The organism is Dictyoglomus turgidum DSM 6724 (assembly GCF_000021645.1).
GTDB lineage: Bacteria > Dictyoglomota > Dictyoglomia > Dictyoglomales > Dictyoglomaceae > Dictyoglomus > Dictyoglomus turgidum.
On sequence record NC_011661.1, the window covers coordinates 173,014 to 403,699 of the forward strand.

The 230,686-nt window shown below is 33.5% G+C and carries 222 protein-coding genes and 7 pseudogenes (2 of these 229 running past the window's edge); 139 read left to right on the top strand and 90 right to left on the bottom strand.

Annotated elements, in window-relative coordinates; translation table 11 throughout:
- From glnA to DTUR_RS00905, 4 genes are all read left to right on the top strand, one after another.
- Positions 1-789, top strand: the 3' portion of a protein-coding gene (gene glnA / locus DTUR_RS00890) for a type I glutamate--ammonia ligase (protein ID WP_012582594.1). The gene continues 552 nt to the left of window position 1, outside the view; only the last 789 of its 1,341 coding nucleotides appear in the window; the start codon falls outside the window, past its left edge; its stop codon occupies positions 787-789.
- 108 nt (positions 790-897) lie between these two features.
- The gene (locus tag DTUR_RS00895) at positions 898-2,124 is read left to right on the top strand and encodes a M48 family metallopeptidase (protein ID WP_012582595.1); all 1,227 of its coding nucleotides are present in this window, start codon (positions 898-900) and stop codon (positions 2,122-2,124) included.
- 8 nt (positions 2,125-2,132) lie between these two features.
- Positions 2,133-3,713, top strand: a complete 1,581-nt coding sequence (locus tag DTUR_RS00900; RefSeq protein WP_012582596.1) for an NAD+ synthase — start codon at positions 2,133-2,135, stop codon at positions 3,711-3,713.
- 45 nt (positions 3,714-3,758) lie between these two features.
- Positions 3,759-5,681, top strand: coding sequence for a transketolase (locus DTUR_RS00905; RefSeq protein WP_012582597.1), 1,923 nt, complete (start codon positions 3,759-3,761; stop codon positions 5,679-5,681).
- A gap of 47 nt (positions 5,682-5,728) precedes the next feature.
- On the opposite strand, the gene DTUR_RS00910 is transcribed toward DTUR_RS00905, so the two are convergent.
- The gene (locus tag DTUR_RS00910) at positions 5,729-6,655 is read right to left on the bottom strand and encodes a hypothetical protein (protein WP_164930941.1); all 927 of its coding nucleotides are present in this window, start codon (positions 6,653-6,655) and stop codon (positions 5,729-5,731) included.
- 98 nt (positions 6,656-6,753) lie between these two features.
- Here DTUR_RS00910 and DTUR_RS00915 point away from each other — a divergent pair, with 98 nt between their 5' ends.
- Genes DTUR_RS00915 through DTUR_RS00925 form a run of 3 tightly spaced genes read left to right on the top strand, consistent with a single transcriptional unit; the run spans position 6,754 to position 10,333 of the window.
- Positions 6,754-7,563 (top strand): histidinol-phosphatase, encoded by an 810-nt coding sequence (locus DTUR_RS00915; RefSeq protein ID WP_012582599.1) that lies wholly within the window; start codon positions 6,754-6,756, stop codon positions 7,561-7,563.
- 17 nt (positions 7,564-7,580) lie between these two features.
- A complete protein-coding gene (locus DTUR_RS00920; RefSeq protein WP_012582600.1) occupies positions 7,581-9,014 on the top strand; it encodes a TldD/PmbA family protein in 1,434 nt (477 codons plus the stop codon).
- Positions 9,014-10,333, top strand: a complete 1,320-nt coding sequence (locus tag DTUR_RS00925; protein ID WP_012582601.1) for a TldD/PmbA family protein — start codon at positions 9,014-9,016, stop codon at positions 10,331-10,333. Before DTUR_RS00920 ends, DTUR_RS00925 begins: the two co-directional genes overlap by 1 nt.
- Before the next feature lie 31 nt (positions 10,334-10,364).
- Here the strand turns inward: DTUR_RS00925 and DTUR_RS00930 are convergent, their stop codons facing one another.
- The 4 genes from DTUR_RS00930 to DTUR_RS00945 form a co-directional block, all read right to left on the bottom strand.
- Entirely contained in the window at positions 10,365-10,817 is a 453-nt protein-coding gene (locus tag DTUR_RS00930) for an Hsp20/alpha crystallin family protein (RefSeq protein ID WP_012582602.1), read from the bottom strand.
- Positions 10,818-10,942: 125 nt separating this feature from the next.
- The gene (locus DTUR_RS00935) at positions 10,943-12,289 is read right to left on the bottom strand and encodes an FAD-dependent oxidoreductase (protein WP_012582603.1); all 1,347 of its coding nucleotides are present in this window, start codon (positions 12,287-12,289) and stop codon (positions 10,943-10,945) included.
- 137 nt (positions 12,290-12,426) lie between these two features.
- Positions 12,427-13,185: a hypothetical protein gene (locus tag DTUR_RS00940; RefSeq protein ID WP_012582604.1), complete on the bottom strand. Its 759-nt coding sequence runs from the start codon at positions 13,183-13,185 to the stop codon at positions 12,427-12,429.
- A gap of 9 nt (positions 13,186-13,194) precedes the next feature.
- The gene (locus tag DTUR_RS00945) at positions 13,195-14,208 is read right to left on the bottom strand and encodes a hypothetical protein (RefSeq protein ID WP_012582605.1); all 1,014 of its coding nucleotides are present in this window, start codon (positions 14,206-14,208) and stop codon (positions 13,195-13,197) included.
- Between the two features lie 126 nt (positions 14,209-14,334).
- Between DTUR_RS00945 and DTUR_RS00950 the strand changes: the two genes are divergently transcribed.
- From DTUR_RS00950 to DTUR_RS00980, 7 genes are all read left to right on the top strand, one after another.
- Positions 14,335-14,865, top strand: a complete 531-nt coding sequence (locus DTUR_RS00950) for a chromate transporter (protein WP_012582606.1) — start codon at positions 14,335-14,337, stop codon at positions 14,863-14,865.
- Positions 14,844-15,374 (top strand): chromate transporter, encoded by a 531-nt coding sequence (locus DTUR_RS00955; RefSeq protein ID WP_012582607.1) that lies wholly within the window; start codon positions 14,844-14,846, stop codon positions 15,372-15,374. The genes DTUR_RS00950 and DTUR_RS00955 overlap by 22 nt, the downstream gene beginning before the upstream one ends.
- Before the next feature lie 91 nt (positions 15,375-15,465).
- Positions 15,466-16,923: a tagaturonate epimerase family protein gene (locus tag DTUR_RS00960; RefSeq protein ID WP_012582608.1), complete on the top strand. Its 1,458-nt coding sequence runs from the start codon at positions 15,466-15,468 to the stop codon at positions 16,921-16,923.
- A 2-nt stretch (positions 16,924-16,925) separates the two neighbouring features.
- Positions 16,926-17,936 (top strand): D-isomer specific 2-hydroxyacid dehydrogenase family protein, encoded by a 1,011-nt coding sequence (locus tag DTUR_RS00965; protein ID WP_012582609.1) that lies wholly within the window; start codon positions 16,926-16,928, stop codon positions 17,934-17,936.
- Positions 17,918-19,408 carry a gluconokinase gene (locus tag DTUR_RS00970; protein ID WP_012582610.1) on the top strand — a complete coding sequence of 497 codons (1,491 nt, stop codon included), beginning with the start codon at positions 17,918-17,920 and terminating at the stop codon, positions 19,406-19,408. The genes DTUR_RS00965 and DTUR_RS00970 overlap by 19 nt, the downstream gene beginning before the upstream one ends.
- Before the next feature lie 15 nt (positions 19,409-19,423).
- Complete coding sequence (gndA, locus tag DTUR_RS00975; RefSeq protein ID WP_012582611.1) at positions 19,424-20,836, top strand: NADP-dependent phosphogluconate dehydrogenase; 1,413 nt, start codon at positions 19,424-19,426, stop codon at positions 20,834-20,836.
- Between the two features lie 12 nt (positions 20,837-20,848).
- Positions 20,849-21,679 carry an SDR family oxidoreductase gene (locus DTUR_RS00980; protein WP_012582612.1) on the top strand — a complete coding sequence of 277 codons (831 nt, stop codon included), beginning with the start codon at positions 20,849-20,851 and terminating at the stop codon, positions 21,677-21,679.
- Positions 21,680-21,705: 26 nt separating this feature from the next.
- On the opposite strand, the gene DTUR_RS00985 is transcribed toward DTUR_RS00980, so the two are convergent.
- A complete protein-coding gene (locus DTUR_RS00985; protein ID WP_012582613.1) occupies positions 21,706-23,148 on the bottom strand; it encodes a CehA/McbA family metallohydrolase in 1,443 nt (480 codons plus the stop codon).
- A gap of 84 nt (positions 23,149-23,232) precedes the next feature.
- Here DTUR_RS00985 and DTUR_RS00990 point away from each other — a divergent pair, with 84 nt between their 5' ends.
- Together DTUR_RS00990 and DTUR_RS00995 are read left to right on the top strand one after the other, a co-directional pair.
- Complete coding sequence (locus DTUR_RS00990; protein ID WP_012582614.1) at positions 23,233-24,480, top strand: SLC45 family MFS transporter; 1,248 nt, start codon at positions 23,233-23,235, stop codon at positions 24,478-24,480.
- A 2-nt stretch (positions 24,481-24,482) separates the two neighbouring features.
- Positions 24,483-25,454 carry a glycerophosphodiester phosphodiesterase gene (locus DTUR_RS00995; protein WP_012582615.1) on the top strand — a complete coding sequence of 324 codons (972 nt, stop codon included), beginning with the start codon at positions 24,483-24,485 and terminating at the stop codon, positions 25,452-25,454.
- Between the two features lie 3 nt (positions 25,455-25,457).
- On the opposite strand, the gene DTUR_RS01000 is transcribed toward DTUR_RS00995, so the two are convergent.
- The 5 genes from DTUR_RS01000 to DTUR_RS01020 all read right to left on the bottom strand — a co-directional run bounded on the left by DTUR_RS01000 (position 25,458) and on the right by DTUR_RS01020 (position 29,763).
- A complete protein-coding gene (locus DTUR_RS01000) occupies positions 25,458-26,093 on the bottom strand; it encodes an N-glycosylase/DNA lyase (protein ID WP_012582616.1) in 636 nt (211 codons plus the stop codon).
- Positions 26,080-26,736: a DNA/RNA nuclease SfsA gene (gene sfsA, locus DTUR_RS01005; RefSeq protein WP_012582617.1), complete on the bottom strand. Its 657-nt coding sequence runs from the start codon at positions 26,734-26,736 to the stop codon at positions 26,080-26,082. The genes DTUR_RS01000 and sfsA overlap by 14 nt, the downstream gene beginning before the upstream one ends.
- A gap of 75 nt (positions 26,737-26,811) precedes the next feature.
- Positions 26,812-27,840 (bottom strand): phosphate ABC transporter substrate-binding protein PstS, encoded by a 1,029-nt coding sequence (gene pstS, locus DTUR_RS01010; RefSeq protein WP_012582618.1) that lies wholly within the window; start codon positions 27,838-27,840, stop codon positions 26,812-26,814.
- A 61-nt stretch (positions 27,841-27,901) separates the two neighbouring features.
- Positions 27,902-28,297, bottom strand: a complete 396-nt coding sequence (locus DTUR_RS01015) for a hypothetical protein (protein WP_164930942.1) — start codon at positions 28,295-28,297, stop codon at positions 27,902-27,904.
- Positions 28,298-28,422: 125 nt separating this feature from the next.
- On the bottom strand, positions 28,423-29,763 hold the full coding sequence (locus DTUR_RS01020; RefSeq protein WP_012582620.1) for an MFS transporter: 1,341 nt from the start codon (positions 29,761-29,763) through the stop codon (positions 28,423-28,425).
- A 51-nt stretch (positions 29,764-29,814) separates the two neighbouring features.
- Between DTUR_RS01020 and DTUR_RS01025 the strand changes: the two genes are divergently transcribed.
- From DTUR_RS01025 to DTUR_RS01045, 5 genes are read left to right on the top strand one after another with little or no spacing between them, the layout of a single operon-like run.
- Positions 29,815-30,114 carry a methyltransferase gene (locus DTUR_RS01025; protein WP_012582621.1) on the top strand — a complete coding sequence of 100 codons (300 nt, stop codon included), beginning with the start codon at positions 29,815-29,817 and terminating at the stop codon, positions 30,112-30,114.
- A 35-nt stretch (positions 30,115-30,149) separates the two neighbouring features.
- Positions 30,150-30,944, top strand: coding sequence for a ParA family protein (locus DTUR_RS01030; RefSeq protein ID WP_012582622.1), 795 nt, complete (start codon positions 30,150-30,152; stop codon positions 30,942-30,944).
- Entirely contained in the window at positions 30,916-31,734 is an 819-nt protein-coding gene (locus DTUR_RS01035; RefSeq protein ID WP_012582623.1) for a ParB/RepB/Spo0J family partition protein, read from the top strand. The genes DTUR_RS01030 and DTUR_RS01035 overlap by 29 nt, the downstream gene beginning before the upstream one ends.
- A 7-nt stretch (positions 31,735-31,741) precedes the next feature.
- Positions 31,742-33,139 carry an HD-GYP domain-containing protein gene (locus DTUR_RS01040; RefSeq protein WP_012582624.1) on the top strand — a complete coding sequence of 466 codons (1,398 nt, stop codon included), beginning with the start codon at positions 31,742-31,744 and terminating at the stop codon, positions 33,137-33,139.
- A gap of 4 nt (positions 33,140-33,143) precedes the next feature.
- Complete coding sequence (locus DTUR_RS01045) at positions 33,144-33,785, top strand: HAD family hydrolase (RefSeq protein ID WP_012582625.1); 642 nt, start codon at positions 33,144-33,146, stop codon at positions 33,783-33,785.
- Here the strand turns inward: DTUR_RS01045 and DTUR_RS01050 are convergent.
- Entirely contained in the window at positions 33,774-34,979 is a 1,206-nt protein-coding gene (locus tag DTUR_RS01050) for an NADP-dependent isocitrate dehydrogenase (protein ID WP_012582626.1), read from the bottom strand. The two genes, DTUR_RS01045 and DTUR_RS01050, sit on opposite strands and share 12 nt — an antisense overlap.
- 102 nt (positions 34,980-35,081) lie before the next feature.
- Here DTUR_RS01050 and DTUR_RS01055 point away from each other — a divergent pair, with 102 nt between their 5' ends.
- The 10 genes from DTUR_RS01055 (at position 35,082) to DTUR_RS01100 (ending at position 48,012) form a co-directional block, all read left to right on the top strand.
- A complete protein-coding gene (locus DTUR_RS01055; protein ID WP_012582627.1) occupies positions 35,082-36,524 on the top strand; it encodes a hypothetical protein in 1,443 nt (480 codons plus the stop codon).
- Positions 36,525-36,689: 165 nt separating this feature from the next.
- Positions 36,690-38,519, top strand: a complete 1,830-nt coding sequence (locus DTUR_RS01060; RefSeq protein WP_012582628.1) for an ABC transporter substrate-binding protein — start codon at positions 36,690-36,692, stop codon at positions 38,517-38,519.
- Between the two features lie 128 nt (positions 38,520-38,647).
- Positions 38,648-39,679: an ABC transporter permease gene (locus DTUR_RS01065; RefSeq protein WP_012582629.1), complete on the top strand. Its 1,032-nt coding sequence runs from the start codon at positions 38,648-38,650 to the stop codon at positions 39,677-39,679.
- A gap of 1 nt (position 39,680) precedes the next feature.
- On the top strand, positions 39,681-40,523 hold the full coding sequence (locus tag DTUR_RS01070) for an ABC transporter permease (protein ID WP_012582630.1): 843 nt from the start codon (positions 39,681-39,683) through the stop codon (positions 40,521-40,523).
- Between the two features lie 7 nt (positions 40,524-40,530).
- A complete protein-coding gene (locus DTUR_RS01075) occupies positions 40,531-41,526 on the top strand; it encodes an ABC transporter ATP-binding protein (protein ID WP_012582631.1) in 996 nt (331 codons plus the stop codon).
- Positions 41,527-41,538: 12 nt separating this feature from the next.
- The gene (locus DTUR_RS01080; protein WP_012582632.1) at positions 41,539-42,363 is read left to right on the top strand and encodes an ABC transporter ATP-binding protein; all 825 of its coding nucleotides are present in this window, start codon (positions 41,539-41,541) and stop codon (positions 42,361-42,363) included.
- 84 nt (positions 42,364-42,447) lie between these two features.
- Positions 42,448-44,697 (top strand): glycoside hydrolase family 3 C-terminal domain-containing protein, encoded by a 2,250-nt coding sequence (locus DTUR_RS01085; RefSeq protein WP_012582633.1) that lies wholly within the window; start codon positions 42,448-42,450, stop codon positions 44,695-44,697.
- Between the two features lie 96 nt (positions 44,698-44,793).
- On the top strand, positions 44,794-45,192 hold the full coding sequence (locus tag DTUR_RS01090; protein WP_012582634.1) for a hypothetical protein: 399 nt from the start codon (positions 44,794-44,796) through the stop codon (positions 45,190-45,192).
- Between the two features lie 7 nt (positions 45,193-45,199).
- The gene (locus tag DTUR_RS01095; protein WP_012582635.1) at positions 45,200-46,243 is read left to right on the top strand and encodes a DUF362 domain-containing protein; all 1,044 of its coding nucleotides are present in this window, start codon (positions 45,200-45,202) and stop codon (positions 46,241-46,243) included.
- A 53-nt stretch (positions 46,244-46,296) separates the two neighbouring features.
- Positions 46,297-48,012: a beta-N-acetylhexosaminidase gene (locus DTUR_RS01100; RefSeq protein WP_012582636.1), complete on the top strand. Its 1,716-nt coding sequence runs from the start codon at positions 46,297-46,299 to the stop codon at positions 48,010-48,012.
- Positions 48,013-48,015: 3 nt separating this feature from the next.
- Here DTUR_RS01100 and nagA read toward each other — a convergent pair whose 3' ends face one another.
- Genes nagA through DTUR_RS01115 form a run of 3 tightly spaced genes read right to left on the bottom strand, consistent with a single transcriptional unit; the run spans position 48,016 to position 51,523 of the window.
- Positions 48,016-49,158, bottom strand: a complete 1,143-nt coding sequence (gene nagA / locus DTUR_RS01105) for an N-acetylglucosamine-6-phosphate deacetylase (RefSeq protein WP_012582637.1) — start codon at positions 49,156-49,158, stop codon at positions 48,016-48,018.
- A complete protein-coding gene (locus DTUR_RS01110; RefSeq protein WP_012582638.1) occupies positions 49,159-49,881 on the bottom strand; it encodes a sugar isomerase domain-containing protein in 723 nt (240 codons plus the stop codon).
- 7 nt (positions 49,882-49,888) lie between these two features.
- The gene (locus DTUR_RS01115) at positions 49,889-51,523 is read right to left on the bottom strand and encodes a hypothetical protein (protein WP_242603713.1); all 1,635 of its coding nucleotides are present in this window, start codon (positions 51,521-51,523) and stop codon (positions 49,889-49,891) included.
- Positions 51,524-51,723: 200 nt separating this feature from the next.
- On the opposite strand from DTUR_RS01115, the gene DTUR_RS01120 reads away from it, so the two are divergent.
- Both DTUR_RS01120 and DTUR_RS01125 read left to right on the top strand, forming a co-directional pair.
- On the top strand, positions 51,724-51,864 hold the full coding sequence (locus DTUR_RS01120; RefSeq protein WP_164930943.1) for a hypothetical protein: 141 nt from the start codon (positions 51,724-51,726) through the stop codon (positions 51,862-51,864).
- Positions 51,865-51,930: 66 nt separating this feature from the next.
- Positions 51,931-54,243 (top strand): HD domain-containing phosphohydrolase, encoded by a 2,313-nt coding sequence (locus DTUR_RS01125; protein WP_012582640.1) that lies wholly within the window; start codon positions 51,931-51,933, stop codon positions 54,241-54,243.
- Here the strand turns inward: DTUR_RS01125 and DTUR_RS01130 are convergent.
- From DTUR_RS01130 to DTUR_RS01140, 3 genes are read right to left on the bottom strand one after another with little or no spacing between them, the layout of a single operon-like run.
- Positions 54,236-55,549: a cyclic 2,3-diphosphoglycerate synthase gene (locus DTUR_RS01130; RefSeq protein ID WP_012582641.1), complete on the bottom strand. Its 1,314-nt coding sequence runs from the start codon at positions 55,547-55,549 to the stop codon at positions 54,236-54,238. The genes DTUR_RS01125 and DTUR_RS01130 overlap by 8 nt on opposite strands.
- Positions 55,546-56,631 (bottom strand): alanine/ornithine racemase family PLP-dependent enzyme, encoded by a 1,086-nt coding sequence (locus DTUR_RS01135; RefSeq protein ID WP_012582642.1) that lies wholly within the window; start codon positions 56,629-56,631, stop codon positions 55,546-55,548. Before DTUR_RS01135 ends, DTUR_RS01130 begins: the two co-directional genes overlap by 4 nt.
- Positions 56,632-56,634: 3 nt before the next feature.
- Positions 56,635-57,492 (bottom strand): DMT family transporter, encoded by an 858-nt coding sequence (locus tag DTUR_RS01140; RefSeq protein WP_012582643.1) that lies wholly within the window; start codon positions 57,490-57,492, stop codon positions 56,635-56,637.
- Between the two features lie 39 nt (positions 57,493-57,531).
- Here DTUR_RS01140 and DTUR_RS01145 point away from each other — a divergent pair, with 39 nt between their 5' ends.
- The 12 genes from DTUR_RS01145 to DTUR_RS01205 all read left to right on the top strand — a co-directional run bounded on the left by DTUR_RS01145 (position 57,532) and on the right by DTUR_RS01205 (position 70,281).
- On the top strand, positions 57,532-59,043 hold the full coding sequence (locus tag DTUR_RS01145; RefSeq protein ID WP_012582644.1) for a hypothetical protein: 1,512 nt from the start codon (positions 57,532-57,534) through the stop codon (positions 59,041-59,043).
- 1 nt (position 59,044) lies between these two features.
- Entirely contained in the window at positions 59,045-59,785 is a 741-nt protein-coding gene (locus DTUR_RS01150; RefSeq protein WP_012582645.1) for a hypothetical protein, read from the top strand.
- Between the two features lie 378 nt (positions 59,786-60,163).
- Positions 60,164-61,042 carry a hypothetical protein gene (locus DTUR_RS01155; protein ID WP_012582646.1) on the top strand — a complete coding sequence of 293 codons (879 nt, stop codon included), beginning with the start codon at positions 60,164-60,166 and terminating at the stop codon, positions 61,040-61,042.
- A 15-nt stretch (positions 61,043-61,057) separates the two neighbouring features.
- Positions 61,058-62,035: an AAA family ATPase gene (locus DTUR_RS01160; RefSeq protein WP_012582647.1), complete on the top strand. Its 978-nt coding sequence runs from the start codon at positions 61,058-61,060 to the stop codon at positions 62,033-62,035.
- Positions 62,035-62,913 carry a DUF58 domain-containing protein gene (locus DTUR_RS01165; RefSeq protein WP_012582648.1) on the top strand — a complete coding sequence of 293 codons (879 nt, stop codon included), beginning with the start codon at positions 62,035-62,037 and terminating at the stop codon, positions 62,911-62,913. The genes DTUR_RS01160 and DTUR_RS01165 overlap by 1 nt, the downstream gene beginning before the upstream one ends.
- A complete protein-coding gene (locus DTUR_RS01170) occupies positions 62,910-64,595 on the top strand; it encodes a vWA domain-containing protein (protein WP_012582649.1) in 1,686 nt (561 codons plus the stop codon). Before DTUR_RS01165 ends, DTUR_RS01170 begins: the two co-directional genes overlap by 4 nt.
- On the top strand, positions 64,592-67,258 hold the full coding sequence (locus DTUR_RS01175) for a VWA domain-containing protein (protein WP_012582650.1): 2,667 nt from the start codon (positions 64,592-64,594) through the stop codon (positions 67,256-67,258). The genes DTUR_RS01170 and DTUR_RS01175 overlap by 4 nt, the downstream gene beginning before the upstream one ends.
- Positions 67,255-67,722: a sensor histidine kinase gene (locus tag DTUR_RS01180; protein ID WP_164930944.1), complete on the top strand. Its 468-nt coding sequence runs from the start codon at positions 67,255-67,257 to the stop codon at positions 67,720-67,722. The genes DTUR_RS01175 and DTUR_RS01180 overlap by 4 nt, the downstream gene beginning before the upstream one ends.
- Positions 67,723-67,844: 122 nt before the next feature.
- Positions 67,845-68,225, top strand: a complete 381-nt coding sequence (locus DTUR_RS01185; RefSeq protein ID WP_164930945.1) for a response regulator — start codon at positions 67,845-67,847, stop codon at positions 68,223-68,225.
- 101 nt (positions 68,226-68,326) lie between these two features.
- A complete protein-coding gene (locus tag DTUR_RS01195) occupies positions 68,327-68,713 on the top strand; it encodes a response regulator (RefSeq protein ID WP_012582651.1) in 387 nt (128 codons plus the stop codon).
- Positions 68,714-68,750: 37 nt separating this feature from the next.
- Positions 68,751-69,014, top strand: coding sequence for a HEAT repeat domain-containing protein (locus DTUR_RS01200; RefSeq protein WP_476583417.1), 264 nt, complete (start codon positions 68,751-68,753; stop codon positions 69,012-69,014).
- Positions 68,986-70,281: a diguanylate cyclase gene (locus tag DTUR_RS01205; RefSeq protein WP_164930947.1), complete on the top strand. Its 1,296-nt coding sequence runs from the start codon at positions 68,986-68,988 to the stop codon at positions 70,279-70,281. Before DTUR_RS01200 ends, DTUR_RS01205 begins: the two co-directional genes overlap by 29 nt.
- A 6-nt stretch (positions 70,282-70,287) precedes the next feature.
- Here DTUR_RS01205 and DTUR_RS01210 read toward each other — a convergent pair whose 3' ends face one another.
- Together DTUR_RS01210 and DTUR_RS01215 are read right to left on the bottom strand one after the other, a co-directional pair.
- Positions 70,288-71,445, bottom strand: coding sequence for a carboxylesterase family protein (locus tag DTUR_RS01210; RefSeq protein WP_164930948.1), 1,158 nt, complete (start codon positions 71,443-71,445; stop codon positions 70,288-70,290).
- A 116-nt stretch (positions 71,446-71,561) separates the two neighbouring features.
- On the bottom strand, positions 71,562-72,587 hold the full coding sequence (locus tag DTUR_RS01215) for a glycoside hydrolase family 11 protein (protein WP_164931041.1): 1,026 nt from the start codon (positions 72,585-72,587) through the stop codon (positions 71,562-71,564).
- Between the two features lie 653 nt (positions 72,588-73,240).
- Between DTUR_RS01215 and DTUR_RS01220 the strand changes: the two genes are divergently transcribed.
- From DTUR_RS01220 to DTUR_RS01235, 4 genes are all read left to right on the top strand, one after another.
- Positions 73,241-74,590, top strand: coding sequence for a hypothetical protein (locus DTUR_RS01220; RefSeq protein WP_012582655.1), 1,350 nt, complete (start codon positions 73,241-73,243; stop codon positions 74,588-74,590).
- 72 nt (positions 74,591-74,662) lie between these two features.
- Positions 74,663-75,361: a hypothetical protein gene (locus DTUR_RS01225; protein WP_012582656.1), complete on the top strand. Its 699-nt coding sequence runs from the start codon at positions 74,663-74,665 to the stop codon at positions 75,359-75,361.
- An 82-nt stretch (positions 75,362-75,443) separates the two neighbouring features.
- Positions 75,444-75,947: a hypothetical protein gene (locus DTUR_RS01230; RefSeq protein WP_242603715.1), complete on the top strand. Its 504-nt coding sequence runs from the start codon at positions 75,444-75,446 to the stop codon at positions 75,945-75,947.
- A 268-nt stretch (positions 75,948-76,215) separates the two neighbouring features.
- On the top strand, positions 76,216-77,976 hold the full coding sequence (locus DTUR_RS01235) for an ABC transporter ATP-binding protein (protein WP_012582658.1): 1,761 nt from the start codon (positions 76,216-76,218) through the stop codon (positions 77,974-77,976).
- Here the strand turns inward: DTUR_RS01235 and tsaA are convergent.
- The 4 genes from tsaA to DTUR_RS01255 are packed head-to-tail and all read right to left on the bottom strand — an operon-like array spanning position 77,973 to position 81,829.
- Positions 77,973-78,908, bottom strand: coding sequence for a tRNA (N6-threonylcarbamoyladenosine(37)-N6)-methyltransferase TrmO (tsaA, locus tag DTUR_RS01240; protein ID WP_012582659.1), 936 nt, complete (start codon positions 78,906-78,908; stop codon positions 77,973-77,975). The two genes, DTUR_RS01235 and tsaA, sit on opposite strands and share 4 nt — an antisense overlap.
- Positions 78,909-78,937: 29 nt before the next feature.
- Entirely contained in the window at positions 78,938-79,696 is a 759-nt protein-coding gene (locus DTUR_RS01245; protein ID WP_012582660.1) for an ABC transporter ATP-binding protein, read from the bottom strand.
- A complete protein-coding gene (locus DTUR_RS01250) occupies positions 79,693-80,715 on the bottom strand; it encodes a FecCD family ABC transporter permease (RefSeq protein WP_012582661.1) in 1,023 nt (340 codons plus the stop codon). Before DTUR_RS01250 ends, DTUR_RS01245 begins: the two co-directional genes overlap by 4 nt.
- Positions 80,716-80,719: 4 nt before the next feature.
- Complete coding sequence (locus tag DTUR_RS01255) at positions 80,720-81,829, bottom strand: iron ABC transporter substrate-binding protein (protein ID WP_012582662.1); 1,110 nt, start codon at positions 81,827-81,829, stop codon at positions 80,720-80,722.
- Positions 81,830-81,919: 90 nt separating this feature from the next.
- Between DTUR_RS01255 and DTUR_RS01260 the strand changes: the two genes are divergently transcribed.
- Entirely contained in the window at positions 81,920-82,840 is a 921-nt protein-coding gene (locus DTUR_RS01260) for a response regulator (protein WP_012582663.1), read from the top strand.
- Here the strand turns inward: DTUR_RS01260 and DTUR_RS01265 are convergent.
- A complete protein-coding gene (locus DTUR_RS01265) occupies positions 82,824-84,185 on the bottom strand; it encodes an HD domain-containing phosphohydrolase (RefSeq protein WP_012582664.1) in 1,362 nt (453 codons plus the stop codon). The genes DTUR_RS01260 and DTUR_RS01265 overlap by 17 nt on opposite strands.
- 253 nt (positions 84,186-84,438) lie before the next feature.
- On the opposite strand from DTUR_RS01265, the gene DTUR_RS01270 reads away from it, so the two are divergent.
- The 11 genes from DTUR_RS01270 (at position 84,439) to DTUR_RS01320 (ending at position 97,672) form a co-directional block, all read left to right on the top strand.
- Positions 84,439-86,838 (top strand): hypothetical protein, encoded by a 2,400-nt coding sequence (locus tag DTUR_RS01270; RefSeq protein WP_012582665.1) that lies wholly within the window; start codon positions 84,439-84,441, stop codon positions 86,836-86,838.
- A gap of 312 nt (positions 86,839-87,150) precedes the next feature.
- Positions 87,151-89,325 (top strand): hypothetical protein, encoded by a 2,175-nt coding sequence (locus DTUR_RS01275; RefSeq protein WP_012582666.1) that lies wholly within the window; start codon positions 87,151-87,153, stop codon positions 89,323-89,325.
- Between the two features lie 82 nt (positions 89,326-89,407).
- Positions 89,408-91,291 carry a methionine--tRNA ligase gene (gene metG, locus DTUR_RS01280; protein ID WP_164930950.1) on the top strand — a complete coding sequence of 628 codons (1,884 nt, stop codon included), beginning with the start codon at positions 89,408-89,410 and terminating at the stop codon, positions 91,289-91,291.
- A complete protein-coding gene (dnaX, locus tag DTUR_RS01285) occupies positions 91,292-92,848 on the top strand; it encodes a DNA polymerase III subunit gamma/tau (RefSeq protein WP_012582668.1) in 1,557 nt (518 codons plus the stop codon). It begins immediately after the preceding gene.
- Between the two features lie 10 nt (positions 92,849-92,858).
- Positions 92,859-93,173: a YbaB/EbfC family nucleoid-associated protein gene (locus DTUR_RS01290; protein WP_012582669.1), complete on the top strand. Its 315-nt coding sequence runs from the start codon at positions 92,859-92,861 to the stop codon at positions 93,171-93,173.
- A gap of 3 nt (positions 93,174-93,176) precedes the next feature.
- On the top strand, positions 93,177-93,779 hold the full coding sequence (recR, locus tag DTUR_RS01295; protein ID WP_012582670.1) for a recombination mediator RecR: 603 nt from the start codon (positions 93,177-93,179) through the stop codon (positions 93,777-93,779).
- Between the two features lie 25 nt (positions 93,780-93,804).
- Complete coding sequence (locus DTUR_RS01300; protein WP_012582671.1) at positions 93,805-94,377, top strand: 2-oxoacid:acceptor oxidoreductase family protein; 573 nt, start codon at positions 93,805-93,807, stop codon at positions 94,375-94,377.
- Positions 94,374-94,652 (top strand): 4Fe-4S binding protein, encoded by a 279-nt coding sequence (locus DTUR_RS01305; protein ID WP_012582672.1) that lies wholly within the window; start codon positions 94,374-94,376, stop codon positions 94,650-94,652. The genes DTUR_RS01300 and DTUR_RS01305 overlap by 4 nt, the downstream gene beginning before the upstream one ends.
- Positions 94,653-94,667: 15 nt before the next feature.
- Positions 94,668-95,855: a transketolase C-terminal domain-containing protein gene (locus DTUR_RS01310; protein WP_012582673.1), complete on the top strand. Its 1,188-nt coding sequence runs from the start codon at positions 94,668-94,670 to the stop codon at positions 95,853-95,855.
- 12 nt (positions 95,856-95,867) lie between these two features.
- Positions 95,868-96,803: a thiamine pyrophosphate-dependent enzyme gene (locus DTUR_RS01315; RefSeq protein ID WP_012582674.1), complete on the top strand. Its 936-nt coding sequence runs from the start codon at positions 95,868-95,870 to the stop codon at positions 96,801-96,803.
- A 53-nt stretch (positions 96,804-96,856) separates the two neighbouring features.
- Positions 96,857-97,672: a deoxyribonuclease IV gene (locus DTUR_RS01320; RefSeq protein ID WP_164930951.1), complete on the top strand. Its 816-nt coding sequence runs from the start codon at positions 96,857-96,859 to the stop codon at positions 97,670-97,672.
- Here the strand turns inward: DTUR_RS01320 and DTUR_RS01325 are convergent.
- Positions 97,669-98,655: an acetylxylan esterase gene (locus tag DTUR_RS01325; RefSeq protein WP_012582676.1), complete on the bottom strand. Its 987-nt coding sequence runs from the start codon at positions 98,653-98,655 to the stop codon at positions 97,669-97,671. The genes DTUR_RS01320 and DTUR_RS01325 overlap by 4 nt on opposite strands.
- 109 nt (positions 98,656-98,764) lie before the next feature.
- Here DTUR_RS01325 and DTUR_RS01330 point away from each other — a divergent pair, with 109 nt between their 5' ends.
- Positions 98,765-99,889, top strand: coding sequence for an oxygen-binding di-iron domain-containing protein (locus DTUR_RS01330; RefSeq protein ID WP_012582677.1), 1,125 nt, complete (start codon positions 98,765-98,767; stop codon positions 99,887-99,889).
- A gap of 38 nt (positions 99,890-99,927) precedes the next feature.
- Here the strand turns inward: DTUR_RS01330 and DTUR_RS01335 are convergent, their stop codons facing one another.
- Positions 99,928-100,629 carry a potassium channel family protein gene (locus DTUR_RS01335; RefSeq protein WP_012582678.1) on the bottom strand — a complete coding sequence of 234 codons (702 nt, stop codon included), beginning with the start codon at positions 100,627-100,629 and terminating at the stop codon, positions 99,928-99,930.
- 3 nt (positions 100,630-100,632) lie between these two features.
- Complete coding sequence (locus DTUR_RS01340) at positions 100,633-102,003, bottom strand: TrkH family potassium uptake protein (protein WP_012582679.1); 1,371 nt, start codon at positions 102,001-102,003, stop codon at positions 100,633-100,635.
- A 292-nt stretch (positions 102,004-102,295) separates the two neighbouring features.
- Between DTUR_RS01340 and purE the strand changes: the two genes are divergently transcribed.
- The 8 genes from purE (at position 102,296) to DTUR_RS01380 (ending at position 110,500) form a co-directional block, all read left to right on the top strand.
- Complete coding sequence (gene purE / locus DTUR_RS01345) at positions 102,296-102,769, top strand: 5-(carboxyamino)imidazole ribonucleotide mutase (RefSeq protein WP_012582680.1); 474 nt, start codon at positions 102,296-102,298, stop codon at positions 102,767-102,769.
- Complete coding sequence (purC, locus tag DTUR_RS01350; protein WP_012582681.1) at positions 102,762-103,778, top strand: phosphoribosylaminoimidazolesuccinocarboxamide synthase; 1,017 nt, start codon at positions 102,762-102,764, stop codon at positions 103,776-103,778. The genes purE and purC overlap by 8 nt, the downstream gene beginning before the upstream one ends.
- A gap of 623 nt (positions 103,779-104,401) precedes the next feature.
- A complete protein-coding gene (locus tag DTUR_RS01355) occupies positions 104,402-105,049 on the top strand; it encodes an MgtC/SapB family protein (protein WP_012582682.1) in 648 nt (215 codons plus the stop codon).
- 21 nt (positions 105,050-105,070) lie between these two features.
- Positions 105,071-105,808 (top strand): MBL fold metallo-hydrolase, encoded by a 738-nt coding sequence (locus tag DTUR_RS01360; RefSeq protein ID WP_012582683.1) that lies wholly within the window; start codon positions 105,071-105,073, stop codon positions 105,806-105,808.
- Between the two features lie 168 nt (positions 105,809-105,976).
- Positions 105,977-107,869 (top strand): ABC transporter substrate-binding protein, encoded by a 1,893-nt coding sequence (locus DTUR_RS01365; protein WP_012582684.1) that lies wholly within the window; start codon positions 105,977-105,979, stop codon positions 107,867-107,869.
- A gap of 120 nt (positions 107,870-107,989) precedes the next feature.
- On the top strand, positions 107,990-108,742 hold the full coding sequence (locus DTUR_RS01370) for a class I SAM-dependent methyltransferase (RefSeq protein ID WP_012582685.1): 753 nt from the start codon (positions 107,990-107,992) through the stop codon (positions 108,740-108,742).
- A 10-nt stretch (positions 108,743-108,752) separates the two neighbouring features.
- On the top strand, positions 108,753-109,490 hold the full coding sequence (locus tag DTUR_RS01375) for a tetratricopeptide repeat protein (RefSeq protein WP_012582686.1): 738 nt from the start codon (positions 108,753-108,755) through the stop codon (positions 109,488-109,490).
- A gap of 2 nt (positions 109,491-109,492) precedes the next feature.
- On the top strand, positions 109,493-110,500 hold the full coding sequence (locus tag DTUR_RS01380; RefSeq protein WP_012582687.1) for a glycoside hydrolase family 5 protein: 1,008 nt from the start codon (positions 109,493-109,495) through the stop codon (positions 110,498-110,500).
- A 47-nt stretch (positions 110,501-110,547) separates the two neighbouring features.
- Here DTUR_RS01380 and DTUR_RS01385 read toward each other — a convergent pair whose 3' ends face one another.
- The 3 genes from DTUR_RS01385 to DTUR_RS01395 form a co-directional block, all read right to left on the bottom strand.
- The gene (locus tag DTUR_RS01385) at positions 110,548-111,957 is read right to left on the bottom strand and encodes a glycosyl hydrolase (protein WP_012582688.1); all 1,410 of its coding nucleotides are present in this window, start codon (positions 111,955-111,957) and stop codon (positions 110,548-110,550) included.
- A gap of 102 nt (positions 111,958-112,059) precedes the next feature.
- Complete coding sequence (locus tag DTUR_RS01390) at positions 112,060-112,317, bottom strand: MerR family DNA-binding protein (RefSeq protein WP_341271217.1); 258 nt, start codon at positions 112,315-112,317, stop codon at positions 112,060-112,062.
- A 27-nt stretch (positions 112,318-112,344) separates the two neighbouring features.
- Positions 112,345-112,827, bottom strand: a complete 483-nt coding sequence (locus tag DTUR_RS01395) for a flavodoxin (RefSeq protein WP_012582689.1) — start codon at positions 112,825-112,827, stop codon at positions 112,345-112,347.
- 444 nt (positions 112,828-113,271) lie between these two features.
- Between DTUR_RS01395 and DTUR_RS01400 the strand changes: the two genes are divergently transcribed.
- The 6 genes from DTUR_RS01400 to DTUR_RS01425 all read left to right on the top strand — a co-directional run bounded on the left by DTUR_RS01400 (position 113,272) and on the right by DTUR_RS01425 (position 118,099).
- A complete protein-coding gene (locus DTUR_RS01400; RefSeq protein WP_012582690.1) occupies positions 113,272-114,147 on the top strand; it encodes a cation diffusion facilitator family transporter in 876 nt (291 codons plus the stop codon).
- Positions 114,137-115,906, top strand: a complete 1,770-nt coding sequence (locus DTUR_RS01405) for a YgiQ family radical SAM protein (protein WP_012582691.1) — start codon at positions 114,137-114,139, stop codon at positions 115,904-115,906. The genes DTUR_RS01400 and DTUR_RS01405 overlap by 11 nt, the downstream gene beginning before the upstream one ends.
- 54 nt (positions 115,907-115,960) lie before the next feature.
- Complete coding sequence (locus DTUR_RS01410; protein WP_012582692.1) at positions 115,961-116,140, top strand: hypothetical protein; 180 nt, start codon at positions 115,961-115,963, stop codon at positions 116,138-116,140.
- A complete protein-coding gene (locus DTUR_RS09600; protein WP_423201567.1) occupies positions 116,137-116,289 on the top strand; it encodes a PAS domain-containing protein in 153 nt (50 codons plus the stop codon). Before DTUR_RS01410 ends, DTUR_RS09600 begins: the two co-directional genes overlap by 4 nt.
- Positions 116,290-116,459: 170 nt before the next feature.
- A complete protein-coding gene (locus DTUR_RS01420) occupies positions 116,460-116,714 on the top strand; it encodes a hypothetical protein (protein ID WP_164930953.1) in 255 nt (84 codons plus the stop codon).
- Positions 116,711-118,099, top strand: a complete 1,389-nt coding sequence (locus DTUR_RS01425) for a hybrid sensor histidine kinase/response regulator (protein ID WP_012582693.1) — start codon at positions 116,711-116,713, stop codon at positions 118,097-118,099. The genes DTUR_RS01420 and DTUR_RS01425 overlap by 4 nt, the downstream gene beginning before the upstream one ends.
- Before the next feature lie 55 nt (positions 118,100-118,154).
- On the opposite strand, the gene DTUR_RS09605 is transcribed toward DTUR_RS01425, so the two are convergent.
- From DTUR_RS09605 to DTUR_RS01445, 3 genes and pseudogenes are all read right to left on the bottom strand, one after another.
- Positions 118,155-118,319: a hypothetical protein gene (locus tag DTUR_RS09605; RefSeq protein ID WP_242603717.1), complete on the bottom strand. Its 165-nt coding sequence runs from the start codon at positions 118,317-118,319 to the stop codon at positions 118,155-118,157.
- Positions 118,259-118,998 (bottom strand): annotated as a pseudogene (locus tag DTUR_RS01435) (response regulator). Before DTUR_RS01435 ends, DTUR_RS09605 begins: the two are co-directional and overlap by 61 nt.
- Before the next feature lie 59 nt (positions 118,999-119,057).
- Positions 119,058-120,389, bottom strand: a complete 1,332-nt coding sequence (locus DTUR_RS01445) for a sensor histidine kinase (protein ID WP_341271218.1) — start codon at positions 120,387-120,389, stop codon at positions 119,058-119,060.
- Positions 120,390-120,519: 130 nt separating this feature from the next.
- On the opposite strand from DTUR_RS01445, the gene DTUR_RS01450 reads away from it, so the two are divergent.
- Entirely contained in the window at positions 120,520-121,479 is a 960-nt protein-coding gene (locus tag DTUR_RS01450) for a polysaccharide deacetylase family protein (protein ID WP_012582695.1), read from the top strand.
- Positions 121,480-121,490: 11 nt separating this feature from the next.
- Here the strand turns inward: DTUR_RS01450 and DTUR_RS01455 are convergent, their stop codons facing one another.
- A complete protein-coding gene (locus DTUR_RS01455; RefSeq protein ID WP_012582696.1) occupies positions 121,491-122,240 on the bottom strand; it encodes a glucose 1-dehydrogenase in 750 nt (249 codons plus the stop codon).
- A gap of 80 nt (positions 122,241-122,320) precedes the next feature.
- Between DTUR_RS01455 and DTUR_RS01460 the strand changes: the two genes are divergently transcribed.
- The 17 genes and pseudogenes from DTUR_RS01460 to DTUR_RS01540 all read left to right on the top strand — a co-directional run bounded on the left by DTUR_RS01460 (position 122,321) and on the right by DTUR_RS01540 (position 140,628).
- Positions 122,321-124,597 (top strand): glycoside hydrolase family 3 C-terminal domain-containing protein, encoded by a 2,277-nt coding sequence (locus tag DTUR_RS01460; protein WP_012582697.1) that lies wholly within the window; start codon positions 122,321-122,323, stop codon positions 124,595-124,597.
- 2 nt (positions 124,598-124,599) lie between these two features.
- Positions 124,600-125,016: a secondary thiamine-phosphate synthase enzyme YjbQ gene (locus DTUR_RS01465; protein ID WP_012582698.1), complete on the top strand. Its 417-nt coding sequence runs from the start codon at positions 124,600-124,602 to the stop codon at positions 125,014-125,016.
- Between the two features lie 12 nt (positions 125,017-125,028).
- Positions 125,029-125,982 carry an AEC family transporter gene (locus tag DTUR_RS01470; RefSeq protein WP_012582699.1) on the top strand — a complete coding sequence of 318 codons (954 nt, stop codon included), beginning with the start codon at positions 125,029-125,031 and terminating at the stop codon, positions 125,980-125,982.
- Positions 125,979-126,503: pseudogene (locus tag DTUR_RS01480) on the top strand (ChbG/HpnK family deacetylase). The gene DTUR_RS01470 and the pseudogene DTUR_RS01480 overlap by 4 nt, the downstream one beginning before the upstream one ends.
- 297 nt (positions 126,504-126,800) lie before the next feature.
- A complete protein-coding gene (locus DTUR_RS01485; RefSeq protein ID WP_012582700.1) occupies positions 126,801-128,723 on the top strand; it encodes an ABC transporter substrate-binding protein in 1,923 nt (640 codons plus the stop codon).
- A gap of 128 nt (positions 128,724-128,851) precedes the next feature.
- Positions 128,852-129,052 (top strand): PLDc N-terminal domain-containing protein, encoded by a 201-nt coding sequence (locus DTUR_RS01490; protein ID WP_012582701.1) that lies wholly within the window; start codon positions 128,852-128,854, stop codon positions 129,050-129,052.
- 1 nt (position 129,053) lies between these two features.
- The gene (locus DTUR_RS01495; protein ID WP_012582702.1) at positions 129,054-129,950 is read left to right on the top strand and encodes an ABC transporter ATP-binding protein; all 897 of its coding nucleotides are present in this window, start codon (positions 129,054-129,056) and stop codon (positions 129,948-129,950) included.
- A complete protein-coding gene (locus DTUR_RS01500) occupies positions 129,947-130,717 on the top strand; it encodes an ABC transporter permease subunit (RefSeq protein ID WP_012582703.1) in 771 nt (256 codons plus the stop codon). The genes DTUR_RS01495 and DTUR_RS01500 overlap by 4 nt, the downstream gene beginning before the upstream one ends.
- 4 nt (positions 130,718-130,721) lie before the next feature.
- On the top strand, positions 130,722-131,891 hold the full coding sequence (locus DTUR_RS01505; protein WP_012582704.1) for a glycosyltransferase family 4 protein: 1,170 nt from the start codon (positions 130,722-130,724) through the stop codon (positions 131,889-131,891).
- Positions 131,892-132,168: 277 nt separating this feature from the next.
- Positions 132,169-133,179, top strand: a complete 1,011-nt coding sequence (locus tag DTUR_RS01510; protein WP_242603721.1) for a tripartite tricarboxylate transporter substrate binding protein — start codon at positions 132,169-132,171, stop codon at positions 133,177-133,179.
- A gap of 63 nt (positions 133,180-133,242) precedes the next feature.
- On the top strand, positions 133,243-133,695 hold the full coding sequence (locus DTUR_RS01515) for a tripartite tricarboxylate transporter TctB family protein (protein ID WP_012582706.1): 453 nt from the start codon (positions 133,243-133,245) through the stop codon (positions 133,693-133,695).
- Positions 133,696-133,714: 19 nt separating this feature from the next.
- Positions 133,715-135,190 (top strand): tripartite tricarboxylate transporter permease, encoded by a 1,476-nt coding sequence (locus DTUR_RS01520; RefSeq protein ID WP_012582707.1) that lies wholly within the window; start codon positions 133,715-133,717, stop codon positions 135,188-135,190.
- A gap of 18 nt (positions 135,191-135,208) precedes the next feature.
- Positions 135,209-136,312: a M24 family metallopeptidase gene (locus tag DTUR_RS01525; protein ID WP_012582708.1), complete on the top strand. Its 1,104-nt coding sequence runs from the start codon at positions 135,209-135,211 to the stop codon at positions 136,310-136,312.
- Positions 136,313-136,324: 12 nt separating this feature from the next.
- Complete coding sequence (locus tag DTUR_RS01530; protein WP_012582709.1) at positions 136,325-137,506, top strand: Gfo/Idh/MocA family protein; 1,182 nt, start codon at positions 136,325-136,327, stop codon at positions 137,504-137,506.
- Between the two features lie 54 nt (positions 137,507-137,560).
- The gene (locus DTUR_RS01535) at positions 137,561-138,538 is read left to right on the top strand and encodes a TRAP transporter substrate-binding protein (RefSeq protein WP_012582710.1); all 978 of its coding nucleotides are present in this window, start codon (positions 137,561-137,563) and stop codon (positions 138,536-138,538) included.
- Between the two features lie 159 nt (positions 138,539-138,697).
- Positions 138,698-138,850, top strand: a complete 153-nt coding sequence (locus DTUR_RS09370) for a hypothetical protein (protein WP_012582711.1) — start codon at positions 138,698-138,700, stop codon at positions 138,848-138,850.
- A gap of 209 nt (positions 138,851-139,059) precedes the next feature.
- A complete protein-coding gene (locus DTUR_RS01540) occupies positions 139,060-140,628 on the top strand; it encodes an FMN-binding glutamate synthase family protein (RefSeq protein WP_012582712.1) in 1,569 nt (522 codons plus the stop codon).
- Positions 140,629-140,675: 47 nt separating this feature from the next.
- On the opposite strand, the gene DTUR_RS01545 is transcribed toward DTUR_RS01540, so the two are convergent.
- The gene (locus DTUR_RS01545) at positions 140,676-141,497 is read right to left on the bottom strand and encodes a hypothetical protein (protein ID WP_012582713.1); all 822 of its coding nucleotides are present in this window, start codon (positions 141,495-141,497) and stop codon (positions 140,676-140,678) included.
- 159 nt (positions 141,498-141,656) lie between these two features.
- Between DTUR_RS01545 and DTUR_RS01550 the strand changes: the two genes are divergently transcribed.
- Both DTUR_RS01550 and DTUR_RS01555 read left to right on the top strand, forming a co-directional pair.
- Positions 141,657-142,847, top strand: a complete 1,191-nt coding sequence (locus DTUR_RS01550) for a glucuronate isomerase (protein WP_242603723.1) — start codon at positions 141,657-141,659, stop codon at positions 142,845-142,847.
- Between the two features lie 11 nt (positions 142,848-142,858).
- Complete coding sequence (locus tag DTUR_RS01555; protein ID WP_012582715.1) at positions 142,859-143,473, top strand: sodium:calcium antiporter; 615 nt, start codon at positions 142,859-142,861, stop codon at positions 143,471-143,473.
- A 72-nt stretch (positions 143,474-143,545) separates the two neighbouring features.
- Here DTUR_RS01555 and DTUR_RS01560 read toward each other — a convergent pair whose 3' ends face one another.
- From DTUR_RS01560 to DTUR_RS01575, 4 genes are all read right to left on the bottom strand, one after another.
- Entirely contained in the window at positions 143,546-144,988 is a 1,443-nt protein-coding gene (locus DTUR_RS01560) for a DUF4388 domain-containing protein (protein ID WP_012582716.1), read from the bottom strand.
- A 105-nt stretch (positions 144,989-145,093) separates the two neighbouring features.
- Positions 145,094-146,794: an ABC transporter substrate-binding protein gene (locus DTUR_RS01565; RefSeq protein WP_012582717.1), complete on the bottom strand. Its 1,701-nt coding sequence runs from the start codon at positions 146,792-146,794 to the stop codon at positions 145,094-145,096.
- Between the two features lie 78 nt (positions 146,795-146,872).
- A complete protein-coding gene (locus tag DTUR_RS01570) occupies positions 146,873-147,763 on the bottom strand; it encodes a carbohydrate ABC transporter permease (RefSeq protein ID WP_012582718.1) in 891 nt (296 codons plus the stop codon).
- A 10-nt stretch (positions 147,764-147,773) separates the two neighbouring features.
- Positions 147,774-148,688 (bottom strand): ABC transporter permease, encoded by a 915-nt coding sequence (locus DTUR_RS01575; RefSeq protein WP_012582719.1) that lies wholly within the window; start codon positions 148,686-148,688, stop codon positions 147,774-147,776.
- A gap of 148 nt (positions 148,689-148,836) precedes the next feature.
- Here DTUR_RS01575 and DTUR_RS01580 point away from each other — a divergent pair, with 148 nt between their 5' ends.
- From DTUR_RS01580 to DTUR_RS01595, 4 genes are all read left to right on the top strand, one after another.
- Entirely contained in the window at positions 148,837-149,391 is a 555-nt protein-coding gene (locus DTUR_RS01580; RefSeq protein ID WP_164930958.1) for a hypothetical protein, read from the top strand.
- A gap of 145 nt (positions 149,392-149,536) precedes the next feature.
- Positions 149,537-150,082 (top strand): sensor histidine kinase, encoded by a 546-nt coding sequence (locus DTUR_RS01585; protein WP_164930959.1) that lies wholly within the window; start codon positions 149,537-149,539, stop codon positions 150,080-150,082.
- A 20-nt stretch (positions 150,083-150,102) separates the two neighbouring features.
- Entirely contained in the window at positions 150,103-150,306 is a 204-nt protein-coding gene (locus DTUR_RS01590; protein ID WP_164930960.1) for a sensor histidine kinase, read from the top strand.
- Positions 150,299-151,783, top strand: coding sequence for a response regulator transcription factor (locus DTUR_RS01595; protein ID WP_012582720.1), 1,485 nt, complete (start codon positions 150,299-150,301; stop codon positions 151,781-151,783). The genes DTUR_RS01590 and DTUR_RS01595 overlap by 8 nt, the downstream gene beginning before the upstream one ends.
- Before the next feature lie 8 nt (positions 151,784-151,791).
- Here DTUR_RS01595 and DTUR_RS01600 read toward each other — a convergent pair whose 3' ends face one another.
- On the bottom strand, positions 151,792-153,186 hold the full coding sequence (locus tag DTUR_RS01600; RefSeq protein ID WP_012582721.1) for an alpha-L-fucosidase: 1,395 nt from the start codon (positions 153,184-153,186) through the stop codon (positions 151,792-151,794).
- 143 nt (positions 153,187-153,329) lie between these two features.
- Here DTUR_RS01600 and DTUR_RS01605 point away from each other — a divergent pair, with 143 nt between their 5' ends.
- Together DTUR_RS01605 and DTUR_RS01610 are read left to right on the top strand one after the other, a co-directional pair.
- Positions 153,330-153,722, top strand: a complete 393-nt coding sequence (locus DTUR_RS01605; protein WP_012582722.1) for a HEPN domain-containing protein — start codon at positions 153,330-153,332, stop codon at positions 153,720-153,722.
- Complete coding sequence (locus DTUR_RS01610) at positions 153,670-154,035, top strand: nucleotidyltransferase domain-containing protein (protein ID WP_012582723.1); 366 nt, start codon at positions 153,670-153,672, stop codon at positions 154,033-154,035. Before DTUR_RS01605 ends, DTUR_RS01610 begins: the two co-directional genes overlap by 53 nt.
- A gap of 4 nt (positions 154,036-154,039) precedes the next feature.
- On the opposite strand, the gene DTUR_RS01615 is transcribed toward DTUR_RS01610, so the two are convergent.
- From DTUR_RS01615 to DTUR_RS01630, 4 genes and pseudogenes are all read right to left on the bottom strand, one after another.
- Positions 154,040-154,447, bottom strand: a complete 408-nt coding sequence (locus DTUR_RS01615) for a ribonuclease toxin HepT-like protein (protein WP_012582724.1) — start codon at positions 154,445-154,447, stop codon at positions 154,040-154,042.
- A pseudogene (locus tag DTUR_RS01620) lies at positions 154,444-154,659 on the bottom strand (nucleotidyltransferase family protein); the annotation flags it as partial. The gene DTUR_RS01615 and the pseudogene DTUR_RS01620, both read right to left, overlap by 4 nt.
- Positions 154,660-154,864: 205 nt before the next feature.
- Complete coding sequence (yicI, locus tag DTUR_RS01625; RefSeq protein WP_012582725.1) at positions 154,865-157,192, bottom strand: alpha-xylosidase; 2,328 nt, start codon at positions 157,190-157,192, stop codon at positions 154,865-154,867.
- Positions 157,193-157,204: 12 nt separating this feature from the next.
- Positions 157,205-159,988, bottom strand: a complete 2,784-nt coding sequence (locus DTUR_RS01630; RefSeq protein WP_012582726.1) for a glycoside hydrolase family 3 protein — start codon at positions 159,986-159,988, stop codon at positions 157,205-157,207.
- A gap of 287 nt (positions 159,989-160,275) precedes the next feature.
- Between DTUR_RS01630 and DTUR_RS01635 the strand changes: the two genes are divergently transcribed.
- A complete protein-coding gene (locus tag DTUR_RS01635; protein ID WP_012582727.1) occupies positions 160,276-161,115 on the top strand; it encodes an ARPP-1 family domain-containing protein in 840 nt (279 codons plus the stop codon).
- A gap of 2 nt (positions 161,116-161,117) precedes the next feature.
- Here the strand turns inward: DTUR_RS01635 and DTUR_RS09480 are convergent, their stop codons facing one another.
- From DTUR_RS09480 to DTUR_RS01650, 4 genes and pseudogenes are all read right to left on the bottom strand, one after another.
- Positions 161,118-161,255, bottom strand: a complete 138-nt coding sequence (locus tag DTUR_RS09480) for a hypothetical protein (RefSeq protein ID WP_242603788.1) — start codon at positions 161,253-161,255, stop codon at positions 161,118-161,120.
- Positions 161,256-161,314: 59 nt separating this feature from the next.
- Entirely contained in the window at positions 161,315-161,755 is a 441-nt protein-coding gene (locus tag DTUR_RS01640) for an aminotransferase class IV (protein ID WP_479723995.1), read from the bottom strand.
- A 7-nt stretch (positions 161,756-161,762) separates the two neighbouring features.
- Positions 161,763-161,951, bottom strand: a pseudogene (locus DTUR_RS01645) (chorismate-binding protein); the annotation flags it as partial.
- 55 nt (positions 161,952-162,006) lie between these two features.
- Positions 162,007-162,394, bottom strand: a pseudogene (locus DTUR_RS01650) (anthranilate synthase component II); the annotation flags it as partial.
- Between the two features lie 96 nt (positions 162,395-162,490).
- Between DTUR_RS01650 and DTUR_RS01655 the strand changes: the two are divergent.
- Positions 162,491-163,006 (top strand): hypothetical protein, encoded by a 516-nt coding sequence (locus DTUR_RS01655; RefSeq protein ID WP_012582728.1) that lies wholly within the window; start codon positions 162,491-162,493, stop codon positions 163,004-163,006.
- On the opposite strand, the gene DTUR_RS01660 is transcribed toward DTUR_RS01655, so the two are convergent.
- Genes DTUR_RS01660 through DTUR_RS01675 form a run of 4 tightly spaced genes read right to left on the bottom strand, consistent with a single transcriptional unit; the run spans position 162,994 to position 166,351 of the window.
- A complete protein-coding gene (locus DTUR_RS01660; RefSeq protein ID WP_012582729.1) occupies positions 162,994-163,839 on the bottom strand; it encodes a radical SAM protein in 846 nt (281 codons plus the stop codon). The two genes, DTUR_RS01655 and DTUR_RS01660, sit on opposite strands and share 13 nt — an antisense overlap.
- Before the next feature lie 48 nt (positions 163,840-163,887).
- On the bottom strand, positions 163,888-164,724 hold the full coding sequence (gene rfbD, locus DTUR_RS01665) for a dTDP-4-dehydrorhamnose reductase (protein WP_012582730.1): 837 nt from the start codon (positions 164,722-164,724) through the stop codon (positions 163,888-163,890).
- Position 164,725: 1 nt separating this feature from the next.
- Positions 164,726-165,841 carry a hypothetical protein gene (locus DTUR_RS01670; protein ID WP_012582731.1) on the bottom strand — a complete coding sequence of 372 codons (1,116 nt, stop codon included), beginning with the start codon at positions 165,839-165,841 and terminating at the stop codon, positions 164,726-164,728.
- A 3-nt stretch (positions 165,842-165,844) separates the two neighbouring features.
- Positions 165,845-166,351: a flavodoxin family protein gene (locus DTUR_RS01675; RefSeq protein ID WP_012582732.1), complete on the bottom strand. Its 507-nt coding sequence runs from the start codon at positions 166,349-166,351 to the stop codon at positions 165,845-165,847.
- Positions 166,352-166,463: 112 nt separating this feature from the next.
- Between DTUR_RS01675 and DTUR_RS09610 the strand changes: the two genes are divergently transcribed.
- Complete coding sequence (locus DTUR_RS09610) at positions 166,464-166,682, top strand: hypothetical protein (RefSeq protein WP_353745325.1); 219 nt, start codon at positions 166,464-166,466, stop codon at positions 166,680-166,682.
- Positions 166,683-166,926: 244 nt separating this feature from the next.
- Here DTUR_RS09610 and DTUR_RS01685 read toward each other — a convergent pair whose 3' ends face one another.
- Together DTUR_RS01685 and DTUR_RS09590 are read right to left on the bottom strand one after the other, a co-directional pair.
- Complete coding sequence (locus tag DTUR_RS01685; protein WP_164930964.1) at positions 166,927-167,460, bottom strand: C40 family peptidase; 534 nt, start codon at positions 167,458-167,460, stop codon at positions 166,927-166,929.
- 170 nt (positions 167,461-167,630) lie between these two features.
- The gene (locus DTUR_RS09590; RefSeq protein ID WP_164930965.1) at positions 167,631-168,050 is read right to left on the bottom strand and encodes a prepilin-type N-terminal cleavage/methylation domain-containing protein; all 420 of its coding nucleotides are present in this window, start codon (positions 168,048-168,050) and stop codon (positions 167,631-167,633) included.
- 103 nt (positions 168,051-168,153) lie between these two features.
- On the opposite strand from DTUR_RS09590, the gene DTUR_RS01695 reads away from it, so the two are divergent.
- The 5 genes from DTUR_RS01695 to DTUR_RS01715 all read left to right on the top strand — a co-directional run bounded on the left by DTUR_RS01695 (position 168,154) and on the right by DTUR_RS01715 (position 172,797).
- Positions 168,154-169,344: an iron-containing alcohol dehydrogenase gene (locus DTUR_RS01695; RefSeq protein ID WP_012582733.1), complete on the top strand. Its 1,191-nt coding sequence runs from the start codon at positions 168,154-168,156 to the stop codon at positions 169,342-169,344.
- 77 nt (positions 169,345-169,421) lie between these two features.
- Positions 169,422-170,450 (top strand): glycosyltransferase family 2 protein, encoded by a 1,029-nt coding sequence (locus DTUR_RS01700; protein WP_242603726.1) that lies wholly within the window; start codon positions 169,422-169,424, stop codon positions 170,448-170,450.
- Entirely contained in the window at positions 170,440-171,039 is a 600-nt protein-coding gene (locus tag DTUR_RS01705; protein ID WP_012582735.1) for a glycerol-3-phosphate acyltransferase, read from the top strand. Before DTUR_RS01700 ends, DTUR_RS01705 begins: the two co-directional genes overlap by 11 nt.
- A 116-nt stretch (positions 171,040-171,155) precedes the next feature.
- Positions 171,156-172,205, top strand: coding sequence for a glycosyltransferase family 2 protein (locus DTUR_RS01710; RefSeq protein WP_012582736.1), 1,050 nt, complete (start codon positions 171,156-171,158; stop codon positions 172,203-172,205).
- The gene (locus tag DTUR_RS01715) at positions 172,195-172,797 is read left to right on the top strand and encodes a glycerol-3-phosphate acyltransferase (RefSeq protein WP_012582737.1); all 603 of its coding nucleotides are present in this window, start codon (positions 172,195-172,197) and stop codon (positions 172,795-172,797) included. Before DTUR_RS01710 ends, DTUR_RS01715 begins: the two co-directional genes overlap by 11 nt.
- A 32-nt stretch (positions 172,798-172,829) precedes the next feature.
- Here DTUR_RS01715 and DTUR_RS01720 read toward each other — a convergent pair whose 3' ends face one another.
- Positions 172,830-173,267 (bottom strand): OsmC family protein, encoded by a 438-nt coding sequence (locus tag DTUR_RS01720; RefSeq protein ID WP_012582738.1) that lies wholly within the window; start codon positions 173,265-173,267, stop codon positions 172,830-172,832.
- A gap of 136 nt (positions 173,268-173,403) precedes the next feature.
- Here DTUR_RS01720 and DTUR_RS01725 point away from each other — a divergent pair, with 136 nt between their 5' ends.
- Entirely contained in the window at positions 173,404-175,107 is a 1,704-nt protein-coding gene (locus tag DTUR_RS01725; RefSeq protein WP_012582739.1) for a lamin tail domain-containing protein, read from the top strand.
- 36 nt (positions 175,108-175,143) lie between these two features.
- Positions 175,144-176,331 (top strand): class I SAM-dependent rRNA methyltransferase, encoded by a 1,188-nt coding sequence (locus DTUR_RS01730; protein WP_012582740.1) that lies wholly within the window; start codon positions 175,144-175,146, stop codon positions 176,329-176,331.
- Here the strand turns inward: DTUR_RS01730 and DTUR_RS01735 are convergent.
- On the bottom strand, positions 176,326-177,498 hold the full coding sequence (locus tag DTUR_RS01735) for an HD domain-containing phosphohydrolase (RefSeq protein WP_242603727.1): 1,173 nt from the start codon (positions 177,496-177,498) through the stop codon (positions 176,326-176,328). The two genes, DTUR_RS01730 and DTUR_RS01735, sit on opposite strands and share 6 nt — an antisense overlap.
- A 125-nt stretch (positions 177,499-177,623) precedes the next feature.
- A complete protein-coding gene (locus tag DTUR_RS01740; protein WP_164930967.1) occupies positions 177,624-177,791 on the bottom strand; it encodes a hypothetical protein in 168 nt (55 codons plus the stop codon).
- A gap of 478 nt (positions 177,792-178,269) precedes the next feature.
- Here DTUR_RS01740 and DTUR_RS01745 point away from each other — a divergent pair, with 478 nt between their 5' ends.
- The 4 genes from DTUR_RS01745 (at position 178,270) to DTUR_RS01760 (ending at position 180,629) form a co-directional block, all read left to right on the top strand.
- Positions 178,270-178,419 (top strand): hypothetical protein, encoded by a 150-nt coding sequence (locus DTUR_RS01745; RefSeq protein WP_164930968.1) that lies wholly within the window; start codon positions 178,270-178,272, stop codon positions 178,417-178,419.
- Between the two features lie 600 nt (positions 178,420-179,019).
- On the top strand, positions 179,020-179,520 hold the full coding sequence (locus tag DTUR_RS01750) for a nitroreductase family protein (RefSeq protein WP_012582742.1): 501 nt from the start codon (positions 179,020-179,022) through the stop codon (positions 179,518-179,520).
- Positions 179,505-180,185, top strand: a complete 681-nt coding sequence (locus DTUR_RS01755; RefSeq protein ID WP_012582743.1) for an RluA family pseudouridine synthase — start codon at positions 179,505-179,507, stop codon at positions 180,183-180,185. The genes DTUR_RS01750 and DTUR_RS01755 overlap by 16 nt, the downstream gene beginning before the upstream one ends.
- A 3-nt stretch (positions 180,186-180,188) precedes the next feature.
- Positions 180,189-180,629: an HNH endonuclease gene (locus DTUR_RS01760; protein ID WP_012582744.1), complete on the top strand. Its 441-nt coding sequence runs from the start codon at positions 180,189-180,191 to the stop codon at positions 180,627-180,629.
- Between the two features lie 72 nt (positions 180,630-180,701).
- Here the strand turns inward: DTUR_RS01760 and DTUR_RS01765 are convergent, their stop codons facing one another.
- The 8 genes and pseudogenes from DTUR_RS01765 to DTUR_RS01800 form a co-directional block, all read right to left on the bottom strand.
- Positions 180,702-181,811 carry a glycosyltransferase family 4 protein gene (locus tag DTUR_RS01765; RefSeq protein WP_012582745.1) on the bottom strand — a complete coding sequence of 370 codons (1,110 nt, stop codon included), beginning with the start codon at positions 181,809-181,811 and terminating at the stop codon, positions 180,702-180,704.
- The gene (locus DTUR_RS01770; protein WP_164930969.1) at positions 181,808-182,032 is read right to left on the bottom strand and encodes a glycosyltransferase family protein; all 225 of its coding nucleotides are present in this window, start codon (positions 182,030-182,032) and stop codon (positions 181,808-181,810) included. The genes DTUR_RS01765 and DTUR_RS01770 overlap by 4 nt, the downstream gene beginning before the upstream one ends.
- 56 nt (positions 182,033-182,088) lie before the next feature.
- A complete protein-coding gene (locus DTUR_RS01775; RefSeq protein ID WP_012582746.1) occupies positions 182,089-183,099 on the bottom strand; it encodes a glycosyltransferase family 4 protein in 1,011 nt (336 codons plus the stop codon).
- Between the two features lie 3 nt (positions 183,100-183,102).
- Positions 183,103-184,161 (bottom strand): glycosyltransferase, encoded by a 1,059-nt coding sequence (locus DTUR_RS01780; protein WP_012582747.1) that lies wholly within the window; start codon positions 184,159-184,161, stop codon positions 183,103-183,105.
- Between the two features lie 7 nt (positions 184,162-184,168).
- A complete protein-coding gene (locus DTUR_RS01785) occupies positions 184,169-185,110 on the bottom strand; it encodes an NAD-dependent epimerase/dehydratase family protein (RefSeq protein WP_012582748.1) in 942 nt (313 codons plus the stop codon).
- Positions 185,103-186,023 carry an NAD-dependent epimerase/dehydratase family protein gene (locus tag DTUR_RS01790; RefSeq protein ID WP_012582749.1) on the bottom strand — a complete coding sequence of 307 codons (921 nt, stop codon included), beginning with the start codon at positions 186,021-186,023 and terminating at the stop codon, positions 185,103-185,105. The genes DTUR_RS01785 and DTUR_RS01790 overlap by 8 nt, the downstream gene beginning before the upstream one ends.
- Positions 186,020-187,084: a glycosyltransferase family 2 protein gene (locus DTUR_RS01795; RefSeq protein WP_012582750.1), complete on the bottom strand. Its 1,065-nt coding sequence runs from the start codon at positions 187,082-187,084 to the stop codon at positions 186,020-186,022. Before DTUR_RS01795 ends, DTUR_RS01790 begins: the two co-directional genes overlap by 4 nt.
- Positions 187,085-187,092: 8 nt before the next feature.
- Positions 187,093-187,182 (bottom strand): annotated as a pseudogene (locus DTUR_RS01800) (sugar phosphate nucleotidyltransferase); the annotation flags it as partial.
- Positions 187,183-187,434: 252 nt separating this feature from the next.
- Here DTUR_RS01800 and DTUR_RS01805 point away from each other — a divergent pair.
- The 3 genes from DTUR_RS01805 to DTUR_RS01815 are packed head-to-tail and all read left to right on the top strand — an operon-like array spanning position 187,435 to position 191,439.
- Positions 187,435-188,022 (top strand): TetR/AcrR family transcriptional regulator, encoded by a 588-nt coding sequence (locus DTUR_RS01805; protein ID WP_012582751.1) that lies wholly within the window; start codon positions 187,435-187,437, stop codon positions 188,020-188,022.
- A gap of 19 nt (positions 188,023-188,041) precedes the next feature.
- Positions 188,042-190,093 carry an efflux RND transporter permease subunit gene (locus DTUR_RS01810; protein WP_164930970.1) on the top strand — a complete coding sequence of 684 codons (2,052 nt, stop codon included), beginning with the start codon at positions 188,042-188,044 and terminating at the stop codon, positions 190,091-190,093.
- Entirely contained in the window at positions 190,093-191,439 is a 1,347-nt protein-coding gene (locus DTUR_RS01815; protein WP_012582753.1) for a hypothetical protein, read from the top strand. Before DTUR_RS01810 ends, DTUR_RS01815 begins: the two co-directional genes overlap by 1 nt.
- A 49-nt stretch (positions 191,440-191,488) precedes the next feature.
- Here the strand turns inward: DTUR_RS01815 and DTUR_RS01820 are convergent, their stop codons facing one another.
- From DTUR_RS01820 to DTUR_RS01835, 4 genes are all read right to left on the bottom strand, one after another.
- The gene (locus DTUR_RS01820) at positions 191,489-191,626 is read right to left on the bottom strand and encodes a hypothetical protein (protein WP_164930971.1); all 138 of its coding nucleotides are present in this window, start codon (positions 191,624-191,626) and stop codon (positions 191,489-191,491) included.
- A gap of 28 nt (positions 191,627-191,654) precedes the next feature.
- Positions 191,655-192,248 (bottom strand): hypothetical protein, encoded by a 594-nt coding sequence (locus tag DTUR_RS01825; RefSeq protein WP_012582754.1) that lies wholly within the window; start codon positions 192,246-192,248, stop codon positions 191,655-191,657.
- Positions 192,249-192,480: 232 nt separating this feature from the next.
- Positions 192,481-192,936 (bottom strand): COG2426 family protein, encoded by a 456-nt coding sequence (locus tag DTUR_RS01830; RefSeq protein ID WP_012582755.1) that lies wholly within the window; start codon positions 192,934-192,936, stop codon positions 192,481-192,483.
- Positions 192,937-192,944: 8 nt separating this feature from the next.
- On the bottom strand, positions 192,945-194,087 hold the full coding sequence (locus DTUR_RS01835; protein ID WP_012582756.1) for an acyl-CoA--6-aminopenicillanic acid acyl-transferase: 1,143 nt from the start codon (positions 194,085-194,087) through the stop codon (positions 192,945-192,947).
- A 97-nt stretch (positions 194,088-194,184) separates the two neighbouring features.
- Here DTUR_RS01835 and DTUR_RS01840 point away from each other — a divergent pair, with 97 nt between their 5' ends.
- The 8 genes and pseudogenes from DTUR_RS01840 (at position 194,185) to DTUR_RS01875 (ending at position 201,366) form a co-directional block, all read left to right on the top strand.
- Entirely contained in the window at positions 194,185-196,008 is a 1,824-nt protein-coding gene (locus DTUR_RS01840; RefSeq protein ID WP_012582757.1) for a DUF2207 domain-containing protein, read from the top strand.
- A 28-nt stretch (positions 196,009-196,036) separates the two neighbouring features.
- Positions 196,037-198,415, top strand: coding sequence for a phosphoketolase family protein (locus DTUR_RS01845; RefSeq protein ID WP_012582758.1), 2,379 nt, complete (start codon positions 196,037-196,039; stop codon positions 198,413-198,415).
- A 281-nt stretch (positions 198,416-198,696) separates the two neighbouring features.
- On the top strand, positions 198,697-199,185 hold the full coding sequence (locus tag DTUR_RS01850) for a phosphoadenosine phosphosulfate reductase domain-containing protein (protein WP_164930972.1): 489 nt from the start codon (positions 198,697-198,699) through the stop codon (positions 199,183-199,185).
- Positions 199,186-199,234: 49 nt separating this feature from the next.
- On the top strand, positions 199,235-199,561 hold the full coding sequence (locus DTUR_RS01855; protein ID WP_341271219.1) for a hypothetical protein: 327 nt from the start codon (positions 199,235-199,237) through the stop codon (positions 199,559-199,561).
- On the top strand, positions 199,524-199,907 hold the full coding sequence (locus DTUR_RS01860) for a hypothetical protein (protein ID WP_164930974.1): 384 nt from the start codon (positions 199,524-199,526) through the stop codon (positions 199,905-199,907). Before DTUR_RS01855 ends, DTUR_RS01860 begins: the two co-directional genes overlap by 38 nt.
- Positions 199,861-200,061, top strand: a pseudogene (locus tag DTUR_RS01865) (sigma-70 family RNA polymerase sigma factor); the annotation flags it as partial. The gene DTUR_RS01860 and the pseudogene DTUR_RS01865, both read left to right, overlap by 47 nt.
- Before the next feature lie 164 nt (positions 200,062-200,225).
- Positions 200,226-200,840, top strand: a complete 615-nt coding sequence (locus DTUR_RS01870; RefSeq protein ID WP_164930975.1) for a hypothetical protein — start codon at positions 200,226-200,228, stop codon at positions 200,838-200,840.
- Positions 200,830-201,366, top strand: a complete 537-nt coding sequence (locus DTUR_RS01875) for an Ada metal-binding domain-containing protein (protein ID WP_164930976.1) — start codon at positions 200,830-200,832, stop codon at positions 201,364-201,366. The genes DTUR_RS01870 and DTUR_RS01875 overlap by 11 nt, the downstream gene beginning before the upstream one ends.
- Positions 201,367-201,369: 3 nt before the next feature.
- On the opposite strand, the gene DTUR_RS01880 is transcribed toward DTUR_RS01875, so the two are convergent.
- The 11 genes from DTUR_RS01880 to DTUR_RS01930 form a co-directional block, all read right to left on the bottom strand.
- Positions 201,370-202,620: a Gfo/Idh/MocA family protein gene (locus DTUR_RS01880; protein WP_012582759.1), complete on the bottom strand. Its 1,251-nt coding sequence runs from the start codon at positions 202,618-202,620 to the stop codon at positions 201,370-201,372.
- Entirely contained in the window at positions 202,617-203,585 is a 969-nt protein-coding gene (locus DTUR_RS01885; RefSeq protein ID WP_012582760.1) for an N-acetylglucosamine kinase, read from the bottom strand. Before DTUR_RS01885 ends, DTUR_RS01880 begins: the two co-directional genes overlap by 4 nt.
- Positions 203,586-203,594: 9 nt before the next feature.
- A complete protein-coding gene (locus DTUR_RS01890) occupies positions 203,595-205,151 on the bottom strand; it encodes an endo alpha-1,4 polygalactosaminidase (protein ID WP_012582761.1) in 1,557 nt (518 codons plus the stop codon).
- 78 nt (positions 205,152-205,229) lie between these two features.
- Complete coding sequence (locus DTUR_RS01895; RefSeq protein WP_012582762.1) at positions 205,230-206,108, bottom strand: CARDB domain-containing protein; 879 nt, start codon at positions 206,106-206,108, stop codon at positions 205,230-205,232.
- Between the two features lie 63 nt (positions 206,109-206,171).
- The gene (locus tag DTUR_RS01900; protein ID WP_012582763.1) at positions 206,172-206,933 is read right to left on the bottom strand and encodes a sugar-binding protein; all 762 of its coding nucleotides are present in this window, start codon (positions 206,931-206,933) and stop codon (positions 206,172-206,174) included.
- Between the two features lie 82 nt (positions 206,934-207,015).
- Entirely contained in the window at positions 207,016-208,281 is a 1,266-nt protein-coding gene (locus tag DTUR_RS01905; protein WP_012582764.1) for an ABC transporter substrate-binding protein, read from the bottom strand.
- A 15-nt stretch (positions 208,282-208,296) separates the two neighbouring features.
- Positions 208,297-209,133: a carbohydrate ABC transporter permease gene (locus DTUR_RS01910; protein WP_012582765.1), complete on the bottom strand. Its 837-nt coding sequence runs from the start codon at positions 209,131-209,133 to the stop codon at positions 208,297-208,299.
- A 16-nt stretch (positions 209,134-209,149) separates the two neighbouring features.
- Entirely contained in the window at positions 209,150-210,034 is an 885-nt protein-coding gene (locus tag DTUR_RS01915) for a carbohydrate ABC transporter permease (protein WP_012582766.1), read from the bottom strand.
- 13 nt (positions 210,035-210,047) lie between these two features.
- The gene (locus tag DTUR_RS01920; protein WP_012582767.1) at positions 210,048-211,310 is read right to left on the bottom strand and encodes an ABC transporter substrate-binding protein; all 1,263 of its coding nucleotides are present in this window, start codon (positions 211,308-211,310) and stop codon (positions 210,048-210,050) included.
- Positions 211,311-211,323: 13 nt separating this feature from the next.
- Complete coding sequence (locus DTUR_RS01925; RefSeq protein WP_012582768.1) at positions 211,324-212,313, bottom strand: SIS domain-containing protein; 990 nt, start codon at positions 212,311-212,313, stop codon at positions 211,324-211,326.
- Positions 212,314-212,324: 11 nt separating this feature from the next.
- Positions 212,325-213,083 carry a DeoR/GlpR family DNA-binding transcription regulator gene (locus DTUR_RS01930; RefSeq protein ID WP_164930977.1) on the bottom strand — a complete coding sequence of 253 codons (759 nt, stop codon included), beginning with the start codon at positions 213,081-213,083 and terminating at the stop codon, positions 212,325-212,327.
- Between the two features lie 219 nt (positions 213,084-213,302).
- Here DTUR_RS01930 and DTUR_RS01935 point away from each other — a divergent pair, with 219 nt between their 5' ends.
- The 5 genes from DTUR_RS01935 to DTUR_RS01955 all read left to right on the top strand — a co-directional run bounded on the left by DTUR_RS01935 (position 213,303) and on the right by DTUR_RS01955 (position 218,919).
- Complete coding sequence (locus DTUR_RS01935) at positions 213,303-214,577, top strand: ABC transporter substrate-binding protein (protein WP_420536165.1); 1,275 nt, start codon at positions 213,303-213,305, stop codon at positions 214,575-214,577.
- 63 nt (positions 214,578-214,640) lie between these two features.
- Complete coding sequence (locus DTUR_RS01940) at positions 214,641-215,531, top strand: carbohydrate ABC transporter permease (protein ID WP_012582771.1); 891 nt, start codon at positions 214,641-214,643, stop codon at positions 215,529-215,531.
- Positions 215,524-216,330: a carbohydrate ABC transporter permease gene (locus tag DTUR_RS01945; RefSeq protein ID WP_012582772.1), complete on the top strand. Its 807-nt coding sequence runs from the start codon at positions 215,524-215,526 to the stop codon at positions 216,328-216,330. Before DTUR_RS01940 ends, DTUR_RS01945 begins: the two co-directional genes overlap by 8 nt.
- 24 nt (positions 216,331-216,354) lie before the next feature.
- Positions 216,355-217,680, top strand: coding sequence for an alpha-glucosidase/alpha-galactosidase (melA, locus tag DTUR_RS01950; protein WP_012582773.1), 1,326 nt, complete (start codon positions 216,355-216,357; stop codon positions 217,678-217,680).
- A gap of 12 nt (positions 217,681-217,692) precedes the next feature.
- A complete protein-coding gene (locus tag DTUR_RS01955) occupies positions 217,693-218,919 on the top strand; it encodes a class II D-tagatose-bisphosphate aldolase non-catalytic subunit (protein ID WP_012582774.1) in 1,227 nt (408 codons plus the stop codon).
- Here the strand turns inward: DTUR_RS01955 and DTUR_RS01960 are convergent.
- Genes DTUR_RS01960 through DTUR_RS01975 form a run of 4 tightly spaced genes read right to left on the bottom strand, consistent with a single transcriptional unit; the run spans position 218,914 to position 222,075 of the window.
- Positions 218,914-219,342 (bottom strand): pyrimidine dimer DNA glycosylase/endonuclease V, encoded by a 429-nt coding sequence (locus DTUR_RS01960; protein ID WP_012582775.1) that lies wholly within the window; start codon positions 219,340-219,342, stop codon positions 218,914-218,916. The genes DTUR_RS01955 and DTUR_RS01960 overlap by 6 nt on opposite strands.
- 16 nt (positions 219,343-219,358) lie before the next feature.
- Positions 219,359-220,114, bottom strand: coding sequence for an ATP-binding protein (locus DTUR_RS01965; protein ID WP_012582776.1), 756 nt, complete (start codon positions 220,112-220,114; stop codon positions 219,359-219,361).
- A 21-nt stretch (positions 220,115-220,135) separates the two neighbouring features.
- On the bottom strand, positions 220,136-221,035 hold the full coding sequence (locus tag DTUR_RS01970; protein ID WP_012582777.1) for a sugar kinase: 900 nt from the start codon (positions 221,033-221,035) through the stop codon (positions 220,136-220,138).
- A 14-nt stretch (positions 221,036-221,049) separates the two neighbouring features.
- On the bottom strand, positions 221,050-222,075 hold the full coding sequence (locus DTUR_RS01975; RefSeq protein WP_012582778.1) for a zinc-dependent alcohol dehydrogenase: 1,026 nt from the start codon (positions 222,073-222,075) through the stop codon (positions 221,050-221,052).
- A gap of 99 nt (positions 222,076-222,174) precedes the next feature.
- Here DTUR_RS01975 and DTUR_RS01980 point away from each other — a divergent pair, with 99 nt between their 5' ends.
- Both DTUR_RS01980 and DTUR_RS01985 read left to right on the top strand, forming a co-directional pair.
- The gene (locus DTUR_RS01980) at positions 222,175-222,873 is read left to right on the top strand and encodes an ABC transporter ATP-binding protein (RefSeq protein ID WP_012582779.1); all 699 of its coding nucleotides are present in this window, start codon (positions 222,175-222,177) and stop codon (positions 222,871-222,873) included.
- On the top strand, positions 222,873-225,086 hold the full coding sequence (locus tag DTUR_RS01985; RefSeq protein ID WP_012582780.1) for an ABC transporter permease: 2,214 nt from the start codon (positions 222,873-222,875) through the stop codon (positions 225,084-225,086). Before DTUR_RS01980 ends, DTUR_RS01985 begins: the two co-directional genes overlap by 1 nt.
- Positions 225,087-225,115: 29 nt before the next feature.
- On the opposite strand, the gene DTUR_RS01990 is transcribed toward DTUR_RS01985, so the two are convergent.
- Positions 225,116-225,667 (bottom strand): DUF2202 domain-containing protein, encoded by a 552-nt coding sequence (locus DTUR_RS01990; protein ID WP_012582781.1) that lies wholly within the window; start codon positions 225,665-225,667, stop codon positions 225,116-225,118.
- 286 nt (positions 225,668-225,953) lie between these two features.
- Here DTUR_RS01990 and DTUR_RS01995 point away from each other — a divergent pair, with 286 nt between their 5' ends.
- The 5 genes from DTUR_RS01995 to DTUR_RS02015 all read left to right on the top strand — a co-directional run bounded on the left by DTUR_RS01995 (position 225,954) and on the right by DTUR_RS02015 (position 228,315).
- The gene (locus DTUR_RS01995) at positions 225,954-226,238 is read left to right on the top strand and encodes a hypothetical protein (protein ID WP_012582782.1); all 285 of its coding nucleotides are present in this window, start codon (positions 225,954-225,956) and stop codon (positions 226,236-226,238) included.
- Positions 226,235-226,531 (top strand): hypothetical protein, encoded by a 297-nt coding sequence (locus DTUR_RS02000; protein WP_012582783.1) that lies wholly within the window; start codon positions 226,235-226,237, stop codon positions 226,529-226,531. Before DTUR_RS01995 ends, DTUR_RS02000 begins: the two co-directional genes overlap by 4 nt.
- Before the next feature lie 68 nt (positions 226,532-226,599).
- Positions 226,600-227,430: a phospholipase C/P1 nuclease family protein gene (locus DTUR_RS02005; RefSeq protein WP_164930978.1), complete on the top strand. Its 831-nt coding sequence runs from the start codon at positions 226,600-226,602 to the stop codon at positions 227,428-227,430.
- The gene (locus tag DTUR_RS02010; RefSeq protein WP_012582785.1) at positions 227,417-227,770 is read left to right on the top strand and encodes a hypothetical protein; all 354 of its coding nucleotides are present in this window, start codon (positions 227,417-227,419) and stop codon (positions 227,768-227,770) included. Before DTUR_RS02005 ends, DTUR_RS02010 begins: the two co-directional genes overlap by 14 nt.
- A gap of 104 nt (positions 227,771-227,874) precedes the next feature.
- Positions 227,875-228,315, top strand: coding sequence for a hypothetical protein (locus tag DTUR_RS02015; protein WP_012582786.1), 441 nt, complete (start codon positions 227,875-227,877; stop codon positions 228,313-228,315).
- A gap of 54 nt (positions 228,316-228,369) precedes the next feature.
- Here the strand turns inward: DTUR_RS02015 and DTUR_RS02020 are convergent, their stop codons facing one another.
- From DTUR_RS02020 to DTUR_RS02035, 4 genes are all read right to left on the bottom strand, one after another.
- Positions 228,370-229,233: a Clp1/GlmU family protein gene (locus DTUR_RS02020; protein ID WP_012582787.1), complete on the bottom strand. Its 864-nt coding sequence runs from the start codon at positions 229,231-229,233 to the stop codon at positions 228,370-228,372.
- A 6-nt stretch (positions 229,234-229,239) separates the two neighbouring features.
- Positions 229,240-229,590 carry a ribosome silencing factor gene (gene rsfS, locus DTUR_RS02025; protein ID WP_012582788.1) on the bottom strand — a complete coding sequence of 117 codons (351 nt, stop codon included), beginning with the start codon at positions 229,588-229,590 and terminating at the stop codon, positions 229,240-229,242.
- The gene (locus DTUR_RS02030) at positions 229,590-230,516 is read right to left on the bottom strand and encodes an LCP family protein (protein ID WP_012582789.1); all 927 of its coding nucleotides are present in this window, start codon (positions 230,514-230,516) and stop codon (positions 229,590-229,592) included. The genes rsfS and DTUR_RS02030 overlap by 1 nt, the downstream gene beginning before the upstream one ends.
- Before the next feature lie 135 nt (positions 230,517-230,651).
- Positions 230,652-230,686, bottom strand: partial view of an RNA recognition motif domain-containing protein gene (locus tag DTUR_RS02035; protein WP_012582790.1) — the end only. The gene runs 244 nt beyond the window's last position; 35 of the gene's 279 nt are visible here — the last part of the coding sequence; its start codon lies beyond the right edge, outside the window; the stop codon is at positions 230,652-230,654.

The following is a 230,686-nucleotide window of genomic DNA, read 5'->3' on the forward strand; positions in this document are numbered from 1 at the left end:
ACCCACCATGAGGTAGCCCCCTCTCAACATGAGATAGATTTTCGCTATGCCGAGGCTTTAACTATGGCAGATACTGTTATGACTGCAAGGTTAGCCATAAAGGAAGTAGCATATCTTAACGGAGTATATGCTACCTTTATGCCAAAGCCTTTATTTGGACAAAATGGTTCTGGGATGCACGTTCACATGAGTTTATTCAAAGATGGTAAAAATGCTTTCTTTGATCCTCATGATAAATATCATCTCTCTGATACTGCAAAACACTTTATTGCGGGCCTCTTAAAACATGCAAAGGAAATAACTCTTATCACTAATCAATGGGTAAATTCTTATAAGAGATTAGTTCCTGGATATGAGGCTCCTGTTTACATATCTTGGGCTATGAGAAATAGATCTGATCTAATAAGAGTTCCTATGTATAAGCCAGGAAAAGAAGAAGCTACAAGAATTGAGTATAGAGCACCTGATCCTGCATGTAATCCGTATTTAGCCTTTGCTGTAATGCTTGCTGCAGGTCTTGAAGGAATAGAAAAGAAATATCCTCTCCCAGAGCCAGTAGAAGAAAATGTCTATCATATGACGGAGGAAGAAAGAAAGAAAAAGGGAATTGAAAGTCTTCCTGGAAGCCTAATTGAAGCTATAGAAATTACTGAAAAAAGCGAAGTAGTGAAAAAAGCCCTAGGAGAGCATGTTTTTACAAATTTCATAGAGAATAAGAAGATTGAGTGGGACAATTATAGAAGGCAGGTGACTACTTACGAGTTAGAGACCTATTTACCTGTCCTATAAAAAAGAGGGGGACCATATAGTCTCCCTCTTATCCTCTTTTTGAAAAAATAGCTATCTGTGAAGTATAATATAATCGTTTTTCGCCAAGCTTAACAATAGGAGGACAGCATGTTTTTAGGGATATTCTTAATATTTATTATTGGCAAAGTCTTAATCCATGCTTACCTTAATCTGAGAAACTTAAAACACTCTCTTTCTCACAAAGAAGTTCCAGAAGTGCTCAAAGATATAATAACCAACGAAGAACTAAAAAAAGCTCAAGAGTATTTAAAAGACAATACTGTTTTGGGCTTAATTAGTCAGGCTTTTGATCTAATCTTTACATTAATTTTCTTGTTTTTATTTTATCCCTACATTGAAAAAATTGTATCCTCAATCACCTCATCCTTTATTATGCAAGGATTATTATTTTTTGGTATTTCCGGACTTATAAATCTAATCTTATCTCTTCCTTTTGAGGTTTATGATATCTTTGTTATAGAACAAAAATATGGCTTTAATACAATGACTCCAAAGATATTTATTCTTGACATTATAAAATCAATAATACTCTCTATAATATTAGGAGTTCCTATACTCTCTCTTTTACTTTACATAATTAAAACAGATCCAAACTTCTGGTGGAAATTTGCTCTCGTAATAGTCTTATTTGAAATCTTTGTGTATTATATATATCCTATACTTATAGCTCCTCTTTTTAATAAATTTACTCCCTTAGAAGAAGGAGATTTAAAAAATAGAATTATTGAAATAGTAAATAAAGCTGGATTCAAAGTGAATAATATTTTTGTTATGGATGCCTCTCGTAGAACTAAAAAACAAAATGCCTATCTTACCGGTTTTGGAAAAACAAGAAGAGTAGTACTATTTGATACTATGCTTTCTTATCCTCAAGAAGAAATACTTGCTGTCCTTGCCCACGAATTAGGTCATCATAAAAAGAAACATATTCCCAAATTATTAATTTTATCCATAGTTTTTTACCTACTATACATCTATCTAACATTTTTTGTATATAAGAATGCTCCTTTTAGTAAATATTTTGGAATTACTAAAGAGTTTAGCATTCTTCTATATTCCTTCTTATTTGTCTCTTCCATATTTTATTTTATAAATCCCTTAGTAAATGCCTTATCGAGAAAATTTGAATATGAAGCCGATAAATTCTCAGCCGAGGTTTTTGGGAATCCTTTTCCTTTAACTAATGCCCTTAAGAGATTAATAAAAGAAAATCTCTCCAACATTTATCCTGATCCTATATTTCGTACCTGGTATTACTCCCATCCAGCCCCCGTAGAAAGGATATATAACTTATTAACCTTTCAAGAGAAATGAGGAACCATATGAAAATCACTATAGCTCAGATAAATCCTATCATTGGAGATATAGAAGGAAATTTCATAAAAATAAAAGATGCTATATTAAAAGCTCTATCAGATAAAAGTGATATCGTCGTTTTCTCAGAGCTTTCCCTTTTAGGCTATCCTCCTTTTGATCTTTTAAAGAATAATATTATTAAGAATAAGATAGAGGAAGGTGTAAAAAGAATTTTACAAGAAAATTTTCCCATAAATATCCTTTTAGGTGCGCCTTATTTTGAAGATAACAGAATTTATAACAGCATATATTGGATAAAGGAGAATAAAATAATAAAAAGAATTGATAAATTCTACTTTTCTAATGACCCAATAGGACAAGGGAATTATTTCTCTTATGGAACTCCTGATTTTCTTGAGATAGACAACAAAAAAATTGGTTTATTTATTGGTGATGACTTTATTTTTTCTTCAGACCATTCAAATTACAAGGATTACTTAAAAACTTCTGATCTAATTCTCATAATATCGTCTTCTTTTTACTACTTTGGAAAAAGACAGGAAAGGATAGAAAAAATATCCCAATTAGCTAAAGGAATTGAGAAAGAAGTTATTTATGTAAATCAGGTAGGAGGAAATGGGGAATTAATCTTTGAAGGGGGAAGTTTAGCAATCTCTAAAAAGGGAGAACTACTCTTTGAGGGAGAAATTTTTAAAGAAGATATTAAAACAATAGATCTAAAAAATCTTTACCCCACATCCTCTAAAGGAGAGGATATTTCCTTTTTATACGATGGACTCGTCTTAGGAGTTAGGGACTTTATAAAAAAATCAGGTTTTCAAAAGGCCGTAATAGGACTTTCGGGAGGAATAGATTCAGCCCTTGTGGCATGTATAGCTAGAGAAGCCTTAGGAGAGGAGAATGTCCTTGGTGTTAGTCTTCCCTCTATCTACACATCAAGAGAGAGTATTGAAGATGCCGAAAAACTTTCTAAAAATTTAGGAATTGAATTCAGAATAATCCCAATAAGTGATATCTTCTATTCTTATTTAAAAGAATTAAATCCATCAGGAAATCCTATAATGGATGTGGCTGAAGAAAATTTACAATCAAGAATAAGAGGAAATCTTTTAATGTTCATATCAAACCGAGAAGAATATATTCTTCTTGCAACAGGAAATAGATCTGAAGCCCTTACAGGATACTGCACTTTATATGGAGATACTGCAGGAGCATTAGAGGTTATAGGAGACATATATAAAACCACTGTTTATGAACTTGCAAATTATGTAAATAAAAATAATGAAATCATTCCTCAAAATATACTTGCAAAAGCTCCTTCAGCTGAATTAAGACCAGGCCAAAAAGATGAAGATTCTCTTCCCCCCTACTCTATTCTTGATCCTATACTAAAGGCCTATGTAGACGAAAATAAGTCTTTAGAAGAAATAGTTCAAATGGGATATAAAAGGGAAATTGTTAAAACTGTAATTGAGAAGGTAGAAAGGAGTGAGTATAAGAGAAGACAAATTCCCCCTGTTTTAAGAATAAGATCAAAGAACCCCTTAAAGGAACGAATTTTTCCATTGGTTTACAAAATCATATGATATAATTCTTTAGATTAAGTTTCAGAAATAGGAGGTGTAAGTTTCATGAGAAGAAATCGTTTTACAGCTGAGCAAATAGATGAAAAGGATATGGAGTACCTGAAAACCCTTGCCCATAAGTGTAGAGGTGATATCCTAAAAATGACAACCCTTGCTGGTTCAGGACATCCAGGTGGATCCATGTCCTCCATTGAAATGTACTTAACTTTATACTACTTTGCCAATGTAGATCCCAAAGATCCTAAAAACCCCGATAGGGATAGGATTATTATCAGCCATGGACATACTTCTCCAGGAGTATATTCTGCCCTTGGAAACTTAGGTTTCTTCAATATTGATGAGGCTATAGCCTATTTTAGGCTCGCAGGAAGTATCTTTGAAGGTCACGTAGAAAGATATGTCCCTGGAGTTGAATGGAGCACTGGAAATTTAGGACAAGGACTTTCTGCAGGATGTGGAATGGCTCTTTCTGCAAAACTTCTTAAAAAAGATTTTCATGTTTTTGTAGTTATGGGAGATGGAGAACAACAAAAGGGCCAGATCTCTGAGGCAAGAAGGTTTGCTAAGAAATATAATCTCTCTAATTTGACAGTACTTATAGATTATAACAAGCTACAACTTTCGGGACCTCTTTCGGAAATAATGCCTCAGAATATTAAAGAAAATTATCTTTCAGATGGTTGGGAAGTAATAGAGGTAGATGGACATGATTTTGAAGCATTGTATAAAGCCATAAGAGAAGCAATCTATGATAACAAACCCACTGCTATTCTTGCCCATACTATTATGGGCAAAGGCGTATCTTTTATGGAAAATAAATTTGAATTTCATGGAAGAGCATTAAAACCCGACGAATATAAAAGAGCTTTAGAAGAGTTGGGAATTGAAGATGACTTAGAAAAGTATAAAAAAATGAGAGAAGAATTTAAACCTTCTGGAAAACATGTAATAGAGCCTTATCCTATAAACATTGAAACAGGTACCCCTATAACTTATGAAAAAGATGCAAAGATTGACAATAGAGGCGCCTTTGGAAAAGCTCTCACAGATCTTGGAAGGTTAAATGTAGGAAAAGAAGATAAAACTCCTATAGCAGTGGTAGACTGCGACTTGATGGAATCAGTAAGAACTCATGAGTTTAGTAAAATAGCTCCTGAAAACTTCTTTGAAGTAGGTATCCAGGAACACAATGCAGCAACCCTTGCAGGAGCTCTTTCTTCTCAAGGAGTTATCACCTTTTTTGCAGATTTTGGAGTCTTTGGAGTTGACGAAACCTATAATCAACACAGATTAAATGATATCAACTTTACAAATTTAAAAGTTATTGTAACCCACTGTGGTCTTGATGTGGGAGAAGATGGCAAAACCCATCAGTGTATTGACTATATAGGAGCTTTTAGAAATTTATTTGGCTTTAAGATTATTGTACCTGCAGATGGAAACCAAACCGATAGAGTAATAAGATATGTGGCAAAAGAATTTGGAAACTTCTTAGTTGCCATGGGAAGATCAGTAGCTCCAATAATCACCGATGAAAATGGAAATCCTCTCTTTGGAGGAAATTATGAATTCATTTATGGAAAGATGGACAAGGTAAGAGATGGAGACAAAGCTACCATTATAGCTTGTGGTCCTATGGTGGCAAAAGCGGTTCAGGTATGGGAAAAACTAAAAGAAAAAGGAATAAAGATTAAAGTATTTAATTTCACCTCTCCTAAAGAAATTGATTGGAACGCCCTATCTGAAGCTGCAAAAACAGGATTCATATTAACCTATGAAGATCATAATGTACATACGGGTATAGGAAATGTAATAGCAGAAGCCCTCTTAGAAGGAGGATATAAGGTAAAATTTAAGAAATTGGGAGTAAAAGAATACGGTCTTTCTGGAAAACCTGATGCTCTATATAAATTCCAAGGATTAGATGTGGACTCTGTGGTAGACTTGATACTTAGAGAACTCAAATAAACTCAAAAGGGGAGGTATAAATCCTCCCCTTGTTAAGTTTTCTACTATTAATCTCTCCTAAATACATTCTCTTCTGTTGGGGGCCAAAGAACATTTTCTTCCTGCATAAGATTAAAAGTATAAAGTTCCACATTCTCTGCCACAATCTCTTCTCTTTCCCTGATTGCTCTAAGAAGTCTTGCATAAAGCCTCTCTATCTCCTTAGCTAAATAATAAAGCTCTTCGTTAGACTCAATTTTACAACTCCAAGTCTTTTTATCAAATTTTATATTTATAGGTCCCTGATAACTCTCTAAAGGAAGCAACATTAACTCGGTAGTATTTTGTCCCCATTTTTCCACCAAGGTTCTTGCAATAGCTGAAAGGAGCTTTTCAGAAAATTCTATAATCTTCCTCCTTGCTTCTTGCTCCCAAAGTTCAAGATAATCTTTTACTTCTATAGTATCAAGGGCATATACACTAATAAATCCATAAGGGGGAAGTATAACAGGAGGAGGATTAGTAGATTTGCCTTTCTTAAAAATCCAAAACTTAACATCTTCGGCACTTCTATACAAAACTACACCACTGAACTCTCTATTTTGCAGAGCTGTAAAAAATTTGGTTGGTATTATAGTATTGGCATCTAAATCCACATAAAGGGGAGTTCCTACATAAATGGCAGAAAGTACAAGAATAAGAACCATATCGGTAGGATAGTAAGTAATCTTTCCATATCCCTGTTGGATTTGCCTCATTATAAAATCAACCGCCTCTGTTCTCTCAAGAACCTTATTATTCTCTACCTTTGCAAAAAAGGCTTTACCTTCAAAAACAAATATGGCACCACGCCCATTATCCGAATTATAAACAATAACACCTGTAGCTTTTTCATTTCTTAATTTCTTAATAAACCTTTCTGCATTAAGCAAAGCAGCAGGGAGATTTTCAAATTCAGGTTTTACCCTTTCTAAAAGATACATAAACTCTTTCATAACATTTCCCCCATAATAAAAATTCCCTGTAAAAGTTTAACATAAAATAAGATAAAATAAAAGATATTAATTAAGAAAGAACTATGGAGGTAAAAAATATGCTAATAGACTATCATATGCACTTAGAAAGAGGACCCTTTGAGGAAAATTGGTGGCTCAAATTTTATGAAAAAGCAAAAGAAAGGAACATTAAAGAATTAGGTATTTCTGAGCATGGACATCGCTTTAAAGAATTTAGACCCATTTACAATCATCTCCCCATAACTGAATCCTGGTGTGATAGTAATCTTTACGAATATAAAGAATTTACTATGTTCTTGAAGAAAAAATACAACCTAAAAATTGGGCTTGAAATGGACTACTTTCCTGAAAAAGAAAAAGAGATAAAAGAACTTTTACAAGAATACAATTTCTTTGATTATGTTTTAGGTTCGGTGCATTTTATAGACCAGGGATTTGGATTTGATATAGATCCTAATGATCCTCGTTGGACTGAAAGGGATATTGAGGAAATATTTGAGGATTACTTTGATAAAGTAGAAAAACTTATAAAAAGCAACCTGTTTGACGTGATAGCTCATCTTGATGTGGTCAAACTTTGGGGTGTAAGAAAACCTAAGAACCTCAATAATTTATACGAAAAGATAGCTAAGGTTATCATAAATTCTAACATATCCTTAGAATTAAATACCGCCGGTTGGAGAAAACCTGTAAACGAAGTCTACCCATCTCCTGAATTTCTAAGAATATTAGCCCCTTATGATGTTCCTTTAACTTTTGGAGCAGACGCCCATACTCCAGAAGATGTGGGAAGAGATATTCAGAAAGCATATAATTTAGCAAAAGAATTAGGATTTAAGAAGTTATCAATTTTCAACAAAAGAGATAAAATTGTAGTAGACCTTTGAAGAAAGGAGTGAGGAATTTGTTAGAGATAGGTAGAGAAATCCTTAATTATGCATCAAGATTAGGTGGAGATTATGTGGATGTAAGAATTGTAAGAAGAAAGCAAGAAGAAATAGAGGTTAAAAATGGAGTTTTAGAAAATGCAAGCAAAAATGAAACTTATGGCTTTGGAGTGAGAGTACTTTATAATGGGGCTTGGGGATTTGCTTCTTCTTTTAACCTATCTGATTACAGAAAAATTGTGGAAAAAGCCTTTCAAATAGCTAAGGCAAGTGCGTCAGTAAATAAGAAAAAAGTGGTTTTAGCCCCCGAAGAAGTTTATAAAGCAAAATGGGAGAGCCAATATAAAATTGACCCCTTTTCTGTTCCTTTTGAAAAAAAACTTGATTTACTTTTTACTGCCGACAAGATAATGAGAGAGGTAAAAGGAATAAGTCTTACAGAAGCATCTTTATCTTTTTTTAAAGAAGATAAAGTATTTTTAAGCAGTGAGGGTTCTGAGATTGAACAAAGTATTCTTGAAAGTGGGGGAGGCATAACCGCATACGCTATAGAAGGCGCTGATGTTCAAAGAAGATCCTATCCTAATTCCTTTGGAGGAGATTTCAGAAAAGGAGGATGGGAATTCATTGAAGAATTGGATCTTATAGGAAATGCAGAAAAAATAGCAAAAGAGGCAGTTTTACTTCTTTCTGCAGAACCATTACCCGAAATGGTCACTACTCTTATTCTTGATGGAACTCAGCTTGCTTTACAAGTCCATGAATCCTGTGGACATCCCACAGAACTAGATAGGGTATTGGGAATGGAAGCAAGTTTTGCAGGAACAAGTTTTTTAACCATTGATAAAAGAAATAACTTCCAATATGGCTCGGAGATAGTCAATATTGTTGCTGATGCAACTCATCTTTATGGACTTGGAAGTTTTGGTTTTGATGACGAAGGAGTACCTGCTCAAAAGAATTATCTTGTAAAAAACGGACTTTTCGTAGGTTATTTAACATCCAGAGAAACTGCAGCACTCTTTGGAGAAAAATCTAATGGTACTATGAGAGCTGATGGATGGAACCGAATTCCTTTAATAAGAATGACCAACATAAACCTTCTTCCAGGAGATATGCCTTATGAAGATCTTATTGCCTCTACCGATGAAGGAGTATACATGGCTGTAAACAGAAATTGGTCTATTGATGATAAAAGATTAAATTTTCACTTTGGCTGTGAAATAGCTTACGAGATAAAAGATGGAAAACTTGGAAAAATTTATAAAAATCCATATTATACAGGGATAACCTATGAGTTTTGGAGAAGTTGTGATGCTATAGCCGATGAAAAATCTTGGAGAGTATGGGGAGTACCTAATTGTGGTAAGGGAGAGCCAATGCAAGTTGCAAGAGTAGGTCATGGGGTTGCTCCTGCAAGATTTAAAAAAGTAAAGGTAGGTGGTAAATAATGTGGGGAGAAGATAAAATTTTAAGCTTTTTAAAAAATATTCTTGATAAAATACCCTTTGAGAGGAAAGAAGTAAGTTTGGCTATTAATAATCAAGAACTAACAAGATTTGCCAATAATATTATCCATCAAAATGTAGCCGAAGAGAACCTATCTCTTACTATAAGAGCTGGTGAGGGAAAAAGAAAAATCATAATAAACACCAGTGATCTTGATATAGAGAAAATAGATAAATTAATCAAAGACTTAGATGAGCTTTTAAAAGCCCAACCCGAAACAGAAGAGTTATATCTCCCAGAACCAGAACCCATTCCAAGCCATGAAAAAAAACTCATCAACCCATCTCCTGAATTAAGAGCAAATCTTGTAAAAATTTTCACAGAAAAGGGGGAAAAACACAACTTAGAAACCTTTGGAGCTTTATCAGAAAATATAAGTGAATTTGGAATTATGAACTCAAAAGGAGTAAAAGCTTATACTGTTTATTCCTATGCTCATGGTAAAGTTATGTATATGGGAGATGGTTCAGGATATCAGGAAGAAATAGGAAAAAATCTTAATAATATTAACTTTGAAGAACTTTCTGAAAGAGCCTTACAGAAATGTATAGATAGTAAAAATCCTGAAGAAATTGATCCTGGAAGTTATACAGTGATTCTTGAGCCCCTTGCGGTAGGAGAACTTCTTGAGATGCTTTCTTATTTTGGATTTTCGGCAAAAGCAGTCCAAGAAAAAAGATCTTTTTTAAATCTCTACATGGGACAAAAAATATTTAAAGATTTTATAAATATTTTTGACGATGGGTTAAATCCAGAAGGCATTGTAATTCCCATAGACTTTGAAGGAGTGCCCAAAAAGAGGGTAGACCTTATTAAAAACGGTATTCCTATGGGACCAGTATATGACACTGCAACCGCAGTAAAAGAGGAAAAAAAATCCACTGGACATGCTCTTCCACCCCCTTCCTGGGGTCCTGCTCCTCTAAATCTTTTCTTTGCTCCTGGGGAAAAATCCCTTGAGGAGATAATTAGTGAAACAGAAAGAGGAATCTTAGTCACAAGATTTCATTATGTAAATGCCTTCCTCGATCCTATAAGAGTCCTCGCTACAGGCATGACCAGAGACGGAACCTTCTTAATTGAAAACGGAAAAATTAAAAAGCCATTAAAGAATTTAAGATTTACTCAAAGCTTTGTAGAAGCCCTTACAAATGTGGTGGAAATATCTAAGGAAGCAATTCTTGTTCCAAGTATGGGATTTTCTAAAGTACCAGCTATAAAAGTAGAAAATTTCAACTTTACAGGGAAAACAGAATTTTAAAAAGAAGGCGGGAAGAGACCCCGCCTTCTTTTTATTTCTCTTCTTTGATCTTTATTTTGATCCCTTCAAGTTTTTCAGGTTTCGCCTTAGGCAATGTCAAAGTCAGTATTCCATTCTTGTATACAGCCTCGCTCTTGTCAGGTACTACAGGCTTTGGTAAGTCTATTCTTCTATAGATTCTACCTATTCTTCTTTCCTTTCTATAGAAGTTTTCCCTTTTTACTTCTTCCTCTTCTTTAGTTTCGCCTTGGATAATTACGCTATCTTCTGTTACACTTATATCTACATCTTCAGGCTTGAAGCCTGGAAGTTCAGCTTTTACCACAATATTCTCATCAGTCTCATACATATCTATGGCAGGAGCATAAGCCCCTCTTCTTTCCTCAATTGCTGTAGTTTCACCAAAGAAATCAGCAAATAATCTATCCATTTCTCTTTGTAAATGTCTTATTTCCTCAAAGGGATCCCAATATCTTCTTAACATACTTTCACCTCCCCATTGAGATTTTAGATATATTAATTTTGTCTATATATATTATATATCCCTATATACCTCTGTCAAGTTTAAAAACTCTCTCCCCCTATGAGAAATAAGTAAAAATCTTATCTTTAAATTTTACTTATTGCCTCTTGAGCTGCCATTACTACATGATAAACTGTAGGTGCACAGGTCAAATAGGGATGAGTTGCCATCTGAAGAGTTTCAAGTTCTGAAGCGGTCATTCTCTGTTGAATAGCAACCCCAATCAAATTAATAAGCTCTGCAAAAGACATTCCACCTGCAATTTGCCCCCCAAGTAAAACTCCAGAATGTTTTGAGAAAATAAGTTTTACTTTTGTTTTATTTACTCCAGGAAGAGTTCCAGGATGTTTATCAATTCCTTCAAAAGTTCCTGTTACTATTTCGAAACCTTCCCTCACAGCATTACTCTCTGTAAGTCCAGCTGAAGCAAGAACAAGCCCATCTACATAAGTAGAATAAACAGCAATAGTACCTTTATTTTCTCTTATCAATTTAATCTTATATAGATTAGCTCCAGCTATCCTTGCTTCAGCAGTGGCAGTAGAAGCAAGCATTACAGCCGTATTTCTTCTGGTATAAAAATCTCTCTTTAAGGCACAATCTCCAATGGCAAAAATATCAGGATCAGATGTTCTCATATATTCATCAACCCATATAGCCCCTGTACTTATAACTTCAAGCCCTGTATTTTTTGCTAATTCAGAATTTGGTCTTGCTCCTATTCCCAAAAGAACTACATCCACATCTATTTCTCTTCCATCCTCAAGTTTCACCCTTCTAACTTTTTCATCTCCAATAAATTCAATCACTTTAGCATTGGTAAGAACATTAACCCCTTTGGATCTTAATTTTTCTTCTACAAGTACAGAAAATTCTTTATCAAAAGACTGAGCAAGGAGGTGAGGAAGCATCTCTACAAGATAAACGTTTATTCCTTCTAATTTAGAGATCTCATCTGCTATCTCTACTCCAATAAATCCTCCTCCAAGAATAAGTACATTTTTAGATTCTTTTACCTTTTCAACTACATCCTTTAAATAATCAAGATTCTTATAAATGGAGAAGATATTCTTTTTTTCTATTCCTGTAATTTTAGGGATAATAGGTAGAGATCCTGTAGCAAGGACTAATTTTTCATAATAATACTTAGTTCCACTTTTTGTCTCCACATATTTTTCCTTTCTATTTATACTTACTGCCTCATCCACCAATACTTCTATTCCTGCACTCTCAAGTCCTGCATAACCCATTTTATTATCCTCAGGCTTCTTAAGACTGTAAAACATATAAGGAATACCACAAGGAACCACGCTATTTTGAACACTTCTAAGAACAGTAATTTTTTTATCAGGATAGTAGTTTTTAGCAGTTGAAGCACAAACAATCCCTGCGGGTCCACCGCCTATGATTAGTACATCAGTTCTTTTCTCCATATGTCTACCTCCATTATGTGAAATTTTTTATAACAAATATTATAGCACTATTTGAGGAGGTTATTTTACTTTCTCAAAAGATAATATTTCATCATTTTTTATTAGGAGATCCAAAATTTACTCCATAATCCCAAACATTAAACCGCATGCATTAATCCCTCTTTCACTATGGCATAGACAATTACAAGATAAGCGCCAAGGTATATTATTTTATCAAGTTTTAGTAACTCATAACTTCCTAATACATATGAAAATATAATACTTGCAACAGATAAAAGGGCTATTCCAAGAGCAAGAAGATAATAATTTCTCGCTATTTCACCACCCCAAAAGTTAGTTGTAACGGTAAGAAATAAAATCATGAATACTACAAGAATAAAATAATTTCCAAGAAGATAAATTACACTTATTACTTTATCCCACAGGGGATCTTTACTTAAAAGGGTAGGAAGAAGTCCTACCTGCAAAATCAATATGAAGAGTAAAATAGCATTTATAACAAGTAGGAAATTTTCATTAAAAGTCAATCTTAATCTTAAAGAATTACTAATAAATATTATAAATATAAGAATTCCTACAAAGATTAATATAAAAGACAGTATTCCCAAAATACCCGAAAGATTTTGTTGATCTAAAAAATTTAAAAGATCCTTTAGGAAATACGCCCCCAAACCAAGGAGAATGAAAAACCATCCCAACCACAGCTTTTGATTTTTATCTATCTTTAATGCATAGATTAAAGCAAACAAAAGGCCTATTATTTCTGCTAAAAGGTATACAAAATCGTAAATTTGATTAGAAATAGATACATTGAGCAAAGGTAAAAAAGAAAGAAGAATCACCACAAAGAGACTTAAAAAGAGGCTTACCTCCACCACCCTAAGCCCTTTCTCCATATTCCCCTCCTAAGAGTTAATATTTTCTGGACTCAAATAGGAAAAAAGATTGGAAAGTTCAGGATGGTTTTTTATCTTTTCATAATAGTTCTTATAAACCTCCGTATATTTTTCATTCAAAAGTTTCTTTCCCCAAAGTTTGACAAGTTCACCGTTTAAGTTCTTTATAAAGTCAGAGAAAAGATTTACCGCCTCATACCAACTACTTATAACATTCTGTCTTATCATGAATTGATCTTCTACAAGAATAAAAGAGTCCTTCATTAAGCCATTTTGACTGGAAAAAATTTTTTCTACAATTTTCCTTACCCTATCAGGATAAATTCCTATATTTACATAAGTTGTTATTAATTGATTCAAAAATTCTATAAGTGTTTCTATTAAAAAATCTACGTTCTTTTCTATTTCTCCAAATTTCAAGGATGGAAATTTTAATTTCTCAAAGTCCTTTATAGGCATATTATAAAAATATAGATATCCCATTTTAGAATTCAAATTTTGGATGAGTCCAATTTTCTCCTCATCTTCAATAAATTCTCCATCTTTTTCATTATAATATCCCAAATATTTTCCGTTATAAAATAAAAAATGAAAGTTATTTACATCTAAAATCAGATTAAGATGAGAAATATTTGATTTTTCCAAACATTTATCAATAATACCTGAAGGGTCAAAGATTTTAAGATCTCCATTTAGTACCGGATTAGAGAAAAGTTTTAAAAGAATACTTTTTATAATCCTCTCTTCAAGATTATATAAAGATATGCAAGAGACCCTCATCATAGCATCTGTAACAAAAGAATCAATAGCTTCATCATCTTGAAGAAGAAGTTCACTATCTTTATAAGTAAAAGCTTTTCGGGGCTCTCCTTCGGTAATTAGTATCTGAGTTCTAATATCTGAAATCTTTCCCTCTAAAACCCCATCAAACTTTTCCATTCTTATCCATGCCACAAGCTCCTTTAAATTAATTAGTCCTGAAGGGGTATCTTCATATATGGGCTTCCCCTTAGGAAATTTCATTATTTCTATCACCTCTTCTATTTTAACATTTTTTTAATAATTGTATTTTTATTTTACCACAAGAATAATAAGAATATTCCTAAATTCATCTTTTAACTCAAAAGCAATATTGCTATAATAAACTCTATGAGTCTATGGGATTTATTTTTAGTGTTTTTAAAGATTGGGTGGCTTACTCTTGGCGGGGGCTACGTAATGGTTCCCCTCTTTTTAGAAGAAATTGTAAAAAAAAGAAGCTGGATGAATGAAGATACTTTTTTACAAACTTTAACCCTTGCTCAACTTTTTCCAGGTCCTATCGCTTTTAATCTTGCGGTAGCTGTAGGGTATAAACTGAAGAAAATAAAAGGAGCTATAATGTGTGGGCTTGCGGTAGTCCTTCCCTCTTTTGTTTCAATTCTTGTTATTGCCATATTTTTCCTAAGTTTTGAAAAATTAAAAATAGTTCAAGGATTTTTTTATGGGATAAGACCTGCTATAGCATCCGCTATGGTGGTTGCAGTTTTAGAACTTATTAAGAAAAGAAAATGGTCTAAATTAAATATCCTTTCTTTTACGGTGTTATCCATTCTTTTAATATTCTTTAAAATTAACCCTATTTATATAATCTTAATATCCTTAGGAGTAGTGATTTTATGGGTATATATGGGGCATTAATTAGGGTATTTTTCAAAATAGGGCTTTTTGGTTTCGGCGGTGGATATGCTATTATTGCTCTCATAAGACATTTAGTTGTGATTCAAGAGAAATGGGTTAATGATCTTCAATTTATTGATATAGTTGCCATATCTCAAGTCACGCCAGGCCCTATCGCTATTAACGCAGCAACCTTTCTAGGGTATAAGATGGGAGGGATATTAGGAAGTTTATTGGCAACCTTGAGTTCTGTCCTTGCTCCCTTTATCTTAGTATTTTTTGCCTCCTATTTTGTACATAATACAAATCAAGAAAAATATCAGAAGTATCTAAACCTCCTCTCTCCTGTAACTTTTTCTTTAATCCTTGCAGGAACATATGGCATTTTGAAAAGTTCTATCTCAGACCTTTGGAGCACTATTATATTTATTGGGGCTTTCATTCTGGGTTATAAGTATAAACTAAGCCTTACAAAAACCCTAATTCTTTCAGGACTTTTAGGAGAAATAATCTATTTTTTAATCAAATAGAATTATTGCGTAGCATGTAAAAATATGTTAAAATCTTCTTGTCTTAAAGTTTAATTTTTATTAAGAATGAAAAATTGGAGGGTACAAAAATATGTTAAAATTGTTAAACGAATCCTTAAAACCTCTATCAATCTTCATATATTCAGAATCCTTAAGAAAAATTAATGATGATTTATATATTTTTGTAGCTAAAATAAAAGATCTCAAAAAAATAGGAATAGTTAAGCAAAACCAGATCCTTTACTTCTCAAGTCCATATTTTTCTGAAGATAAAAAGATAGAAGGAACAAACTTTTTAGTAAATCTTTATCCTCTAAATTTTGAAAACTACCAAAAATTAAAAGAGATAATTCCTATTTCGCCAAAAGTATGCGATAAAAAGATATCCTTTGGAACAGGAGACAGATTAGGATTAATAACATCAGCCCAGCTTTCTGCCCTTAAAGAATATGATCTCTTCCCAATTCTTGCTCAGCAATCTCCAAGAGAACTCATAAAAACTAAAAGAGATTTCAAAGATGTACTACTAAAAAGTGCTATGGGAGTTTTGGAAACAGGATATACAGGCAAATATGGAGCTGACGCAGATCATATTAAAGATGAAAAATATCTCATGGAAGCTATAGATGCAGGATATACCATGTATACCCTTGATATAAGTGATTTTATTGAAAAGATAAAAGATCTCTCTGAGAAAGCACTCAAAGAAAAATATGAGAAAGTTTCCTCTTTTTCTAAAAAAATTATTGATAAATATGCAGGGAAAAGGGTTAAAATCTCTGACGAGGAATATTTTGAATTATCCTATAATGAGCTTTGCAAATCTGCCATTGTTTATGAGAAAGCCCTTTCCTTTGTAGAGATGGTATACGAAATATTAAAAAGTAAACTTTCTGAATTCGACATAGAAGTATCTATTGATGAGGGAGAAAGAGATACTACTCCTGAAGATCATTTCTTCGTAGCTCAGTTTTTGCATGATAAAGGAATTGACTTTAAGAGTTTAGCTCCTAAGTTTCCAGGAGAATTTCAAAAAGGAATAGATTATATAGGTGATATTAAAGAATTTGAAAGAGCTCTCAAAAAACATTATGCCTTAACAAAAGCTTTAGAAGGTTACAGGTTAAGCCTACATTCAGGAAGCGATAAATTCAGTATCTACAAGATTTTCTATAAAATTACCGAAGGTAATTTCCATATAAAAACATCGGGTACCAGTTGGCTTGAAGCAGTAAAAGTAATAGCTAAATTCTTTCCTGACCTTTTTGTAGAGCTATATCAAATTGCTTTGGAAAACTTAGAAGAGAGTAAAAAGGCATATAAAGTAAACATTACAAAAGAGGAATTTCCAAAAGAAATAAAAGAGGATTATATGGAATTTCTACACAAAGATAATGTAAGACAACTGTTTCATATATCTTATGGGGTTCTTTTGGATGAAAAAAGAAAGGAGATTTATGACCTATTAAACCAGAAGGAGAAGGAACATTACCAATATGTATCTGAAAATATTAAAAAACATCTAAAGAACTTATTCGAGGAGGAATAATTATGTATCGCATTGCTGTTGTAAATTCTAGCAGTTTTGGAAAATATTTTCCAGAACATATGGAAAAACTTAAAAAAATTGGAGAAGTAGAAAGATTTTCTCTTCCTGGAGATCTGCACGGAAGAGAATTAGCAGAGAAACTTATGGGATTTAATATTATTGTTGCCAGTGTTACACCTTTTTATGATGAGGAATTCTTTGAATACAAAGATGAAACCCTATTAATTACAAGACATGGCATTGGATATAACAATATTGATATTAACTCGGCAACAGAAAAAGGAACCATAGTAACAAAAGTTCCAGGTGTAGTAGAAAGAGAAGCGGTAGCCGAAACAGCAGTAGCCCTTCTTATGACAGTAATCAGAAAAATAAGAGAGGCTTCTTTAAAGGCAAGAGAGGGAAAATGGGAAGAAAGAGCTCAGTTTATAGGTTGGGAAGTGAAGGACAAAGTAGTAGGAATAATAGGCTATGGCAATATTGGAAGTAGGGTAGGAGAGATCTTAAAAAATGGATTTAATGCAAAAGTAATAGCCTACGACCCTAATATACCAGCAGAAGTATTGAGAGAAAAAGGTGCAGAACCTGTATCCTTTGAAGAACTGTTAAAAATTTCTGATATTATATCCCTTAATGCCTCTCTGAACGAAAAGAGCAGACATATGATTTCAGAGAGAGAGTTCTCCATGATGAAAGATAATGTAATCATCATAAATACAGCAAGAGGAGAACTTATGGATGAGGAGGCTTTAATAAGAGCCATAAAATCAGGTAAGGTTGCAGGGGTAGGGCTCGATGTGATGAAGGATGAACCACCTGATCCCCAAAACCCTCTTCTTCATATGGAAAATGTAGTAGTAACACCCCATATTGCAGCCTATACCTATGAGTGCCTAAAGGGAATGGGAGATAAGGTGGTCTCTGATATAGAAAAGGTAGTAAATAAAGAGATTCCTGATGAGATAATCAATAAAGAAGTATTGGAGAGATTACCATGGACAAAGAAAAGCTAGTATTAGCAGTTGATCTTGGAACTACTAATATAAAAAGTGGAATAATCAATAAAAAGGGTAAAATATTATCCCTTATCCAAAAAGAATTACCCCTTGAAAAAGACAATACGGGAAAAGCAGAACATGCGCCTGAAGTAATTTTTAACATATTTGTAGAGACTATCAGAGAGACCACAAAAGGATATGAAGATAAAATTGGTATTCTGATAACCTCATCTTACATGTTTGGAGTTTTACCATTAGATAAAAATATGAAGCCTTTAACAGGCATTATAACCCTTCTTGATACTCGCACTAAAGAGATATTTAATGAGCTTCTAAAAGAAGTAGATTTTAAAGAGGTTTATAAAAGAACAGGCTGTCCTCCCCTTCTTTATTATCCCTTTGTAAGAATTTATTGGCTAAAGAAAAAACATAAGGAAATATTTGACTCAGCCAAATTTTATCTTGGATCTAAATCCTTCCTTATATATAAATTAATGGGAGAATTATATACTGAACCAAGTATTGATTCTTCAACACAACTCTTAAACATACACACCTTAAATTGGGATCCTTATGTCCTTGATTTTCTTGGTATATCATATGAGAATCTTCCCCAGGTAGTTTCCGCAGACAAAATTTTAGGGAAGCTACCAAAAAGTACCCTTAACCTTTTAGGATTAAAGGGGGAAGTACTTTTAGGGGTAGGACTTTATGATGGTGGAGCAGTAGGGAGTGGAATTGGAGCCTTAGGAGGAGATGGTATAGGAGTAATTAATATAGGTACTACTGCCATGTTTAGAGTACCTTATCCTAAGGTAGTATTTGATGACCCTCAAAAAATGAGAATTCAAGTGCCATACTTTTTTGATGGGAAGTGGTTTCCAGGTGGTGGTATAAATAATGCAGGAATTATACTTAAATGGTATAGAGATAATTTATTTAATTTAAGCTATGAAGAGCAAAGCAAAATAGCAAAAGACATAGAGTCGGATAATTTATTCTTTCTTCCCTATCTTACAGGAGAAAGAAATCCTGACATAGGAAGCATTGCTTCGGGAGTTTTATTTGGTTTAAGACCTCACCATACTAAAGCCCATATAGTAAGAGCAGGAATGGAAGGAGTTTCATATATTATAAGAATGCTTTACGAAACTCTAAGAGAATTAGGAATTGAAGTAAAAGAAGTTAGAGCAGGAGGCGGAGGAACAAAATCTGACACATGGATGCAGATTCTTGCAGATATTATGGGATTAGAAGTGGCAGTAACAAGAGTAGAAGAGCCTGCTCTCCTTGGATCTGCAGTTCTTGGATTTACTATGTTGGGAGAATTTTCATCCTACAAAGAAGCTACAGAAAAACTTGTAAAAATCGAAAAAGTATATAGCCCAAATAAAGAAAAAAAAGAATACTACAATAAAAAATTTGAATTTTTTGTCCAACTAACCCATAATTTAAAAGAAGCTTTTTCCATGCATAACCAACTATAAAAGGAGGTTATAGATATGAAAAATTATATAGGCTTAATAGGTTTGGCTGTGATGGGACAAAATTTAGCGTTAAATATTGCAAGGAATGGATTCTCAGTTTCAGTCTATAATAGAACTCCTGAAAGAACTAAAGAGTTTATAGAAAAAAGGGTAAAAGAAGAAAAAATTGATCCCTATTATGATTTAAAGTCCTTCGTAGAAAGCCTTGAAAAACCCAGAAAGATAATCCTCATGGTCAAGGCAGGACAGCCTGTAGATGAGATGATCCAAGAGCTTTTACCCTATTTAGAGCCTGGAGATTTAATTATTGATGGAGGTAATTCTTACTTTAGAGATACTTCAAGAAGAATCAGAGAATTGAAAGACAAGGGAATTCTTTATCTTGGAATGGGAGTTTCTGGAGGAGAATATGGAGCCCTTCATGGACCGTCTTTAATGCCTGGTGGTACAAAAGAGGCTTATAAACTTGTAGAAGAAATGCTTCTTAAGATTGCAGCCAAAACCGAAGATGGTCCCTGTTGTACTTATGTGGGAGATGATTCCGCAGGACATTTTGTAAAAATGGTGCATAACGGAATTGAGTATGCCATAATGGAGCTTATTGCAGAAATCTATGATATTATGAGGAAAGTACTAAATATGCCCTCAGAAGAAATAGGTAAAGTGTTCGAAAGCTGGAATAATGGAGAGCTTAATTCCTTTCTAATGGAAATATCCTATAAGATAATGAGGGTAAAAGATGAAGAAACAGGGAAACCCCTTGTAGAACTTATATTAGACAAGGCAGAGCAAAAAGGTACAGGAAAATGGACTGCTCAAACTGCCCTTGATCTTGGAATTCCAACCCCCACTTTAAATATGGCAGTAGAAGCAAGAATTATATCCCATTTCAAAGATTTAAGAGTAGAACTTTCTAAAACACTTCCAGTATCAAAAGAAAGTATATCCTTAAATCGAGAGGAAATCCTTAAAGATCTTGAAAAGGCATTACTTTTTGGTGTATTTATATCTTTCTCTCAAGGACTTTGGCTTATAGACGAAGCCTCAAAAGTCCTTAATTACAATATAGATCTTTCGGAAGTATTAAGAATCTGGAAAGGTGGATGCATTATAAGGGCTAAAATTCTAAACTTCTTAAGGGAAATTATAAAAGAAAATCCTCAGAATGCTAATCTTCTTGCCTCAGAAAAAACAGTAAATTTCCTAAAAGACAAAATAGAATCTGTAAAGAAAATTTCAGATATAGGCAAAAGATCCGGAATTTCTCTTCTCTGCTTAAATTCTGCCCTTGACTACTATTTTGCCCTTGCTACTGAAAATCTTCCCGCCAACCTAATTCAAGCTCAAAGAGATTTCTTTGGAGCCCATACTTATGAAAGGATAGATAAAGAAGGAATCTTTCATACTGAATGGGAAAAACTAGAATAGGAGGTGTTAATAATGAGTTATATTGAGGAACTTTTTTCAGTAAAAGACAAAGTAGCCTTTTTTACTGGCGGAGGAGGAATATTAGCTTCTGCCATATCAGAGGGATTGGGAAAGGCAGGAGCAAAAATAGTTCTAACAGATATAAATGAAAAGGCTTTAATGGCTCAAGTAGAGAAATTAAAGAGTATGGGAATAACTGCAGAAGGTTTTGTAATGAATGCCTTAGAAAAGGAAAACGTAAAAGAAGTAGCAGAAAAAGTTAAGAATATGTTTGGAAAGATTGATATCCTCCTCAATGCAGCAGGAGGAAATATCCCTGAAGCAGTGACATCAGATAAAGTAACTTTCTGGGATCTTCCTGTAGAATCTATTCAAAAAGTAGTAAACATAAATCTTTTTGCGGGAGCCATTATTCCAAGCCAGATAATCGGAAAGATGATGGTGGAAAATCCCGATGGAGGAGTAATTATAAACTTTGCTTCTATGTCCTCCTTTAGACCTTTAACAAGAGTAGTAGGATATTCCGCAGCAAAGGCTGCGGTAGCTAACTTTACTCAATGGCTTGCAGTATACGTAGCAAAAGAGTTCTCCCCTAAGGTAAGGGTAAATGCCATTGCCCCTGGATTCCTTATAACTAACCAAAACAGGTATCTCCTTTTAAATGAAGACGGATCTCTCACACCAAGGGGTAAAGCGGTAATCGAACATACCCCCATGGGAAGATTTGGAGAGCCAGAAGAGCTTATAGGAACTATCATATGGCTTGCATCTCCAGCAAGCTCCTTTGTGACTGGAGCGGTAATACCTATTGATGGTGGATTTAACGCCTTTTCAGGAGTATAAAATTAGGAGGGGCAATGGCGCCCCTCCTATGCTAAATAGATGGGATTAGTAAAAGCAATGAGTTTTTTTCCTTCCCAAAACTCTAAATAAACATAGCCAGGGTCTTTAAGCTTTAGATGAAAAGCCCCTTTTTTAGTGCCTGGTATTTTTATGTACTCATCCCCATTGTATATGATCTTAAGTTCACTTTCCTTCTCACAAGAGTATTTAAGAATTAAATCCTCTTTAAAATCTACATTTTCTCCTATAGAATGGCCATTTATATAAAACTCTACTTGGGGACCTGTGGTAATATAAACCCTACCTTCTCTGATAGCCTTTAAAATACTTTCTTCACTTAAATCTTCTACATACGCATAAACTAGGGGTACATCCTCCTTTATATCCTCAATCTTATGCATATCAGAGCCTCCCAGAGCAGTTATTCTGTATCCATTTTTCAAAAGCTCTCTCCATTTTTTCAAAGCTTCGGTAATCTCAAATCTTCTCATTTCAAAAGATCCTGTCCACACCTCCATAGCATCTACAAAATTATAATCAAGATAAAGTTCACACCTACATCCAGGACATACAGGGGCGGAGATAGTATATGGATGGGCTACACAAAAAACTCCTCCCTGAGATCGCACCCTTTCACTTAACTTTCTTATTCCTACCTCAGGATTTGCCAGATCCCAGGGAATATATTCCTTAATCCCTAAGCCCAGAAAATGCCCCCAAAAGGTAGTAAATTCAATACCTCCATAAATAGGATAAAATTCCCACTCAATAGTATGAAAACCTGAAATTTTATTATGATCAGTAAGAAATATGAAATCAAGTCCCCTTTTTATACTAAACTTTATAAGCTCTTCTATAGAGAGCTCTCCATCACTATGATAGGAATGAAGATGAACATCTCCCTTTACCCACCCACTTTTATCATAAGGCTCTCTCACAACAGGATTATAGGAAAGTATAATATCCTTCACCTTAGTGATCTCTTCCCGATGAAGATAAACCACTATGTTCAAGATACATTTTTTTAAAATTTGCTTTATTTCAAGAATCAGCTTCCAAATTCCAGCTTTTATCTCACCTGATACACAACCAACAGTACTATCACAAACCCCAATCTTTATAGGAATCCCTTTGGTAAACCTTTGATCCCCTGTTCCCCTAAAATTTCCTTCAGCATCCAATACCCTTATATTCACCACATTTTTCAGTGGAGAAAATCCTCTTATTATCTTCTCCAAGATATCATTAGGCACCTGTTTTATATCTAAAGGGTCAAATCCTTGAGAAATATAAGTTTTTATAGCTTCTTTAATCAATCTTTTAGATTCCTCATGGGACAAGTATTCAGGTTCAAGAGTAGCTTTAATAATTATTTCTTTAATTCCTTCGGGAACCTCCAATTCCAAAAGAAGAAGCTTTTTGGAATCTTCAGGATATAACTCTATGTTATAATGAAACTCCCCACTCATTATTTAAATCTCCCTTAATAGATGTATTATAACCTAACTTATGTTTATGTTAAAATATATCCTAAAAGAGATGGGGAGGTATAAATGAATAGAGGCTTTAATTTTTTTAAAATCTTCTTATTAGGCTTTGGCTTTCTATCTATATCTCTCCTGTGGTCCATATATAATACCGATATTCCTATAATACTCCAAAAAACTTATAAAATATCAAGCTTTGCTGTAGGATGGGTAATGAATTTAGATAATATCCTTGCCATCTTTCTTATTCCCTTAATTGGTGTCCTTTCAGACCGTACCTTAACCAAAATAGGAAAAAGAATGCCCTATATTATAACTTCACTTCCTATAGGTGCCATTTTATTTTCTCTGATACCTTGGATTCCCATTTTCTTTGGCATAAATACCCCCTCTCTTATCCTTCTTGTTTTGATAATCCTTCTCATGAATATTGCCCAAGCAGTAGGAAGAGGACCTGTAATATCTCTTATGCCCGATCTTGTCGCTCCAGAACACCGATCTCCCGCTAATGGCATTATAAATTTCATGGGAGGATTGGGATCTCTTCTTGCCTATTTCTTTGTGGGAAGAATATCAGTAGTAAACAGACCCTTAGGATTTGCCATTGCAGGAATTATTCAATTAATTTCTGTGTTAGTAATATTTTTAGCTATAAAGGAAACTAAGGACTCTATTATAATGACAAAAATGGAAGAAGAAACTGAGCTTTCTTTTAAAAAACTTATAAATATTAAAGACAAGAACCTAATATTCTTGCTTCTTGCTATATTCTTTTGGTTTATAGGATTTAATGCAGTAGAGACCTTTTATTCTGTATACATGGCTTTAGAGAAGGGAATAGATCCTACCCTTGGAGAAAGTATTTCAAAAATTAATCTTGGAATTCTTGCTTTAACTTTCATGATCTTTTCTATTCCCTCAGGATTCATTGCTAAAAAAATAGGAAGAAAAAGAACCATAATGATAGGACTCTTAGGAATGATTCTTGCCTTTATAGGATTAATTATTTTTGAAAGTCTTTTCATCACAAGAATTATTTTTATATTAGGCGGAATTTCTTGGGCTTTAATCAATATTAATTCTCTTCCTATGGTGCTTGATCTTGGAAACCTTAAAAGTCAAGGAACCCATACAGGCTTCTATTACTTTTCCTCCCAGCTTGCCAGTATTGTAGCACCTCCTTTTGCTGGATTTCTTGCGGATTTATTAAAAACCCGTTTTGTAATATTTCCCTTAGGAGGAGTATTCTTTACTTTATCTCTTTTAATGCTTCTTCAGGTTCAAGGAGGAGAACCTAAAAAAGAGGAGGAATAAACATGCTTATTCTTGGACATAGGGGATGTGCTTATTTCCCAGAAAACACCCTCAAAAGTTTTGAAGAAGCATTAAAAACTTCTGATGGAATTGAACTTGATGTCCAAAAAACAAAAGATGGCGTTTTAACATTATCCCACGATGAAAGCTTGTTAAGACTTACTGGCATAGACAAAAATATAAGAGAATCCAAATTTGATGAGATAAAGGATATAAAAATTCAAGGAGAAAAGATTGCTAAATTGGAGGAAGCTCTTGCCTTAGTAAAAAATATGAAAAAATTTGTGGACATAGAAGTAAAGAATCCAGAAGATTTTAGAGAAGTATATGAGGTAGTAAAAAAATTTGATCTAAAAGAATACATTATTTCATCCTTTTGGCATGATGGACTTTATCGTTTGAAAAAGGAGGATTCAAAGATAAAAATTGCTTTTCTTTACGTTCACCAGCCCACCAAATCGGAGCTTGAAAATTATTTAGCAAAATCTGATTTCTTAAAGCCAAATTTTAATTATGTCCATGAAATATATGAAGGATATTACCATCGCCTTATACCCTGGACTGTAAATGATGTGGAAAAAGCAAAGTTTTTCAAAAGTATAAATGTGTTTGCAATAATTTCTGACTTTCCTGATAAAATCCATGAAGGCATAAAGGAGGAGAAAAACATGTTCTTTTCAAATCCCTATTTATCTTATTTTATTCAAATGATAGACAGAAATTCTATAAAAAGAGACAATAAAACTTTCTCCTTTGAGGCTGTAAATTATATTATGCCCCTTCACATTGAAGAGATAAATATAGAAGGAGGAAAAATTGAGGTAAATAAAGAAACACCCTTTTCATGGAATCAGGGAGAAAGGATTAGATTTACCATAACCATAGAAGAAGAAGATCCTAAGATAAAAATAAGAGTAAGAGAAATTGGCGAAGTTATCTTCTCCTTGAAAGATATTCAAAAAGCCCTTGTTTAAAAACTATTTTTCAACTTTACCTTTTAATAAATACCATATATAAAGATCGGTCTCACCAGGAGTCTTTCCTAAAAGAGAAGAAAGCTCAGTAAATTCTTTCTCGATATTTTCATACTTTTTCCAGGTCCAGCTCTTAGGTATTTCATTAATTATTCCTTCGTTAAAAAGAAATCTTAATATATGCTTATCCAGAATAGCTACATCCAATTTCCCTGTATTCCTTAAAAAATGGCTTGCCTCCTTCCACCCTATACCCTTTGCCTCTCTTATCAATATCTCTCTCGCCTCTATACTTGGCTTTCTCCATATGTTTCTTAAACTACCAATAAGCTTTCTATTTTCCACAATAAATTTTGCCCTAGTAATAGGATATCTATGCCCCACTTCTTTTAACTTTTCTACTAACTTTTCTAAGGATAATTGGGCAAAATTTACCTTGCCTATAATATTTTGAGCCTTGATTCCTCCTTGAGCAGACCAGTTAGCTGTAAGAACACAAAAAGAAAGCTCCGAGAAAAGATCCAACTCGTCCCCATACTTTCCAAGTGCCTCAAACTCTCTTATTCTTTTCTCTACAACAGGATAAGCAATTTCCTCTATACTTTTTATCTTCTCCAAAGCAGATTTATATTTGGACATCTACAAACTCCTTAAAATCTATACCAAATTCACTCACATAACAGGTAAAGGCAAAAAACACTCCACCACTTCTCTTAAGAACCTGAGTGGCCTGATAAAACCTCTCATCAAGATCTTTATTAGGCTTAAACAATCTTACATCCTCTCTTTGGATCACAAATATCACCCATTTCTCAAAGATCCAATCTTTCATAAATTCTAAATGTTCTGAGCCTCTTTTTGTGGGAGCATCAGGAAACATTCCTACTCCATTCTTGACTAAGGTAACTGATTTTACTTCCACAAGGATTTTACTATTTATTAAAAAATCATATCTTTTCCCATGATAATTAAATTCTCTTTTCAACTCTTTTACTTTTACAGGAAAACGAAAAAGATTCTCTTCAAAAATTTTATTAGCAAGACTTGCATTCAAAGAAACCAGTACTCCATTTTGGACTCCTAATACTGCTTCATAAAGGGTTTTTCTTTTCTTATCCTCTCTCCTCTTTACATACACTGTAGCAGAAGGATATACGATATCCTGAAGCCTTCCTGAATTGGGAAGATATGTGAGTAATTCTTTTCCCTGATAATCTACATATAATCTAAATCTTTTCTCCCTTTTTATAACCTTCGCTTTTTCTAACCTCTCAAAAATCATAGTAAAAAATTATATCAAAAATAAAAGGGAGGGACATACCCTCCCAAAGAAGATTCTAAACCTATTGCAATTCAACTATTTCAAAAGATCTACCACTTTTTTACCTTTATAGGTTATAAGCTCTAACTTCTTTAGAGCCAATTTTTTCACATTATCAGGAAGAGGAACATAAAGGAGCTCCTCAGCATATTTATCACCTTTCTCATAAGCCCATGTGATAAACTTTATAATTGCCTTTGCTTTTTCTAAATCTTGATACTCTCTCTTAAGGAGTAAAAAGGTATATCCTGCTATAGGATAGCTATTCTTGCCTGGCGCATCCACTATATAAACTGCAAAATCTTCGGGTAATTTAAAGAAAGATGCTGCATATTTAACAGTCTCTATGGATGGATAGACAAAGGTTCCATATTTATTCTTTATTTGAGCATAGTTTAAATTGTTTTGAACAGCATAAGCAAACTCTACATAACCTATGGCTCCAATAGTATTCTTAACTATTCCAGCAACTCCTTCATTACCCTTTCCCCCGATTCCTACAGGCCAGTTTACCGAGGTACCAGCTCCTACCTTTTCTTTCCATTCAGGGCTTACTGCAGATAAAAAGTTGGTAAAAATAGCGGTAGTTCCACTTCCATCGGACCTTCTTGCCACCACTATAGGAATATTAGGAAGATTAATATCTTTGTTAAAAGCCTTTATCTTTGGATCATCCCATCTTTTAACTTTTCCAAGATATATATCTGCAATAAGCTCCCTTGTTAACTTTAAACCCTTTTCCACGTTAGGTAGATTATATACAATGGCAATACTCCCTGCTACAGTTGGTATCATAACAAGTTTTGATTCCTCTTGTTCTTTTCCAGGAAGAGGAGCATCACTGGCTCCAAAATCCACAGTACCAGCTTTTGCCTGTTGAATTCCAGCCCCACTACCCACCGACTGATAATTTATCTTTATACCTGTCTCTTTTTCAAATTCGTAAAACCATCGAGAATAAAGAGGATATGGAAAAGTAGCACCAGCGCCATTAATGACTACCTGTTGTCCAAAGGCTCCCGATGAGATAAGAAGGATCATAAGGATTAAGAACCATTTTTTCATGATTTACACCTCCTGAATTTTTTTTCATTCTAAATCATAAAACACAAATCTTAAAGGACATTTAATGTATGATTAAATTGCTATAAGAATAGGTTAAGGGAAAATTAAAATTTTCCCTTATATTGGTTAAAAGATAACTTATTCTTTCTGGGATTTCTTTCTTAAACTCTTCATCTCCTCTTTTCAATTCTATATTGTATCCTTTTTGTAGAATCCCACTCTTCCCTGCAAAAAATTTACAAGAAATTATGGTTCTCAAGTAATTAAATAAATCTCCGTTAAAATATTCTTTTACAGAAGCAAAACTATGCTTTCCTGGCTGAGCATAAATTACAGGATGTCCATCAATTACTTGAAACTCTTCAAAATTTCTATACTTTCCATGCCAATTTCCTTTTATATAAACCCAGACATGCTCTAAATCATACATATGCTCAATGTCAAAGTCCCAAAACACAGCATAAAAAAATCGCTCATAGAATTTTCTTTAAAAATCATAAAACCAACCTTATATTGAGGGCTAATTCTTTTTCATCAAAAGAAAGAATATAGTTTCCAAGAAATAAGAAAACAATCAAAAAGCTAAAAAGTTTTACGAACCTCATGTCTCTTTATAGATAGAAAAACCCCTACAAAACACAAAATTCCATATATTATCATAAGAGTCCCATAAGAATTCATCAAGTCATTATTTAAAGAAAAAATTAAACTCACCATAACCATACTTAAACTTTGTCCTATAACCCTCATAGTGGCAAGAAAAGAAGAAGCAAAACCATAATCTTTCTTATCTACAGACCCCATAACGATATTAGTATTAGGAGATGAAAATAAAGCAAAACCAAAGCCTAAAAATGTACCATAAATAGGTATTAAGAAAATAGGACTCCGAGGACTAAGTTTTGAAAGAAGAAAAAGAAAAATACCAATAATAAACATTCCTGTAGAAGCTAAAATCTCTGGTCTCTTCTTATCAGAAAGTCTTCCAGCCCAGGAAGAAAATAAGGCTTGAGTCAAAGGTTGAAATATAAGAAACAATCCTGCATCCCTTGGAGAAATCCCCTTTATATTCTGAAGATAAAGACTCAAAAGAAAAGAAACCCCGAAAGTAGAGGCATAATTTATAAGAGCAGTAATATTGGCAAAAGTAAAATTTTTATTATTTATAAGAAGCTCTACATCAATTAAAGGATCTTTGACTTTTCTTTCTAAAAAATAAAACAAAAGGAGAATAATAATTCCAGCTATAGTACTAATGATCCCCATAGGTTTTAAAATTTGCGCTGTTCCAAAAAGAAATAAAAAAACAAAAGAGGAAAAGAGGATTGTCCCCCATATATCTAACTTTTCTTCCCTTTTTGACTCCCTTTCCCTATAAAACAATCCTAAAATCATACTAAGTATACTTAATATCAAAGTAAAAACAAAAATACCTTTCCAACCTACGTACTGGGTTAGAAAACCTCCTAAAATAGGTCCAAAGGATAATCCTAAGTAAACTAATGTGGTATATATCCCAAGGATATAGCCCCTTCTTTGAGGATAAAGAGAAGTTAATATAGCTGAAGATGTGGCAAATATAATAGAACTGCCTATACCTTGAATAATCCTGGACAAAAGTAAAAAGGAGTAACTCATAGAAAAAATAGAGAGAAAAACCCCAAAAGCAAAGATGAAAATTCCTAAATAATATAATTCTCTTCTACCTTTTATATCAGCAAGTTTCCCAAAAGTAAGAAGAAAAGTTGCAGCAGAAAGTTGAAAAGAAGTGTTTAACCAGGTAAGAGCCACATTGTTAAGCTTAAATTCCTTTCCCATCACAGGGATGGCTATGTTTATAGCAGAGCCTATAAAACTTGTCAAAAAAGATGCTATTAATACAGATATGACAATTTCTCTTTTGCTTTCTGAATTCCCAATCATAGCTTTATATGCTATAATAAGAACTAAAATTTTTCAAGGGGAGGTTTAAGAATGCCTGAATTTGGTACTCCTTATTCGGTTTTAGGTGTGGGAAGAAAGATTAGTAAAGAGGAATTAATAAGAGCTATAAGATTATTTGTTGCTGCAGAATATGAAGCTATCCAATTATATGAAGAGATAGCGGAAGCCACTAACGATCCCCTTGCCAAGAAAGTGCTCTATGATATTGCTAATGAAGAAAAAGTACACGCCGGAGAATTCTTAACTTTATTAAAAGAGCTTGATAAGGAAGAGGAAAACTTCTATAAAAAGGGCGAAAAAGAAGTAGAGGAGATGAAAAAAGAACTTTAAAAATTGTTTCACGTGAAACATTACAAAAGAGAGCAATGAGTAAAATAATAAGCGTAGCCAATCAAAAGGGTGGTGTAGGTAAGACTACTACAGTAATAAATTTAGGTTACTCTTTAGCTGAACAGGGGATGAAAATTCTTTTGGTAGATGCTGATCCTCAAGGGAATACTACGAGTGGTATATCTAATCTTAAAAATCAAAAGCCTAATCTTTATTCAGCTCTTATTGAAGAGGTTTCTATAGAAAAAGTAATTTATTCCTTAGGAGATGGAAAAAATAAGGTAAGGGAAAATTTATTTATTATTCCTTCAAATATAGACCTTGCAGGTGCAGAGATTGAATTAGTATCTATGCTTTTTAGAGAATTAAAACTGAAAGAAATCCTAGATAAAATAAAAGAAAATTTTGACATAATACTTATTGACTCTCCCCCATCCTTAGGACTCTTAACAGTTAATTCCTTAGTTGCTTCAGACTATGTCCTTATTCCTCTTCAATGTGAATATTATGCCTTAGAAGGAATCAGTCAACTATTAAAAACCATAAACTTGATAAGGAAAAATTTAAATCAAAACTTAGAAATCCTTGGCGTTCTTCTTACCATGTATAGCCGTACCACCCTTGCCCAACAAGTTATAGAAGAAGCACAGAAATACTTTAAAGATAAAGTTTTTAAAACTCTTATTCCTAGAAATGTAAGATTGAGTGAGGCTCCAAGTTACTCCCAATCTATTTTTGAATATGCTCCAGATTCCTCAGGAGCAGAAGCTTATAGAGAAATCACAAAAGAGGTGATACAACGTGTCTTCTCAAAAGAAGGGCTTAGGTAGAGGACTTGAAGCCCTAATAGGAGAGGAAGAAAAACTTATAGAAAAAATACCTATAGATAAAATAGTTCCCAATCCAAACCAACCAAGAGAAACTTTAAATCCAGAAACCCTTCAGGAGTTAGTAGAATCAATAAAACAGTTAGGGCTTCTACAACCCATATTAGTAAGACCTAAAGGAGATTATTACGAAATAGTAGCTGGAGAACGTAGATACCATGCTGCAAAAACTGCAGGATTAAAGGAAATCCCTGTAATCATTAAAGAAATAGATGATCAATCAGCCTGGGACATAGCTCTTACTGAAAATCTCCAAAGAGAAGATTTAAATCCCATTGAAAAAGCAAAAGCATTCCAATACTATATTGAGACCTTTAATGTAACTCAAGAAGAGCTTGCCCAAAGACTTTCTATAAGTAGGTCTGAAGTAGCAAATTTTTTAAGACTCCTTCAGCTTCCCCCTGAAATACAAGAAGAGGTAAGAAGAGGCAATTTAACCTATGGTCACGCAAGAACTCTACTTGGAATAGAAGACCCTAATATGCAAAAACTTTTAGCCCAAAAAATAATAAGGGAAAAACTATCTGTAAGAGAAATCGAAGACCTTGTAAAAAAAAGAAAAATTAGGAATGAAATAGAAATTCCTGAGATAAGATCTCTTGAGGAAAAACTGGAGCAATATTTAGGCACCAGAGTAAAAATTCAGCCTAAAAGCCCTAATAAAGGTAAAATTACTATAGAGTATAAAAGTTTAGAGCACTTAGAAGAGATTATTAGGAAATTTTTGGAGTGATAAAAGTATGAAAGAATTAAATGAAAAATTAATTGAAACATTAATTCTTGATACCTTAAAAGAAATGGTTATAGTATTGGATAAAGACATGAATATAGTCTATGCTAATAAATCAGCCCAAATCTCCCTAGACTTAGATCTCAAAAACATTACAGATAAAAAATGCTATAAGCTCTGGCACTATAGAGACACTCCATGTATAAACTGCCCCGTAATAAGATCTATGGAGACCAAAGAAGTCTCTGAAGGAGAAGTCACTACTCCCGACGGAAGGGTATGGCATATAAAGTCTTATCCCATTTTAAATGAGAAAAACAAGGTTATTGGTGCTATAGAAATAACACAAGAAATTACAGAAAAGAAAATCTTTGAAGCAGAAATTCAATATCTTACCTTTCATGATAAACTTACAGGGCTTTACAATAGAGCCTTCTTTGAGGAAGAACTAAAAAGGCTTGATACTCAAAGACAACTTCCTATAAGTATTGTAATGGGAGATCTTAATGGCTTAAAGCTCGTAAATGACGCCTTTGGACACGAGGAGGGAGACAAACTATTAAAATCAGTGGCAGAGATCTTGAAAAAATCTTGTAGAAAAGAAGACATTATCGCAAGATGGGGAGGAGATGAATTTGTCATAATCTTTCCTAAAACTCCTAGAGATGTCGTAGAAAGAATTTGTGAAAGGATAAAAGAAAACTGTGAAAAATATAATCAAGAAATAGATAAAAAACATCCTATACCTCTAAGTATTGCCCTTGGACATGCTACCAAGGAAGAAAAAGACGAGAAAATGTTAGAAGTACTTAAAAGAGCCGAAGATAGAATGTACAGAAACAAATTAATAGAAGGAAAAACCTTTAGAGATTCTGTCCTCAAATCCCTCAAAAATCTCTTATGGGAAAATACCTTTGAAAGTGAAAGTCATGAAAACAAAATAAAAGAATTGGTCTCCAAAATGGCAGACATCCTTACCCTATCCGATATAGAAAGAGAAGCTCTAATATTTCTTTCCTACTTTCATGATATAGGAGAAATAGCAATTCCAAAAGAAATTATGAGAAAACCAGAAAAACTCACTGAGGATGAATTTAAAAAAGTAAAAACCCATCCTGAAGTGGGCTATAGAATTGCTGAAACCTCTTATGAACTTGCTCCTATTGCAGAATACATTCTTACTCACCATGAATGGTGGAATGGAGAAGGATATCCAAGAGGTTTAAAGAAAGAAGAGATACCTCTGGTCTCAAGAATCTTTGCCATAGTCGACGCTTATGAAGTGATGATCTCGGGAAGACCATATAAAAGAGCAAAAACAAAAGAAGAAACCATTGAGGAACTAAAAAAATTTGCTGGTATACAGTTCGATCCAAATTTAGTGGAAGTTTTTGCAAATATAATATAAAAACATGGAACTTAAAGGTATAATTTTTGATTGGGATGGAACTCTTGTAGACTCATTTCCAGCTTGTATAAAGGCCACAAAAGAAATTTTTAAAAAATTCGGGTTTATCATATCCGAAGAGGAGTATAGAGAGAAATTTTCTCCAAACTGGTATGATATATACAGAAAACATAATATTCCAGAGAAATATTGGAAAGAAATAGATCTACTATGGAAGGATTATTTTGATTATTCTCTGGTAAAGTGGAGAGAAGGAGCGGTAGAAAATTTAACCTTTTTAAAAAAACTGAACCTTAAAATAGGAGTGGTCACCGCAAGTACTAAAGAAGATATAGAGAGAGAAAAACCTTATCTCAATCCTGAAGAATATATAGATGGGTGGATTACTTGGGAAGATTCCGAAAAGCCAAAACCAGATCCCTTACCTCTTCTAAAAATACTAAAAAAATTAAGCCTTTCACCTTTGGAAGTAATATATGTAGGAGATACAAAAGAGGATATAGAGATGAGTAAAAAACTCAACATTCTAACCATTGGAGTTCTCTCCCCCTTCACCCAAAAAGAAAAACTTGTCTCTTCTAATCCAAACTTTCTCTTTAACAATCTCTTTGAATTATTAAAGTTTTGGAAAGATTTATTCCTTTAATAAAAATTCCAATCTTTCTTTTACTGCCTTAATAAAATCCTCGGTATAATAGTATCTATCTACAGGAGGATATGCTTGAGGTTGTAGATCCTTAGTCATAATACCACTTTCTATGGTTTTAATAGTTGCTTCTTCCAATTTATTTGCAAAATTGACTACTTCAGGAGTACCGTCTAATTCTCCTCTCTTCCTTATACCTCCTGTCCAAGCAAATATGGATGCGGTAGGATTTGTAGAAGTTTTGTTTCCCTTTAAGTATTCGTAGTAATGTCTTCTTACAGTGCCATGGGCAGCCTCAAACTCATATTCTCCCTCAGGAGAGACTAATACAGAAGTCATAAGTCCAAGACTTCCAAACCCTGCAGCAATCATATCGGACATTACGTCTCCCTCGTAATTCATACATGCCCAGAGCATCCCACCTTCTGATTTCAATATCTGAGCCACAGCATCATCAATAAGGAAATATCTATAATTTATTCCAGCCTTTTCAAAATCTTCTTTTCTTCTTTCTACTTCTTCTTGGAATATTTCTTTAAAATATCCATGATAAATCTTTGATATAGTATCCTTGGCAGAAAACCAGAGATCTACTTTTTCAGAAAGAGCATAATTTATGCAGGATTTTGCAAAACTCCTTATAGACTTTTCAGTATTATGAAGAACCATAAATATTCCTTTCCCATCAAAGGTATGAACCTTAAATTCTTTAACTTCAGAATTTTTAACAATAACTTCAATTTCTGCAGGCTCTTCAACCCTATATTCAAAAGCATTGTATATATCTCCATAAGCATGCCTTCCTATTATTACCGGCTTCTTCCATGTCTTCACATAAGGAGGAATATTTTTCACAATAATAGGTTTTCTAAATACCGTTCCATCTAAATACGCTCTTATAGTAGCATTAGGACTTTTCCATGCTTTTTTTAAGTTATACTCTTTTACCCTTTCCTGATCTGGCGTAATGGTAGCACACTTTACCCCTACTTTGTACTCTTTTATGGCTTTTGCCGCTTCAAGGGTTACCATGTCAGAAGTGGCATCTCGGTTTTGGATTCCCAAATCAAAATATTTAATAGGAATGTCTAAATAAGGAAAAATGAGCTCTTCTTTAATCCATTTCCACATTACTCTTGCCATTTCATCCCCATCAAGTTCTACAATAGGATTTTTTACTTTAATCTTTCCCACATTTATCCCTCCCTTTCTCTTTCTAACTTTTTAAATAATAACCTAATAAATAACTTAAGACAACGTATTATAATAAATTAAAAAATGTGAGGGAGGAAGAAAATGAAGAAAGAATTCTGGTGGCTTAAATACCCTACTTTAATACTCTTAAAAGAAATTCAAAAGGTTAACAAAAATATGGACAAATCTATTGAAAACTTAAAAGATTATATTTATGAAATTTTGGTTCAAGAATTTAAAGAGCATAATTGTGAGGTAATCCTGTGGAAAAAAGAGCAAGATAAGAAAGTAAAAAACAATTATGCGATAATAATAAATCCAGTGTTTTTAGGAAAATTAGATTCTAAGATAGAAGAGGTATTAAAAAACAACAAGCTTCCTGAAGATAATGAAATCCTAAAAGAATCCCTTCCAGAAGTAAATCCTCCCTTTGCTATTAGTATTGGAAGGAAGGTATGCAAAAATTTAGAGATATACCCTGAACTTCATCCCAATTTTATTAATCTTGTATTTATTGAGGACAATATAAATATCCATAGTCTATCTTCAAATACAAAAGTTCAACTTATAAGATTTCTCATGGCAAAATTAGGAGCTTTTAAAAATATTATTGTTCCATATAAAGGGGAAAATATATCTGAGAATAAAGTTATATTAGGAACCTTAGAGGGAGGACATCCATCCTTAAGGATAGAAGATCTGGCAAAAAGACTTATGGTTTTTGGATCTTGTAAAGAAGTAGGGGGTTATGAGGAAATAGATTGGGAAATAAAGGAAGATGTATGGAAAAAATCTAAAATTGTAAATAGCATGATAAATCTTGGTAAATTTCTGGGTGAAAAGAAATTACTTTCTGAACCTGTAGAAATAAGAAATTTAGTAAAAGATGAAAATCTTGCAAAACTCATCGTTAGGCTTGTGAATTATTCAAGACAAGCAGAAGGAGCCTTTATGGCTTTTGAGCCCGAAATAAAACCTCCTAAAGAGTTAAACTTCATGAATGGGATATTTATAGTCACCTGCTCTGGAAAATACGGTACAGTAAAAAGTAACTTATCCTATAAAGATTTAGCACCTATCATTCCCTTAAAAAACGGTAAGGTTGGAGTATTTAAAAAAGAAAAGGAAGAAACCATTGGTCCATCTGTAGAAGCAGAGGAATTTACTCTGCCCCTTTTGGAGATGAAAGAAAAACTTGATTACCTACCCATAATAGGAGTGGTTCATTTACATAGAGGATATAAGATTTTAAATCCTTCCTCAAAATTTTTTTATATACCTATAGATATAAGAGAGTATCCTCCTGTGGGATGTGGTGTAGATCTCATGCAAGAAATGAGTAAGTATGCCATGAAAAAAGCAGTGGAAATCTGGGAAGAAAGAAAAAAATTACCTTATTTTGCCCTCTTTTATGTACCTAATCATGGAACAAATATATTTATTTTTCCTAAGGACAACTTCAATATTTATGAAGATCCTTTTTACTACTTTAAAGAAAGTGTGGATTTAAAGGAACTCATTTTCACAGATGTTCCTCAGGTGTAGCCAATATTTTAATAATTTTTTGCATAAAGTTATTAAAAAATTTTAATAATTTCAAAATGAAATTACCCCCTTTACAAAATTGTTTCCTTATGATATTATTTTTTACACGAAAGGACCTGGAGCATGGTCCAGATATAAATTTACCCCAAAATAGGAGGTGTAAAAATGAGGGGTAAAGTTTTAGGGGTGTTTTTAACAGTTTTACTTTTGACCCTTCTACTTGTACCTTCCACATTAGGTCAGGTTTCTTTACCACGTAATGAAACAGTTTATACCGTTGGAGCACTTTGGTCTGCAACCACCTACAGTTTATATGCACCTTCTTCCACCTATGGTACTGAGCATTTCTTGTACATGCCACTTTTCATCTACAGCAATATGAAAGATGGATGGCTACCAGTACTTGCCGAATCCTTCACAGCAGTGAATAAGAGAACACTAAGAGTAAAAATCAGAGATATTGCAAAATGGAGCGATGGTACTCCAATTACTGCTGATGATGTAGTGTTCACCTTCAACTGCACAAAAGAGGTAGGATTTGGACCTGGTAATGGATGGTGGGATTACATCCAAACAGTAAGAGCAGTAGACAATAAGACAGTAGAATTTGTAATGAGACCAGATGCACAAAACTATGCCTCTTTCTTAGGATATGCCTTCACTACAAGGATTGTTCCAAAACATGTTTATGAGCCTCTATTAAAGCAAGGCGTACAAGCAGTAAAAGATTTCCAGAACAATGATCCTGCAAAACAGGTAGTTTCTGGACCATATAAACTCTACTACACAGATCCCAACATTGTAGTATATGGAAGAATTGATGATTGGTGGGGCAAAGCAGTATTTGGGCTTCCTGTTCCTAAATACATTGCTAATGTAATTTATAGAGATAATGCTGTAGCAAACTTAGACTTTGAGAAAGGAAATGCTGACTGGGCAGGAGTCTTTATACCCGATGTAAGTTCCCTCTGGACTCAGAAGAAGCTCCCCATTGGAACTTGGTTCAAGAACAAACCATACTACATGCCAGATGGTCTTGATCTTCTCTACATCAGCTACTACAATCCATTACTCAAGGATCCTGCAGTGAGAAAAGCTATAGCTTATGCAATACCATATAAAGAGATGCTTGATAAAGCATACTTTGGCTATGGTAACCAAGCTCATCCATCAATGGTAATAGACGACTTTGAAGCATACAGAGAATACATTGATCAAGCTTATGCAAAATATGTATGGGGTTCTCCCGATGGAAAACCTAAGACAGATCTTAAGAAAGCAAATGAAATACTTGACAAGGCTGGATATAAGAGAGGAAAAGATGGTATAAGAATCAGTCCAGATGGAAAGAGAATGGGTACTTTCACTATTCAAGTTCCAAATGGATGGACCGACTGGATGATGATGTGTGAAATGATGGCAGCAAACATGAGAGAAATTGGGCTCGACGTAAAGACCGAATTCCCAGACTTCTCTGTATGGTGGACCAGATGGACTCAAGGAACCTTTGACTTCATCCTTGGATGGTCTGCAGGCCCTGGTTTTGATCATCCATGGAACGTCTACAGATTAGTATTAGATCCAGCCCTTTACAAACCATTTGGTCAAGATCAGTATGGTAACTTTGAAAGATATAACAATCCAGAGGTTGGCAAACTCTTAGATAAGATTGCTGCAACCCTTGATCCAAAGGTCAAGAAGACATTATTCTATCAATTACAAAGAATAATCTACAGAGATCTCCCAGCAATTCCACTCTTCTATGGAGCTCACTGGTATGAATACAACGAAACTGTATGGACTGGATGGCCCAACGAAAGCAGACCATGGTGGTACCCAGCTGCTCCTTGGAGCAACATGGCACTACCAATACTCTTTGGCATAGCTCCAAAAGGACAAACACCTAAGGTGCCAGCTTGGGTAGAGTTCAAAGCAAAAGGCGGTCTCCTTATACCAACCAACGACGTCCTCAATGCATTAGCAAAGGCAAAATAAATTTAAAGGAGAACTTTATGGGCCATGCTCTAAGGTCCTAACCGAGAATCAGAATATAAACCCCCCGGAAAAATCCGGGGGGTTATTTAGTTAAAATATAAAGCAAGATAAAGGAGGCTTAAGAGTAAATGCCGAAAACAGCTATGAAACCTTTTTTAAAGTACATAGGACGAAGGCTCTTCTTCCTAATACTCACATACTTTGTGGCAATTACCATAATATTTATCTTGCCAAGAGCCATTCCAGGAAATCCATTAGCGGTTATCCTCCAGCGTATAGCAGTACAGGGAGCAAGTAATCCAGAGACCATGTCAAATGTACAAAAAACTATGATGGAAGAATTTGGTTTTAACAAACCCATTCATATTCAATATCTAAATTTTTTAGGACGTCTTTTTAAGGGAGATCTAGGAACGTCTATTCACTATTATCCTAAAAAGTGTATTGATGTCTTAGCTCCCTTTATTCCATGGACCTTATTTTTATTAATACCCGCCACATTAACCGCTTGGATTATTGGGAATACCCTTGGTGCTATTGCTGGAAACAAGAGAGGAACCTGGATTGACAATATTGTGCTTAATTCTTCCCTTGTTATAAGTCAAATTCCTTATTACTGGTTAGGAATGCTCTTAATTTATACCCTTGCTGTTAAGCTAAAGATTTTCCCCAATCAAGGGGGATACTCTCAAGGACTAATACCAAATCTTTCTCTAACTTTTATCTTAGATGTGCTTTATCATTACATTCTCCCCTTTCTTTCCATAGTGATTGCAGCTATTGGGGGCTGGGCGATTGGAACAAGACTTTTGGTTATATACGAATTAGATGCGGATTATACGGTGTTTGCAGTAAATTTAGGAATGAGGGATAACACTGTATTCAAATATGTCTTTAGAAATATATTACTACCTCAAATTACTGGTTTAGCTCTAAATTTAGGATCTGCTCTTGGTGGTGCCCTGATAACTGAACTTATTTTTAACTATCCCGGAACAGGATATATCCTTTTTAGAGCATTAAGTACCCTTGATTACACGTTAATTCAAGCGATTTTTGTAATCTTAATTGTAGCTATATACTTGGCTAACTTTATTGTGGACTTTGTGTATGCCATTGTGGATCCAAGAATAAGATTAGGACAAGGAGAGGGAAGCTAAAATGTGGAAACAAATGATAAGACCATTATTTAAAAGTCCAAAATTTATTGTGGGAGCGACTATTTTCTTATTAATTGTTTTAATGGCTATATTAGGTCCAATTGTTTACCCAAAAGATCCAACATCCTTTGCAGGAATACCAGAACAACCTCCAAGTAAGCAGTACCCCTTAGGAACCGATACCTATGGTGGAGATCTATTAGCAAAGGTTCTAAATGGAACTAGATCATCCCTATACATAGGATTTTTAGTAGCTATAATTTCTATGAGTATAGGACTTCTTGTAGGAACATTCTCTGCTATTAAAGGCGGTATTATTGATGATATTTTAATGGGTTTAACAAATATAGTTTTAACAATACCAAGTATTCTCCTTGCTATTTTAATTGCAAGTTATTTAAACATAAGAAGTTTAGAAGTTATTGCTGTCATACTGGGAATACTCTCTTGGCCTTGGTTTGCAAGAGCCATACGTGCCCAACTTATGAGTTTAATAAATAGAGAGTATGTCTATCTCTCAAGACTTGCAGGGTATGGAGACTTTAGACTCGCAATAGAGGATTTGATTCCTGCAATTGCAACCTATACCTTTATGGCATTTATTCTCTTTATCAATGGTGGGATTTTGGGAGAAGCAGGATTAAGCCTTATTGGATTAGGTCCTACAAAGGGAGTAACCCTTGGTATAGTTCTCCAATGGGCTGTCCTAATGGAAGCAATAAGGAGAGGACTTTGGTGGTGGTTTATCCCACCAGGAGTTATCATAGTTGCTCTCACTTCCTCTCTTCTAATCATTACCACAGCAATGGATGAAGTATTCAATCCAAAACTGAGAGAGAGGTGATAAAAATATGAAAGGCACTTTAATAATCAATTTAGACAATGTAAAAGCCTATTATGCAAGAGGAGATACCTATGTAAAAGCGGTAGATGGGGTCACATTAAACGTATATAAAGGGGAAGTGGTGGGCATTGTAGGGGAAAGTGGTTCTGGAAAATCCACCCTTTCTAATGTTATGATCATGAACATAAAAAAACCATTAACTTTTATTGATGGAAAAGTCACCTTAAATGCAGGAGCAGATTTCTTAGAGCTAAACAAAATGCCAAGACAAGAACTTCAAAAAATCGTCTGGGGAAGAGAGACCTCCATAGTTCCCCAAGCTGCAATGAATGCCCTTATGCCAACTAAAAAGATAAGAGATTTTATATCGGACTTAGTTAAAGACCATTTTGAAAGAGCCCTTAACGAGGAGGAGATTGTAGAAAGAGCAAAACAAAGATTTACCGATGTAGGAATAAGCCCTAATGACATATATAGATACCCCTTTGAGCTTTCGGGGGGAATGAGACAGAGAGCAGTAATAGCCATTGCAACATTACTAAACCCAAGACTTTTAATATGTGACGAGCCTACTTCAGCCTTAGATGTGGCAAACCAAAAACTGGTTCTAAAAACATTGGAACAATTAAGAAAAAGAGAAATTGTAGAATCCATTGTCTTTATTACCCATGATATTGCCACGGTAAGACAGATTGCCACAAGAATGGTAGTTATGTATGCTGGAAAAATTGTTGAAAATAGCTCAGTAGATGATATCATAAAAGATCCATTACATCCCTACACAAAAGGATTACTACTTTCGGTAGTAACTCCTGAGCCTGAAGTAAAAAAACGTGGAATATCGTATATTCCTGGAACACCACCAGACCTTGCCAATCCTCCTCATGGATGTAGATTCCATACCAGATGTCCATATAAGATGCCTATTTGTGAAGAGCAGGAACCTGCTCTTAAGAAGATAGATACCAATAGAGAAGTAGCATGTTTCTTATTTAATAAATGAGGTGAGAAAAAGATGGCACTTTTAGAGGTCAAAAACTTAAACAAAATATATGAAGTTGGTTTATTTGTAAGAAGACAAATTCACGCTGTAAAAAGTATAAACTTCTCTGTAGAAAGGGGAGAAATTGTATCCCTTGTAGGAGAAAGTGGTTCTGGAAAAACTACCACTGCTAAAATGATACTAAGACTTGAAAAACCAACATCAGGAGACATTATTGTAGAAGGTATAAACGTATGGAAAGACATAAAAACAGTAGAAGATAAGAAAAATTACTACAGAAAAGTACACGCAGTATTCCAAGATCCCTTTGCAAGTTATAATCAATTTTATCCCATTGATAGAATACTACACCAAGCTTTAAGACTTATAGACGTAGATCCTAACAATCCAAAATCAAAAGAACTAATTGAAGAAGCCTTAATCCATGTAGGATTAGAACCTAAAAATATCCTTGGAAAATATCCCCATCAACTTTCCGGTGGAGAAAAACAGAGAATAATGATTGCAAGATGTTGGCTCTTAAAACCATCTCTAATCATAGCAGACGAGCCTGTATCTATGATAGATGCATCCACTCGTGGTGGTATAATAAAACTATTTGAAAATCTAAGAGATGAGACAGGAACTTCCATTATATTCATCACCCACGATATGGGACTTGCCTACTATATTTCAAACAGAATATTCATAATGTATAAAGGAGAAATTGTAGAAGAAGGAACTCCTGATGATATAATATCTAATCCTAAACACGATTACACAAAAAATCTCATTGGAAGTATTCCAACCCTCTACAAAAAATGGGAAGATATTGGAGAACTTGAAACAAGAGTATAAAATCTCTAAGAATTTAAAAAGGGGAGAGATCAATAAAAATTCTCTCCCCTTTTTATTACAATTATTAGTTAAGGAGGTAAACTAATGAGTGTGGATATAAAAAAGCTCATATCTCAAATGACCCTTGAGGAAAAGGCAAGCCTTTGTTCTGGGCTTGACTTTTGGCATACAAAACCCATTGAAAGACTTGGAATACCATCTATAAGAATGTCGGATGGTCCTCATGGACTTAGAAAAGAAGAAACCATGTTTAGTAAGACTGTTCCTGCTACATGCTTCCCTACTGCTGTAACTATTGCAGCATCCTGGGATAAATCCCTTGCTGAGAAGATGGGAAAGGCTATTGGCGAAGAATGCCAGGCTGAAAATGTACAAATACTCCTTGGACCTGGAGTTAACATAAAAAGATCTCCCCTTTGTGGAAGAAACTTTGAATACTACTCTGAAGATCCACTCCTTGCAGGAGAACTTGCAGCCCATTTTATTAAGGGAGTACAAAGTGAGGGAGTAGGAACTTCTCTTAAACATTTTGCAGCAAACAACCAAGAACATAGAAGGCTTACTGTAAATGCCATCATTGACGAGAGAACCTTGAGAGAGATTTATCTTTCTGCCTTTGAGAGGGCAGTAAAAGAGGCAAAACCATGGACCGTTATGTGCTCATACAATAGAGTAAATGGGACTTATGCATCAGAGAATGAATTTCTTCTCACAAAGGTATTGAAAGAAGAATGGGGATTTGAAGGATTTGTAGTATCCGATTGGGGAGCAGTAAATGATAGGGTAATGGGACTTTCTGCAGGACTTGATCTTCAAATGCCTTATGATGGTGGATATGGAGACAAAAAGATCATTGAGGCAGTAAAAAGTGGAAAAATTCCTGAGGAGGTTCTTGATAGGGCTGTAGAAAGAATTCTTAGGATTGTATTCAAGGCAATAGAAAACAAAAAAGAAAATGCCACCTATGACAAGGAAACTCATCATAAAATTGCAAGAGAGATTGCAAGGGAATGTTTTGTGCTTCTCAAAAATGAAGGGGACATTCTTCCACTGAAAAAAGAAGGAAAGATTGCATTAATAGGAGCCTTTGCTAAGAACCCTCAAATACAAGGAGGAGGAAGTGCCCATGTAAATCCAACCATGGTAGATGATGCAGTAGAAGAGATAAGAAAGATGGTAGAAGGAAAGGCAGAGATTCTTTATGCCGATGGATATCATATAGAAAAGGATGAGGTAGATGAAAGACTTATAGAGGAGGCAAAAGAGGTTGCAAAGGTAGCGGATGTGGTGGTAATTTTTGCAGGACTTCCCGAAAGATACGAATCGGAAGGCTTTGACAGGCCTCACATGAAGATGCCTGAAAGCCACAATAGGCTAATAGAAGAAATCTCAAAGGTAAATGAAAATCTTGTGGTGGTACTTAGCAATGGAGCACCTATAGAGATGCCATGGTTAGAGAAGCCAAAGGCAATCCTTGAGACCTACAGAGGAGGACAAGCCTGGGGAGGAGCAGTTGCAGATGTTCTTTTTGGAGTAGTAAGTCCTTCTGGAAAGCTTCCAGAGACCTTTCCAAAGAAGCTAAGTGATAATCCGTCTTACTTATTCTTCCCAGGGGAGGATGACCGAGTAGAGTACAGGGAAGGGATATTTGTAGGATATAGGTATTATGATAAGAAGGAGATGGAAGTATTGTTTCCCTTTGGATATGGTCTTTCCTATACTACCTTTGAGTATTCAGACTTAAAGCTTGACAAGAAAGAGATGAGAGATGATGAAGTACTTAAGGTAAGTGTGAAGGTAAAGAATACGGGGAAGGTAAAAGGTAAAGAAGTAGTGCAGTTATATGTGAGGGATGTGGAAAGTAGCTATATAAGGCCTGAGAAGGAGCTAAAGGGATTTGAGAAGGTAGAGCTTGAGCCAGGAGAAGAAAAGGAAGTAGTGTTTTATCTTGATAAGAGGGCTTTTGCCTTCTATAACATAGACATAAAGGATTGGTATGTGGAGGATGGAGATTTTGAGATATTAATTGGGAAGTCATCAAGGGATATTGTGCTAAGGGATAAAGTATTTGTTAAGTCTACCACAAAGATAAAGAGAACTTACCATATTAATTCTACTATTGGGGATATTATGAGGGACCCTATAGCATGGGAGAAGTTTAAGGATATACTACAGCAGTTTGCAAGTGCCTTTCCTGCCTTTTCATCGGAAGAAGCAATCATGAACTTTGCAGAGATGATGAAATACATGCCTCTTCGAAGCCTTATTCACTTTGGTCAAGGAAAAATCACACCAGAAATAGTAGAAAACCTACTGAGAGAACTTAATAGCTAAAATTAAGCCTTAATTTAAAATTGATATAATAAGGGAGGAGGAGTATTAAAAACTTCTCCTCCTTTTTTATTAAATTTCCAAGTAGGGGGTATAAAAATGAAAGTTATAGGAAGACCTGCAACAGTTTGGTTATCTCTCCCATCGGACCTTCTCATAGGAGAAAGCACCTTAGAAATAGAAGGAGACGTCCTTGTAGAGAAAAGAAAAGTCTTTTTTGAGGAAAGAAAAACTTACCTTCTTCTTAGAGAAATAGAGGGTATAGAAATCACCCAAAAGGGCGATAAAATCTTCTCTTTTCTTTTCCTTGCCTTCCTTATGGGAAGACTTTATCTCCTTTCCTTTATCTCTCTTCTCATATATCTTCTCTGGAGACCTACCTTTCTCATAATACATGGGAAAAATTTACAGATTGGAATCTCTATAAACAGCAAAGATATAAAACCTTATGAGGAATTTGCAGAGTTCTTATTAAAAAAAGTAAAAGAGGGGGGATAAATTTTTTATGGGAAATAGAAAGAAATACCTCACTATAGGTTTAGGTACTCTTTTTTTACTTTCCCAGAGCCTGTCAAAACAAGAAAACTTAAAACAAGAATCCATATTTAAAATCCCTAATAATCCAATTTATGTAGCCCAAAATAGCATTGAAGTTATAAATCAAGAGAGAAAGATACCCCAAATTGTGGATGTGGGAGTTGCTAAGGAGGAGAATATAAGAAAATCAGTTAAGAAAGCAATAGAGCTTTGTGGAGGAATGAATTTTATAAAACCAGGAGACACTGTTTTAATTAAACCAAATGTAAATTCCAATGATCCATATCCAGGGACTACAAATCCGGAAGTTTTGGCAGAAGTAATTGAAATGGTAAAAGAAAAAGGAGCAAAAAGGATCATTGTTGCAGACTCATCAGGCATTCCCTGGCCCAACACTTTGAAAAATATGGAAGCCACAGGAATACTTAAAGTAGCCCAAAGAGCAGGAGTAGAAGTTTATGCTTTGGATAATATGGAATGGATTTGGGTAAAACCTGAGGTATTAAAATACTGGGATAGAGGTTTCAGAATACCTAAGATTGTGAAAGAAGTAGATCATATCATAAATGTAGCAGTAGTAAAGACTCATTCTATAGCAGATTTTACCATGTCCTTAAAAAACTTCGTGGGTTTCATACATAGACAAGATAGGGTAATAATGCACAGTTCAAGATACCTAAAAGAGATGATTGGAGAATTAAATATTGCCTTTAGTCCCTCCCTAAATATACTTGATGCCTCCAAGGTATTTGTAAGAGGAGGACCTGCAAAAGGAGAAGAAAGGGAATTAGGAATGGTTATAGCATCCACTGATAGAATTGCTTGTGATATTACAGGCTTATCCCTATTGAAACTTCTTGGTACTACCCAAGAAATTCAGAATAAAAATATGTGGGAACATCCTCAGATAAAAAGAGCCATAGAACTCGGTATAGGAATAAACAATCCTGATTTAATCAATTTGAAGACTTCTAATGTGGATAGAGAAAAATTACTGATAAGAATAAAATAACATGCTATAATAGTAAACTAAGATTACTATTTAAAGGGGGTCTATGGCAGATTATGGAAAAAATATTTATTGTTCCGGAGCCAAAAAGGTTAGAATTTATGGGAAAATGGCTTGAGTTTAAGGGCTTTGAAAACTTTCCAGAATTTTTATCTCAAGAATTTCACATCCCTAAAGGAAGCTTAAGAATAAGAAAAATTGAAAAAAAAGGAAATGGAATAGAAATCAAAGAAGATGAGGTAATAATATGGGGAGACGAAAATATAGCTTATGCTACTATTCTTCAACTTCTAATGCAAAATCCCAACAAGCTTCCTAAGGTAATAATAGAAGAAGAATTTTCCTTTAAATTTCGTGGCTATCATTTAGATATTGCCAGGGGTGGAGTTCCTCACTTAAGAGAATTCAAAAGAATCTTAAAGTGGCTTTTTATTCTAAAATACAACTACTTCGCCATTTATTTTGAAGATCTCTTTCCTTGGAAAAAATATCCTGAGATAGGGGCCCTAAGGGGAAGACTTACAGAAGAGGAAATAAGAGAAATCATTAACTATGGAAGAAGGTTAAACATAGAAGTATTTCCTTCCCTTGAGCTCTGTGGACATATGGAAAATATATTAGTACTCCCTAATTTTATGAAATTTAGTGAATGGCACAGACCCGATGAAGGCTGTATAGATGTATCCAATGATGAGGCAAGAAAATTTACCTATGAACTCTTAGAAGAAGTAATAAACTTTTTCCCATCAAAATATGTCCATATAGGTGGCGATGAAACCTGGGCACTTGGAAGAGGAAGAAGTCTTGACAAAGAAGGAATATTCAAGGGACCAGAGCTTTTTGAGATGTATCACAGAAATTTAATCTATAAGGTGAAAGAGAGTGGAAAAATCCCTATGGTATGGGGAGATATGCTAACAGGTATGTATTTAAGAGAAGAGGAAAAAGAAAGATGGAGAATTGTTTTAGAAAGTAATATTTGGGATGAAACGGTAATAGCAAATTGGGATTATACTCACCTTCCTCAAGACCATTTCCAAAATAAAATAAATATGTTTGGAAAGAGAAAAGAAAAAGAGCTTGCATGTCCAGGACTTTCCAATTGGAATAGATTTTATCCTAACTTTGACATTGCTCTTACCAATATTACTAACTTCTTGATCCCTGCAAGAAAAGAGAAACTTCTTGGTTTTCTACTTACTTCTTGGGGAGATGATGGAGCAGAATGTTTATACTCCTTCTTAGATCCTCTTATCCTTGCCACCATGGAGATCGCAGAGGGTAATGGAAATTGGGAAGAAAAATGGCTTGCACTGAAAAGAGAAGATAAAGAAGTTCTTGAAGTAAGAAAAACTTTAGGGCAAAATGATATAGCAGAAACCATTAAGCATGTGTTTCTTGGAGATCAAATATATAGATATGCTACTGAAATATTAAAAGACAAAGAAAGAAAATCCACTGGAGATTTTTGGGCTGACTATTACTTGGGAATAACAAGTCTTCTTTCTAATAAGGAAAAACTAAAGGATAAATATGAAGAGGTTTTGAATGCCGTCTCTCATGTAAATCTACCTGAAGATTTATCCCTTATAAGAGATATGCTAAAGATCTCCCTAAATAGAGTTAAGGGAAGATTAAAATTTTCTGATTTTATAAGTTTTGGCAATAAGTATGCAGAGCTTTGGCTTTCTGAAAGAAAGAAGGAGAATCTTGAAAAGGTAATCAATAAAATCTATGGGGCAGGAGGAAGAGCAGACTTAGAAATCTATTAAAATTTAGGGGGAGAAGACCTTCTTCCCCTCCACCATAGTCATTTTTATATTAAAACCTTCATCAAAAACAGTAATATCAGCATCCTTTCCTACCTCTATACTACCTTTCCTATTCTCCAATCCAAGAAGCCTTGCAGGAGAATAGGAAGCCATATAAACAGCATCTATAATATTTACTCCAGCCATCTGTATAATATTTCTTATCGCTTTATCCATAGTAAGGGTACTTCCCGCAAGAGAACCAGACTCAAGAACTGCCCTTCCATTCTTAACAATCACCCTTTGATTTGAAAGTCTATACTCTCCATCTTCAAGTCCTGTGGCCATTATAGCATCTGTAATAAGCAAAACTTTATACCTCGGCTTCAATTTAACTACCATTTTTAAAATCACATCAGACAAATGATAACCATCAGCAATAACCTCCACGCTCACATGGTCATTAACCAGGGCGTAGCCGACAATTCCAGGTTCCCTATGATGAAGAGGTCTCATACCATTAAAAAGATGAGTAATATGAGAAACTCCATTTAAAGCTGCATCTCTCATTAAATCATAGGAGGCATCAGTATGACCTGCAGAAACAATCACATTTCTTTCTTTAAGATATTTTATTACTTTAAATTCATCATCTATCTCAGGAGCAATGGTCATAACTCTCAAATAAGGAGAGTATAGTTTCTCTAAAATATTAATATCGGGCTTTATAATATACTCTTCAGGTTGGGCTCCTTTATATTTAGAGTTCAAAAAAGGACCTTCTAAGTGTATCCCCAAAGCCTTCCCACCATTTTTCTGATTCCTTATGTACTTCTCTAACTTTTTAACAGCCTCTCTCATATCCTTTATAGGAGCGGTCACTATGGTAGGAAGAAATCCTACCACTCCTTTTGATGCTAAAAAAATAGCTATTTTTTCTATCTCTTCATACTCACAATCCAAAAAATCTCCTCCAAAAGCTCCATGGATATGAATATCAATAAAACCAGGAGAGATGTAAAAATCACTAAAGTCATAATCTATATTATCTATCTTACTTTCTTTTTTTTCCCCAATATAAACTATCTTTCCATTTTCAATCTTCAAAACTCCATCTTCAAAAATTCTATCCTTTAATATTATTTTTCCCAAAATATTTACTCCCATTTAAAACCCCCTAATTTTTTCTTTATAAATGTCTATTAACTTCTTATTAATCTCCTTATTTTTCTCATTGATAGGAAGCCTAAAAACAGGAGGGATGATACCTATCTCCTCAATTTTGTAAATTACCTCAACAAGAATATCATTGATTACCAAAAGAGGGAGTAAAACTCCCAAATTCCCCACTCTCACATCCTTATTTTCCTTTAAAGACAGTAAAAGTTCATCGGAAGGACCAGGAAGTAAAACAGCAAGATCCACAAGATCCTTTAAATTTTTCTTAGAGGAATGCTTTGAAGGTTTTATTGAATTCTCCCTATTAATAAATCCAATAGTAAAAATCCCCTTTTTCTTTGCCTCAAGACAAGCATCAATGGCAATAAAATCCCTTCCAGTATAAGAAATTATATAGAGAATATCACTTTCCTTTATATTCTCGTTAGATATCAAGTTTTTTCCATAGTCTTCAATCTTTTCAAGATAATTAGCCTTATAAATATTTTCAGGATATAAAGTGGAAATATCTAAAATAGGATTTATGCAAGATAAAACTCCAGGTTTAAAAAATAACTCCATAGGTATAGCATTATAGTGTCCATAACCCAAAATATGTATTATTCCTCCATTCCTAATAACATCAACAGTTTTATCTATCACCTTATGAAAACTTTCTTCTTCCTTTTCCAGCTCTTCTAAGAGCACTATCATACTCTTTAGGTATCTCATAGAATTATTATATCACCATTTGGTCAAGTAAATTTATTAACTTTCTTCTTTGGAGTCTTTTATCAAAGTAATAGATAGAAAGAATTAAAGGAGTCTTTTTTACACGGTAATACTTTAAAAATTTTTCTGGAATACACTTAGATTCAGGAGTTGTTTCCCACTTTAAGTCGTACCTTACATAATTTCTTACAAAAACATCTATCATATTTCTTTCTTTCTCCTTTAAAGAAATGTATTTATTTATAAACTTCATTCTTTTACCTTTAGGAAGAGTATTGATGAATTTAAGAGCCAAACACTTTCTTGCCTCTACCACAGGATCCGATGAAAAAATTTTATTTATAAAATCCATAAGGTACAAATCTTTATCCACTTTTTTTAAGAATTCATCAAAATCTTCCCTTATAGCTCTTATTAATTTTTCTAAGTTCTTATCTCTCTTGAAATAATCCCTATTAATAAGGCTCATATAAGTAGTGACAAAGTTAATTATCCTTTCTTCAAGGAAGAGTTTAATAAAATTTTCTCTATTTTTCTCAAAATACTCTCTTTTTATTTTTTCCTTTAAAAACTCATTTAGTATGGGAAAGGGAGCCTCAAAAGGATCCACCCCCATATATTTATCTAAAATCTTCCTTATAGTCATACCTTTTACCCTTAGGGTCCATCCCTTAAGAAGGGTTGAAAGATTTGTCTTAGTAATCTTCAATTCTTCAGAAAGCACACTTAAATTTTTATCTTTAAAGAGTCTTTTCAAATAATCCCTCAGTTCATAATTGTTCTCATAGATATCTAAATCCAAATTTAATTTTCTTTTTTCAAAAAACTCTTTAAGTTCCTTATAGTGCTCCTTTGTCCCCCATCCCTTTCCTTCAGGAAGTTTTTCATAAAGATGAAGAATAACTTCTCCCATCTCAAAAATATCACTCTGCCTTAACTTTCTCTGAATATGGAAAAGGGTATCAAGAGCAAAAAAACCACTCTCCAAGTTTTCCCGGAAATATCCCCAATAATAAACTGCGTCTTTTGCAAGTTTTAAAGCCAATAAAGGATGTTTATCTTTCAAATACCAAGCTGAATTATTCAAACAATAAATCAAACCCGTAGGATGAGGTATATCTTTTGCTATCTTTATGCCCTGAAAATACCCTTTGATTGCTCTTTTTAAATTTCCCCTTTTTGCCTCTTCGTTTGCCCTATTAAAAAGTATAAATAAATAGGTGGACTCATCTTCTATATAATCTTTACTCCATAATCTTAACTTTGAAACCCCTCTTTGAGAGAATTTAGTTATAAAATAATCCCAAAGAGTAGGTGCAATAATCTTTCTTGCAAGAAGAGGGATTTTAAAGAAGTCTTTTCTAAGTTCCTCAAAGATTATATCTGCTGATGGTTCTTTGAGGAATTTTAAAAAAGCCAATTTGTCTGCTAATAATAAAAAATAAAGAGTTAAATTATTTATTTCCCTCTTTTGAATTCTATCAATTATAGCTAACCCTTTCTCCCAGCTTCCCATCCACTTATACCTTTGAGCAATAAAATAATAATACCATTCCTCTGGTAACTCTTCTTCTAAAATCAGATTCAAAAATGGCTTAGAAAAGTTACCATATTTAAATAAAATATAGGCAATGACAGGCACCTTTTTATACATAATTTAAATTTATTATATCAGAAATAACTGTAAAAACCTCTAAATCCTAATTTTCTCTTTATAGACATTTTTAGCTGCTACAAACACTTTAAAAATAAAGATTTTTAAAGACTACATGATTTGATTATCAAATGTAATCTTTTATATTAAAAATCAAAAGAACATTTGGAAGAGGAGGTAGCTAAAAAATGAAGAAGATAATTGCAATTGTTATAATAGCTCTTTTAACCTTATTAAATATTGTGTTAGCAGATGAAGCTCCTGGTGGAAATCAGACATTTAGCTCTAAACCCCCAATAGAAGTTGTATTAGAGGTATCTTCCAAGTAAGCTTGAGGGGGGAGGGGGCCCGAAGAAGGGTTCCTCTCCTTTTTTATTTTTGTTAAAATAAAATTCATGAAGAAACTATTTTCAATAATATTAATAATAATTCTAATTACACCCTTCTCCTTAGGTGAAAAGAAAGAAAGCCTTACTTTTGCAGGCGATTTTAACTTACCTCCTATAGAGTATTTGGATTCGCAGGGAAATCCTAAAGGTTTTGCAGTGGATATTGTTAATGAACTTTCCAAAAAAATAAATAAAACCATTGAGATAAAGCTTGTCCCATGGGAAAAAGCAGTAGAGCTCTTAAACACAGGTAAAGTAGACGGAATAGAATTTATGAGAATCACAGAAGAAAGAAAGAAGAGATATGATTTTGTACCATACTTAGAAAGCTTTAGTGTAATTATCGTACCCATTGGTTCCCCCATAAATAATTTTATGGACCTAAAGAAGAAAAAAGTAGGAGTATTTAACCTTGATGTGGCCCATATCTTCTTAAAAGATATTACTCAAACTATCCCTTATGAGTCATCAAAAGACGTACTTTTAGGAATTTTAAGGAAAGATGTAGATGCTGGAGTCATTAACTATTATGCAGCTAAATGGCTTATTACTCAAAATAACTGGAACGATAAACTTAAAATCCTCCCTGACAAATTATTTACCAATTACTCTGGAATTGCTCTTCCTAAAGGAAGCCCATATTTCCTAACCATTAAAAAGGCAATTGATGAGATAATAAAATCCCCAAAGTACATTGACCTTTTGCAAAAATGGTTTGGCGAAGAAATTCTTTTAAGACTTGAAATAAAGAAGAAAGAAAGTCAAACTCAAGGGCTTTTAATTCTTTTTTCTCTTTTAGCTTTTGTCTTCCTTTGGATCCTTGGAAGTAGAAGATATTTAAAGAAAGAGGTTGAAAGACAAACTAAAGAGATAAGAACACTTCTTGAAGAAAATAAAAGAAAGTATGAAGAATTGATTATAGGGTATGAATTCTTGAGAGATATATCTAACAAGAATATTGAGGATGTAGAGAGAATTTTTTATGAAAAATTAAAGGATCTTTTTCCTGAAAATGATATAAAAATATTAAAAAGATTAAACAATGAATTTCTGACTTTATACCCTAAGCAAGATTCTCTAAAAATAAAAATTGAAGACTTAGAAAAGTCAACTCCAAATAATGTATATACTATTATAGAAAACAAAATTCAATATGCTATCTGTTATGAGAAAGAAATTCCCCAAGGAATTTTTGACCTCCTCTTAGAAGAGTTTAAGCATACTGTTGAAGATATAAACCTAAAAAAGAGGTTAAAGAAAGAAAAGGAAATATCAGAAATCATTGATCTCTTCTCAGAGAAAATTGAAAAAAACCTATTCCTTGAAAGCATATTAAGAAGAACTTTAAACATATTAGATGCTGACGCAGGATCAATTATGGCTTATGATGAGGATGAAAATACTCTAAAAATCTTTGCAAGTTGTGGGATTCCTAAGGAAGTAGTAGAAAATACAGTACTAAGAATGGGAGAGGGTATAGCTGGTTGGGTAGCCCAACATAGAGAGCCTTTAATCCTTGAGGACGCTTACAAAGATAGCAGATTCTTAATAATTGAACCTCGGTTTAATATAAAATCCTCCATATGTTATCCATTAATTCACAATGACAAATTGGTAGGAGTTTTAAATATAAACAGTCTAAGAGAATCTAAAAAATTTGATCAAAGGGATTTAGAAATTGTAGAAAAAATAAGTCCTGTTCTTTCTTCTTTACTTTATAAAGAAGATTTAGAAAACAGAATATATAGATTAAACAGAGAATCATTAATTGTACTTGTAGAGATGATTGACGCAAGAGATCCCTACACAGGAGGACATTCCCGAGAAGTGAGAAATATTGCTGTAAACTTTGGGAAATACATAGGTTTAAATGATGAAGAACTAAGAATATTAGAGTATGCTGGACATCTACATGATATTGGTAAAATAAAAGTTCCTGATTATATTTTGAAAAAACCTGGAAAACTTTCCGATGAAGAGTATATGATTATGAAAATGCATCCCGTATGGGGAGAAGAGATTCTTCAAAACGTCTCTGCCTTTAGAGAGATTGGAAAGCTAATAAGACATCACCATGAAAGATGGGATGGAAAAGGGTATCCTGATGGAATTTCAGGAGAAGATATACCTTTTTATTCCCGAATTCTTACCCTTGCTGATAGTTTTCAAGCTATGACTGCTTATAGACCTTATAAAAAGAGGTTAACTATTGATGAGGCTATAGAAGAGATAAAAAGATGTAAAGGTTCCCAGTTTGATCCATACCTTTCTGATTATTTTATTGAGATGATCTTAATGAGCAAAGTAAGATTTAGCTAAGATTATTCCACCACTCCTTTATTAAATCTTTTAAAGTCTTCTCTCCATAGTCTTCATACTCATAAAAAATCCTTATAGTCTTCTTTTTAATATTAATTACCCTTCTCAAATCAATAGGAGTTCCAATTATCACATACTCACCATCAAATTTGTTAATGGTCTCCTCAAGTTCCTTAAGTTGTTCCTTACTATAACCAAGAGCAGGAAGAACTTCCCTTAGGTGAGTATACTTCTCATAGGCTTCTTTTATACTTCCTACGGCATAATCCCTTGGATTCACAATTATAGCTCCCTTCTCCCTTGCAAAGATATAACCCGCTCCAAAAGGCATCTCTCCATGAGTCACCGTAGGTCCATCTTCCACTACAAGAACCTTTTTACCTTTAATATCCTCTTCTTTTTCTGCCCTAATAGGTGATTTAGCATAAATTATCTGGCACTTCTTATTTCTTTTTCTTACATTCTCCACTACTTCTTGAACTTTATTCTTTGGTGCAGTATCAACCTTATTTACCACAACCACATTTGCAAGGATCAAATTTATTTCTCCAGGATAATAAGAAAGTTCATGTCCAGACCTATAGGGATCCACTACGGTAATATAAAGATCAGGTCTATAAAATGGAAAATCATTATTTCCTCCATCCCAGACAATTACATCAGCTTCACTTTCAGCCTCCTTTAATATCTCTTTGTAGTCCACTCCTGCATAGACTATAGCTTTTTGCCTTATATGAGGCTCATACTCTTCTCTCTCTTCAATGGTACATTCATGAGTATCAAGATCTTCCATTTTCTCAAACCTCTGAACTTTCTGCCTCAAAAAATCCCCATAGGGCATAGGATGTCTAACTACTACAGTTTTAAGCCCCATATCTCTTAACACTCTCACCACATACCTTGTGGTCTGACTTTTTCCAGAACCTGTTCTCACCGCACATATTGCCACTACAGGTTTTTTGCTTTTTAACATAGTCTCTGTACCCAACAATCTAAAATCTACTCCCAAAGAGAGTACGAGACTCGCCCTTTGCATCACATAATTATAAGAGACATCGCTATAGGAAAATACCACTTCATCTACTTCATATCTCTTAATTAATTCGGGAAGCTCTTCCTCAGGAAATATGGGAATTCCATCAGGATAAAGATCTCCCGCAAGATCCTTTGGGTAAATTCTATTCTCAATACCAGGAATTTGAGTAGCAGTAAAGGCAACCACTTTATATTGAGGATTATCTTTAAAAATCACATTAAAATTATGAAAATCCCTACCTCCAGCCCCCATAATTATAACCTTTTTCATAAATCTACCTCCTTGTAGATCTTCTTTACAAAGGGAGATGTAAAAGCTTGTAAGAGAGCAGAATAATTTAAAGAGAAACTTATACTATCACCAACCTTTAAACTATCATTTTCAGAAATATCCACCACTGTATAATCGGAAGTAGCACCTAAAATCTCTATTCCAAAAGTCTCTGGAATTAGTCCCTCAGGATCTATATCCTGCCTTCCAAAATTAAGAAGAGCCCTCTTCCTTATTCCCCTTACCTTAAAGGAAGGCTTATGCCCAAAAGCATCCTCTCCAATAATTCCCCAAGGGATAGATGGCTTCTCCTTTATCTCTAAAATTTCTCCCACAAATTTAAAAGTATCAGTTCTTGCCCCTAAAACAGGTTTTCTATACGATGTTTCTCTTCCCAACATGATTCCTTCACCAATTCTCAAATGATTAATTCCAGAAGGAATTTTACCCTCAAAAAGAAGGGAAATACTACTTGAATTTCCGCCAGAAACCATAGGAAAGGATATATTAAATCTTTTCTCCAAATCTCTAACAATCTCTAAAAAACTTATATACTTCTCCTCAGTAGGAATGACCCCTCCAAAACAAGTAAAATTAGTGCCAATCCCCCAAAGTTCAAGATTCTCCATCTTTAAAACCTCTCCAATTACAAAATAAAGCTCCTCTTTATTCCATATACCCTCCCTTATATCCCCCATCTCTACCATGATTATCACTTTATGCTTCTTTTTAAGTCTTTCTCCTGCCTCATTCAAAGCCTTAAGGGTGATAAATTCTGAATTCAAAGACACATCTGCATATTTTATCTCCTCTTCCACTTGGGAAAGACAAGGAAGCCTTATAAGGGTAAATTGAGTATCTAAACCATCCTCCTTCATCCTTTTTATACTTTCAATTCGAGAGTCAGAGATTCCAAAAACTCCAGCCTTGACAAGAACTCTTGCAATCTTAGGATCTCCAAGGGATACCTTGGTAACTCCATCAATTAAAATTCCCTGCTCCTTTCCTTTTTCTACTATAACCTTTGCATTATGATAGATAGCAGGAAGATTTATCTCTAAGTAGGGAGAGCATATATTCATAACTTATCTCCAATTAAGGATCCATGCTCCCAAGATCATAATTAAAACGCCAATAGTCCTCTCTCTTATATTCTCCTTAAAAATATTTTTGGCAAGGATCAAGGTTATTATCATGCTCAACATAGAAAGAGGCTCAGCAATACTCACATCTATACTTTTAAAAGCAATGAGAAGAAATAAATAGGAATAAGCATTAATAGCCCCAGCAATAAAGACAAGAAGAGCCTTTTCTTTAAAAATTTTCAAAACTTCTCCCAATTCTTTCCTAAGGAGAATATAGATAAACTGATAAATACTTATTACAAAATAAAGGAAGAAACAATAAAACAAAGGATCCACCTTTCCCACCACAAAACCATCAATGGTCCTTCCTATGGCTATAAGGAAGGAACTCCCCAACATAAAAAGAGTCTCTTTCTTTTCAAAAAGCACCCTAAGGGATTTAAAAAGATTTTCTTGCTTACTTAAAAAGGAAGCCCCATAAACTAAAAGTGAAAGTCCAACAATTTTTTGAAGAGTAAAAGGCTCCCTTAGAAATACAGTAGTCAAAATAAGAAGGAAAAAGACATTAAAGTTATAAAGAGGACCTACTAAGGATGCTTCTCCCAAAGATAAGGATTTAACATAAAGTACAAAGGATATGGAATAGATAAATCCACTTAGTATCCCATATCTTAATCTTCCAAAATCCAAAGACACATTTTTTCCAAAGGCAAAGGGAAGAAGAAACAAAGTAGCGGTTAAGAAAAATAGGAAAGATGTGGCTATGCTATTGCTTTTATCTCCTACTTTTTTTACCACAATTTTTTCATAGCCAAGAAGTATGATCCTGCCCAGTAAAAATAAATAAGCCATAATCATAGAAATTATTTTATCACAAAAAAATTGTATAATTTAAATATGAAAAAGATAATTTTATTAATTTTTGCATTAATATTTTTAACTTCCATATCTTATTCTCAAGAGCTAATATTTGATATTTCCCTTGGAATAAAATCTGAATGGAAATTGGAAAGATTTTTACCCCTCTTTATAGATATTTATAATCCTGGAAATAGAATAACTCTTAATATAGAGGCTATATATAACCAAGGATTAAGATACGCAGGATATTGCGAAACCGTTTATCAAGAGAATATAGAAATTCCTCCCCTTTCTAATAAAAAGATAGAATTTTTAATTCCCCCTATTGACTTTAGATATCCCCTAAGATTAAGGATATGGCACAATAACAAATTAATAAGAGAGGAAAAAATTGATATCTCCCTTGAGAGAATAGTTCTTCCTCTTATTCTTATTCTTGGAAAAAATATACCCTCTTTACCCTTTTCGGAAAAAGCACGAATCTTAAGAATATATGATGAAAAGTTCCTTCCTTTAAACTATAAAGCTTATGATAACTTTGATCTTATATTAATTGAGAGAGCCTTTTGGGATAAACTTCCCACAAATTTAAAAAATTCCATTACTATGTATAAAATCCTTACAGGAAGAGTTTATTTCACGGACGAAGTTAAAAAAATTCCTTTGGAATTACTAAAAATACCACCAGTCAATATCACTATTCCTCACAATACTATTCTTTATACCCCTGACATTAGCCTTCTTCAAGGGCAAAAATTCCTATACCCAGACCGATTTATTATTACAGCAGCGTTAATCATTTACTTTATTTCCTTGTTCTTATGGAAAAATTTCCTTTTTAAAAAGAGATTTTCTTTTATTACTTTTCTTACAATTATTTCCATATTTTCTATCCTTGGATTTCAGGTTAAAAATTCCTTTGAAAAAGATGCTCTTGCGGTGGGAGAAAAATCCCTTATATACCTCGATCCAAATACTTTCGTTGGGGAAAATTATTTTAATGTTTCTCTCTTCTCCCCCTTTAAAAGGGACATCTCCTTTAATTATTCGCCTAATATCTTTCTCCTTTACAACGCTTACTACCAGCCTCAAAAGGGTAAAGTATCCCTTTTTATTAATAGGAAAGAAAACAAGGGAAAAATTATCTTAGAAAAAAATAGGGTATATTTTTTAGAAGGACTCTCCTTTCATTTTCTTCCTATAAACATTGATTTCAAAGAACTCCCCGATCGATTTATTCTTATCATTGAAAATAATTCAAATTTTGAATTAAGAGATTTAGTATTAAAATTAGGAAATGCAGAAAACTACATAGGAAGTATAACAAAAGGGGAGAGAAAGGACATAACAGTATGGAAAAGTGGGCTTAAAGAACCTTCTCTTCTTAACGAAATTCTAAAAAATTACCGCCTAAAAACTTCTTTAATTTCTAAAAAAAGAATTCTTCTCTGGGGAAGAATAAAAGAGCCCCTGAATCAATTTAATTTTGATGACATAAAAACGGAGGTTTATAGAGACAATATCCTAATTATACCCTTAGGAGAATAAAATGAGACTTTGGTGGATAACAGAATTTAAATTTAAAATCAATGATAAAAAATATCTTAAGACAGAGCTCATCTATATATTTATTATTGTTATTCTCACCCTCATACTCTGGCCTTCAAAAACCTTAGATGTGAATAAATACTCCATTCCTGACTTATTTCTCATATTTTCCCTATCTCATTTCCTTTTTATAACTTATCTTTCCTCTTTAATATCTTCTGGAAATCTTCTTGCAGAAAGGGAATTCAAAACCCTAAGCCTTGTAAAATATTCCGATCTCTCCATTCCTAATATCATCTTGGGAAGAGTATTCTCCACGCTTTTGTATATTCTTTACCTTTTTGTAATTCTTTTTCCTTTTAATCTAATAATAAACTTCTCAGGAGATATTAGCAGAATCTTTATGCTTTATTTCCTCTTAATATTAGATACCATACCTCTTATTGGACTTGGAGCTTTATGGTCTACTTTTATAAATCCATCACTAAACTGGCTTTTCCATTGGATCTCTTATTTAGTCTTCATAATAATTCCCTTTATTTTTCCATCTACCTTTTTCCTCTTTCCTTTAAATAATATCCTCTGGCTTGTAGGGGCAGAAAATATTCTCTATGTAAGCGTAAATTTTGATCCTCCAAAACATATCCCTATAATTATTTTGTTCTATTTACTTATTTTTTTAATATCTATACTCATCGCCCAAAAAAGGTTAAAATATTATAAAGGAGAGGAAAAAGAATGATATTTTTTTGATAACATAGAAAGACTTATTAAGAAAGCAAATTTATACTTCCTCCTTGAGGGTTTAGCAATAGCTATTCTTTTTGTTTTAAATATTATTCTTCTTTTAAATCTTTTTTCTTTAAGGATCAACTCTATCTTAATTCTTCTTCCTATAATTTATTACCTCTATATAAAGCTAAGTAAAAAACCTAATTACTATAAGCTAATTCTAAATGCTGATAAACATTATTCCTTAGAAGAAAGATTAATTACCTTTTGGGAGTATAAAAATTTAAATGATCCTTATGGGCTTATAGATAAATTAAAAAAAGATCTTGAAGAAAAACTTTCCAAGATTGAACTTTCCAAAGCTTATAAATTTAAGCCCTCCAAACTCTTGAAAACTCTATTAATACTCTTTCTATTTCTTCTTTTTTTAAATCTTGTGTATTCTTTTCCTAAGGACATATCAAAGGCCATAAATAATGCTAATAAGGAAAATAAACAAGAGGTAAAATCTCAAAGAATAATAAATAATAAAAGCAAAATCCTTGAAGATAACCTTTCAAGTGAAAATCTCAAAAAGGAGAGAATCTCCCAGGAGGAATACAATAAAGAAAGAATAGAAGATCTTGAAAAGCCAAAATCCTTAGAGGAATTCCTATCCCAGTATAATTTTGACAAAAATACTCTCAAAAATAATAAAGTCAAAACTTCCTCAGAAAAGTCTAATGAGGAAAAGGAGAGTAATCTAAATAAAAATGAAGAACAAAAGGGAAGCAAAGAAGCTTCTATAGATAGCAGCAACCTTCCTACATCAGCAGGAAGGAATCAGGCTTTTTTGGACCAAACCTCAAAATCTTCCCTAAAGGAACCAACAGGAGAAAAAGAAGAGGGTTCAACTTTGGAAAATAACAATCCTCCTGAGATGTCATTAAAGGATAGAATGCTCCAAAATCCATCTCCTGGTGAAGGATTGCAAGAAAATACAAAACAAACAGGATCTCTTCCTGGAACTGAAGAAAGAGAAACAAAACTTGGAGAAGCAGAAAGTCAAAGAAGAGTATTTTCAGGAGAAAAAATATATGTACCACCCTCTCTTTCAGAAAAAGAAGGTAAAAATTATCTCTTCCAGGCTCCTACCTTGGAAGGAAGAAGAAAAGCTTCAGGAAGCAATATTAACCTAAATCCTTCCTATGAAGAAGAAAATCCAACAGCCTCAAGGATTCTTCCAAAGGAGTTTCAAGAGATATTAAAACTATACTTTTCTCAATAAAGGAGGTTGTTTAATTTGGCTTTATCCCTTGAAGATTTTACCGATGTGGTAGGAAAGATAAAAAAAGAAGTCAGTAAGGTAATAGTAGGATATGATGAGATCATTGATCTCACAATTATAGCTCTCCTTTCAGGAGGACATGTGCTCCTTGAAGGTGTCCCCGGTATTGGAAAAACTTTACTTGTGAAAACATTAAGTGAGATTTTAAATTTAAAGTTCTCCCGAATCCAATTTACCCCCGATCTCATGCCAGCAGATATCACAGGAACCAATATAATTGTTGAAGATGAGAGTGGAAGAAAACACTTTAGATTCCAAGAGGGTCCTATCTTTGCAAACATAATCCTTGCAGATGAGATAAATAGAGCTACACCTAAAACCCAGTCTGCCCTTTTGGAGGCTATGCAAGAAGGTAGTGTAACTTCTGGTGGAAATATTTATCTTCTACCAAAGCCTTTCTTTGTTATGGCAACACAAAATCCCATTGAGATGGAGGGAACCTATCCTCTTCCAGAGGCTCAATTAGATAGGTTTTTCTTTAAACTGATTCTTACACCCCCAGGAGAAGAGGAGCTCCTTGAGATTATAGAGAGGACTACTAATGTAGAAATACCCAAGGTTGAAAAAGTTGCTGATGGAAATACCATAGAGGCTTTAAAACAATTGGTAAGAAGTGTGCCTATATCCACGGCAGTAAAAGAGTATGCAGTAAGAATCGTGCTTGCTACCCATCCTGAAAGCAAATATGCTACAGAAAAGGTGAAAAAATACGTAAAATATGGATCAAGTCCAAGAGGAGCACAAGCTTTAATATTAGGAGCAAAGGCATTATCCCTTTTTGAAAATCGAGCCAATGTAAGCTTTAAAGATATAAAAAAAGTAGCCATTCCTTCTCTAAGACATAGAATTATTTTAAGCTTTGAAGGAGAAGCAGAAGGGATAACTCCTGATGAGATAATCCAAAATATCCTTGAGGAGATAAAAGAATATTAATGGAAAAGGAAAAATTAGATCTGGAATTTTTAGAAAAACTTGAAAAGCTAAGACTTGCTGTAAAGAGACTAAGATTTAGAAGCCATCTTGGGGAAAGAAAGAGCCCTAAGATGGGAAGAGGAACGGAATTTTCTGATTACAGATCTTATCAAGTTGGAGATGAATTAAGGTATTTAGATTGGAACATATATGCAAGATTTGAAAAATTTCTCGTAAAGCTCTTTGAAGAGGAAGAAGATGTAGAGGTGCACATTCTTCTTGATGCATCCTCTTCCATGGATTTTGGAAATCCAACAAAATTCTTTTATGGTAAAAAACTTGCCTTAGCTTTTTCCTATCTTAGCCTTTCTTCCTGGGAAAAAACTACCTTTTCCTACTTCCAAGACAAAATCAAGGAAATTTTGCCTTTAGAAAGAAAAAAAGAAAATATATATAGGCTATTGAATCTTTTGAATGAAATAAAAGCGGAGGGCAATACAAACATAACTGAAACCGTCAAAAAATATGCCTCTTCCTTGAAAAGGAAAGGTATTCTCATAATTATTTCTGACCTTCTCTCTTCAGAATTTGAAGAGGGAATAATTTATGCAAGATATAAGAAAATGCCTGTATATCTTATACATACCATATGTGAAGAAGAAATCTCTCCTTTTTTCTCAGGAAATCTTACCCTCATTGATAGTGAAACAGGAGAAAAAATGGACATTCTCCTTGACGAGTATATGATTCAAAAATACCAGAAAGCCCTTGAAAAATTTTTAAACCATATAGAATCTTTTACTATGCTCTATAACGTAGAATATTTAAGAAGTATAACAAGTATTCCCATAGAGGATCTTATATTAAAATATCTCCGAGTAGGTGGTTGGATTAAATGAGCCTTAAATTTTTAAATCCCCTTTTCTTATCTCTTCTTTCCTTAGAAATATTAGTGATAATCCTATACCTTATAAAACCAAAAAGATTAAGATTAAAGGTCCCAAGCCTAATTTTATGGGAAAAAGTTTTAAAAGAAGAACCTATTGGAAGATGGTTTAAAAAACTTCCTAAAAATTTAATCCTTCTTTTGCAAATTTTAACTCTTCTTTTTATTATTCTTTACCTTTCAAAGCCTATACTCAGTTTTGAGAGAATATTAGGAAGACCTACAATATTTATATTAGACTCATCGGCGAGTATGACCTCAGAGGATATCTTTCCATCTCGCTTTGAGAGAGCAAAAATAGAGATTATTAATCTTTCTAAAAATATTCATAACAAAATCTCCCTCATTATTGCTAAGGATAAACCATATCTTTTAACTTCAGCAGGAAAAAATTCCGATCTTGAAAGGATATTAAGCAGTGAAAAACCCTTCTTAGGAGAGGGAAATATAAATTCTGCTATAACCTATGCAGAAAATCTCTTTCCTAAAGAATCTTGCGATATACATATATTCACTGATGGTACTGAAGAGCTCAATATTCCTAAAAATTCTCAAAACAATTACTTTATACATGTAATTGGGAAAAAGGGGAGAAATCTTGGAATTATTGATGGAAGAGTATTTCAAAAAAATGAAAGAATCTCTCAGATATTTTTGAAAATTGGAAACTTCAGTGATAAGTCAGAAGAGGTTCCAATAACTGTAAAGGAAAGCGGAAAAAACATTATTAAAACTAGAGCTTATTTACAACCAAAGGAAATAAAGACCTTAACTTTTGAGATGCCATTGCTAAAAGGTAAAATTGAAGCATCCCTGGATATAAAAGATGATCTTTCAGAAGATAACACAGCCTACTTTTATATCCCTGACTTTTCCCACAAGATTCTAATGGTGAGTATGGGAAATCCCTTCTTAGAAAAGGCTTTAAGATCTATACCTGATACTAAGGTGGAGATAAAAAGGGATATTATGAATATAGAGTTTAAAAATTATGACTTTTTTATCTTTGATGGCTTAATTCCCTATTTTCAATTTCCTGGAAAATTCCTTTTTATAGGAGGATATCCAGGAATAGATCCTAATAAGATAGAGAAGATAGGAAAGGTAAAGATACTTTCCTGGGAAGACCATCCTATTTTAAGATTTGTACAGCTTTATGGAATCCAAATAGATAATGCTTACATATTTAAGGACGAAAAATTAAGGCCTATTATATATTCCACAAGGGGTCCTGTAGGATATTATTTAAAAGAGGACAATATGGAGGGAATTATTCTTTCCTTTGATTTACTTTCTACATCTTGGATTTATCGTGATTCTTTTCCCCTCTTCATATACAATTTATTAAAATATATGCTATCTTATGATCCCCAAAAACAAGTACAAGAAAACCTTAACTTTACAGGATTTTATGAAAATCCAGAAGACAAAAAAATCTATGCGATAAATCTTTTTTCACAAAAAGAATCTACCATAGAACCCCAAATAACATCTCAAGAGGTTATCCTTGCTAAAAAAAGACCTAAGGAAAAAGCTTATGTTAATCTTGATCTTTCCTATATATTCCTTTTCTTTGCTTTAATTGCCATAATTTTTGAGATGTTCCTTTATATGGGAGGAAGGATCTATACATGATAAGCTTTGAAAAACCCATATTTTTGGTCCTAATCCCTATAATATATTTCCTAATAAAAAGGTATAAGAAAAAAGCAATTTTAAGATCCATTGAGATTTTACTTATTCTCTTTTCCCTTTCAGGATTGCAAATAATGTCCTATTCTGATAGAGTAAACACTTTCTTTCTATTAGATCAGTCTGCCAGTATTCCTTCTTGGGAAAAAGAGCGAGCAATAGGTTTTATAAAAGAATCTCTGAATAGTAAAAAGAGCTACGATAGGGTAGGACTTGTGTCTTTTGCTGGAGATGTAAATGTGGAACAAGATCTCTCAGAAAATACTGATCTTTCTAACCTTTCAGGCATTAAAAATCCATATTTTACCAATATAGAAGAGGCTTTAAATAGAATACTTCTTATTAAACCTCAAGAAAAACCAGCAAGAGTAATCATCTTTAGTGATCTTCAAGAAAATGCAGGAAGAGTTTTAAACCTTGAAGATAGAATAAAGAGGAAAAAAATACAAATAGATATATTTCCATTAAACACTGCTTTCCATAAAGAGATATCCATAGAAAAAATTCAAAATTCTGATATAGGACATTTGGGACAAGAATTTCCTATCAGTATAAGAATTAAAAGTTATGGTATAAAAGAAGCAAAATTAAAGATAAACTTTGACGGAACATCGCAAATACAGGATCTAAAAGATCTTCAAGAAGATAACATAATCTCTTTATCTCTTAAGGCTAAAAATACAGGACTAAAAGAGATAGAAGCAGAAATATATTCTCCTGAAGATACCTACAAAGAAAATAATATGGCATCATCCTATATATACATTCAAGGAAAACCAAAAATTCTATATCTTGCAGGGAAAGATTTTAACCCTACTTTTGCAAAATCCCTTGTGATACAAGGCTGGAATGTGGTGATTGACTTCAAACCTTATTCCCAAATTTCGAATCTAAATTCTTACCAAGGGGTAATTATGGATAATATTCCTCAAGAAGATCTACCTTTGGATAAAATGGAACTTCTTAAAAATTTTGTAATAGACAAAGGAGGTACATTACTAATCTTAGGAGGAGATAAAAGTTTTTCTGCAGGAAACTACCATGGAACTCCCTTAGAAGAAATATTGCCTTTAACTTTAAAACCAGAACAGATACTTAAAAAGAGTAATGTTGCCATAATTATAGTTCTTGATGCCTCGGGAAGTATGGGGAGTTATTCTGGAGGAGACATGAAGATGGAGCTTGCAAAAGAATCGGCTCAGTTGGTCTTGGACCTTTTAGAAGATAAGGATTATTTTGGACTCATTGCCTTTGACCATTCCTATCAATGGATTGTACCCTTACAACCCCTCACCAATAAAGAAGAGGCAGCAAGTTTAATATCAAGAATCTCTCCCGGAGGTGGTACCGCTCTATATCCTCCTTTAAAATCTGCTGGAGAATCTCTCCTTAAGGTTCCTATAAAAAGTAAGCATATTATCGCTATCACTGATGGTCAAACAGAAGGAGGCGACTTTTATAACTTAGTAAGAAACTTGGCAAAATATAAAATTACTGTCTCAACCATAGGGATAGGAGAAGATGCCAATATACCCCTCTTAAAGGATATCGCTAATTGGGGGAATGGTAGATTTTATCACACATGGAATATAAGAAATCTTCCCCAACTCCTCCTCTCAGAAACAAAGGCTCTACTAAGATCTAACATCGTAGAAAAAAGCTTTATACCAAAATCTTTAGCAGATGAAAAAATAGAATTTCCACCATTAAAAGGATATGTGCTTACATCTTCAAGATACCCTTATCCTACTATACTTTCCTCTCCTGAGGGAGATCCTATCTTAGCAAAAGGACAATTTGGCCTTGGACAAGTAATAGCTTTCACTTCTGCTTTAAAAAACTACTGGGGAGATGAGTGGCTTAAGTGGAATAAATTAGGGAAATTTTTCAGTGAAATGTTAAGAGAAGCAATTCCTCATCAGGTATCCGAAATTCAAATTTCCATAAGGGAAGAGGAGGGGAAAGGTATTTTAAATATAGTTTATGCTGATAAAGATGGAAATTATATAAACTTTGCCAATTTGAAATATACCCTCACTGACATTCAGGGAAGAGAAATAAAAGGAAGCTTCTATCAAAAGGCACCTGGGACCTATGAGGCTATATTTCCTATAGAAAAACTTGGGAAATATCAAATTACTATACAAGATAACGATAAAATCTTAGCTAAAATACCTTGGTCCTTTGGAAACTCAAAGGAGTTTATCCCAAAAACCTTTAATAAAGAATTAGCGCAAAAAATCACTTCTATATCTTCAGGAAAGATTATATCTTCTCCTTCCGATGTCTTTAGAAGAATGCCTTATTGGGATGCTGATAAAAAGGATCTCTCAACTCCCCTATTAATCTCTTGCGTAATTCTCTTCCTCGTAGAACTTATTTCAAGAAGATGGAAAGAAATTCAAGAATTAATATTAAACCTTCTTGGTAAAATAAAAATAGTAGAAGATCAAGAATGGTATAAGAAAGTAGAAAGTAAAATGATAGAAGAGTTTAACAAAAAGCCTACTCCCTCCATGCTTGAGACAGTAACCCTTGAACTTAGAGCAAGAATGTTTATAGCTCATCTTAAAGAGGAAGAAAGAAAAAGAAAGGAAAAGAAATGAAGGAGAAAGAAAGCTTAAGTAAATTTTTAATAAAAGCCCAAGAGGATGCAATTAATCTCATAAATAAAACCATAGAAGAAGTACGAGATATATCTCTGAATTTAAGACCATCTCTGCTTGACAATTTAGGACTTCTATCTGCCCTAAAATGGTACATACAAAAGCAGACAGAAAGAGCCAATATAAATATTGAATACAAATTTAATTTTAATGAAGAAAAACTTGAAAAAGACTATGCTATCTCGGTGTTTCGTATCATACAAGAAGGCATCACAAATGCTATAAGACATGCCAATGCCAAAAACATTTATGTAGAGATAAAAGAAGAAAATAAAATAGTTGAGATAACTATAAAAGATGATGGCATAGGCCTTAATGTAGATGAGATATGGAAAGTAAAAGAAAGGGCAGAACTGTTAGGAGGAAAAATAGCTCTCAATAGTGAAATAGGGAAAGGGACATAGATAAAAGTTTGTTTTACTATAGATTGACCCCATGTCTATTAAAGTCTTAATTGCTGATGACCATACTTTAGTGAGAGAAGGAATTAAAGCTCTCCTAAAAGAAAGGGGAGAAATTGAGGTCATTGATAGTTGCAAGTACAGGAAACGAAATCATCTCAAAGACAAAAGAATTAAATCCTGATATTATTCTCCTTGATATATCTATGCCTGAGGTAGAAAATCTTTCCTTCTGTAAAAAGATCAAAGAAATTTCTCCCAATACTAAAATAATAATTCTTACCATGCATTTTTCAGAGGAATATGTAAAAGAGGCTTTCAAAAATGGCGCAGAAGGATACATATTAAAGGACTCATCCTTCTCAGAGCTTGAAATAGCAATTAAGTCAGTATTTGAAGGACATACCTACATAACCCCTAAGGTGTCCAAGGTAATTATAAAGGACTATCTTCAAAAAGAGCAAAATCCACTAAAACTCTCACCGAAAGACAAAAAGAGATCCTAAAACTTATAGCAGAAGGCTACTCCTCAAAAGAAATTGCCTACAAGCTTAATATAAGCATTAAAACTGTAGAAGCTCATAAATCTCAAATAGAGGAAATAACAATGGTTAAAGTCTTTATCATAGATGATAGCAAAGATTTTATAAATTCAGCAATAAAACTCCTTACCGAAGAGGGAATTGAGGTAATAGGCTATGCCTACTCTGGAAAAGAAGGGATTGAAAGTCTTCAAAACTTAAATCCTGATATTGTATTTGTAGATATAGTAATGCCTGATATGGATGGATTCTCAGTAATAAAAGAGCTTAAAAAACTAAACAATCCTTTTAAAACCGTAATTCTGACCTTATATGATAATGACGAATACAGAAAAGTAAGTGAGGAAATAGCAGACGGATTTGTCTCTAAATCTGACTTTTTCTCAAAGATAAAAGAAATATTAGAAGGCATCCTAAGAGAAGAGAAAAAGAAAACCATATATAAGAAATGAACTTGTAGAAGTTTTTGTAAAATATGGAAAATCCATAATACCTATCCTTATAGAGAGGCTAAAGGAGGAGGATTTAGAAATAAAATCCTCTACCATTATTGCCTTAGGAAGAATAGGAGACAAATCTGTTGTGCCTCATATAGTTGAAGTCTTAAACAATCACGAAGAATTAGCAGTGGTATGTGCTGGAGCTCTTGCGAAAATAGGGGATAAAAGTGCCTTATGTCAGACAAGCTATAATATCCGCATTAAATTCTATAGGACATCCTTCTATGCCAGAAAGGATAAAAAAGCTTCTTAAAAGTGAAAATCCTTATGAAAGAGAGTCTGCAGTAAAAATCGCAGGATACTTTGGATATGAAGAATGTAAAGAAGAAATTTTTAATTTGGTAAATGACAAAGACGAAGAGGTAAGAAAAGTAGCATACGAGAACATAGTCTTCTTTGAAGATGAGAAAATTTTCGAAATATTAAAAGAAGGTTTAGAAAAAGAAAAAAGAAAAGTGCGAGAGGTAATAGCAAGATCATTAATTTATTTAGGTAAAGATAAGGCTTTACCTCTCGTTGAAATAGCTCTAAGAGACTCATCTCCATGGGTAAGATATTACGGAGTTAAATCTCTGATTCATCATAATCCTCCTGATCTTTTAAGTATCCTACAAGATCTTCTTTCTAAAGAAGATACCACTCTTGTAAAAATAATCATCATAGAGTCTATTGGAAAAACAGGAAATGTAAAGGCTATTGATATCTTAAAAATGTTAATGGACACCAACGACAAGGATTTACTCCTTGCAGAACAATCTTTAGTAGGACTTAAAACCTTTAATGATTTTCTCAATTATATCTATGAAGAAGATAGAGAAAGATTCAAACAAAGATATCACGAGCTCTTAGATAAGACTTTTGAATATATTATAGATGAGTTCAAAATTAAAAAGGGAAAGGATATAGCATATATTGAGATGTCTATGGTAGGAATAATGTATAAAGGAAAGCCTGCCATTTTAGGAACTACCCTTGACATAACTTATAGAAAAAAGATGGAAGAGGAATTAAAAATATTATCCATTACAGATCCTTTAACAGGACTTTATAACAGACGTGGCTTTATCACCTTAGCAGATCACACTTTAAATCTTGTAAAAAGATTAAATAAAAAAGCTATAATCTTATTTATAGACCTTGATTATATGAAATGGATTAATGATAATTTAGGACATAATGTAGGAGATCAAGCATTAATTGATGTTGCTAACATACTTACCTCTACCTTTAGGCAAAACGATCTTATCGCAAGAATTGGAGGGGACGAATTTGTAGTACTTGGAATTATTGGAGAAGAAAACCATAAGGAGAAGATAATTGAAAGACTGACAGAAAAAGTAAAAGAATTCAACACCAAAGAAAAAAGACCCTACAAGCTGTCTTTAAGTGTAGGTTATGTAGTATACGATCCTGAAAATCCTAAAACCCTTGAAGAACTTCTCCAGCTCGCAGACCAATTAATGTACGAAGAGAAAAGACTAAAGAAACAAAACAGCCAATATCCCTTTGGAAGGCGCTAATAATTCTTATCTTTTCCTTTGCTCAAATAACCAGTCTATAACTTCTTCATTGTCATAGACTGGTATCCAAGAGGCATGGGGGTGATAACCCATTCTCTCCATCTCTCCCCACAAAAACTCCGTATACTTTACCTTTCCCCCTATTTCTACAAGCCTTTTTACTACCGATCTTGAAAATTCCACACTTACCAAATTGTCGTCTTCGGCATGAAAGATCCAAAGAGGAATGTCTCTTATCCTTTCAAGATTATTTATGTCTGCTCCCCCACATATGGGGATCGCTCCTGCAAAGAGCTCTGGATGTTCTATAAGAAGAGCAAAGGTACCAAAACCCCCCATAGAAAGTCCTGTTAAATAAATCCTATTAGAATCAATATTTTCCTCACTTATAATCTTCCTAATCAAATTTGCAACAGCAAGAAGAGTTTTTGTAGGTTTAAAGGGATTACCCCTCATAAGAAGCTCAGTCCAACTACTATCTGCAGGACACTGAGGAGCAAGAACAAAACAAGGGTGCTCTGCTTGCTGTCCTGGCTCTGCAAAAGTTACCGCACCTCTATACCATGCTATATGTAGAAAATTATCATTTCCCCTTTCTCCTGCACCATGTAAAAATACCACAAGAGGATATTTTTTATTTTTATCTATATTTTTAGGCACATAAAATCTATAAGGAAGAATAACTCCCAAATCCTTATCCTCATAAATCAAAGCTTTAAATTCATCTATTATAAGATGTCTCTCTTCAGAAGTAATCAATGAAAAGGGCATAATTTCTTTTCCATCTACACTCTTAATACTCACCTTCTGCTCTATTTCGTATTCTAACTTTAATCTTTTTGAAAGAAATCTTTGAGGATCAAAAGTAGCAGTAACAGCCGAAGGTTCCTTAGGATTTAATTCTAAAACTAAAAACCTTCCTTGATTAGTAAAGGGAGCAGGTAACAACTCTCCATTATTGTTAGCATAAACTTTTTTAATACTTCTTTCCACAAATTTCCCCTCAAGTTTTGTCTTTACTGAAAACATGTTTAGATTTAAATTTCCAGCATTTATCTCCGCATCATATTCCAAAACTACCGCTACAACCCTCTCCCCTTCAGGCATAACTCTCGTTACTATAGTTGCCCTTGGTATATTATGAGGAGTTAATACTTCAGACATTTTACCCTCCACAAAAACAGCATAATTTGTGAATATTATACCACCACAAAAGAGAGTAAGAAAGAAGAGGGCTGGGAGCATAAATCCCAACCCTCCATTACTTCTCATCATCCCAGCTATTGTATTTCTAAGTAATCCAAATATACGTCCCATGTTCCATTATCCGAAGTAAGGATTAGTTCTACCGTTTGATTCCCCGTAGCATGGGAAATATTGCTCAAGGTTTGTACCGTTGGTGTTGTGCCTGTAAAGTAAAAAGTTCCAACTTTCTGTCCTCCAATCCTTAAATCTACTGCTGCTGTATTATTATTACTAGAGCATCCACGGAGTCTAAAAGTATGCACAGAGTTTGCAAAGTATTGTGTATAGTATGCTCTGTCATTGTTTGCATAAAGTGCTACCCCGTTAAATGGACTTGATATCCTTGAGGCATATGGACCACTTAAGGACATGTTTTCACATTCTACTCTTGTTACAGTAGTACTGCCGCCACTACTGCTACTAGTGGAAAAGGTGTTTTGAGTTATATTAGCTGAACCACTACTCTGATAACCTTCAACACAAAGAGTAATCTGATCAATAGTACCAAGATTTAATCCCTTATTTGCCCAGGCTCTAAAATGATCAGTTACTGTAACTGTTCCACTGGTTCTCTTTGATGTCCTTACGCTCCAATACTGATCAAAGGTAGCTGTACCTACAATAGATGGTTGATTTACACGAGTAGTTCTGTAAATATCATAGGTACCACCATCAATGGTAACCTGCCCAAGAGATGTTGCACCTGGTGGACGCCAGGTACCCCAACTTTCTACAATGTAGAACTCCACTAAAGGATTAGTAGACCAGCCATAAATGCATAAGTAGGAGTTTCCATTAGGATTGTAAGTTGCCGAGTATGTAATTTTAACAGTACCTAAAGATTGCCATGACTGATTGTATTTCTTACCTGTCCTAAACAGTGCATTGTTTATATTGCTCCACTGACAGCTAAACCTTCCCTGAGTGTATACAGTCATTGTTGTATTCCCTGAATCTTTCCATAATTCATAGTAATATCCGTCAAAAGTACCACTTGCATTGCTTGTTAGAGTTATAGATGTTTGAGCATGTACTTGCGTATATACTGCAATAAGCAGCATAATTAAGAGAAGTTTAGTAAGTTTTTCTAAGTACACTTTAAACACCCCACTTTATTTTTTTATTACCCCTTTAAGGGCTACTTAGCCCAATAGGGGGTCCACTTTTAAAATCGTTTTTACAAACCTTTAAATTTTGATTAAAAATTTTATACTAAGAAGAATACCTTGTCAATATACTGAAAAAAATTACACCATGAAATTAATTTTGTAATAAAAGCCTTTAAAACAATAAAAAAAATTAATGAAACTATTTTTATACTTTTTAAAATATACTATATTTAATTCCTACTTAAAGGGAGCCTGTTTTAAAAAATTTTAGATGGGTAAAAAAGATAGCCTTAAATGGAATATCATCCAGCAACAAAAGATCTATGTGGCAAAATAAAGGTAAAAAGAATAGAGAATTTTAAAAGTTAACTTATTTTAATCTCCTGCAAGGAGCTCATCAGGTATCTAAATAGAGCGGTAGATAGAATAGATACAAAGAAAATCCCTGTAATAGACTTTTGAAAGTTTTCTCTTTGTGTGTTTAAAAAGTGTGGTATAATTAAAATGGAATTTAAGATTTTAAATCATACCCTCAATTAATACTCTTTAAAATCTTAAATTTCAAGAGAGAAAAGTAGGGGAATTTTTTAATTAGGGGGAGGAGAATGAGAAAAATATTAATTAAATTCTTTATTATTCTCATGTTTTTACTAATTATAACTTTTGCTTCAAGCTTTAAGGGCCAAGATTATAATGGTTTTAACTTCCCATACAAAGGTGCTCTTTTTCTACATGATGGAGATTTTGTTGAATTTTACTGCGACTCTAATCATAGTGTTTTTTATTATTTAACCTTTAAAAGTGGAAATTGTCCAGTTGAAGTAATGGAAAGGAAGAATGATGGCTCATGGAAATCAATCAAAACTATAATTTTACCCCCTAAAATGTATTCTAATAATGTAAATTTAAACAATCTAAGTTTTTTAGGCTTCTTTGATTTAGCAAACGTTCCAGGATGTTTGAACAAAAGAATAGGTATACATCTTAGAGAGAATAGAACAATTGGTGGAAATTATTATGGAGATAAAGATTTATTTATTATGCTAAAAGATGGGACAAATGTTTATCTTTGGAAAGGTGTTGATTCATATGAAGCATTTGATCTTGATGGAAGAGCAAGAAAAGAAGATAAATGGATAGAATATGCAAATAGTCTTGTAGATAAAAGAATCGCTACTATTAATAATATGATAAACACTTTTATTGAGATATCCTCTCTTAATGAGACGTCTGAAGCTATGAAATCGGCCTTAGGAAATCTTCTTAACGGCATATCCTCTTCCTATTTTCCTCCAGATCATTTATCTCTTGCAAAAGATTATTGTATAAATATAGCAACAGAGTATTTATCTCTTTATTCCCAATGGGCAATAAGTATGACAAGATCTCTAAATTATGTGGTTTGCGGAGCTTTAGGGGATGTTTATAGTGGAGCTTTTGAAGGTTTGCAATATGTACAATGGATGCAAAACATATTAAGTAAAACAATCCCACAGTCTATTTTAACAGTGAACGAAGCTTATGATAGGACTTTGAGTTTTAAGAGTTTTGTAGGTAGGATAAGAACTGCTTCTTCATCTCAGTTGGATAATTTAAAACAATATCTCTTAAAAGAAAAGGAAGCAAGACAAATAAAAAACAAAGAAAATTTAAGAAATACTCTTATTTCTCAACTTAGTTTACTTCATTCTTCAAGTTGTGATAATAATCCTCTCTTTACTAATGACCAAGATATATCAAAAGGCGAAGGTTTATCTTTGTGGCATATTTATGCAAAAGCATGTAGTATAGCAAAAAGCAGAGAAAATGATCCAAATTATCCCAAAGGAGAAAGACAGGCGTATTCAATGTTAAGAATTTTAACAGAGAAACTTATGGCTACCATCTTAAATTTATACCTTGAAACATTGTGGGTTAAAAATGCAGAAGAAGTTTCCTATTTATTAAGAGGATAGCTGATTTTAGATTATGCGAAAATTGTGGATAAAAGTGGGGTCTTTAAAAAATAGACAGGGGGGGGTCCGAATATGAAAACAAGGTATTTTAAGATTATCTTAATTTTTCTTTCTATGCTGTTAGTTTTAGGCTTCGCTTTAGCCCAAAGTGATTCTGAAGAATTAGTACAGATAGAAACAGAGGAGTTTGTTGAAGAATTAGAAGAAGTTGAAGTCTTAAATTTAATTCAAAATGGAGATTTTGAAAGCGGGCAGCTTTCTCCATGGGAGGTAGTATTAATAAATATAAAGGATTTTAATAAATATGAGGCAGAGATTTTTGTTGATTATTTTATGTGGGCAAGGAAAAACTCAGAAGCAGATGGTGGATATATTGGAATTAAACAATCTTTGGGAAATTACGATGTTAAAGAAAAGAAGACATTAAAACTATCTTTTGATATATTAGTTTCTTTACAGGAATTAGATTCAGATGGTTGGGCTGGAGGTGAGTATCCTGCAAACGTAGAACTTGTATTTGTAGATGAAAATAATGAAGAATATGTTTATAAGAAATGTTTCATTCTAAGAGGTAGCAAAATAAATTATCCGGAAAATAATGTGACTGAAATTGACAGTGGAGACTTTTATCACTTTGAAATAGATTTAATGCAAGATCATGAAATTTTAGAAAATATTTTATCTCATCCATATTTAAAAGAGATAAGAGTTGGGGGAAGTGGTTGGGATTTTGTAGGTGCGGTGGATAACATATTTTTAACTACTAAGTGACTTGTAAAATAAAGCGAGGAGTAAAAATTTTTAGGCGCTTCACTTGATGACCTTAATTTATATTATGAGGAGGGTTATAAAAGTGAAAAAAGTTTCTATTGGATTGTTTATTATTTTAATAATTCTTCTTGTGATAGTTTTTGCTTCTTCCTTTAGAAATAGAGACTATGGACAAGACGACTTCCCATACAAAGGTGCTCTTTTTCTACATGATGGAGACTATGTAATATTTGAATGTACCGAAGGCTATAATGGTTTTTATTATATGACAGGAAAAGATTATGAAGTGCCTGTGCAGGTTTTTGATTATAACACAGGGAAAGAGATAGGAGGATACTTATTTTTACCAGGAAATCCTTATCCAGTAGGTGAAAATTTTAGTTACGCTCCTTTCCGATGGATGGATTTGCAACAGGGATATAAAGGGAGGACACTAAAGATAGTTTTAAGAGAAAATAGAAAGATTTATAATAAAACTTACGGCGACAGGGATTTGCTTATTAAATTTAAGCCCGGCACAACTGTTTTGTACTGGCATGGGGTTGATTCAACAGATTGGTGCGATTTGGATTATGTAGCCAAGTAATGTTTTCTCCTTTATAGAAGTGAAGCGCCTAAATTTTTTCTTTGATATATATTTACGGAGCATGAATGGGGTTAGAGTAAACATTAAAACTTAAGCAGTTTTTAAACTTCGTTAAATTTCTGATCTGTAATCAAAAAAATCACCCTCCTAGGAGCTATTTTAAATGAGAAGGGTGATAAAATAATTAGAGATTCAGCTCCTTTAAAGTAGACAAACTTTATCTTTTGTATTAAAATAATTTGATAGCTAATTATTGGAGGTGTTAATTTTGCGATATCTCATAAAACTTGTCAAAATTGCAAAACCGTATTGGGGGTATCTCATAATATCAGCCATAAGTCTTCTTATTTTAACAGGAATAAATCTTCTTGGACCTTGGCTTATAAGAAGCCTTATAGGAATTATCACAAACATTACTCACTACCCCAATGCCAGAGAGGATATAATAAAAATATCTCTTGTTTTAGTTTTATCCTACATTTTAGGAATAGTTTTTCAATTCTTAAGAAACTATTTTTCCCATTATGCAGCATGGCATTTAGTGGCTGATGTAAGGATGATGGTATATGATAAACTACAAAATTTATCCTACAGATATTTTGTGGACAAGCAAACAGGACAACTTATGTCAAGGGTAGTAAATGACACTGCAAACCTTGAGATGTTAATTGCTCATGCGGTACCAGATCTTATAAGCAACCTATTAATACTTACAGGAATTGCTACAATACTTTTTATAATAAACCCTACCTTAGCCCCCCTTTCTCTCACCCCTATTCCCTTTTTACTTTTCAGTAGCAGTTTGTTTGCCAAAAAAATTATGCCCATATTTAGAAAAGCTCAAAAAGCTCTTGCAGACCTAAATGCAGATCTTCAAGATAACCTTTCTGGTATAAGAGAGATTCAGCTTTTTAATAAACAGGAGAAGGAGTATAAGAAAATAAAAGAAAAAGTATATAATCAAATAAATGCCCTTCTTTCTGCCTTAAAACTTAGCGCCGTATTCCATCCTACGGTTGGATTTTTAAGCTCCCTTGGAAACCTAATTGTGGTCTCTATTGGAGGAATAATGGCTCTTTCTGGCAAAATACAAGTTCAAGATATTGTAGGATTTTTACTCTACCTTGGAATGTTTTATCAGCCAATAAATGCCCTTGCCCAAATTTTGGAGAATGTTCAACAGGCCCTTGCAGGAGCAGAGAGGGTATTTGAAGTACTGGAGACAGAGCCAGAGATAAAGGAAAAGGAAAATGCTATTGAGCTTAAGGATGTAAAGGGTAAAATTACCTTTGAAAATGTTAATTTCTCCTATAATCCCGGGGTTTACGTATTAAAAAATATCTCCTTTGAAATAAATCCTGGAGAGATGGTAGCTTTTGTAGGTCCTACAGGAGTAGGAAAAACCACCATAATGTACTTAATAAATCGGTTCTTTGATCCTGACTCTGGATCCATAAAGATAGATGATATAGATATAAGGGATGTAACTTTAAAATCTCTTCATGAAAATATAAGTATAGTACTTCAAGATGTATTTTTATTTAATGGTACTGTCTTTGAAAATATAGCCTATGGAAAGGAGAATGCCACTCTTAAAGAGGTAATAGAGGCTGCAAAAATTGCCCATGCCCATGAATTCATAGAGAGACTTCCAAAGGGCTATTTTACTGAAATAGGAGAGAGGGGAATAAAACTTTCTGGAGGACAAAAGCAGAGGCTTGCCATTGCAAGGGCAGTCTTAAAAAATGCCCCTATACTTATCCTTGATGAAGCTACTTCATCGGTGGATACGGAAACGGAAAGTGAAATTCAGAAAGCTATAAACAATTTGGTAGGGACAAGAACCATTTTAATTATTGCCCACAGACTCTCTACGGTAAAAAGAGCAGACAAAATCATAGTATTAAAAGATGGAGAGATTGTGGAGATCGGATCTCACGAAGAACTTATTAAGAAAAAAGGACTTTATTACAAGCTTTGTTCGGTACAATTTGCCGAGGATAAAATGGCAGAGATTGTAAGAAATTAATCCTTTTCAAAACAGTCCATACAGACAATTTTTCCTTCTTTAATTCTCATATTTCTTTCCGAAGCCTTTTCCCCACAAATTTCGCATTTTAAAGAGGGATATATCCTTGCTCTTTTAGGAATTTCGTCCCTTGGAGCTTGAAATTCAAACATGTCTTCCACATTCATTTTTAAAAGTTCTTTAGTCCATTTTTCTCTATCTTCCCTTCGAGGAAGATCCTTTAAGACTATCCTTACTCCCTCTCCTGTATCTCTTACGAAGAATGTAAAGGCTTGTTTTCCTCTATCTTTGAAGATAAGATTTCCTTTTCCAAAGGTACATCCAAGAATATATTGAATAGCATCTACTCCACATGCATTATTTTCTGTAATACAAACTATCTCTTCATCTTCAGAAAAGGAAATCTTAAGTTTTGAAACCACTGCTTCTACTGCTTTATACCCTATAGCAAGCCCCGGACAGGAATGTCCATGAAAAGAAACACATTCGTCCCATAAAGCAGAATTAAATACTACTTTTTTTCTTGGTCTTTTTATAGCATCAATATCATAAACATATACTTTTATATCTAAAAGAGGACTCTTATCAATGGCATCAAGCCCTAACACATAAATTTTATTTCCTTCTATCTTTCTAATTTCGCCAATGGAAAAGGCAATAGGGTTTGGTCTTGAGGGAGACCTAGTGGAAAAAACACCTTTCTCTTCAGGTCCCCAAGGGGTTATGGTCTTAAGTCTATTCCTATCTGCTCTATCACACCAGTAAAGAACAATTATATGTTTTACATTCTCTAAACCTTGCATTGCATCTCTATATTCCTCAAAAATCTCAATAACTGACTCTTTTAAATCCTCTGCCCACCTTCCTTGAAAAGGTGCCTCTTCCTTAGTTTTATATGGACTATGAATGACTCCGATAGGTTTAAGCTCCATATAAAATCCTCCTCTTCAGAAAAATATAATTACACTGCTAAAGGTACTACTACTGGTATATTATTTACTTTATCAATAACCACTTTTACTCCATAAACTTCTTCAATAATTTTTTCATTTATCATCTCTATAGTACCTTGGGCATAAATGGTGTTATTTTTTAGAAAGATAAATTTATCACAAAATCTTAATGCTAAATTCACATCATGAAGTACCACAAGAGCTGAGATATTTTTATTAATCACATATTCCTTTATAAATTGCAAAACCTCAATTTGATTTTTTAGATCCAAATTGTTTGTAGGTTCATCAAGAAGCAAAATTTTAGGTTCTTGAGCTAATGCCCTTCCTATTATCACTTTTTGAAGTTCTCCTCCCGATATCTCATCCACACTCCTTAAGGCAATATGTTGAAGGTTTAAATCTCTAATTATTCTTTCCACTATCTCAAGATCTTTTAAAGTGGCATCCCATTTAATATGAGGTCTCCTCCCTAAAAGGATCACATCAAATACAGTAAGATTATAGTAATCATACTTCTGAGCCACATAGCCTATAAGCTTTGCAACCTCTCTTCTTTTTATATTTCTTATATCTTTCTTATTCAAATAAATTACTCCTTCTTTTGGTGAGAGAATCTTATTAATGCACTTTATAAGGGTGGACTTTCCAGCTCCATTATTACCAAGAATTCCTACCATTTCTCCTTCTCTTACCGAAAAGGTTACATTCTTTAAAACAGGTGTACTTCTATAACTAAAATGTAATCCTTGAATTTCAAGAATCATCTTTTAAACCTCAAAGAAAGAAGGTAGAGAAAGAAAGGAGCCCCAAGAAGAGAAGTTATAGCACCTACAGGAAGTACTATGGGAGAAATTACAGTTCTTGCTAAGGTATCGGAGACAAGTAAAAGTAGTCCACCAAAAAGGGCAGAGCCAGGAATAAGAAACCTATAATCATTTCCTACAAATCTCCTCATAATATGGGGTGCAATAAGGCCTACAAATCCTATAACTCCAACACTCGCAGTTATTACTGCGGAAATCAAAGAGGTTATAAGCATGGAAACAATTCTTTCCCTCTCCACATTAATTCCAAGACTTTTTGCCGTTTCATCCCCACCCTCAAGGGAGTTATAATCCCACCTTCTGGAGACAAAATAAAGAGTACCCAAAAGTATCACAATAAATATTATCTTTATATCTTTTAAAGAAATTCTACCTATATCTCCAAAGGTCCAAAAAATCACTGCAGCAATTTTTACCTCGTTAGCAAAGTACTGAATGATGGTGGTCAAAGCAGAAAAAAGAGAAGACAAAGAAACTCCTGCAAGGATCATAGCCTCAGGCGTTACTTTAAATCTGGAAGAAAGAAGAATAATCAATACAGTAGTCATCATAGCTCCTAAAAAAGCAAAAAGGGGAGTTAAATAAGGAATATTCTGGTTAAACAACACAATAGACAAGGTAGCTCCCAAGGCTGCTCCTTGAGAAATACCCAAAGTAAAGGGAGAAGCCATAGGATTTCTTAGAACATTCTGAGATATACAACCTGAAACTCCAAGCCCAATTCCTGCTAAAATAGCCCCAAGTACTCTAGGAATCCTTATCTGCCATACAATTAAACCTAATTTACCTTCACCCTTTCCGAGAAAAGCCCTGACAAAATCTAAAAGATTAATCCCAGAGGACCCTACATTCAAGGCAAATATAGAAAAGATTATTGTGAAAAATCCTAATAAAAAGATAAATAAGATCTTTCTCCCCGTATATTCCTTATACTCTTTTACTGTAATTTTATACTCCATAACTTTACTCTTCAAGGTTTACCCTTTTAAGTTCTCCATATGATTTGGCAAGTTCAGAGTAGATATTCTTCCCCCTCTCCCCAAAGAAAAAGGTATAAATCTCTTGAGCCTTGTTTCCTATAATTATATCCTTAAATTTATCAGGATATACCACTTTGGCTACCCAAAACATATCTACAAGGGCAGTATCAATATTGGTATTGTAATTGTTGTAAGGATATATTCCATAGATATTTTTATTTTTATAAGCTCTCAAGGCTTTATAAAAATCAGGATTTTTACTAAAGTCGTCCTTTACTAAATTGAGATTTCCAAGATCCAAAAAGATTATATCAGGATCCCAAATCAAAAGCTTCTCCTTCTCTATAAATACGCTACCCTTTTTACCAAGAGAATCAGCTACGTTCTTGATATAAAGGGGAGTAAAAATTGGGAAATATCCTTGAGTACTCTCTATACCCCTTGCCCCCTTAAATCCTAAAGCTCCTACGTAAACCGATGGTTTATTTTTATCAGCAATATATCTCGTCTTTAAGGAAAAGGCATTCCTTATATTTTTTATATAAGTTATAATGGCAGAAGCCCTTGCTTCCTTGTTTAGCACCTTACCAACAATCTCCAAAGATTTAAAGAGATCTTCATCAAAGGTGCCAAGAGTACCATAATTTAAAACCACTACAGGAATTTTTGTTTTCTCATAGAGCTTATCTGCTCCACCCTTGTCCAAAAGTTGAATAACAAAGATTACATCAGGATTTACTGCTATTAGTTTTTCAGGATCCGGAGAAGTATCAGGTCCTCCCTGACCAATTATGGGAAGTTTCTCTATAATATCAAAAAATGCCATATTATAAGTCCTACCAATGGTGTACCTTTTATCAATATTTTCTACCCCTACAATTCTACTAAACTGATCTACATAACTTACAATTCTTAAGGCTCCCGGACCAATAGCCACGACCCTTTTTACTGGCTGACTTATCTCAACCTTCCTTCCTGCAAGATCAATTATTGAAATAGTATTTTTTGTCTGAGAAAAAGATAAAGAGGAATAAAATATTAACAATAGAGGTATTAACAGAGCGAATTTGAAAATGTATTTATTTATATTCATATCTACTTTTCCTCCTCTTAGTGCTACTTTTTACAAAAATTATAACACAAAAAGAAAAGTAAAAAAAGATCTGTGATATAATATAAAAAAATGGTTCCTGAAAATAATAGGGATATATTGATAGTAGAAGATTCACCCACTCAGGCAGAATATTTAAGAAAGATTCTGAGAGATTATAATTTTTCCTCTTTTGTTGCTCTTTCAGGAGAAGAAGCTATAGAGATCTTAAAGAGTAAAACCCCTAAATTAATCATATCGGACATTTTGATGCCTGGAATTGATGGATTTGAACTCTGTAAGATAGTAAAAAGCAGTGAGAAATGGAAAGATATAATTGTATTATTACTTACTACCTTGTCTGATCCAAAAGATATAATAAAAGCCTTAGACGTTGACGCAGATGCCTTTATAATAAAACCCTTTAATAAAAAATATCTCATATCTACAGTTCAATTTCTTATATCCCACAGTGAATTAAAAAAACTTGGCTATACAGAGTCGAACTTAGAGATAAATATTATGGGGAAGAAATATACCCTCAGATCAACTCAGATCCAAATTTTAAATCTTCTCCTATTTTCCTATGAAAAAACCATTGGAGATATGGAAGAGATTAGGAAATTAAAACAAGAAATCAAGAAACTAAATGAAAAATTAAGAGAAATATATGAAAAGGACAAAGAATATGATTTTCTTATTGAAGGAATTCCTATTCCCATTCTGGTAATAAAAGATATAAGAGGAGAAATCATAGGTGCTAATTCTTCGGCTCTTTCCTTTTTCAACATGAAAAAAGAAAAGATCATTGGAAAAAACATCTTTGAGATCCTTCACCTTTCTCCCCTTCATATTACCCAACTTAGGGAAACTCTTACACCATCAAAGGATAAAAAAACGGTTAAAATTAAAGCAACTTTGCCCTCTGGAGAGTCAGCAGAGCTTCGAATTATAACCACTCCTATATTTTATAAAGAAGTTCCTGCCTTCCAAGTCTCTATATTGAAAACTTAAAATCCTTCTCTTTAAAAAGCCTTATACAAGCATCAACCACATCAGGATCATATTTTGTTCCTTTGTTTTTCTCAATTTCTTCCAAAGCCTTATCAATTCCAAAAGGAGGCCTGTAAGGTCTATGAGAGATCATTGCCTCAACCACATCTGCCACCGCTACGATCCTTGCAGAAAGATTTATCTCCCCATTTTTTAATCCTTCAGGATATCCGGATCCATCAAGCCTTTCGTGATGTTGAAGTACTATATAAAGTACCTCTGGAGGAAAATCTATATTCTTAAGCATATTGTATCCCGTTAAAGGATGAGTTTTTACTATCTCCATTTCAATGTTATTTAATTTACCAGGTTTATTTAAAATCTCTCCAGGAATTGCAATCTTCCCAATATCATGGAGTAACGCTCCTATTCTGATGGCGTCAACTTTATCCTTAGGCAAACCAATCTCTTTTGCGATAGCGTGAGAAAGTTCTGCAACTCTTTTCTGATGATAAGCAGTATAAGAGTCTTTATGCTCCATTATGGAAGAAAGAGTATTAATCACTTGATTATATAGATTGGTAATTTTACTAACACTTCTTCTTAAATCTTCCTCTAATTCTCTCTCCTTAGTTTTATCAAGAATATAGATTAAAACTCTCTCCCTTCCCACAGGGTAAACATATACATTTATAAATCTTAATTTCCCAATAGGATCAATGACTTCAACCTCAAAGTTTAAATTCAAATTGCCGTCATAAACTTTTAAGAGTTCATTTTTCAAAGTATTTAAACCTTCTTCAGTAAAATAATTAAACACGTTTTCTTTAAGGGCGTCAAAACTAAATCCTTTATACTCATTATAAAAGCTTTCATTTATGTAAATAAATTTGATTTTACCTATAATCTCATATATAGCCTCAGGATAAATCTCAAGATACTTATCAATTTCATTTCCTGCGATTTTCTTAATAATCCTAAAATAATTAAACATTTCAGAAAGATCCACCTCAATGATGGGGAAGGGACTTTGGGATATAAAAGATGCATAGTTTTCATACATATATGTTAAAAAGGAGAAATCATTTATAGTTATAATGTTTAAATTGTAATCTGAAAAAGAGAAAAAATTTATAAAAATCTTTATCTTTTCTCCATTACTTTTGGTTAAATAGGTTTCATAACCCCAGTCCAATTTTTTCCAAGAACTTATGTCCCCAAGGATCTCGTATATGTGTTTCTTATCTTTAACCTCTTCTCTTTTGTATCCTGACTTCTTCTCAAAGTTTGAATCGCATTCTAATACTAAACCTTGAGAATTTACAATCAAAAAACAAGAACTTATATTTTCAAAAAAATCTTTCATACAAACTCTTCCTTATATCCCACTCACCTTACTCTGAGTAAGATTATAGCATAGTTTCCTTTGAAACAAAAATATACTAAATTTTTAACTTCTTATTTCAATTTCCAAATCCTAAGATGAGAGTACTAAAAGCACTGCTATAAATAAAGCTAAAATGTTAAGGATTTTAAATTTAATATTTCTCTACCCCTTAGGTTATATATTAAGTCGCTTAATAATGTGATATGATAATTAAAAAAGTCACGGGGAAAATATGAAAAGATTAATCTTTACAACTATTTTTATTTTTGTATTTTCTGTAACCTCAGCCCAAACCTTAAGTTTTAATGGAAACATGAATATAAATTCTTATTATGCCTACTTTTCAGGAGACTCATCCCTAAATTATCTCTCCTCAGAGATTCAAGAAGGAATTTATTTCTACCAAAATTCCCAATTTTCCATAGATTACCTCACTAAAAACCTATCTTTAAATTTCAGTTATCAGTCTCAGCCTAAGGAAAGAGTAGATTTATTCCTGAGATCGGAAAATTTTTATATGAATTTTAGTAATGAACTTTATCAGAACTTCTCTCCACTTACCTTGTATAATAAGATCCTAAACGGCATCTACAGTTCATATGAAAGGAAAAAATTAAATATGGCTTTAATCTTTGCAAAGATTGAGGGAAGAAAAAAGATGACAAAATTTAATGGAAACGAGACACAGGGTCCATATTTTATTGGAGACTTCTTTTTGATACCTTATAAAGAGAGGGCCTATTTAAATGGAAACTTGTTAAAAAGAGATGAGGATTACATAATAGATTATACTTATGGGGTAATTTATTTTAACTTTGTGGTGTCCTTCCAAGATGAAGTAATCTTAGAATATGAGATTTCAGGAAATACTGAAATTTACAATGTGGCGGGTTTAGGTATAGGGTATTCTCCCTTTAAATTAAGTTATATCTCCCTCCAAAGTACATCCACAAATACTCAAAGAAGCTTTATAGAAGGATCTTTTAAAATAAAAAGGGACGAGAATAACTTTTTAGAAATAAGAAGATCTTATGCCCTCCTTGAAAACAATTACTCGGGATATGCAGACTATTTAAAGCTATCTTTCAAAGGAAAAATTATAAACAGTAATCTTGAGATTATAAACTCCACTGAAAATTATCCTTATATTCCAGAAATTCTTGGAAATTTTAATCTCACTCCTGGACTTCGAAACCTTACTTTAAATCTTAATCTAACCCCTTTAAGTATTATTAATTACTATTTTTCTTATAACTTAAGTGGGGATAATATAAAGTGGCTTCATAATTTAAGCATGAATTCTACATCTTTAAAGCTTTCCTTATCATACCGAGAAGAAAACAACAAAAACACTCAAGTCTTAAATTTCACTTATATTCCTATAAATTTATATGGCATGATTCAGAAGATTAATACAGGTTCTTCAACTATAAACACTTGTACCCTATCTCTATTACCTAAGATTAACAATTTTAACCCTTCTTTTTATTTCTCTCAAAAAGAGCAATTAATAGGTTCTTCTTATATAAAAGAACAAGAAATAGGAGGAAGCATAAGTTTAATAGGGAAAATTTTTGATTTTTCCATAGGAGGAAACTATAAAGTAAAAGGGAATTTAGATCCTCAAGCACCTATTCCCATATCCCAAAACTTTATTACCAACGGCGAAACCTATATTTTTGAATTAAATTATACTCCTTTACAAGATTCCATAAATTTATACATAAATAATACATATATCAGCAATAATGGAACCTTTACTTATTATCTCCCCGATGGCACTTATAAGACTTATACAGTAAATTATTACACTTACAATAATACTATTTTTATATTCTTCATTGATGAAGAAGGAGAAAATCCTCCTCCCGCAGGACTAAACATAACCATCAATTACCAAACAATCCTTCCTCAAAGAACTTTTTCTCAAAGCACTTTCTTAAAAATGAGAGTAAAATATTTCAACCTAAACCCATTATTAACTCTGCAAAGAAACAATGATAACAACTTCGTATACCACAATATATCTCTCTCCACTTATGGAATGCCTATTCAAAACCTCTGGATAAGCCTTACTGGAAATAAGGATATAGAAAGACCAAGAGGAAACCTATCCTTAAATGCCAATTACTATCTTAAGTCATCTTCTCTTAATTTTAACTTTTATTACAATGAGACAGAAAATATGGAAACTTTGTCTTCAAAAACTAACCTAAATCTCTCTTTTAATCCCTATGACTTTATTATTTACCTTGAGTACTATCAGAACTATTATTACCAAAATTTTTATAAAAATCTTTCCCTCTCTTTTGAACTAAAAAGATCCTTCTCCTTTGGAGATTTTAAAATTAAAATAACCAAAAATAAAAGAGAAGCATCTTATTCCTTGGCTCCTTATAAAAAGAACCTTCAGAATTTATCTTTTTCCAAAAAATTTAACGAATATACTACTGAACTCTCTTTTTCCCATGAATATTACAGCGATAAAGCAGAAAGGTATATAATAGGCTTATTTCTAACTCCTACAAAAACTCTCCCAAATTCCTCTGCTTTTATAAAATATATACTAAACAAAAAAGAAACAAATTTGCATATTTTTCAGATAGGAGGCAATATTTCTATAAACTTCTAATACCCCTTAGTTTTAACTAATTGCGTAATCTCAAAAATTTGTAATATAATTCTTTATATGAAAAACGTTTTCCTAATAGTATTAATAATCATATTAACATTTTCCATATCCTTTTCACAAAGCCTCAATATAAATGGCAACACCTATATAGATACGTATTTTTCCATATTTTTTGGGAACCCTTATCTTTTATCTCTTAATCCAAACATTCTCAAAGGAATATACATCTACCAAAATTCCCAGTTTTATTTAAATTACCATATACCTAAATTTACCCTTGACTTCTCTTATATTTCCCATCCCACGGACATCATGGAACTTTTCTTAAATTTTTCTGAGTTTAAAATTAGATTTAGTAATCTCCTTAACCTAAACTTTTCCCCACTCTCCCTATACAATAAAAAGGTTAACGGTATTTATATCACATATGAAAATAATACTCTTTCTCTTAAAGGAATAATATCAAAAATAGAGGGATTAAAAAAATATAAAAACTTTTATGGAAATGGTACCCCAGGACCTTACTTTCTTGAGGATACCTTTCTAACACCCTTTACAGAAAAAGTATATTTAAATGGGAATCTTTTGCAAAGGGATTTTGATTACGCTATAGATTACAAGCAAAGAATAATATCATTTAGCTTTGTAATTACAAAGAATGATTATATAGTCATAGAATATGAATCCCCCTCCAAAGAAATTTATAACCTTTCAGGCTTCTCCTTAAACTTAAGTGCTCTAAATCTTTCTTACCTTAATTTAGAGAAATCTATAGAGAACACCCAAAACAGTTTTTGGGAAGTAGGTATAAATATGGAAAAAGACGAAAATAACCTTTTAAATCTCCGAAGATCTTTTTTCTTTGTTAACAACATGTATTCTGGGTATGCAGACTACTTAAAATTTGCTCTGAGTAAAGAACTTTTCACTGCATCCTTGGAATACCTGTATGCAGAAAAAGGATACATATATTTAACAGAAGTTTTAGGGAACAACAATCTCTTATCTGATTCAAAATATATACATTTTAGCTTGAGTTTACTTCCCTTTTCTTCTTTAAGCTATATTTATGACTTTGAAAACAAAATTACCAAAGGAGAAGAGTTCTCAAAACAAAATCATACCCTTATATTGAATACCAACAATTCAAAAGCTGAATTCTCTTATAGCTATGAAAAAAGTAAAGAAGAGATTGGAATAACTTACACTTACTATCCTTTATCTTTAAATAGTATGTACAAAAAGACGATTTCTAACTCTTATGTCTCGTCAACTTATAGTATGTCTCTATCACCCTCTTTAGATTTTCTAAATTCTTACTTTTTAGTTTATTCTAACGATTATTATTCGGATAAAGCTTATTTTAGAGACTTCTCCTATACCATAGGAATAAGCATAAAAAGTAAAAGCTTTGAATTAAATATGGGAGAAAAATTTAATAAAAAAGAAAATTTAAATCCAGATACTCCCATTTATTTAGCTCAAATCTTTATGACCGACGGAGTAAATTTCTCTTTCCAACTATCTTACCCTACTATTGATATAAATTCAGTTAGTGTCTATATAAATAATATTCTTGTTAAAAATAATAGCACTTTTACATATCTTTTTCCTGACGGCTCTTATAAGACTTATACTTTAAATCTATCTATATATGAAAATAGAGTAGATCTATTCTTTGTAGACAATAATGGAATTCATCCTCCCCCTCCAGACCTTTCCTTAACCATCTACTACTTAACGATTATTCCTCAAGAAAGCTATTATCAAAGCCATGATTTACAATTAAAGTTTACAAGTCCAAAGATAAGTTCCTCCGCTTCTCTTCAGAGGATAGAACAGGATTTCATCTATGACTATCTTATTAATTTCTCAGCCCGAGGAACAATTCTTAAAAACCTATGGATAGATCTCACGAATATTTATAAAATATATGAAAAAAACAACAAGCTTTTACTTAAATCTGTATATTTCTTTTTACCTTCATATATTTATTTAGATTTAAACATAAATAGCTTCCCCTATGCAAAAACTATTCTTTTCAAAATTAACCCAGTTCTGACTTTTGGTGAAGATTTTATAAATTTCTCTTTAGAACATCTTGAAAACACTTATTATGAAGCATACCTTAAATACCTGTCTCTAAACTTAGAATTTAAAAAGAAATTCTCTCAAAATGAATTTAAAGCACATTTTTACAAAACCTGGAGGACTTATACTTCATCTGTAGATACTGGCACCTATTTACTAAATTCTGAATCTATAAACCTCTTAAGAGAATTAAATAAATCAAAATATGAGTTATTTATAATCCACGAAAAATATAATACCAACTTAGAAAAATATACTGTAATTTTTACTTATATTCCCAACAAATCTGAAAAATTTACCAACAATTGCCTTTATATAAAAGGAATATACAGTGCATTAGAGCAAAACTATTCTTTTATCCTTCAAATAGGAGGTAATATTTCTGTGAATTTTTGAAATTAGTATAAATTTGACACATATCTATTTAAGTAGTATTATTATCAAGGAATTTTAGTGTATGAAAGGAGCGAATAACTTGGTGAGAAACAAATTCTACATAACAACTCCTATATATTATTCAAATTCTGAACCTCATATAGGTACTGTGTATACCACTATTGTTGCTGATACCTTCGCCCGTTTTTATAGACTTAAGGATTATGACGTGTTTTTCCTTACGGGACTTGATGAACATGGACAAAAATTAGCAAGAACAGCTCAAGAAAGAGGCTATACGCCTCAAGAATACGTAGATCTGATGGCACAAAAGTTCATAGAAACTTGGGAAAAAATAGGCATAACCAATGATGATTTTATAAGAACCACAGAAAAAAGACATGAAGAGGTAGTACAAAAAGTATTCCAAAAACTATATGATAAAGGATATCTATATAAGGGAAGCTATGCAGGCTGGTACTGTACCCCATGTGAAACCTTCTGGCAAAAAGAAGAGCTCCATGATGGGAATTGCCCTGCTTGTGGAAGACCTGTGGAGTGGCTTGAGGAAGAAACTTATTATTTCAAACTTTCTGCCTTTGCAGAGCCTCTCCTGAAATATATTGAGGAACATCCTGAATTTGTATACCCTGAGACCAGAAGAAATGAAGTTATAAGCTTTATAAAGAGTGGATTAAAGGATATAAGCGCTACAAGAACTACTGTAAAATGGGGGATTCCTGTCCCCTTTGATCCGAAGCACACAGTATATGTATGGTTTGATGCTTTAGTAAACTACATAAGTGCATTGGGATACTTGACAGATGACGACTCTAAATTTAAAAGATATTGGCCTGCAGACGTGCACTTAATTGGAAAGGATATCCTTAGATTCCATGCCATCATATGGCCTGCCATCCTTATGGCATTAAATATTCCTTTGCCAAAGACTGTTCTTGCCCATGGATTCTGGACTATAAAAGGTGGTAAGATATCTAAATCCAAAGGAAATAGAGTAGATCCTCATGAATTGATAAATCTTTATGGAGTAGACGCCCTTAGGTACTTCCTTTTAAGAGAAGTTCCTTTAGGACTTGATGGAGAGTACAGTGATGAAGCCTTTCATAGAAGATATCATTCGGATCTTGCCAATGATTTAGGAAACTTATTAAATAGAGTTCTTACAGTGGCAGAAAAATATACTGAGGGAAAAGTTCCAGAGCCAAAAGAATTCCAAGAGGAAGACAAATTCCTCCTTCAAAAAGGAGATGACATGGCAAACAAGGTAGAAGAAGCAATGGCAAATTTCAATCCTGCTAATGCCTTAACCTATATCTGGGAAGTCGTACAAGAGGCAAATAGATACATAGATCAACAAGCACCTTGGAACTTAGCCTCTTCTGGAAACAAAGATAGATTAAATACAGTTATTTATACCCTATTAGAGGCTTTAAGAAAAATTTCTATTATGCTTTATGCTTTTATGCCAAACATTGCAGAAGAAATCCAAAGACAACTTGGATATAAAGATGTGCAATTTGCTTGGGACTTAATAAAAGATGTTAAAATACCTGTGGGACAAAAATTAAATAAAGGAAAGATTTTATTCCCAAGAGTGGAAAGAAAGGAAGAAAAAGAAGTGGAAGAAAAGAAAGAGGAGCAAAAAATAAGTATTGATGAGTTTAAAAAGATAGACCTTAGAATAGCAAAGGTAATTTCTGCGAGAAGAGTGGAAAATAGCGACAAGTTATTACTTCTTGAAATTGATCTTGGAGAGGAAAAGAGACAAATTGTGGCTGGAATAGCAGAATATTATAAACCCGAGGAGCTTATAGGCAAAGAAATAGTAGTAGTTTATAACTTACAACCTGCAAAGATAAGAGGCTATGAATCTCAAGGTATGCTCCTTGCTGCCAAAGATAGCAAAGGAAGACTTGCCATTTTAACTCCTGAAAAAGAGGTGGATCCTGGATCGAAGGTGAGCTAAATGCCTGTAGCCCTTTATAGAAAATGGAGACCACAAACCTTCGAAGAAGTTGTAGGACAAGAGCACATAGTAATTACCCTACAAAATAGTCTTAAATATGCCCATATTGGTCATGCATACCTTTTTGCAGGACCAAGAGGTACAGGAAAAACTACCGTTGCAAGAATTCTTGCAAAAGCTCTAAATTGTGCTAAAGGTCCCACTCCTACTCCCTGCCTAAAATGTGAGTCTTGTGTTGAAATTGCAGAAGGAAGAAGCATTGATGTTATTGAGATAGATGCTGCATCTAATCGTGGTATAGATGAAATAAGAGATATTAGGGAAAAAGCAAGACTTCTTCCTGTAAGAGATAGATACAAAGTTTATATTATAGATGAAGTCCATATGTTAACTAACGAAGCCTTTAATGCCCTTTTAAAAATCCTTGAAGAACCACCAGAGCATGTAATATTTATTATGGCAACTACAGAACCTCAAAAGGTACCCTTAACTATTCTATCAAGATGTCAAAGATTTGATTTTAGAAGACTTACAAGGGATGAGATTATAAAACAGCTTGCAAAAATTGCAGAAAGCGAAGGAGCAAAAATCTCTGAAGGTGCTCTCAGGCTTATTGCCATACAGTCTCAGGGATCTATGAGAGATGCCATAAGTCTTTTAGAGCAACTATTAGTTTACTCTGATCAAGAAATCACCGAAGACTTCGCAAGAAATCTTCTTGGGCTTCCTACCTATGAATTTACCTATAAATTTGCAAAAGCTCTGGGAGAATATAATATCCTTGAAGGATATAGCCTCCTTCAACAGGTATTTCAGATGGGCAAAAACCCACAACAATTTGCAAGAGAACTTTTGCAACACTTTAGAAATTTACTTTTATTAAAAGCTGACGAAAGAATAGGAAATCTCCTTTCTATTACCCAAGAAGAGTTTGAAGAACTTATGGAAGAAACAAAACTCTACACTATGCAAAGACTTCAAGACATTATTGATCAACTTCTTATCCTTGAAAACAGGCTTAGAGATCTCACTAACGCCCCATTAGTTATGGAGATGATTCTTCTGCCCTTATTCATGAAAGAGGAAACAGTAGAAGCTCAGATAATTCAAACCCCGACTCAGCCTACTACTCCTATAAAAACTGAAGAAAAAGAAGAAAAAGAGAAGAGAGGAGAAAGTACCCCAGGAACACTAAATATAGATGAGCTTCTAGATAAATGGCCTCAACTCCTAGCAAAGATTAAAAAGAGAAAAATTTCCTTAGAAGCCATGTTAAGAGAGGCAAGAATCATAGAGATAGATCAGGAAGGAAAGTTAGTTCTTGGACTTCCAAAAAATTTCTCCTTCCTAAAAGAAAGACTTGAAGAAAAACCCAATAGAGCATTAATCGAAGAAGAATTTAAAAAACTCTATGGTGTTCCTATACAGGTAAAGTTTATAACCGTTGAAGAAAATCCTATTTTGAAAAATCCTGAAAAAGAGGATCCCAAAAAAGAAGAGAAGAAATTGTCCACGGACGATGTCAAAAATATGTTTAAGGGTAAACTAATAGAATAGGAGGGATAATGTGAAAAATCCATTTGAGGCGATGAAACAACTTAAGAAGCTTCAGGAGAAAATGGCAAAAATAGAGGAAGAATTAGAACAAACCCTCGTAGAAGGAACCGCAGGAGGAGGAGTTGTGAAGATAGTTATGACAGCCAAAGAAGAGGTAAAGGAGGTAAAAATAGATCCTGAGGTGGTAAACAAGGATGAGGTAGACATATTAGAAGATCTTATTGCAGCTGCACTAAGAGACGCCCTTACAAAGGCAAAAGAAAAGTCAGCTGAGAAGATGGGAAGTCTCACCGATGGGCTTCCCTTACCACCCGGACTCTTTTAACAGATGGCAGAAAAAAGTATTTTTGAGAAGCTCATTGATGAGCTAACAAAACTTCCTGGAATTGGGCCCAAATTAGCCCAAAGAATTGCTTTTTACCTCTTGAAACAACCACAGGAAAGTGTGGAAGTTCTTGCAAACACCATCTTAAAGGTCAAAAAAGAGATTAAATATTGTTCTATTTGCTTTAACCTTACTGAAAAAGATCCCTGTGAAATCTGTACGAACCCTGAAAGGGATAAATCCATAATTTGTGTAGTTGCAGAGCCAAAAGATCTTTGGGCAATAGAAAAAACCTCTAAGTTTCATGGAGTTTACCATGTCCTCGGAGGATTAATTTCTCCTTTAGATGGAGTATTTCCAGAGGATCTTAGAATAAAAGAGCTTATGGAAAGGGTTAAAAAAGGAAATATAAAAGAAGTTATTCTTGCCACCGACTCTACTCCAGAAGGAGAAGCAACTGCTATGTATATTGCAAGACTTCTTATGGAATATCCAGTAAAAGTTACCCGTCTTGCCCATGGACTTCCTGCAGGTACAGAACTTGATTTTGCCGATGAAATGACCCTTATTCATGCCTTAGAAGGAAGAAAGGAGTTAATATTATAATAAATATAAAGAAGGAGGTTATAGTATGAAAGATATGCTGGAAATTCGCTGGCATGCAAGGGCAGGGCAAGGAGCAAAGACTGCTTCTTATCTCCTTGCTGAAACAGCCATGGAGGCTGGAAAGTATATTCAAGCCTTTCCGGAATATGGCCCAGAAAGAACAGGAGCACCTATGAAAGCATATACCAGGATCAGCGACAAACCTATAAGGATCCACAGCCAAATATATAATCCCGATGTTGTAGTAGTACTTGACAAAACTCTCATCGGTAAAGTGAATATTTTAGAAGGACTTCCATCGGATGGAATACTCATAGTAAACACTACCCAATCTCCAAAAGAGATAAGAGAACAGCTTGGAATCTCGGACAGAAAAATCTATACTGTGGATGCCACCGGAATAGCTCTTGAAACCATTGGAAGACCTATCCCAAATACTCCCATGCTGGGAGCCTTGATTCGTGTAGTCCCAATAATAAGTTTAGATGAGGTACTTAACCAGTTTAGAAAGAAATTTGAAGGAAGGTTTAGACCCGAAGTTGTGGAGGGTAACCTTCAAGCTATAAAAAGAGCTTACGAGGAGGTAAAGGGAGAATGAAATTACCAGGATGGAAAGAATTAGTAAATATAGGTCCTATTTTACCTGCACAGACTTCTAAAGAGTATAAGACGGGGGACTGGAGAACCTTTAGGCCTGAAATTGACTATAACAAATGTACTACTTGTATGTTTTGCTGGCTCTTCTGTCCTGATTCTGCAGTAAAATTTGATGGTCAAAAGGTTTATATTGACTATGATTACTGCAAAGGTTGTGGTGTTTGCGCAGCAGAATGTCCTGTCAAAGCAATAACCATGAAAGAAGAAGAAAAATAAAGGAGGGAAGAAAAAATGAAGACTCAAGTCAAAAGAATCGCTATTGAGGGTAATGAGGCAGCAGCCTTAGCTTTTAAGCAGGTAAATCCTGATGTGGTTGCTGCCTATCCTATAACCCCTTCCACCGAGGTGGTACAAAAATTCTCTGAATATGTGGCAAACGGAGAAGTAGATACCGAATTTGTGCCTGTAGAAAGTGAGCACAGTGCCATGAGTGCATGTATTGGTGCCGCTGCTGCAGGTGCAAGGGTAATGACTTCTACTGCATCCCAAGGACTTGCTCTCATGTGGGAGATGCTTTACATTGCATCTGCTTTAAGACTTCCCATTGTAATGACTGTGGCAAACAGAGCCCTCTCTGCCCCAATAAATATCCATGGAGATCATAGTGATGCTATGGGAGCAAGAGATTCTGGTTGGATACAAATTTTCTCTGAGAACGTGCAAGAAATATATGACAATATCTTTCAAGCAGTTAAGATTGCAGAACATCCCGACGTAAGACTCCCTGTAATGGTAGGGTATGATGGTTTTATTACTAGCCACTCCGAAGAGATGATAGAAGTTCTTGACGATGAAGTAGTAAGAAACTTTATAGGAAAATATAAGCCCCAATATACCTTGCTTGATGTGGATAATCCTATAGCGGTAGGTCCCCTCGCTCTAACGGACTCTTACTTTGAGTTCAAAGTAGCCCAAGCCTATGCCCTTGAAAACTCTCTTCCCATTATAAAGCATGTAGGAAAAGAATATGGGGATATTACAGGAAGATACTATGATGTAATAGAGAAGTATAAAACCGAGGGTGCAGAATATATAATCGTGGCTATGAGCTCTACTGTAGGAACCGCAAGAGAAGTAGTAGATGCTCTAAGAGAAAAGGGACTTCCTGTGGGACTTTTGAAGATCAGAGTATTCAGACCATTCCCCACCGAGGATATTATAAATGCTCTTAAAGATGCAAAAGTAATAGGAATTCTTGACAGAAGTATGGTTCCTGGATCCTTTGGTGGTCCTCTTTACCATGAGATAACTTCTGCCTTCTACCATTATGATAAAAGACCAATTGCTCAAGCATATGTATATGGTCTTGGAGGCAGAGATATCACTACTCAACACATAGAGAAAGTCTTTGAAGAGCTCATGGATATAGGTAAGAAAGGAAAACCAAATCCTCTCACCTATATTGGAGTAAGAGAATAGGAGGTGCTAAAAATGGCAATTAACTTAAGAGAATTAGCGTTAAAAGAGGAAAGATTAGTTAGTGGACATAGATTGTGTGCAGGATGTGGAGCAAGTATTGTTGTAAGAATGGTTCTAAACGCCATAGATGAACCAGTAGTAGTGGCCAATGCTACAGGATGCCTTGAAGTTGCCACCACCATATTTCCTTTTAACTCTTGGAATGTGCCATGGATCCATTCTGCCTTTGAAAATGCAGCAGCAACCATAGCAGGAGTGGAAGCCGCATATAGAGCTTTAAAGAAAAAGGGAGAAATTGATAGAGAGATAAGATTTATAAGCTTTTCTGGGGATGGTGGTACCTACGATATTGGACTTCAGGCCCTCTCAGGAGCAGTAGAAAGAGGACATAGGGCAGTCTTTATTTGCTATAACAATGAGGCATATATGAATACGGGAATTCAAAGATCAAGCGCAACTCCAAGAGGTGCCTTTACTACTACCTCTCCAGCAGGAAAGGTAGTTCCTGGAAAGCCTCAAAGGAGAAAGAATTTAACAGAAATGATGGTAGCAAATGGAGCAAGATATGTAGCTCAAGCATCACCAAGCCACTGGAGAGATCTCATGGAAAAGGTTAGAAAAGCAGTAAATACTGATGGACCTGCCTTTCTAAATATATACTCTACCTGTCCAAGGGGCTGGAGAACACCCGATAACTCAGCTATAAACATTGCAAGGCTTGCAGTAGAGACCGGTGTATGGCCCCTCTACGAAGTGGAAGATGGAAAGTATAAGATAAACTATAAACCTCCAAAGGGATTTAAACCAGTAGAGGAGTTCCTAAAAGTTCAAGGAAGATTTGCTCACCTTCTTAAGCCAGAAAATACCCATATATTAGAAGAAATCAAAAAAGATATAGAAGCTGAATGGAAAAGACTTCTTAGTATGGAGGAAGCCACAAACAAATAAAAGCCATGGAATACAAAAGGCTCCCCCTTTATGGGGGAGCTTCTCTTTTTAAAATGAATAAGAATAGCTATAAACTTGGAGTTCATCTTTTTAGAGGTGGAAGATCTATACTCGAAGATATAAAGCTTCTTCGAATAAATACTGCACAGCTTTTTTCAGGAAGTCCCAGAAGCTATAGACCTACCAATGAGAAACTCCCAGTTTTTCCCTTCAACTCTGTTTTCATTCATGCTCCTTATGTGGTAAATATAGCATCTCCTGACGAAAAAGTATTCAACTTGTCTATTAAAAAAGTAATAGAGGAATTGAAACTTGCAGAAGAACTAGAATGGGAAGGATTGATAATTCATCCTGGAAGTAGCAAAAAGATGGGAAAGGAAGTGGCAAAGAGAAATTTTTTTAAAGCTCTTGAAAAAATTCTTGAAGAAGACATAAAGGCAAAACTTATAGTAGAAAATAGTGCAGGGGAAGGAGATGGATGGGGTTCAACCTTAGAGGACTTCTACTCCATACATGAGGAATTTCCATCGATATACTTTTGTATTGATACCTGTCATCTTTTTGCTGCAGGATATAATTTAAAAAATCCAAGGGTATGTAAAGAAACTTTTTATTCTTTTTTCGAAAGAATCCCTGTGGAAAAGTTAGTATTAATTCATATAAATGACTCTCATTTTCCCCTTGGATCTCACAGAGACCAACACGCCCACATAGGTAAGGGGGCTATCGGGATAGGAGGATTTAAAAATCTATTAAGTATTCCTGAAATAAGAAAAATTCCTCTTATCCTTGAAACCCCCAAAGACAGTCCTATGGCAGACCTCTATAACCTACATACCATAAGAAAGATCTTAGAAAATTCTGATTAACCCTTCAAATACTTCTTTGCAAACTTCATTTTTTCGTAAGTATGGAAAGTGCCTCCGCCTTCATGTCCATTAAAAGGATAAATCTTTATTTCTTTCTCTCCTTGATAGTAATTATATGCAGCAAAAACTGTTGAAGGTGGACATATATTATCCATGAGGGCTACAGAAAATAGTGCCTTTGCTTTTGCCCTTACTGCAAAATTTACTCCATCAAAATAGGATAGAGTCTTAAAAACTCTATCTACATGATCTCTATGGGATTTTAAATATTGCACTATTTCCTGATAGGGATATCCATCGGTTATCTCTACAGCCCTTCTATAATGGCATAAAAACGGGACATCAGGCATTACAATCTTTACGTCTATTCCTATATAAGGAACAAGACCTGCAACTGCTATAGTAATACCCCCACCTTGACTTCCACCTGTTATACCAATTCTCTCCTTATCCACATCAGGAAATGCCATAATAGTTTCTACAGCTCTTACTGCATCGGTAAAAACTCTTCTATAATAATATTTCTTAGGATGAAGAATTCCTCTGGTCATAAATCCAGAATACTGAGGATCAAAAGGTTCATCATCATAATCAGGAGTGTCCCCAGGACTCCAAGAGCTTCCTTGTCCTCTTGTATCCATTATAAGGTGAATAAACCCCATATTTGCCCACAAAAGAAAATCATAAGCAAAACTTCTTCCTCCACCATACCCAATATATTCTACAATTCCGGGAAGTTTTCCTGACCTATTTTTAGGCACTATAAGCCATCCCTTAATTCTCTGTCCTTTATAACCCGAAAAGGTCACATCATAGGTATCCACAAGCTCAAGTCCAAAATCTACCTTCTCAAAAATAGGATCCAAAGGATATTTTCTTGACTCTTCTAAAGTTTCCTTCCAAAAGAAATCAAAATCTTCAGGCTCCTCTCTTTCAGGAAAATACTTCCAAAGTTCCAATAAAGGTAGATCAAAAAAAGCCATAATACACCTCCCATAACCGTTTTTGAATATTATACTACTTGTAATTAGCTTCAAAATTAATATAAAATGAAATAATTTCAAAATCATAGGTAAAAGGAGGAAGAATATTATGTCAGAAATTAAAACCTACGAAATTGAAAAGGGGTTATACCTTTTTAAAGATCCAGAACCTTTCTTTAATTTTAATAGCTATTTATTAACTTGCTCTATGGATGATAAAGTAAGCATTAATATCTTATTTGACCCCTTACCGCTAAAGTATTTTAGAGCTTTTATTAAAACCCTTAATGAACTTGTAGGTGTTGAAAATATTGACATAATTTATACAAACCACCAAGACCCTGACTTAACTTCATCGGTGCCTGCCCTCCTTGATTTAGCACCGAGGGCCATATATATTACATCTCAAGACACATGGAGATTAGTAAGTGGATACAACATTGATCCTAAAAAGTTTCAACCTGTAGAATTTATCCCCAACAGAAAGTTAAAACTTAATAAAGAAGGAGATATGTGTTTAGAATTCATACCTACCCCTTTCTGTCATTTTAGAGGCGCCACTGCAGTATATTATCCTAAATTAAAGGCATTGTTTTCTGGAGACCTTTTAGGAGGTGCCTCCACAAAAGACACTGAAGGTATATATGCAACCGAAGAATCTTGGCTTGGAATAAAACTATTTCACGAAGTGTATATGCCTACAAAGGAAGCCTTAAAACTTGCTGTAGACAAGATAGGACGTCTTAATCCCCTTCCTGAATTAATCCTTCCACAGCATGGAGATATAATTAAGGGTAGCCTGATAATAGAATTCTTAAGTAGATTAAATGACTTAGAGGTAGGACTTGATTATATTCATACTAAGGAAAAAGAAGAGGAATTTTATATAAGAGTTTTCAATGATATGCTTGATTTTGCTAAAAAGAAGTATGGAGAAGAAAATGTATACAATAAATTAAATAGAATAAGCACCCAGACTAGTAATTTCCCTGAAATAGTAAAAATAGAAAATGGAGTAATATCAGAAGTCTATATACCAGCTCCCACAGCCTTTGTCTTTGTATACGATGTTTTTTGTGAAGATTTACCCGAAAGCGAAAAGGAAGAGCTGAGATTAAAATCAATTGAAACCCTTAAAAAATACAATTTAGAGGTTCCAGAGGAACTTCTATATAAAAAATCCACATCCATCATGGATACCTTTAAAAGAGTCTTTGACATCTTTAGAAGATGAAGATAAAGGGCCCTCCAAAAACAGAGGGCCCAACAAATTTATGTCCTACTTAAAAATTTACTAATATCCTCAAAAGTTCCAATAATATAAAGGATGTCTCCTCTTTGAATTCTCTCAAAAGGATTAATATTTCCGATTACCTCTGAACCTCTCTGAATAGCAATTATAGAAAGATTGTAATTCTTACGAAGATCAAGTTCTTGTATAGTCTTACCAATTATGGGCTCAGGTGGCTCAACCTCAAAAATCTTAATATTTGCAGAAAACTCCATATAATCTATTACATTAGGGACTACCAACCTTTGAGCGAGTCTTACTCCCATATCCCTCTCAGGATATACTACAAGATCTACTCCAATCCTCTCAAGAATTTTTTCATGAGGTTCACTTATAGCTCTTGAAATAACAAATTTCACTCCCAGCTCTTTTACAAGCAATGCAGTAAGCACACTTGCTTCCACATCATGAGCAATGGAAACTATAGCCACATCCACATTTTGTACCCCTGCCTCTCTTAATGCATTTATATTTGTAGAATCTAAAACCTTTGCATAAGAGACATAATCTTTAATCTCCTCCACTTTAGTCTCATCCTTATCAATGGCAATAACAGAAAAACCCATCCTTTCAAGAGTAGTTGCCACCGCTACTCCAAACCTTCCAAGCCCTATCACCGCAAAACTATTTAATTTTGTCTTATCAAGTCCTGCCCTTTTTAGCCTATAAGATAGAGATTTCATAAATTAGCCTATACTCACCTCCTCAGAAGGATATTCCACTTGAGATCTCTTAGAAACAGGTATTAAAATCGCCATTCCTGCTGTAACAGTACCAACTCTACCAAGAAACATGGTCAAAATAATTACCAACCTTGCAAAAGGAGAAAGATAAGGAGTAATTCCTGTAGAAAGTCCTACAGTGCCAAAAGCAGAAACTACCTCAAATAGTATATTCAAAGGTGGAAAAGGCTCAGTAATAAGCAATAAAAACCAACTAATTATTACAAGAGTTAAAGAAAGAAGAAATACAATATATGCCCTCTTCACATTTTCCCAGGGGATAGTCCTATCCTTAAAATGTACATTTTTTCTTTCAAGAATAATTGTAGAAACGCTTAACCATAAAACGAGAAAAGTTACTGTTTTAATTCCACCTCCAGTCCCTCCTGGAGATGCACCAATAAACATTAAAACTATGATAAAAAGTAATGTAGAAGGATTCATCTTACCAATATCAAGGGTATTAAATCCAGCAGTTCTGGGAGTCACAGACTGAAAATAGGCTCCTAAAAATTTGCCCCAAAAATTCAATGGTTTTAATGTATTTGGATTGTTATACTCAAGGATAAAGATCACAATAGTACCAATTAAAATCAAAAACAATGTAGTAAATAAAGCCATCTTACTATGTAAAGAAAGATGTATTCTCTTCCCCATAAAACGTTGAATTATGTCATGGATCACAATAAAACCAATCCCACCCACTATAATAAGGGTAGTTATAGTAAAAACAAGATGCGGATCAGAAACATAATCGGTAAAACTCCTAAAGCCTCCTATCAAGTCTAAACCAGCATTACAAAAAGCAGAAACAGAATGAAAAATTGCAAATTTTATACTTCTTAATAGAGGATATCTTTTTATAAAAACAAAAAATAGAGAAAGAGCACCAATACTCTCAAAAATAAAAACCGTTATCAAGACGTTTTTTAAAAAAGAAACAATACCTCTTAAAGATGTGGTATTCAAAGAATACTGTAAAATTAACCTTTCCCTAAGCTGGAGTCTTCTATTTAAAAGAAGCATCATGCCCGTAGAAATTACTGCATAACTTAATCCTCCAATCTGTATAAGAAGAAGAATTACTAAATGACCAAAATGAGACCAATAGGTTCCTGTATCCACCACCACAAGTCCTGTCACACAAGTTGCCGATGTCGCAGTAAAAAGGGCTGTAAGAAAGTTGGTAAATTCTCCTTTAGCAGAAGATATAGGAAGAGATAACAGGATAGCTCCAGTAAGTATGACAATAGCAAAACTTATAATAAAAAATACAGCAGGATTGAACCCCCTCTTCTTAGAGATTAACTCTTTTTCAAACATAAAAAGATTCAAAAACACCTCTTTTCTTCTAATGTCTTACTAAGACACATTTGAATATTTTATCTCAAAGGGTAGTGATAGTCAAACTCACAAAAAATTTTTACTTTTGTTAAAATAAAAGGCTCAAGGTTTAAATACATGTCAATATTTTTCTCTCCAGTTATAGCTTTTTACGTCTAATGTGAAGTTACTATTTAATACCATATACTTTTTAGCTAACATGTTAATATTTAAACTTTCCTTAATTGAATAGCCCAAAGAGAATTTTTTATAATTAGTTAAACTATAAAAGGAGGTATCCTCAATGTTAGTTGTGATCCTAATGGGCTCAAAGGGAGATTTGGATCATGCTAAAAAAATAGCCCATACCTTGGAAAAATTTGAAGTTCCATATGTGATGAGAGTAGCTTCTGCCCACAAAATTCCTCTAAAAGTATTAGAAATTATAAAAGAATATGAGGAAAAAGACGTTGTATATATCACAATAGCAGGAAGAAGTAATGCCCTTTCAGGTTTTACTGATGCTAACACAACAAAACCAGTTATTGCTTGTCCTCCCTATAGCGAGAGATTTGGAGGAGTAGATATATTTTCTACATTAAGGATGCCATCAGGAGTCGCTCCTTTAACCATTTTAGAACCAGAAGAAGCTGCACTTGCTGCTGTAAAGATATTGGCTATGAAATATGAAAATTTAAAAGAAAAAATCAAAAAATATCATGAAGAAAAAAGAAAAGAGATAGAAAAGGCTGACGAAGAGGTGAGAAGTAATGGGTAGTGTAAAAGACCTAATAATAATAGAAAGTCCTACAGAAAAATCTCTTGGAAGAGGAAGATTTGTATTTTCTGATAGATATTCTGTATTTGATTATGGAGAAATGCCTGATCATATAGATGATAAAGGAAAAGCCATATGTATAGCTACGGCTTATTTCTTTGAAAAATTAGAAAACTTAGGAATTAAAACCCACTACGTAGGGCTTGTAGAAGATGATAAAATTAAAACCCTTTATGAATTAAAAAAACCCACAAATGTTATGGAATTCAAAATGGTAAGAGTAATAAAGCCAGATCTTAAGGATAACATTTATGACTATTCTGTATTTAAAAAAGAAAAATCAAATTTCCTAATACCTTTAGAAGTTATTTATAGAAATTCCCTTCCCGAAGGATCCTCCATATTTAAGAGGCTAAAGGAAGGAAGTTTAACTCTCCAGGACATAGGTCTTGAAGAGATGCCAGAGCCGGGACAAAAATTAGAAAAGCCTATTGTGGATTTCTCTACAAAATTAGAAGTAAATGATAGATATTTATCTCGAAAAGAAGCTTTAGAAATTAGCGGACTTTATGAGTCAGAATTTGAAAAGCTAATAAATCTCACCTTATTCATAGACGATCTAATCACAGAGGAAACCCGAAAAATAAACCTAAACAATGAGGACGGAAAAGTAGAATATGCTCTTGACTTGGAACGTAACATAATGCTCGTAGATGCTCTTGGAACTCTTGATGAATGTAGATTTACCTTTGAAGGAATACCGGTAAGCAAAGAAATTGCAAGAATCTATTACCGAAAAACCGATTGGTATAAAGAAATAGAAGAGGCAAAAAAGAAAGATCGTTTTCATTGGAAAGACTATGTAAGCTCTCCTCCTCAACTTCCAAAGCAAATAAGAGAGTTGATATCCTTAATTTATAAAGCATATGCCAATGAACTTACAGGAATAGAATGGTTTGAAACTTCCCCTCTGAAAGATCTACTCTACAGAGTAAAGGAATTAATTTAAAAATAAATTTAAATTCTAAGGGGGGCAAAAACTGCCCCTCCTTAAAAAACCCCTTATCCCTTATGAAACCTTTTCTTGCCTCATTTTTAAAACTTTCTCACAAGTAAGTGCTTAACTTTATCCACAATTGTGGATAACTTTGTGGACAGGTTGTGGATAACTCTGTGGATAACTTTAGCAAATTGTGGATAACTTTGTGAATAAGTTGTGAATTGTGGATAATGTGGAAAAGTTTGGAAAACTTATCCACAATTATAAACCTTTTAAAAAGTAATTTTTCTCCTTTTATCCACAATGTCCACAGTCCCTACTACTACAACAAGTTTTTGTTTTTATAAGCATATATTTGTAGTTTTTATAGAAAACTGTGGATAATTTTTGAAGATGAAGAGCCCCTTGGCAGGGGCTCCCTTTGAGAAAAGAAATTCTGACTGGGATGGAGTTTATTCTTTGATTAAAATTATATATTTTATTAATTAATTTTGCAATACTTTTCGTAAGAAATTTAATGACCTCAAATAAAAACGTGTTAGCTAAAACTAAATTCTTTTTATATTTATTTTTTGAAGTGTAAAAATAATACTCTCAGAAAATTGAATAAAAATTTTGATATAATCTAAACTATGATAAATGTATGGGATGTATTATTAAGATTTATTCTATCTACATTATTCTCTGGAGTTATAGGCTGGGAGAGGGAAAAAGAGGAAAAACCAGCTGGGCTTAGAACTCATATATTGGTTTCCTTAGGTTCTACTCTCTTTATGATTGTATCCGCCTATGCCTTTCCAGGAAATGGTGATCCTGGAAGGATAGCAGCTCAAGTTGTGACAGGTATAGGCTTTATAGGAGCGGGTACAATTTTAAGAACAGGATTTACTGTAAAGGGGTTGACTACGGCAGCAAGTATATGGGCAGTCTCTGGAATTGGACTTTCGGTGGGAGCTGGACTATATTTTCCAGCTTTTATAGCTACTATTTTTATTATAGTAGTACTTGTTTTAGCAACAAAACTTGAAAAGATTTTTTTAGGTACTCATCAAGATGTGGGATTAAATTTGATAATAGAAGATAGGCCTGGGGCTATAGGAGAGATAGGGACTCTTCTTGGAGAATTAAATGTGGACATAAAACAGATAGAACTTGGAAATTCCTGGGAAGGAAAAATTTCTTTAAAAATATTAGTTAGGATTCCTCAAAAGTTGACAAAAAATGAATTACTTTTAAGGCTTTCAGATCTTCCTTCTGTTGTTGATGTGGAATTGATTTAGAAATTTTAAAGGAGGGAGGTTATGGAAACTGATAAATATATTTCAAGATTAGTTGAGGAAAATGTTTATCATATTTCTGATTATAGGGATGATAGCTTTTATTTAATAATTGGAGAAAATAAAGCAATACTTTTTGATACAGGAATGGGGACAGGAGATCTTAAGAAGTACATAGGGAGTCTTACTAATAAAGATGTAGAAGTGGTGATTTCTCATGCTCATTGGGATCATATAATGCAGGTGAACCAGTTTGAGAAGGTGTATATGAATCATAAAGATATAGAGATTATAAAAATTTTTAAGATGGATATTAAATATGACCATTTTTTAGATATTAAAGATGGGGATATTTTGGATATAGGGGGAAGGAAATTAGAAGTTATAGAGGTACCAGGACATACTCCTGGTTCTATTGTTCTTTTGGATAACAAGTATAAACTTCTATTTAGTGGTGATGCTATAGGAGCTGGACATACATGGATGCAACTTCCAGGATGCCTTCCGTTAAGTAGTTATTTGGAGAGTCTGCACAAACTTGCAAAGAGAAGTAATGAATTTGAGAAAATCTATAACGGCCATTTGGCTCAAAGAAATGGTATTCCTGTGCCAAGGGAATATTTATTTGATCTTATAAAAGCTGTAGAAAAAGTGATCTCTGGTGAACTTATGGGAGAACCTTATCCTTATGGTAATTTTGGAGGATTATATGTGAATTATGGTATGGCTACGCTTGTTTATAATCCTCAAAACATTAAATAAAAATTTTATTAAAATAGTTATTGACAAAAAGAATTTTTTGTTATAAATTCATAATAAACGATTTCGTAAATGATTTTATAAGGAGGTGGTATAGAAAAATTTAATCCTCTTTTTTGAAAGGATCATTCTGGATTAAACCAAGTTTTTAAGTTAAAAGGGGGATTTTTTATGAAAAAGGTATTGTTATTTGTTATCTTGTTATTACTATCCTTAATCAGTTTTTCTCAGATGGGACTCTCTCAACTTGCTGTTAATGTTCCAAGAAACGAGACTATTATTGCAAATATTTTAAGTGGAAGAATTGGATCACCTGATAACTTTAATGTATGGCCTGCTACATGGAGATCTCCTGATAGAGGAATTCAACAATTAATGCTTGAGCCTCTTTGGATTGTGGATCCTGCAACAGGTAAAGTGATTAATGCTTTAGCAAAGGATAAACCTATTTATAATAGTGATTTTACAAAGATGATTGTAAAAATAAGAGAGGGTTGCTATTGGAGTGATGGGGTAGAATTTACTGCTGACGATGTGGTGTACACTGTGGAATTAATTATGAAGTATAAAGAAATGGGATATAATGCAAGTTTTAATGAGTATGTAAAAAGGGTATACAAAACTGATAAATACACGGTAGTATTTGAACTAAAAAAACCTAATGCAAGATTCCATACTTATTTCTTAGATAGATGGGGTGCTTGTAGACCTCTTCCAAAACATGTATTTGAAAAAGTAAAAGATCCAATTGCCTTTGATTTTAAACCTCCAATTAGTTCTGGTCCTTATGTACTTAATAGCTATGATCCAGGTGGATACTGGGTACTTTGGGAAAGAAGAGAAGATTGGCAGAGGACTCCGACAGGAAAGCTCTTTGGAATGCCTCAACCCAAATATGTATTGTTCTACTACTATGGACCAACAGAAAAGCAGGTTCTTGCTCAGAATAATCATCAACTTGATATGGCAGATCTAACCATGGAAGGATTGAGATCTGTTCTTCAAACTAATAAATATGCAAGGGCATATAGAAAAGAATTCCCATACATTGTTAACGTAGATCCTTGTGTAAGTGGTGTAATATTCAACAATGCAAAGGCTCCATGGAATAATAAAGAAATAAGATGGGCTTTAACCCTTGCAATAGATATTGTTGATTATGTAGGTCTTGCTTATGACTATGCGGTAACTGTTTCACCTCTTCATATACCTGCAACTCCTGCATATATGGAGTGGTACTTCAAGCCCTTAGAGCCATGGTTAAAGAACTTGACAATCACTGTTGATGGAAAACCATTTAAAGTATATGATCCTGATGTACCTATGAGAATAGCGGAGAATGCTAGAAAAAGAGGATACAATGTACCTACTGATCCTAATGAAATAAGAAAGATTTTTGGAATTGGATGGTATAAATATGCACCTGATATAGCAGAAAAATTACTTATGAAGAATGGATTTAAGAGAGATAAAGATGGTAAGTGGTTGACTCCTGATGGTAAGCCTTGGAAGATTACAATTCTTACTCCACCGAATCCTGCTTCTGTGAACTATAGAAATGCCTTTGCATTATCTCAGGTTTGGAAAAAGTTTGGAATTGAGACCGAAGTATATGCTACAGAGAATGATGGTACATTAATGAATGTAGGAGATTTTGAGGTATCAACTTCTGGGCAATGGCCTGCAAGGGAGCCATGGGGTGGACATCCAGACTTATATAGAACTATGGAACAATTCAACTCATCTTATTATAGACCTCTCGGCGAGTACTATCCAGGGCATCAGTGCAGATGGACCAATCCTCAAATGGATAAAGTGATAGCAGAGATGCAGAAAATCAGTTGGGATTCACCGAAGAATAAGACCCTTGGTATGGAAGGATTAAAGATATTAGCCCAAGAAATGCCAACAATTCCAACCTTTACTTATCCAGGAGTGATAGGATACGATGAATACTACTGGACCAATTATCCAACAGCAGAAAATCCATATTGTATACCATATCATCATTGGCCCAACTTTAAGTATATGTTACCATTCTTAAAGCCAACAGGAAGAAAGTAAAAGTAAATTTAGCAACAAAATATATGGAAAAGGGGACCGAAAGGTCCCCTTTTTATTTTGTATTTGTGATTGTATAATTTTACTAAAAATTGGTCTTAATCAACTTGGAGGATTTTTGCTATGGAAGGAAGATTTGAATCAAATTGGGAAGCAGTTTTCGAACCCGAAGATTATCTCTATTTTTATGAAGATATGTTAACCGATGAGCAAACCCAGATTGAAGTGGATTTTATTAGAAGAGAACTTGACTTGAAGGATCCTAAAAAAATTCTTGATATGGCATGTGGTTATGGAAGACATGCAAATAGGCTTGCTCTTTATGGACATGAAGTGGTGGGAGTAGATATAAGTGAAAAGTTTTTAGAAATGGCAATGAAAGAGGCAGAGAAGTTAAATGTTAATGTGAGATATGTTTTAAAAGATATTAGAGAAATAGATTTTGAAGAGGAGTTTGATGTAGTTATATCTATGTTCACGTCCTTTGGGTATTATGAAGACGAGGATAACTTGAAGATATTAAAAAATGTTGCTAAAGCCCTAAAAAGGGGTGGTAAATTTTTATTAGACTTAAGCAATAGAGATTTTATATTAAGAAATTTTCTACCTTATGTAGTTATTGAGAGAGAGGGTAATTATATGATTGATTTTAATATTGTAGATATAACTGAGGGGCGTATATATAACAAGAGGGTAGTAATAAGAGATGGGGTAAAAAAGGAAAAGCCTTTTTTTATAAGGCTCTATGCTCCTACCGAGATAAAGTTTATTCTTGAAAGTTTAGGATTGAAGGTTATAAAGTTTTTTGGAGGATATGATAGTAGCCCATTAAGTATTTACTCAAGAAGAATGATTATAATTTCCGAAAAGGTATAAGGGGGTTAATATGAAAAATCTATTTTTAATTTTGTTTCTTTCCGTTTTTGTTATTTCAAATCTTTTTGCCATAGATTTTGATACTGCCAATAAGATCTTTTTTGAAGCAAGAAGAGATAGAGACGTAGAAAAGATTAAGGCTTTAATAAGTACTTTAGAAGGTGATAAGGATCTCCTGACAAGCTCTCAACTTTTAACTGTTCTTGCGGACTCTTATCTGGAATATGGGCTTTGGGGGGTAGAAGGTAAGGAAAAAGAAAAGATCTATGAAAAGGCAAGAAGTTATGCGGAAAAAGCCATAAAGCTTGATCCTAACAATGGAAGGGCATGGTATATAGCAGGGGCTTCCATTGGAAGACTTGCTCAATATAGGGGAATAGTTCAAAGCTTATTTATGCTTAAGGATTTTGATAGGTATATAAGTAAAGCTATAGAGATTTTAAATGATCCTCTTTATAGGACTTTTGCTCTTCTGGCTATGGGTATGAGATATAGGGATGTTCCATGGCCTCTTTATAACTACGAAAAAGCAGAAAGTTATATGAAAGAAGCTTTAAAGTATACTCCAATCTATCCTAATATATATCTTGAACTTGGATATTTATATTTGAAAATGGGAAAGAAAGATCTTGCTAAGGAGATGTTTATTAGAGTGGTAAAATCCGATCCTCATCCATGGTTGATAAAAACTCATGAGGAATCGGTCAATCTTGCTAAGAAGGAATTAGAAAAGTTAGGGGGGATTTAGGAATGAAATTGAAAGTATTCTTGTTATTGGCTTTGCTTTTGTTTGTGGCAGGCTGTACCTCCTATGAACTTAAATTGGAGATGCTACCTCTCCTTAGAGGTATAAACATGGGAAATGCTCTTGAAGCCCCAAGAGAGGGGGAGTGGGGTGTAGTTATAAAAGATGAATATTTTAAGATCATCAAAAATGCAGGTTTTTCACATGTTAGAATTCCCATAAGGTGGAGTGCTCATGCAGATTTGAACCCTCCTTATACTATAGAAAAATCATTTTTTGATAGAGTAGATCATGTAGTAAATGAAGCTTTAAGGAATAATCTTTTTGTGGTGATCAATATTCATCACTATGAGGAGATAATGCAGTATCCTGAGAAGCATAAAAATAGATTTTTAGCTTTATGGAAGCAAATAGCGGAACATTATAAAGATTATCCTAATACTTTAATTTTTGAACTTTTAAATGAACCTTGCATGAATTTAACTTCAGATCTATGGAATAAATACTTAGCAGAAGCCATAAAAGTGATAAGAGTAAGTAATCCTGATCGATTTATAGTGGTAGGTCCTGTGAATTGGAATAGTGTTTATGCTCTGAGAGACTTAAGATTACCAAAGGACGAAAAGAATATTATAGTTACCTTCCATTATTATAACCCCTTTTATTTTACCCATCAGGGAGCTGAGTGGGTACAGCCTTCTCCTCCTGTGGGAGTAAAATGGTGGGGAAGGGAAGATGAAAAAGCAGAAATTGATAGAGAGCTTGATATGGCAGTAGAATGGTCCATAAGGAATGGTAAAGTACCCCTTTATATGGGAGAATTTGGAGCGTATTCTAAGGCAGATATGGACTCAAGGGTAAGATGGACAAGTTATGTAGCAAGATCAGCTGAGAAAAGAGGTATAGCTTGGGCATACTGGGAATTTTGTGCAGGATTTGGAGCTTTTGATCCTATAAAAAATGAATGGAGAATACCTTTGTTAAAAGCCCTTATACCTGAAACTAAATTATAATAAAATAAATCCCCCAAAGCCTTCCTTTGGCTTTGGGGGATTTTGTTTTATTCTTCAACTTTTAAATTAGGAAGTTCATCTTTAGTGATAACAAAGGGATGATTAAATACTTTTTTAATGTGAGAAATTTCATTTTTATTGGGATCATTTTCAAATCCTGACCAGGTCATAAACCATGCCCAGTAGGCTTTTTGTTCTTTCATTAAATCAGGATCTGGAATAATTCCATTTTCTGTGAGAGCTACTAATTTCTTTCCACCAAAGATTTTTACGATATTATAGAACATACCTGTAGAAGGAGAATAATTTTTGTCATTAAGATAGACATCTGCACCTACAATGTCTACATACTCGTCTCCAGGATACCATTTCAGGGCATCGGGAGAGTCAGTAGTGGTCCATACCCATATAAGGTTATTTATCTTATGGTAGTTTACAAGCCTGTCAAAAAGTAATCTCCATAGCTTTTTGCAAGGTTCAGGACCCTTTGCACCCCACCAAAACCATCTACCCTCTGCCTCATGTAAAGGCCTCCAGAGTATAGGAACTCTCGCTTCTTGAAGTCTTTTTAATTGAACTGCAATGGCATCTATATCCCTTATTATAAGTTTGTAATCCTCCGATTCAGGATGATTTAGAGCATACTCTATGTCAAAGCTGGTGGCATTAGTATAGAAGCCTCTCCACCATTCCTTTCCTGGGGTATCATAAAGTCCTTTTGGTGCATTCCAATGCCATTGAAATTGAACAATTCCTCCCATATTCCACCAATCTATAGCATCTTCCACATCCCTTGAAGAAGCTCCTCTTTCTACTCTTGAAGGAGAGTAGTCTATCATATCAAATCCACATATAGCAGGGAATTTGTCAGTAATGTTCCAAATCCAAAAGGCATCTTTATATCCCATCTGTCCTGATAAAGTGTATTTTCCATATATACTTACTAAATAATCCATTAGTTTTTGGGCTTCTTTTGAAGGATTGGGAGTTACTAATTTATTTGTGGGATTCATAGTGGGAAGTTCTGCTTTTTTGATTTTAAAGTAGTCAAGAAGGAACCACCCCCAGCTTTTTACTATGCTTATGGTATTTTTTCCGCTTTTCAAAGGAATCAATCCTCCATAGACCGTTGTGAAACTTTGAGATGGAGGAAATTTTACATTAGTTTGGAATACGCCATTAACATAGAGAGAATTCTCTTTATATCCATAGGGTGCAGCGTATCCGATTATCAGTTCATACATTCCAGCCTCCTTGACCTCAAAGGTTATGGTGCAGGAATCTCCGTCCCTATCAAACCCATCCACATAACCTGTGCCTTGGTATCCAGGGAGATTTTTTGCTACATAGGTACCATTTAATACTCCATTTTCTGCTTCAACAACTATTTCATCGGTGGAAAAATTAAGAGAAAAAATTAGGATGAAAGTAATGAGGAGAATTAATAAAAATTTCATAAGAGAAAATACATCCTCCCTTCTTTATGTAATTAATTTATTTTACACTTTATAAAGAAGGGAGTAAATATAGTTTAATAAATAATTGTAACTATTCACATTTTACTTTACAGTTAGTTCTTTTTTCTTAAGCTTATCTTCCGCCTCTTTAATATAGGTCTCGTAGGCTTGTATTTTATAATTTAACCTTTCAAGGGCTTTTTGCATTTCCTCTATTTTCTTTTGGAGTTTATCCCTTTGTTCAATTAATATTTTTTTCCTTTCTTCTAAGGTTGAATCTCCTTTTTGAAAAAGTTTTACATATTTTACTAAGGCTTCTATCTCGACTCCTGCAGATCTCATGCATTTTATAAATTCTATCCATTCTTATTCTCATATTTTCACCTCTTATTTCTTAATTTGTAATTTCTTTAGCCACTCTAAGATCTTTTCTCTAAGGTCTTTAGATCCACCTTCGTATGTAGAGAAAGGCTCTAATATTTTAGATTCTGGGCATAGTTTTTTAATATCGTTTATTATTCTTCCTTGTCCTCCTCCACCATGGGTTATGAAGGGTATAACATTTTTTCCTGATAAATTATGTTGGGAGAGAAAGGTTGCTATAGGAGGAGCAATGGTGCTCCACCAATTTGGGGTGCCAACAAAGATTATGTTATACTTTTCTATATCTTCCACTTTTGTTTTTATGGGAGGCTTATAATTCATTTTTATCTCTTTTTTTGCTTGTTCTACTGTAGCGTTATAAGAAGAAGGATAGGGATTTTCTGGAATTACCTCTATTACGTCTCCCCCCGTTTCCTTTTGGATTATCTCTGCAATTTTTCTCGTATTTCCCGACCAACTATAATACACAATAAGTATATTAGACATATAATTTCCTCCTCTTTATCCTTCTTATTGGGAGTATACAATTTGGAGTTTACTCTAAGTCAAATGCAATGTAAACGAAAAATTAAAGATAGAGGGTAAAGGTTTTTTAAGTGAGCATAAGGTTTCTTTATTCATATAGAAGTTTTCTTTTCTCTACTTTATACTGTAAAATAATTCAAAATATAGTGCTATAATCTATTGTTATTGTTGAAGAGCTTTTTCTTAAAAGTATTACATCTTCAGGTTGTAAAATGGGAAGATGATTGGACTATCATGGGTATTAATGGTGAACTTATGAGTTTGTATAGGAAACTTTATAGGGGTAGTAAAGCAAAAAACTAATTTTAGACTCATCACGGTTACTAATGGTATTTATTATCTCAGAGAGTATCTTTTTTAGTAATTTTAAATTATGAGTATTCTTAAAAGGTTTGGAGGTAAGACATGGAGGTTAAAAGAATTTTAGGAGCTATGTTTTTAAATCTTTTTATGGCACTTTTAGAGGTTCTTGGTGGAGTTTTTTCGGGGAGTTTAGCACTTATAAGTGATGCTCTTCACAATATTAACGATTTTTTTGCTTTGCTTATTAGTTATCTTGCGGAAATAATTTCTAAAAACAAAAAGAGTAATTTAAATCACACCTTTGGATTTAGAAGAGTAGAGATTCTTGCTGCCCTTTTAAATGGTGTTTTACTTCTTGGAGTTTTTTTATTTTTGATTATAGAGGCTTTTGGTAGGATAAAATCTCCAAAGGAAGTAGAAGGGATTCAAACGGTTATAATTGGAGTTATAGGTCTTGTAGGTAATATTCTTGGAGCCTCACTTCTCCATGAAGATTCTCATCATAATTTAAATATTAAAGGTGCTTTTTTACATCTTCTTTCTGATGCCATATCTTCGGTAGGAGTTATTATAGGAGCCTTATTTATTATTTTTTACAGACTTTATGTTGCGGATACCATAATGTCTCTTCTTATTGCGGGATTTATTTTATATAGTTCTGTAGATCTAATTAAGGAGACCATACATATATTGATGGAAGGAACTCCAAAGGGACTTAATATTAATGAAATTCAAAAAATCATATGCCAAATTTCTGGAGTTAAAGATATACATCATATCCATGTTTGGCAGATATCTACTAAGGATTATCTTTTCTCAGCCCATGTGGTGGTTGAGGATCAAAAGATCTCAGAGGCTCAAAAAATAATTTCTCAAGTAAAGCAGGCTTTAAAGGATAAATTTAACATACATCATTCAACCATTGAGATAGAATCTGAGGATTTGCTTAAAGAGAAGGAGTGCCAGTGTGAATACTGAAAGATTTCTTCCTATAAATCTTTATGAAGCAAGAAAGAGAGGGTGGGATGAAGTTGAGATAATAATTATCACAGGAGACGCTTATGTAGATCATCCCTCTTTTGGAGCTTCAGTTATAGGAAGATATTTGGAATATTTTGGATTTAGGGTAGGAATAATTCCTCAACCTAACTGGAAGAATAAAGAGAGTTTCAAAGTATTAGGAAGACCAAAGCTCTTTTTTGGTATTACTGCAGGATCTGTAGATTCTATGGTTGCTAATTATACTCCCAATAAATTTAGGCGAAAGGAAGATGCATATACTGAAGGGGGAGTTCCTGGAAAAAGACCTGACAGAGCTACTATTGTATATGCTAATTTTGTCCATGAGATTTTTCCTGATGTCCCTATAATTCTTGGTGGAATTGAGGCGAGCCTTCGTAGGTTTTCCCATTATGATTTTTGGGATGATAAAGTAAGGCATTCTATTCTTCTCGATTCTAGGGCAAAGATCATAGTTTATGGAATGGGAGAAAAACAAACTTTACAAATTGCCAAGATGCTTTCCGAGGAAAGATCCTGGTATGAGATTTATCAAATTCCAGGAATTGTATTCTCCCTAAGTGAGAAAGAGTTTGAGAGTTTCATGAAAGACAAAGAATATATCCTTCTCCCTTCTTTTGAAGAGGTTTCTCAAGATAAGGATAGGTATTATGATTTTCAAAAATTACTTTTAGAAGGAATGAAAAAGAGAAAGATATTGGTACAAAAAGATGGGAAAAGATTTATTGTTCAAAATCCTCCTCCCACTTATACATCTCAAGATCTTGATCTTATTTATTCTTTACCTTTTATGAGGCTTCCTCATCCTTCATATAAAGAAAAAATTCCAGCTTTTGAGACTGTAAAAACCTCTATTGTCTCCCATAGGGGATGTTTTGGAAGTTGTACTTTTTGTTCTCTAAATCTTCATCAGGGATGGCAGGTAATATCAAGAACCGAAAGGTCAATTCTGGAAGAGGTTTATAGATTGACAAGACATAAAGAATTCAAAGGGACTATCTCTGATGTAGGAGGACCAACAGCAAATATGTATAAATTAAGGTGTAAAATTCATAATGTTCCTGGATCATGTCCAGAAAGGGATTGTCTTTTTCCTGATGTGTGTAAATATTTGGAGATTGATCATTCGGCTCAAATCAATCTCTTGAGAAAGATTAAAGAGATAGAAAAAGTAAAACATGTATTTATAGCTTCGGGTATAAGATACGATATTGCACTGAAGGATGAAGAATATATTAGGGAGATTATTAGAGAAGGCTATATTGGAGGACATTTATCTACTGCTCCTGAGCATGTAAAGGGACATGTTCTGGAAATTATGAAAAAGCCTAAATTTGAAGTATATGAAAGGTTTGTAGAGGCTTTTGAGAAAAATTTAAAAAAATACGGAAAAGAACTTTATATAATTCCCTACTTTATATCTGCACATCCTGGTGCAACCATTAAGGATGCATGGGATCTTGCCATGTATGTGAAGGGGCTTGGGCACTATTTGGAGCAGATTCAGGATTATACACCTCTTCCTCTAACTCCTGCATCTTGCTCCTTTTATACCGAATATCATACCTTGAGAAAAGAGAAAATTTACGTAGCAAAAACTTATGAAGAAAGAAGACTTCAAAGGGCTTTAGTTCAGCATAAAGATAAAAAGAATAGGGAGTTTTTGATAAAAAATAAAAGAAAAATTCCTTTCCCTTTGGAGAAGTTATTGGGTTAAAAAATGAGACAAAAAATTATATAATTTAAGCTGTATAAAAGGAGGGGAAGTTAAATGGGGGATAATCTTAAAAATATTCTCAGAATAATTCTTATATATCTTGTTATAGGCATATTTTGGGTATTTTTGTCCCATCGGTTTATAGATGTTCTGGTAAAAAATGCAAATATCATACCTTTGGTGTATGCTCTAAATAGAAAAGAAAAGAAGAACTTATTAGGAAGATTCAGATAGAAAAGGAGAATTTTAGTAATCTTGTTAGTATAGCTAATGATATAGTGGTTATGTTAAATAAAGTTGGAAATATTCAGTATATTAATGATCGTGGATGCCAGTTATTAGGCTATGAAAAAGAAGAAATCTTAGGAAAAAAACTGGTTTGAAAATTGTTTACCTTCAAGAGTTAGGAATGAGATTGAATCGGTTTTTTATAGGATTCTGAATGGAGAGGAGTCTTTGCTAGTAAAAGAGGTTAAAAATCCCATTTTGACTAAAAATAAAGAAGAAAGAATTTATCTTGTGGAATAATACTATTATTAAAGAGAACAATAAAGTGAAGGGAATATTAAGTTTTGGAAAAGATATCACTGATGGAGATTTTAACTCTGCACTCTATGCTTTTTTGAAAAAAGTTTGTGAGTTCTTTTTTGCACCTTACGGAGAAATGTGGACTTTGGATAGTAAAGGTAGGAAGCTTATTCTTTCCAACGTTTTTATGCAAGAGAAGATAAATATAAGGGGTTTTATAAAAGAAGTAAAGAACTTTCTTTTTCTCCTGGAGAAGGGGTTCCAGGTAAATGCTGGATGAATTTAAATTACCTAATAATAGAGAACTTACAAGAGAGAGCAGAATTTATAAGAAAAGAGTTGGCAAAGGAATTTAATCTAAATTCCTTGATAGCCATACCTATCTATAGTGAGAATGAGTTTATAGGCGTATGTGATAAAAAGAAGACAGAACTATCTCCCTCTCTTGCAGTTCAGATTGCAAGAGTCTTTGAGACTAAAAAGAGTATAGCAAAGATTCAAGAATTGTTAAGATTAATTGATATTTCTGATGATGCAATAATTGTATTAGACGAGGAAGACAAGGTTTTATTTTGGAATCAAGGCGCAGAAAAACTATATGGTATATCTAAGATGGATGCTTTAGGAAAGAATATCAATAAGATTCTTTCTTACTCTTATGAGGCTATTAAAGGGAAGCTTATCAGTAAAAGAAAATGGATAGGAGAGATAGAACAAAGAAAAAGTGGCGGAGAAAGAATATTAGTAGGGAGTTTTATGGAGCTTGTAAAAAATGAGGAAGAAGAGGGTTATAAAATTTTTATAAGAAATACAGATATTACTTTCATTAGAAGGCTTCAAGAACAGTTGAATAGGGCTCAGAAACTTGAGAGTATTGGAAATCTTGCAAGTGGCATTGCTCATGACTTGAATAACATTTTTACTCCTAAAAATATAGATATAAAAATTGAAATTTCTGGAGAGCTTCATCCTATATTAGGAGACCCTACTTCTATAAACCAGGTGCTTCTGAATCTCTGTGTAAATGCAAAGGATGCAATGCCAAATGGTGGAGTTCTTACTATAAAGGTAGAAAATGTTTATATTGATGAGGATTATGCTAAGTGGAATCCTATGTCAAAGGTGGGAGATTATGTGGTGATTACAGTAGCAGATACAGGGATAGGAATCCCTAAGGATGTAATGGACAAGATCTTTGATCCTTACTTTACTACAAAAGGCGAGAAAGGAACGGGCTTAGGACTTTCTACGGTTTACACTATTGTAAAAGAGCACGAGGGATTTATAAATGTATACAGTGAGGAAGGGAAGGGAACTGTTTTTAAAGTATATATTCCAGCTATAAGCAATCATAAAAATAAAAAGGAGGAAGATAGAAAAGAGATCTCTGAAAAAAAGAGTTATGTTTTAGTAGTTGAAGATGAAAAGCATATTAGGGAAATAGTAAAAGATATGTTGGAGAGGAATAATCTCAACGTACTTTTGGCAGAAAATGGAAAAGAAGCTGTAAAAATTTTGGAGAAGAATAAGGAGTTAATAAACCTTGCTATTGTGGATTATAACCTCTCAGACGTAAAAGGGGATGTACTTATTGGGGAGATTAAAGCTATGCTACCTGAATTAAAGATTATACTTATGAAAAATAAACAATATTCCTGCAGATAGTTACTTAAAGAAGCCCTTTAAGAAAGAAGAGTTACTAAGGATAATAGAAGAACAATTAGGTTAAAAGATTGGATTCTTTTTCAATTTTAAGAATTTTGTCCCATATTTCTAAAGCACAATCTACTAATTTTGGATCAAACTGCAAACCCTTTTGTTTTATTAATTCTTCCTGTATCTTTTCTTTTGGCATAGGATCCTTGTATGGTCTTTTGGAGAACATAGCATCTATTGCATCCGCAATACAGACAATTATTCCTTCTACAGGGATGTCTTCTCCTTTTAAGCCATAAGGGTATCCCGCTCCATTCCATTTTTCATGATTTCAAGTTCTTCTGCAGTTAATTTTCCTGATTTTAAAAGTATACTATCAGGAATTCCTACTTTTCCTATATCATGAAGAGGGGCAGCTAATTTTAAGGAATAGCAATACTCAGGGGAAAAACCTAAGGCATTAGCAAATTCATAAGCAATATTTCCAACTCTTATGGTATGTTCATGAGTTTCATCATCTCTAAATTCAGCAAGGAGATTGATTCTTTCCAAAAGCTCCATGGTTAACTCTTTATTTTCTTGCAGAAGTTTATTAATACTTTCTTCTGCTATTTTATAAGAAGTTTTTAAACTTTCTAAAAAACTCTCTCTAAAAGCATAAAAAAATTTTGCTCTTTTAGCAAGCTCTATTCTTATTTTAAGAGTAGTCATATCTATAGGTTTGACTGAGAAATCATCTGCACCAGCTTCTGCACACTGTTTCATGGTTTCCTCATCTCCATATGCGGTAAGCATAATCACCAATATATTTCTTTTAGTTTCTCTAATTTTTTTAAGGTAGTTATTCCATTCATTTCAGGCATTTTTACATCAAGGAGAACAATATCAGGATTTTCTTTCTCTAAAATTTTAAGAGCTTTAACTCCATTTTCTGCAAGAAAAGGTTTCTCTTATAAAGGGTTCATCGTCAACTACCAGTATCTTTTCCATCTTCCTCACCCACCTTTAGAAGTCTATCTACTAAATCTGATATCCTTTTGGAAGAGATCTCTATCTGTTCAGCTATTTCTTTAATTTTTTCAGGAGAACTATAAAATCTACTCTTTAACACTTGGGATTGTCCAAAGATTATGGTTAGAGGATTTCTAAATTCATGAGATACAGTTTTTATAAATTCTTTTCTTTCCTTTTCCAAATTTTCAAGCTTATCAATGTAATTTATTTTCTCAAATATGGAGAAAATAGAGAGAATAAAAAGTCTATAGATTTTTGTAATAATCTCATCTTTTTTTTCAATAAAAATTACAGTCTCGTTTCCTTCTATTTTGCAATATTTCTTAGCATCATATCCTTCAATGGCATTTGGAAGATGTAGGGAGGAACTATAAATATTTTTTTCCCTGGAAAAGACAGAGATTTCAATGTTTTCTTTTTCAGAAAAAGTTCTTAAAATTTCTACTAAGCTTTTTCTATCCTTGTAATTTATGGCTTCACTTAAGGTCTCCAGTGCATTATTTTGGACAGATATAATTTTTGAGATGGTCTCATTAAGTTTTTCTCCCTCTCTTCTGTATTTATCACTAAGGGTTTTATAGTCTTTCAATGGGTTATAAATAAAGTTGGTAAGAGTATAGAAAGCAATGTTAAAAACTCCCAAAATTTTGAATATATGTCCAAACCATAAAGTCCAGTCAAAGAGGGAAGCATATTTTATAAAAGCTATTTCGCTTAGAGCAAACATAACCCCACTTAAAAGTAAATAAGGGTTGTTTTTGTTTTTAATGCTAAAGGTTAAAAATAAAAGAGTATATAAAATTTCTAAGACACTTTTTAGGGTTGTTGTCCCTAAACCTTCCACATGGAAGATGTTAGTAGGAAGAAGCTTAATAAGAAATATTAAAAGTATGGAGAGCAAAGGAAATAGGAATGTAAAAGAAGTAAATCTTGTGTTTAGATTTTTATATTTTAAGTGAAGTATGGCAAGGATTAATCCACAAGATTGAATGAACCTTGCAAACATCCAGAATATAACACTTAAACCTGTATTGCTTATTCCAGTAAATCCAGCATAGTAAATAGTATGGGGAATATCTAAGATAGCAGAAGAAAGGAATACTGTTCCGATAACTTGAAGAAATGGAGTTCTTTCAGGCATGGGTAGAGAGATTAGTACAATAAAGATGATAAAGGACATAAAGATGGACAAAAATTCTAATAAAAGATGGGTAATGTAGGTATAGCTGACAAAATAAATAATACAAAGCAGAATTAACAGTGCTATTAAATTATGTAATGCTATTTTTCATACATATATTTTAGCAGATAATCGAGTGATGGAAAATTGTTTTAGTTTTTGGTTACATTGTTTGACAATTTTAAAATTTAGTCTTATATTATACTTTCAAGAAGTTAAAGTGGGGAGTCAAAAAATGGGTAGAGATAAGAATGGGATAATAAAAAGTATTATAAAGTACATTTCAGAGGTTTTAATTTTAATTTTTGTAATATTTCATCTTTCTTATGCTTATGTAGAGCCGAGAGCAGACATCAATTCAAAAAGCGAATTTAATCCCCTTTTTAGAGTTTATTATAGCAATGCGGTAATAGTTTTGACCTATCATGCAGTGGATAGGAAGATTTTAGGACCTATAAGCCTTTCTCCAGATCTTTTTGAAAAGCATATGGAATATTTAAAGTATATGGGGTTTCACTTTATTACTCCTGACCTTTTAAGAAGATTTATGGAAGGAAGGGAAGATGTACCTGATAATGCAGTTCTTATAACCTTTGATGATGGTTACGAGAATTTTTACACGAATGCTTACCCTATATTAAAGAAATTTCATATTCCTGCTATTAATTTTGTTATTGTTTCAAAGATTGGTAAGAATGGAGCTTTTCCTCACTTGAAATGGGATGAAATGAGGGAGATGTTAAAAAGCGGTTTGATATATTTTGGATCCCATTCTTATGATTCTCATTATTTAATAAAGATCGGTATATTTAAGAAGGCTCCTGCCCTTGTAGGTAGAAAATTTGAGCTGTTTGGTTATAAAGAGAGCGAAGAGGAATATGAAACAAGAATAGCTTTTGATCTATGGTATTCAAAGGTGCTTTTGGAAAATAATTTAGGTATTTCTGTTAAGGATTTTTGTTTTCCTTATGGGGCATACAATGAGAAATTGTTAGAAATAGGTAAAAATTTAGGATATGAGGTTTTTTACACTACCGAGAAAGGAATAAATAAAACAGCTAAATCAAAATATATCTTAATAAAAAGATTAAATGCTGGTTCCTATAATATGACTTTTTCGAGATTTCAAGCCCTTCTATTTAAGTATATTATACCTCACAAGGTTCAGTCTATTCCTCGTAAAGTTAGGAGTTAAAAGACCTATCTTTACAAATAAATCATTTTTCTTGTCATGCCACCATCTACAATAAAGTTTGCTCCTGTGATGAATCCCGCTTCGTCAGATATTAAAAATAGCACTAAGCTTGCAATATCTTCTGGCTTTCCTACTCTTCCTGCGGGATGTTGTTTGTGATCAAGTTCTGTTAATTCTGGTTTTCTTCTTAAACTTTTCTTTTTCCATTCAGAAGTTTCAATCCAACCAGGGCTTATGCAGTTTACTCTAATCTCTGGTCCGAGGCTTATGGCAAGGGCGTGGGTAAGAGCATAAATTCCACCTTTTGATGCAGAATATGCTTCAGTGTTTGGTTCTGACATAAAAGCTCTTGTGGATGCAATGTTTATTATTACTCCTCCTTCTTTCTTCATATAAGGATAAACATATTTGGAACATAAAAAGGTTCCCGTTAAGTTTACTCCTAAAACCCTATTCCATTCCTCAAGGGTTAATTCTGAAATGGGTTTGTTAATAGAGATTCCAGCATTGTTTATAAGATAATTTATTTTTCCAAAACTTTTTGCTGTCTCCTCTACCATATTTATAACGTCCTCTTCTTTAGAAACATCAGTTTTAATAAATTTTATATTTCCTAATATTGAATATTCCTCTTCTGTTTCTTTTCCTGCCTCTTCATCAATTTCGGCAATAACCACAGAAATACCATTTTCCAAGAATTTTTTTGCTATGGCTTTTCCTATTCCTTGTCCTCCTCCTGTAATAATGGCAACTTTACCCATGCTTATCCCTCCTTAAATGGTTTTTAAATAATTATATAATTGATATACTGATAAGAACATTTACTCAAGGAGGTAAACCAATGAGTGTGGATATAAAAAAGCTCATATCTCAAATGACCCTTGAGGAAAAGGCAAGCCTTTGTTCTGGGCTTGACTTTTGGCATACAAAACCCATTGAAAGACTTGGAATACCATCTATAAGAATGTCGGATGGTCCTCATGGACTTAGAAAAGAAGAAACCATGTTTAGTAAGACTGTTCCTGCTACATGCTTCCCTACTGCTGTAACTATTGCAGCATCCTGGGATAAATCCCTTGCTGAGAAGATGGGAAAGGCTATTGGCGAAGAATGCCAGGCTGAAAATGTACAAATACTCCTTGGACCTGGAGTTAACATAAAAAGATCTCCCCTTTGTGGAAGAAACTTTGAATACTACTCTGAAGATCCACTCCTTGCAGGAGAACTTGCAGCCCATTTTATTAAGGGAGTACAAAGTGAGGGAGTAGGAACTTCTCTTAAACATTTTGCAGCAAACAACCAAGAACATAGAAGGCTTACTGTAAATGCCATCATTGACGAGAGAACCTTGAGAGAGATTTATCTTTCTGCCTTTGAGAGGGCAGTAAAAGAGGCAAAACCATGGACCGTTATGTGTTCATACAATAGAGTAAATGGGACTTATGCATCAGAGAATGAATTTCTTCTCACAAAGGTATTGAAAGAAGAATGGGGATTTGAAGGATTTGTAGTATCCGATTGGGGAGCAGTAAATGATAGGGTAATGGGACTTTCTGCAGGACTTGATCTTCAAATGCCTTATGATGGTGGATATGGAGACAAAAAGATCATTGAGGCAGTAAAAAGTGGAAAAATTCCTGAGGAGGTTCTTGATAGGGCTGTAGAAAGAATTCTTAGGATTGTATTCAAGGCAATAGAAAACAAAAAAGAAAATGCCACCTATGACAAGGAAACTCATCATAAAATTGCAAGAGAGATTGCAAGGGAATGTTTTGTGCTTCTCAAAAATGAAGGGGACATTCTTCCACTGAAAAAAGAAGGAAAGATTGCATTAATAGGAGCCTTTGCTAAGAACCCTCAAATACAAGGAGGAGGAAGTGCCCATGTAAATCCAACCATGGTAGATGATGCAGTAGAAGAGATAAGAAAGATGGTAGAAGGAAAGGCAGAGATTCTTTATGCCGATGGATATCATATAGAAAAGGATGAGGTAGATGAAAGACTTATAGAGGAGGCAAAAGAGGTTGCAAAGGTAGCGGATGTGGTGGTAATTTTTGCAGGACTTCCCGAAAGATACGAATCGGAAGGCTTTGACAGGCCTCACATGAAGATGCCTGAAAGCCACAATAGGCTAATAGAAGAAATCTCAAAGGTAAATGAAAATCTTGTGGTGGTACTTAGCAATGGAGCACCTATAGAGATGCCATGGTTAGAGAAGCCAAAGGCAATCCTTGAGACCTACAGAGGAGGACAAGCCTGGGGAGGAGCAGTTGCAGATGTTCTTTTTGGAGTAGTAAGTCCTTCTGGAAAGCTTCCAGAGACCTTTCCAAAGAAGCTAAGTGATAATCCGTCTTACTTATTCTTCCCAGGGGAGGATGACCGAGTAGAGTACAGGGAAGGGATATTTGTAGGATATAGGTATTATGATAAGAAGGAGATGGAAGTATTGTTTCCCTTTGGATATGGTCTTTCCTATACTACCTTTGAGTATTCAGACTTAAAGCTTGACAAGAAAGAGATGAGAGATGATGAAGTACTTAAGGTAAGTGTGAAGGTAAAGAATACGGGGAAGGTAAAAGGTAAAGAAGTAGTGCAGTTATATGTGAGGGATGTGGAAAGTAGCTATATAAGGCCTGAGAAGGAGCTAAAGGGATTTGAGAAGGTAGAGCTTGAGCCAGGAGAAGAAAAGGAAGTAGTGTTTTATCTTGATAAGAGGGCTTTTGCCTTCTATAACATAGACATAAAGGATTGGTATGTGGAGGATGGAGATTTTGAGATATTAATTGGGAAGTCATCAAGGGATATTGTGCTAAGGGATAAAGTATTTGTTAAGTCTACCGCAAAGATAAAGAAAACTTACCATATTAATTCTACTATTGGGGATATTATGAGGGACCCTATAGCATGGGAGAAGTTTAAAAATTTTATGTCTGAACTTGAAAAAAGATTTTCTATACCTTCTTATATTGATTTTATGAAACGTCCAGAAAGATATATAAGAAACGACTGTTTAAGAAGAATGCTTTTTTATTACGTAAGACAGGGAGCAGACATGGAAGAAGTTGAAAGAATGTTTTATAAATTTATAGAGGAACTGAATACTGGAGGTGATAATTAAAAATGAAATCTTACAGAAAGGAACTTTGGTTTGAGCTTCCTACAAGAAGGGGATTTGTGAATATAACGGATACTCTTCAAAGGTGTGTAGAGGAGAGTGGCATAAAAGAGGGACTTTTGCTTTGTAATGCCATGCATATTACCGCCAGTGTCTTTATAAATGATGATGAACCAGGACTTTTAGAGGATTTTGAGATATGGCTTGAAAAACTTGCTCCCGAAAAACCCTATAATCAATATTATCACAATGTGGGAGAGAATAATGCGGATGCCCATTTAAAAAGAACCATAATGGGAAGAGAAGTGGTGATTGCAATAACTAATGGTAAGCTTGATCTTGGTCCTTGGGAACAGGTGTTTTACGGAGAGTTTGATGGTAGGAGAAGGAAAAGGGTCCTTGTGAAGATAATAGGTGAGTAGGAGGAGGAGAATATGTTTTTAACAGTATTTAGTAAGTTTTTGCCAGTATTTTTGCTTTTTCTTCTTGGAAATCTTTTTAGGATAAAAAGCTATGTGAGTGAGAATGCTGTATCGGAACTGAAAAAATTGGTAGTGAATGTTTTTCTTCCTTCCCTCTTGTTTTTATCCTTTTCTCGCACAGGAATTGAGCCCAAACATCTAATAATTGTTGTAATTATGTTTTTAGTTTGCACTATTTTGCTTTTTATTGGAAGGTTTTTTCAAAAGCTTTTAAAAGTTGACTCTAAGTATTTCTATCTTCTTTTTACAGGTTTTGAGGCTGGAATGTTGGGATATTCTTTATTTACTGTTTTTTACGGGACGGAAAATGTATTTAAGTTTGCCATTATTGATTTGGGACAAGTCACCTTTGTCTTCTTTGTTCTTGTAGGGATTCTTTTAAGTATAAAAGAGGGTAGAAGATCTTGGAATTTTAAGAGCATGCTTTACTCCTTCCTTAAGACTCCAGTAATAATTGCTATTTTTCTTGGAATAATATTTCAAAAAACAAAACTTATTGATATTTTTATGAAGAATATTCTTCTTTCTTCCATATTAGAAACTATTGAGATGCTTTCGGTAATGACTGTGCCATTTATATCTTTAATTATAGGGTACGAATTAAAGTTTCAAAAAGAAAATCTTTCTCTTTCCTTTAAAGTAGTTATTTTGAGAAACGTGGTTCTCATAGTTTTGGGGTTTTTAATCAATTACATTGTAATAAATAAAATGTTAGGTCTTGATAATATATTCCAAAGAGCTTTAATAACCATGTTTCTCCTTCCCCCTCCCTTTATTATTCCTCTATATATAAGGGATGAAGATAGAGAAGATAAAGTTTTTATTTCAAATACTCTTGCTTTGAGCACCCTTTTTACTATGTTAATTTTCCTTTTAATGAACATATTAGGAGGAGTAACGTTATGAAAAAATTTTTAATTATTAACGCGGATGATTTTGGAATGTGTCATTCTATGAATAAGGCTATAATGGATCTTTTTGATATGGACCTTATTTCTTCGGCATCTCTAATGATTACGTGCCCATGGGTAATAGAAGCTGTTGATTTTTGTAAATATAAAAAAGTAGATATCGGCTTACATCTTACCTTTACTAGTGAGTGGAAAAATTATAAGTAGGGGCCTGTTGTGAAGAGTAAAGTTAAGCTTTCAATAACTGATACATATGGGCATTTTTTTGAAACGGTGGAGGAATTGGAAAAGAGGGCTGAGGAAGGCGATATAGAGGATGAGATTAAAGCTCAAATAGAGCTTGCTTTTAAGTATGGATTAGCTGTGTCCCATATAGACAATCATATGGGAAGCCTTTATGGCTTTTATGGAAGAACTTTTCTTCCTTTAGTGTTCAAGTATTGTAAGAAGTATAATCTTCCCTTTAGACTTCCAAGATATTTAAAGGATAATTTTCCAGATTTCTTATCCCTTTGAGGAGATAAACGGGGAAGATCAGGAATTTCGGAGTTATATATTCACCCATCTATAGAAAGCGAGGAAATAAAAGCTATAACTCCTCATTGGAAAAAAGCGAGTTTGGGAATATAGAGTATTTCAAGAAGACAAAGTTCAAGAAGTAATAAGAAACGAAGGGATTTTAGTAACTTCTTGGGGGATTTTAAGAAAGTAATTGTTATTTTTTTTGGCTTGACAAAAAATTATAAATGAATAAAAATTTGTTTAGGCAAACGTTTATATTAGCGTTTGCAAAATTAAAAAGGGGGGCTGGTTATGAGGTCAAATTATCCTAAATTACTTATCAGTCTTTTGATCCTTATAGTTCTTCTTGGGAATACTTTTTCTGCACCGAAATATAACGAAGCACCAGTTCTTGCTCAACTTGTAAAAGAAGGCAAGCTTCCTCCTATAGAGGAAAGACTTCCTAAAAACCCTGTGGTTTTGAAGCCTTATGAAGAAATTGGTAAATATGGGGGGACTTGGAGGAGGGCTTGGCTTGGAGCCGGAGATAGATGGGGGATTGCAAGAATATCTATTGCTGCATGTAATCTTTTAAGGTTTAGCTCTGATGGTAAAAAGATTCTTCCATGGCTCGTAGATAAGTACACAGTTTCAAAGGATGGTAGAATATATACCTTCCATATACGTGAAGGGATTAAATGGTCCGATGGACAATCTTTTACTTCAGATGATGTAATATTCTGGTATGAAGATATTATTTGTAACAAAGATTTAACTCCTAATATGCCCGCTCAATTTGTGGGTTCTGATGGAAAGTCTATTGCAAAATTTGAGAAGATTGATACTTATACTTTTAGGATAATCTTTCCTGAACCTAAACCACTCTTTATTTATGATATACCTGCGCAGGGTTGGTATATAGATAATACTCACGGGTCTCTCTCATATTATGCTCCAAAGCATTATTTGATGCAATTCCATCCCAAGTATACCCCTATAGATAAGTTAGAGAAGATGGCAAAAGATGCAGGTTTTAATAAGTGGTATGAACTCTTTAAGTTCAAAGATGACTGGTTACAAAATCCTGACCTTCCCATAACTGCCCCATGGAAAGTTGTGAGCAAGAGTCCCAACGAACCTGTATTTGTAATGGAAAGAAACCCATACTACTTTGTAGTGGATCCTGAGGGAAATCAACTTCCATATATTGACAGGATAGTCCACTATTTAGTAAGTGATGCAGAAATGATCAATATGAAGGCAGTGGCGGGAGAAATTGATTGTCAAGATAGACATATGAGGGTTTCTAATTATTCTCTATTTATGGAAAATGCTCAAAAAGGAAATTACAGAGTTTTAAAGTGGGCATCCGCAGTTGGGGCTGATCCTGCCATATATCTCAACCAAAATGTAAAAGATCCTGTTAAGAGACAACTTTTCCAGGATGTAAGGTTTAGACAAGCATTATCTCTTGCCATAAATAGAGATGAAATAAACAAGATACTGTATATGGGACTTGGAACTCCAATGCAAGCTGCAATACCCAAAGGTGCTGCTTATTATGATCCATACTGGGAGAAGGCATATGCTCAATATGATCCAGGAAGAGCGAAGATATTACTTGATGCTATGGGACTCAAAGTAGGAAAAGATGGGTTTAGGCTTGGACCTGATGGCAAACCTATCGAGCTAATTGTCAGTTTTACTACCTATCCTGGAAATGCTAATATGAGTATTATGGAGCTTATCAAAAGTTATTGGGAGAAAATAGGAATTAAGACCATAATTAAGCAAATAGATAGAAGTTTGTACGTAACTAACTGTAATTCGGGAGATATTGAGATTGGTATATGGGTAATGGACAGATGCTCTAACTTTATCTTAAGCCCTGGAAGAATTTTAGGAACCATAACCGATGGTCCATGGGCTCCTCTTTATGCAAGATGGTACTGGACAAAAGGTAAAGAAGGAGAGGAACCTACAGGAGATATAAGAAAACTTTATGAGTTATGGGATCAAGTCAATCAAACTACCGATACAGTAAAAAGAGATGCACTTATTAGACAAATTGTTGCTCTTCATAGAAAGAATATATGGATTATAGGTACTGTGGGTGCTCTACCGTCCCTTTGTATAGTAAAGAATAATTTCAGAAATGTCCCTGAATATCTAATAAGTGATGCGCCACTTTTCACTCCTTTGAATGCATTCCCAGAACAATTCTTTATAAAGTAAGCTAAACTGAAACATAGAATTTTAAAGGGGAGGGAGAATGTTCTCTCCCCTTTTTAATTTTATTTAATATTTTAAAGCCTCCTTTGGTATAATACATTTGAATTATTAATTGGAAGGAGAGATAATTAATGGAAGCATTGAGACAGAATTTTCCGTTGCTTTTGCCTCTTTTTGTTGTTCAATTAATTTTTCAAATAACAGCTATCGTTGATATTTTTAAAAGAAGTAAAGAAGAAATCAGATGGGAAAACAAAATAATATGGCTTATAATTATTCTTGTCTTTGGGTTTTTAGGGCCTGTTATTTATTTTATTTTTGGAAGAAAGTAGTATGAATGTAATAGAGACGCATAATCTGTACAAATATTATGGAATTAAAAAGGTGTTAGATGATTTAAACTTAGAGGTCCCTGAGGGAGTTATTTTTGGTTATTTGGGGCCTAATGGAGCGGGAAAGACAACTACCATAAGGATTCTTTTAAATCTTGCAAAACCTACAAAAGGCAGTGTTTTGGTTTTAGGAGAAAATATATCAAAAAGTAGAAAATATTTAAGAAGGATAGGTTATCTTCCTGACGTACCCAATTTTTATAACTATTTTACTGCTAAGGAATATTTAGAAGTTCTATCTGAAATAATAGGCGTGGATAAAAAAAGAGTAGAAGAAGTTCTGGAGATAGTTGGTCTTAAGAATGAAAAGAAAAGAATTGGGGCTTTTTCAAGAGGTATGAAACAGAGGCTTGGAATTGCTCAAGCTTTGCTTCCAGATCCAAAGCTTCTTATTTTGGATGAACCAACTTCGTCCTTAGATCCTCAAGGAAGAAAAGAGATCCTGGATTTGATTTTGTCTTTGAGAGGAGAAAAGACAGTGTTTTTCTCAACCCATATTCTTTCTGATGTAGAGAGAGTATGTGATAGGGTTGGGATTTTGAGAGAAGGGAGACTTTTGTTAAATGATACCTTAGATAATATTAAGAAAAAACTTTCTAGAAGAATTGTGAAATTAAAAGTTGATGATCCCTTAAGAATGATGGAAAGAGTAAAGAAAGAGGATTTTGTGGAGGAAGTTTTGATTAAAAATCAGAATTCTTTAATAATAAAGGTGAAAGATCTTCAAAGGGCGGGAAAGAAGATTCCTGAAATTATTGTGCAAGAGAATTTATCTATTATGCATTTTGAAGTTTCAGAGCCAACTCTTGAGGATATATTTTTTGAGGTGATCTCATGATCCTGAAATTAATGAAAAAAGAATGGAAAGAACTTGTTAAAACTGGTAAAATATATGTGCTTCTTTTTGTTTTTCTTTTCTTCTCCATAGGAAGTCCTGTGATTGCAAAGTTTACTCCCGATATAATAAAAAGTCTTGCATCAGGCTCAGAGATGCAAGGAATTATTATTCACCTTCCACCTCCTACTTGGAAGGATGCTTTATTGCAATTTTTTAAAAATCTAAATCAAATAGTCTTTATCGTGATTGTAATAGTTTTTATAGGGAGTATTTCGGAAGAGAAAAACAGGGGAACAGCAAGCATATTACTCTCTTTTGGGGTTGAAAGAAAAAAATGGCTACTTTCAAAGTTTTTGTTTCAACTTTTTGTAACTTTTATTTTTGTTCTATTCTCCTATATCCTTTGTGCCTATTATACTTATTTTCTTTTTAAAGAGATTTCTATATATAGTTCCCTTTTTGCAACTCTTCTTTATTTAATATATGTTTTCTTTGTTCTATCTTTATTAATTTTTTCTAGTTCTCTTGGAAAAAATACTATTCAATCTGCAGGAATATTCTTTGCTATTTTTATAATTTTTAACCTTATTTCCATTTTTCCTAATTTAAATGAGTATAATCCTATGAGCCTTTCCTCTTTTGAAAATCAATGGATCCTAAAGGGAGTATTATGGAAAGATGCTATTAAAAATATAATCTTTACCCTTATTTATTCTTTTATTTTACTCTTTTTAAGTATTATTCATTTTGAGAATGAGGAGTTATAAAGGAATGATTGTGGGACTTTTTAATGACTCCTTTCCTCCTATAATGGATGGTGTAGCTATTGCAGTGAAAAATTACGCTTATTATATAAACAAAAAATATGGAAAAGCCTATGTTATAACTCCCTCTTTCCCAGGATATAAAGATAAGGAAGAATACGAAGTAATAAGGTATTTTTCTATTCCAGTTATTTTAAGGCCTCCCTATAGGTTCGGTGTACCTTTTTTAGACATTAAAGTAGTGAAAAAAATAGAGAGTATTCCCTTTGATATTATTCATGTGCATTCACCCTTTTCTTCAGGCATTTTAGGACTTTATATCGCAAGGAAGAAGAAAATTCCAATTGTGGCTTCTTTTCATACGAAATATTATGATGATTTTAAGGAGGCCACAAAGTCAGATTTCCTGGCAAAAATTGGGGTGAAGATAATAGTGGAATTTTATCATAGGGTTGATGAGGTCTGGACTGTAAATTCTGCAACTGCAAAAACTTTAAAAGAGTATGGGTTTAAGAAGGATATAAAGATAGTTCCCAATGGCACGGACTTTTTTCCTCTTGAGAATTTGGGAGATTACAAGAATAAGATAAATAGGATTCATAATTTATCAGAAGAGGATACAGTTATTCTCTTTGTAGGACAAATGGTAAGGCAAAAAAATGTAGAACTACTTTTGAGATCCTTAAGTATTTTGAAAGAAGATAATGTTAATTTTAAAGCCATATTTGTTGGAACGGGGAAAGATGAGGACTATTTTAAAAGGCTTGCCGAAGAGCTAAAAATAAAGGACAAAGTCATTTTTACAGGAAAGATTTTTGATAGGGAACTTTTAAAGGCGTACTATGCAAGAGCTAATCTTTTGGCTTTTCCTTCCTTATATGATACCTCTGCTCTTGTGATAAAAGAGGCTTCTGCTATGGGATGTCCATCTCTCCTTATAAAAGGATCGACAGTAGCAGAAGGTGAAGGAGTAATAGATGGTTTTAATGGCTTTCTTTCAGAAAATGATCATATCACCTATGCAAGAAAGATGAAAGAGATATTATCTCAAAAGGAGTTTTTAAAAAAAGTTGGGGAGAATGCAAGAAAAACTCTTTATAAGCATTGGGAAGAAATAGTAGATGAAGTAGTTGGAAATTACAGAGAATTGATAGAAAAGTATAAAAAGGAATACTAATTTTTAAACTCTAATTAAAAATTTGGTTTTAATTTATTTTTAGAGAAGTAAACCTGGGTTGTTATTGTTAAACTTTCCCTTTTAAATTTCTTTTAAAAAATCACTTGTCAATTTTATTATTTTTTGCTATAAAAAAAGTGTAGATTTTAAGTTTACAATAAAAAGATTTTTAATATCAAAATAAAAACGATATTTGAGAAATAAAGCACGAGACAAATTTTTACAGTAAAAGAAAAATTAAAAAATTAAATTATTAAATGGGGGTGAGAAAAAAATTATGACTTTTAAAAATTTCTTTGTGAAAGGGGGAAGAATGATGTTTTCTAAAAGACTATTTATCGTTTTAGCTTTGTTATTAATTCTATTAATTACCATTGGAAGTGGAGTGGATTTTCCTACAAGGCCGGTACAGATAATTGTTCCTTGGTCAGCTGGTGGTGCAACAGATGTTCTTTTTAGATCTATTGCCTCCGTATTTCCTAAATATGCCAATGGACAACCTTTAGTAGTGAATAACATTCCTGGTGGTGGTGCTGTTCCTGGTACTATGGAGTTCCTAAGGGCAAAGCCCGATGGCTATACTCTTCTTTCCTTTGCAGCTCCTATTTTAATTAAGTCCCATATGGATCCTGTAGAATTTAGTGCTGATTCTTTTGAACCTGTAATCCTTATTGTAAACGATCCTTGTTATATTCTTGTTAGAAAAGATGCTCCTTGGAAGGATTTAAGAGAGTATGTGGAATATGCTAAACAGAATCCTGGAAAGATCACTATTGGTAATGGTGGTGCTGGAGGAGGAACCCATCTTGCTGCTCTTGCCTTTGAGAGTTTTGCAAAGATAAAGCTTACTCATGTGCCCTTTGAAGGAGGAGGACCTGCAGTTACTGCTCTTGTAGGTGGGCATATTAATTCCTACATGGGTGCTGCACCTGAAGGTCTTGCTAATGTGGATTCTGGACAACTTAGGATTTTGGGAGTTTTTGGTTCTAAACGTCTTGATAAATATCCCGACGTTCCTACAGCAAAAGAGCAAGGATTTAATTTCCAATTTGGTATGTGGAGAGGAGTTGCAGTACAAAGAGGTACACCGAAGGAGATTGTGGATAGGCTACATACCATATTCTATAGGGCTATGAGAGATCCCGAATTTCAAAAGAAGGCAAGAGAACTATCTTTAACATTAGATTATAAAGGTCCAGCTTCCTTTGCTAAATTTATTAAGGATTATGACAAATACTATGAAAATCTTATAAAGAGTAATAAGTTAGGAAATAAATATAAGTATTAGAGTATTCTCCCCCTACTTTAAAGTGGGGGGAGATTTTATTTTTAGCGTGGGAGGGAAGGGTTGATGAGATTAAGATTTAGTTGGGATACTGGTATAGGGATAGGTATAGTACTTTTTGGTTTCTTTATATTGATTAATGCCTTAAATATGCCTAATATGCCTTTGGGACTTGGGCCTGGAGATTTTCCTGAGATTGTGAGTATTGGGCTTATTATTTGTGGGATTATTTTAGCTATACAAAGCATAAGGAAGATGGAAAAAACTAAAAAGATGTATTCTGCGAATTCTTTAAGGGATATTTTAATCCTCATATTTCTCTCTCTTTTGTATGTGTATCTTGTAAGCTATCTTGGTTTTTTATATCTCACTCCTTTTCTCATGTTTGCTACCATGTATCTTTTTGGGTATAGAAAAATACCTTATGCAATTGTCATAAGCATCATTTTTACCCTTTTGGTTTATTACGTTTTCTACGGAATATTTAAGGTTCCTCTTCCTCAATTTTCTTTATTCTAAGGGTAGAGGAGAGAGAAAGATGATAAATTATTGGATAGAAGGTTTAAAAATAGCTCTTCAATTTAATAACTTACTTTTAATGTTAATAGGTACCATTGGTGGAATTATTGTAGGTGCGCTTCCTGGTGTTACTTCCTCTATGGGAATAATTCTTCTTCTTCCTTTCACTTATTATTTAGATCCTAAATCTGCCCTTTTAATGCTTGCAGGAATGTACTCTGGATCTATGTTTGGAGGATCTATCTCAGCTGTACTTTTAGGAGTTCCTGGAACACCCTCTGCTGCTGCAACTGTAATTGATGGCTATCCCTTGGGAAGGCAAGGAAAAGCAGGTAAAGCTATATTTACTGCATTAATAGCTTCTTTCTTAGGGGGTATCCTAAGCGGTATTGTTTTAGTATTTTTAGCTCCACTTCTTGCCTCTTTTGCATTGAAATTTTCTCCAATTGATTATTTTGCTCTTGCTATTTTTGGTCTTTCAATAATTGCAAGTGTATCAGGAAAATATTTGTTAAAAGGTATAATTTCAGGACTTTTGGGTCTATTTATTTCAATGGTTGGAGTAGAGAATATAAGGGGATCTACAAGATTTACTTTTGGAATATCGTCTCTTTCTGCTGGATTTGAACTTTTACCTGTTCTTATTGGTGTCTTTGCTATAACAGAAATTTTAATGGAATTAGAGCAAAAGGAAAGAGAGACAAAAATTCAACACAAAATATCAGAGGTCTTTTTAACAAGAGAAGAATTCAAGTCCTTAGTTATCCCTATATTGGTAGGAGCAGTTATTGGGATAATCATAGGAGTAATTCCTGGGACAGGGGGAACAATTGCTACTTTTTTAGCCTATAACGTCCTAAGAAATATATCAAAAAATAAAGAAAAATTTGGTAAAGGAGCAATAGAAGGTGTTGCTGTAGTAGAATGTGCAAATAACGCAGTTACAGGAGGTGCCCTAGTACCAACTTTAGCCTTAGGAGTTCCTGGAGATGTGGTTACAGCGGTAATGCTTGGTGCTATGATACTTATTGGGGTACGACCTGGACCTCTTTTATTTCAGGCAACACCTGATCTTGTTTATTCTTTCTTTGCGGGATGGTTTATTATTCAATTTATGATGCTTATAACAGGTTTTGTATCCACTTTAACTGCTCCCTACATTTTAGAGATACCTAAGAAAATATTAATGCCTATTATTCTTGTTTTTGCAATAATTGGTTCTTTTGCCATAAGAAATAGTTTATATGATGTGGCAATTGCTTTAATTTTTGGCTTGATTGGTTATTTTATGAGAAAACATAATTTCCCTGCAACTCCTCTTATCCTTGGAGTTATTCTTGGACCTATGGCAGAGCAAAATTTGAATAGGGCATTAATCCTTTCAGGAAATGACTATACCGTTATGTTCAAAAGTCCTATATCTTTGACCTTGTTAGTTCTTGCAATTTTATCAATTGTTTTGGGAGTTATCTCTGGAAGAAGAGAAAGTAAATAATGGGAGGAGTATGGAGAAATGGAAAGGAAAGAGGAGGTAAAAATTAAATTAGAGAAAGTAAGAAATTTTCTAAGGGAAAATGATCTTTATGCAGTGCTCATAAAAAAACAACCAAATTTTTCATGGATTACCGCAGGCGGAGTAAATTTTGTTGGTATGGCAACGGAGATGGGAGTAACGTCGGTTTTGATCACAGAAAAAGATCAATTTGTCATTGCTAATAAGATTGAAGCGAGAAGGATGAAAGATGAAGAGGTAGAAGACATGTTTGAGGTGTTGGAATATGAATGGTATGAAGACAAAGAAATGGAAATAGTTAGGACAATTGTTGGAAATGGTAAAGTTGGGTGTGATGTGTTACTTCCTGACATCCAGTTTGTGGATGATACCTTTAAAAAACTGAGATATGAGCTAACAGAAGGTGAGATTGAAAGGTATTTATATCTTGGAGAGAAACTTTCAAGAATCGTAGAAGAAGTGCTTATGTATGAAACAAAACCAGGAGAGACAGAAATTGAAGTAGCAGGTAAGATTTCAGCAAAACTTTGGAAAGAGGGGATTGAGCCAACAGCATTTATGATTGCTTCTGATGATAGGATAAGAAATTATAGGCATCCCATATCTAAGAATAAAAAAATTGAGAAAGTAGTAATGGCTTCGGTGAATGCAAGATATAAAGGGTTAATAGCTACTATGACCAGGATGGCTCATTTTGGAAAGATTCCCGAAACCTTAAAAAAGCAATACAAAGACAATGTGGAGATTGAGTGCATTATGATAGCAAAGACGAAAATTGGTGAAGAGATGAGGGTTCCAGTGCTTTCTGCTATAGAGGAGTACGAGAAGAGGGGATATAAGGATGAGTGGAAGTTGCATCACCAAGGGGGATCTATGGGGTATTATCCCAGGGATATAAGGGTAACTCCCACAACTACGGAAAAGATTTATAGGAATCAGGCTTTTTGCTGGAATCCGTCAATAACTGGCACGAAATCGGAAGATGGATTTATTACAACAGAAAAGGGTCCAATTATGATTACAAAACCTGTGATTTTTCCAACCTTGAAGATAGAGGTAGAAGGGATTACTTTTATAAAGCCTGATATGTTAGAGGTGCTATAGGGAGGGATTTTTATGGACAAAGTAAGGGTTGGACTTGTAGGGGCAGGTTTCATAGCAAGGATTCATATGTCAGCATACAAAGAGATTTCTCCATATGTAGATATAGTGGGGGTTTGTTCTGGGAGAAGAGAGAATGCAGAGAGATTTGCAAAAGAGTATGGAATTCCAAAGGTTTTTGATAACTATGAAGAACTTTGTGCATCTTTTGATGTTGATGTGGTGGATGTATGTACTCCTACTAATCTTCATGACGAAGTTATTATTTGTGCTGCTAAAAATAAAAAGCATGTAATGTGTGAGAAGCCTCTTACAGGCTATTTTGGAGAGGATACCGACAAGGAACTTGTAGGAATAGAAGTGCCTAAAAGTTTTATGTATAAAAAGGTTTTGGAGAAGATAGAAAAGATTGAAAAAGTAATAAAAGAAAATAGGGTTAAGTTTATGTACGGAGAGAATTTGGTGTACGCTCCTTCGATTGAAAAAATGAAGAGAATGATTTTAGCATCTTCTTCTCCTATTCTGGAGATCAGAGCGGAGTGTAGCCATTCTGGATCTCATGCCAGTTATGCTAAAAAATGGAGGACTTCTGGTGGGGGGAGCTTGATGAGGCTTGGCTCTCATCCTGTGGCTGTGGTACTTCACTTAAAGCACTATGAGGGATTGATTAAAGATGGAAAACCCATAAGAGCAAAAGCAGTGTGGGGCGAGGTTGGAAATTTAACAAAGATAGATAAATTTTTGAAGGAAGAGAAGCATTATGTGGCAACCTCTTGGGAGGATGTGGAAGATTGGTCCGTTATTGTTATTGATTTTGAAGATGGAACAAAGGGCATAATTTTTTCCAATGATATTAGCCTTGGGGGATTAAAAAATTGGGTGCAAGTAAGTCTTTCTTCAGGCATGATTTATGCCAATATAAATCCAAATAATATGATGGTGGCTTATACTCCTGAAGAATCTATTTGGAAAGAGGAGTATATAGCTGAAAAAATTGAGACAAAGGCAGGATGGAATTTTCCATCTCCTGACGATTTTTGGACTAGAGGATTTCCTCAAGAACTTAAGGATTTTATCCTTGCAGTGATAGAAGATAGAGAACCTATATCTTCTTTCGATTTGGCAAAGGAAACAGCAAAAGTATTGTATGCTGGGTATTATTCCAGTGAAGAAGGGAGAAAAATTGAAATAGAGTAAAAAATGGGGAAGGGTAACTCCCTTCCCCGAAAAAAATAGATAGGGGGGTTCTGTATGAAAAAATATTTTACCTTATTAAGTCTTCTTTTGGTAGTTCTTTTTATCTCTTCCCTCTCTGCTCAGAGCACTATACTTATAAAAGCCACATCGCCATTCCCAGAAGGGCATATAATAACTCAGACCATGGTGGAGTTCAAAAATATAATTGAAAAGGAGACGCAAGGAAGGATCAAATTTGAACTTTCTATTGCAAAGGACACAGAGGAGCAGGCCAACGAAAGATGTTCTAAGGGAGAGGTAGATATGCAATTTACAGGAGGGAGAGCTATAGAGGTATTTGCACCTCAATATTTCTTTATTAATGCACCCTTTGTCTTAAAGGATTACGAACATTTCTTTAGAATAATGAAAGGACCAATTGGGGAAAAGGCAAAAAGTGAGATTCTTAAAAATGGTAACATGTACACTCTTGGTTATCTTTATAGAGGATATAGGCAGATGACTTCTAATAAACCAATACTTGGATTAAAAGATCTTGAAGGGCTGAAACTTAGACTTCCGGTAGTCCCTACTTGGATTAAGGTTTGGGAAACTCTTGGGGTAAAGGCGGTTCCTGTTCCTTTAACTGGATTATATCAGGCTCTAAAAGATGGCACTGCTGAAGCATCAGAGGGAGATTTAACTCAGATTTCGGGATATAAACTTTATGAGGTGCAAAAGTATTTAATCATCACAAATCACCTTGTTTCCTTTGGTTGGGTGCACATGTATAAACCAACCTTTGATAAACTCTCTAAGGCAGATCAAGAATTGTTTATGAAGACTGCTGAAAAAGTGTGTAATACAGCAACAATGAGGCTTCTTGCAAGTGAAAATGATATTTTAAGACTACTTATGGAAAATGGTATGACTGTTATATATTTAGATGCTAAAACCATGGCCCAGATAAGAGATAAAGCAAAACCAGCTGTAGAAGAGCTTTTCAGAACTACATGGCCTGTTACTACATGGGAAGAGGTTCTTAAGCAATAAACCAAACATCATAGGAGGGAAAGGGGTTAATCCCCTTTCCCTCTTTTTTAAAATTAAAATTCACACCTTTTTAATATAAATTTAACTGATTCTTAAATCTTTATTAACACAGGTTAGTTATAATTTGTATTGAAATAAGTGAAAAAGGAGGGATGCAGAATGAAGATAAGACTTGAGAGAGTTAAAATAGATCAGTCAAAAATTAAGCAGATTAGAGTAAATACTAATAGGGTTGAGGAGATTAATCTTAAGGCAGAGTCGGTAGTAAAAGATTCTCCTATAATAGAGTATTTGAGAACTAAAACTTTCTAAACTGAAGTAAATTTTCTAAATAGTAAAAATTTCGTAAAGAGGAGACTTATAAGTCTCCTCTTTAATTTTTTAAACATCTAAAGGAAATATCCTTCCTTTGTACTTCAAAAAACCCACATAAAATGTATGTTGACAGCAAAAATTTTTGATGTTATTTTTAGTTAAGTACTTAAGTTAAGATTTATATTAATTACTAGGAGGTGTGTTTAATGTCTTTCTCAAAACCTAATTTTTCAGAAGCTACTCTTACCCGTCTGCGTTTAAAAGATTATTCTCCTTTTAGTGGAATGTGTGTCACTTGTCTTGACGGATGTCCCGGTTATTGTGAAATAGCAAAATCTGGTGTTCGTGGTAGAGAGTATATTTATCCTAAACCCTATGGGAAAGTAACTTCAGCTTCCGAAAAGGATTATCCTATTGATTTTTCCCATTTTAACATCAATGGTACCTGTGTAGGAGCTTTGGGCGTGGAGCCGGATCCTGATAAGGCTACTTTTCCAGCTGTTGATATTGAGACGAGAATTGGAGATATTAAGTTAAGGGGACCTTGGTTTACCACAGGTCTTGGGTCTACCTTTATTGCAAGGGATAACTGGGAAGGAGTAGCTATTGGTTCTGCTTTATTTGGAACCATGGTTGGAGTAGGAGAAAATGTATGTGGTGTAGATCCTGATGCAGAGATTAAGAATGGAAAAGTAATAAGATCTCCTGAAATGGAGAGAAGAATTAAACTGTTTAAGGAATGGCAAAGGGATAATTATGGTGGGGTAATAGTTCAGGAAAATGTTGAGGACTCAAGACTTGGTACCCTGGAATATGTAATTGAAAAACTTGGAATTGAGTTTGTAGAAATAAAGTGGGGACAAGGTGCAAAGGATATAGGAGGAGAGATAAAACTTTCCGATATAAAGAGGGCAAAACAATTAAAGGATAGAGGCTATATTGTATTTCCTGATCCAGACGATCCCGTAATTCAGGAGTTATATGAAAAAGGCGGAATTAAAGAATTTGAAAGGCATTCCAGACTTGGAATGGCATCAGTAGAAGGATTTGTTAAAAGAGCAGAGGAGTTAAGAAAAAGAGGAGCAAGATATATTTCTCTAAAAACAGGAGCATATAGACCAAAGGATCTTGCTCTTGCTCTAAGGGCTGCTTCTGAAGGAAAAGCTGATCTTCTAATCGTGGATGGTGCAGGTGGCGGAACAGGAATGAGTCCATGGAGAATGATGAATGAATGGGGAGTTCCAACAGTTTACTTAGAAGCCTTAACATATAAATATGCTAAGATGCTTGCCGAAAAGGGTAAGCATGTACCAGCAATAGCTATTGCTGGTGGCTTTACTCTTGAGGATCATATCTTCAAAGGGCTTGCATTAGGAGCTCCATATGTGAAGCTTGTGGCTATGGGTAGATCAACTTTGACCGCAGCAATGGTTGGAAAGAATCTTGGTGAATGGATTAAGAAGGGTACTATACCTAAAGAATATGCCGAGTACGGTAATGATGTGGAAGAGATATTTGTAGCAGTGGCTGAGATGAAGAAGATGCTTGGAGATGACTGGAAGAAAGTTCCTCCTTCTGCTCTTGCAGTATATGGCTATTTTGACAGGCTTGCAGTAGGCTTGAAGCAATTTATGGCTGGTGCAAGAAAGTTCAAACTTGAATATATTTCAAGGAATGATATTGTAGCTTTAACTAAAGAAGCAGCAGAAGTAACAGGTATACCTTATGTGATGGATTTAGACCACGAAGAGAGCATGAAGATTTTGTTTGATTAATTATTAAGTTCTATTTAAAGGGGAGAGATTTTTCTCTCCCCTCTTTTTTATAAACCTAAGCCTATTCCAAAGGTAATTATTGATGATTCTTTTATAGTAATTGGTTTTGGCATTTTATCGGAAGACACATTAATCTTTAAATCCGTAGGACCTTCCAATATATAACTCATGTTCTTAATGGTGGCTCCAGGAAAATTAGAATAACAGAGCTCTAAATAAAGACCTGACAATAGATAGTATTTAATACCTACAGAAAAGAAAAACATGTAATCTGTTTGTCCTTTAACCTTTAGTGGGGTTCCAGGTTCGTAAAAATACCCATTCCAATATAGTCCTGGATCTCCATACCAGGATGGTTTTAAGGTGTCTGCTACTGAATCAATCTCATAATAAACAGCTCCTAAAACTGTAAAAATACATAATTGGTTTGTAGCTTTTAAATTTAAGTATAACCCTCCTCCGTTTGCCATTAAGATACTATCAGTGCTAAATCCTGTTTCATTAAAAATATTGGTATAAAAATACCGTTGAGAATTACTGAAGCCTATACTAAGACTGTCAGTATAAAAGAAGGGTATCCTTATATTCAACGATAAGTAAGAGATTTTAGAAGAATTAGCATTTTGGTTAATATAGAAGGTATAGTCATCTCCAAAGACATCAATTACTGTAAAAGATGTACTTAAAGGATCATTATAAAGATAAGTATCTCCGTATATAGGTCTTTGAAAAGTTATATTACAACGATAGAGCCCTTCTAAAAAACTGTCCCAATCAAATCCAAAACTTTTTGAAGAATATAAGGAAAAAAGTAGAAAAACAGCGATAATCACAATAGTTGTTTTTTTGAGTTTAAGAATATTCCTCATGAGATTTCACCCCTTAATGAAATATTTTTTGGAATTTATATTATTAATGGAGAAGGTCAAAATAAGTCCTCTTATTTTTTTAAGAGAAGATGTTTTTAGAAGTTGTAAAACTTGGGTTTATAATGTATTATATTTTCTGTTATGCTGAGTGAGAGAGATTTGGAAATTAAAATTGAGAATGCTCTAAATAAAATAAAAATTATAGACATTCATACCCATCTTTTTCCTCCATCCTTTAAAGATTTGTTCTTGTATGGTATAGATAGTCTTCTCACATATCATTATCTTATTGCAGAGACAATTAGATATTTATCTATTTCTCCTGAGGATTTTTATGCCTTATCTTTAAAAACACAGGCAAACTTAGTATGGAAAACTCTTTTTCTAGAAAGATCTCCTATAAGTGAATCTGCAAGAGGTATAGTTACTATATTTAAGGAGCTTGGAATAGATTTAGGAGAAAGGGATCTTTCTAAAATAAGGATTTATTTTGAAAAAATTGACAATGGGGAATATGTGGATTTAATTTTTGAAAAGGCAAATATTGATTATGTGGTGATGACTAACGATCCTTTTGATGAAAGAGAGATGGATTATTGGAGAAAGAATATGGTTAAAGATAAAAGATTCCGAGCATCTCTTAGGCTTGATAGATTAATAACTGACTGGGAAAAGTTAAAGAAACATTTGAAAATCAAAGATTATACCGAAATTAGAAAACATCTTGACGAGTGGTTTGCTATTATGAATCCTTTGTATATTGCCTTTTCCTTTCCACCTAAATTCAAATATCCTGATCATTCTTTTAGAAGTACAATATTAGAAGAGATTATTAGTTATGCTGAAGAAAGAAAAATTCCTATAGCTTTTATGATGGGAGCAAAACGTGCTGTAAATCCAGCATTAAAATTGGCAGGAGATAGCGTAGGAAGAAGTAATATTGAGAGTATTGAAAACCTTTGTAGGAGTTTTCCTAATAATAAGTTCATGGTTACTATGCTTTCTCGAGAGAATCAATATGAACTATGTGTAACTGCAAGAAAATTTAAGAATTTAATGATCTTTGGATGTTGGTGGTTTTTAAACACTCCCAGTCTTATTGAGGAAATAACTAAGATGAGAATTGAGCTTCTTGGTTTTTCTTTTATTCCTCAGCATTCTGATGCCAGGGTATTAGAACAGCTTATTTACAAGTGGAAGAATAGTAAAGAAATTATTAAGAAAGTGGTTTATGAGAAATATCTTGATTTGATAAAATCAGGTTGGATTTTAAAAGAAGAAGATATAGAGAGGGATCTCTCTCAACTTTTTAGAAGAAATTTTGAGGAATTTGTTCTTAAAAAAATATAAGTGATTTTATTGTGGGAGCTATTCTTGCAAGTATAGCAACTACTCTTCCAGAGATAAGTGTCTCTATAATATCCTCTTTTCAGGGGAAAGGATCTTTAGCTTTAGGCAACGCCCTTGGGAGTGTTTTGTTTAATATTGCAGTTATTCTTGGAATTTCCTCCGTATTTAGACCCATAAAGGTAGATGATAAGGGTTGGAGAAATGCTTTATTCCTTCTCATTCTCTCTGGGATTTTAGGTTTAATGGCTTTGAATAAGTATTTATCAAGGTGGGAAGGCTTAGTACTAATAATCTTATATGGAATTTTCTTAAAACGGAGCATAGAAAAGGAAGAAATTTATCACCAAGGGAAAGAAAGAAAAATTGTTTTAATGGATATTGCCTATGTATTTATCATGGGTGGAGTGGTAGTTTTAGGATCTAAATTTTTGGTAGATAGTGATGATTATTGGACTTACAATTGTGGCTTTTGGAACCTCCTTACCAGAATTTGCCAATACTCTTACCTCCATAAAGCTTTCTGCTCTAATAAATCCTATCTTAATGGAAAAGGAGTTTTTATACTTAGTACTACCTATAGTTCTATTGGTGTTTTTTTCTTTAACGGTCTCCCTAAAAAGGGATAATATTATTGGAAGGAAGACAGGATTAGTCTTTTTAATTTTATACTTGATGTTTTTTATGCTTAGCTTGAAGGGTTAAGAATTTAGCTTAAAGTTTTTTATTATTTCTTTAATTTTTTCATCTTCTGTCTCACTAATTATATTTAAAACACTATCTACGAAAACTCTAACTTCACTTTCTTCCGTTAGTTTTAATTTTTGGTAAACGTAGATCCAATTTTCTGAATAATCATTAACAATCTTTTCTAACACATATTTTGTATCTTGAGCACTTTCCTCTAAAAGTTCAGATATTTTTTCATATATCTCCTGATAAAATTTTTTGCTTTTATATTCCTTCTTAATTTTGTCCCACAATTTCCCAAAATTATATATTATTTTTAACTTTTTGTCTTCAATTAGAGATATTATTTTGCCATTTTCTAAAAGAGTACCTAACAGTAGAATAGTTCTTTCTTTTCCCCAAATAGGATATTCAAGTATTTCTGATATATTAGCAGTTCCATCTAAGTACCATGAGAGTATTTCTTCTTCAAAGAATTTTTTCTCCCCTATATAAATAAATGGGTCTTTTTGTTTTTCTTCTATTAATAATTTGTATCTTTCAACATTGGCATTATTTAAGTATTTGTCTATAGATGTTTTTCCTAAGGAATATAAATGATCTATACACTCACTGACAAATTGTTTTACAGCAGAAGGAGAAAACTCGTTTAAATTATTAAAAATATCATTCCAGTTAATTTTTTCTGAGGTGGTTATATCTTCATAGATTTTTTGCACATCCTCTTGGGTTGGTCCATTTTCTTCTTTAAGGTATTGATAGAAATAGAGAGGAGATAATGTGGGAGGAAATACTAAATCCTCAAAAATGTTTTTTAGTTTTGATTTATGGTTGTCTAAAATTTTTCTAAAATGAGTCTTAAATTGTCTCTCACTTATACCTAATTTAGAGTACTCTTCTAATAGATAATTCCATGTCCTCCAAAAAATATAGAACCAGAAAATGTTAGGGTCATTATTTATTTTTATTAGCTTTTTGTTTTTTAAAAGGTCTTTTATAATGTTTAGGGCTTTAATTTTAGAAAGATTTGTTTCGTCTATAACATCCTTGACATATTTTTTTCCATCAAAAAGATTTATCAAAGTTTCTTCCTCTTTAGATAAATTTTGGGGATTTATAGGTATAAGGATGAGATTTGCAAAATAATGGTATTCATCTAAATTTTTGTCAGTTGTGAGTAAAATTTCTAATGGATCTAAATTGATGGAGAGCTTAGGTGGGTTAGTGTCGGGTATGAATGTAAAAGTTCCCTTTGACCATAAGAGAATGTCAACGATAGCATCTATGTGTTCTAAAGTATTGGTTTTGGCGTATACTATTCTGCCATCTTTGAAATAAATTTCTCCATAATTGTCTTTATAGTCTATTTGGAACTTTCCATTTTTCTTTCCTGAGGATATCAATTGGAAGACTTCCCATAATGGAATGCTTTCTAAATCTCCTTTAAGACTCATTTTAATTCCCCTTTTTGAAATAATATACTTTACTAATTAATTATAACAAAAAAGTAAAGGGGGAAGCGAATCCAATTTAAGCTTCCCCCCTTTTGCTTTTCTCTTTTACTTCTTCCAGAACTCTACCATTTCTCTAATCTGTTTTGTTTTATATTCTTCATATTTTTTAGCTCCAAGTTCATCTAAGCCTTTCAAAAATTCATTCCATATCTTATCAAAATCTTTTGTAGGTGCCATTATTACTTTTGGAATATTTTTTATAACATAATCAAAGAGCTTATTTCCTATGGCACGCATATCCTCGTCAGGTGTTGGATACATCCATAAATATCCCCAGGTTTTTACTGGATATTCTTCTGCTTTGGGGAATAAATCTTTCCAAATCTCTGCTTTATATGCTGCAAGAACCTTCTTCTCAACTTCTGTGTAGTTCTTTCTGATATCTTCTTTAGTGGTATCTGGTACAATGGGATTTCCAGTAGAGTCTATGTAATAATTAGGAAGTCGAGGCCATGGATATACGTACACACCTATTCCTGTTTTTCTACCAAAGTATGGATCTGTTCTTCTGGCTTGGTCTACGTCAGGTAGGAATTGTCTTTTTCCATTAATATATATGTGATGTACACCTTCTATTCCCCATTGCCTTAGTATATTTGCATCCTCAGTGCAGAGCCAATCCAAGAACTTTATTGCCCTTACGGGATCTTTACAACTCTTAGTTATAGCTATCCCCCATCCTCCTGTATATCCTACTCTTACGTCAGGTGGAGCTTGCTTAATCCTCTCGCTTACTGTTACAGGATAATATCCATACATGTATTCATATTTTCCTGCCTTTCTTAGTGCTGTTATTGGCTCTCCTACAGCCCATCCAGCATCAATTAAAGCAAGTACTCTACCACTGGCAATTTTAGCTTTGTAAGTGTCTTCTTTTTGTATGAAGGTTTCTCTATCTAAGAGTCCTTCGTTCCACATGTGATTGAGCCATCGGAAATATTCTTTCTCTATGGGTCTCTTGTAGTGGAAAGTGCATTTTAAAGTTTTTGGATCCACATATAGTTCTCCATCATCAGGGGCTCCTGTGGCTTGAAAGGCAGGATTTGTAACGCTTATAACTGTTCTCCAGTCATCGGCACAGAGGGTAAGGGGTATAGTGGGAAGACCATCGGTTAAAGGATGTTTCTTGTAGTAGGCTTTTATAGCATTTTCAAAATCTCTTAAAGTTCTTATTCTGGGATATCCAAGTTCCATTACTACTCTGTGCTGGAGCATGAATCCACCGTTTACATCAAGAGTTCTATCATTATCAGTGGTTAAACCGAGGCAGTAAATATGAGGGTCTTCTTTGCTCCATTTTAGTCTCTTTAGGTTCTCACCATAGGCCTTTTTAATATTTGGTGCGTATTTTTCTATTAAATCATCAAGGGGTATTAAGGCTCCCGCATCTTTTAGCAAGGATAAATCTCCTTTTGCGTAGATCAAATCAGGATAGTCTCCGCTTGCAGCCATGATTTGTATTTTTTCTCTTACCGCTGCTTGGTTAGGAGCATATTCTATATCTAAGGTTACTCCCGTAAGTTCTTTGATTTTTTGGGCCACAGGACTCTTAAATTGATCATCATTAGGGTTTACTTCTCCAATATATACTTTAAAAGTTATAGGCTTATTAGCTTCAGGCGTAGGATTCATTGGTTTGTATAATTTGGCTTGAGCATTTACTTCTCTTATGCTTACACTAAATATAAGGCTAATTACCAATATAGATGCTAAAAACCAACTTAAGAATTTTTCAGCTTTTCTCAAATTGAATCCCCCCTTTAAGGTATTTTTTGTTGTTTCTAAAAATTTTGAAAAGAATGTTTTAAGCACCCCCTTTCTTTTTTAATTCTTTATGGCACCAAGGGTCATTCCTTTTATAAAGTATTTCTGCAAGAAGGGATAAACTAACACTATGGGAAGTGTGGTTATTATGGTCATTGCCATTCTTAAAGACTGGGGAGTTACCCTCATAGTTCTTGTAGGATCTAAATTACTATAGTAGTCTATAGTAGTAGAGCTTGCTGCAGCGTTGGCTAAGATTTTCTGAAGTTCATATTGGAGGGTGGTTAGATTTTTATTACCTCCACAGTAGAGGTAAGTATCAAACCAAGAGTTCCAATGTCCCACTGCTACAAATAATGCTACTGTGGCTAAAACGGGTAAGGAGAGGGGTAATATTATTTTAAGGAAAATTATAAAGTCATTGGCACCATCAATCATCGCTGATTCTTGTAATTCCGAAGGAAGAGTATCAATATAGGCTCTAATTAAAATTAAATTGAATGGATTTATAAGTCCCGGAAGAATATAAACAAGAAAATTATTCATGAGTCCAAGACCTCTTATTAAGAGGTATTCAGGGACTAAACCTCCACCTACATACATAGTTATGACAAAAAGAGTTGTGATTAATTTTCTTGCAAAAAAATCTCTTCTGCTTAAAACATAAGCTACAATGGCTGTAGAGAAAACTCCTATTATAGTCCCTATTATGGTTCTCAAAGTAGATATTAATGCAGCTCTTCCTATACTCGGATAATTAAAAATTTCCTTGTAGTTGTCTAAGGTAAAAATTCTTGGGAAAATGGTAATTCCACCTTTTATAGTATCAAAAGGATCATTTAAAGATACTGCCAACACATATAGAAAAGGATACAGGGTAATTATTACTAATAGGATCATTAATCCATAATTTACAATATCAAAGGTCTTCTCCCCAAGACTTCTTTTCATGATAATCCTCCTAAATAATTCTGTAGCCTGTTACTTTTTTAGTAATTTTATTAGCTGAAAAAAGTAAGATTAAACTTATTACTGATTTGAATATTCCTGCAGCAGTGCCAAAGGAAAATCTTCCTGCCCTTATTCCATAATCAAGGGCATAAAGGTCAATCACATCAGACACATTTCTTACTGCGGAAGTTCTTAAGAGAAATTGTCTTTCAAAACCTATGTTTATGATATTACCTATGCTTAAAATTAAGATCATTATTACTGTGGGCATGATTCCAGGTAGAGTTATGTGCCATATCTTTCTAAATCTACTTGCTCCATCAACTTCTGCAGCTTCGTATAGTTCGGGATTAATAGAGGTCATTGCAGCTAAAAAGATAATTGTATTCCAGCCAACTTCTTTCCATATATCGGAGAATACTACAATCCACCAAAAATATTTAGGTTCCCCAAAAAAGAGTATAGGCTGTTTTATAAGTCCTAATCTCAGAAGTAAATAATTTACCACACCGTCAGGAGCAAGCATAGCATGCACAATACTTGCTACTATTACCCAAGAGACAAAATGGGGAAGGTAAGAGATGGTTTGTACAGTTCTTTTAAAGGCAGTACATCTTATCTCATTAATCAATATAGCAAGGATAATAGGAAGGGGAAATCCAAAAATGAGACTCAGAATACTCATTGCTAAGGTATTTCTCATTACAAGATAAAATTCAGGATCAGAGAACATCTCTTTAAAATACTTCAAACCAACCCATTGTTGCTGAAATATAGGAAGGCCGGGCTTATAATTTTGGAAGGCGGTAATCCACCCCCAAAGGGGGACATATCTAAAGATAATAAGCCATATTACGAAAGGAAGAACCATAATTATTAAATATTTTTGCTTCTTTATTGTTTTTAATGTTTTTACAAAATTCATTTTTTATTTCCCCTCTATTAGTCTTTTAAGTTATTTGTTAGCACAAAAAGAAAAACAAAATAACCCCAAAAAATTGACATTTTTATCCCCTAAAAATAGATATTTTTCAATTTACATAAAATGATTTAAAGTTCTATACTATACCAAAATGAGAAAGTTTCAAGATCTAAAGCTAAAGGAAAAGTTAATATTGTCCTTTATAGTGGTATCTTTTATACCTATACTTATTCTTGGAACTGTGACTATTATTCATTTTAGAGATTTTGCTCTAAGTTCTTCAGCAAAGGAAATTTACAATGAGCTTAATCTCGCAAAGCTTAAGATTATGGAGATGACCAATGAAGCAGTTAATACAGCAAATAAACTGATGATTGATCAGAGATTAAAGGAACTTTTACTTTATAAATATACATCTCCATTGGAGGCCTATTTAAGATATTCTCAGTATAAGGATATAGAAAACTATAAGACCCTTTATGCAAAAGCTATTTATCGCATAAGAATATATTCAGAAAATCCTACGATTTTAGAAAATGGTGTATTTTGTAAGACTAAAAAGGAAATAGAGCAAGAAGAATGGTATAAACTTGCAGTTCAGCTTAACGGTTTTATCATCTGGGATCTAATTTATCAAGATGTTTATAATGAAAAATTTGGAGTCTTAGTTATTAACCTAAATAAGTTAGAAATGAAAGACCTTTAATATAGATTTACAAAGGATTTTATCTGAAAAGGGATACACTTATGAATTTAATAACAAAAAGTATAGAGTTTTTGGAGTTTATCTTCCTTTAACGGGGTATAATAAGGATTTTTATCTTATTTCTATCGTACCTCTGGAAGTAATCATGAAAGAACCTAAAAGAATGCAGGATTTTGCCATAACAATAATTTTTATTGCTTTTATAAGTTCTATGGTTTTTGCAGGGATCTTTTCAAGAAGTATGGGTAGAAGAATTGCAATTTTAAATAAAGCAGTAAATGAGATCTCTCACGGAAACTGGGATCTTAATATTCCACTTCAGGGGAAGGACGAAATAGGGGAGCTTTCGGAAAATGTGAAAATGATGGCAAGGAATATTAAAAATTTGAATGAACTTATAATCAAACAAAAAGATATGAAGTTTAAAACTTTAATGGAACAACTTAATCCTCATTTTTTGTTTAATACCTTGGAAACCATTCATATGATAGCGGTATGTAATAATCAAAAAGAGATTGCGGATGTGGCATTGAGACTTGGAAAAATCTTGAGAAGATCTTTAGAAGCAAAGGGGAAGCCTGTAAGTATTGAATGGGAACTTGATCTTTACAGATATAAGGGAAGTATATATACTTCCCTTTTTGATCCAGCCTATAGTAGAAAATTCTGTAGTTCATGGGATAGAGCCTAAGAAAGGATAATGGTGTGGGGATGGAAAATCTGGAGTTGGAGAAGATTTTAAATGAAGATCAAGAAAACTATTCCAAGATAGGTTTAAAAAATACCCTTGAAAGAATTAAGTTGTTTTATGGTAATGAGTATGGTTTAAAAATAGAAACTCAGAAAAACGTAGGGACAAAAGTAGATATTATTCTTCCTTATGCAACTCTGAGAAAGGAGAGAGTTGATGTATAAGGTATTTATCGCCGATGATGAATACTACATAAGGGAAGGGTTAAAGAGGATTGTTAATTGGGAAAGATTAGGATTTAAGATTGTAGGAGAGGCGGAAGATGGTATTGAGGCTTTAGAGAAGATAAAAAGGATAAATCCTGATCTTTGTGTGATAGACGTTAAAATGCCAGAAATGGATGGACTTGAATTGATTTCAAATATTAAATCCTATAAAAATTCTACTAAAATAATTATTCTTACAGGATACCCTGAATTTGATTATGCCATAAAAGCCATTGAGTTAGGAGTCAATTTTTATATATTAAAGCCTGTGGATCCTGAAATTTTGAAAGAGAAATTAGAAAAGGTTTATCATGAATTAGAGAAAGAAAGAATTTTATATGAAAGTTCAAAGGGAAGGATAATGGAGAGATTTTTGAAAAAGCATTTAGATGTGAAGGAAGATGAGATAAATAATATCTTTTGTCTTGATCTTCCTTGGAATTCTTATCAGGTTGTTTTAGTGGATTGGGAGGATAAAAGTTTAGACAAGATTAAGGTTTTAGAAGATATTTCCTATTATTTTCCCTTTTCTTTTTTAGTTGATAATTTTATAGGCTTTATTATTAAGGACTTTAGTAAAGAGAAAAGAAAGCTCATAAATTTAAGAGATCATCTAAGAAACAAATATAGAGATTATTTTTGCTTTTCCATTGGAGAAAAAGTGTATGATTTTTTGAGCATTTCATCCTCTTTTGAGAAGGCGAAGTCTCTTTTCTCAAGAAGATTTCTATATGAGGAGAAGGGTTTCTTAGTTTATCCTAAAGGAAAGAAAAATTTAAAGCCACATTTAGAATTGGAAAAAATAAATAATGTGGCACTTTGGGTTGAGGTTATTGAGGATCTTGATTTTGTTAAGCTTTGGGAACTTTTGGAGGATAAGATGATAAAACATATGGTTTATGAAGATGAGGAACAAGAGATAAAGTTGAGTTATTTTAACCTTTATGTAGATATAGTTACTCTACTTATCACAAGATACTCACAGTTTAAGGAAAAATCTTTCAAGTATCTTAAGAACAGGATTTTTGAAGAATTTTTTAATAAAAGAACAATAATTGATCTCCATGTTTTTACAAAAGAAATTTTAACTGAGTTAATTAGTGATTTTTCGGAGATTATGGGAAGAAATCCTCTTGTAAAAATTACCGAATATATAGAATCTAATTTTTACAAAGATCTTAAATTGAAAGATGTGGCAAAGGAATTTGGCTATAACCCTTGTTATCTTGGAAAAATCTTTAAAAAGTATACAAAGGAAAAATTTAATACCTATCTTGATAGAGTGAGAATAAATAAGGCAAAGGAGCTTTTAAGAAGGGGGTTGAAAGTCTCAGAGGTGGCAGAGATGGTAGGCTACAAGGATACAGACTATTTTATATGTAAGTTTAAAAAATATACAGGGAAATCTCCCCAGAATTTTAAGGAAAGTATTTAACTTTCTCTTCATCTTCCCCAAATCTTGAAGGTTATAGGGTAATTCAGCTTTTCAAATTCAGGAATTTTTATTTTTAATCCCTCCTCATTTCTTTCAAATTTAAGCTCTCCTTTTAATCCCAAAAGCTCAACCTTTGCTACTTCTTTTTGGTATAAAGTAAGTTCTGTGCTTAGTGATTTTATCACTATCTCATCCTTTTCAGGCTTATTCATGAGAATGGCATAAAGGGTATCTCCTTTTGTAGTAAATCTTAAATCTCTTCCTGTATAGTTAATTTCCTTCTCACTAAAAGATCCCGCATTTCCTTTTGTGGGTCCCTCCCCATAAATTCTCCATGGTCTTGTTCCATAAATTGCTTCTCCATTTTTAAGTAGCCATTCTCCTATCTCAAGAAGAGTTTTTTGAGCTGCTTCTGGTATGGTTCCATCTGCTTTTGGTCCTACATTAAGTAATAAGTTGCCATTTTTACTTACAATGTCTACAAGTTCCCATATTAACTCTTTGGCGGGTTTGTAAATATCATTTTCTACATATCCCCAAGAAATCCTTGATATAGAAGTATCAGTCTGCCAATATATGGGATCAATATCCCCTAATTCCCCTCTTTCCACATCAAAGACTGCACATTCCCTTGGTACTGCATTCAATTTATAGTTAATTACCACACCTTTCCCCCATTCATGGGCTCTATTATAGTAATAAGCAAAAAACTTTTTTAGGTATGGTTCAAAGGCAGGTTGTTCTATCCACCAGTCAAAATATACTACTTGAGGTTGATATTTATCCACTATTTCCAAAAGACGAAGAAGCCAATCTTCTAAAAATTCCTCAGTGGGCTGCATGGGTTCTGGTTGGGCAGGTCCATATAAATCAAAATAATCTTTATCTCTTACATCGGAATCAAATTTCATTCCCTCATGGAAAAACCACCAATGCTCTGCTCTATGATAAGAAATTCCAAAGGTAAGAAAATTTTCTCTCACGGCTTTTGCCAGCTCTCCAATGATATCTCTTTTTGGCCCCATCTTGCTTGCACACCATCTGGTAAAACTACAATCATACATAGCAAAGCCATCATGGTGTTCTGCTACAGGCACCACATATTTAGCGCCTGCTTTTTTAAATAAATCTGCCCATTCATATGGATCAAACCTTTCTGCTTTAAAAAGATGTATAAAATCTTTATATCCAAATCTTTTGTGCTCTCCGTAAGTTTTTATATGGTGTTCATATTCGGGCGTTCCTTCAATATACATATTTCTTGGATACCACTCATTACTAAAGGCAGGAACCGAATAAACACCATAATGGATGAAAATTCCAAATTTGGCATCCTTGTACCATTCTGGAATTTTATAGTTTTTTAATGACTCCCATGTGGGCCTAAAAGGACCTTCTGGCATTTTGTACCTCATAATATATAAATTTCACCTCACTTTTAAGTTTCTTTATATACCTAAATAATACTACCAAAAAAGCAAATATGGAAAGAATTTTATTAAAATTTTTGGATTTATGTTAAAATTTTAAATGAGGGAAAATTTGTATGAACAGAAGCGATGATTGGTTAAAACAGGCTAAAAGGGATTATGAGAAAGCTCTTCTTGATTATGAACACTCATTTTACGAGTGGGCTTGTTTTGCCTCTCAGCAATCTGCTGAGAAAGCAGTAAAAGCTTTATATTATAAGTTAAATAGAGCTGTAAAAGGACATTCAATAGTAAAGATGCTTGATGGCTTAAAAGAGCTCATAGATGTGAGTGATGAAATTTATCATAGAGCAAGGATTTTGGATAGGTATTATAAGGAAAGTAGGTATCCTAATGGATTTCCTGAAGGAAGTCCTTATGAATTTTTTGATAAAAAAATTGCAGAGGAGGCTCTAAATGCTGCACGAGAAATTATTGGGTTCTGTGAAGATATTATCAGTAGATTATGATGCTTTAATAAATAAATTAAAAGAGATATCCTTTTTCATAAAGGAAAAGAATAGTAAAGTTATTAAGATTATGCTTTTTGGTTCTTTTGCAAGGGGAGATTATACTCCAGAAAGTGATGTGGATATAATGATTATAGTAAAAAATTCTGAAAAACCTTTTCTCTTTCGAGCTGATGAGTTTTTGGATTATTTTAAAGAAGTTCCCTTTGACGTGAATATAATTGTTTATACAAAAGATGAAATTGAAAAGATGGAAAAGGATAACAATATTTTTATTAAAGAGGTTTTAAGCTATGCTGTGGAGCTTGGGTAAAAATTTATCTTAAGTTTTCCTTTAACCAATTTTTGAAATTGTTTAGGTCCTCTTCCACAATGCTCCAATTTTTTGTTATTTTTTCTTTCAACATATTTACTTTTTCTGGAATGATTTCATAGTTATATGCATGCCTGAATATATATCTAAATCCTCGGAGTTCATTTAAAATAATAAAACTTTCCTTTGAGAGTACCTTAGGTCTTATTCCTGGAATTTCTATGGACATTCTTTTTAAAATCTCTTTATGAAAGAAGGATGCATTGTATAGATTGTGTAGGTTATAGGCTAAGTATATGGTTTTTTCTTTCATCTCTGGGTTAATGTTTTGTATTTCTCTGTATATTTTCTTAACTTCTTCCTCTTGAGAAAGGATATATCCTAAAAGAAAGCTTAATCTTTCCTTCTTCATTTTATTCTCAATCCTCTTTCATATATGATTTTTCTAAATTTACAATACTCAATTTCCACAAGATCTATGTTTCTTCCTATGATGTCCTCAAGATCAGAGAATATTTTGAAAAAGTCCTCTTTTAATCCTTCTACTGCTATATCCACATCTGAAAAATCATAAAACATATCCTCTTCTAATATGGAGCCAAAAATGTAAACTTTTTCTACTTTCTTTTCTTGAAAGTATACTTAAGTTTTGGGATTATATCTTCCAGTAATTTTTTTTCTCTTAAGCTCTCTTTCTTCTTTCTCTTTTAAAAGTTTTTCTTCCCAAACTGAGAAGTCAAACATGATTATAGTATAGCATAGTTCACCCCCAAAGCCCCCAATATATACTTTGGGAGACTTTGGGGGAAGAGGGGGGAGGAAGTTTGTATTACAACTCTATAGTAATCTCTTTAATTTTCTTTTCAGGTACAATTTTTATACCTTTTTCGGTTCTTTCTATTTTTCCACCAGTAATGTTTTTAGCCTCATTTATATTGAAGAGTAATATAGAATAGGGTTTTTCAGAATCTTTTTCTACGTTTATCTTTATTATGTTTTTCTCTTTAATAAGATTTACTTTTAAATCTACTTTTCTTTCTTGGTTGTAAACCTCGCAATATATTTTCTTTCCCTCTTGGGGCTCAAATACATATAAGATTACATTATTAGCATAATCATAGTCAGGTTTTTCTTTGTTTTCTCCCATAGGGATAATACTTCCCGGTCTTGCCATAAGGGGTAAGGAGAAATAATCAAACTTTTCTTTATACCATTTTCCTCCATCTTTTTTCTCGCCTGTCAAAAGATTGGTCCAAACTCCTACATTGGGAAGGTAATATTCTACCTCTCCTGTTTCCGAGAATATAGGTGCTACTAATAGGGAGTCTCCTAACATATACTCCCTGTCTAAAAAATGGCATGTAGGATCTTCTTCAAATTCAAGTACCATTGCTCTTAGCATTGGAATTCCCTTTTCAACTGCTTCTATTGCCTTTGCGTATAGATATGGCATAAGATTACATTTTAAGTTTACAAAAAATCTCAACACATCTACTGCTTCTTCATCATACACCCATGGTACTTTATAATCATGATTTCCATGGAGTCTGGAATGGGAAGAAAGAAGTCCAAAGGCAACCCACCTTTTATATAGATCAGGGGTTGCAGAGCTGTCGAATCCTGCTATATCATGACTCCAAAAACCAAATCCACAAAGTCCTAAGGACAATCCTCCTCTTAAGGTTTCTGCCATGGACTCATAAGTAGAGAGACAATCTCCTCCCCAATGTACTGGGAATTTTTGACTTCCTGCTGTAGCAGATCTTGCAAAGACCATGGCATTTTCCTCTCCAAGCTCTTCCTTAAGGGTTTCAAAGACGGTCTTATTGTAGAGGTAGGTATAAAAATTATGCATCTTTTCTGGATCAGATCCATCATAATAGACCACATCTGTAGGAATTCTCTCTCCAAAATCGGTTTTAAATACGTCAACTCCCATTTTTATTAACTTTTTTAGGTAATTTGAGTACCAGGCTCTTGCAGAGGGATTTGTAAAGTCTACGATTCCCATACCAGGTTGCCAGTCATCGGTTTGCCATATACTACCATCAGGCTTTTTCAAAAGATATCCCTTTTCTTTTCCTTCTTCAAAAAGTTTTGATCTTTGGGCAATATATGGATTTATCCATACACAGATTTTTAACCCCTTTTCCTTTAATCTTTTTAACATTTCTTCAGGATTAGGAAATACCCTATCATCCCATTCAAAGTTTACCCAATGATATTCCCTCATCCAGAAGCAATCAAAGTGGAATACATGAAGAGGAATATTTCTTTCTTTCATTCCTTCTATAAAGCTGGTCACTGTTTTTTCGTCATAATTGGTAATAAAAGAGGTGGTAAGCCAAAGACCAAAGGACCAAGAAGGAGGAAGATGGGGTCTTCCTGTAAGAAGGGTATAGTTTTCAAGAACCTCCTTTAAGTTTTCTCCTCCAATTAAAAAATAATTAATTCTTTCTCCAGGAACACTAAATTGTACTCTTTCTACATGTTCTGTAGCAATTTCAAAGGATACCTTCTCAGGATGATTTACAAAAACCCCATAATCTCTATTAGTTACATAAAAAGGAATGTTTTTATATGTCTGATCTGATACTGTGCCTGCGTCTGCATTCCACATCTCTACAGTTTGCCCATTTTTTATAAAAGGACCAAATCTTTCTCCTAGTCCATATACTAATTCTCCTACTCCAAGGTCTAAGCTTTCTATCGTGTAAGTTTTTTTGTTCTCATCTATAGCATATGCCATATGTTTGTGCCCCGAAGAAGTAAGTTTTTTGTCTTTCCAGTAAAAGGTATATTGAAAAGTGCCTTTTTTGTTTATCTTTACCTTTAGGTTTCCTGACTTTAGTATAAGAAAATCCTCCTCATCTAATATCTCAGGCTTATATTTCTTATCCCTATTTATCTCAAATTCTGGTCCTTTTTCTATCACTCCCTTAAAGTGGTATGAGATAACTTCTATGATATTGGGGAAAGGTGAGGAGAAATGAATCTCAAAAAGAGGACCATATAAAGTTTCACCACGGTTTTTAACAAAACTTGAAGGAGCATAAACTACTATTTCCTTTTCTTTAATTTCATAATCCCAAAGAATGCATGGATAATGAATTTTTATTCCCTCTCTTACTCTCCAATGTCCATCGGTAAATTTCATAATTTCCTCCTCCTATTCAAATCTAAACCAGTTTATTTTTAATCCTTTTTCTCCCCTTATGTATAGGTCATGAACACCCTCAATATTTTCATCCAAAAGATAAACGATTTCTCTCCATTCATTATTAGTATCCAAAGTTTCAAAAGAAAATTCTTTATCTATTTTGCTAAAATTTAAAATTATTTTGGAATAGTTTGAAGAAATTTCCATGACAAGCCTTTTAGGCCTACTGTAAAACTCCAGATCTCTGAAGAGAATATAAGAGTTGTTATCATTAAAGATCACATAAGTTTCTTTGAAATTTCCCTTTGTATTAAAAGATACATTATAACAATCGTCAAAATTAAAGGCTTTTGTTTTATTAAAAGGGTCTCTATTTTTAATCTCTTCTCCTTCCACATAAATTTTATCCCTTAATTTAATATCCTTAGATGATGCTCCAATAAGAATTTCATATTCTCCTTTTTCTACAAGATATCTTTTTTGCCTTACGTCCCATATGAAAAGATCTGATACAGGAATAGTTATCTCAATTTTTCTTTTTTCTCCTTTTGGAATAAAGACTCTTGTAAATCCTTTAAGTTGTATATTAGGTCTTTTGACTTTTGAATTTAGGGCTCTCACATATACTTGTGGTACTTCATCGGAGTCCATATCGCCAGTATTCTCAATTTCAAAACTGATTTTTATCTCCTCGTTTAATTTAAAGTTTTTTGAGTTTAAAACTAGATTTTTGTATGTAAACTCTGTATAAGTTAAACCATGTCCAAAGGGGAAGAGAGACTCTTTGTCGAAATACATATAAGTTCTCTTACCCCTGATAATATCATAGTCAGTAATAGGTGGAATGTCATGAATAGATTTATACCAGGTCATACTTAGTCTTCCTGCAGGGGAGAAGTTTCCCAAGAGAATATCCGCTATGGCATTTCCCATTTCTTGCCCTCCATGGGAAGACCAGAGAATGGCAGGAATATGATCCTTTTCCCAAGAAATGGCATAAGGATAACTACTTATTATAAGTAATACTACATTGGGATTTACCCTGAATACTTCTTTTACTAAATTTTCCTGATGTTCAGGAAGGACTATGTCAATTCTATCTTCATCTTCTCTTCCATTTACCATGGGATTATTGCCCACGCATAAAATTACCAGATCTGAATTTTGAGCAATCTCACAAGATTTCTCTATACCTTTTTCTATCTTCTCAATAATGAATTTTTCTTCGGGCAGATTTTCAAAGGTATCTTTAAACTTTAGTACATTTCCTTTTCTCTCATCTATATAGGCATATTTTCCATTCCAGGTTTTAATGAGGTAAGTTCCATCTCCAAGAGGATCAATGTTAAAAAGTTCCTTTACAAACCATCCAAATACTTCTTCTGATGCAGAAAATATGGCTGAAGTGCTATCATCACAGGTTAAGTATTTCCTATTTGCTAATCCTTGAAGGCTTTTCTTTCCCCATCCCCAATCTATGTATTTAAAACTTTCTCTTTCGGTTATTTTATCGCTTATTGCCCAAATAGGGCTTATCTCTGATTCTATAACTCTTAGATATCTATTGCTTTTAGCCGATTTTATTGCCACAGTATCGTAGGAGTCATGGTATAGAATTTCTTTGTCATAGAGTCTATTTATAATTCCTTGTAATATGGATACCTTATATGGATAAGTTCCACTATACCAATCATTATAGTTTTTGTGGGCAAGAGGTCCAATTACAGCAATTTTATTTATTTTATCTTTTTTGATGGGTAAAAATTTGTTTTCGTTTTTAAGAAGTACCACAGATTTTAATTCCGCCAGATAGGAAAGTTGAGAATGTTCCTTATCACATATCTTTGTAGGAGGAACATAGAATTTCTTACTTATCTCCTCATCAAACTCTCCTAATCTAAATCTTACTTTGAGAGAGTTTGATATGGCTTTATCTATATCTTCCTCAGTTATTAATCCTTTTTCTAAGGCTTGCCATGCAGATTCTATTACCAGATTAGGATCATCGGTGAAGGCGTCAATTCCAGCTTTTAAGGCATAGGCAAGGGTTTCATAGTGATTCTCAAAGGTTTTATGAGAGGTAACTGTTTGGCTAAAGTCTGCCGCATCGGTAACTACGCATCCTTCAAGGCCAAATTTTTCTTTTACCACCTCTTTTACTATAGGATTTATAATACAGGGGATTCCATTTACCGCATTGTATGCTGTCATGATGCATTGGGCTTTGTATTTTTCAATAACCCTTCTAAATACCTCAAGATAGTACTCATACATATTTCTCGGATCTATATTGGCTGAGAATTTATCTCTATCCTTTTCATTGTTATTGGCAAAAAAGTGTTTTGGAGTCATAGCAGTTTTAAGATATACGGGGTCCTCTCCTTGCATACTTTGTATATATGCACCTGCCATCTCTGAGGCAAGAAAAGGATCCTCTCCATAGCATTCCTCTGTTCTTCCCCAACGAGGATCTCTCCCCATGTCTACTGTTGGAGCCCAAAGCATAAGTCCTCCGATTTTACCCCTCATGTAATAATAGGCCCTTGCTTCTTGAGATACGACCTCTCCTATCTTTCTCATAAGATCTCTATCAAAGGAGGAGGAAAGTCCAATAGGCTGAGGAAAAACTGTGGCTTTTCCAAGCCAAGCAACCCCGTGAGCTGCCTCTCCTCCAATATAAAATTCGTGAATGTTAAGTCTTGGAATTTCTGCTTGTCTCGTGGGAAGAAGTTTTATCTTTTCTTCAAGGGTTAAGCGAGATACAAGCTCTTTTACTTTTCCTTCAATGTTCATAAAGTCATGTCCTCCCTTTTTAATATTTTTATTTATGAGATTAATTATATAACCTGAAAATTACTTTTATGAACCACGATATTTTTCTCTTTTAACACGAAATTGGAATGTCTTATAGAGCTGTTTTTTCTCTTTTTTGGAAGAACCTAAAATTTAGGTTGACATAAAAATCGGCGATTATCTGTGAATGGGAATATCATAAAGTTTTTCCCTTATAACTTTCAAGGGGCTAATTTTGTCCTCAACTGGGTATATCATTTTCAAAAAAGTTATAGGGGGTTTTGAATATGAAGATAGATAAAATTTTTTCAAGTCTGGAAATTATGGATCCTCAAACTTTTGATAACATAACCATTTTTCCATTGAAGCTTGAAATTGATAATATGCCTTATTTTATCAATTTAGATTCTGCATTGAAAACAGGGAAATTTCTTATAAAAGAAGTGAATGCTTTTGGAGAGGTACCAGTTTTGAAAGTGATAAACACTCTTTCAGAGCAGGTTTTAATTTTAGATGGAGAAGAGCTTAAAGGCGGAAAACAGAATAGAGTAGTAAATACCTCTATTCTTGTTAAGAAAAATAGCGAACTTACCATTCCAGTAAGTTGTACAGAAGCTCATAGGTGGGATTATACTTCTGAAGGTTTTAAAGATTCTGATGTAATAATTCCTATGGAAATTAGAAAAGAAAAGAATGAAACGGTACTCCAAAATTTAATCTCAAAGGGAGAATTTAGGTCAGATCAAGTTTCAATTTGGAATATGATTGATCTATATAAAAGGGCTTATAATGTGGACTCAGCAACTTCAGCTATGAGAGATATTTACGAAAAAGAAAAAGATAATTTGGAAAATAAGATCAGAAATTTTACATACACTGAGGGACAAAATGGTATTCTCGTATATATTAATGGAGGATTTGAAGGGATGGATATTATTCCCCTTGTTTCTGCTTATAAAAATCTCCATGAAAAACTGATAAGAAGTTGTATTTTTAGATATCCCTATAAAAAATATTACGAGGTTAAGGAGGTAAATAAAAGGATATTTGAAGAAATAAGTAAAATTGAGCCTTTAAAATTTAAATGGGTAGGACTTGGATGGGATCTTCTTAAGGAGAATAAATAGAACTACGTATTCCAAGGTCTTTTAAAAATTTCAATTTGGGCTAATTTTAAAGAAAATTCTTTAGAAGAAAAAGATATCTTCTCTATATTTTTAACAGGAAAAGCTCCTGCTACACTTGTAGTTATAAAGCATTCTTCCATATTTTTGATGTCTTCTAATTTTAGGAATGATATATCTACTTGGTAGCCTAAGCTTTTAGCTACTTCAAGAAGATGTTTCCAAAAGCAGTTTCTGTTATTAGTTTCTTTTCATTGAGGAAAAGGCAGGTATCAAACCCCAAGCTTTTAGCTCTTTCTTCTTCTATAACATTAAGCCCCATATTAAATGTTTTGATATAATTAAGAATATTGTGGGAATATTTTCTAATTTTAGATATTTTTATAGCTAAACCCCTATTATACTTTTCCCTATCGTATTTTATTTCTTTTTCTTCTATAATAGGTTCTTTTCCTTTAAAGTGTATTCTTAAAGCTCCAAAAGACAAATTTGTTTTTGTTATATAGTCCCTAAGATACTCTTCGAATTTTTCAAAGGGAAGAGAGAAAGGAAGTTTAAGTGTTTTAAAACCTCGTCTCATTCTATTATAGTGTTCGTATAAAGGTACTAAACCAAAGGTGTAAAAATACTCCTCTTTATTCAAAGAAATCAGCTCCTCCTGGAAAGGTTGCTTTGATTATATCTTTAAAGCTTACATCTCTCTTTAAAGTTCCATGTATGGTGGATACTAAGTGATATACTGAAGAATATTCTTCAACTTCAAAAAGTTTCTTTACTTCTATGGAGTTAGGAGTGCAAATTTTAGCTAAGTCATTTCTTTCTAAGTCTACAATCATGATAGGAGGTAAAGCTTAAAAGGTTCTATAAATATTTTTTCTTCTATAATATTTCTTCTCATAATCGTAAGAAATTTTTAAGTAAGTTTATTCCCTCCTCTGTTCCTATAGACTCAGGGTGAAACTGAACTCCTTTTTTAGTACAGGCAGCTATTTCTATAATATCATTATTGCTATGATTTTTCAAGAATAAGAGAGTGATATTTCACTACTCTAAGAGGATTTTTGATGTTCTTAAAGATCCCTTTTTCATCATGAATTATCTCATCAATTATTCCATGCATTGGTTTTTGAGCCTTTACAAGTTTCAAACCAAAGAATACTTCAATTGCTTGATGTCCTAAGCATACCCCTAAAATTTTTTTGCTGCTTTTGAAACAATCTATTATCTCAAAAAGTATATTGTCATCGGTGGGTCTCCCAGGACCTGGAGAAAGCACTATATAATACTTATCTCGTCTCTATTTTTTACAATGGTTTTCACTAATCAAGATATTTGATATTATAAGTATAAGTTTTGGTTTAGAAAAGAGGTGAGATTAATGGAAGTTTTTGTAGAAAGACTTCTTGATAAAGGGTATATTGATGATGAGGAATTCTTTGTCATAGTTACAGAAGTGGATTACAAAGATGAAATCCCACTTCCTAAGGGTATGTTTAAATTTCAGCCAGAATTTCTCTTAAATATTATTGAGGATGCAGTGGGACAAAATCCTGATTTGATTCTTAAAGTGTATAGAGCTTTAGAGGAAAAGAACCTATATAAATTTAATGCTGTCTTTTATAGAAGTATTAACATTGTGGGTTATGATATTAAAGTCAAAGGTCAAGAATTTTCAGAAGAAGAGGCAAAAAGCTTAGGGTTAAGTAGTGATCAGCATAATCAGATTACAGGGAAAATAGAGGAATATGTTGAAATTTTGAAAGAAAAGCTCACTGAGTATTTTTTTGAGTTTTATAAAGAAGAAACCGAGGAATTTGTATTTGGAGAAGAGTATATAATTGATCTTTTAGATGATGAGGATGAAGAGGATGATTCGGAGGATTACAATGAATGAAACTTAGCATGCCCTCTTCCAAAGTATATGTTTATTTTAATATTATACTGTTTAGCTAATTCTAATAAATTTTCTTTTACAAGGGAATAAAAATTATTAAAATTTTCCTTATCGAAGAGTATTTCCTTCATTCTTGGAAGAAGGTTAGGATAATGTTGGGACATTAACCTTTCTATCTCGGAAAATGTTCCGCCTCGGGTATTAAAACTTTCTGTGTAGATTTCTTCTATACCAAGAACTTTAAAGGTTTTTATAAGTTCTTCCGCATCAGAAAAGAATGGCCAAAAAGGTCCCATCATCACATATACTTTTATATTTTCCTGTTTTAGTCTTTCTATAGTATATATTCTCCTCTCTATGGAGGGAGAGTTTGGCTCTACAACCCTTTTCCAATCCTCATCAAGGGTATTCAAAGTTATATTTACATCAATATTTTTAAATTTTTTAATGAGGTCAATGTCTCTTAAGACAAGATCAGATTTTGTTAATATACTAAGAGGATAAGGATATTCTGAAAGTATTTCAAGGATTTTTCTTGTAATCTCATATTTTTCTTCTAATGGCTGATAAGGGTCAGTTACAGTTCCTATATTTATATTACCGTTTTTGTATTTTTCTCTCTTTATTTCCTTTTTAAGGACTTCAGGCATATTTACCCTTATATCTACAAACTCTCCCCATCCTTCTGTATGTTTTGTGAATCTTTTCATAAATCTTGCATAGCAATAAAGACATCCATGAGCACATCCTACATAGGGATTTATTGCCCATCCTCCACTGGGAAATCCACATTTTGATATTGCAGTTTTGCAAGTTATTTCTTTAATAACCATTTATTCCCCTTCCCTCATGGTTCTATTATATCAGAGGTTAGCATTCTTTTAAAAGCATAGAAAACTGATCTTTTTCAAAATCTCTTCATAATGCTCCATATCATCCATATGGTAAAGCTCTAAAACATAGTTCCTTAAAACAGAATAAAGAGGTCTTGGAGCTGGTTGGTTAAAGTTTTCAGAGGTGAGCTTGATTATCTTATCTTTAGGTAAGTTAAAAATTTCGGCTACTTTCCAGGCGAAATCATACCTTGTGATAATTCCCTTATTTACAATGTGATATGTGCCATATAATTTTGTAAAAGAGAGTTCTTTTACCTTTCTTACTAAATCGCCAGCATAGGTGCAGGAGGCAAAATGGTAGTTTGATAAATAAATCTCTTTCCCTTCTTTTAAGCTCCGATAGATTTGAGTAAAAGCATTGTTTCCATATTCTCCAAATACGTAAGAAGTCCTTATAATAAAATATTTTTCACAAAATTCTTTTACAAAAAGTTCTCCTTGTAGTTTTGTTCTTCCATAAACGTTTATAGGATTAGGAGTATCAAATTCTGTATATGGCGAGTTCTTATCTCCTGAAAATACATAATCGGTACTTATGTAAATTAAGGGTATATCAAGAATAGAGCAAGCTATAGCAATATGCTTTGTACCCAGTGCATTTACTTTCCAAGCTAAATCTGGATCCCTCTCACATATGTCAGGAGATCTTATAGCTGCAGGGTGAATCACTAAATCAGGCTTAAGTTCTATTATTTTTTCTATGGTATTTTTATCTTCTATGTTTATATCTTTATGGGTCAAAGGGATCACATCATGATCTTGAAATTCCTTTACAAAATATTGTCCTAAAAAACCTCCTGCACCTGTAATTAATACTTTCATATTAAATTCTTTCCCATCCTATCTTTTCTAAGCTTTTTATTTTCTCCTCCTCGTCCCCTAATAGGATTATGAAATGGTTTCCTATAGGATTTTGTAAGAAAGAATCATCTTTTATCTTTGCTGTAATTTGAGTTCTACACATGTTTTCTTCAAAGGGCTTTTTAACTACCTCTCCTGTAAATAGTGTAAATTTTTTGTTTCTTCCTATTCTCAGGATGGTAATCTTTTCAGAATTTATGTATCCTTCTATGCCTACACTACTTAAGGTTTCAAAGTGAGTATTTAGGTTGAAATACTCTGGAATATTAATTGCTATGGTACAATGGGCAAAGGTATATTCGTTATTTTCTATTCTGGCAAGGTTTGCCATGAAAGGAGTTTTATTGGTTAGCTTGTAAGCAAAAAGCATGGTAGCAAGGGCTTCTGTATCTCCTTCGCAACTTGCAATAATTCCTTCAGCATTTAAGAGAGATAGGGCAAGGCATCCTGTAATTTTTAAATTTATAGCCAAGTCAAAACACCTTACTGTGATAGCATAAAGATTATATTTATCTATGATTTTCTTTAAAGAGGTATAAACTTTTGTTGCTTTTAAAAGTTCTTCTTTTGATATTTTTTTATCCTTTGAAAGTTCCCATATTTTATCGGAAAGGGTAGGATCCTCTTTAAGATTTTCTTCTACTTCTTTTAATGATATTTCCACGGGTTCTAATCCGAGCTCTTTTAATACATCATAATTTCCGCTTTTTATTAACCAATCGCTGGGCTTTCCTATAATCCCTACTTTTTTATTTTTTAACTCATCCATGACTCTTAATACATTCATTATGTTTTCGTCAGGTTTTGTGATTAAAATGGTCTTTATACCTTTTTCCTTGGCATAGGCTTGAACTTCTAAGCTTGCAGCAAGACCATTTGCTATGCCAAAGGGTATGATAAAAAGTCCATCTTTTAAATATTTCAAGGCTTCTTCTTCAGTTCCTCCAGTAAGAAGAATTATGGCATCAGGATCTTCACTCTCCTCTAAATTTAAATATCTTCCTAAATATTCTTTTGCTTCTTTAAGTTTTTCATCTACTTTATACGCTATGGGACTTAAAAGAAATTTTACTTTCATAGTTTATTCTCCTTTACAGAATTTTTTAACATATTCTGCCATTTGTCTTCCAAGCATTCTACATGCTTTTTGTTCTGCCTCCTTGGGATATCCCACAGAGACTGCCCCATAATGGGCAGTAACTCCTGGTGCAGAATAATCAGGAAGTCCAAAAACTAAATAACCATAATTCATAAGGACGGTTAATATAGAATATAAAGTGGCTTCATTTCCACCTCCTAGGCCTCCTGAAGATGAAAAAGCAGCCCCAATTTTTCCCTTTACCTTACCCCAGGCAACACTAACACTCTCGTCAAAAAACTTTTTCAGTTTCCAAGTAAGGGTACCACAATATGCAGGAGATCCTACAATAATGCCATCAAAGTTTAAAAGATCTTCAGGAATAGCATCATCTACATGTTTTATTACCACCTCTACCCCTTCTACTTCTTGTACACCTTTTGCTACCTCTTCTGCCATCTTTTTTGTATTCCCTGTTGCACTGTCGTATAAAATTAGCACCTTTGCCATGAAATCCCTCCCTTTTTGCATTTTGTCAGCTTAATATACTTTATTCTATCTTGAAAAGTTAGCAAGGACAATAGTTTAAATTCTACATAAGACGAAAAGCTCACTACTAATAATTCCTGAGTGTGGAAATCCAAGCATAGAGGTATATTATGAAACTGTAAAAAATTTAGCTATAAAAGATTTTGTTCCTGAGACTAAATGGTTTCTATGCACAAATCCAATCTGTAGAGTAGTATATTTTTCAGATAAAGATATTATTAATAAAGAGAATAAAGAAAATATTCCAGTATGCTACTTTGTAGGTATAACATATAAAGAATTATCTTGGTAAAACCAATAGTGGTATGTGTAGATATAAAAATCCCACGGAAAGGTGTTGTGCTAAGAGACTACTTTGATACAAATATAGAAACCCTTGCAAGGGTTTACGCAATTTTAATTTTTATTTTATCTCACATAAGAATCCTTTTCTTTGCTTATTTGAAATTTTTGGAACACTCTTCCCTTTCTCTTAAAAATCCTTTAAATCCCACATAGTTCAGATCAAACTTGTCCATCTCTTTGCCCTCCTATTCTTATTCCTTAAAAGTTTCATACAGTCTACCAATAGAATGAACTATATAACCTCTTACTTCTTCCCCTAAAGCCCATTCCTCAATAACTACATATCCCAGTCCTCCAGATGCATGCACTACTTTGAAATGTCCCTCTATAGTTGGTTCAATAAATAGCCCACAATGACATACTATCCCATCTTTATTTCTTACAAAAACAATGTCGCCTGCTCTTGCTTGTTCGAGGGGGATAGGAATTGTGTTTTCTGAAAAGAGCGCTTCTACAGTTGCATCGTTATAAATTTTTCCTTGATTTTTGAATAAAAGATTAGGACATACTTGCTGGTAGCCCCATACAACTAACCCTGAACAATCAAATCCTATGTCAGGACTTTGAGCTCCTAAAACATAAGGTTTCCCAACTTGACTTATTGCATACTCTACTGCTTTTTGCCCTTCTTCAGGCGTAATTTCCCTTGTGTAATATGAAATGCTACATCCTGAACCCCAAATTAAGCTAAGACAAAATAACATAATCAGGAACTTTATTTTCATCTTCTATCACTTCTCCTGTTTAAATCCCCCTTTATATTTTCTTTTTATTTTAACTCTAAAACTATCTCTTAGCGTATGCTTTTATCATATAGAGGGGTTAGGTCAACTTCTGGCCCTCAAATTTTTAAGGCAAAAATTTTTTAGGAAGGGTATTATTAGAAGTTTAATTGTTATCTTGAGTAATAAGTGAAAGCGTAACTATAAGTTGGGTTTTCTGATTTGTAATAAATTTGGTGATAATTATTGCTTAATTCAATCCAATCCCAGATATCGTCCCAGTTGGTGTAATAAGGTTGCCACTGTATAACTTTGTAGGGTTGATTGTTATAGGGGCATATTAGAGGTTCTGGAAAATACTGAGGATTATATAATACATAAGTAGAAAAAGACCAAGCATCAATGGGATATTGTTTGTTTTTTAAGTAGTACATCTCTAAAGCTTCTTTTACAAGTCTCATATTATAGAGGTGAGCATTTCTTTTGGCTTGATTTATAGTTTCAAAATATAGAGGTATAGCAATGGCTATTAATATGGTTAATATGCCTATAACTACTAAAAGCTCTAATAATGAAAAACCCCTTCTACCCATATCCAATTATTAAATTTATATTAATTTTTAATCTATTTGAATTATATCATAGTATAATTAAATATAAAATAACTTCTAAGATTATTTATTAAGAGGTGGAAAAATGAAGGAAAATTTGAATTTTCCATATTTTATGCCAACTAAAATATGGTTTGGACCTGGAAGCTTAGAAAAGTTAAGGGAAGAGAAACTTCCTGGAAAAAAAGCACTTATAGTTATCTCTGCTGGAGGTTCAATGAAAAAACTTGGTTATCTTGATAGGCTTATAGATATCTTAAAAAGTAGAAGGGTTGAATATGTTGTTTTTGACAAAATTCTTCCTAATCCTATTAAGAAGCATGTAATGGAGGGAGCCCAGATTGCAAGAGAAGAAGAGTGTGACTTTGTTATTGGGCTTGGTGGAGGAAGCAGTATTGATTCAGCAAAAAGTATCGCATTAATGGTAAAAAATGATGGAGATTATTGGGATTATATTGTAGGAGGCACAGGAAAAGGTAAAAAACCTGAGAAAGGTGCGCTACCAATTGTAGCTATAACTACCACAGCAGGGACAGGAACGGAAGCAGATCCTTGGACTGTAATAACCAATGAGGAAACTAATGAAAAGATTGGATATGGAAATGAGTATACTTTTCCCACTTTATCCATTGTAGATCCAGAACTTATGTTAAGTGTTCCTCCTCATCTTACTGCCTATCAAGGATTTGATGCCTTTTTCCATGCAGTAGAGGGATATATTGCAAATATTGCTAATCCTGTAAGTGATCTTTATGCTTTAAAAAGTGTAGAGTTAATTGCTAAATATTTGCCAATTTGTGTTAAAAATGGTAATGATCTTATTGCGAGAACTTATGTGGCTCTTGCCAATACTCTTTCAGGATTTGTTGAGAGTACATCAAGCTGTACTTCGGAACATTCCATGGAGCATGCTCTTTCTGCTTTTCATCCAGAACTTCCCCATGGAGCTGGTTTGATTATGCTTTCTGAGGCTTACCATACATTTTTTGCTTCTAAGATTCCTGATAGATATATTCAACTTGCTAAAGTAATGGGATTAGACGTAGATTCTCTCCCTGAAGAAGAAAAACCTTATGCTTTTATTAAAGCATTGAAGAAGCTACAAGAAGAGTGTGGAGTAGCAAATTTAAGGATGTCTGATTATGGTATAAAAGAAGATGAGATTGAAAAATTAGCTCAAAATGCTATAGAGACTATGGGAGGACTTTTTGAAATGGATAGATATAAACTAAGTTTTGATGAGGTAGTGGAAATATTGAGAAAAGCATATAAGTAAATTGTGGTTTGTGGGCTCTCTCCAAAAGGAGAGAGCCTTTTTTATTTATGGTATAATACTTTAAAATGAGAGGGGTATTGTATTTTTTATCCTGGCTAATAGGGTGGGTATACTACAAGAGTCTGAGATTTCTCAAGAAAGAAGGGGAAATTTCAGGGGAATATAAAGTTTCGGTGATAATACCAGCGAGGAATGAAGAGAAGAATTTAGATAAGCTTCTATATTTACTACAAAAGCAAACCTATAAACCCTATGAAGTGATAGTAGTGAATGACAATTCCGAAGATAATACGGAAGAAGTAGCAAAAAGGTACGGAGTGAAAGTAGTGTCTTTATATGAAGATCCACCAGAAGGTTGGGTAGGGAAGAACTGGGCAATATGGAATGGATATCTGGAGTCAAGGGGAGAGATTTTATTATTTTTAGATGCAGATGTAGAGCCGAGGGAAGAATTTATAGAGGTAATGTTGAGTAATTATGAGAAATACGGTGGGTTAATTTCCTGTTGGCCATATCAGAGATTTGAAAAATTTTATGAGCATTTGAACTTTATTTTTAACATTGGCGCTGTTATTACTATGTGTGCCATTAAAAAAGAGGGAGCCTTTGGTCCCTCTATGATGATTTCAAGGGAGTATTATGAGAAGGTAGGGGGACATAAGGAAGTTAGGGACAAAGTGGTGGAAGATCTTCATTTTGGGAACCTTTGCATAAAGAAAGGGGTTCCAGTAAACAATTTTTTAGGCGGGGAATATATAAAATTCAGAATGTATCCTAAGGGGTTGAGAGATCTTATTGAAGGTTTTTCCAAAAATTCTTCTCAGGGAGTAGTCTCTTTAAGTTTTACCAAGTTTTTATATCTTTTGATGTGGTTTTATGGAGTTTTTGGAAGTTTTGCTTTTGAAAATCTCATAAATCTTTGCTATCTTTTATTCTCTTTTCAGCTATATATAATCTCTCGTAGATTAGGAGATTACAGTATTATAGATTCTATAATATATCCTATTCATTTTATGTTTTTTATAACAGTTTTGTTATATTCTACTTTTAAGACTTTTCTATTTAAATCAGTATCGTGGAAGGGGAGAAAAATAAATGTGGGATAAAATTCTAATTATCCTTCTCCAATTTCTCTCAGGTTCAGTTATGTACTCTTATTTTATTGCAAAACTTTTGAATATAGATTTAAGAAAGGTGAGGGATGGAAATCCAGGAGCCTATAATTTATGGATTTCTACTAACTGGAAGATAGGTTTGATTGGGGCACTTCTTGATTATTTGAAAGGTATTTATCCCCTTCTTTGGTTTGTAAGGTATAAAGATATAAAAGATAAATGGCTTATTACTATTTCTGCCCTTGCTGGAATATTCGGACATGTGTTTTCTCCTTTTATGGAGGGAAAAGGAGGAAAAGGAGTTGCGGTTTCCTTTGGAGCCTGGACGGTAGTTACAGGGCTTGAAGGACCTTTATTTTTAGGTCTCTCCATGTTTATATTCAACCTTGCTAAAATGCGAGGTGCAACGCCAGAGGAGGATGCCTTAAAGGTCTTTTATGGATTTTTGTGTTTAGTGCCTTACGTGATTTATAAAGTTTTTACTGGACACCTCTATATACTTATTCTTTATCTTGGAAATTTTGGAATAATAGCATATTCTCATAGGAATGAGCTTTTAAAGGTTTTTGCAAATGCATAAAGAAGGCAAGTTTTGTAGTTTTGGTTATTCCTGTTTAATTTTAAGAGATATATATTTGAGGAGAGTTTAAGGATATATGTGGATTTATAATTGACTTTATGGTATAATTTTCTCAAATGAGAATTATTTTATTTTTAATCTTTTGGCTAATAGGGTGGGTATACTACAAGAGTCTGAGATTTCTCAAGAAAGAAGGGGAAATTTCAGGGGAATATAAAGTTTCGGTGATAATACCAGCGAGGAATGAAGAGAAGAATTTAGATAAGCTTCTATATTTACTACAAAAGCAAACCTATAAACCCTATGAAGTGATAGTAGTGAATGACAATTCCGAAGATAATACGGAAGAAGTAGCAAAAAGGTACGGAGTGAAAGTAGTGTCTTTATATGAAGATCCACCAGAAGGTTGGGTAGGGAAGAACTGGGCAATATGGAATGGATATCTGGAGTCAAGGGGAGAGATTTTATTATTTTTAGATGCAGATGTAGAGCCGAGGGAAGAATTTATAGAGGTAATGTTGAGTAATTATGAGAAATACGGTGGGTTAATTTCCTGTTGGCCATATCAGAGATTTGAAAAATTTTATGAGCATTTGAACTTGGGTTTTAATTTGGTTTCTGTGTTTTCTATGACTCTTTTTGGGAAGAAAGAGGGAGCCTTTGGTCCCTCTATGATGATTTCAAGGGAGTATTATGAGAAGGTAGGGGGACATAAGGAAGTTAGGGACAAAGTGGTGGAAGATCTTCATTTTGGGAACCTTTGTATAAAGAAAGGGGTTCCAGTAAACAATTTTTTAGGTGGGGAATATATAAAATTTAGAATGTATCCTAAAGGATTAAAAGATCTTATTCAAGGGTTTACTAAGAACATTGCAAAGGGTGCATTTTCTATTAGTCTATTAAATTTTTTACTAGTTTTTCTATATATAACAGGGGTTTATGGAAGTATTTTTTATTTTAGGAGTACAGTTTTAAATTTTTTATATGCTCTTTATGCTACTCAACTTTTTGCAATACAAAGAAGACTTGGAGATTATAAATGGTATGATGCTTTCTTTTATCCTTTGCATTTTTTATTTTTCTTTTCCATTTTTTTATATTCCATTATTAGAATATTTTTTGTAAAAGCGGTAATATGGAAGGGGAGGAAAATTCGTGTGGGTTAATTTAGGAGTAATATTATTACAATTTCTTTCTGGCTCTATTATGTATTCTTATATCATAGCAAGGATTTTAAAAGTGGATCTTTCAAAAATAAGGGATGGGAATCCTGGAGCCTCTAATTTGTGGAGAGCAGTAGGCTGGAAATATGGGATTTTAGCACTCTTTCTTGATTATCTTAAGGGAGCTCTTCCCCTTGCAATTTTTGTATCCTTAGGAATAGTAAAAGATAATTTTGTCATTTCTTTAGCTGCCCTTTCAGGGGTTTTAGGACATGCTTTTTCTCCCATCTTGAGGTTTAAGGGAGGAAAGGCGGTGGCGGTTTCCTTTGGAGCATGGTCTGTACTTACTAAGTGGGAGGCACCTATGCTTCTTGGAACTATTTTTACCATATTTACTATTATTAAACCCAAGGGTACTACTGTTCAAGAGGATGCTTTTAGGGTAATTCTTGGTTATTTATTTCTTTTGCCCTATATAATTTACAAATCTTTCCATGGAGATTTTCATCTTCTTATTTTTTACGATGGAAATTTTGCTGTTATCTTATATAAGCACTATAAGGATTTATGGGGATATTTAAGAGGGCAATCCTGATATAGGTTAAAGTATCAGGACTGCCTAAAATTTTATTCTAAGCTAATCTTTAAATTTACAGGATTTCTTATAATGTCAGATACGGGACATCTTCTTTCTACTTCCTTCATTAGCTCCTCAATTCTTTCTCTTTCAACTGGAGAGATAATTTTAACCTTTGCTCTTACCTCTTGATATCCTGCTCTAACACTTGGATCTCCCATAAATCCTCTTGGATCTAAGTCTCCTTCAGTTTCAATTTCAATACTTTCTAAGGGTATATTTTTCTCTCTTGCTACTACTGGTATTACAATTCCAAGGCAACCAATTAATGCGGCAAGTACAACTTCAACAGGGTTTGGAGCGGTATCCTCTCCACCAAGAGATGGAGGCTCATCCATATTAATTGTGAACTTATTTCTAATATTTACCTCAACCTTAAGATTGCCTTTCCATTCTCCCTTTGCCTTAAAGGTTACTAAGTTTGCCATTTCCTAACCTCCTTGTTATATTTTTTATTCTTAACAGTTAATTATATAATTTAATACCAAAAAGTAAAGATTACAAAAATCCAATTTATAAGCTTTTGGTTTATTGATATAATAAAAATATATGGTAAGGGATAAAATGAGGGGTCTCACATTTATAGAGATTTTAATAACTGTTTTTATCCTTGGAATAATTGTTATTGGCTTAGTAAGCATTTTATCAAACTCAATAGATCTTTTCTTACTCAAATCTGAGGAGAGAGAAGTTATTTCAAATCTAAATACCGCAATGGATAGGCTTACCAGGGATATAAGACAGGGAAGAAGAGTGTTATCCTTGAGTTCTACTTCCTTTTCCATTGAACTCAGTACAGGAGTGACGCATACTTACTCTTTAATAACAGGGGCTGATGGTAAAAGTTATTTGGGAGTTGATGGGCAGATTCTTGCAGGACCAATAAGTAGCATCACTTTTACAGGGATGAAGGATGACTTTACTTATACTACTGCTCCTAGCGATATAAAGATAATAGCTTTTACTATAACTATGACCGATGGAAGGAATATGGCAAGTACTGTGGCACTAAGGGCAGAGATGCCAAGGGTAACAGGTGAGGTTGTGATTACAGAGATAATGTATTATCCTCCTTCTAAAGATAAAAATAGCAATAATGTTGGAACTTCTAATTCTCAATTTGTGGTTATATATAACAATTCAAATACCCCTGTTGATCTTAGAGGATGGAGTATAAATGGTAATCAGTTTACCACCTTGGTAAGTGGTACTTGGACATTATATCCTGGAAAGTCAGCTGTTATTGGGTCATCGGGATCAAATCTTATTGATACTTATTATTTTCCTTTACCTTACTATGCTTCTTATATAAAAACTTCAAGCGGTGGTTTGGGATTAAATGGAAGCCCTCTTAGTTCTAATTCGGATACTGTGGTACTTCGTAACAATTTTAATAGAGTAGTAGATCAAATCAGTTATTCTTCTACTTGGGGCGGATATCCTAAGAGTACTTCAGGGCGATATAGGGATTTTTACTCCTTGGTAAGGAAATCTTTAAATGCTCCCTCTCAAGATCCGAATAATTGGGGTGATTCTCAAAATTTAAATTTTGTGATTAATCAGGGAAACGTTGACTATGTAGCTTATTGTTTGCTTCCCAAACTTGTAATCACAGAAGTCATGTATTTACCTTGTCCTTATGTGATTTTGGGCTGGTCAAATTCAAATCAGAATGAACGGGAATATATTGAAATTCATAATCCCACCTATTCAAGCATTGATTTAACTATAGATTGGTCTAAGAATAATTTTTATTCTGTTTATACAAATTCAAATCCTATCTATTATTCAACAAAATGGATCCTTAATCCTGGAGAGTATGCTGTTGTAAGTAGTTCTGCAGCAAATATAAAAAGTTACTACGGTTTATCAGAAAGTATTATCTACATGAAAACAAATTCACCATCCTTAGCTAGTCCTACATATACTAATCTACCTGATACTTCCTTTACTATTACTCTTTTACAAAGAAATCAAAGCTTTAATCCTCCTAATGGTACAAATAGTTATACTATTGATTATTTCTATTACTCCCCATCCTTAGGTGGATTTCCTTATACTTCTACTTATTTAAATAGGTATTATTCTATTGAAATTAAGAATTTAGGCTTACTTGGTCTATTTAGGAGAGAAGATAATTATGTTCGGAATGTTGCCTCTTCTATTAGTCTTTGTTATACTGTTTTTATTCAATGGGAGAATAATAATCAAGGTAAGAGATATGAAGTGTATTGTAGTCCTGGTTCTAAAAATTCGATCTCTCCTTAAGTATCTTTCTTTTTTTGCTTTAAAAGGTGATTTGGTTTGTTAGAGAGGGCAAGAGTTATTCTTAAAAAAGGAGTGCATACAAAGGTTGTTAGGGGAAATCCTTGGATTTATGATAATGAGATATTGAAGATTGAGGGAGATTTTTTGCCAGGGGATGTTGTAGATATTTATGATGTAAGCAAAAGCTTTATAGGAAGAGGGTTTATAAATCCCAATTCAAAGATAAGAATAAGGATTCTTACAAGAAAGGAAGAGGAAATAGATAAAGAATTTTTTAGAGAAAGGATTCTTAAAGCTTGGGAGTATAGAAAAAAAGTAGTAGATACCGATTCTTGTAGAGTGGTTTTTGCTGAAGCAGATTTTCTTCCAGGACTTATTGTGGATAAGTTTTCAGATATTCTTGTGATTCAAACCTTAACTCTTGGGATAGATAGATTTAAAGAAGTTATAGTGGAAGTTCTTGATGAGATTTTTCAGCCAAAGGGTATATACGAAAGAAACGATGTCTCAGTAAGAGAGCTTGAGGGACTTCCTCAGGTAAAAGGTTTTTTAAAGGGAAATTTTGATACAAAAGTGGAGATAGTAGAAAATGGAATAAAAGTCATTGTGGATGTAGAAAATGGTCAAAAAACAGGCTATTTTCTTGATCAAAGGGAGAATAGGGCAAGTTTAAGGGGATTGGTAGATGGAGCAGAGGTTCTTGATGTCTTTTGTTATACAGGTGGATTTTCTCTTCATGCATTAAAATATGGAGCAAGTAAAGTTGTGGCGGTGGATTCATCGGGTATTGCTTTAGAGATAGCAAAGGAAAATGCTAAATTAAATGGATTTATGGATAGGATAGAGTTTATTGAAGAAAATGCTTTTGATCTTTTAAGAAGATTTCATAAAGAGGGGAGAAGTTTTGATGTGGTGATTCTTGATCCTCCTGCCTTTGCTAAGTCATCAAAAAATATTGACGGGGCTTTGAGAGGATATAAGGAAATAAATTTGAGAGCCATGAAGATAGTAAGGGATGGAGGATTTTTAATTACTTGTTCTTGTTCTCAGCATATTACAAGGGATCTTTTTGAAAAAGTCATAGAGTCTGCTAGTTTTGATGCCAATAGACTTCTTCGTCTTGTAGAGTTTCGCTATCAAGCAAAAGACCATCCTATTCTTCTTTCTCATCCTGAGTCTTTATATCTTAAGTGTGGGATTTATCAAGTTTGGAAAAAGTTATAATCTTATAACCGATTTTAATTCCTCTCGGTTTTCATAAAGCACTTCAAAGATGTCTTTATCAATGTAGCCCTCTCTTGCAAGTCTTCTCATATAATTTATAGCCATTTTCTCAGAGACTCCTTTTCTATATGGTCTATCCTCTAAAAGAGCAGAGTAAATATCTGCAGTGGCTACAATTCTTGCTTCAATAGGTATTTCATTTCCCTTTAGTCTAAAGGGATAGCCTTTTCCATTTAATTTTTCATGATGATAAGAAGACCATATAATTATGTCCTCAAAGGGAATGGAATTCTTAAGAGTTAAAAAAGTTTTAAAGGGATGCACTTTTATGTATTCTGTTTCTTTTCTTGTTAATTTATCTTTTTTTAATAAAATTTTTGAAGATAAGGCTACTTTTCCAATATCGTGAAGATATCCTGATATTCTTATTCTCTTTATTTTTTCATCATTTATATTTAAATTTCCTGCCAAAAAGGATGAGATGTTTGCTACGTTTCTTGAATGTCTTACTTGAATCCTGCTTCTATAATCTACAATTCTTGCAATGGCTTTTGAAAGGAGTAAAAAGGAATCAATATCAAGCTTTATATCGCAGTAAAAGTCCTTAGGAGTTATGTTATCATAATTTATTTCAAACCAAAAGGATTCCTTTTGAGAAAGATCATAAAAAGCGTTAAGTACATCAGGATGGAATAAATTCTCTCCCTTTTCTTTTATTTTTTTAATTATCTTATTCTTCTCTTTTAGTATATATTTACTTTTGTCATAGTTTTCATCAATATGTTCTGCAAGGTTTAATATTTGGCTTTCTATAGGTATTTTTTCATCTTGATAAAATTCTCCTCTTCCTAAATTCCAAGAAAAATGATGGTATTTTATTATGGTGGCGGGTCTTTCTAAAAAGGGAATATCCGATAGGAATAAGCTACTTTTTAAGGCATGATCAGAAATTTCCTTATGGTTGTAATTATTATTCTTGTTCCCATTTCCTGCATCATGAAGTAGGGCTGAAATGACAAGCTCATATTTGGATTTTTCTGGGAGCTTTAGGTGGTTTGCTATAGCGAGGGATATATTAGCTACCCTAGAAGAATGTCTTCGGTTTTCAGGAAGCTGACTATCCAACTGTTCAGAAAAAGCAAGCAAAAAAGCAAGTAGAGACACCATTTTCTCCATAATTTTTCAGGTAATTTTAACACGACAAATTTTTTTTGTCAAAAATAATAAACCTTACTATTAAATTATTTTACCCTTAAGTTTTCGAAATTATTCTTTAATCAATGAAAATAGTTTTACCCTTTTCTGGATAAATTAACCTGCAAAAATTCTTGAATTCCATCTCCATTTAGATGTCCGCTGGCATGAAGAGGGGATTCTTCTCTTTTTTCTACTAAATTTCCCCTTATCTCTAAGTTGAAATATCTTAGCCAATTTTCTACTTTTTGCTGGTCTATTTTCATCTCTTCATTGAAAGCTTCGCTTGAGGAGAATATATATACTCCTTTATCAGGTAAAATGTCTAATAAAATATGAAAATCATAATAGGAGATGCATAAAATATAGTCCTTTGAATTTTTATTTATCTCCTTTGCTGTTACGACTTTTCCAGGAATATTTTTATATTTTTGAAGAAGGTTTTCTTCCCAAGTGTCATAATTTCCTTTAGGCTTTGCGTAAAAGGTTATGAATTCGTCCTTTTTAGGGTCAGGATATCCTATAAGAGATAGGCTCTCAAGAAGATATATGTCTTTTAGGGTTAGGACTAACTTTCTTCCTGTTTCTTTTTCTACCTCTAAAAAAGTTAATAACCTATCAATATTTCTTGGACCAAAATCTGCAATTACGTAATGAAAACAAGATTTAACTATCTCTAAAGCTTTTTCTTTTACTTTCTATTCGGTATAAAGTTTTTCAATATTAGGGTGGGTGCCTTCGCATATGAACACTTTTACATCCATTTCTTTTAAATTTTTCATAAATTCCTTTGTTAAATTTCCATTTCTTTCGTGTAGTCTTAAGTCTACTGTGTATACAATCCATCCTGCAGAGGTTTTTATAGCAAAGCTTCCTGCTCCTGGAATAGAGTGATCTACAGGAAAAAATATAATTTCAAAAGGACCAATATTAAATTTATGGTTATTAATTTCTAAGAATCTTTCGTAAAGATCGCTTATCTTTTTCTTTTCTATCTTTCTCCAGAATTCAAGTATTTTATCGTTGAAATTTTCTGCATAGGTGATGTATTTTCGAGGTTAAAGAAGTTATTATTGGGATTTTATGATTTATATAGGGGAGATAGCCTATGTGATCTAAGTGGGCGTGAGATATGAGTAGAGCAAGAGGCTCTATTTCTCTATAAAGAGAATGTTCTTTAAAATCTCCCCAGATTCCAGGAATTTCTAAATCTTCCCTATATAAACCTCTTAAAGGAGGAATAAGGCTTAGGTGTAAGTGGTCATAAATTCCTAAAATTTGCCTTGGCCTTAAGAATTAGTCAAAATATTTGTTCTCTTCATTAAAATTAGTTCTAAAATCTAAAAGGATAGAATTGTCTCCATCTTCTAAGAGTATTTTATTTCCCCTATGCAATTTACCCCATCATAAAAGTTAAGCTTTACATGCATATTTTATTTTATCACATGTTAAAATATAGGAGAAAATTAATTTTTAATGGGGTGATAAGAAGGTATGAACGAAACTATAAAAACTATCAAATCAAGGGTTAGTGTAAGGAAATTTTTGGAGAAAGAGGTTCCTAAGGAGATTTTAGAAGACCTTATTGATTGTGGAAGGCTTGCTCCATCAGGGTATAATAGACAGCCTTGGATATTTCTTGTAGTTACGGATAAAGAGTTAAAAAATAGGCTTGCTGAGATTACTCCTTGGGGAAGATTTTTAAAAGAGGCTGGCGCAGGAATACTTATATTTTGCGAAAAGGACGCAGAAACCGCCCTTGAAGATGCTTGTGCTGCGGGAGAAAATATAATTATTGCTGCTCAATCTTACGGACTTGGAACTTGTTGGATTAACTCTTACAAGAAAGCTTATTCTGAAGATGTAAAAAGGCTTGTTAAATGTCCTGATAATATGGAACTTATGGTCATGCTTGCTGTGGGTTATCCAGCAGAGATTCCTCAAAGACCTCCTAAGAAATCTCTTTCTGAGGTATTGAGGTGGCAGACCTTTTAAGGCCTGAAATAATATACGAAGATAATCATCTTCTTGTAGTAAATAAGCCCGCTGGAGTTTTGGTTCAAGGTGATATCACAAAAAGTACTACTCTTCTTGAAATCTCAAAGGCATACATTAAGGAGAAATATCAAAAGGCTGGGAATGTTTTTCTTGCTATTGTGCACAGACTGGATAAACCTGTATCAGGGGTGGTAATTTTTGCAAGGAATTCAAAATCTGCAGGAAGACTTTCGGAAGCTTTTCGAGAAAGAAAAGTGGAAAAAGAGTATTTAGCAATATGCGAAGGGATTTTCAAAATAAAAAAGGGAACTATAAATGAAAGCTTATTTTGGGATGAAAGGGAAAGAAAAGCAAAAATCTCTAATAAAGCTGAAAGTAGAGTTGCTATTACCCATTATGAGGTTTTGGAAGAGTTTAAAAATTTGTCCCTTGTAAGGCTCATACCTGAGACAGGGAGAAAACATCAGTTAAGAGCTCATCTTTCCTATATAGGACATCCTATATTGGGAGATGAAAAATATGGAGGGGTAAGAATATTTAAGGATAAGATCTTTTTGCATTGTAGGAGGATGAGGATTCCTCATCCTGTAAAAAAAGAGATTATGGAATTTAAGACAGAAGTTCCAAATTTCTGGAGTGAATTTTTAAAAATTAAAATTTAAAAGATGAAAAAGGGTCTAAGGCTTACTATAGAACTAATTCCAGAAAGTGCATGGGGAGAAAATTTGAGGAAATATCTTCCAAGGGAAGTTTGGAATAAAATAAGGAGAGAAGTTTTAAAGAAGTCAGGATACAAATGTGCCATATGCGGAAGCTCAGAGAAACTTCAATGTCATGAAGTATGGGAGTTTGATGATGAGAATCATATTTTGAAATTAAAGGGTTTTATGGCTTTGTGCGAGAAATGCCACTTAGTAAAGCATTTTGGTATGGCAGAAATTTTGGCGTCAGAAGGTAAAACAAATTTGGAGGATCTTATAAAACATTTTATGAAGGTAAACGACTGTGATAGAAAAACTTTTGAGGAACATAAAAAGGAGGCTTTTAAAAAATTTAACGAAAGATCAAGATATGAATGGTTAATAGATATCACTGTATTAATATAAGATGGGGAAAGGGGAGGAATGAGGATTTTAGGGATGCTTGGTTCTAAATTTTTTGCATTTCGTGTAGGCTTCTCAAATAAATAGTGTCTTTTCTATCAAGTTTAGGTGTTCTCTTGCACTTTTTTCCCACGAAAATTCTTTTGCTCTCTCAATCCCCTTGTCAATTAGTTCTTTTCTAAGTTTTTCATTCTCCAATACCTCTTTTATTCCCTTAGCTATATCCCACTCGTCATGAGGATTTATATAATAAGCCGCATCTTTGCAAATTTCCCAAAGAGGTGGTATATGGGAAACTACAATGGGACATCCACATGCCATGGCTTCCAAAGGGGGGAGACCGAAGCCCTCATAAAGGGAAGGAAAAACAAAAATCTCTGCCAGATTATACAAATATGGAAGATCTCCTTTATCCACGTGTCCCGTGAAGATTACCCTCTCTTTTAAGATAGTATCTTTATTTATGAGCTCAAAAATCTTTTTATCCCCCTTTAAGAATCCTTCCTTTTGGCCTGTAATTACTAAAAATAGGTCTTTAAAATCCCCTGCAATGATCTTAAAAGCCTTTAAAAGTCTTCTTAAATTTTTATGGGGTTTTACGTTTCCCACAAATAAAAGAAATCTATTGGGCAACTTGTATTCTGATTTTATTTTCTCCAATTCTTCCTTCTCATATACTCTGAATCTCTCTCTATCTACGCCATTATATATTACCTTAATCTTCTCTTCCTTTACTCCTGTGTATTTTATGATTTCAGATTTTGAAAAGTTAGAAACAGTAATTATTACATCAGAAAGATTTACCGAGGAATTTATAAGGAATTTAGCATAAGTCCTTTCAAAAGGACTGTAAAGTTCTCCAAAGGCCAAATGAAATACGTCATGAATAGTAACTATTCTTTTTTTAGCTCTTATAGGGAAAACAGGTACATTAAAATGTGGAGACCAAAAAATATCCACATCTTTTATCTTTAGGAGAAACTCTATTTGTTCTGTGGGAAAATAGATAGGGGATTTCATGGATATAAAATTCAAGTTAGATATATCAATATATTCTTCTACTTTCTCCCTTTCTCCTAAGAGGGAAAGATTTAAATGATTCTTCAAAAAAGGAATTAAATTTTGAAGATAAGTACCTATTCCAGAGGAATCTATCATTCGAGCATCAAGAAGAACCTTGGTCATTTTCTCATTCCATAAAAATTAGATAATTTACTTTTTTCTAATCCTTTTGAGCTTGATCCTATGCTTCCTCCCTCTTTATGGTATATTCTACTTCTCCAACAGTGTGCTAATTTATATCCTTTTCTTTTTGCCATTTTAGACCAATCTAAATCCTCGAAATATAAGACATCCATAAGCCATACATCTTCTATGAATTTTTTTGTCATATTGTCCTTAATCATCTACAAAATATCCTCTATTCCGGAATAATGTACAACAATATAAACTTTTGCGTTATTCATAACTTTCTCATTACTGAATTCCATTTGTTAATAAATTCGGATAAAACTATCTCTTTCTTAAATCTCTTTCCCAATTCTTTGGCTCTTAAAGACAAATCTTTTTTATCATCCTCTGTCAATTGAAAATATTCTATCACCTTTTCTGCGGCTCTTTTAGAGTCTAATGGTACTACGAAGTCATCTCTTAATTTTTTTACTATCTCTTTAGCTCCTGTATATTCTGAAACAATAGCAGGTAAGCCTCCTAAAAGAACCTCTATGGTACTTATCGAAAAAGCCTCACCTCTTCCTAAATGAAGGTAAAGGGATGATTTCTCTATATATTCATAGATCTGAGAGAATCCTACAAAATGAACTCCTTGATAATAGAACTTTTCTTTGATATCTTTGTTCCAATTTCCTAAAATAAATAACTCTGCATCTTGAAACTCTTGTTTTACAATTTTGAAGGTGTTTATCAATAGGTCTATTCCTTTACAAAAATGATCGGGACCGTTTCCTACAAATAGAATATTATGGTTAAATCTTTCTTTTATAGGAAGATTTAAAAGATGATTATATCTTTCTTCTTCAATGAATGGATAAGCTACTATGAATTTTGCTCGAGGAGATATTTCCCTTAGGAGATCCCTTTCCATCTCCCCTATGCATATGAATAGGTCCACCTGGGGAATTGCTAATGAATGCATAAATCCCTTGAAAAGGTTCATGTTTTTAGTTTTAATGTAGTACAACTTGGGATCCGCTGAAATGTTAATTATAAATTTCTTAAATTTCTTAAAGGGTAAGATTTTAAATAAGGCAGGAATTAAAAAAGTTCCTTCGCAGAGGAGAATGTCATAAGGGGAAGAGTTTAAAGAAAATTTTACATAGGAGAAAATTCTTCTTAAAGGTTTTTTATTACTACATAATATATCCAAATCTTTAGCTCTTACCGCTTGGGCTAAGCTTTTATGAAAAGTATGTGGGATGTAGTAAAGGAAAAAAATATTTTTACCATTTTGCATACGCTAACCTACCTGCGACAAATATAGATTAACTAATTTATCTACTGAATGCTTTTCTAAGTACTTTGATCTTATAAGATCATAAAGCTCTATGTTTTGGGACTGAGCGTTAACTTTTAAAATTCCCTTCTTTATTGACTCTATACTATTAGGATCACAGTAGACTACTTTGTCCCCAAAATATTCTATCACAGGCTTGCATTTTCCTACTAATATGGGTTTTTTAAATATTCCAGCCTCAAGGTTACTTAAGCCAGGTGTTTCTAAAAAGCTTGGTAGTAGGTGGGCTTTGCAGTTTAAGTATGCGGATTTTAACAAGTCGCTCTTTCTATCGATATATTCTATGTGTAGAATTTTGTCTTTATTAGTGTAAACTAATTTTTCAACTTCTTCTTTAATGTTATTATTTCTAAATCTAAATTTGCCTATTAGAACCAACTTTTTTTTCAAAATAGGATATACTTCTAAGAATGCTCTTAGAAGATTAAGAGTGTTTTTCCTTTCGTCCAAAAAGGCTACGGAGAGAAAATACTCGTCCTTATCAAGGTTATATTTTCTTAAAAATATGTTAGCATCCTCAGGATTATTAAAGATAGCGAAGCTGGAGTCTACATAATTGTATATTATCTCAATTTTGGGAGCATCTATTTGAAATAACTTTATTAACTGTACTTTTTCAGCATTACTATTTACGATAATAAGATCTGATTTGGAAAGAAAATATTTTTTATAGGAGAAAAAGTTAGGAACAGGACAAAGTTTTGAGAGAAGAGACCCTATTAACATCCTTGTCTCCTTTTCATAATAGAAGGTTGGGCTTACAAAAATCTTTATATTGGGAAAATTATTTTTTAAGTTTTTTACAATATCATAAAACCAGTTACTATAACCAAAGAGGTGAATTATATCAAAGGTTTCCTCAATTTTAAAGAAATCTAAAAGATTAACTTTTATATCAAAATTTCCATTATTAATATGTTCCATATAGGAAAGAAGCTGAACTTCCTTTCCTCCAAAGGCTATAGAAAAAGGGAAATCGCTTAGAAAAGCTACTTTAATCATAGGTACCTCAAGAATAATTTTTAAGAACTTCTTTTTGCCATTTTATTACTTCCCTTACACCTTCTCTAAAAGAGATCTTAGGTTTGTATCCTAAATTTTTTATTTTTTCTATGGAAAACCTTTTTACAAGACTCAGAAATTTAGAAGGTGGATCTATAATCTTTAAATTTTCAAAATCTCCTCCTACCTCCTCAATAATTATATTTGCTACCTCTTCCATAGTATGATATTCATCGGACCCAATATTAAAAGCCTCATATTTTTCTGTTATAGGGTAGTCTAACAATAGTTTAACCCCGTCGATAAAATCTGAAATATAGCACCAGGCTCTTATTGCTCCTTTATGAACTGTTATAGGTTTATTATTTAAGGCATTATAAACAAATATTGATATGGCACTTCTATATCTATTGGAATATTCTCCAGGGCCATAAACCATAAATGGTCTAATGGTTAATGCTTTGAGACCATAATTATCTACGTAATGTTTAACTATAGCTTCTCCATAAAGTTTGGACAGAGCATATATATTTGTTGTTATAAATGGATTACCTTTTAGCTCTATATCTTCCTCTTTGACCTCTTTCCCTTCATTAAAGAGTTTTCCATACACTTCAGAGGTACTAAAGTATATCAATCTACTATTATATTCTAAACATAAGGAAATAATATTAAGAAGCCCAACATTATTAACATATACCATCCTTTGAGGATATTCTTCTCCTATTAGTCTCCCTACTTCTCCAGCAAGATGTATAACTGTACTTATTTTCTCCTTTTTAAAAACCTTCCATAAATCCTCAAAATGAGTCACATCAGCTCTTATATAATCGCTATAATCAGTAATCTTTTGGTCAATTCCTATAATTTCAAATCCATCTTTTTTCAAAGAATCATATAAAAAAACTCCAATAACACCTAACGCTCCAGTAATAAGGATTTTACTCATAATTTTTCTCCCTCATATTTGTCAGTAAATTTTTAAAATAAATTTCTAAGTCTTCCCAAATATTAGGAAAAGATATATTCCACTTTTTTAGGTAGCGGGAAAGTTTTTCTGTAGATCCCCAGAAACTAACAGGCCATATTTCTCCTTTTTCTTCAACAATATAATTAAAAGGTTTTATAGTATGTAAGAATTTAACTATGTCTAAAACAGATACTTTCTCAGAATGATTTAAGTTTGTTACCTCTAAAAATTCATTATCTTCCTCCTTCATAGTTAATAATGCATTTACCAGTACTTCTGCAACAAAATTTACAGGTAAGGGATTTAAAAATGATCTACCTCCTCCTAATACTTTCACTATATCCCCATTTACAGCCGATTTTGCACATTTAGGGATTAATCTATCCATTCTTTCTCCTTTTCCAAAAGAATACATTAATCTAAATATCCATAACTTTGATAAGTAACCAATTTTGTAAAAATACTTAGCATATTCTTCTTGAAACCGTTTTGAAATACCATAAGGTATAGTTGGGTAATGAATGATGTTTTCAGGAATCTCTCCTGTAAGTCCATAATATACTGCTTGAGAAGACAAGAGTATTAATTGTCCTCTAAAGTGCTTCATAAAATTTAAAAAATTTCTCACATTTAGATCGAGATCCATAATTGGATTATTATAAGCCATATTGTGAAGACTATTACCTGCTAAGTATATGCAATATGAGAAATTTCTAGCAAGTTCACAGTCTTTTTCATCTTGGAGGTCTAATTTGACTTTTTGGAATTTATTCTCAATATTCTCTGGGTGTTTGTTATAAGTAAATATAAATTCTTTAGCAAAAGGCTTTTCTTTAATTAAGTCTTGTATCCCTCTTCCAATAAAACTACTTCCACCAACTACCAATATCATAACTTTTTTCTCCTTTCTCTCAACAATATTTTAAAATTCTCAAAGACATCACTCTTAGATTTTTCTTCGACATCTTTATAGAAATTGTCTCTACTTAAGCCTAAAGATTCTATATGCTGAGTTGTTTCTATTAGAGCCTTATTTAATAATTTTGACCTCTTTAGACCGGGGCTGTTATTTATCATGTAATTAATTAAAAATTCCGATGTAAAAGGATAAGCTAAATGTATTTTCTTACCACTGTAAATAGCTGATAGTAAAAACAATGCTATAAGTTTTGATAGTTCTTTTAATATTTCCTCTTCCTCTAATAGTTTTAAGATCCTTACTCTTGTTAAATCACAGCCATAAATCATTTCTTTTATTTTTTTGGATGTTTGAAACGGATGTTGTGTATAGAATACACCCACATCTTTTATAATTGCAGATTTAATTTTTAATAGTGCGTAACGCATTAGTAAATCTCCATCGGCATCAACATTTCTTAATAAGGGATCAAAACTTCCATAATTTTCTAAACAATTCCTATGGAACATTAAAGAACTACCATTTATTGGGTTTGAGTAAATTATAAATAAAAAGAGAAAATCTGTGCTAATAGAGGATAGACAACTTAAGATTTTAGACTTATACGAATTTCCCATTAGTATGGCGTTATTAATACTCTCTCCTATATAATATTTTTCAAAGAAGCTCCATAAAGTCTTATTTTTTTTCATTGTAAATATTTGTTTTTCAAGTTTTCTAGGATTTATAAATATATCGTCAGCGCTTAGCCAACAAATATAGCTCCCGTTAGCCTCCTTGAATCCTACATTTAATGCGTTTGCAGCACCTTTATTTTCCTTTAAATTGATGATTTTCATATAAATTTCTTTGTTTGGAACTAAATTTTCTAAGCTTTCTATAATGTCTAACGTATGGTCAGTGGAACCGTCGTTAATAACAATGATCTCTATTGGTCTATAAGATTGCTTAAATATAGAAAGTATAGCATTCTTTATAAAATGTTCCGCATTATAAGCAGGAATAACTACACTAATAAGGTCTTTTCCCTTCATACTATCCAATCACTTAATCGAAGAAGATGCTTATTAGTTACCTTTGTAAGAGATCTCAGCCTTGTTCCTGTTCCCCCTGCTAAAATTACTCCTTTCATAGGTTAATAATCTCCTTATAAAAAAGCAAAGTATATCTTATGCATATTTTCATCGCTTTTTATTATTTATATCATGAGATTTAATAAAATAAAATATTATATTCCATAAAAGGTGTTGAGAAAGTAGGACAACAAAGATGACTTTCTTGAGATTTTGCGCAGTGGGTAAGCAATATTTCTCTTGCTTATTTCTTTTTATTTTGTTATAATTTTGCACCGAACGACGTTCGTTCAAAATAAGGAGTGAAGGAAATGAGGATAAGTAAAGAGCCTGAAATAAGAAAACAAGAGCTAATTGAGACTGCTCTTAAATTATTTTTGTCCAAGGGTTATGAGAAAACCTCTGTTAGGGATATTTTGCGAGAGGTAAAGGGATCTCCTGGGATGTTTTATTATTATTTTTCCTCAAAGGAGGAGATTTTTGAGGAGGCTATAAAATACTATGTGGAGAATTATATAAAAGAGCTTTCTCAAATTTTTAAAGATGAAAATTTAACCCTGCAGGAGAAATATCAAAAAATAGTCAATGCAGTGGTAAAAGCCTTTGAAGATATGAAGTCTCTTTCAGATATTTATTATAGTCCTCAATATTTTCCTTTAAGAGTTAAAGTATCTTTCAAAATCCTTGATGGATTGAGAGAGCCCTTTGCAGAACTGATTGAAAAGATTAAAAAGGACAGAAATCTTGACTCTAAAAAAACTGCTACCTTTATTCTTTATGGAGTATATGGGTTATTACACAAAAATGCAGAAAATTTAGGAGAGCCAAGTAGTATTCAGAGCATAATGAACTTTATCCTTGAGCTTACGGGGAAAATTTTGGGAACTTTAAGTATTTAGAAGGGGATGGTGATTGTGTATGAAGAAAATTTACCTATGGGCATTTAGACATTCTAAGCTGGTACTTATTTTTTCTTTGGCTTTATTTGTTTTTTCTTTATATCTCACCTTAAACTTAAAAGTTAATTATGACTTATATTCTCTTCTTCCTAAGGATTTATCCTCAGTAAAAGCTTTAAATACTTTGAGAGAGAAGTTTAAATTAGGAGAAGAAGGCTACATATTGCTTCCTTTTAAGGATCCAAAAGAGGCTGATGAATTTAAAAATAAAATTGCAAAAATAAATGGGGTTTCTAAGGTCTCATGGATCTCTGATTATCAAGATATCTTTGTTCCTGAATATTTTTGGAATGAGGATTTAAAAAGTAGGTTTATAAGAGATGGTTATACCTTTTTAAAAGTAGATTTTATAGAATCTTCTCAAAGTCCTTTAACTAAAAAAGCTTCTCAGGAGATAAGAAAGCTTCTTCTTAAGGGGGCTTATTTTACAGGAAACGTGGCTATTGCTGAAGATCTAAGCGATTTGACTCAAAGGGAAACTGCAAAATATCTTCTGATAGGAAGTATTTTTGTAATAATATTTTTGTTTTTTCTTTTGCCTTCTATGTATGTTCCTCTTCTTATCTACTACAATATTTTCCTTGCTATTTTGGTGAATACTGCCATCTCTACTTTAATAGGGCAGGAGATAAGCTTTTTAACCAGGATGCTTGTGAGTATACTTCAAATGGGAGTTACTATGGATTATGCCATATTCTTGTATCATAGATATGAGGAAGAGGCAAAGAATAATAGTAGAGAAGAAGCAGGATGGATTGCAGTAAAGACTACCGCTACAAGTATTATTGCAAGTGCAGGGACAACTATAGCAGGATTTCTTGCTATGACTCAGATGAAGTTCGGACTTGGAAAGGATATGGGATTTATCTTAGCAAGGGGAGTTTTGCTTTCTCTCATATTCTCTTTAACTATTCTCCCTGTACTTTTCTATCATTTTTATAATAAGTGGGCAAATGCAAAAAGATGGGTTTTAAGGCTTTCTGGAGAAAGACTTTTTAAATTTATACTTAAGGCAAGACCTATAATTTTTGTCATATTTTTAATTGGGGTAGCAACTATTCTTTTGGCTCCTAAATTTCCTATGGACTATAAACTTCTAAGGGGATTTCCAGAAAATGTTCCATCCATGATAGGACAAAAAAAGCTTGAGGAAATATTTGAAAAAAGGTCTACTATTTTTGTTGTGGGAGAAGAGAGTCCAAAAAATTGGCAAGAGATCTTAAAGATTTTGAAGAAGGAAGAACATATTACAGGGGTTATGGGGTATTACAATATGGTTGATCCTCTTTTGCCCCAGTATATGGTGCCAGAGAGTGTGGTGAAAAATTTCTTTAAGGATAGCACGTCTTATGTGACATTAGATACAAATTTTGAATATGGTACTCTTGAATCCTATAAGTTTGTGGAAAGGTTAAGAGAAAATGTGGAGAAAAAATATAACGTAAAAATTACAGGTGTTCCTGTTTTAAATTATGATTTGAAAAATGTTACTACTAAGGATCTTGATAGGGTAAATTTCATCTCTATTATTGCTATATTTTTCATAATTGCTTTATCTTTCCTATCTATTCCTATTCCCTTCCTTTTAGTATTGGTCATTGAGATGGCTATTACCATAAATCTTCTCATAGATTATCTTACTTATGGATTTGTATTCTTCTCTTCTAACTTATTTATAGGGGCAATACAACTTGGTGCTACTATAGATTATGCGGTACTCCTTACATCAAGATATTTGGAGGCAAAGAGCAAGGGACTTGATAGAGTTTCCTCGGCTCATTTTGCCTTTGAAGGTGTAAATAGTATTTTAACCAGTGCTGGTACTATGTTTTTTATAGCGCTACCCTTAGGAATTTTCTCTGAGATATTTATGGCGCAAAATCTTGCCATGCTTGTGAGTAGAGGAGCAATAGTAAGTGTGCTTTTTGTTACTCTATTTATAATTCCTCTTCTTGTTACCTTTGATCCTATTATTGAGAAATTAACTTTTATTAAGAGGGAGGGAAAATAATGAAAAGGGCATTTATTATAGGAGTCATATTTTTGCTTCTTATTGGGCTTTCCTTGGGAAACTCTTTAAAGATTAAAAATGATGAGACTGTCTATGTCCTTTTGGATTATGATGGAAAAGCAAAAAAAGTGGACTTGGTAAATTGGATTGAGGTACAGGGGCAGGGAGGCTTTGAGATAGTAAAGGATGCAAGATATATTAAAAATCCTGATCTTTATTCTGAAGATGTAAAGATGGACTTTACAAAAGACAAAATAAGATTTTATGGAAATGTTAAAGAGGTCAAAAATATTTATTATAAAGCAGAGGTTAACAGAAAGCTTCCTTTAGAGTTTAAGTTCACCTATAAATATAATGGAAAGGTTGCAAGTCCTAAGGAATTTTTGGGAAAATCTGGAAATTTAGATATTGAGATATATATTAAACCCATTGAAGATTTGCCTTTTAGAATTGTTATGTCCACAGAATTTCCTTCTGATGATCTTATCTTGAGAAATCCTGAAGATTTTATGGTAATGGTACTTGGTAAGACCGTGAGAGTTACAGGATTTACTTATCCAATCCCTGATGGAAAGATAATTTTATCTTTAAAAAGTAATAAGTTAAAAGTTCCTGATATTACTTTTACTGCTCTTCCTTCTCTTCCTCCCGTGGATCTTTCTACGGGAGAAAAATTAAAGGAATTCTATAATGGATTAGAAGGATTTCTTATGTTAAATCAAGCTCATCAAAAGATATTAAAAGGAATATTAGAAAGTCTTGAGAAGAATACTCTTTCTATACCTCAAGAATTTCTTACTCTTCCCTTTACTTTAATGTCCTATCAAAATAAAGCATACTTTATTTCTGATAGTTTAAAGACCTATCCTAAGAGCTTTAATAATCTCTATGAATTTATAAAAAGCAAAGCAGAAGGTAGTAAAGAAGAAGATTGGAAGAAGGCTTTGAGTCTTGCGGAGGAAGTAAAAAAGGAAATTGAAGAAAATAATATGTCCGATGACGTGAAAAAGATTGGAGATTTCTTGGCTGATTTAAATTTTCAAAGCAAAAAAGCTATGGATCTTTTGAGTGCATCTCTTGAAGGACTTCAAAAGATGGAAGAGCTTTTAAATACTATACTTTATGGAGGAGAGATTGAAGGAAAGAAGCTTCCAGGGCTTGTAGATGTAGAAAAGAATATGAAAAAGTCAAAAGATACCTTAAAGAGTAATTTAATGGAATTGGAAAAGGGAGAAAAAAAGCTTAAGGAGTGGGAAAATAAATTGAAAGATTATAACTTTGCAGGAAGGATTGAGGGAGCAAAATCCATAGTAAGATTTTACTTTAAATTAAAAGAGATGAAATAACAAAAGGGGGCAAGAGAATTACTCTTGTCCCCTTTTCTAATGTCTTAATTTAACCAGGTAGCTTGTAAATATCTACATCGTAGATTTCAAGTTCATCATAGGTTCCCATCATGGCATGAGGTCCATAGGGCCAGTATGCCATACCATAATACTTTTGCCCAAAGGGATTCTGTCCTATGAAAAACAATTCTCCATTGTTAAGATCAGTGTTGTAGTCATTCTCTGCTACTTTTATTCCATATTACTGCAATCTCTGTAAATTGATCTGTAGGTAAAGTTATACTTTCAGCTATAGCATAGGACCAAGAGTATCCACTCCAAGTTCCAAAAATCATATTTATTATTTTTTCTTGCGTGTTTTGATCTACTCCAAATAGCATTACATTTGAAAAGCCTCCAGAAAATGCTTCCAGCCACCCTACGGTGTCCAAGAGAAAGGCTTCAAAGCGATTATTCATCGTAGTTGAATCATAGTAAGTCAACTGATAGTCTGAATTAGGTTTAAAGTAGAATTTAATAGTTCCCTCTGTAGGGTTTAGATATTGGGTGCTATAGCATATATAACTGTTTAAAGCATCTAAGTGAACGCCTTTTCCGACTTTACCGTTTACAAAGGATATATTTCTTATAGAGTCTATGGTTTCTCCATAGAATGTACTTGTATATGTATTTTCATTATTTGTTTCGTTTTCAAAGTGGTCCACAAAAACGGGAGTGTTGCCTTGAGTTGGAGGATTAGTTTTGGGAATGCATCCGCTAATAAAAAGAAACATAAGGGAAATTAAGGAGAAAATTAATGTTTTCTTCATGTCCCCTCCTTGAAAAATAAAAATTCAGAAGACTTTAGAAAACTTGGGTTATTAAAAAAGGGTTAATTAGGATTTATATAAGAATATGATTAATCAACTTTTTTTAACAACTTTGGGAAAAATTTGATCCTACTTTCCCACCTCCTGTAAAGATTTTTACATTTATAGTTTATATTGTTTATAATTTGCCGTAAATTGATGTACGTCACATTTTTAAAAATTTTTAGAAATTTTAGAAGATTACCTTTGAAGAAAGGGTTAAAAGGGTTACAATGGTTGAGGCAATAAGAACACCAGAAGTTATAGAGATAATAGCTTCTTTTAAGCTGAGCCCTAAAAATCTTGCCAAAATTGCACCTGTAAAGGCTCCTGTTCCAGGAAGGGGAATTGCCACAAAAACCGCAAGAGAAAACACAATCCCCAAGGAATATATTCTTAATCTTTTAAGTTTATTCCTTACAAAGCTATCATAATATCCCTTTAATGGCTCTTTGCTAAGTATATATTTTCCAATCCAGTTAATAATATTGTAAATTATTATTCCCATTAAAGTATTTCCAAGAAAGCTTATAATAAAACTTTCTAATGGAGAAAGGCCATTATAAATTCCGTAGGGAATAGATATTCGGCATTCTCCTACGGGAGTCATAGAAAGCAAAAATACTTTAAAGATTAAACTTATATTCATGGAAAATATTATAATAACAATTTCAAATTAAATTCAAGCCATTCTCCATAACTTACAGGAGAAGTAGTATTTTTGGCAATAAAAAGCTTCCTTTGAAAAGGCAAATATATTATGCTTTGCAATGTTAAGCGGGTGCTTACATTTTTTAAAATCTCCTTCCCATATTCCACATCTATTTCTTCTTTTGAGCTTATCATCTCTCTTATTATCTTTTCTCTTTCCTTAGTATTTATCTGTCTTACAAAAGTGCCATCTACCGGAGTAGGAAGTTCTTCAATGAGTTTTTCTGCCTGCTCTGATATCATTTCGGGATGTTGAAAGTGGTTAGTTATAACTAAGAATCTCTCTTTATCAAGTGCTCTTATTGCTTTTTTTCTAGGGCTAATCTCTAATACTACTGCCTTTTTATCATCAGCAATTAATAGGTTTAGACCTTGATAGGGATATAATGCATTTTCTAATGCCTCATCGATACTATTAGAATATTGGATTATTTTTCTTGTAATGAGACATTCCGGAGCGCCTATATTGGTTTTGTGGCTTTGAGATACATTTATAGATATATAAAGGTTTTTAGATATTCCTGTGTAGGCTCCTACAAGTCCAGGAAAGGATATAGAAATAAATGGATTTCCCTTTTCAGGATAATATTTAAAAATTACAGGACATAGTGGAAGCTCATTTACAAATACACCATAATCTAGATTTCTTCCTATTATCAGATTTCCATCTTTATTTCTAAATACAAAGGCAGAGCAACCAATTATAGATATTTTCCAGTAATAATTTAATACTATTTCATCCATGAGATTGAAAAGGAGTATATTTTCATAGGGGACTTCTGCTCCATTGGATATTCCTTTCATCTCTTCTATGAGTTCTTTAAATTCTGGGTAAGTTTTCCCAAATTCCTCTGCTAGTTCTTTGGCAGTTTTTAATATGGTTTTATATATGATGAGTTTTTCAATCCTATGGCTAAAATATTGAATTTCTTCTTTTAATTCTTTTCCATGTTGATATCCTATCTCATAGGGGTTTCCTCTGAGTTCTACTATCCTTATGCCAGTATCCTTTAATACTGGCTCGGGTTTGATACAGCCTTGTGAGGATATTAGTATGAGAACTAATAATAGAAGAAATATTCGCTTCATATTACAATTTTAAACTTTTTAAATATTCTTTTTCAATTCTTTTTAACAAAATAATGTTATAATCTTTTTTGAAGGTTTATATGGTTGAGGAGGGAATATGAAGAGGTTTTTAAAAATTTTTTTTATCCTTCTTTTCCTCTTAAATTTTGCCTATGCTAAGGAGTATTTTATAAGAGAAGCAATACTTACCTATGACATCCTACCTACAGGGGAGATTAAAGTAGAAAATAAATTAACTTATGATTTTTCCGGATCCTTTTCCCGGGCATGGATAACTATTCCAAAAGGAAAGTATAGTATTGGGGAAATTTCTGTTGGAGAGATTATTGATGGGATTTACAAAGGTTATTCTTATCATAAAGAGACTTCAGAAAGAATTCCTGGAACCTTTGATGTGGTTCAAGAGGGCAACCAATATAAAATAACCTGGTTTTATAGAGCTAATAATACCAAAAAAACCTTTGTAATAAGGTATAAGTTAGAAAATGCTTTAAAAGTTTACGATGATGTGGCTGAATTTTATTGGAAGGTATGGGGTGGAGATTGGGATATAGGTCTTCCTGCTTTATGGACAGAAGTAAATTTACCCTCTGAGATTAAATCTACTAATGATGTATTATACTGGCTACACCCTAATATAGATGGAAAGATAGGTATTAAGAAAGATTATAAGGGAATTGTAGCTTATGCAGGAAATATTCCCCCCCATCAGTGGGTAGAAGTAAGGGTTGTATTTCCTAAGAGTTATTTGACTAAGCTTGATCCCTTTAAAGTAGAATTAGCTTCAGGAAGTGGAAGAAATCTTATATTAGATGAGGAACAAAGATGGCAAAAACAGGAGATTGAAGAAGAGCAGAGAGAGGTTGTATACATAAAAGTTTTTGGTGTATTTTCTCTTTTGTTACTTTTTTTAGGCATTTTCTTACCCCTACGGATATATTTTAAGTATGGAAGAGAGCCAAAGGTAGATTATGAAAGGGATTACGAGCAGGAGCCTCCAGCGGATATCCCACCCGCATGGGTTGAGGCTTTAGTAAATCAAGCTTCTACTTTAACTCCTAACTCCATAGTGGCCTCAACTCTTGAGCTCGCAAGAAGAGGTTATATAAAGATTGAGGAAGAAGAAAAGCGAAGCTTTTTAGGACTAAAACATAAGGAATATAAGATCGTAATTACTAATAAAGAGATAGAAAATGATCTTTCGGAAGAGTTAAGGCTTCTTCTTGAGGAGTTAAGAAGTTTTGGAAGAGAATTTTATATATCGGAATTGAAAAAGAAAGACCTTTCTAATTTCAAGAGAGAGTTTGACAGTGTTGTAAAAAACTATGTTTTTAAAGAGAAAAAGTGGATTATTGATGAGGGAAAGCAAAAGCTTTATATCTTAATTGCTCTTTGGATTGGACTTGGAGTTTTATACTATTTGGGAATTTTCTCTTCTGCTCTTTTTAGAAATGAGCTTTCTTTTTGCAGCGTATTTTTATGGTTTATTCTTTTTATAAATATAGTGATCTCTGCTTTATTCATACGTCCTGTACAGAGATATTCGGAGGAAGGAAAGCTTTTAGCCCTAAGATGGAAGGCATTTAGAAGATATCTTAAGGATTTTTCTTTAATCTCTGAGCGTCCTCCTTCATCCTTGATCTTATGGGAGAAATATTTAGTTTACGGAACAGTTCTTGGAGTTGCTAAAGAAGTTTTAAGGGCTATGCAAATGCTTAATGTGCCTGTAGATCAGATAAGCTGGTATGTTCCTATGTCCACCTCCTCTGCTATGGGACTTGCTGATTCAATTCAGAGCTTTAGCTCATCTCTTGAAGATTTTAGTAGTGCCTTTTCAAGTAGTGTTATATCCTCTACTTCCTCTGGTTCTTCGGGAGGAGGTGGCGGTGGAGGAGGGGGAGGAGGCGGAGGTGCAGATTAAAAGGAGATTTTGAGAAAGGAGTGATTATATGCTGGAAAAATTAAATGATTATTGGAAAGCTTGTTGTTATTTAGCTGCAGGTATGATTTATTTATGGGATAATCCTCTTTTGAAGGAGCCTTTAAAACCGGAACATATTAAGGAGAGACTTCTTGGACATTGGGGAGCAAGTCCTGGACTTTCCTTTGTTTATGTACATGGAAATAGGGTGATAAATAAATATGATTTAAATTGTATATTTATAGCAGGCCCCGGACATGGAGCACCTGGAGTAATTGCACCAGCCTATTTAGAAGGAACGATAAGTGAACTCTATTCTCAATTTAGTCAAGATGAAGAGGGAATGAAAAATCTTTTTAAAGCCTTCTCTTTTCCAGGTGGCCTTGGTAGCCATTGTACTCCAGAACTTCCAGGATCTATTCAGGAGGGTGGAGAGCTTGGGTATAGTTTATCTCATGCCTTTGGTGCAGTATTTGATCACAAAGATCTTATTGCCATAACCGTAGTAGGCGATGGGGAAGCAGAAACTGGTCCTCTTGCCACTTCTTGGCATTCTAATAAGTTTTTAAACCCTGTAAGAGATGGGGCGGTACTTCCTGTGCTTCTTCTCAATGGCTACAAAATAAATAATCCTACTCTTCTTTCAAGGATAGAGAATGATGAACTTATAAATCTTTTTAAAGGATATGGATATGAGCCTTATATAGTAGAGGGAGAAGAATCCTTTGAAGTTCACGAAAAGATGGCAAAAGCTATGGATTCTGCCGTTGAGAAAATAATTAATATATGGGAAGATGCAAGATCTAATAATAAACCTTTTAGACCTTTATGGCCCATGATTATATTGAGGACTCCAAAGGGATGGACCGCACCAAGAAAAGTAGGGGATCACTACATTGAGGGTTATTGGAGAGCTCACCAAGTACCCTTCTCTGATGCCAAGGAAAATCAAAAATCTCTTGAAGTTCTTGAGGCTTGGCTTAGAAGTTATGAGCCTCAAAAACTCTTTACACCTGAGGGGAAATTGAGAGAGGATTTAAGAGAACTTGCTCCAAAGGGCGAAAAAAGAATGAGCGCTACTCATTATGCTAATGGAGGATTTTTGAGGAAAGAATTAAAGCTTCCTGATTTAAAAAATTATGCAGTTAAAGTAGAAAGCCCTATTAATGATGAAGCGGAAAATACTCGTCCTCTTGGTATATTTTTGAAAGAGATTATTAGGTTAAATCCTGATAATTTCAGAGTTTTTGGACCTGATGAGACCAAGTCTAATAGGCTTGATGCGGTATTTGAATATGGAAAGGCATGGATGGCTAAAATATTACCCGAAGATGAAGATGAAGGATTTTTATCTCCTTTTGGAAGAACCATGGAGATGCTTTCAGAACATACCCTTGAAGGTTGGCTTGAAGGCTATCTTCTTACAGGAAGACATGGATTTTTAAATACCTATGAAGGATTTGCTCCTATTATTTCTTCCATGGTAAACCAATTTGGAAAGTGGCTTGACATATCTTCAGATATTCCATGGAGAGCTCCCATATCTTCTTTAAACCTTCTTCTTACATCAGTAGTTTGGAGACAGGATCATAACGGTTTTACTCATCAGGATCCTGGATTTATTACCTCTATTGTAGACAAATGGCCTAATGTGGTAAGGGTATACTTCCCACCTGACGCCAATACCCTTCTTTGTACTGTCTGGCATTGCTTCCAAACCACAAATAGAATAAATATTATTGTTATTGATAAACAAAAACATCCTCAATACTTATCTATAGAGGATGCCTTTAAACATGCCATGAAGGGAATAGGAATTTGGGATTTTGCAAGCAATCATCCTGAGCATGAGCCCGATGTGGTTATAGCAAGCTGTGGAGACATACCTACAAAAGAAGCTATTTATGCGGTAAAGATACTTAAAAAATTGTTCCCTAATCTTAAGATAAGATTTGTAAACGTACTCAATTTATTTACCCTAACTCCTAATACAGAACATCCCGATGGACTTTCCGATAGGGAATTTGACTCCTACTTTACAAAGGACAAACCAGTAATATTTAACTTCCATGGATATCCATGGCTAATTCATAGACTAACTTACAGAAGAAATAACCATAAAAATATCCACGTAAGAGGGTATAGAGAAAACAGAAAAATTGGAATAGATGCAGGATATTTAGCCCCCTTCTTAAAAGGAAGAGGAGGAATAACCACTCCACTTCAACTTGCTATTCTTAACCAGATAGATAGATTTAGTATTGCTATGGATGTGATAGAAAGGGTAGAAGCATTGCAAGACGAAGGTGGATACTACAAAGATCTTTTAAAGAATAAACAGATTGAAGCCTTAGAATATGCATATAATCATGGAGTTGATAAAGAATTTGATGAAAAAGATTTATAATTGAAAAGAAAACATTCATTATAGATAAAGGGGAAGGAATTTACTGCCTTCCCCTTTTTTATTTAAATTTTTTTTGAAGGAATAATTTTGACCCCAAAAGGTTTTATTTTAAATAATAAGTTTTAAAGATTTTTGATATAATAATTTTAAAAGATAAGCTCTGAGGGAATTAAATGTATAAATTTGAATAGGATAAAGAGACAGGGGGAGTTATATTAGTAAGCTCTTCAACTTCAGATTTACCCTCTCCACGTCCAGTTTTTTATGAAGAATTAGACCTCTTGGGTTTTGATAAGTATTGGGAATATCCAAAATCTGAGGAACCTCTTTTATGGAATATTGGTAGAAAATATTACTATTTTGGAGAAATGGTGGCAGAAGTTAGAGGGGGTAATATATTTGAGGATCCTAAGATTTTATTCACAGACAAAGGAAAAGATTTAAAGCTTAAACCAATAGATTTGAAAGGGATGATAGAAAAGAATATAGAACCCTTGAAGGTATTAGAAAATGAAGCCATCGATTTTATAAATGATGTTTATAAAAAATATAAAGAAAAAGTAGATTATTTTATTGTTTCCTATAGTGGAGGAAAAGATTCTCAAGTAGTCTTGGATTTGGTAAGTAAAACTCTACCCCCTGATGAATATATAGTAATTTTCACAGATACTACAATGGAGATTCCACCTACTTATGAGGTGTACGAGAAGACAAAAGAATATTATCAAAAGTTATATCCCAATTTGAAATTTCTATACAGTAAGAAATGAACAACATTCCTATGATTTATGGAAAATATTTGGACCTCCAAGTAGGATAATTCGTTGGTGTTGCTCTGTTTATAAAACTTCTCCTCAAGTAAGGTTTTTAAGAAGATTGAATCCTGACAAGGAAAATTTGAAAATTTTGGTTTTTGATTGGGTTAGAGCAGAAGAAAGTGCAAGAAGGAGTACTTATGAGAGGGTAGGAGAGGAAGTAAAGCATTATACAGTCATTAATTCAAGAGTCATATTGAATTGGTCATTTGTAGAAAGTTTTCTTTATTTATTTTATATAAAGCTTAAAAAAAATAGTGATGGAGGAATATTAATAAACAAGGGATATAGATATGGTTTGGGTAGGGTTGGTTGTAGTGTTTGTCCTTAATTCAGAGTCCTTTTACGACTGGTATTATAAATTTGAGAAAGTTAAAAATATTATAAAAGAGGATGCAGAAAAAATTGTGTTTGTGGATGGTTTGGGTGTTGAATTTTTAAGCCTTTTGCAGGCCATTTTAAAGGAGAAAGTTTTTGATACCAAAGAAAATAAAAAGTCTGCTGAAGTGGGAAAGGAACAGTCTCCAAAGAAGTCTTCTCGTGAAATTGGAAAGCTAAAAGTTAGGAGAAAATCAGAAGAACTCTTTAAGGATTGGGCTAATGATGTATTAACTAAGTATCACTTTGAAGAGATCTCTAAATACCCTAGCCAGAAAATATCTTGGCTATGGACTTGAATATATGGATTTAGTTCAGGAAGGTTATATTGGGCTTATAAAAGCAGTGGATAAATTTAATTGGAGAAGAGGATACAAGTTTTCTACCTATGCTACTTGGTGGATAAGACAAACAATAACAAGAGCCCTTTCGGAGAAAGCTAATTTAATCAGGGAACTTTCAGGGAGAGAAAAGTTTTAGAGTTAAGATATGGATTAAAAGATGGTATTCCGAGAACTTTGGAAGAAATAAGAAAAAGGTGCATCTATCAATTTCTAACTTTTGATTTGTTTTTTCTTTTATGGTATAAATAAGCAAAAATAGAGGGGGTAAGAATTATGAGGAGACTTATATTTATCCTGAGTTTTTTTATATTTTTCTCCTTTTTAAATGTTTTCTCTTTTGCAGATTTTTCTGAGCCTGATGCAAGTATTGTTATTAGCCAAAATACATTAAATAAATTTTTAAATGTGATAGGGGAAGTGGAAAAATCTGATAGATTTAACATCTCAGGAGTTAAAGGAGAATATACTTGGATAGTTAGAAATCCAAGGATAATTTTGCGTAAGGACAAAGCAAGGTTTCAAGCGGATGTTACCGTATCCCTTAAAATGCCACCTTTGAGCTATTCTACTCCTGCCTATGGAGAGGTATCTATAAAATATGATCATGAAAATAATAAGATAAACATTAAAGTAGAAAAAGTTGCCTTTGAGGTTGCTTTTAATATTTTAGGAAAGAAAATAGCCTTAGGAGAGGTAGATCTCTCTAAAATTTATCAAATAGCCTTTACTTTTCCAGGACCAAAGCCTTTTGAGAGTTTTACAGAGGTAAGTATGCCCGATGGAAGTAAAAAGAAAATAAGAATTGATACTATTCCTGTTTTAATGCTTGATGAAGGAAAAATAATTGTGGGAACTCAAGTGAATTATAGTTCTTTAAATGGTAGGTAGAAAGGGTTTTTCTTTATTAGAAATACTTATAGTATTAGGTATTATTTTTATAATTGTTTCTATTTCTATTCCTTTATTTTTGAGAGTTCAAGAGGATGCAAAGAGAAATTCTCAAATTTACAATCTTTCTCTTGTTCAACTTGAAATTGAGAAATTTTACTTAAAAAATGGGAGATTTCCATCCTCAGAAGAAATTCAAAATCTCTTAACTACTAATTTCGTAGAGAACCCTATATGTCCTTATAATAGTCTCAATTATATTTTTACTTCTAATATAACAGCCTTTAGAAATGCTCTTAAAAATAATAATTTTAATAATGCCCACATAATATATTATTATGTATCGGGGAGGACTTATACTCTTTGGTATTATCCTCCTAAATTTTACGTAGGTAATAAAGCTACAAAAATATTCCACTATCCATGGTGCTGGACTTTGCCAGCACCACAAAATCAAGTTTTTTTTAACACGAGAGAAGAGGCTATCAATAATGGTTATAGACCTTGTGGTAATTGTCAACCCTAAAATTTATTTATAAAATTTTGCTCTAACCTCATCCATATTTATTACCTTGTTGTTTAACCTAGATTCTTCAGCAGAAAAAGCCATGAGATGACTTTCTATGGATTCTTCAATATTTGATAATGTCTCTTTTATTTCTCCTTTTAGTGCTTTTACAAATTCCTCCATTATTCCCTCGTCTCCTCCTGCATGTCCTACTAAATCTTTAAAAGGTAAGTTAAGGTTAATTATTTCTTCCTCTTTTCCAAATTTCTGTATGTAAATTTTATTCTCATCAAGATCTCCATAAATTTCTCCATGGGAGCCATAAAGATATATTTTTCTCGTAATCTTATTAGTAAAGGCGGTCATTGTAAAGGATGCATATACATTGTTTTTAAATTTTATAGAAACTTCTTGATGATCAACCACATTGTTATCAGAGTAATATACACATCTTCCATAGGGTCCTTCTCTTAGGGCTTTTAATCTTCCTTCTAAGGAAAGATCTTCAGAAATTACAGAGACAGGCCACCCTGTATAATCACCAAGATAAATTTTCTTGGCGTCATAGGGACAGTCCACACTACAGTCAAGACACCTTTCCTTTGCTTCTTTGGGAGCATTTTCTCTCTTGAAATATCTTAGTTCTCCAAAGGATGATATGGTTTGGGATTTTTCGCCAATAAGAAAGGTTAAAATATCTAAGTCATGACAACTTTTTGCTAAGATTGATGGTGCTGATGTTTCCGAATTTCTCCAATTTCCCCTTACAAAGCTGTGGGCAAAATGGAAAAAGCCAATATTTTCTACTAGATTTATACCAATAAGCTCTCCTATTTCTTGTTTATTTAAAAGTTCTTTAAGTTTTTGGAAAAACATGGTATATCTTAATACATGGGCTACAGTAATACTCGCATTATACTCTTTTGCTACTTTATATAGTTCTTTAATCTCCTCAAGGTTTACTCCAATAGGTTTTTCAAGGAGTATTTTATATCCCCTTTTTATGGCTTCAATTGCAGGTTTTACGTGCATTCTATCCATGGTGGTAATAATTACACCATCGGCAAACTTTTCTTTTTCAAAAACCTCTTCCCAGGTTTTAAATTGTCTTTCGGAAGGAATATGGTGTTCTTTTGCAAATCTTTCTCTTCTTATGTCATTTGGTTCTGCTACTGCAACTACTTTTATGTCAGGTCTTCTTAATATTATCTTTCCATAGGCTTCGTAACCTCTATTTCCTGCACCAATCATTATAACTTCAACAGGTCTCATAATTTATTCTCCTCCTTATAAATTTCTAAAAGTTTATTTATAAATTTCCTTTTTTTCTCTTTATTTCCAAAGCTTAAAAAGGCAAGAAGTATAGCACCAAGTACAGGAGAAAGCTTTGGAGGCTCAACTTTGTAGCCTTCTTTCTCCAAAATATTAATAAACTCTTCTCTTACAATATCATTCTTCTCCAAAACACTCCCACTATAGGTCACAGTTATGGGTTTTTTAATTTTTAGAAATTTATTCGCCGTGGTTACAGTAATAGCTAATTCCTTTGCTGAATCTTTTAATATCTTTAAAGCCTTTTTATCTCCTTCTTTAGCAATCTCATAAGTGATTTTGGCAACGGAGGCAATATTTGATCTTCTATCCTTTTGAGGATCATAAATAAACTCAATAAAATCCAAGTGATCTTTTAAGCTTAGTTTTTTAAAGAGTAATTTGGTTAAATCTGTCTTTCTTTTTCTTCCATCAAGTTCTCTACTTACTTCATTTAATGTCCTATAGCCTATATAATATGCACTCCCTTCATCCCCAATAATGCTTCCCCATCCTGAGACCCTTATATCTTTATTGCCTTTTCTTCCATAGGTAATGGTTCCTGTTCCTGCTACTACATGGATTCCATCTCTTGCTAAATTTCCTCCAGCCCATCCTATAACTACATCATTAACAATAATGTCGGGCTCTATTTTTAGTTCATCTTTTATTATATTTCTTAAAATTTTTATATCTTCTCTAAATTCTCCCACTGCAGGAAGTCCAAAGCAAGATTTAATATCCTTAGGATTTATATCCTTTAATATAGAGGAAAGAAGTTCCTTAAGATTTTTTCTAAAAACCTCTTCTCCATTTTCTAAGATATTTGTAGGTCCTGATGTATTTTTAAAAATGAGGTTACCCTCTTCGTCAAAGAGGTAGGCAATAGTTTTTGTTCCTCCTCCATCTACGCCTAAAAAATACATTTTAATCACCTATTTAACTTGGACTTCTAATATATTATTATCTTTTGTAATTTCCTCAATTTTATTCTCTGGGTCTATGATAAAGGTTAATTTTTTAGGAGTACTTTGTGAAAATTTTAAGGCAAATTCTTGATCTCCATTTTTATCTAATCTTTCCAGATTAAATTCTCCTATAATAATGCCATTTTCGTCTTTTACAACAACTTTTATATTCTTTGCATCCATTAATCCCACATTTCCTACCTTGAAATATACTCTGTCTTTCTTTTTCGTAAATTCCACCTTGCCAAATAAAAGTTCTGGTTTTTGTGGATATCCTATAAAAGCTACTTTTGCTCCCTGAAAGCCAAATTTTTGCTGTATTCCAGGAGTATTTGGATCATTATCGTAAAGTTCTTCTTTTTTCACTTTAACTTCAAAGGTTTTGAATACTTCAGAATCTCCTACCGGAAGTGAAGCAATCATGGGCCAATTTAAACCATTAAAAGTAGTTATTTTTAATGCCATCTCTTCTATACCACCATCGTAGAAAGTCACATAAAATATAGAGTCTTTTTTCTCTTTAAAGGTTAATACTACTCCTGCTCCCCATCCTTCACATTTTCTTGCTTTTGTTCCCCATATATTTTCAATTTCTTTCCATCCATCTCCATACAAAAAATCCTTATCGTTTCTTCCTATAATTATCAGTTGATTTACATTATCAGTAGTATAAGTTCTTTCTTTAATTGGGGCTGAGAGGTCATATACTTTAGATATGTAAAGATCGGTGATAGAATAGAGAAGGTTGTATTTTTGACATACTTCTTTAACATAATTTATTAATTCTACATCATCCTCTTCGGCATAATTTAGGGTGAGAATTATGTAGCCTTTTCTTTTGGCAAGCTCAATTTGTTGTCTTACATATAGATCATTTATAGAGTTTTTTTCGTATTTTCCTGATTGGAAATTGTATCCTGAAGCAAAATCTTCCCAAAGTACTGCATCTATATAATCTCCAGTATATTCAAGAAGAGGAAAGCCTCTGTTTTGTATTAGGATTGCTTTAGGAAAAGTATCTCTTATTTTTTTAATAAGGCTTACCATACCATCTTTAGTTTGAGGAAAAAGTACTGCCGTATCTACTGTGTCCAAGAAAAAGCCATCATAATTTTTGTCTATTAAAAGATTCTTCATCTTGTTTATTACCAAATTTTGCCATTTTTCACATCTTGCATCCATATACCAAGAATTCCAGTTTACATTCTTTCCTAAGACACAGTTTTGTAAATCTGCTGTAGGGGGAGTATCGGATTCTCCGATGGTTACATAAACAACTACCTTTTTGCCCTTTGATCTTAAGTAATTTACCTCGTCTTTGGTAAGGGTATAATCTTGAATAACTATGAGATCATATTTTTCAAGTTTTTCAACTTCTCCTCTACCATAAAAGAATACAAAATTTTTAATATTACTAAGTTGGGATTCCTTTAAGGCAAAAGTATTTTGACAACCAGTTATTAGAACTATAAGTATTATGATAGCAAAGGTTAAAAATGGATTTTTTGAAATTTTAGTCTTCATAGAACCTCACCTCTCGTATTTTATTAAAGAGGGGAGAGAGAGGGATTCCCTCTCTCTCCCCGATATTTCTATAGCTTTTTAGGTTCCAGTTAAATTATTTTCTTCTATAATTTCTTCTATAGTATTATCAGGATCAATGCGAATTTCAGTAGCATTAGAGGCATTTTCAAAAATTAATTCCTTTGTTGTATTTGGATTTAGAAGAGATATTGTTTGAGTTGCTAATATTTGAGGTTGACCATTTTCGTATGAGTAGATGTTAACAGTTACGTTTTCAGCAGGTTTCAATCCTATGTTGGAGATATCAACTACTAAATTAGGTCCCCATTCTACTTTGCTAAATAATAGTTCAGGTTTTTCACCAGGATTTCCTATGTATGCGACTTTTACCGTATCAACACCATTCCCATTAATATCTGCGGCATAAATTGAAAATTGTTGCTGAATTCCCTCTCTACTATTCTCATTGTCATAAAAATCATCTTTGCTTATATTTACTTTTATGACTTGGAACTTTTTAGCAGTATCCGCTTTAATTTCCTCTTTCAAAATATTTTTCCAGTTATATGGAGGAGTTTTATTATCATAAGTGTTTATATATAAGATTTTAGGGGTATCGTCAGCATTATAAATTGCTATATAGAAGAAAGAATCTATGTTTTGGTCAAAAGTGAGTACAAATCCGGCATCCCATGGTTTGCAATACCTCACATCTGTTGAAAATATATACTCTATATCTCCCCAGCCACCATTAGGATCATATCCATATAGTCCATCCTTAGTTCCACTTTGCCATGCATCATTGTAACCTATTAAGATTAGTGAGGTGGTGTTGGTAGGAGTTTCTAAACTTGTTGGAGTTTCTGGTGGTTGAGTGTTTTGTTTTGCAGAACACCCTGCAATGACCATCAAAAATAAGGTAATTGCAAGTAATTTTAATAATTTAGAACTCTTCATTTTCTCAACCCCCTTTTAAATTAAGAGTAGGGAAGAAGTAGCCTTCTTCCCTACTCTTAGCTCTTAGAATTTTCCTAAAGGATCAACAAGAATTAAATTACCCCAGAAGGTAGGATTACCCCAGTTGGGGCTTGCTCCAGGAGCAGAACTCATCATCATTTCTTGATCTAATTTTCCAGGTGTATCGGTATCGCTTGGAGAGAAGGCAAATCCCATTATTAAATCGGGTTCAGGCTTTACCTTTATCAAAGACCATGGTATAGCAACTTCCACAGTATACCCATCGTTGGTTCTTTTTACTGCAATTTTTGCCTTTTTAACTTCATCTGCGAGAACTGGTGGGGTCCATACCCATATTTCGGGAGAAAGGAGTTCAAAATCTCCAGGGCTTATCCCTAATTGATAATCATCCTTGTTGTTTTTATTGTCTTCAAAATCACTTTGGAGATCAGTATCAAACCAAATTTCAATGTGATCTCCTTGCCACATATTTTCTCCTGTTGCTAACTGTACTATACTATCATCTTTTAATACAGCACCAATATATAGATAGGTCTTATCCCAGAGCATATAGTAATATACTGATAGATCATTGGGACCATTCCAGTTTTCTGGAATGTAGTCTACATCACCTTTAAGACCTACGTAGTACCTTGGTGAAAGGAAATATTCACTAATTTTAATGTCTCCATCAATAGTGGGTGGTGTTGTAGTATATGGTACATAGTGGGTCCAAGTGCCTTTTCTTAATTTTATGTCTTCAGCAAAGGATAAAGTTAATGTTAGAAGGAGAACTAAACTTAAGACTAATAAGAAACGCTTCATTTTGAATACCTCCTTTTGATTTTTAAATTTTTGCTTAACCATAAGGTTTTTAAAAATTTATTTTGTCTTTTTCACCTCCCCTTTATTTTTCTAATTTTTTCCAAGCCTCTTGCAAGATTTTGTTAACTCTGTCTTCAGCGGTTTTAGCAGCCTTTTCAATATCAACCTTTCCTTGCCAAGCATAGCCGAGGGTAGTTTCAAGCATATTATTCCATTCTAACCAAGAAGGAGTAAATTCAAGAGATTTGAGTTGTCCCTTTTCATATAGAGAGAAGATAGTGAGAGCGGATTTAATGTTAGGATCGTCGAAATATACTCGGGTTTTCAATTTAAGAGCGGGTATAGCCTGATGTTCTTTTCCCATAATTTCCTGCCCTTTAGGTCCAGTAGCGAACTTAATGAATTCCCAAGCAGCCTCTGGATATTTAGACTTAGAGTAGATAGCGAGGGAAAGTTGGTTAGCGGACATAAATCTTCCAGCAGGTCCTGAAGGTATAGGAGCGATACCCCAACGGAAAGGTAGTTTTCTATAGCTAACAATGAAAGAAGATATTCCGAGTGTAGTTGCGAAGTTTCCAGTCATGAAAGGATCGGAGAGTCCCTGCATGAAGGACTCAGAGGGACAGACCTTATATTTATATCTTAGTTCATACATAAATTTAAGACCCTCAAGGGATTTAGGGTTAGAGTAGATGGTGCAGGATTTTTTATCCTTAGAGAGTACAGTACCTCCTGCGCTCCAAATGATAGGATAGAGTCCACCCTCACCCCAAGTAGGGACATAAGTTCCCCAGATTTCAGGAGTACCATCTTTATTTTCATCTATAGTTAATTTTTGAGCTGCCTCAATCCATTTATTCCAATCCCAAGACCAGTCAGGATATTTAATCTTATACTTATCAAAAATATCTTTGTTGTAGAACATTATACCGCCTAAGGTGATATCCCTTATCATAGCGTAAATCTTTCCATCCCATTCACAGAGTTCTGGATTGTAGTAATAATTTTTGAAGTTGATATCTTTTTTAGCCCAGTCAGTTATATCTTTAAAGACGCCCTTAGAGGCAAGATCAATAAAGTAGGCTCCACTTATTAGCATCACATCTGGTGCATTTCCAGCTGCAATTCGGTTTTGTAGTTGTTGCCAATAAGCTCCCCAGGCAGCAGATTCTAAATTAACAAATATTTTATTTTGGGACTGATTAAAGGCGTCAACGATTTTTCTCTCTACTTCAATTTCCCTTATATCTCCCCATCTCATGTAAGTAATTTGGATTTTGCTCTGTCCAAGAGCTGAAAGAGACAATAGGATTAAACTAATTAGTGAAATAAATAAAAATTTTCTCATAGAAACACCTCCCTATTATTTTAGTCCTGCTTGGAGCATAATACCCTCAATAATATACTTTTGAGTAAGTAGGAATAGGAGCAATATAGGAAGCACTGCAATGGTAGATCCAGCCATAATATAGTTCCAATATCCAAAACTTTGTCCTTGAAGGAAGGACAAGCCAGCAGTAATAGTCATTTTATTTATATCGTTTAGATAGATTAGGGGACCAAGAAAGTAGTTCCATTGATTTATAAAAGTTAGAAGAGCTACTGTTACAGTTACAGGCAAAGATAAGGGGACATATATCCTATAAAAAATTTGCCAAAAAGAAGCTCCATCAATTCTTGCAGATTCAAAGTAGGATTTAGGAACACTTCTGTAGAATTGTCTTAAAAGAAAGATCATGTATGGTGCACCTGTAAAGGTAGGTACCCATAATGGCTTTAAAGTGTTGATCCATCCCAAGTACCTAAAAAGAATGTATTGGGGAATCATGGTAACGTGAAATGGAACCATCATTGTGAGAAGCAATATGGAAAACCAAAAACCTTTACCTTTAAAGTTCATCATGGCAAAGGCAAAAGCAACAATAGATGAAGATAATAGTACACCAATGGTAGAAACAATAGAGAGGAATAAAGAATTTTTAAGCCAAGCAATAACTGGTGCAATTTGAAATAACTCCTTATAATTTTCCCATCTTAGCTTTGAAGGAAAGAGGGTAGGTGGAAATTTAAAAATCTCCCCCCAATCTTTTAGAGATGTAAAGAACATCCATATGAAGGGAAGTAACATTAGAACACCTATACCAAATAGAATCAAGATTAAGATTAAATTATTTATTCCCTCTAATTTGGTTTTATTCATTTAATATTCCTCCCATTCATTGATAAAACACGTACTTCTTTTCTATCTTGAATTCGATATAAGTAACAAATCCTATTATTAGTGTTAAAATCCAGGCAATAGCTGAAGCTTTTCCTATTTTGAAATATTGGAAAGCATTTTGGAATAGGTAATATACTATGGTCAAACTGTGCTCATCTGGCCTTCCATTAGTAGCAATATAGGAAATGTCAAATACTTGGAAAGACCATATAAAGGAAGTTACCAATACAAAGAAAGTAGTGGGAGATATTAAGGGAATAGTTATTTTAAAGAAGATTTGCCATTTATTAGCTCCATCTATCTCTGCAGCCTCATATATTTGGGGATCTATAGCTTGTAGCCCTGCCGTAAAAAGGACAATATTGTATCCTATTGCTCCCCAAACAGCAATAATTATTAAAGAAGGGATTATCCAATTCGGATCGCCGAGCCAATTAGGTCCTTGAATTGAGAAAAATTTTTTAAGTAGATAATTTATGATGCCTACTTGGGGATGCAGTAGCCATACCCACACTACTGTATTTGCGACGGCAGGAGTTACAGAAGGAATGAAATAGATAGATCTTAGTACAGAGAAAATACTCTTTGGCCTATTCATAAGGTAAGCGAAAAATAGGGATATGAAGGTTGAAATAGGAACCGAGAAGGAAAAGAGCAAAGTGTTTCTTAGAGATTTCCAAAAAAGTTCATCTTCCAACAAGGATAAGAAGTTATTAAATCCAATTAATTTAGGTGCACTTATAAGATCCCATTCTGAAAAACATAAGATAATGGAAAAAATTAGGGGACCAAGACCAAAGAATATTAATCCAAAAAGCCAAGGTGATAGGAAGATATATCCTATTAGGTTTTCTATAAATCTATAGCTCTTTTTTATCATAATAGTAACTCCTTTATTTTTCTAATTTTTTCCAAGCCTCTTGTAAGATTTTGTTAACTCTGTCCTCAGCGGTTTTAGCAGCCTTTTCAATATCAACCTTTCCTTGCCAAGCATAGCCGAGGGTAGTTTCAAGCATATTATTCCATTCTAACCAAGAAGGAGTAAATTCAAGAGATTTGAGTTGTCCCTTTTCATATAGAGAGAAGATAGTGAGAGCGGATTTAATGTTAGGATCGTCGAAATATACTCGGGTTTTCAATTTAAGAGCGGGTATAGCCTGATGTTCTTTTCCCATAATTTCCTGCCCTTTAGGTCCAGTAGCGAACTTAATGAATTCCCAAGCAGCCTCTGGATATTTAGACTTAGAGTAGATAGCGAGGGAAAGTTGGTTAGCGGACATAAATCTTCCAGCAGGTCCTGAAGGTATAGGAGCGATACCCCAACGGAAAGGTAGTTTTCTATAGCTAACAATGAAAGAAGATATTCCGAGTGTAGTTGCGAAGTTTCCAGTCATGAAAGGATCGGAGAGTCCCTGCATGAAGGACTCAGAGGGACAGACCTTATATTTATATCTTAGTTCATACATAAATTTAAGACCCTCAAGGGATTTAGGGTTAGAGTAGATGGTGCAGGATTTTTTATCCTTAGAGAGTACAGTACCTCCTGCGCTCCAAATGATAGGATAGAGTCCACCCTCACCCCAAGTAGGGACATAAGTTCCCCAGATTTCAGGAGTACCATCTTTATTTTCATCTATAGTTAATTTTTGAGCTGCCTCAATCCATTTATTCCAATCCCAAGACCAGTCAGGATATTTAATCTTATACTTATCAAAAATATCTTTGTTGTAGAACATTATACCGCCTAAGGTGATATCCCTTATCATAGCGTAAATCTTTCCATCCCATTCACAAACTTCCGGATCGTAATAATAATTCTTAAGATTTATATCTCTCCTTATCCATTCGGTTATATCTTTGAACACTCCCTTTGAGGCTAAGTCTATGAAATAAGCTCCATCCATTAAGATCACATCTGGTGCATTTCCAGCTGCAATTCGGTTTTGTAGTTGTTGCCAATAAGCTCCCCAGGCAGTAGATTCTAAATTAACAAATATTTTATTTTGGGACTGATTAAAGGCGTCAACGATTTTTCTCTCTACTTCAATTTCCCTTATATCTCCCCATCTCATGTAAGTAATTTGGATTTTGCTCTGTCCAAGAGCTGAAAGAGACAATAGGATAATCAAAAAGCTAAAAATTAAGAACTTTTTCATTTTCAAACCCCCTTTAAAACTTGACTACTTTACTCAAATTCCTTGGGCTCTCTACATTTATGTTTTTACTTTTAGCAATATTTAGACCTAATATTTGTCCCCATATGACTTTTAAGAAAAGGCTTTCGGGAAGATCGGAAATGTAAAAGTCAGATCCCTTTCCACCTATGGTTATTACTTCTGCCCCATAGCTTTTTAGTTCATCGATTAACGGTTCTTCAGCCTGAATTCCTTTTGTATATATAGAAACTAAAAAGCCCTTTTCAAGAAGAGATTTGGGACCATGTCTATATTCAAAAGTAGAATAAGCTTCTATCTTTGAAAGCGACATTTCTTCCAACTTTAGGGCAGATTCTCTGGCAATACCTTCCTCTGCTCCAAGTCCTAAGAATATGTAGTGGTTATAATGGGTATAGTTTGAAGATAATTCATTGGCAGTATTTATTATCTTTTCAATTTCATTTAGTAGATCTTTGTATATGCTTAAATCTTCTCCTTTAACAAAACTTGCTATCATCTCTATGGTAAGAAGCATAGAGGAGAAGGATTTTGTCATAACAATAGCGTCCTCTTTTATGGGCAGAACAATGGAATTTTGAGATATTTTTACTAAAGAGCTTTCTTCCTCTAAGGTGATACCAAGGGTTGGAATTCCATACTCTTTAAATTTTTCTCCTGCCTTAACTACTTCGGTAGATTCTCCAGAGCGAGATATTAATATGGCAGATCTTCTTAAGTTTTTGAAATCTCCTATATTTTCCTTTGGAGAAAACCATATCTCTCCTCCGGGAAGAGCTTTTGTTTCCATGTTAGTTTTAAAGGTGAAAAATCTACTTCCCGAAAGGCTTAAGTATAAAGAAGTTCCACAACCTATAAAATATATAATGTCGGAATTTAAGATAAATTCAGGAAGATTATTACTTTTTAAGTAATTCTTAACATAATCAAAAACCCTTGGAAGATCTGTGATTTGTTCTTTTATTTCCTTTTCTACGATATACATAAACAAACCTCCTAAACAACAAATTTTTGACTCCATTCAGGGATTTTTTTGAACTCTTCAGGTATAGAATCGGAAACTATGTAATCTAAGTCATCAAAATCGCATACTTTAAAAGGTACCGATAAATTAAATTTTGAACTGTCCGCAACAAGTACTTTCTTTTCAGCTTTTGAGATTATGGTTTTTGCTACTTCTGCCTCTTCCATATCAAAGAAGGTGATACCATTTTTAATATCTACCCCGTTAGCCCCAAAAAAGTAGTAGTCTATTTTCCCTATCTCTTGGAAGAATTTAATCACATGTCCTCCTATGCACTCAAAGGATTTTTCTTTTGTGGTTCCTCCTGAATGGATCAATCTGAAATTTTTCCTTAAATTTATTACTGCCCAAGCAGTGGTGATAGAGTTAGTTAAAATGGTTAAATTAGTAATAGGACTTTGATCTAAGGCTTGTACCATGTAATATATGGTAGTTCCACCACTCATGGCAATGATAGAGCCATCTTTTAAAAGGGATAGAGCTTTTTTGCCTATTTCTTTTTTGATTTCTTTGTTTTCTTCAAGTTTTAAGAAAAAGGAATTCTCTGAAGAAATACTTGTTGCTGTTGCTCCGCCTCTTACTCTTTTTATAAGTCCTTGTTTTTCCAAAAAGTTTAAGTCTCTCCTTACGGTGATTTCTGAAATAGATAATTCTTTTGCTATCTCTTGTACTGTAAGATAACCTTTTTCTCTTATTAGTTGTAAAATCCTCTCAAATCTATATTCTTTCATTTTCATTCATTTTAAATCAATATTTGAATTTTTTATTATTATAACAGATATTTTAGAGATGTAAAAGGGGGGGAGTGAATTTTATTATTCTTCCTTTAAGGCTTAATTTTGCCATATCTACAAAATTAGATCGTTAAATTTTAAAATTGATCTTTTTTAATCATTTTTATTGTAAACTTTGATTATAAATGATATAATAGCACTAAAAAGTTAAGGGAGGTGTCTTCATTGAAAAAGCTTCTTAGTCTTTTAGTGGTTTCCCTTTTGGTCCTTTTAATGATGGCTTCAGGACAAAAGACAGTAACTATTAGATATGGTGTATGGATGAGTGAGCAATTAGATGGTATAAAGGCTCAAATTTCTACTTTTGAAAAGAGGTATCCCAACATAAAAGTGAAGCTTGAGCATGTACCTTGGGAAGATTATTGGACAAAGCTTCAAACCATGATGGCAGGGGGAGATTGTTGGGACGTTTTTACTATGGATACAGGTTTTTATTTACCCGATTATGTAGCGAGAAATGCATTGGTAGATATTACTCCATTCATAAAAAAAGACAATCTGGATTTGAGTGTATATCCATCAGGAGTTTTAAAGCTACATAATTTTGAGGGTAAATATTATTCTCTGCCCAGAGACTATGATACTATAGGGATGTTTTACAATAAGAAAGCCTTTGATGAGGCAAAACTTAAATATCCTGATGGGAATTGGACTTGGGAAGATTTAAAGAAGGCAGTTGAGAAGCTAACTAAGAAAGATGCCAAAGGGAATATAGTAAGGTATGGGATTACAGTAGATGGAGGTCCGCTATCAGTTTCGCAAGCTTTCTTATTCCCCATGATTTTATCTCTTGGTGGAGATTTAGTTAAGGATGGAAAAGTAGTTTTTGATAGTCCTCAAGTTAAGGAGGCATTAAGTTTTGCGAGGGAGTTAACGGAAAAAGGTTATGCTCCAAAGCCAGGAGTAACCAGTGGAGATCTATTTATTGCAGGGAAGAGTGCTATTAACTTTAGCGGATCTTGGATGTTAGGATATTATGCTGAAAATATTAAATCTTTTAACTTTGGGGTTGTCATGATTCCAAAATCAAGGACAGGAAAGAGGGCAAATATTTCTGACTCCTTGGGTAATGTTATCTGGAGTAAGACGAAGAATTTGGATGCTGCATGGACTTTTGTAAAGTGGATGGCGAGCAAAGAGGCAGCAGAGATTCTTGGAAAGTCTGGTACTGTAATTCCTGCATATAGGGGTACCGATACCTTGTGGATGCAGAGTTTTAAGAGATTTGGAAAGGAAAAAGATGCAAAGGTGTTTATAGATTCGGTGAAGTACACCAATCCATGGCCTCAAACAAGGGGATCTAGCGAGTGGTTTGACAGATGGGAGACTTATTATATAGTTGAGATTATAGCAGGGAGATTAGGAGTAGAAGAAGGTTTGAAACAAGCCACAGAAGAAATTAATGGGATTATTGAAAAGGCCTCTCAATAAATTGATTTTTTGGGGAAGGGGCTATAAAGGTCTCTTCCCCTTTTAAGGTGGAGGTTATAGAAAATGAGGGTTCTTGGAGGAATACCTAAGTACAAACAGGCAATTTATTTTTTTGTCTTTATAGTTTTTTCTTTAGTTTTTGCCCTTCTTGCTTACTATATACCTTTTGGAATTTCCTTTAAGCTTGCCCTTTCTAAATATGACGCCATTTCAGAGCCTCAATATATAGGATTAGAAAACTTTAAAAAGATTTTTCAAGATAAGGTTTTTTGGATATCATTGAAGAATTCTTTTTTATATGCTCTATATGTGGTACCTACAGCAGTAATTTTGAGTTTTCTTATTGCGGTTGGTTTAAATAGGAATACTAAATTTTTTAGATTTTTAAGGGTTTTTTATTTCATTCCTACAGTGACCTCTTCCGTTGCTATTAATTTTGTATGGCTTTGGTTTTTCAATCCAGAGTATGGACTCTTAAATACTATATTAGGATTTTTAGGGGTAAAAAAGATATACTGGCTAACAGATCCTAAGATTGCACTATTTTCTCTTGCTATTGTAGGTATATGGGGTAGTTTAAGTTATAATATTATTCTTTTCCTTGCAGGACTTCAAAATATTCCGTCTACCTATTACGAGGCAGCATCCCTCGATGGAGCAACTAAAAAAGATATGTTAATTCATATTACTCTTCCCCTTATGACTCCCATCATCTTTTTTGTACTTATAATGCAGATTATTAGTTCAGTGCAGATGTTTGAAAGTGTTTTTATTATGACAAGGGGAGGACCTGGATACTCTACTTATACCCTTGTCTATTATATCTATCGTAATGGTTTTAATTGGTTCCGAATGGGATATGGAACTGCTCTATCTTGGATTCTTTACTTTATTCTTTTAATCTTAACTATAATTCAGTTTAATCTCCAAAGGAGATGGGTATACTATGAGTAATAAAATCATAGCCCTCCTGCTCATTATTGGTGCTTTAATTATGTTTATCCCCTATTGGTTTATGTTGGTGGTTTCTTTTGAAACTATTGAAGAGGCATCTGCGGTGCCTCCTCATCTTTTTCCTTTAAATCCTATAATTAATAATTATAAAGAAATATTTATAAAGCTTGATTTTGGAAGATACTTTTTAAACTCTCTTATGGTTACTTTAAGCCTTGTGTTTTCTCAGATTATTCTCTGTTCTCTTGCGGGTTATGCCTTTGCAAGGCTTTATTTTCCTCTTAAAAATGTGATTTTTTTGATTTTTCTTTCGGTAATAATGCTTCCTGGAATTGTCTTGTTAATTCCCAGGTATTTGATCTTGAAAAATTTGTCCCTTGTTAATACCTTGATTGGAGTGATCCTTCTTGAGATATTTAGTGAGTTTGGCATTTTCCTCTATAGGCAGCACTTTTTGTCCATGCCTATTGAGATGGAGGAGGCTGCAATAGTAGACGGAGCTAATATGTGGGATATATTTTGGAAGATTATGATGCCTCTATCAAAGCCTATTACTTTGTCCTTTGGACTCTTAGTTTTTATTTATGGTTGGAATTTATTCCTTTGGCCTCTAATTGTTATAACATCTCCCGAAAAGAGAACTTTACCCATAGCAATAGCGCTTCTTCAGGGGCAATATTTTAGTAATTGGGGAGTAATTATGGCAGGTGGAGTTATTGCTTCTCTTCCACCTATAATTCTTTTCCTCTTTACTCAGAAAAGTTTTGTAGAAGGAATAGCCTTTAGTGGGCTTAAATAATTTAAAGTATGGAGGTGTGAATGAATGAAGATTAGTTTTATTGGAGCAGGAAGTGTAGTATTTACCAGAAATCTTTTGAGGGACTTGGCATTATTTTCTGAGTTTGATGAAACAGAGATAGCTCTTATGGATATTGATCCTGAGAGGTTAGAAGTTGCAAAAAAGATAGCAGAGGAGATAAAAGAAAAGAAAAATAAAAACTGGAATATTAAAGGTTATATGGATTTAAAATCTGCTATTGAGAATTCTAAGTATGTGATAAATACTGTCCAAATTGGTGGAAAATCTGCTACTTATGTGGATTTTGATATACCTGAAAAGTATGGCTTAAAACAGACCATTGGGGATACCCATGGAATTGGTGGAATAATGAGATTTTTGAGAACAGCGCCATTTTTAAGAGAGCTTACTCGGAATATAGAAGAATATGCTCCTTCCGCCTTACTTTTAAACTTTACAAATCCTATGTCCATGAATCAGTGGTATATTAATGATATCTCTGAGATTGACACAGTGGGCTTATGCCACTCCATACCCTATACTATTGAGCAAATTTCAAGTTATGTGGGAGTTCCTTCTAAGGAAGTAAATTACAAAGTAGCAGGTATTAACCATATGGCTTGGGTTTTGGTCTTTGAAAGAAATGGGGAAGACCTTTATCCCCTTTTATTTAAGGCTATGGAAAAGAAGGAAATATGGGAGAAGGATCCTGTAAGATTTGAGATACTAAGAATGTTTCATTATTTCGTGACCGAGTCTTCAGAACACAATGCAGAGTATGTTCCATACTTTATTAAGGATGAAGAGTTAGTTAAAAAACTTAATATTCCCATAAGGGAATATATAAGAAGGGTAGAAGAAAATGAGAAGGTTTTTGATGCCTTTAGAGACTATTATTTAAGAGGAAATAAGGAGGCATATGGGGTAGTGAAAGAACATTATGGGGACGAAGATGATGATGCTTCAAAGGAATATGCTATTCAAATTATACATGGAATAGAGACAAATAATTCAAAGCTTGTTTACAGTATTGTTAGAAATGATGGGATTATAGATAATTTGCCTATGGATTGTATGGTAGAAGTTCCATGCTACGTAGATAGAAATGGGGTTTCTCCATTAAAAATAGGATATCTACCTGATCAACTTGCAAGTTTAAATCTCTCTCATATAAATGTTCAGAGGCTTGCAGTAAAAGGTGCCATAGAAGGGGATAAAGATTACATCCATTATGCTGCTCTTTTAGACCCCTTAGCTTCCTCTTTGCTTTCTCCAGAAAAAATCCATATGATGGTGGAAGAATTATTAAAGGCTCATGAAGAGTATTTAAAAGATCTTTTTAGAAAGTAGGTGAGAAGGCATATGTGGCTAAGCAAAGATTACCTTAGGAAAAAGGGAGTTTATTCTATATGCAGTTCTAATTCTTATGTGATTGAGGCAAGTATTGAATTTGCTAAGGAAAAAGGTGATTATATCCTGATTGAAGCAACTCCTCATCAAGTGAATCAGTTTGGTGGATATTCAGGAATGACTCCTGAAGATTTTAAAAATTTTGTAATGAAGATAGCAAAGGAAAAGGGTTTGGAAGAAGATAAGATAATTCTTGGGGGGGATCATTTAGGTCCCCTTCCTTGGCAAGATGAACCTTCACCAACAGCAATGAATAAGGCGAAGGATCTTATCAGGGCTTTCGTGGAAAGTGGCTATAAGAAGATACATATTGATTGTAGTATGCCTCTTTCCGATGATCCTAAAGTGCTTCCTTATGAAAAAATAGCAGAAAGAACAAGAGAGCTTTTTGAAATTGCCGAAGAGACTGCAAGAAAATATAATTTTCAGCCTGTATATGTGGTAGGAACTGATGTGCCTATAGCAGGAGGTGGTGAAGAAGAAGGAGTAACTTCTGTAGAGGATTTTAGATCTGCAATCTCTTCATTAAAGAAATATTTTAATGATGTCCCTAATATATGGGATAGAGTAGTAGGTTTTGTAATAATGCTTGGTATAGGATTTAGTTATGATAAAGTATTTGAATATGATAGGGATAAAGTGAGAGGTATATTGGAAGAGGTGAAAAGAGAAGACTTATTTGTAGAGGGTCATTCTACCGATTACCAAGCAAGATATGCATTAAGAAATATGGTAGAAGATGGAGTAAGAATTCTGAAGGTGGGTCCTGCTTTAACTGCAGCCTTTAGAAGAGGAGTTTTCTTGCTTAGTAATATTGAGGATGAAATTATACCTGAAAGGGAAAGATCTAATATAAAGAGAGTCATACTTGAGACAATGCTAAGGGATGATAGATATTGGAGAAAGTATTATAAGGATTCGAAGAGGTTAGAATTAGACATTTGGTATAACTTATTGGATAGAATTAGGTATTATTGGGAGTATGAGGATGTAAAAATGGTTTTAAACAAGCTTTTTGAAAACTTTTCAGAGGGTGTTGATATTAAGTTTATATATCAATATTTTTATGATTCATATTTTGATGTGAGAGAAGGAAAAATGAAGAATGATCCAAGAGAACTTATAAAAAAAGAGATAAAAAGAGTTTTGGAGGATTATAGCTATGCTATAAACTTATAATCGTTCCCAAGGCTCTATATCGCCTGCTATAACTTTAAATATAGGATGTACTTCAATTTTCTTTGTATTTTTTATCTCTTTATATTTTTTTATATCTCTTATTATAAGCTTTTTTAATAGATGTTGAAATTCATAATATATTTGTCCTTTTGAGACAGGGATTTTATCTGTTATCTCTACCTCTACAATTTTCTTTTTGTCAAAGTTATAGCCTCTTCTTTTAGCTTCTAAGAAAATTTGAAAAAGATAGGCATTAATATAAAGTACTGGATCTTCTGTTTTTTTAAATCTTTCTAACTGGGGATGATTTCTATAGCCTTTAGTCCTTCCTTCTAATACTTTTTTGGCAAGTAGTCCCTCTCTCCAAACTGCTAAAAGCCCTTTAGTATCTAAATATTTAGGATGTATAGACCATAAACGCATTTAAGTTTCATTAATTTTAATAAATAGATTCAAAGTCGTAAGAATAATAGATTGTTATTCCTTTACTTTTTGCAAATTCTTCTGTTTCTGGTTCTGTCATATATGTGACTATGATGGGAAAGATTGCTCCTTCTATTACCTCTCTAATATCCTTTAGCCTGTCTATAAAGTCAATTATATGCCTTAAGGAAAGATTTGCTTTTGCTTCTCCCACTATAAATATCTCTTTTCCATCCCTTTCTCCCTTCCCTAAAATATTTATCTCCATAGGTTCTCCCTTTTTGTTCTCTATAAACTTTCTGATGAGTCTTTCTTTTACCTCAATTCCAAAATCTCTTTTTAAAAGGTAAGGAAGAGATCTATAGGCTCTATCCTCAAGTTGGAAATCAATACTATGGGATAGTTCTCCTAATTCCTTTGCTATTCCATTTATTTGTTTCTGCATATTTTTCATGGCTAAAGTAAGCTCTCTGATTTCCTCTTCAGTCTTTCTCTGGGCTTCCGTTAGAGCCTCAACGGCGGTTTCTAACCTAGCTATTCTCTCTTCGGATTTTCTCTGAGCTTCTGTTAGAGCTTCCAGTCTCTCTTCAGTTCTTCTTTGTGCCTGAACAAGCTCCTCAATCCTCTCTTCGGTTTTTTCTTGAGCAGAGATAAGTCTCTCTACTGCAGATTTTAGATCCACAATTTCTTTATGAATAGGAATTCTTACTTCAAGCTCCTGAAGAACTATCTCTCTTACAATAGGATATAATTCTTCTTTTGGTATTGCCATTTAATAAATTCCTTCTTGGTTTTATCTTATCATGTCTAATGTCTTTTTATCAACAACACCCTCCATAGGACCTCTTTTGGTTACACTTAAAGCTCCTATTATGTTTGCTCTTTTTAATGCATCTTCAATGGTATAACCCTGAAGTATGCTTGCTACAAATCCAGCATCAAAACAATCTCCTGCTCCTGTTGGATCAACCTCTTCCACTTCTATGGGAGCCACTTTGTATACTTTGTCTTTATAATATGCCTCTGCTCCATGTTTTCCTTTTTTAATTACAATAATTTTTTCCTCTTTATTTACCTCTCCAATTATGGATAGTTCTCTTTCTCCCGAGAGAATGATTTTTGATTTTGATGCTATGTTTTTGATGGTTTCTAAGTATTCTTTCGAAAGTCCAAGCTCTACTCTTATATTGGGATCAAAGCTTATTAATTTGCCATATTCATAGGCAAGATTTACAGCTTTGTGTATAGCTTCTTTTACATTATCCTTTATCGCCAAAGAGCATCCCATTATGTGTAGGGCTTTTATATTCTTTATTAAATCTTCTGTTATATCTTCTGGATAAATACAGCTTGCAGCAGAGTGAGGTAGATGAAAAATAAATTTTCTTTCTCCATTGGAAAAGTAAGTTACAAAGGCAATTCCAGTAATATATTCCTGGGTTTTCTTTATTAATCCAACTTCTACACCATCCTTTTTCAATCTTTCAAAAACATTTCTGCCAAAGTCATCTTCTCCGATGCATCCTAAGATTCCACCTTTAAGTCCTAATTTTACTATTTGATCAATAAAAATTGCAGGAGCACCACTTGGATATGGTCCTAAAAACTCTCCGGGATGTAAAAAATCTTGATCAATTTTTTTTGCCATTATCTCTACAAGAATTTCACCTATGGTTAACACATCTAATTCCATAATTTTTTACCCCTTTAGTTTTCTCCCTTAACATCAATTATCACTTTAAAATATTGATCTTTATAATTTAAGATATCTTCAAATGCTTGAGGGACTTTATCAAAGGGATAAATATGGGTTATCAGAGCTTCATAGTTTACTTGATTTTTTCTTAGTAATTCAAGAGCAATAAGATAATCATCCTTTGTATACATTAAGGATCCTTTGAGATTCAATTCTCTATCCTGAATATATATAAGCTTAGCCATAGAGATCTCTTTTGGGACTCCCATAAGGATAATATCGGTTCCTTTTCTTGCGTATTCAATTGCTAGGTTTATGGTTTGATCTACTCCTACGCATTCAAATACCAAGTCAGGACCTTCTTGAGTAAAGAGGGAAAGATTTAAATTCTCTGGTTTTACAGTGATTATTCCAGGGCATAAATTTTTTGCAAGATTTAGCCTTTTGTCAAGGACATCAACAAGGACAATCTTTTTTGCAGAGGAGAGATATAAAAATATCGTAGTAAGAAGTCCAATAGGACCACTTCCTATTACAAGAACTTCATCTCCTGGTTTAAAACTTGATCTTCTTACTCCATGCACCGCAACCGCAAGAGGCTCGGTAAGTACTGCCCTTTTTAAGGGAACCTCATTTACTTTGTACACTTTATGGGAAGGTATTTTTATATATTTTTGAAATCCACCATTGGTCTTTGTACATCCTATAACATCTAGATTTTTGCATATATTATATCTTCCATGGGTACAGTTATAACATATTCCACAGGTTAAACTTGGCTCAATTACTACAACATCGTTTAAATCTACATTTCTCACATTTTCTCCTTTTTCAATTACTTTTCCTACAAATTCGTGTCCCAAAACTATTCCAGGTTTTACAAAGGGGTGTTCTCCTAAATAGGCATGAAGGTCAGATCCACAAATTCCTGCATAAATGACCTCAAGAAGAACATCATTCTCTTTTGGTTTTTCTAAGGGTGTTTCAATAAGTTCAAGCTTTTTTATATCTTTAAGAAGCCATCCCATATTTTTCATACCGTATCCCCCTAAAAATTATTTATTTAAGATTATTACAAAGGTTCCTTTTATTTCAAGAGGTATAATAAAATAGATTGTAGAAAGGGGAAAATTTATATGTTCATCGAAATCAAGGATCTTTCAAAAAGTTATCAGGTTGGTTTAACTAAGATTGATGCCCTCAAAAAGTTATCCATAGACTTTGAAAAGGGCAAGATGTATGTAATCCTTGGACCTTCTGGCTCTGGAAAAACCACTCTTCTTAACATTCTTGGTGGAATTGATAAACCCGACGAAGGAAAAGTTATAGTTGATGGGGAGGATATAACTAACTATAACGATAGGGAGCTAACTAATTATCGAAGGAGAAAACTTGGCTTCATTTTTCAGTTTTACAATCTTGTGAACTCTTTGACAGTCCTTGAAAATGTACTTTCCACTAAATACCTTTCAGAAAATGGTTTAGATCCTAAGGAAGTTCTTGAAGTTGTGGGAATGTGGGAGCATAGAGATAAATTTCCTTTTGAACTTTCGGGTGGTGAACAGCAAAGGGTAGCTATAGCAAGGGCAGTAGTGAAAAATCCATCTATAATACTTTGTGATGAGCCAACAGGTGCTCTTGATTTTGAAAATGCAAAGAGGGTACTAAAGCTTCTTGAGGATATTAATAAAAGGTATGGTACTACTATTATAATTGCAACTCATAATACTGCTATTGCAAAAATGTCCCATAAGATTATAAGGCTAAGAAGTGGAGAATTGGTGGAGTACCAAGACAATCCATCTCCAGCTCTTGCTGAGGAGGTGGTTTGGTAATGCTTAAGAAAATTCCTATGAGGATAATATGGAGGGATAAGTCTCACTTTTTGGGGATAATTTTTCTTGTTCTTTTTGCATCTTTTGGATATGCTATCTTTAGTATTCTCATAACAAACATTGATACTAATTATAAAAATTTTGTGGAGAAGTATAACCAGGAGAATTTTCACTTTACTACATTTTTCCCTATAGATATTTCCTCCTTAGAGAAAAAATATAATGTGCTTATTGAGGAAAAATTTACATGGGACTTTGAATATGGTGATAGATTAATAAGATTTTTTAATTTAACAGAAAAGGTAAATAAGCCTTTAATTCTTGAAGGAACTCTTCCTAAAATAGGGGAGATTGCTGTAGATCCTAATTTTGCCAAGGCAAATAAATTAAGGATAGGCGATGGGATAGAAATTAATGGCATTAAGTTTCGTATTTCAGGATATGTAGCTCTCCCCGATTATATTTATATAACAAAGAATGAGACTGATCTTCTTCCTGATCCTATGCATTTTGGGATTGGAATAATGAATTTTGAAGACATGAGAAAATTTTTAGAAAGTGTTGCCTATAGATATTATATGGTGAGGGGAACTATTTCCGATCTTTCCTCTTTTAAAAATGAGATAAATTCTAAATATAGGCTTATTTCCTTTGTGGAAAAGGATGAAAATTTCAGGATCATAGTTACTGAGATGAAGATGAAAAGTGCAAAACCTATGGCTTTTGTTATATCTGGTACTATTTTAGTAATATCCTCAATTCTCCTCTTTATTGTTCTAAGAAGGCTTATAAATTCTATGCATGCTGAGGTAGGTACTCTTTATGCTTTAGGATATAATAGTAGAGAGATTGTAGGTGTATATATTCTTTTTCCCATATACATTTGGTTGATGGGTGTTATCCCAGGAAGTATTATTGGTTATGCCCTTTCAGGTCCTTTTACAGATTTTTATGTCTCCTTTATAAGTGTGCCTATAGTAGAAAAGTTTATCCCTACAAAAGATCTTCTTATTGCCTTTTTTGTACCAGCTCTTTTTATGATTCCTTCTGGATATATAGCTATAAAGGATCTTCTTAAAAAGAGAGTGGTGGAGATAATAAGAGGAGAATCAGAAAAGGGATTTAAAACAAGATTTCGCATGGAATTTCTTGATAGGTTCTCTTTTAAGAGAAGAGTAATGTTAAAACAAGGACTTTTACATCCTTCAAGAGAGCTAGTTTTAATAATAGGGGTTGCTTTTGCTACCTTAATTATTCTATATGGAGTTGTTGCAAAATCTGCCCTCTCTTATCTTGTGGAAGATACCTTTCAGAATACTTATAAATACAGTTATATGTATCTTTTGAATTACTATGAAAAGGAAAATAAATATGATGCTGAGCCTTTTAATATGCTATCCTTTTATCTTAAAGGCACCAAATCAAAGGTTGTGATTTATGGTATTTTAAAAGATTCTCAGATGATATTATTGAAAGATGGCAAGGGAGACAAAATAAATTTAGAGGGACTTGTAATTTCTCAGTCTCTTGCAGATAAATTTGGTCTTAAGGTTGGAGATGTTTTGAATTTGGTTAATAATATTGATGGAAAAGAATATAGTTTAAAAGTTACAGGGATTGCTGATCTTTACGTGGGAAACAATGGATATATGAGTCTGGAAGAATTTAATGAAACTTTTGGTTTTGATAAGGGGTCTTTTATTGGACTTTATTCTTTTCACAAGCTTGATATTCCCAAAGAAGATCTCGTTACTTATATGAGTAAAGAGGATGCAATAAAGGCCTTTAAAGATTCTGCACAAAGTGTGGATCAAATGCTTCAAGTAATGTATCTCATATCCTTCTTCCTTGCTTTCACCATAATTTATGTCCTCGCTTCTTTAGTGATTACGGAAAATAGAAAACCTCTTGCTATTTTCAAAATCCTTGGGTTTAGAGATGGAGAGTTGAGCTCCATGTTTCTTGGTTTTAACAATTTCTCCTTTATAGTGGGCTTTCTTCTTGGAATTCCTCTTTATAATATGCTTATAAGTTATATTATAAAAGGAGTTCTTAAAGATGTAGATTTTTCTTTTAAGTTACAAGCTCAATTTAATGATATACTCTTTTCCTTTACTTATCTTTTTGTAGCCTTCTTATTTTCAAGATATTTAGGAAGAAGAAGAATTAACTCCATCTCCCCAGTGGTCATTTTAAAAGAGCAGTCAGAATAAAAATGGGCTCCCCAAAGGGGAGCCCTCAATTACATGGTAGTATAAGTTGGAGTATAGGTTTCTCCATATCTTTGTAATACTTTTATAAAAGCATTCATGTGATTTTGAGAGCCTTTAAGTAAATTTGTATAAACTCTGATTATATCAGGTTTATTGGTTCTCTTAATTGCCTCTTGTAGATCTTTTATATCAAGTTCTTCAATAAAAATTCCTACTTTTAGAGCCTCAACTGCTGATTTTTTGCCTCTTTCTACCAATGTGTTGTAAAGTTCTGTGAATTTAGTATTGGTAAATTTTCCAATTCTATCATCAACTACTGGGTCCTTTAATTTGTAGTAATTGATCAATGTCTTTACAGCATTCATATGGGCTTGCTCTGAGTTTGATATGTTATAGAAAATAGGGATTTTATGAATATTATATAAGGTTATATATACGTCCCTTGCTAATTTTTCCTCCTCCCTCATATGAAGTATGTCTTCAAGCTCTTGAGAACTGAGATTTTCTGCTGAGATTCCTAAGTTAGTAAATAGAATAAAGGAGAATAAGAGGATCAACGTTGCCTTTAAAAACTTTTTCATTTTTACTCACCTCCAGTTAAATTTGTTTTTACACTTAAATTATGATTATTGAACCTTAATATTCATTGAAAATAGCCTTAAATTTGGCTTAAAAAATTAAAAAATTTGCTTTTTATTGACTTTTTGAAATTCTTAAAATATAATTTAGGACAGAGGAAGGGTTAAAAATTTTATAAAATTATTAATCCTTTCCAATTTTTGGGGGAAGGACACTCTTTATGAGAAGGAAACTTTTCTTTTTGTTTTTTCTATTTATTCTCTTATGTATTTCAGGGATATTTTCTCAATGAATCTTCAGGAAACACTTTCTGTTCCAAGCCTTTCTCTTAACTCTAAATCGGTTTATACATTAAAGGATTTAGCTAGATCAGAGGAGGTCAAAAGGTATGTGGAAGTCTTTCTCAAGGATTGGGAAGAGTTGAAAGATTTAGAGTCCGGAGGAGTACCTGAGGATGAGATAAACAAGAAAAAACAAGAAATTCTTGAGGAAATACAAGAACTAAGAAGGATTGCTGAGAAGAATGGGGAAAGCGAAGAATTTTCGAATATTTTGAATAGTAGGGGATTATGAGATATTTTAATGTCTTAGGAATTTTCATATTTCTTTTATTAATGTTAGTTCTTCATACAGGGGAAGTGTATTCTTGGGGTGGAACTATCCATAGCGAAATTGTAAGAGATGCATATTACTATATGGAACGTTCATCTTATGCTACTTCTCAGCAAAAAAACTCGGCAGTCTGGAGGACAAATAATTGGGGTTTTCCATCGGATAGGCCTTGGGATATTATGGCAAGAGGGGCTGTAGAGTTTGATGAACTTACCAAACTCAGCCTGGCGACATTTGGATACCTGATTGGATAATTAATCTCTTTGCAGATGCTCACAGCTCTTATACGGCTTTTATGCATTTCTTAGATTTTCCTTCTCTTATGAATAACCTATCTCATGATTCTCATGGAAATAGAAGGAGCGGTATCCATAATAATATAGACGGCTATAACTATATAAGACACATTAAGTTTGTAAAAGGAGAAAAGGATGATGATTATTGGGTAGATTGGTGGATGGGAAACGATGATTTTTGTATGGTTCACTCAGGAGTACTTTTAGATATGTATGAAAGAGATGAAGGAGGAAGAGACAAGAATGGTAATCTTATATCCTCGGTAAATTACTCCTGTTATACTCGTTGGGATAAGGATCATCATAACATAATTTATGCTCCAATAGATAATTTGAGTGGTTACTGGTTTAAGCAAAATCAAGATTGGTGGTCACATCCCTACTGGGGACCCTATTACCTTGGTTATGCTCTTCATGCTGTTGGTGATGCCTCAGAAATGCACCATGTCTTTAATACTCTAGGCTGGGGACATTCAGAATTTGAGAGTTGGGCAAGTTATTGGTATCAATTTAGAGGGGAAAAAGAATATATGAGTAGATCTCGATGGTTTGATATGAGAAAAGTTAGAGATGCTCTTAATACGGTTTTTGCTCAGGATGGTATTCCCCCATACAGAAGGGATGTTAAGTGGCTTATAGAAAGGCTTGCAAGAGAAGTTTATAATTACTCTATAAGAAATTGGAGCACTCTCTGGGGTAGAGAGCCCTCAAAAACTACTTTTTATAAGCCCTTTGAATTATATGATGGAAATTTATCCAAAAGCTGTAGCATGCGCTGTTGCTATTATGGAAAGAGCTTATTATCTACGTGTTGTTTCTCCAACTCAAATTCAAGTTCCTGTAATGGTAATTGTTAAAAAATTCCGATTGATTGATGTATATGCAAAATTTGTAGTAAGTGATGGAATTAGGACAGTTCATACTCGGATTCCTTCCTCAGGAGATTGGGGTATGGATGAGGGGGATATAAGGGATAATATTAATGTGGTTATTTTTGATACACCAAGAATAGGGAATTATTTGAGTATTAATGTGAGGGTTTATGATGCAGATGCGGGAGATGATGATTTAATTGGAGTTGGAAGTTTGTATTTAACAAGTTCTCAAAATTGGGGTAAGGGACGAGTATTGAGTATAATATGTAATGGGGGAGGTCCAGGAGAAGGTGAAATGGAGGTTGTAGTGGAAATTAGATAAAGAGATTGCTATAATCTTAATGACTTTGGAGGTCTGCTTTTGTTGGGCAGACCTCTTTTTTATGATATACTTATTAAAATTCTTATCTTTGGAGGTGAAGGGGCTTGAAGAAGTGTGTTTTTTTAATTGTAGTTATTTTGTTATCATTTTCTATCACCTATGCTGGTAATTTTGGAGTCGGGGTAGTGGTAGGTGAGCCTACAGGGCTTTCTTTTAGGCTTTGGCAAAACAAAACTCAGGCTTTTGATTTTGGGGTAGCTTGGAGTTTAAATGCTAATGTTCTTCATCTTTTTGCTGATGTAGTTACCCACAATTATGGGGTATTTAGACCTACATCAGGTTCTATGCCCTTTTATTATGGAGTAGGAGTAAGAGTTCTTTCTGCTGAAAGCACAAATTTTGGAATTAGAATTCCTCTTGGAATTGTATACATTCCTAAGGGTACGAATTTGGACTTCTTCTTTGAACTTGTTCCAACCCTTGAGTTAGTCCCCCAAACTACCCTTGATGTAGATGGATCCTTTGGATTTAGGTATTATTTCTAAAATATTAAGATGCCACAGGCGAAGCTAATGTGTTAAGTTGAGCGCCTGTGGCGTTTATTCCTCCTTTATTACTTTTAATTTGATACTTCCAACCTCAATTCTCTTAACTTTAGTTATTTCTTTTAAAGGTGTAAAAATGAGTAAATGTCTTTTTTCCAAATTTACATCTTGGATTATTCCAAGCTCTAATAAGTTTTCTTTTTCTCCAATAAGTCCTACGAGCCTTCCTCTATAATTTTCTTTTTGAAAATCTACATATTTATCAATGGAATGGACCAAGTAAAGAGGAAATATTAAATTTTTAGCATTTTGAAAATAGAATTCATATCTTTTTTCTCTAAACTCTCTTCTTTCTTCAAGTGATCTTTCTCTTGCAAAGACACTTTTGGGTATCTTATAAACATATTTTGAAAATCTTCCTATAATTTTTAACAGGGAATCAAGTTCAGTATTACTTTGAATGGCTACTATGTGGTCGGGATTTATCACAAAAGTCTTGTAATACTTTAGTATCTTTCCTAATCTCCCTTTTACCAAGCCACAAGTGTTGATAATTACTATCTCTGCTACTTCTTTAGCTTCGTCAAGAAGTCTTCTTACTCCCGTAATTACTTGTAAAAATTTTCCCACAGGGGTTATCTCTCCAATAAAATACCAGTTTTTTATGGATAAATTTTCAAAAGATGGGAGTTCATTTTCTATAACACTTAAAGATATGGTTCCTGGAACGCCAATATCTGCTTGTCCTAAGTCAGAGTTAATAATAGCAACCTTTGAATTGTTTTTTACCCCATAGTTTGCAAGGAATTTTACAAAAGTACTTTTTCCAGAATTGGGTAGCCCTATTACAATAACAACTCCCTTTTTAAGCAGAATCGCATCTGCAGTTTCCTGCCATAAAGGAGGTATATCTATCATTTCTGTTTAAAATTCAGTTATCTTAGGGACGTTTTCATAAAGGGATTCTAAGTCATAGAATTCTCTTGCTCTTGGTGAGAAGATGTGTACTATCAAATCATAGTAGTCAAGTAAAGTCCATCCTGTACCTTCTCTTCCCTCAATGCCTCTTGGAGTGAAGCCTAACTTCTCCATTTCCTCTTCCACGCTTCTTTGAATTGCCTTTCTTTGGGTGTTAGTAAGTCCTGTACATATTACAAGGTAATCAGTAAGTCCTGGTATTTGTGATACGTCAATTATTATTACATTTTCGGCTTTCTTCTCTAAAACGATGCGAGCAATTCTTAAGGCTTTCTCTTTACTCTCCAAGAAATTCATCACCCCTCCTTTACATTATTAATTTTAAAATATTGATCTAAAATCTCTTTTAATCTAATCTCATCAGGAATCACATAACTTATACCATTTATATTTTCAGGAGTTCCTGGCATTACAAAGGTATGAATATCTTCTTCAGTAATGTCCATGAATTTAGAGGCTATAACCATAGCTTCCATAAGAGATGCATTGGTCTCAAATATGGATCCTGCTAAGGATATATATTGAGGCAGATTTATTAGGTTTATTTTTTCCTTCATCTGTTTAAAAAGTGCCATTAAAAATTTCTGTTGTCTTTCAACTCTTCCCAAATCTCCCATAGGGTCGTGCCTAAACCTTACATATCCAAGAGCCTCTTTACCATTTAAGTGGTGTACTCCTGGAGTAAGATCTACAAAGAATTTATCAGTACTATCTCTGTAATACATTCTCCTTTCTACTTCTATATCTATTCCTCCAATAGCATCAATGAATTTTTCAAATTGTTGGAAATTGGTCTTTACATAATAGTGAATAGGAATATTTAAGAGGTTCTCAAGGGTCCTTAAGGAGAGTTCTACTCCTCCATAGGCATAAGCATGATTTATCTTTGTAAATCCATGATTAGGAATATAGGCTCTTGTATCTCTCGGAATAGAGAGAATATTTACTTTTTTATTTTTAAAATCTAAAGAAGCAATAATAATGGTATCGCTCCTTCCTGGATCATTCTTTCTTTCATCAACTCCAAGAATAGCAATATTTATCCTTTCTACCTTATTAAAGGCAACATCTAATAATTCTACTTTATCTAGTACAGAAGAATTTCGGGAGGGATTGTAATTGTAGCTATTTTGGATGTAGTAGTATCCTCCAACTCCAACCGCAACAATTACTATGAGAAGTACTAAAACTCCTATTATGAGTATTTTTAACCACCTCTTCATTTTTTGTTTTTTCCTCCTAAGTTTTTATTTGTTTCTCTCATATAATATTTTATCTTCTTTTATTAATAAATAAAGAGACCCCCTTTTGGGGGTCTCTTTTTTATCCTAAGTTTAGATTAGGTTTATTTTCATGGCTTAACCACGGTTTCTTCTTTCACGTGGTCTTTCTT

Bases quoted from the DNA above. Each gene is read 5' to 3' on its own strand.
- DTUR_RS00895 (WP_012582595.1), top strand. From the start codon at position 898: ATGTTTTTAGGGATATTCTTAATATTTATTATTGGCAAAGTCTTAATC.
- DTUR_RS00900 (WP_012582596.1), top strand. From the start codon at position 2,133: ATGAAAATCACTATAGCTCAGATAAATCCTATCATTGGAGATATAGAA.
- DTUR_RS00905 (WP_012582597.1), top strand. From the start codon at position 3,759: ATGAGAAGAAATCGTTTTACAGCTGAGCAAATAGATGAAAAGGATATG.
- DTUR_RS00910 (WP_164930941.1), bottom strand. From the start codon at position 6,655: ATGAAAGAGTTTATGTATCTTTTAGAAAGGGTAAAACCTGAATTTGAA.
- DTUR_RS00915 (WP_012582599.1), top strand. From the start codon at position 6,754: ATGCTAATAGACTATCATATGCACTTAGAAAGAGGACCCTTTGAGGAA.
- DTUR_RS00925 (WP_012582601.1), top strand. From the start codon at position 9,014: ATGTGGGGAGAAGATAAAATTTTAAGCTTTTTAAAAAATATTCTTGAT.
- DTUR_RS00930 (WP_012582602.1), bottom strand. From the start codon at position 10,817: ATGTTAAGAAGATATTGGGATCCCTTTGAGGAAATAAGACATTTACAA.
- DTUR_RS00935 (WP_012582603.1), bottom strand. From the start codon at position 12,289: ATGGAGAAAAGAACTGATGTACTAATCATAGGCGGTGGACCCGCAGGG.
- DTUR_RS00940 (WP_012582604.1), bottom strand. From the start codon at position 13,185: ATGGAGAAAGGGCTTAGGGTGGTGGAGGTAAGCCTCTTTTTAAGTCTC.
- DTUR_RS00945 (WP_012582605.1), bottom strand. From the start codon at position 14,208: ATGAAATTTCCTAAGGGGAAGCCCATATATGAAGATACCCCTTCAGGA.
- DTUR_RS00950 (WP_012582606.1), top strand. From the start codon at position 14,335: ATGAGTCTATGGGATTTATTTTTAGTGTTTTTAAAGATTGGGTGGCTT.
- DTUR_RS00955 (WP_012582607.1), top strand. From the start codon at position 14,844: ATGGGTATATATGGGGCATTAATTAGGGTATTTTTCAAAATAGGGCTT.
- DTUR_RS00960 (WP_012582608.1), top strand. From the start codon at position 15,466: ATGTTAAAATTGTTAAACGAATCCTTAAAACCTCTATCAATCTTCATA.
- DTUR_RS00965 (WP_012582609.1), top strand. From the start codon at position 16,926: ATGTATCGCATTGCTGTTGTAAATTCTAGCAGTTTTGGAAAATATTTT.
- DTUR_RS00970 (WP_012582610.1), top strand. From the start codon at position 17,918: ATGGACAAAGAAAAGCTAGTATTAGCAGTTGATCTTGGAACTACTAAT.
- gndA (WP_012582611.1), top strand. From the start codon at position 19,424: ATGAAAAATTATATAGGCTTAATAGGTTTGGCTGTGATGGGACAAAAT.
- DTUR_RS00980 (WP_012582612.1), top strand. From the start codon at position 20,849: ATGAGTTATATTGAGGAACTTTTTTCAGTAAAAGACAAAGTAGCCTTT.
- DTUR_RS00985 (WP_012582613.1), bottom strand. From the start codon at position 23,148: ATGAGTGGGGAGTTTCATTATAACATAGAGTTATATCCTGAAGATTCC.
- DTUR_RS00990 (WP_012582614.1), top strand. From the start codon at position 23,233: ATGAATAGAGGCTTTAATTTTTTTAAAATCTTCTTATTAGGCTTTGGC.
- DTUR_RS00995 (WP_012582615.1), top strand. From the start codon at position 24,483: ATGCTTATTCTTGGACATAGGGGATGTGCTTATTTCCCAGAAAACACC.
- DTUR_RS01000 (WP_012582616.1), bottom strand. From the start codon at position 26,093: ATGTCCAAATATAAATCTGCTTTGGAGAAGATAAAAAGTATAGAGGAA.
- sfsA (WP_012582617.1), bottom strand. From the start codon at position 26,736: ATGATTTTTGAGAGGTTAGAAAAAGCGAAGGTTATAAAAAGGGAGAAA.
- pstS (WP_012582618.1), bottom strand. From the start codon at position 27,840: ATGAAAAAATGGTTCTTAATCCTTATGATCCTTCTTATCTCATCGGGA.
- DTUR_RS01020 (WP_012582620.1), bottom strand. From the start codon at position 29,763: ATGATTGGGAATTCAGAAAGCAAAAGAGAAATTGTCATATCTGTATTA.
- DTUR_RS01025 (WP_012582621.1), top strand. From the start codon at position 29,815: ATGCCTGAATTTGGTACTCCTTATTCGGTTTTAGGTGTGGGAAGAAAG.
- DTUR_RS01030 (WP_012582622.1), top strand. From the start codon at position 30,150: ATGAGTAAAATAATAAGCGTAGCCAATCAAAAGGGTGGTGTAGGTAAG.
- DTUR_RS01040 (WP_012582624.1), top strand. From the start codon at position 31,742: ATGAAAGAATTAAATGAAAAATTAATTGAAACATTAATTCTTGATACC.
- DTUR_RS01045 (WP_012582625.1), top strand. From the start codon at position 33,144: ATGGAACTTAAAGGTATAATTTTTGATTGGGATGGAACTCTTGTAGAC.
- DTUR_RS01055 (WP_012582627.1), top strand. From the start codon at position 35,082: ATGAAGAAAGAATTCTGGTGGCTTAAATACCCTACTTTAATACTCTTA.
- DTUR_RS01060 (WP_012582628.1), top strand. From the start codon at position 36,690: ATGAGGGGTAAAGTTTTAGGGGTGTTTTTAACAGTTTTACTTTTGACC.
- DTUR_RS01065 (WP_012582629.1), top strand. From the start codon at position 38,648: ATGCCGAAAACAGCTATGAAACCTTTTTTAAAGTACATAGGACGAAGG.
- DTUR_RS01070 (WP_012582630.1), top strand. From the start codon at position 39,681: ATGTGGAAACAAATGATAAGACCATTATTTAAAAGTCCAAAATTTATT.
- DTUR_RS01075 (WP_012582631.1), top strand. From the start codon at position 40,531: ATGAAAGGCACTTTAATAATCAATTTAGACAATGTAAAAGCCTATTAT.
- DTUR_RS01080 (WP_012582632.1), top strand. From the start codon at position 41,539: ATGGCACTTTTAGAGGTCAAAAACTTAAACAAAATATATGAAGTTGGT.
- DTUR_RS01085 (WP_012582633.1), top strand. From the start codon at position 42,448: ATGAGTGTGGATATAAAAAAGCTCATATCTCAAATGACCCTTGAGGAA.
- DTUR_RS01090 (WP_012582634.1), top strand. From the start codon at position 44,794: ATGAAAGTTATAGGAAGACCTGCAACAGTTTGGTTATCTCTCCCATCG.
- DTUR_RS01095 (WP_012582635.1), top strand. From the start codon at position 45,200: ATGGGAAATAGAAAGAAATACCTCACTATAGGTTTAGGTACTCTTTTT.
- DTUR_RS01100 (WP_012582636.1), top strand. From the start codon at position 46,297: ATGGAAAAAATATTTATTGTTCCGGAGCCAAAAAGGTTAGAATTTATG.
- nagA (WP_012582637.1), bottom strand. From the start codon at position 49,158: ATGGGAGTAAATATTTTGGGAAAAATAATATTAAAGGATAGAATTTTT.
- DTUR_RS01110 (WP_012582638.1), bottom strand. From the start codon at position 49,881: ATGAGATACCTAAAGAGTATGATAGTGCTCTTAGAAGAGCTGGAAAAG.
- DTUR_RS01120 (WP_164930943.1), top strand. From the start codon at position 51,724: ATGAAGAAGATAATTGCAATTGTTATAATAGCTCTTTTAACCTTATTA.
- DTUR_RS01125 (WP_012582640.1), top strand. From the start codon at position 51,931: ATGAAGAAACTATTTTCAATAATATTAATAATAATTCTAATTACACCC.
- DTUR_RS01130 (WP_012582641.1), bottom strand. From the start codon at position 55,549: ATGAAAAAGGTTATAATTATGGGGGCTGGAGGTAGGGATTTTCATAAT.
- DTUR_RS01135 (WP_012582642.1), bottom strand. From the start codon at position 56,631: ATGAATATATGCTCTCCCTACTTAGAGATAAATCTTCCTGCTATCTAT.
- DTUR_RS01140 (WP_012582643.1), bottom strand. From the start codon at position 57,492: ATGATTATGGCTTATTTATTTTTACTGGGCAGGATCATACTTCTTGGC.
- DTUR_RS01145 (WP_012582644.1), top strand. From the start codon at position 57,532: ATGAAAAAGATAATTTTATTAATTTTTGCATTAATATTTTTAACTTCC.
- DTUR_RS01150 (WP_012582645.1), top strand. From the start codon at position 59,045: ATGAGACTTTGGTGGATAACAGAATTTAAATTTAAAATCAATGATAAA.
- DTUR_RS01165 (WP_012582648.1), top strand. From the start codon at position 62,035: ATGGAAAAGGAAAAATTAGATCTGGAATTTTTAGAAAAACTTGAAAAG.
- DTUR_RS01170 (WP_012582649.1), top strand. From the start codon at position 62,910: ATGAGCCTTAAATTTTTAAATCCCCTTTTCTTATCTCTTCTTTCCTTA.
- DTUR_RS01175 (WP_012582650.1), top strand. From the start codon at position 64,592: ATGATAAGCTTTGAAAAACCCATATTTTTGGTCCTAATCCCTATAATA.
- DTUR_RS01180 (WP_164930944.1), top strand. From the start codon at position 67,255: ATGAAGGAGAAAGAAAGCTTAAGTAAATTTTTAATAAAAGCCCAAGAG.
- DTUR_RS01195 (WP_012582651.1), top strand. From the start codon at position 68,327: ATGGTTAAAGTCTTTATCATAGATGATAGCAAAGATTTTATAAATTCA.
- DTUR_RS01205 (WP_164930947.1), top strand. From the start codon at position 68,986: ATGCCAGAAAGGATAAAAAAGCTTCTTAAAAGTGAAAATCCTTATGAA.
- DTUR_RS01210 (WP_164930948.1), bottom strand. From the start codon at position 71,445: ATGTCTGAAGTATTAACTCCTCATAATATACCAAGGGCAACTATAGTA.
- DTUR_RS01215 (WP_164931041.1), bottom strand. From the start codon at position 72,587: ATGCTGCTTATTGCAGTATATACGCAAGTACATGCTCAAACATCTATA.
- DTUR_RS01220 (WP_012582655.1), top strand. From the start codon at position 73,241: ATGAGAAAAATATTAATTAAATTCTTTATTATTCTCATGTTTTTACTA.
- DTUR_RS01225 (WP_012582656.1), top strand. From the start codon at position 74,663: ATGAAAACAAGGTATTTTAAGATTATCTTAATTTTTCTTTCTATGCTG.
- tsaA (WP_012582659.1), bottom strand. From the start codon at position 78,908: ATGGAGCTTAAACCTATCGGAGTCATTCATAGTCCATATAAAACTAAG.
- DTUR_RS01245 (WP_012582660.1), bottom strand. From the start codon at position 79,696: ATGATTCTTGAAATTCAAGGATTACATTTTAGTTATAGAAGTACACCT.
- DTUR_RS01250 (WP_012582661.1), bottom strand. From the start codon at position 80,715: ATGGAGTATAAAATTACAGTAAAAGAGTATAAGGAATATACGGGGAGA.
- DTUR_RS01255 (WP_012582662.1), bottom strand. From the start codon at position 81,829: ATGAATATAAATAAATACATTTTCAAATTCGCTCTGTTAATACCTCTA.
- DTUR_RS01260 (WP_012582663.1), top strand. From the start codon at position 81,920: ATGGTTCCTGAAAATAATAGGGATATATTGATAGTAGAAGATTCACCC.
- DTUR_RS01265 (WP_012582664.1), bottom strand. From the start codon at position 84,185: ATGAAAGATTTTTTTGAAAATATAAGTTCTTGTTTTTTGATTGTAAAT.
- DTUR_RS01270 (WP_012582665.1), top strand. From the start codon at position 84,439: ATGAAAAGATTAATCTTTACAACTATTTTTATTTTTGTATTTTCTGTA.
- DTUR_RS01275 (WP_012582666.1), top strand. From the start codon at position 87,151: ATGGAACTTTTCTTAAATTTTTCTGAGTTTAAAATTAGATTTAGTAAT.
- dnaX (WP_012582668.1), top strand. From the start codon at position 91,292: ATGCCTGTAGCCCTTTATAGAAAATGGAGACCACAAACCTTCGAAGAA.
- recR (WP_012582670.1), top strand. From the start codon at position 93,177: ATGGCAGAAAAAAGTATTTTTGAGAAGCTCATTGATGAGCTAACAAAA.
- DTUR_RS01300 (WP_012582671.1), top strand. From the start codon at position 93,805: ATGAAAGATATGCTGGAAATTCGCTGGCATGCAAGGGCAGGGCAAGGA.
- DTUR_RS01305 (WP_012582672.1), top strand. From the start codon at position 94,374: ATGAAATTACCAGGATGGAAAGAATTAGTAAATATAGGTCCTATTTTA.
- DTUR_RS01310 (WP_012582673.1), top strand. From the start codon at position 94,668: ATGAAGACTCAAGTCAAAAGAATCGCTATTGAGGGTAATGAGGCAGCA.
- DTUR_RS01315 (WP_012582674.1), top strand. From the start codon at position 95,868: ATGGCAATTAACTTAAGAGAATTAGCGTTAAAAGAGGAAAGATTAGTT.
- DTUR_RS01320 (WP_164930951.1), top strand. From the start codon at position 96,857: ATGAATAAGAATAGCTATAAACTTGGAGTTCATCTTTTTAGAGGTGGA.
- DTUR_RS01325 (WP_012582676.1), bottom strand. From the start codon at position 98,655: ATGGCTTTTTTTGATCTACCTTTATTGGAACTTTGGAAGTATTTTCCT.
- DTUR_RS01330 (WP_012582677.1), top strand. From the start codon at position 98,765: ATGTCAGAAATTAAAACCTACGAAATTGAAAAGGGGTTATACCTTTTT.
- DTUR_RS01335 (WP_012582678.1), bottom strand. From the start codon at position 100,629: ATGAAATCTCTATCTTATAGGCTAAAAAGGGCAGGACTTGATAAGACA.
- purE (WP_012582680.1), top strand. From the start codon at position 102,296: ATGTTAGTTGTGATCCTAATGGGCTCAAAGGGAGATTTGGATCATGCT.
- purC (WP_012582681.1), top strand. From the start codon at position 102,762: ATGGGTAGTGTAAAAGACCTAATAATAATAGAAAGTCCTACAGAAAAA.
- DTUR_RS01355 (WP_012582682.1), top strand. From the start codon at position 104,402: ATGATAAATGTATGGGATGTATTATTAAGATTTATTCTATCTACATTA.
- DTUR_RS01360 (WP_012582683.1), top strand. From the start codon at position 105,071: ATGGAAACTGATAAATATATTTCAAGATTAGTTGAGGAAAATGTTTAT.
- DTUR_RS01365 (WP_012582684.1), top strand. From the start codon at position 105,977: ATGAAAAAGGTATTGTTATTTGTTATCTTGTTATTACTATCCTTAATC.
- DTUR_RS01370 (WP_012582685.1), top strand. From the start codon at position 107,990: ATGGAAGGAAGATTTGAATCAAATTGGGAAGCAGTTTTCGAACCCGAA.
- DTUR_RS01375 (WP_012582686.1), top strand. From the start codon at position 108,753: ATGAAAAATCTATTTTTAATTTTGTTTCTTTCCGTTTTTGTTATTTCA.
- DTUR_RS01380 (WP_012582687.1), top strand. From the start codon at position 109,493: ATGAAATTGAAAGTATTCTTGTTATTGGCTTTGCTTTTGTTTGTGGCA.
- DTUR_RS01385 (WP_012582688.1), bottom strand. From the start codon at position 111,957: ATGAAATTTTTATTAATTCTCCTCATTACTTTCATCCTAATTTTTTCT.
- DTUR_RS01395 (WP_012582689.1), bottom strand. From the start codon at position 112,827: ATGTCTAATATACTTATTGTGTATTATAGTTGGTCGGGAAATACGAGA.
- DTUR_RS01400 (WP_012582690.1), top strand. From the start codon at position 113,272: ATGGAGGTTAAAAGAATTTTAGGAGCTATGTTTTTAAATCTTTTTATG.
- DTUR_RS01410 (WP_012582692.1), top strand. From the start codon at position 115,961: ATGGGGGATAATCTTAAAAATATTCTCAGAATAATTCTTATATATCTT.
- DTUR_RS01425 (WP_012582693.1), top strand. From the start codon at position 116,711: ATGAATTTAAATTACCTAATAATAGAGAACTTACAAGAGAGAGCAGAA.
- DTUR_RS09605 (WP_242603717.1), bottom strand. From the start codon at position 118,319: ATGTTCTCCAAAAGACCATACAAGGATCCTATGCCAAAAGAAAAGATA.
- DTUR_RS01450 (WP_012582695.1), top strand. From the start codon at position 120,520: ATGGGTAGAGATAAGAATGGGATAATAAAAAGTATTATAAAGTACATT.
- DTUR_RS01455 (WP_012582696.1), bottom strand. From the start codon at position 122,240: ATGGGTAAAGTTGCCATTATTACAGGAGGAGGACAAGGAATAGGAAAA.
- DTUR_RS01460 (WP_012582697.1), top strand. From the start codon at position 122,321: ATGAGTGTGGATATAAAAAAGCTCATATCTCAAATGACCCTTGAGGAA.
- DTUR_RS01465 (WP_012582698.1), top strand. From the start codon at position 124,600: ATGAAATCTTACAGAAAGGAACTTTGGTTTGAGCTTCCTACAAGAAGG.
- DTUR_RS01470 (WP_012582699.1), top strand. From the start codon at position 125,029: ATGTTTTTAACAGTATTTAGTAAGTTTTTGCCAGTATTTTTGCTTTTT.
- DTUR_RS01485 (WP_012582700.1), top strand. From the start codon at position 126,801: ATGAGGTCAAATTATCCTAAATTACTTATCAGTCTTTTGATCCTTATA.
- DTUR_RS01490 (WP_012582701.1), top strand. From the start codon at position 128,852: ATGGAAGCATTGAGACAGAATTTTCCGTTGCTTTTGCCTCTTTTTGTT.
- DTUR_RS01495 (WP_012582702.1), top strand. From the start codon at position 129,054: ATGAATGTAATAGAGACGCATAATCTGTACAAATATTATGGAATTAAA.
- DTUR_RS01500 (WP_012582703.1), top strand. From the start codon at position 129,947: ATGATCCTGAAATTAATGAAAAAAGAATGGAAAGAACTTGTTAAAACT.
- DTUR_RS01505 (WP_012582704.1), top strand. From the start codon at position 130,722: ATGATTGTGGGACTTTTTAATGACTCCTTTCCTCCTATAATGGATGGT.
- DTUR_RS01510 (WP_242603721.1), top strand. From the start codon at position 132,169: ATGACTTTTAAAAATTTCTTTGTGAAAGGGGGAAGAATGATGTTTTCT.
- DTUR_RS01515 (WP_012582706.1), top strand. From the start codon at position 133,243: ATGAGATTAAGATTTAGTTGGGATACTGGTATAGGGATAGGTATAGTA.
- DTUR_RS01520 (WP_012582707.1), top strand. From the start codon at position 133,715: ATGATAAATTATTGGATAGAAGGTTTAAAAATAGCTCTTCAATTTAAT.
- DTUR_RS01525 (WP_012582708.1), top strand. From the start codon at position 135,209: ATGGAAAGGAAAGAGGAGGTAAAAATTAAATTAGAGAAAGTAAGAAAT.
- DTUR_RS01530 (WP_012582709.1), top strand. From the start codon at position 136,325: ATGGACAAAGTAAGGGTTGGACTTGTAGGGGCAGGTTTCATAGCAAGG.
- DTUR_RS01535 (WP_012582710.1), top strand. From the start codon at position 137,561: ATGAAAAAATATTTTACCTTATTAAGTCTTCTTTTGGTAGTTCTTTTT.
- DTUR_RS09370 (WP_012582711.1), top strand. From the start codon at position 138,698: ATGAAGATAAGACTTGAGAGAGTTAAAATAGATCAGTCAAAAATTAAG.
- DTUR_RS01540 (WP_012582712.1), top strand. From the start codon at position 139,060: ATGTCTTTCTCAAAACCTAATTTTTCAGAAGCTACTCTTACCCGTCTG.
- DTUR_RS01545 (WP_012582713.1), bottom strand. From the start codon at position 141,497: ATGAGGAATATTCTTAAACTCAAAAAAACAACTATTGTGATTATCGCT.
- DTUR_RS01560 (WP_012582716.1), bottom strand. From the start codon at position 144,988: ATGAGTCTTAAAGGAGATTTAGAAAGCATTCCATTATGGGAAGTCTTC.
- DTUR_RS01570 (WP_012582718.1), bottom strand. From the start codon at position 147,763: ATGAAAAGAAGTCTTGGGGAGAAGACCTTTGATATTGTAAATTATGGA.
- DTUR_RS01575 (WP_012582719.1), bottom strand. From the start codon at position 148,688: ATGAATTTTGTAAAAACATTAAAAACAATAAAGAAGCAAAAATATTTA.
- DTUR_RS01580 (WP_164930958.1), top strand. From the start codon at position 148,837: ATGAGAAAGTTTCAAGATCTAAAGCTAAAGGAAAAGTTAATATTGTCC.
- DTUR_RS01585 (WP_164930959.1), top strand. From the start codon at position 149,537: ATGAAAGAACCTAAAAGAATGCAGGATTTTGCCATAACAATAATTTTT.
- DTUR_RS01590 (WP_164930960.1), top strand. From the start codon at position 150,103: ATGGAAAATCTGGAGTTGGAGAAGATTTTAAATGAAGATCAAGAAAAC.
- DTUR_RS01595 (WP_012582720.1), top strand. From the start codon at position 150,299: ATGTATAAGGTATTTATCGCCGATGATGAATACTACATAAGGGAAGGG.
- DTUR_RS01600 (WP_012582721.1), bottom strand. From the start codon at position 153,186: ATGCCAGAAGGTCCTTTTAGGCCCACATGGGAGTCATTAAAAAACTAT.
- DTUR_RS01605 (WP_012582722.1), top strand. From the start codon at position 153,330: ATGAACAGAAGCGATGATTGGTTAAAACAGGCTAAAAGGGATTATGAG.
- DTUR_RS01610 (WP_012582723.1), top strand. From the start codon at position 153,670: ATGCTGCACGAGAAATTATTGGGTTCTGTGAAGATATTATCAGTAGAT.
- DTUR_RS01615 (WP_012582724.1), bottom strand. From the start codon at position 154,447: ATGAAGAAGGAAAGATTAAGCTTTCTTTTAGGATATATCCTTTCTCAA.
- yicI (WP_012582725.1), bottom strand. From the start codon at position 157,192: ATGAAATTTACCGATGGACATTGGAGAGTAAGAGAGGGAATAAAAATT.
- DTUR_RS01630 (WP_012582726.1), bottom strand. From the start codon at position 159,988: ATGAACATTGAAGGAAAAGTAAAAGAGCTTGTATCTCGCTTAACCCTT.
- DTUR_RS01635 (WP_012582727.1), top strand. From the start codon at position 160,276: ATGAAGATAGATAAAATTTTTTCAAGTCTGGAAATTATGGATCCTCAA.
- DTUR_RS09480 (WP_242603788.1), bottom strand. From the start codon at position 161,255: ATGGAAGAATGCTTTATAACTACAAGTGTAGCAGGAGCTTTTCCTGTT.
- DTUR_RS01655 (WP_012582728.1), top strand. From the start codon at position 162,491: ATGGAAGTTTTTGTAGAAAGACTTCTTGATAAAGGGTATATTGATGAT.
- DTUR_RS01660 (WP_012582729.1), bottom strand. From the start codon at position 163,839: ATGGTTATTAAAGAAATAACTTGCAAAACTGCAATATCAAAATGTGGA.
- rfbD (WP_012582730.1), bottom strand. From the start codon at position 164,724: ATGAAAGTATTAATTACAGGTGCAGGAGGTTTTTTAGGACAATATTTT.
- DTUR_RS01670 (WP_012582731.1), bottom strand. From the start codon at position 165,841: ATGAAAGTAAAATTTCTTTTAAGTCCCATAGCGTATAAAGTAGATGAA.
- DTUR_RS01675 (WP_012582732.1), bottom strand. From the start codon at position 166,351: ATGGCAAAGGTGCTAATTTTATACGACAGTGCAACAGGGAATACAAAA.
- DTUR_RS01685 (WP_164930964.1), bottom strand. From the start codon at position 167,460: ATGAAAATAAAGTTCCTGATTATGTTATTTTGTCTTAGCTTAATTTGG.
- DTUR_RS09590 (WP_164930965.1), bottom strand. From the start codon at position 168,050: ATGGGTAGAAGGGGTTTTTCATTATTAGAGCTTTTAGTAGTTATAGGC.
- DTUR_RS01695 (WP_012582733.1), top strand. From the start codon at position 168,154: ATGAAGGAAAATTTGAATTTTCCATATTTTATGCCAACTAAAATATGG.
- DTUR_RS01705 (WP_012582735.1), top strand. From the start codon at position 170,440: ATGTGGGATAAAATTCTAATTATCCTTCTCCAATTTCTCTCAGGTTCA.
- DTUR_RS01710 (WP_012582736.1), top strand. From the start codon at position 171,156: ATGAGAATTATTTTATTTTTAATCTTTTGGCTAATAGGGTGGGTATAC.
- DTUR_RS01720 (WP_012582738.1), bottom strand. From the start codon at position 173,267: ATGGCAAACTTAGTAACCTTTAAGGCAAAGGGAGAATGGAAAGGCAAT.
- DTUR_RS01725 (WP_012582739.1), top strand. From the start codon at position 173,404: ATGAGGGGTCTCACATTTATAGAGATTTTAATAACTGTTTTTATCCTT.
- DTUR_RS01735 (WP_242603727.1), bottom strand. From the start codon at position 177,498: ATGGTGTCTCTACTTGCTTTTTTGCTTGCTTTTTCTGAACAGTTGGAT.
- DTUR_RS01740 (WP_164930967.1), bottom strand. From the start codon at position 177,791: ATGAAAATAGACCAGCAAAAAGTAGAAAATTGGCTAAGATATTTCAAC.
- DTUR_RS01745 (WP_164930968.1), top strand. From the start codon at position 178,270: ATGAACACTTTTACATCCATTTCTTTTAAATTTTTCATAAATTCCTTT.
- DTUR_RS01750 (WP_012582742.1), top strand. From the start codon at position 179,020: ATGAACGAAACTATAAAAACTATCAAATCAAGGGTTAGTGTAAGGAAA.
- DTUR_RS01760 (WP_012582744.1), top strand. From the start codon at position 180,189: ATGAAAAAGGGTCTAAGGCTTACTATAGAACTAATTCCAGAAAGTGCA.
- DTUR_RS01765 (WP_012582745.1), bottom strand. From the start codon at position 181,811: ATGACCAAGGTTCTTCTTGATGCTCGAATGATAGATTCCTCTGGAATA.
- DTUR_RS01770 (WP_164930969.1), bottom strand. From the start codon at position 182,032: ATGATTAAGGACAATATGACAAAAAAATTCATAGAAGATGTATGGCTT.
- DTUR_RS01775 (WP_012582746.1), bottom strand. From the start codon at position 183,099: ATGCAAAATGGTAAAAATATTTTTTTCCTTTACTACATCCCACATACT.
- DTUR_RS01780 (WP_012582747.1), bottom strand. From the start codon at position 184,161: ATGATTAAAGTAGCTTTTCTAAGCGATTTCCCTTTTTCTATAGCCTTT.
- DTUR_RS01785 (WP_012582748.1), bottom strand. From the start codon at position 185,110: ATGAGTAAAATCCTTATTACTGGAGCGTTAGGTGTTATTGGAGTTTTT.
- DTUR_RS01790 (WP_012582749.1), bottom strand. From the start codon at position 186,023: ATGATATTGGTAGTTGGTGGAAGTAGTTTTATTGGAAGAGGGATACAA.
- DTUR_RS01795 (WP_012582750.1), bottom strand. From the start codon at position 187,084: ATGAAGGGAAAAGACCTTATTAGTGTAGTTATTCCTGCTTATAATGCG.
- DTUR_RS01805 (WP_012582751.1), top strand. From the start codon at position 187,435: ATGAGGATAAGTAAAGAGCCTGAAATAAGAAAACAAGAGCTAATTGAG.
- DTUR_RS01810 (WP_164930970.1), top strand. From the start codon at position 188,042: ATGAAGAAAATTTACCTATGGGCATTTAGACATTCTAAGCTGGTACTT.
- DTUR_RS01815 (WP_012582753.1), top strand. From the start codon at position 190,093: ATGAAAAGGGCATTTATTATAGGAGTCATATTTTTGCTTCTTATTGGG.
- DTUR_RS01825 (WP_012582754.1), bottom strand. From the start codon at position 192,248: ATGAAGAAAACATTAATTTTCTCCTTAATTTCCCTTATGTTTCTTTTT.
- DTUR_RS01830 (WP_012582755.1), bottom strand. From the start codon at position 192,936: ATGAATATAAGTTTAATCTTTAAAGTATTTTTGCTTTCTATGACTCCC.
- DTUR_RS01835 (WP_012582756.1), bottom strand. From the start codon at position 194,087: ATGAAGCGAATATTTCTTCTATTATTAGTTCTCATACTAATATCCTCA.
- DTUR_RS01840 (WP_012582757.1), top strand. From the start codon at position 194,185: ATGAAGAGGTTTTTAAAAATTTTTTTTATCCTTCTTTTCCTCTTAAAT.
- DTUR_RS01845 (WP_012582758.1), top strand. From the start codon at position 196,037: ATGCTGGAAAAATTAAATGATTATTGGAAAGCTTGTTGTTATTTAGCT.
- DTUR_RS01860 (WP_164930974.1), top strand. From the start codon at position 199,524: ATGGTTTGGGTAGGGTTGGTTGTAGTGTTTGTCCTTAATTCAGAGTCC.
- DTUR_RS01870 (WP_164930975.1), top strand. From the start codon at position 200,226: ATGAGGAGACTTATATTTATCCTGAGTTTTTTTATATTTTTCTCCTTT.
- DTUR_RS01875 (WP_164930976.1), top strand. From the start codon at position 200,830: ATGGTAGGTAGAAAGGGTTTTTCTTTATTAGAAATACTTATAGTATTA.
- DTUR_RS01880 (WP_012582759.1), bottom strand. From the start codon at position 202,620: ATGAGACCTGTTGAAGTTATAATGATTGGTGCAGGAAATAGAGGTTAC.
- DTUR_RS01885 (WP_012582760.1), bottom strand. From the start codon at position 203,585: ATGTATTTTTTAGGCGTAGATGGAGGAGGAACAAAAACTATTGCCTAC.
- DTUR_RS01890 (WP_012582761.1), bottom strand. From the start codon at position 205,151: ATGAAGACTAAAATTTCAAAAAATCCATTTTTAACCTTTGCTATCATA.
- DTUR_RS01895 (WP_012582762.1), bottom strand. From the start codon at position 206,108: ATGAAGAGTTCTAAATTATTAAAATTACTTGCAATTACCTTATTTTTG.
- DTUR_RS01900 (WP_012582763.1), bottom strand. From the start codon at position 206,933: ATGAAGCGTTTCTTATTAGTCTTAAGTTTAGTTCTCCTTCTAACATTA.
- DTUR_RS01905 (WP_012582764.1), bottom strand. From the start codon at position 208,281: ATGAGAAAATTTTTATTTATTTCACTAATTAGTTTAATCCTATTGTCT.
- DTUR_RS01910 (WP_012582765.1), bottom strand. From the start codon at position 209,133: ATGAATAAAACCAAATTAGAGGGAATAAATAATTTAATCTTAATCTTG.
- DTUR_RS01915 (WP_012582766.1), bottom strand. From the start codon at position 210,034: ATGATAAAAAAGAGCTATAGATTTATAGAAAACCTAATAGGATATATC.
- DTUR_RS01920 (WP_012582767.1), bottom strand. From the start codon at position 211,310: ATGAAAAAGTTCTTAATTTTTAGCTTTTTGATTATCCTATTGTCTCTT.
- DTUR_RS01925 (WP_012582768.1), bottom strand. From the start codon at position 212,313: ATGTATATCGTAGAAAAGGAAATAAAAGAACAAATCACAGATCTTCCA.
- DTUR_RS01930 (WP_164930977.1), bottom strand. From the start codon at position 213,083: ATGAAAGAATATAGATTTGAGAGGATTTTACAACTAATAAGAGAAAAA.
- DTUR_RS01940 (WP_012582771.1), top strand. From the start codon at position 214,641: ATGAGGGTTCTTGGAGGAATACCTAAGTACAAACAGGCAATTTATTTT.
- DTUR_RS01945 (WP_012582772.1), top strand. From the start codon at position 215,524: ATGAGTAATAAAATCATAGCCCTCCTGCTCATTATTGGTGCTTTAATT.
- melA (WP_012582773.1), top strand. From the start codon at position 216,355: ATGAAGATTAGTTTTATTGGAGCAGGAAGTGTAGTATTTACCAGAAAT.
- DTUR_RS01955 (WP_012582774.1), top strand. From the start codon at position 217,693: ATGTGGCTAAGCAAAGATTACCTTAGGAAAAAGGGAGTTTATTCTATA.
- DTUR_RS01960 (WP_012582775.1), bottom strand. From the start codon at position 219,342: ATGCGTTTATGGTCTATACATCCTAAATATTTAGATACTAAAGGGCTT.
- DTUR_RS01965 (WP_012582776.1), bottom strand. From the start codon at position 220,114: ATGGCAATACCAAAAGAAGAATTATATCCTATTGTAAGAGAGATAGTT.
- DTUR_RS01970 (WP_012582777.1), bottom strand. From the start codon at position 221,035: ATGGAATTAGATGTGTTAACCATAGGTGAAATTCTTGTAGAGATAATG.
- DTUR_RS01975 (WP_012582778.1), bottom strand. From the start codon at position 222,075: ATGAAAAATATGGGATGGCTTCTTAAAGATATAAAAAAGCTTGAACTT.
- DTUR_RS01980 (WP_012582779.1), top strand. From the start codon at position 222,175: ATGTTCATCGAAATCAAGGATCTTTCAAAAAGTTATCAGGTTGGTTTA.
- DTUR_RS01985 (WP_012582780.1), top strand. From the start codon at position 222,873: ATGCTTAAGAAAATTCCTATGAGGATAATATGGAGGGATAAGTCTCAC.
- DTUR_RS01990 (WP_012582781.1), bottom strand. From the start codon at position 225,667: ATGAAAAAGTTTTTAAAGGCAACGTTGATCCTCTTATTCTCCTTTATT.
- DTUR_RS01995 (WP_012582782.1), top strand. From the start codon at position 225,954: ATGAATCTTCAGGAAACACTTTCTGTTCCAAGCCTTTCTCTTAACTCT.
- DTUR_RS02000 (WP_012582783.1), top strand. From the start codon at position 226,235: ATGAGATATTTTAATGTCTTAGGAATTTTCATATTTCTTTTATTAATG.
- DTUR_RS02005 (WP_164930978.1), top strand. From the start codon at position 226,600: ATGAATAACCTATCTCATGATTCTCATGGAAATAGAAGGAGCGGTATC.
- DTUR_RS02010 (WP_012582785.1), top strand. From the start codon at position 227,417: ATGGTAATTGTTAAAAAATTCCGATTGATTGATGTATATGCAAAATTT.
- DTUR_RS02020 (WP_012582787.1), bottom strand. From the start codon at position 229,233: ATGATAGATATACCTCCTTTATGGCAGGAAACTGCAGATGCGATTCTG.
- rsfS (WP_012582788.1), bottom strand. From the start codon at position 229,590: ATGAATTTCTTGGAGAGTAAAGAGAAAGCCTTAAGAATTGCTCGCATC.
- DTUR_RS02030 (WP_012582789.1), bottom strand. From the start codon at position 230,516: ATGAAGAGGTGGTTAAAAATACTCATAATAGGAGTTTTAGTACTTCTC.